We start from the raw sequence: 230686 nt of genomic DNA, 5'->3' as shown, positions 1-230686 counted from the left end.
TGTGCCAACTCAGAAAAGAGCACCATCGTGATGAAGAAGAACAGGAGCCGAGCACTTGCCGATTCATCTCCCTCGGTACTCTGACACTCAAGAAACAACAAAGCCGGTACAAAGCTCAAACAGTAGACACAAACGAACAGGCCGAACTGAATCTTGGCGATGCGTTCCAAAAAGCGATGGTAGTCACCCGAGATGGCAGCCCGAGCTGCAATGAATAGAAAAGCATACACAGGGATCAGCACGCTATAGAGCGAATACATGTTGAATCCTACGAGAACGAACTGAGCAGGGGTAAACAAAAAGAATACCCAAAAGAGTGCTCGATGGTCGCCCATCGTGGTGGGGGTCAGTGTGATGTATTCACGCAATGCCCAAAAGGCTAGCATGCCAAATAGAACGACGGTGAGGATGGGATGGAAAAAGGAGATTCCCAGCACGATTGAAAAAAACCACCAAGCCTGAATGCGACTATTAAACGCATCAACGGCCTTTCCGTCGAGTCCCATGCTTGTTTGTCGTTTCAGCCATTGACCGCCAAGTGTTGCCAGTGACAAAAGGGCCAACACCGTGCCCAATAATGCCCAGTCTCTCATGCTTAGTTTTCCTTCAGACTGAGTACGGCATCTCGTGCGCGGGCCAGAAAATCGATCTTCGGTTCACCCGCCTCAAGCCAAATGGGTGGGCCAAATGTCAGAGACGACAACAGTGGTACGGGGAGGAATTCTCCCCGTGGCAGGATTCGATTCATATTGTTGATGTACACGGGGATCAGTTCCAGATCAGGGCGTTTCTTTCCTAGATAATAGAGTCCACTCTTGAACTCCCCCACTTCTTCGCCTGGACTTCTGCCCCCTTCAGGGAACAGAATGAGCGAATGCGTCTTACCGATTTCGCGCAGCATCATGTCGACAGGGCTCTGATGAACTTTGATTTCCTTGCGGTCGATCAACATCGCATTAAACACTTTGGCCAGATGGCGACGAATTGAGCCACCTTCCCAATAGTCCTTGGCTGCGATTGGTCGGGTCAAATGTCGCACGTCCGCCGGCAATGCGGACCATACTAAGACCACATCAAGATGACTCGTGTGATTGGCGAAATAGACTCGCTGGCAAGTATCGGGCTGCGAGTCCACCCAGCGCACGCTCACGCCGCTGATGATTCTAGCGGTCCAGGTTAAGAGCGTTTCAGTAAACATACACTACGTCGATCTCAAGACTCAAGGTTGGCTGCCTAGCCGGACCGCCACGCAGTCCGGGAGAATTAAGTCCCGGAGAACCTAAGTCATGCTGCCCTAAACCCTCTATCCTAACTGGCCGTACGAGAGCACGGTAGCCTCTCTCACTCATCATTGGGCACTAAAAGGAACTTGGGGGCGAATGGGAGTGTGAACCGTCACTGTGCTTCCTTTTGCCGCAACCAAAGTGCGAACCAAATTTTCGTAGCCGTGGACCATCGAGTCCAAAGACCATTTTTCTCTCGTTCGACTTCGGCCGGCTTTCCCAAGTTGGCTTCTAAATTCCTCGTCGGCAAGCAACTCCAATGTCTTAGAGACAAATGCCTCCATATCTCCAGCAGGGAAGAGCTTGCCGGTCAATCCTTCGAGAACCGTCTCACCCACAGATCCCACATCTGCCGATACCACAGGGACTCCACAACTGAGTGCTTCGAGAATCGATACTGGACTGGCCTCATTGTGTGAAGTAAGCGCTACAACGTCGACAGCTTGCAAAACACGTTCAACATCGGAACGGGAGCCAAGGAAATGGGTAACCTCTTCGATGCAGAGAACCTTCGCTTGCTTTGTTAATTGTTCTTGCAATGGGCCATCGCCTATCACAAGAAACTGTGCACTAGGTTCAGCTTGTAGAATCCTCGCCGCTCCTTCAAGAAACAAAGCATGGTTCTTTTCAGGTCTCAGTGCGGCCAGAATCGCCACTACCTTTGAATCGAGTGGCAATCCAAGCTCGCGACGAACTGCTAGCTTGTCGCCAGGACGAAAGCGAGTCGTATCCACGCCATTGAAGATTGTGTGGACTTTAGAAGGTGGGAAACCTTCGCCTTCGACAAGATGCTTAGTGTGCGCTTGGGCGACTCCTACGAACGCATCGGTTAGTGGTGTAAGTAACCTATTCAGCCGACCAATCGAATCTGGCCAGCCTGTACTGTGCAAGGCGGAAATCACCACACGGACTCCGGCCAGTTTTGCTGCCAATCGGCCCCAAAACATTTTATCGCCGGCTCCAACGGTAACAACGGCATCGATATTCCTCGTCCGCATCAGTTTCCACAATCGATACAAGACACGTAAGTCGAACTTATTGGCTAGAAGGTTGCAGTAAACCGGAATCTCCGTCGCCAATTGTTCTCCTAGAGGACCGCGGTCTTTCAAGCAGGCAATTTCCGGGAGAAATTGTTGTCTGTCCAAACGACGCACTAGATTCATCAGCAGAGTTTCCGCTCCACCGACAGGCATACTGGTCACGAGAAACAGTACTCGAATCCGTCTTTCACGCATATTTCCGATACTCATGGCAAATTACCAGGCTAGAACTTCAGGAACTGAGGTTAATAGGCACCAACTTGGGAACAAGCGACTTAAGTTTATTCTTGCCCACTTCAATAAGTTGCTGCAATTCCTGACGTTCCTCGCTGTCAAACACTCGGCTTGTCACTAGTGACAAGCCCAATACAAAGATGAGGCATCCTATCGAAATCATGATGCCAAAGCCGAGTGATATCGGTAGAAAGGAAATCAGCCAAGTTCCGCTGTCCACCTTCATTCCAAAACGACCGTTAAGGAGATGCAGAGTTGAGAGACAGAGGATTGTAGATAGGGCAGTTGCCAAAACCGCGCCATAGAGGCCCCAAATAGGCACGAGCACTAGGTTTAGCAATACATTCACTCCCAAACCGACCGCCAACGGCACCGCTGCCAACCGAGGGTGTTCTGCGCACCACAAATAACACTGGGCGATTACATAAACCCCTGAGATCACACATCCTGCCAACGTCCATGGCATGACTGATAATCCGGCACTATAGCGACCTTCAAGGACAGTGCCAAACATAAAGGGGCCAAACATCAAGATACATATCCCCACCACCTGCATTCCCAAACCGGTCAGCTTGACCGCCAGATTGATCTTCTTGGCAACCATCTGACGGAGCCCCAGTTCCCAGTCATGGCTCAAATGGGGCATGATCAGTCCGCTCAACAAGTCTGCAAACGAAACCAACAGTAGCGGTATGATACGACTACTGTGATAGTGCCCTACCTGTTCCAATGCAACTTCAGGCGACATGCCACTCCAGTGCAAGATCATGGTTCGATCGACCACGGCGAACAGATGTGAGAGCAGATTTGTTACCCAAACAAAGAAAGCGAATCGAAGTAAACGACCCCAGAATTCAGCATGTGGAACGTCCTCACTAGCCTGACTCGAAGTATGGCAACCGGGCCAGATATAAATCAGAGCACCTAGCGATGCTGCCAAGCACGCCAGACCATATCCACCGACAATGCTCATCACGTGGGGAAACGAGTACAACAAACTAAGCGTCAGGGCGGCAAAGAGAAAACTTTGAGCAAAATTCATCACAGTCACTACGCGAAACAATCGCAATGCTGTCAGCAATGACGTCAGCGTGTGATGCAGAATCACTGCAGCTAAACAGCCTGCAATGAAATAGATGGTAGTAGCATGCTCTCTCGAGCCAAACACAAGATTGGCAAACTGTGGAGCAAACCCAACAAGTACTCCGATTGCTAGTGCACTGCAAACAAACGTCCAGAGCGTTGTGCGTCGCAGGAAAGTACCCAATTGGCCACGTTGTCGATAATGTTCGAGATACCTCCCATACGATCCCGGAATTCCTAAGACAGCCAAGGGAGCAAAGAGCAGCAGAAAGCTATAGGCCATCTCCCACTCACCCAGAGTTTCTGGAGTAAGCCATCGGCAGAAAAGTACTCCACGGCCCAAGCCGATACTTCGCTGGAGGATCGTTGCCAGCAAGAGTATGACAACGCTTGCCGTCAACGTATCGCAACGCATGCGGGCATGCGGCTCATTCATCGTCGTTGATGGGGCAGTCTTGGTAATGGGTGAAGTCCTCAATCCTTGTTGGAACGCCTTAGCCGAACCGCCACGCGGTCCCGCACTTCTCCCGAAGGTTTGCCACGGCGGACGCCTCCGGCTAGGGAACTAAAACCGATCCCGATAGTTTCCTGGCGAGAAAGGGCGTTCGCGGCGAAGTTTGCGTGGATCGATAGTTAGCCAGTTGAGGAAGCGAGTCCACTGAGGATCGCCATTGATTCGTTGAATGTGAAAAGAATCATCCCCCGGCAGATTGTAGCCGCCATAAGCGGAGCAAACTCCCCAATAGCCCGCCTGAAAAGCAACTTCAAATGCCTCAGCGGTCATATTCTCCGGCAGACCGAAAGGAAACGCAAAGTATCGCACAGGCTTTTCAATCATCGATTCCAATTCGAGCTTCGCACCCACTAGTTCGTCATACAACTCTTCCACGGAATCAATCTGTCCGAAATCCGCATGTGTGCGACTATGGGCACCTATATCTATACCCTGGTCGGACATTTCACGGATTTCGTCGACAGTGTTCGGAGCGAGAGGGCAATTACGATCTATGTCATGAGAAAACGGTTCTCCTGTGACCAGATTCTGGCTTGTCACGAAATAAGTCACAGGAATCTTGCGTTCGATCAACCATGGGATTGCCTTCTCGCAGTTCTCTGCGTAGCCATCATCGAATGTGACACAAGCTGTGGGACGTTGGTTTTCATCCTTGCCTATACGCCGTTGGGCTTCGTCGAGACTTACCATCTCAAATCGCTCTTGAAGCCATTCCATTTGTGCACGAAAGCGATCCCAGGAGATCGTCCAAGGGTTAGGATTCTCATCTGCCACGCGGTGATACATCAAGGAAACAATGGGAACACGGCCGCTCGATTGACGCCTAGTGGCGGAGTGCTTTCTTTTTGGCAACGTCGCGAGGTAATAGATTCCCAGCATCTGGCTTCTACAAGTATCTAGCATGGTTCACTCCCAGGGTGTCTAGCTAAGCAAGTTGGCAAATTGATTCAAGAGTCGGCCAGCGTTTCTCAGACCGCTCGATGACAAGGATCGCCATCGGGCTCGAATTCGCGGTGAAACGACTTGGATATTCACGGTCTGGCGCGGTATAGCTCGCCAGTGAGGCTTGTAAGGTTCATCCCCTCGCAACAAATCGAACTCCTGCTGTCCCTCCGCAATGGCCTGCTGCACACATCGGATCATAGAGAGTCGTCCGGGCTCCTCCTCGCAGCGATCAGGGTCAAGTCCTCCTTGATATACGTAGAGGATATCTGCAGCTGCAAAGTGGTATTCAGCGGCGATGGCTTCGCCATCAAGTTCGAGGACCGACAATCGCAACTTCCCAGACTTCAGCAGTTGCCGGGCAACGTCTCGATGAAAAGCTGCCCATTGTCTTGATGCGAAGCAGCCTGGCTCGCCAAGACTCTGGCGACGACGTTGATGAAGATCAATTAAAGTCTCCCAAGCCTGATCGAATTCTGTTTCTGATTCCACCAGATGCCAGCTTGCGCGGTCACTTTGCAGGACGCGGCTATCCAGGCGGCGAAGTTGTTTGCGATGTGATTTAGACTGCATCGCCAGAAACTCATCCCAAGTGGCAGGGAGTTGAATTGACCAGCAATTCGGTCCTAGCTGGCGGCTGATATGAGAACCGCGATTCTTTAATTTCGCAAGCGCTTTGCCGAGGACTGTGCTCTCCTCATCAAGGACATCGAGGTTCCAGGTATCCCAAGAACTAGCTTCTGACGCCAAATACTGAGCTATAGACTCTGCGACGCGATCCGCGTCGTTCTCTACGCAGAGCAATTCGAGGTGTTCGCTACAAACTTCTCCGTCGCCCAGCATGTGCAGCACGTTGCCTTGCCAGCGGGTTGATTCCAAATAGCAAGGCAAGATTCCAAGAAGTGCCTGAGGAGTGCGGCAGTAGTCTTGGGTCGTGGCTACGAAGTTTGCTTCATTCCTCGCACTGTTTGTTTCTGCGGAGTCTTCAAATACTAACAGCACTGTTAGTTTTCGTGAGTCGAGGTCAACTCCGTAGTGCTTCCACCACGTGCTGAGCCAAGTCCAACACCGAAAAACGCACCCACCGGCCAGTTCATCCCACCGCTCTTGATACTCAAGCAGGTCTTCGAATTGTTCTACACGTTTTATATTCATCGTTGCTTTTTGGCTTATTTTCCGACAGATCCCAACGGCCGTTGGAGAGCGCCTACGTTTACAAGGCCTCAGACGAGGATTCGACCGGGTAATATGTCAGATGAATTGGTACTCAAACTTAGGCCAAGAAATGCGACCTTTGGCTCGTGTTGTGTTCAAAAGCGACGTTGGATCTCTTCACCTTGTTGATTTCTTGCATCATGCCATCACGACGAACCGTGTATTGGCTTTCACCCGTATTTGCCATCAAAAAAAGCTATCTTCCGCTAGTGTAGACAGAAATCTCACATGGCAGAGGATAGACGAATCCAATCAGGGCCGTGAGCGGCCCGGTAATTGCATTCGATGTTATCGGTGAAGTAGAAGCAAAGAACTGCAGTGCCGTCAGAATTGATACATCCGAATCTGCCGACCCTAATCGCCTGAGGATACACCGATGAACGAAAAGCCGACGATAGCCACCACACCATTGACGCCGCAAGATTGTTGGAAACTATCGCTCGAGCACCGCCGCACGTTGGTGTTGATCACGGGTACTTGCTTCGTGGTATCGCTACTGTATGCCTTATTCATGACTCGCGAGTGGGAAGCGACACAAGGACTTGTCGTCCGTGATGAGGCGTCGGCAAGCTCAGTAAAGCAGCCTGGAAAGTTCGCTGACCTATATGAGATGCGCACCTTTCAAGAAACAATTCTAGAAGTCGCCAAAAGTCGCCAAGTACTCTCAGCTACGCTGAAAGCAGTCGCAGCTAACGGCTCTAGCAGAACGTCCGAGGAGCCATCTGCAGAAGCGATCGAAAAACTTCGTAAACGGATGAGTATGCTACCTCCCAACGGAGCCGAGTTTGGCAAGACTGAGGTGTTCTATTTGGCGGTCAAAGATCCGAATCGTCAGCGAGCTATTCAGCTGGTTGAAGAACTCTGCTCTCAACTGAGTGCCCGACTCGGACAATTGAGAACCGAACGTTCCCAAGGCTTGATTTCCGAGATTAATAAGCAGGTCGAACTCGCCAGCCAGAATCACGAACAGGAAAACGCCCGACTTATCACGTTCGAATCCGAAGTGGGCGCCGATCTCGGCGAACTTCGCCTACTACATTCTGCATCGGGTGGACAAAGCGACTTGCGGCAGCAGGTGGTCGAGATGGAGCAGGAAACACGCCTCAATGAGGCTCGATTGCGTCAAGCTGAAGAACTGTTGGTGGTTCTCAAGGCTGCCCAGGGGGACCCGGCCCAATTGATCGCCATGCCAAGTAGTCTGCTCAGTTTTCAGCCCACACTCCAACGACTCAAAGATGGTCTGGTAGATGCTCAATTACAGGCTTCTCGGCTAAGTGGTATGCGCACCGCTGACCATCCTCATGTCCAAGCCGCAGAGGAATCCGTGGTTAGTATTCGTGAGGACTTGCACAGTGAATTGGATGTCGCTATTGAAGGGCTGGAAATTGAGATCGACCTAAGCCGTAATCGGCAGGATGTGCTTCATAAGCAGCTTGCAGACCTACAGGTCCGCCTGAGTCACCTTGCGGAGTTGCGAGCTGAGTATTCCAGTCGAGTTGCTACGGTTGAAAATAGCCGAGCTACATTGAGCCAAGTTCACAAACAATTGAGTGAAGTGCGCGCAGAACAAGTCGCAGCCCAAAGTGCCCTCCTTGTCACTCCTTTTGACAAGGCCGATACAGGTCCTTATCCAGTAGGTATCGGCCGCGCCACGGTACTGGGCATCGGAACCCTCGGGGGATTCGTGTTAGGAATAGGGTGGTTATTCCTGACAGTGAACCCAACTCCATCAAGACCAGTTGCAGAAGAAACCGAAAATCTATTGGCAGCTCCGCAGCAGAAAAGATATTTACGGCGTACCCCATCAGAAAAAGTTCAGGCAGCCATCGCGGCGACTAAGCTCTCGGCACAACTTGCAAAGCCCCATAGGAGTTGGTGCGACTTGGATTGCTTTGAATCCCAGGCAAGCGGGGAAAACTATGTAACACGGCTCCAAATAGAGGCTCCTACTAGCTATTCCACTTCGACTGGGATCTGTTCGTAGTCTTGCCTAGATTCTGCTTACGAATTGAATTTATGGTTATCCTCATCGCAATTTTTGCTCTAGCTTTCCTTTCATGGGTATTCGTCTATGCCCGATTTGGGACGTTGTTACTTGGTTGTACTCTGTTTGTGACTTTGGGATATGTACTCACACGCGATGTATGGCAATTTCATCTTGGCCCAATCCCGCTCACAATAGATCGCTTAGTGCTTTCGGCAATGGTTGTCCTTTTCGCTTGGCGTTGGCGACGGGGGCAGTTGACTTGTAAGCCATTGGGGATCGTTGATTTGCTTGGTGGACTCTTGGTCGCTTACCTTGTCGTTCGCTGGGCATTCACAGAAGCGCCCCCGTCGGCGGCAAGTAGTGTGTCTCCTTCTTGGCGACTTATAGCTAGTTTCTTGATGCCTGCAGTTCTGTATGGCATTGTACGAAACTCGGAACTTAACTTCCGCCAATGGAAATGGCTCCTCGGTGGGTTGACAGTATTCGGTCTCTATTTAGCCATTACCGGCATCGCGGAGGTGAAGGGGCAATGGTGGGCCGTTTTTCCGCGGTATATCGCCGACCCAACTCTAGGTGCTCACTTTGGACGTGCCCGTGGCCCGGCACTGATGTCGGTTAGCTTGGGCGTTTACCTCACAATTTGCTTTTGGGCAGCTTGGTTTTTGTGGGCGGAGATGGGCCGCCGAGGACGGATGTTATTAATGTGCGTCATGCCGCTTATGGCCCTCGCACTGTACTATACCTACACTCGTTCTTGTTGGCTTGGCTTGGCAGTCGGTCTGGCCGTTATCCCGCTCATACAGCTCCCGCGGACGTGGCGTCCGTTGTTTGCAGCCGGGCTGGCAGTGACCACCTGCTTGGCGGCACTGTTCGTCGGCGGCAATCTCATCAACATGGGTCGGCAAGATTCCAATGGCTCCGCAAGCCACTCCGTGTTCCAGAGAGAATCGTTCGCAGTGGTTTCACTGAGAATGTTTGAAGATGCCCCGCTTTTTGGCTGCGGGTTCGGGCGGTTCTATGACAAGAAAATGCCCTATCTCAACGAACGTAGTCAACAGATCGAACTCGAATCCATCCGAGGCCTCGACCACCACAACACCTACTTGAGCATCCTCACCGAAACGGGACTAATTGGTTTCATTCTTTTTCTTGCCCTTTTGTTTGCCTGGATGAGATTGGCATGGATGCTGGCTCATGACAACACGAGGCCAGCATGGATGCGAGCTCAAGGCATGCTCAACTTGGCAGTGCTCATTACCTATTGTGTCAACGCTCTCTTTCATGACCTTACGCTTCTGCCGAGCGAACAGTGGACTTTATGTCTCATAACAGGAATCTCTGTGGGAATCACGAGTACTGCTCGGCATTCTGTCACAAATTCTTACCTAGCCGGAACGCCACGCGTTCCAGGATTCCCCGGAGGCAAGTGTGCCACCGGCTAGGGATACCATTGCTATTTATCGATGGGGATCATACCAATGAATACAATTTCACTTTTTGGCATGAGGATTCATGCTCTGAATATGTCTGCCGCTGTGGAGAAGGTACTCGATTGGTGCCGCGAGCCGCTTGCCGGTTCCTGCCGATTTGTGGTGACTCCTAATGTGGACCATGCGGTCATGTACCAATCATCCACAGGTCTCCGCAAAGCGTATGGCAAAGCCTCCCTGGTCCTGGCCGATGGGGCGCCGATCGTTCTGGCCTCCAAATTGCTGGGGCGTCCGCTTCCTGAACGCGTGGCGGGAAGTGACCTCGTGCCCGCAATTTTTGATCGGCAAGCGACATTTCAATCGACAATGAACAGGCCACTTCGTGTTTTCTTCCTTGGTGCCGGCCCAGGGGTTGCAGTGCGGGCTGCACACGCTACCCACCAGCGTTGGCGACAAGTCGATGTCGTAGGAACCTATTCGCCACCATCGGGTTTCGAGCGAGATACGCTCGAAAGTAAGCGAATACTGCAGAGAATCGCCGAGTCTCAACCCGATCTCCTGCTAGTTGGTTTCGGAGCACCCAAGCAGGAACTTTGGGTTGAGCGTCATTCCGGGCAAATAGAGGCAAAGGTTGCTCTCTGCGTAGGAGCCACGATAGATTTTCTCGCCGGGGAAAAGTCGCGGTCTCCGCAATGGATGCGAGAAAATGGACTCGAGTGGCTTCACCGACTTGTTTCAGAGCCGCAACGGCTGGCCAAGCGTTACTTCCGTGATGCGCTGATTTTTCCACAGCTTGTTTGGCAAGAGTGGCGTAAAGGCAAGGCTTCGGGCGCTGCAAACTAGCGAATAAATCGACTATAGTGCAAAGCATGGAAAATCGCTTGGCATTAGTAATTGTTGTTGATGGACTCCGTGCCTCTGCATTGGGGACCTACGGAAACATAATCTACCCGACACCCTACTTGGACGCTTTAGCGGCTCGCTCCTTGGTCGTCGAGTGGTTGCTGGCAAGCTCCCCTGATTTATCAGATTACTATGAAGCTGTCTGGCATGATCTGCCAAACAATCTTTATGAGTCGAACGTGCGCTCCTGGCTACTTACCGATGACCACTTGATTGCAAAGCGAGCTGAGGAAGGGTGTTTCACTGAAGTATTCCTCTATGAATCACCGGCTAAGGCCTCGGCTTCTGAGGTCGACCAGTCACATTTCGCTCGGTTCTTTGACCAGGCCAGCGAACAGCTCGCCCAATGGCAAGCAGAAGCATCCAAGCTGAACACCCATGGTCTGCTTTGGGTACATTTGCAGGGACTGAGTGGACCTTGGGATGCGCCACTGGAAATGCGATCTCACTTTTTGGATGAAGAAGATCCAACTCCGCATCCCATTGTTGAACCACCTGCCGCAATCGAAATTGGCGAAGATCCCGACGAGCTATTAAGTTACCAAGTAGGTTATGGTGCCCAGGTACAATTGCTAGATTCTTGCATAGCTGGATTTGTCGATACCTTTGAGAAAACTGGATCATCAGCAGAGCTGTTCACCATGGTTACTGGTTCAAGCGGTTTCGCATTGGGGGAGCACCGCATGGTCGGTCACGAGGTGAGTCAATTGTATAGCGAACAACTTCATTTGCCTTGCCTCGTATCGGTGGGAAACAGAAAAGCACCGTTACCCCGCGTGAGAGGCTTTGTTCACCCTTGCGACCTCCGTGCAACCCTGCTCGATTGGTTAGGAGTTGTCGATACAACGGAAGATTCCTCAGAATCGCTCTTGCGTTATTTGGCCGGCGAAGAAGTGAGAATTCGACAACTCGCGCTGGCCTATGATACGGCAGGCCAGTGGATGATCCGATCACCGGCATGGATGTTGAAAACCTCCTCAGACGAAGGCACGGCCCAACTCTTCGTCAAGCCAGACGACCGCTGGGAGGCAAATGATGTCGCTTCCCGTTGCGGAGAGATCGTTGAGCAACTCAACCAATTGCTTACAACCTGTCAGGTTCAAGGCAAGGAAGGCTTGGATTTCCGCAAAATCGAGCTCGCAGAAGATCTGATTTCCCCCCGTCGCTAGCACGAACTAGTGGCTGTGCTAGCTCTGGCATGACAGTATCGAGCGTTTTTCAATTGCCCTAGCACTTACATCGAGTGCTATCTAGAATCCGCCACGTTTATTTCTGCATCATGACAGCACGCTATTCTCGACTCGATAAGGAGATCGAGCCGAGTCACTCTAGCTGTTGTATGTAAGGATTCTCTCGAACTTTTCCTCTGTACCATTCGGTGAGCCATGGTCGGACAAGGACGTCCGATAAAGTGGATACTAACAAGTGGGCTGACGGCCACTGTGCGACGCTGCGCATTCTTAATGCGATTCTTCTTTGTTGCTCTTGCCTGCAGTTTGTTCTTAGTGCCATGCAGTTGGGCGGAAACTACCACAGTCCGCCTGCGGCTTGCCTGGGGAAGTGGAGACGGTGCCAAACATCGCTGGTTTGGCACAATCACCTGCTCCGACGCTATCCTTGCTGATTTACAACCTCTTGGCGTTGAGACTGATGCCACCGCCGCTATTCAACTCGATAGCAACGAACTACGGATCGAGCCCTTAGAGAAGCGAGGCTTTGATGGCTGTGACGTGACGATTACAGCAGACCTAAAGTCGCTCATACGTTTCGAATTGCGGACTGATCAATCGACTCTGCCGACTGTTGTCGAAGTTCCACTTGAAGAAATTGTTAATGGTCAAATCAAGGAGCCGATTGATTCTCTTGAAAGTTTTGTACTGGCTTATCGAAGTCCAGGAGATCGTTTTCGTGTGATATCCAGTCGAGAAAATCTTATCTTCCAACCGGGCGAATCGTGGCCACTCCAGCTACAGGTTGATTTCGCGAAAGAGCTTGAGATTGGCACCGTGATAGTTGATGCTAAGCTTTATGGCGACATTGATTCTAAAGCTGTATGGCAAGCAACGCAGGAGTTCACTAGCAAATCTGCACTCGACGAACCTCTCTTGTTCGATGTGAAATGCCCACAAGCCGAGGGAGGCTATCGGCTTACTCTGACAGCGCGCCCTGAGGAGAATTTCACGACACGCCTTGTTCCTGGCCAAAAACCTAAATCGTATGCCACACGCGAAATTGATATCGTGGTAGTCGACCCCAAGGCAAATTTACCTGTTCTGGGCGATCATTGGATTCCGATCTTGTCCATTGCCCCATCCAATCCTAGCTGGTGGCAACGCTTGCCAAGTTGGGCACAAGTGTCCCGTCTAAGTGGCAAGCCCCCCGAGTCCATCGGAAATGTAAGATTAATTCCGCGGCTTGGTGATGCCGATGGATTGGTTGAAATACCACCTCCGGCACAACAGTCCGATCCAACCTGGCAGGCCTTTGCACTTCCTGTTCTAGAAACAGGCGTGCCGCACCTAATTGAGGTTGCCTATCCAAAAAATGTCCAACAGCATCTTGGGATCAGCATCGTAGAACCGGATGCTGCAGGCAGAGTCAACGCTTCAGTTGTTGATTCAGGACTCTATGTCGATGAAGTTGTTTCGAAGCATGAAACTGAACTAGCAGTTCATAGACTCGTGTTCTGGCCACGAACGCATAGTCCTCAGCTACTAATCGTCAATCGACATGGCCAGTTGCCCGGTGTCTTTGGCACACTCACCTTGTCGAGACACGACGATGCCACAAGTAGCCTAGCAGTCGAGTCGGAGAAAGAGTTTGCTACCAGGAGACTACTGGCCGGATATATCGCAAAACCAGTGTTCGCGCAAAATTTTGGTGCACCAGAGACGCTTGATCCGTCAAGCGGAATGAGTGTCCAAAGTTGGACTACTTTTTTAGAGGGGGCGCGGCGTATGACTCAGTTTCTACGCCTCTCGGGCTACAACAGTGTCTTTGTCTCGGTTGCAGCCGATGGGAGTGCGCTCTACCCAAGTGACATTCTGATGCCTTCTCCCCGGTACGATACGGGGCAGTTAGCGGCCAGCGGACGAGACCCTTATCGCAAAGATGTATTGGAGTTGTTGCTGCAGGTGTGTGATCGTGAAAAGATCACGATAATCCCGACGATCGACTTGGACACCCCCCTGCCTCGTTTGGAAAAACTGCGTTCTGACACAAACCAACTTGAAGCTGGAATCACATGCATTGATGACAAAGGACGTGAACTTCGCGAATTAGATTTCATAGAGGCGAACCCTCAATTTGGCTACAACCTACTTCACGAAAGTGTCCAGCAAGAAATTCTCGCCCTGTTTGATGAGCTGGTAGAGCAAGGTTGCAGTCATTCAGCGTTCGCCGGCGTCGGAATACAACTTGATAGTTCAGGGACAGCAATGCTGCCGGGGTTGGAATGGGGTTTCGATGACCACACGTGTGCCAGATTCACTGCTGCTACTGGAATAAATTTACCCACGCAGGGAGAAGACCGGTTTCGGAAGCGCGCCGCAATTCTACTGAGTGAACAACGCCAAGCGTGGCAGTCATGGAAAACCCAAGAAATCACTGGCTTTTATACCAGGGTTGCCCAGCGAGTCCGCAGTCGTCAGGAGAATGCACGAGTGTTTCTGCTCACGGAGGGTCTTTTTTCCAGTCCTGCTTTACAACAATCAATTCGACAAAGTGTTTCCAGCACAGGCCGAGTCAAACAGCTTCTATCTGAAAGAGGCATCGACCTGGAACAACTCGCAGAGATCCCTGGGCTCCAGATAGCAAATTCTGTGACACAGATTCCCAGTGAGCATCTCCAAGAGCATGTAACCAACGTAGTGCTCAACGAAGTGGCCATGAAAGGAGAGTTACTGCCGAATGAGCGACGTACGACCGATCAGCTGGTTTATCCGGTAACTCGCACGCACCTGCCCAGCTATGACAAATTGAGCCCCTTCGGCAGTGAAATGACGCATCTCACTACAGCACACCAACCTTCGCCTTCAGGGGCTCTGAGAGATTACTATCTGACTGGTACGATCTCTGGCCGTCCTCTTCCTAGTATCATCGTTGGTGGCAATTCTCTTCCCATGATTCTCGATGTCCAGCGAACGAAGCTACTTCAAACCATCTCCGAGTTGCCCACGGAATACACCGAATCACGCTCACTCCAAAAGCAGCCTGTCAATTTAAGAATACAGCGTACAGAAGATTCCACGTATCTCGTATGCCTCAATGAATCTCCCTGGAAACTGCAATTCCAAGTTGATTTAGACACCAGCAATACACCTGACTGGCAACTACTTGGGGGCCTTGACCTCAGCAATGAGAATAGTGAGTCATTATCATCCGGGATTCTTTCCAATAGAGCGACTCCGTGGATGGCTGAAATCGAACCCTATGGATTACGTGCATGGAAATTCAAAGACCCTCAACTTAAAGTCGAACACTTGCGCATTATGGATGATGGCATCATGCAAGATTATCTCGAGCAGAAGATAGCTGCTATCCAAGATCGCACAGGAAACTTGGACATCGAGCGCAACTATCGTCAGCTGCAGAACCCCGACTTTGAACTCAGCGAGGGAACTTCGCGAATTTTTGGCTGGCAGGTGCGAAGGGGTCCGGTAGGTACGGTGACCGTAGAGAGTGAGATTTCTCATTCAGGAGTGAATTCCTTGCAAATCGCAAGTGGCGACGAGTTGGGAGTGGCAGCACAAAGCCATTTATTTCCGATCCCCGTTACCGGACAACTCGTCGTGTCAGCCTACGTAAAAGCTGGAGAAATGGGCCTCAAGTCCCGGCTGATAGTCGCGGTCGAAACAGAAGATGATGGACGGACCTATCGACGTTATAAAACCTTTACAGCTGACGACTTACCTCCTAATCAGTGGTCGCGGTGCGAACTGTCACTCAACGATCTTCCGGTAGGAGATGCCAATCAAATACGCGTGCAATTCCATGCCACCGGTAAAACGGATCTCTTGGTTGACGACGTCGAACTGTGTGACCTGCGTTTCGACGACCAGCGACGTAGTGAGTTGGTCAAGCGAGTGTACGCGGCAAAAACCGCCCTCGGAGATCAGCAGGTCGTCGACTGCTTGCGGCTGGTAAATGAGTACTGGTCTCGTTACCTAGTAGAATATGTCCCTCCCGTCGAGCATGAGCCCGTGGTGCTTGCCAAGCAACCTCCGGCGACGGAAACTTCACCAGAAGAGAATCGCCAGAAGGTGGGTGGTCGTTTCCGCAGATTGATGCCTAAAATCTGGCGCTAATGGACAGCTTCGCAAGAATGTCGAACTGCTGCAGCGGACAACGGATTGGGCTCCTCCACATCTTGGTACTCTCCTGGGCCATCGATGCTGTACCATTTTGTCAACACCTCGCGCCAAGCCCCCGGCGCACGCACCGTGCAGAAGTCGGCACGTACCTGATCTCCCTGGGGATGTAATCGCGAGTACTTAATCCCAAACTTGCGCATATTCGGCAAGCATCGCTCAGGACCATACAACTCTTCGGCGAGTCGGTAGTGTTCGCCGATCACGTTGCGCTGCTCAAAGAGAGTTGGTGGAACGGGTAACGGGAGACCAGCTGCGAGCGCCCGTGCCTGGCCGAAAATCCAGGGGTTGCCAATCGCACCGCGTGCAACCGTGACACCGTCGACCCCCGTGTACTGCATCATGTCGAGGCACGCCTGTGCGTCAAAGAGATCACCACTCCCCAGTACGACACGATCCCCTGCATACTCTTTTAGCTCGCGTAAGAATTCCCACCGCGAAGGCCCGTCATAACGCTGCGTGACGGTCCGCCCATGGACGGTAATTGCAACCGCCCCAGCCTTGTAGGCACCATCAAAAATCGTAAAAAACTTGTCACGACTTTCTTGGGTGTCGTCAATTCCTCTCCGCATCTTTACTGTGACAGGAATGTGTTCGGGAACAGCCTCACGAACTCGCGATACAATTTCCAGCGCCACATCGGGCTGGCTCAAGTGAAAACCTCCTCGGCAACGCCCCAACACTTTCTTAACGGGGCAACCAAAATTGATATCAATCACATCAAAGCCTTGCTCAACCAAACGCATGGCAGCAGGTCCAAACTGGAGGGGATCGGCACCCATCAATTGTCCTGCAACCGGATGTTCTGCGTCGTCCACATGCATCAAGTGGTGTGTGCGCTTGCGTTTGCGGACCTCAAGGATCAATTTGTCAAGCATCACTTCGCAGAGAGTGTACGGTGCCCCAAGCCTCCGTGCTATCAATCGCATCGCCGTATCGCTATATCCGCTCAGCGCAGCCTGGACGACAGGAAAATCGAGTTCGAGCTTGCCAATTCGCAAGCGTGGGAGTGTCGTAGTAATCACATCAACCATTTTCGAAGACAATCACTGCGCGTCAACACCAGGCCCTTGCACCTGCCACGCGGTCCGGGAAAGACAAGTCCGCGGCGGCGTATACATCCGGCTAGGGCTGATTCTTGTTTAGTTTATGACCAAGGGAGTGTTGGATTTCCATGAGAACCGATTCATCGGACTCCCGCTGCTGCCGATTCAATAGTTGCAATCGAGCTTCTGCGATGTCAAATTGCCCCAACGCCCACGCCGCTGCTCCACGCACCAGAGGTTCTTCGTCGTTAAGTCCTTTCATAAGCGCTGGCAAGGCCTCAGGATCACGCTGGTTGCCCAACACAATAGCTGCTGAACGCAGCAACCCACGACGGTGGGCTCGCCAAAGAGGGGTGTGCCGAAATCTCTGGCGAAAGTCGGACTCGTCCATCTCGAACAGTGGCGGTAACTCAAGCGGATTCAATTCTGATTGAGGCGCAAAGTTTGGCTCCTCCGACAACGGCACATCACGATTCCACGGACAAACCTCCTGGCAGACATCACATCCGAACACCCAGTCGCCAATCCCTTCACGAAGTTCGCTGGGAACGGCGTCTCGCAGTTCGATTGTCAGATAGCTAATGCATCGCGAGGCATCGAGCACGTAGGGCTGGGGAAAGGCGTCCGTAGGGCATGCATCCAGGCAAGCTGTGCAAGTACCGCAATGATCTGCCTCGAAGGGTTTGTCGTACTCAAGAGTTGCGTCGGTAAGTAGAGCAGCTAGAAAAAAATAGCTACCTGCATGCCTGGACAACAACAGCGTATTTTTTCCCGCCCAACCCAACCCTGCCATTTGTGCGAACTCTCGTTCTAAGAGCGGTGCTGTATCGACCACGCCCCTGGTGGTAGCCTTAGGTGCCATTTCTCTTAAACTGTCCGCTAAAGAGTGCAATCGCTCGCGGATCACATTGTGGTAGTCAACCGTTCCCTGAGCGTAGCGCGCTACGCGTCCCACCGTACCGGTAGTTGGCACGGACTCACCGGTCCCGTGGTACATCATGCCCAGCATCACAAGGCTCTGGACGCCTTCGAGCACATGCTTTGGATCGACATATGCTTCGCGCCGGTCAGCAATGTAGTGCATTTGTCCGCCGTAACCAGCGGCAAGCCACTCGTCCAGGCGAGCAGCCCCTGGTGGAGAAATTGCTGGGCAGATACCACACAATTGAAAGCCCAATTCGTTGGCATTTTGCTTGATTCGCTTTGTGATTTCGTCAGGGGACATTTATGCGATTCTACCACGAGAAGAATCTTCCCTCGCCCCCCAGCGGAATCTCGTCTAGAATTGTGCAACCATTGCCTTCCAGCTATGGATATCATTTCTACTATTTTATTCATCGATTTTTTCAGGAGATCTATCAAATATGAGTCGGATGGCAATCGTCGCGTTTTCACTGTTTGCTTTCATTCCCTATACCTTTGCTGCGGAGCTAAAATCCGGGCTCGATAGAAAAGCCATCGATCCGTCTGTTCGAGTACAAGACAATCCCTTCCTCTACATGAATGGCAATTGGCTCAAGCATACTCCTATACCGGCGGACAAATCGAACTACGGCTCATTTAGCCTTCTTGAGGACGAAGCCCAGTTGGCCATAAAGGAAATATGCGAACAGGCCGCTGAGAGCGACCACCCCAAGGGAAGCCTCGAACAGAAAATCGGCGATTTCTACACCAGTTACATGGATGAAGCCACTATCGCCAAGCATGGGATTGGGTCCCTGCAAAGCGAATTGGATGCAATCGATCATGTGAAATCCTACGACGAACTGATTGAACTTTTTGGCCATTTCAATCAAATCGGTGTTGAAACTCCTTTCGGGTTCTTTGTCGACCAGGACGACAAAGATTCGACTCGCTATCTGGCTGCTCTGATCCAGTCAGGCACAACTCTCCCTGACCGAGATTACTACCTGGAAGAGAGCGAAGAGAATCTTGCCGCCCGAGCGGCATTGGTGAAGTATATCAACACATTGTTTGAGCTAAGCGATCTGCCCCACGAAAAGAACGTTGGCACGCAAATCCTGGATCTTGAAACAGCTCTCGCCAAGCTGCAGTGGACGAAAACCGAGCTTCGTGACGCCCACAAACGCTATAACAAGCATACAATTGCCGAACTAGTGGAACTCTCTCCCAGCCTTCCTTGGGAATCTTTTTTCGACTCAGCTAGTGTCGAGGGAGTCGAAGAGCTAAATGTTTGTACCCCTAGCTTCTTTGAAGAGCTCGATGCATTGATAGGTAACACCCCTTTGGACGTGTGGAAAGAGTACCTCCGCTTTCATCTGCTCGATGCGTTCGCAAGCGCGCTTCCAGCCCCTTATGTCGACGCACAATTCGCACTCTATGGCAAGCAACTCGGGGGTACGCCAGAGTTGGAGCCGCGTTGGAAACGCGCCGTCGATGCGATCTCTGGCAAACGCGGGTTTGGCGTCCTTGGAGATGCTGCCGGGCAGCTCTATGTCAAAAAGAACTTTCCTCATCGAGCCAAAGAGCGAATGGATGACTTGGTTGGCAATTTGATGAAGGCCTATGAGCAAAGTATCGACGACCTAGAGTGGATGACGCCTGTCACCAAAGAAAAAGCCAAAGAAAAACTTGCTAAGATCACTACAAAAATCGGACACACCGACAAATGGCGAGATTATTCGGCACTTGTTATTGAGCCAGACGATCTACTGGGCAACTATCTTCGCTCAGCAGAGGTGGAATACAATCGCATGATCGACAAACTGGGGAAACCGGTCGACAAGGAGGAATGGTTCATGACCCCTCAGACGGTCAATGCTTATTACAACCCGGGCCAAAATGAGATTGTATTCCCCGCCGCGATTCTGCAACCTCCATTCTTCGATGTCGATGCCCACGACGCGGTCAACTATGGCGGTATTGGTGCGATTATCGGGCACGAGATCAGCCATGCTTTCGACGATCAAGGGAGTAAATACGATGGTGATGGCAATCTCAACAATTGGTGGACAGACGAGGATCGAGCTGCTTTCCACAAGCTCACTTCAAAGCTAGTCGATCAGTTTAACAGCTATTCTCCACTACCAAGCAAACACGTGAATGGTAAACTCACCCTGGGAGAAAACATTGCCGACCTCTCGGGAATGTCGATCGCCTACAAGGCCTATAACTTGTTCTTGGATGGAGAGGAGGCGCCTATCATCGACGACTGGACGGGCGACCAACGCTTCTTTCTTGGATGGTCCCAGAGCTGGCAGCGAAAATACCGCGATGCCGAGATGTTGAAGCGACTACTCGTCGACCCTCATTCACCTTCGATGTATCGGAGCAACGGCCCCATGTCAAACTTCGATCCCTTTTACGAAGCGTTTGAAGTCAAGCTCGGCGACGAACAATACCGCGCACCCGAGGATCGCATCCGAATCTGGTAGTGCCATCGCTCCTTTCTAGCCCCCGGTGAAAGCCGTGAGTTGGATCCGCCACAAACCATGGGCCCTGCGCCCAGGGCTAGAAAGGAAGCAGCTTTAAACCGTCATTTTTCCCGAGATTCACGCAAATAGTTGCGTTTCGGCCCAGTCTGATTATTCTGGAGTTAGAGGCCCTTTGGCCGTCTTTTCAGAGATTGACACTTCAGATGAAGAGGAACTCAGCAATGATCAAACAATTTGGATTCGTAGTGCTTATGGCCGTGGCCAGCCTTTCCATAGGCACCCAGGCTAAGGCACAGTGTGGTGGTGGATTCTATGGTGGTGGTTACAACTTCTGGGATTCAGGCCGACTCTACGGCATATTGTCACAGAATGTTCCCTACTACTCTGCTTTTCCACCCGTCTATTATAGCGTGCCGGTTGCCAGGACTTATGGCTACAGTCCGTTCGCCTATCCTCCGGGGGTTATGACTCCTGAGATCGACATGTCTGCGGCCGCCCCCCTAGAGATCAACAATCCGTATGTTGTGCCGGCGTCCTCGAGCACCACCGAGGAAAACTCTGCTAGCGACGACCGTGTTACCAAGACCAAAACGGCAATTGAGCCACTCGTGGTGGCAAATCCCTATGTCGTTTCGCATATCGCAAAACGATAGCACTTAGGTGAAAAATCGGATTTCAAGTATCAGACGCCAGTCACTGCTAGCAGTGACTGGCGATTTCTTTGGCCGATTGCTAACAACCAATAGCTAATAGCTCTGGACAAACTCGGCGGTATAGCTAACATTCGTCTTCCAGTTGGCGCGACGACTCTTTCCGTTGCGCAATCCTGTTCGTTTCACGGTAGAAAGGAATCTGCCGATGCGGTGGTTACTCACCCTACTCGTTTTATTATTTTCTATAGGTTGCCGAAGCCAATCGGCGCCGATCACGAATCCATTTCTTGCACCTGATCGCGTTCCCCCTCCATCAACAGGTGCATTGCAGCCCGGTGCTGCGCAGCCGTATTACCCCGGCGATCCTGTACCTGGCGCTACCAGTGTAGTCCCGCCCAGTACATCCTATCCACCTCCACCTTCCACCTATCCACCTGCCGTGACCCCTCCACCGCAAACGTCACCCGTTTACCCACCTGGTGGTTGGAATCAACCTGCTCCAACGGGTAACGTCACCCCTTACGGCGCACAACCTACTACCGGCTACGCGCCTGCCAGTATCAGCTCCGTGGAGAGCCAAGTTGTGAGCGTTTTGCCAGATAACCAGAATCTGCGATTCGCTTCCGTACCAGCCAACAATTCAACCGACATCATTCAAGTCGCAGCCCAGCAGCAATCATTGCCTCAGCAGGGCTACGTATACGAGCCGCCCATCGCGACTCAAGGATTTCCGCAATCTCAACCACTGGTTCAACAGCCAACCGCTATACTTCCCGCCGCAACAACTTTACCAGTTGCCGCTAGTGATGGTTTCCGTCCGCAGGGAAGTAGCCGACAAACGGAGTCTTCCTCTGGATTTCAATCTCCAAATATCGGCCCACAGGAAGACAGCAATTTATTTGGCTTTGACCCCACCTACACGTGGCTTCGGGGTCAACTGCAGTACTTCCCCGAAAAGGGAGTCTGGGGCGTTCGGTACATCACCATTGGAGGTGGCCTCGACCAATACGGCGGCATAGCCGTAATCAGCAATCCCGATGTCCTCGGAGGCCTGCCGGCGGGTGAACATATACTCGTTCAGGGCTATATGGAAGTGCTCGATGCGGGTGGCGGACAATTCATGCCCTCGTACACCATCGAGGGAATCCAGCGTCAACGCTGACTTGCCATTCTCAAGCGACTCCCAAGCGATATGATGGAATCTCCGCATTCGCTTCGTTAGCCGCGATGCGGAGTCCCAGCGCAGCAGAGCGCGCCCCCCGCCCCGTCATTTCAATTCAGATTACTGACCAACTGTGTCCAGAATTCCTCGCGGCCTAACATGCAATATCCGGTCGACATTCGGCGACCAGATGGCCCGCTGCGCGAGTTACGTCCCCCTCGTTACAGCTCTTGAACCCCAGATGGAAGCCCTCAACGACTACGAACTCCGCAAATCGAGCCTGGGACTGCGTTATCGGGTGCGTAGCGGTGAACCAATCGATAAGCTACTCGTCGAAGCATTCGCTCTCGTGCGAGAAGCAGGTCGGCGCAAACTCAACATGCGACACTTCGACGTGCAAATCATGGGTGGCGCTGCCATCCATCATCGATCGATCATTGAGATGCAGACTGGCGAGGGTAAAACGCTGACTGCAACATTGCCACTCTATTTGGCTGCTCTCGAAGGCAATGGTGCCCACTTGGCCACGGTGAACGATTACCTCGCACGCCGCGATGCTGAGTGGATGACGCCGCTCTATTCCGCGCTCGGCATGTCGGTCGGCATCATCCAGGGACAGCAGCCCCAGCCCGAACGCCGCAAGGCCTACGAATGCGATGTCACCTATGGCACGGCCAACGAGATGGGCTTTGATTTCTTGCGAGATCGCCTCCTTTTGCGGTCCCAGGGAGATGGCCAGCAGGACATTTTTGGCAAGATGCTTGGCGTAGCTTCGGGCGGAGGGACCGATCAACCCGTTCAACGCGGCTTGCACTTCATGCTGGTCGACGAGGCAGACAGCATCCTCATCGATGAAGCGAGAACCCCGTTGATTATCAGTGCTTTGCCTGGCGAAGATGAAAAGATCGCCGCAGAGGCCTACCGCTGGGCAGCCGAAGTCTCTCCAGAGTTCATCGAAAATGAACACTATGAATACGACCATGATGAACGCACTGTAGAACTCTCACTAGCCGGTCGGCAGTTCGTCCGAATGCTTCAAAAACCAAGCGAGATGGACCGGCTCCCTCTCTCGACCATCTACGAATATATTCAGCGCGCGATCAAGGTGGCCCGCGAGATGTTCTTCGAGCGCCACTATGTGGTACGCGACGGTGAGATTGTGATTGTCGATGAGTTCACCGGCCGTATGGCCGAAGGGCGGAAGTGGCGGGCAGGAATCCATCAAGCCGTTGAAGCCAAGGAAGGCGTTGAAATCACTTTTGCCACCAATCAGGCCGCCCGCATTACGATCCAAGACCTGTTTCTACGCTACGAGCGTTTGGGAGGCATGACCGGCACAGCGTCGACCAGTCGTGGCGAGTTGAAGAAAATCTACCATGTGCATGTCCTCTCGATCCCTACCAACCGCCCCCCTATCCGCAAGCAACTCCGCACACTTGTGTATGGTACAAAGGATCAAAAATGGGCAGCCGTGGTAGAAGACGCCATTGAGCAACATCGGCTCGATCGACCCGTGCTGATCGGCACCCGCTCGATCGACAAAAGCGAACACCTGGCCAACCTCCTTGTGGAGCAAGGTGTGGAGCCGGTCATTCTCAATGCCCGCCATGTGGCTCGCGAGGCCGAGATCGTCGCTGCGGCTGGCGAGAAAGGCAAAGTCACAGTCGCTACCAACATGGCAGGCCGTGGTACCGACATTCGCCTCGGCGAAGGGGTCCGCGAGATCGGGGGCCTGCACGTGATTTGCACAGAACTCCACGAAGCCAAACGCGTCGACCGCCAACTCATCGGACGTTGCGGACGACAGGGGGATCCCGGCACATACCGCCAGTTTCTAGCCCTCGATGACGAAATCTTGCTCTTGGGCTACGGCCCCAAGCGCGCCGCCAAACTCGAAGCCTTGGGCCTAAAATCCACCGGCCCGATAAAAGGGATGGAGCAACTGTTCCACCGCGCCCAACGGCGCGTCGAAAAACGCCACTTTCGCGACCGCAAGATCCTCCTCTACCACGAAAAAGAACGCCAAAAGGTCCAACGCCAAATGGGCCAGGATCCGTATCTGGATACGCCAGGGTAAAATATGGCGCTCGGCCTCCCGCCGCCGCTAACGCCCCACCAAAATGCCGCTTGCGGCTTAGCGGTCAATCAGCGACCTTTTCCCCCTCCATAGTCAAATGCAATCTCCGGTATCTCAACTTCGCCAATCTTTGCTCCCGGATAGGAAATTCGAAAACCCTTTTGATCTGGCGAAACCTTGTAAGAAACCTTGTTGCCCGTTGGGCCTTGCGGTAGCACGCCACCAAAATCGCTGGCTACCTTGGACAATTCATTCGGGAAAAGCTCACCCTGTTTGTTGGCGCTGAGCGCCAAAACTACATCGGCCAAATTGTGTTCCGCAGCATGCGAAGCATAGTAGGCCGAAATCTGTCCTGGATTTAGTGTTTCGGGGTCACCTAGCCGCATGAGTTTGGGAGCAAACTCTTTATAGATTTGTTGTCCCACGCCAATTGCTTTTCCCAAGGGGAGGGAAAGACCGTCAAGCATACGCTCGTAATACTCAGCATTGACAGTGCGTAAGTTTTCGATGAACTCATCAAAAGACGTTTCGTCTGCAAATACTGACTCGGGAACGCCTCGCTTTATGGCTTCTGCTTGAACGAACTCTCTGACAGAGGCCTGGTCTAAGTGGTCGGGCTGCCCCTCAGTTACAACTAGCATTAATTCAGCCCAGTTGCCATCGGGATAGGCTTCCTTTAATTCCTTGAGACGTAGATCGACCAAGGCAGCTTCGTAACCTATCACGGTGGCAGGTGAAAGTGGATTTGGTGCGATCGCACTCAGTAGCGACCGAACCTGCCTAATCAACTTCGGATCGGGACAATGCACGGCCCAAGCAGAGAGTGCGTGAAAACCAGTCTCCAAAATCCGTACCGCTTCGACCGATTCTGCCAGGGTGAGTTGTTCTCCCATGTGCTGGCCCATACGAATCACGTCGAGATACAGTTGAGCCGATTTCTCCCAATTGCCCTCGGCTTGTTGCTGCATGCCATAGAGCGCAACCAATTTGGCTAAATGCTGCATCGGTCCAACATGAGGCAGAAGGGTGCCCGCAGAATAAGCACTCAGATCGGCACCGAAGTCTGCATTGGCCTGAGCAGCACCGATGAGAGCCGATCGAATCGCGTAGCGAGAGGCAACCAGCAAAGCGTCAATCGCTTTTAATTCGTCTGCGGATGTCTCCGGGGTGACAATCTCCCAGATTGGTTTTTCAAGTAGCTTGCGTTTCTCGACATCAACATCCGCTAGAAAAAGAATCGCACGCTGATAATGTAGTGCGGCATTGCTAGAAGAAGTGGGAAGCCGTTGTTCTAGTTCAGCGGCATTGGCCGAACAATGCAGAACAATGACAAACAAGAGAGGGCAAAGCAGAAAACTGAAGCACCCTGTTCGAAGTGTAATTCCAGCGAAATAGGAATGCCAACGAAGATCCTGGATCGGTTTCATAATGCGGCTTTCAATCGAGATCGGAATTAAAGTGACTAATTTGCTAGTAAATTGGAAACGGAGCCGTTGTTCCAATTCCTCGGAGTATCTGATATCTGGCAGCATCTTCGGAAGTGACAAGCGGCCTAACTGATCGTTGGTACGATGGGTCAGAGAATGGTTTCTGAACCCGAGGTGAAGCAGCAAACACATTTCGATTTGCTGCTGGCTGTGGAGTCGACATCACTGGCAATCCCGAGGATACCGTTCTTCTATTTGCCGTGGGATTTCGAAAGCCACCACCTTGCTGAGCGGTAGACCGGCTTTCCACCACTTGGCGTCGAAGTTGACGCTCCCGCTCGTTCTGCTGAATGTTCCTGGCGCGCTCTTGCTGAAAGTTTAAAAGCCAAGCCTTGAGTTGCTCTGAACTCAAGGCTTCAAGGTCTGCCATGTACTTATCCGCCTGCTCCGGCGTGATCTTCGCCGAGCGTTCAAAAGTAGTTTTCAGATGAGCACGTGCTTCGAGCATCTCTTTGCTATTCCAGATTTTGTCATGCTCGGCGGCATCACTTGAAGGTGGGACATTTTGACCGGGGGATTGTTCAGTTTCCCCTGGAGATTGTGCAAGCGAGAATTCAAAGTCCAACCCAAAGCCGTAGATCCCTGTGGAGAACAGCAACGCTCTAAGTATAAGTCGTGTGCCAAGAGGTTTCATGACAGGAACTCCAAGCAATGTTCAAAAAGAGGTATCTTGGTCAAAAATACAACATGCCTGAGTGTTAAGCGAACACATTGCCTTGCAAGTTATACGTGTAATCTAGACTAGACTAACCAGTAAAGAGATTCAAGACACATTCAAAATGTCATTGAGAAGATCGATTCAATTGAAATATCGATGTTTCTATCTCACCTCAGGGGCTAGGCGATAGAATCACTGAAACTCCTCAGCAAAGGCCTTGGCGTTCAGCAACTCCCCCGTGGCGTGTTTTGTTAGCTCATTCCACGGCAGCGTCGCCCCCGGATCAAAAATCTTCTCCTGCATGAACGCCCCGACCCGGGGAACACGAGTATAGATGGCATTTGCAGGATCTCCTGGCAGCTCCAAATCTCGACAAATAGCTGCATGGACTTGGCAGGCAAATAGCTCACCCATCATGTAGTTATGGTAATAGCAGGGGGCACTGACAATGTGAATCTTGCTAGCGAAATCAGGTGCTTTTCGATCTGCTGGGCGTTTTACTAGTTGGTATTTCTCAACAAGATCCCACCAAAGTTGGTTAAGGTCTTGATCGGGATCTTCGTACATCGCCATTTCAAATCGCAGCATCACCTGACACCAACGAGAAAATATCAGCAACTTATCTCGTCGCATTCTCTGACTGGCGGCCTTGTACCTTGCTGGATCGTCCACATCCACTCCATACGCTTTGAGCCACGCGGGATCGGTCGCAAACCGCTCAAACATCATCGCCACTCCTTCGGTAGTGAGAATATGTGAATTCACCCGCAATAAATAGGGAAGTGACATAGGAATATATTTACTGGAATAGACCGAGTGGCCTAACTCATGGAGCATTGTGCTCATCCAATACTCATTGGGAACGATATTGGCCAACACTCGGACATCACCTTCGCGATCGATATCAGTACAAAACGCGTGGGGGCTTTTCTTTGCTTTTTCGTAGAGATCGCTATTTTCAAGTACGTCCTCTATCGGAAGTTGGATTCCTGCATAGAATTCGCGACAAACTCGTAAAATATCGGCATCCGAAAATGGTCCGCCAAGATCGACTTCATAAACCGCCGGTGGCTCTTGAAAGAAGGGATCCTGATAGTGCCAGGGTTGCAGGTCGGAAATCAAGAGCCCGTACTGGTCCGCAAGTGCCGTATCAATCTGCTCTTTGGCGCGGGCATACGGCTCCCGCGTCAACTCATCTAATTCATCAAAGAGTGCGAGTATTTCTTCCTGGTCCTGCTCATTAATGGCGAGTTGCATTGCGTGATAGTTCTTGAACCCAAGTTCTTTGGCTGCCTCGTTTCTCATACGGACTAACTCTCGCAGATCGACTGCAACCTGACCCCCAACATCTTTGTTTGCTTTCCACACCTGCTCCCTCTCGGAAGAGTCCTTTGACTTGAGCAAGACATCACGAACCTCACTATCGCTATACGACTTCTCTCCAATCGTCGCGCGGAACTGATTGAATTTCTTCTCAATCTCATTCGCCTTGGCCGACATTCGGTTGAGCAGCGTGAGGTCTCCTTGCCGGTTGAGATAAATCAGATAGAGAATCTGAATCTGGCGGGCAAGTTGAGGATCGCTAATCGAGCCTACTTTAATACTCTCCAGCTCTTGAAACTTTTCCTTCGAGGAAAGCAACTCGTTCATCTGCTTGTCGAGCGCCTCCTTGGCTGCAAAGGCTTCGTCACTCCCCGTAGTATTGGCATCCCACCAGGCGCGATTCAAAGAGATTTCCAACGGGACTACATTCGTTTCATAGTGCCGTAGGAAATCCTTCGCGGCAGCGGTGGTGTCTTCTTTCGCAGAGGCAGCTTGAGCGAAGCCACTTGCCCAGTACATTCCGAGAACAACAAAAAGAAAGAGGGGCATAGGCAGATTGGTCATATCTAATTCCTTGTTGTGGAATAACTTGGATGCGAAAACCTCATGCTACGGCGGAAGCAATTCATTGGGTAGATGTAAGTACTTCCTCGGGTTCGAGTGTAACAATTACCCCCTTAAATGCTGGGGTCTTGCTAGAGGGATCCACATGACGACTCACCAACACATTGCACTCGGGATAATACATGGCTGTATTACCCGGACGGATTTGAGGGAAGGGATGCAGCCGCACTCCGGAAAGCGAACCTGCCGGGCCGTAAACTGTGACAGGCGTTGCCGTATCGAGTCCACGTTCGGCAATGTCGTCGGGGTGGATGAGGATGACCCTGCGATCTTCCACGCCCCGATAGAGATCGTAGTCTTCGTAAACGACCGTATTGAATTGGCCTTCACTGCGAATGGTCATTAAGCGCAGTTCGTTCTTTGAACCGAGCAACTCAGGCAGTTGATGAGAATGCAGGTTGGCACGACCATTGGCCGTCGGAAAACTTGGCTCATGAAACGTGCGGCCAGCTATCTGAAATTCTTCCTTGTTGTCGGCAATGTCTCTGATCTTGTCATAGCCTGGCACGATTTTCGAGATCGCCTCGCGGATGCGGCCCGTGTTGCGCATGCGAAGCCACTCGATTGAGCCAAGAGTTCCATTCTTCTCGGAATGAGTATCACCTTTGGAAACTTCATCGGCAATCGTTGCGATGACTTCTACTTCACTCTTGGGGCCAACATGACGCCGTGGTCCGCCATCGCTTAGTCTCACAAGATTGAACATCGATTCCTGGGTCGTGGGTTGGGGCTCCTCATCTCGCGCAAGCACGGGGAGAATAATCGTCTCGCGCGCCAGTCCAAAGGCATGTCCCGTGTTGAGAGTCGTGCTGAGATAAACCATCATGTCCAAGTTCTCAAGAGCCTGCTGAGCAAACGTCGAATCGGGATTCGAACCATAGAGATTGCCTCCCAAGCTAAGTCCGAACTTAAGCTTCCCGCCATGTGCACCTTCCATACAGCCCATCGTGTCGAGTCCTGCCGTAGTTGGGAGCGACACTCCGAAATGCGTTTGCAACCTTTCAAAGATGGCGTCTTTGAGTTTGGGGGTTACACCCACCGACCCGATTCCCTGTACATTCGAATGTCCCCGAATAGGCAACAAACCAGCGGCGGGGCGCCCTACCATTCCCCGCAGCAGAGCAAGGTTGGCAATGGCCTGGACGTTTTGCACTCCGTGCGTGTGGTGTGTGATGCCCATCGTCCAACTGAACACGGCATTCTTGGCCTTAGAGTACCTCTGAGCAATTTCATCGATTTGGTCATAAGAAACACCCGATTTTTCTGTTATCTCATCCCAGGAAGCGTTGTCTAGGCTTCGCGAGAGTTCATCCCAGTTGTTGCAGTGAGACTCCACGAAATTCATATCGTGAGCTGTAAGCTCGACTATTCGCTTGGCAATTCCCGTCAGCAAAGCAAGGTCGCCCCCAATATGTGGTTGCACATAGAGACTAGCGATCTTAGTACCAAATAACAGAGAACGCACGTCGCTCGGTACGCGAAAATTCACGAGCCCGGTTTCCACCAGAGGGTTGATGACAATCACCTCGCCACCGCGACGCCGCACTTCCATAAGAGTACGCATGAGCCGAGGATGATTGCTCGCTGGGTTTCCGCCGATGACGAAGACTAAGTCGCACTTATCTAGGTCTTCGAGCATGATCGTAGCCGTGCCACTGCCAGTACTACTGGTGAGTCCGACACCGCTAGCCTGGTGGCAATAGTAGCTACAATTGTTGACGTTGTTCGTACCATACAGCCGAGCGAATAACTGTAAAAGAAATCCCGCTTCGTTGCTGCTGCGGCCACTGAAATACCAAAAGGTCTCTTCGGCAGTGAGCTCCGAAAGTTTTCCAGCAATCCGACGGAATGCGTCTTCCCAAGGAATCGGTTGGTAGCGGCGAAGTTCAGGTGTATAAAGTACTGGCTGAGTAAGCCTGCCGCAGTTTTCAAGCTCACGAGGTGAGAGTTGGCGTAAATCTTCGACTGCGTATTGCTGCCAGAATTCGGGCCCAATCGCACCTTGCATGTCGGCAACCATGGCCTGCAATGATTTTTTACACACTTCTGGGAAATGGCCTTGTTCATTGACCATCCCGCCTCGTTGACCTCCCATGCCAAGCGCACATGTCTTACAGGCGTTTTTAGAACGCATTGCCTTCCATAGCTTCCAGATGCCGCCAGCCTCTTGGCCTTTTCGCAATGTGTACCAGATTGCAGGCCAGCCACCACCCGAAGATACCTTTTTCATACTTGAGCAGCTTTCAATACGTCATTGCGAGTTTAACAGGAATAAGGTGAGCATGAGATAGTAGACGAGCCTTCCCTCTCAATACATTAGAATCTAACATACCTTCTGACCTGCGATTCACCAATTGGTTTTCAGAACAAGCCCTTAGCCACACTACGGTCCTTCCACATGCCCGATGAGATTGAGATTCAAGCCGTTCAAGGTCCCGTGCATGGAGAAATTCGTCCACCCGGCTCAAAGAGCATCACCAATCGAGCACTCATCTGCGCCGCATTGGCCAATGGTCATACTGAGCTAATGGGAGCACTCGATAGCGAAGATACGCGGGTCATGATCGACGGCCTCCGCGAATTGGGCATCGCGGTAGACGTTTCCGCCGGCGGAAGGACGATTGAAGTCAGAGGCTGTAAAGGCAATATACCAGCTGGTCAGGCGGATATCTTCGTCGGGAACAGCGGAACCACGATACGATTTTTGACTGCAGCGGTCACTTTGGGTAGCGGCGAGTATCGCTTGGATGGGATTGAGCGAATGCGAGAACGCCCAATTGGCGACTTGGCATCGGCCTTGAATCAACTCGGTGCCAATGTTCAGTGCGAAGGAAATGACAACTGTCCGCCAGTTAAGGTTATTGCTGATGGGCTGAAGGGAGGAGTAGCTACCGTTGGAGGAAATATCTCAAGCCAATTCCTCAGTGGACTCTTGATGGCTGCTCCATGCGCGGAACAAGATGTCGTACTGCACGTGGAAGGTAATTTGGTATCAGTTCCCTATGTGGCGATGACACTTCGAGTGATGGAATCTTTTGGTGTACTGGCGAAACCAAGCGAGAACTTCTCAGTAATACACATCCCAACGACAGCGAGCTACAAAGCTTGCCGATACTCCATCGAACCCGATGCCTCGGCAGCCAGCTATTTTTGGGCTGTCGCTGCCGTAACCGGCGGCAAAGTGACCGTGCGCGGCCTGAACTACGAGAGTCTCCAGGGCGACGTTGCCTTCGTCGATTGTCTTCGCAACATGGGGTGTCAGATCCATACTGAAGACGATGCAATAACAGTTCAGGGAGGACCGCTGCACGGCATTGACGTGGATATGAACGCGATCAGTGATACCGTTCAAACATTGGCTGTAGTTGCTCTTTTTGCAAAAGGCACCACTCGGATCAGTAACGTAAGTCACATTCGGCACAAGGAAACCGATCGCATAGCGGCTTTGGCAACGGAGCTGAGGAAACTAGGAGCCGAAGTGAAGGAATCGGAAGATGGGCTGGAGATCACGCCGGGGAAGCTGTCGCCAGCAGCCATTGATACCTACAACGACCATCGCATGGCAATGAGCTTCGCCATAGCAGGGCTCAATTCGCCCGGAATTGTGATTTGCAATCCAGGTTGCACTTCCAAGACATATCCCGATTACTTTTCAGATCTGGCAAGGCTAACAACTACCCGATAGACCTCAGGCAACTGATCCAATCTTGACCGACTCGATCAATTCCTCGGCACGTGCCAACAAGCTCAACGACGATTCGCTCGGATCTGAATTATCAAGAGATTCTTCGACAGTGTCGAATTCCGCAGAGCAATGCTTACATGAAACACGCTTTCCAAAATACTCAACCCGAATTTCCAACGACCTGCCACAAGTTGGGCAACTGCGAATGAAATATGCACCACTCGGCATGGTTAACCTCCTGTTTGGCGAGTAAGAGTAGAATCGGCTCCAAGTTCATCTCCAATCAACATAATCGATCCGGTGGCATGTGCAAATAGTAGCCCACCCAAAAGGGGGATTTGGTAGAAAATCTTGCCACAAGAAATTACATAACCCTTTTCTAGAAAATGGGTTACGCATATCCATACATGGCAACATTTGTGTGGTAGGCTTGTCTAGAGAACCCCCAGAGTGACCGCAGTAAGTACCACCTACTATCAGGCTAATCCTCGGGTGTTTATCCGTTTCAGACCAGAATTACCCTACTCTTCTCAAGGTGCGTCGTGAATAGAATCGGATTTCCCGCATTATGCTGCCTATTCCTGTTTTTCACGGCAAATAGAGCCCTCGCAGAGAAAGTTCCTAATCCTGCGCAAAACCAGATTATTGCCAAGACAGCAAGACTCTACCTTGAATCTAGCGGGACCTATGTCCCAGGAGACTTAATAACGGAGTCCCAAATTGAAGAACTGCAGGACTATTTGCGAAGGAGCTTCGGTAATTCTCCTGCAACTCACCGAGGTTTGTCCAATCGAGCGTTAAAAGATGACGCACCACTTTCAAGGTATTTCTTTCGAGAACAAGCTAACCAGGTGCTGAGAAAAGCTGCAGAAAAACTAGGGGGATACGGTCAGCTTGAGGTCTTGTCGCTGAATCGCCAGGGACGCCAAGTTCTTCAGGAGGCAATCGCTACACAATCTGAGGCTGGGATCATCTCTAGAATTGATACCTCTCCTCAGAATATGGGCTCTGAAGCTAGCGGAAACCCGCATCAACTGAAGGCTATCTACACGCTAGAGGATTTTCTCGAAGCCGCTTTCCCTAAAAGTGGCGAGGAAAACAGCTTGGATCCCTGAAAAAATAGATCCAGTTCGATTCTGCAATAGAGGCAATCTACGCAATAATGTTGCATTCATGCAGTAGGATACGGACATTCGGTCGCTTTTTGTCGAGTTCTCGGCTAGAATAGGGGAGACCTCTACGCTCGGCCCTACGCGTACTAGGCTTTGGATGAGCATGGAGAAGTTTCTATCTAATTGAACCCTGACCGTGGAGCGAACCATATGGCGAATCGACTATTCGTCTTAGCCGTGTTCTCTTTATGGCTTTGCAGTATGGCATGGCTAGTGGTCGAACGGGTGTTGCCTGGCTGGGGTGAGGGGCAACCTCCCGCGATTGAGAATTTCCAAGATAATCAGGCGATTGCTTGGGAAGTTGAATGGGCCGGTAAGCGAGTCGGAAAAGCTGCGAGCATTCGTGTTCCTGGCGTGGGAGGGACTGTCGAACTCCACAATCGCATTTCGCTTGTGGAAATGCCAATCTCCGAACTAGCCCCTACTTGGATGAGAATGGCGGTCCCCAGCTTGGGCAAGATGTCGCTCGATGTTAAGTCGCTTATTGAAGTCGATTCCATTGGGAATTTCTCGTCATTTCTAAGCAAGGTATCACTTAACGAGATGCCCTCGGTGCTAAGAATCTCAGGCAGAGTCAAGGATTCCTATCTTAAACTAAAAGTCAGTACTGGTAGTTTGCCGCACGAGGTATCTGTCTATCTACCCGATAGCAAGTCGCTCAACGAAGTCTTGTTTCCTGGTTCAGAGCTTCCCTACATGTATATGGGCCGTCATTGGCAGGAAGAGGTCTATAGCCCTTTTCGAGCGTCTGGCGATCCGATAGAACTTGTAAGAGTAGAAGTCGTCGCAGAAGAGTTGCTTTTTTTTGCGGGGGAACCAAAGCGTGTTTTCAAGGTGGAATACCAAGGGATGCTTGGTTCTGGAATCTCGGATAAGGCTCGTTTGCAGGCGATCTCTTGGGTAGAACCTAGCGGGAAAATCCTTAGGCGGGACGTTTTCATGGGGAGTTCGCGACTCAGATTCAATCGCTTGTCAGATAAGGAAGCAGAATCCGTGGGACATGAGTTCTTCGATGAGTTGATCGACTGGAAGGAAATTGATCCAGAAATCAAAGGCGACATAATACTGTAGTTTCTTATTTGCCTTTCGCATTCCATTTCTCCAGCTTGGTCCATGGGACCACTTGAAACATGTTGATACCTCCCGATAGCGGTCAAAGTGCAAACATGTCTACCATCTATGATACATTTTGAAGATGTCACTCGCACTTTTGGCAATCGAACCGCTGTAGAGAAACTTAATCTATCCGTCGGTAAGGGAGAGCTTGTCGCATTGCTAGGCCACAATGGTGCCGGCAAAACAACTTCTATTAAGATGTTGGTCGGTTTGCTCCAGCCTACTTCTGGGAAAGTCAGGGTTGGCCCATTTGTTGTCAGTGAAAACTTGCGAGAGGCGAGCCGGCTGGTTGGCTATGTTCCAGATCAGCCTTTCCTCTATGAAAAGCTCTCTGCTCTTGAGTTTTTGGAGTTTGTCGCAGAACTCTACGGACTGACTGCGACTGAAGCAAGAACTGCCGTCCAAAGAGAGGTCGAACGATTTCAGTTGGGCCCGTTTGTAGACCGACTCACCGAAAGCTATTCGCACGGCATGAGACAACGGACAGTCTTCGCAGCAGCCTTGATCCATCAACCGGAAGTATTGGTAGTCGATGAACCTATGGTTGGTCTCGACCCTCAGTGCATTCGCCTTGTTAAGGATTTTTTACGGGCCTATGCCGATAGTGGAAAAACCGTTCTGATGTCCACGCACACCTTGGGAATTGCAGAAGAGATTGCAGACCGGGTTGCAGTGATGAATGCTAGCAGGCTTGTCTTTGAAGGCACGGTTGCTCAATTGAGAGAATCAGTACCAGGGGAACTAGGTACCTTAGAGTCGCTCTACCTGGCTCTGACCAAAGAGGGCGCAGTGAGTGAGAACGTAAATGGTAGTAGTTCCCGCCAATCAACCAATCCGGTACTCTAGCTCTGCTCGCTCACTGGTGCTACTTAGCCATGTCGTTAAATCCTGGAACCGACTCGATTTCCACTGATTATCTTGATCTGATTGAAAGATTGCCCACACATGAGCGTGAAGGTCAATTGTTTTGGAAACTCCGTTTGCGCGAAAGCCGGAGCCAGCTGCGTCATCTTTTTGCGAATTCTCGCATGCGAACCTCGCTGGTCATCTCCTTAAGCATTTTTTTCTGGATCGGCCTCTTTGTCTTATTCTATCTTGGCTTCGATTTCGTTGTTGGCCAGGTGGGGCTCCCGGGGGCGACGTACCATGCACAGACAGTTAAATTTGTCTTCACACTGTTCTTTATGTCTCTGCAGATCATGCTCATTTTCTCGTCAGGCATCATTCTCTATGGGGGATTGTACGCTTCACAAGAAACGAATCACTTGCTGACAATGCCCGTCAGAGACTCGCGTCTTGTTTTGTACCGCTTTCAGGAATCGCTGTTCTTTAGCAGTTGGGGTTTTTTTCTACTGGCTAGCCCGATGATGATTGCCTACGGCATCGTGGTTGCAGCTCCCTGGTACTACTATGTGTACCTTCCTTGGTTGATGATTTCCTTTGCCTACATTCCTTGCGTGATTGGGGCAATATGTTGCCTGCTTTTGATCAGTCGTGTGCCGCATCTGCGCAGAATCGTTGTGGGAATCATCGCCTTGGTGGTCGTTGCCATCGCTTACAGTTCCATTTGGCATACTCTCGACATAAATGACGCCGATTTGCTGGGAGCGGCTTGGTTTAAGCAGACATTCCGACGTTTTGAATTTACTCGCGGTGAGTGGTTGCCGAGTACCTGGCTAAGTAACGGTCTGCTGGAAGCGGCTCGTGAACAGACTCAGGATCCCGGAGACCTCCCCTGGTTTGAAAGCGGAAAGTACTTAATCGTATTACTTTCGAACGCGCTCTTTCTTCACGTCATTCTTCTTTGGGTGGGAGGTCGGATTTATCGACCCAGCTACTATGCTCTGAATTCACGCCAAGCACGCGAGACACATGTCCATATGGCTTGGATAGACCGACTTACAGAAAAACTACTGTTCTTTTTGCCGAGAGAAACACAACTGCTAATTATCAAAGACATTCGATTGTTTCGACGTGATCCTGTTCAGTGGTCCCAGTTCATTATCTTTTTCGGATTGTTGATGCTGTACTTTGCCAACATCGACCGCTTTCGGCAGCATCGTCAGGACATTAGTGTCCTAGCTTGGGTGAATATCGTCAGCTTTCTCAATCTTGCCGTCGTCGGTCTCATTCTTTCGACATTTACTACACGGTTTATCTATCCGCTTATCAGTTTGGAAGGTCGGCGGTTCTGGATTCTGGGGCGATTACCGATTGAAAGAGATTCCATCCTTTGGGGCAAGTTCCTTTTTGCTGCATGCGGCTCGTGGTTGCCTTGTGCTGGCTTAGTCTTAGCCAGTGATGTCATGCTGAGAGTATCGATGCAGGTAATAATTATCCATCAATTCATTTGCTTGCTACTTTGTATCGGTCTTTCCGGAATGGCAGTCGGCTTAGGTGCTATCATGCCTGACTTTCGAGAGCAGTCTCCTTCCAAGATTGCCGCTGGTTTCGGTGGCACTCTCAATCTTGTTCTGAGCGCCATCTATATCTTGCTGACGGTCTTGTTGACCGCCCTCCCCTGCCATTTTTACTTTATGGCAAACGAAAGCAGATTACAGACTCAGATGGTCCCCCCTGCTAACTTGCAACTCTGGCTGAGCCTGGGGCTGGTCGGTGTCGTGATTTTAGCCGCAGTGGTCACAATCGTCCCATTAAAATATGGGCTTCGTGCCTTTAGAAAACTCGAAGTCTAACTCGAATCCATGGCCACGTTACCCTTTTCCTTCGCTGCGCTTGCATGGAAGCGAGCCGCGGTAGGACGCCTGTGTTTCCCCTCGTATTCTTTCCTAACGGATTTCTAAAATCCCTCAAGCATGAGTTCGCCCCCTGCGATCGTTGCAAGCGATTCTAGAACGCCTTCCTCGATGTCGGAGTTAAGGGTCGGCGCATGTCCGTCGAAATATACCGGGAAGGAGGCTACCATATTCGTCGTCGTAACCGTCGTCCAGATCGCTGGCTAGACTTGCTTGCGCGTCATTTTATAGATGCCTGATCCGAATAAAAAGACAACAGCCAGACCAACTGAAATCCGTGCATCAATCATGCAGGTCAAAAGAACCACAATTGCGGTTAGGTTGGTCAGGACTCCTTCCATTTCATTGGTCATACTATTCACTCTTTCCGAAACAGGTCTGCTCTGTCGAAAACCCATCCTTACTAGCTAAGCAAAGTTGTTTACATAGCCGTTTTGACCCTAACTTCTCTGCGGATGGATTCCTCCGCATCGATCACTTGACCAGCAATACCGGGCATTGGCAGAGAATCGATACTTGATAGCTCAAGGTCGCCCATCCCTTAGGCGCTTCGTCCAGCTTGACCTTGTGTGAACTGAGAATGACCAAGTCGATGTCCTTTTGCATTGCGTAGCTTACAATGCCTCGGGAGGTTTTCCCCATGACAATCTTGACGGCCACCGACAGCTTCGCATCATGGAAACTTTCGGCATATGATTCTAGCTTTGCCCGCGCTCTTTTTTTGAGCGTCTCATAGAAAGCGGCGATCTCCTCGTCATCGGCATAATCGATCGTTTCCACGACATGCATTAATGTCACTCGCGCATTATTTTGTTTCGCCATATCGAGCGCCACTCGAAGTGCCGCCGCGTTCTTCGGCGTGAAGTCTAGTGGAACCAATAGATGATTGAATAGTGATGCCACCTTTCACTCCTGCGACAGTTGTGGAGCGATACGACAAAAACAGTTCGGGGTATCAACTCGCAAAACGCGTACCAATCCTCGTTGCGTCGACGGCACCGGACTCGTGGCATATGGACATTCCTTCACAATCCAGGTGTGCGTTTTGGCGCGCTCAAGTCAGCACATGCACATCGGAGGTTTCCGGCTCGCGATGGTATAGGACCTTATGTGTTAGCTGGCTGTCGAATCTCCGTGTCAGACTAAAACTGGCATAGCAGTTGCCGTTTACTTGAGTTGCGAAACATCGCGCAGACGTAATATGTCTATTCTGGTCAGAATCTACGCAAAGGAGCGAGCCATGAAACTAAAGTCTATCATGTGTCCGACTGACTACTCTAGTTTTAGCGAAGCAGCACTCGGCTATGCGTCGCTGCTGGCATCAGAATCGGGAGCCCGACTTTACATCGTTCACGTCGATGAAGAATTCCCCACATACGTTCCAGGTTATGGAGGATACGGCATTTCAGTCGAACCGACAGACCAACAGGAGAAGGAGGCGCGGGCTATGCTCGAACAAGTTGTCCCTACGATTCCCGATGTCCAGTACGAACATCGATTCCTAATCGGCGCTCCCGAAAGAGAAATCCTTACATTTGCGAAGAATGAAAACGTCGACTTGATCGTCCTGGGTTCGCATGGCCGAACAGGCTTGGCTCGGGTCTTGATGGGCAGCGTTGCCGAGGGCATTGTTCGCCACGCGACCTGTCCAGTGTTGACCGTCAAACACCCCATGGCGGTACAATCGGCCTCGAGTACAACTCCTGAGAGCGCTGTCAACGAGAAGTGATCTCCCTCGATATGCGGTAGACCAACTAGAAGCGACGTTGAAGGTGAAGTACCGACAAAACCTGGGGCAATTCGAAAGGAGAGCGAACAATGAGATGGTTTATGATGTGTTTAGCCCTTACATGTATTACCAGTCCTGGTCTTGGGCAGGTTGCGGGAGAACCGATTGAGGAACCGTTTCCCATGGAAGAGAGTCGCCCGTTTAATTTCTGGATGGATGTCAAACTTCAAAAAGCGCAAGCGATCTTTGCAGCATTAACAGAAGCGGACTATAAGTCCATCATCGACAGTGCCAAGCAATTGCGGACCTTGAGTGAGTTCGAAGGATTTGTTCGCAAAGGAACACCTGACTATGTTACCCAACTACGGTCCTTTCAATTCGCCGTCCTAGAGATTGAAAAGCAAGCTAAACGCGAAAACATCGAGGGTGTTACCCTAGGTTTCCAGCAGATGACTCTCAGTTGTGTCCACTGCCACAATGCTTTACGTCAGACAGATGTAGATCATCCGGGTGAAACATCTAGCCCTGTATTAGAATCTCAGAAACAACATTAATAAGGCCTGGCGGACTTTTGCTTTGTTGTCCACCAACAGATAGCTATTGTCATCGGGCACATAAAAAGCTCACGAGATTAAAGGACTGTACAGGCGATAGATATATCGTCACTATCATGACATGATCATGACTTTGTGTTTAATGACCAGGAGTTGTATTTCTCGAATCCGTCCGTGGCAGTCAATGGAGTAACTCCAGAAGTTGACACCAGTCGAGTGGTGTCGACTTTTTTTGTTAATCGACTAGTGGCTCGCTGGTCGGCGAATGATATAGTAGGGAGATAGTCTAGAGTAGATCAATTGATTTCTAGAGTGGTAATACTATGAGCCACAAAATGAGGGCCATGGTCCTGCGAAGAATCGCACCTCTAGGGTTCCACGCGGCACCCCTGGAATACACAGAGATTCCAATTCCAGAGGCACGGCCAAACGAAGTACTCATCAAAGTTTCCACCTGCGGCGTCTGCCATACAGAACTTGACGAGATCGAAGGACGAACTGCACCACCGCAGTTTCCCATCGTGCTGGGCCACGAAGTTGTCGGCAGCATCACAAATCGTGGCAGCCTTGCCACAAAATTCAACCTGGGCGATCGTGTTGGAGTCGGCTGGATTCATTCTTCAAGCGGCGCCGAGGATGAAAACTTGAGCGAAAGATTCTGCGCCACTGGTCGTGACGTCAACGGTGGCTACGCCGATTACATGACGGCGCCCGAGGATTATGTATACCCCATTCCCCCGGACTTCACCGATGAGCAAGCCGCTCCACTGTTGTGCGCGGGTGCGATCGGCTACCGAGCTCTGAAGCTGACCAAAATCGTCAATGGCGAACGACTCGGACTGACTGGATTTGGAGGATCCGCACATCTGGTGCTGCAGCTTGTTCGGCATGTTTATCCCGAATCGCCAGTGTATGTTTTTGCAAGAGACGCCGACCAGCGCGACTTGGCGATCTCGCTTGGGGCAGCATGGACAGGCGATACAGCCGATCGTTCTCCCGAAAGCCTGCACGCCATCATCGATACGACACCCGCGTGGAAGCCGGTCGTAGAATCTTTGGCGAATCTGCTCCCTGGAGGTCGATTGGTCATCAACGCGATTCGTAAACAGGAAGACGACAAAGATGCATTGTTGAATCTAAGCTATCACCAACACCTCTGGATGGAACGCGGGCTCAAGTCGGTAGCCAACATCACACGACACGATATTTCCGAGTTTCTCCCGCTCGCTGCAGAGGCCGGCCTCCGGCCAGTAACCCAGACATACACACTGGAAGATGCAAACCAAGCGATTTTGGACCTCAAGTTTGGGCGAGTTCGAGGTGCCAAGGTCCTTTCCGTGAATTAGAGGGTAACACGAATGATGTATGAGTCTCCAAGTTCAAGGCCAAATGCCATTGACGACGTAACTGCCAGTTACCACCGTTGCCGCGCGAGCGATGACTTCATTGGCACGTTTTACAAGAAGTTTCTTTCCAAGTCACCGGAAGTAGCCGATAAATTTCTTCACACCGACTTTACTAGACAGAAGTTGATGTTGCGTGAGTCGTTGTTGTCGATGTTGACCTATAACCTCGGTTCCGAGGATGCACGTCAGGAATTGGAGCGACTGGCAGAACGTCACAGCCACCGTGGCATCGACATTCCGCCCCGATTATACGATTATTGGCTCGATGCACTCTGCGAAGCAATTGAAGCACACGATCCGGAATACTCACCTGAGCTAGCCGATTCGTGGCGGGCTGCGATGCAGGCTGGAATAGACTTGATTGTTTCGAAGTATTGAACCAACTCGTCGGAATTCATCACTTAGAGATGCGCGAAGAAGAAATGGGGAGGGGACAAATCGGCTCAATCGAAAATTCTAGTAGCAAATCAAGATAATGATGTTTTGGGTGAGGTTCCTGGGCGAAAATAAGCGATGGAGGTGCTCAGTCGAAAACTCGTACTTGCTAGCTAAGCTGTTGGTGAATGTGCTCCATAGTGTGGGGCATGAGCACGACGAGTAAATCACTGAAACGCAATCTCCAGGCTGCCTACGAACCTGCCAAGCAGCGATTGAGCAAATTCTCTTATCAATTCAGTCCTAAGAAGTTTACACATTCTCAATCGCTTGCTTATCTTTTGCTCAAAGAGTTTCTGCGGCTAGATTGCCGCAAGCTCTCGACATTGCTGGAAGATATTCCCAAACTGGCAGCGCGGATCGAGCTGAAAAAGATTTCATATTTTCAGTACCTTGGAATAGACGGCAGCCCGCTTGCTGTTTTCGCAACGCTATCAGAGGCTTCTGGACAAAACCGTCTTAGCGACTAACGAGTGCCAAGTAATGAGCCGTAACGTCATCTTGGACGCCGACGATGGCATTGGATTCAAGACCCGGCATATTAACGCGTCCTTTATTCTTCGCCGCGATCGAGACTTCAAAAAAAGCTGTCGAAAGACTACTTGCAAATGTTACCCCAAGGCCAATCTGTTTCGTGACCGCGAGAGTCAATTGGTGATGGGCGGAATGACAGGACGGGGCCCCGAGCCTGACGATCCGTTTTTTCGACCCACGCTCAAGCAAGCGGACCGCTGGGCAAGTCGAGGCAGTCAACATTATGATCATAAAAGCGATGGGTTCTGCACTCATAGCGCGTAGCTACTGGTCGCAGTCAAGACAAATCAATCCTTGAGTACTCACACACAACATCATGATTCTCTGGCACTAGGAGGTTTTCGACAGAGCAGTTCTAACCCATTTGACCCCGCCCTTTGTCAATAAATGCACGCTGAAGAGAAAATCCAATGAGAGTTGCTATTATCTGAAATCGCTTTCATACTACATACTGGCGATCTATCAGTTTTGCCGCTGAACTGCTCTGATCGCGTAACCTATTCACAATTTCTACTGACAATCAGGAAGTCGAATGCAATCATTGGCCAATGAACTTCTGCAGGTACTTCGTAATCACATGCAGTGTGCCAAATCTCTAGGGTCACGTTCGACTCACTTTCGACAGCATTCGACAAAACTACTTCACATCGAGCACTTAGAGCCGCGGATCGCGCTAGCCGTTCAAGCGGCTTTTGGCGAATCGTCTGTTGCTTTGGGGCTCGGCGGACTGCGCGGCAGTGACAGTGAGTTCCACGCCGGCGGGTTGACATTCACTGATCTGAATCGCGACGGGTACGCGGATCTATACCTCATCGGTCCCTCGATACGCGGCAACCGGCTTTACATCAACGTCGACGACGGCGTTGGCGGCCGCACGTTTGTCCGTGCCGCGGGTGACGGGGGAATGTCCTACACCGCCGGTGATTCCTCGGGTTCGGTCGCAGCCGACTACGACAACGACGGCGACTTGGACATCTTTCTCACCAATTTTGGCAACGGTCCTCATGATCCCGATGGGGCCGACAATATCCTCTTCAAAAACATGTGGATGGAAGATCACCCCACCGGTGTGGGCGATCCTCTCTCACTGCGTTTTATTGATGTGACAGCCTCGACGGATCCGACCCCCACCGACCCGGCGGGAGATATTCAACACGGTTTGGCCAGAGCCGAGTTTCACAATCCCAATCCCCTGTTCGACACGCACATCTTGAACCATACGATCTCGGCTGCGTGGGCCGATGTGAATCGCGACGGTTGGGTCGACATCTACGTCGGCAGTTGGGACGGCACTAACGGAAACCCGGCAGAATCGCACGACGGCAAACTCGGCGAACGGGACACGCTCTATCTGAACAACGGCGATGGCACGTTCACCGACGTCACCATGAGCCCCGATGGGTCCGTACCTGCTTCACTCATTAGCGACGGCAGCTTTGAAAATTCCACTCACAACAGCCAGACGAGCAACAGTGCTTGGACGTTGAACGGGCCCAGCGGCACAGCACTATTCTGGGGGGATTCGAGTAGCACATTTGCAGCCAGCAGTGGCCAAAAGGGCGTTTGGTTTCGCGGTTTTGCAGGTAACCAATTAAACCCCATCGATGCCAACGTGTCTCAAGTCGTGGTCGCTCCGGAGGACGGCGACTACACACTACAGTTTGACGCTAGAGTAGAGCAAAGCTTTGCCAACGTCGCCAGCGATTTTCGAGTAACGGTTACCTCGGATGGCACTGGCGGATCCGCTACCACCGGCAACCTGTTGACGCTCGCTCCTGATTTCAAATTTAACACATACTCACTGACTTTAACTGGCGTCACAGCAGGGGACAATTTGACGATCGTCGCCGAAATGCTGGACGCCGACGGATCGACTCAACCGGCGGCCGTCAGTGATGGTAGCTTTGAGAATGCCACTCCCGACAGCCAGGTAAGCAATAGCGCCTGGACGATCAACGCGCCAAACAACACGGCACTTTTTTGGGAGGCACCTTGGGTCTCCAGCTCCGGCACAAAAGGCGTTTGGTTCCGTGGATTTGCCGGCAACGCTGCCAATCCGATCGATGCGAGTGTCTCGCAGGTTGTCGTCGCCGCACAGGATGGAGACTACACGCTGGAATTCGACGCCAGAGTCGAGCAGAATTTAGCGAGAGTGGCCGGCGGGTTTCAGGTAACGGTCACGTCCGATGGCACCGGCGGATCGGCTACTACTGGTAACCTGCTGACGGTCGCTCCCGACTTCGATTTCAACACCTACACATTAACCCTTTCAGGTGTTTCGGCAGGTGACAATTTAACCATTGTTGCCGAAATGCTCGACACCACGGGAGGCTCGGGATCTGCAAGGTCCGGCATGGTAGATGCGTTCCGCTTTACTGGCGGCTCAGGCATGGTAGATGGGTTTCAATTTGTAAATCCTGACGCCTGGCAGCAGGTCGGCGGCTGGGAATATGAGGACGGATCCTACAACAACCCCAGCGTTCCCGCTGAATTCAGCGGTCACAACGCATTGCAGTTCGCCGATTTTAACAACGACGGTTGGCAGGATTTGATCGTAGCCACGATGGGTGGCGCCGCCACATCTCCAACTCGCGACATGCTCTACCTCAATCGGGGCGTCAATGCCGCCGGCGATTGGCTTGGCTTTGTCATGGTGTCCTACGACATCAACTTCGGCGGCTCGGAGGGGAGCGATATGGGGGTCACAGTCGCCGACATCGACAACGATGGCGACTTTGATTATTTCTCGACGTTGCTGCCCGATGCACATCCGATTTGGATCAACAACCTCGTCGACACAGGCAGTCTCAGCTTCAGCCGAACAACGATCAACAACACGTTCTCCTGGGGAGCCAACTTTCACGATTTCGATAACAACGGCCGCGTCGATCTCCTGGTTGGAACCGAGATCGGCGAGCGATCCTATTTGCATCTCCAACAAGACAATGGCCTCTTTTCTGAAGAGGGCGCCACTTCAGGTTTCACGGCACTGCATTCCACCCGCGGCGTGGCTGTGGCCGACTACGATCGAGATGGGTGGAGCGATACGGCGATGTGGCATTGGAGCGGCGCAGTGAACCCCGGCATCCTCTTTTACGAGAACAACTCCGCTTCACTGAACCCGAACTTCCACTTTCTCACGCTTGAACTGGAAGGCGATCCCACGTTGCCGGGGCAATTCAAAAGCACCCGCGACGCCATTGGTGCCCGAGTTTATGTGACCGCCGATTTCGATGGCAGTGGTGTCGTCGACGCAGATGAGACCCGAATGGAAGAAGTCCTGTCTGGGCATTCCCAGGCAGCAACGACCAGCAGCCTCGCAGTTGAGTTTGGACTCGGGTTGGCAACGAGTGCCGATGTGCGAATCGTCTGGAGCAGTGGCCGCGAAACGCTGCTAGAGAACGTGGCAGCCAATCAGTTTTTGCAGATTAAGGAGCAAGCTGGCAATGCAGATTTCGACAACGACGGTGACGTCGATGGGCGAGATTTTCTCATTTGGCAGAGAGGTTTCGGTACAACCAATGCTAATCTAACAGATGGCGATGCCGATGGGGATCAGGACGTGGACGACGACGATGGAAATGTGTGGGCTGCCCAATATGGTTCCACCTCACCGATGGTCGCCTCATTGTCCGTATCGGACGAGCATGAGACCTCCAACCCAATTCCAGAACATGACGAACTCGTCGGTGCCGCCATGGCCGTGGCCTTCTCTAATCAATCCATTGCTACAATCAACGACCTGGCAATTGAAGAACTATTTCAGACAGAGGGCGATTCTCTGAATTCGTCCAGTAATCTCATCGATAAATTGCCAGAAGTTCGGAATTCGGATAACAGTCTGACGAAGAAATTCGCTTCTGAAGAGGATCGCTTTGTAGACCTCGCGTTGCAATTTGAGAATTTCGATCGCCTTTTGGCAGGGATATTCTTTGATTAATCAGTTACTTCGGTTTGCCACCTGTCAAAAACCACTGAATAGCGTTTGTGAAACAGCAAAAAACTTACTGGCAATAGCCCTCGACGAGGACATTATTTTGAGCCGCATAGTTTAGTTCTTGGGCTTATAAACATCTAGAAAGCTCGAAGTGTTGATTACTCTCTGAACGCCGGTAAGTCTTATCGAAGGGTCTTGCTAACATTCCTCGCCTAGGTGCATTCCAGTTCGATCAGGGATTTTACAGGATTTCTTCGACGAACGATAGCAAATTGACAACTGCCTTTCTACTTCTAGTTCTTCAATGGGACGTGAGGTACCACAGGCTTTTCCGGTGGTAGGTCGCTCAAACAGCTATATGCAAGTTCTCTGTCGTCCCTGTGCCGCCGTGTCAATGTTCTCTCGCCAATACTGTAAGGTACTGGAGACAAACCCTGAAAATGAGCACGGCTTATTCCCGCCTACAAACTCTCCGCCTCTGACAAGAGTCTAACAACCAGGGCCTGACGTCTTTCCATAGATGGCACAAAAATCGTTGTAGATTTCCTTCCCAGCATCTAGATAATGGAGCAAGCCATAAGTCCCGAAAACGCACCAGCGCCCGCAGAGTCTCACGGGTTTGCTTCCGCTAGGTTTGCGCGCTGCTTGAATTTGGCACTTTGGGCGAGTTAAGGGCGACTGGTTTTAAGGAGTATTTATTCAAAAACTCCACAAAACCTAGAATGAGGCGTTTTCATAAGTCTCTACCCGAAATCAAGTTGTGACAATTCGTTACGAGCAGAAAGTAATATTTATTTTTTGAAATCACGTTTTCCAGAAACCAAGCACTACAACACCATTCCCCTTCAATGCGCAGGAGTGAGAAAGAATCATCCAGTTTACACAGTCCGTGTAACGAAGGGATGACCAATTTCCAATGCCCAATGACCAAGCGCGAACCACTGACAATTGACTAACAGCCAACGGCCAATAGCTAAGCAAACGCCCAAGTTAACGAAATATATCCACATCGGTTCTACTAATGAACGACTTACACCAACCCGTGTCAGGAAGCCTAGTCGGCCCTTCAAAGGCCCTCTATAATCATGATTCGATCACGCTGTTTCAGACCATTCCGCACATGTCAACATCCCCATCGCCGAATAAGAATTGTTTGCGAATCGGGGCAGTTTCCTACCTGAACACTAAACCGCTTGTTTATCATCTCGCTGAGAGGTTGCCTGAGTCGCAACTCTTCTTCGACTACCCAAGTCGGCTTTCCGATGCCCTGGCATCAGGCGATTTGGACATCGCGCTCGTTCCTTCAGCAGAGTTGCTGGTTCATCCCGAGTGGTCGATTGTGTCGGATGCTTGCATCGCTTGTCGCGGGCCTGTGCTGAGTGTCAAGCTTCTCTTTCGTGTTCCTCCCGCTGAGGTTCAAACTTTGGCAATGGACGAAGGGTCGAGAACAAGTTGTCTGCTGGCACAAATCCTTCTACGCGAGCATCAAGTCACCACGCCTCAATTGCTCACCTTGCCGCTGGGAGCGCAACCTCAGGATGTCCACGCCGATGCCGTCCTAATAATTGGCGACCGAGCGATACGCTGCGACATGACCGAATTTGTTGAAGTGTGGGATCTTGGAGACCACTGGTGTCGTTCGACGGAATTACCTTTTGTATTTGCAATGTGGGTCGCGGGCCCCGGCGTTGACATATCAGGTGCGGCTATGGCTTTCGAAGAGGCTCGAGACGAAGGGTCTCGCAACTATCCTGAGATCGCACAAGAGCAATCGGTTGCAATGAAATTGCCAGAGGAACTGGTTCTGGAATACCTTTCGAAGAACTTACACTTTAAGATGGGTAAACGCGAAAAGCAGGGCCTGGATTTGTTCTTTCAACGGGCAACAGAATACAATCTCGCGCCTGGAGCCTTGGATTCAACTTCAGTAGGTCTAACAACATGATTGCAGAAGCATCAACACAGTATCTACTCGACAAAGCGGTCGCTGGTGAGCGATTGGAGCCGATTGAGGGTTTGCGCTTACTTCAATCGAGGGATCTGGCAGCGATCGGGCGTGCCGCCGACGAAGTCACCCGCCGCCTGCATCCTGAGAACTATCGCACGTATAACATCGATCGAAACATCAACTACACAAACGTTTGCACAGCGGTCTGCGATTTTTGCGCCTTCTATCGCTCGCCAAAATCTGCTGAAGGCTATGTGCTTGAGCGCGAAGAATTGCTGTCCAAGATTCAGGAAACGGTGGAACTCGGGGGTGATCAGATACTGCTGCAAGGAGGACTGCATCCCGATTTCCAACTCGAATGGTACGAGCAATTGTTACACGATATCAAAGAGCAATTTTCTCAGGTCAATGTTCATGGATTCAGTCCCCCAGAGATCCATCACTTCACCAAGATAGCTAAGCTTCCCTTGCGAGAAGTGCTCACTCGCCTAAAGGCGGCTGGATTGGGTAGTCTACCTGGTGGAGGGGCTGAGATACTCGTTGATCGCGTTCGTCATGAGATCACTCGTGGCAAGGTCCTCACGGACGATTGGTTAAATGTGAATCGCGTCTGGCATGAGCTTGGCGGTCGCAGCACGGCCACCATGATGTTTGGCCACGTTGAAACCTTGGCCGAACGGATTGAACATCTTGAACGCTTGCGACAACTGCAAGACGAAACCGGTGGCTTTACGGCATTCATCTGTTGGACTTTCCAGCCAGATCATACGGACATGTCGGACATCCCGCCGGCTGGTTCCTTTGAGTATTTGAAGACCAATGCCGTTGCCAGGCTCTATCTGGACAATTTTGCAAACCTGCAATCGAGCTGGGTAACTCAGGGATTGAAAATTGGACAAATGGCTCTACTCTATGGAGCAAACGATATGGGGAGCTTGATGATTGAGGAAAACGTGGTGGCAGAGGCGGGGACAGTTCACCACCTGAGCCTGGAGCAGATCCGCACAGCCATCAGTGACCTAGGTTACGTGCCTCGACAGCGAAATGTCTTCTACGAACCCATCGACGACGAAGTCACTACGCTTGTTCCGCATAGTCGCCAAAACCCGCACATTTTGCCCATCGTAAATTGAGTCTGGCAAAGAACTTACTACGCAAAACAACGGCTTGCTGCTATCTTTAATGGAGGCCCAGTTTCGCGGTCTTTCGGACAGCCTGCATACGTGTTCTTGCCTGAATTCAACTACCTGCACCCGGATCCCCAAAATGTCATCAGAGAGCGTAGTTGTCGAAGCCCGCTCACTGACAAAAGTATATTCCGACTTGCGCCGTGGGGAATTCATTGCCTTAGACGACCTCAGCTTCAAGGCCTCGACTGGTGAAGTATTTGGGCTTCTGGGGCCCAACGGTGCAGGCAAGACCACCGCCCTGCGAATTCTGAGTACCGTTCTCCAACCCACACGAGGTACGGCAAGCGTCAATGGTTTCGATTGCGTTACCCAACCCTCCCTGGTTCGGCATCATATCGGCTTCATGTCTGCCAATACTGCAGTGTACGACCGGATGACGGCATGGGAGATGGTGGAGTATTTCGGGCGACTCTACGGCATGGAAGAAGATCACTTGCATAGCCGAATGGAAAACCTATTTGAGCGGCTACAAATGCAAGGAATTCGCGACCTCTTGGGAGCGAAGATGTCCACTGGTATGAAGCAAAAAGTGTCCATTGCCCGTGCGATCGTGCATGATCCGCCCGTTCTGATCTTCGACGAGGCCACTAGTGGCCTCGATGTATTCGTGGCTCGTGCCCTGCTAGATACAGTTGCGGAACTCCGCGAACAGGGGAAATGCATCGTATTCTCGACACACATCATGCGTGAAGCGGAACGGCTTTGTGACCGAGTGGCCATCATGCATCGTGGCAAGATTCTTGCCGAAGGAAGCGTGCCGGATTTGCTTACTGAACATCAAGGTGCCGATTTGGAAGATGTCTTCTTTTCTTTGATTCAAGATCACCATATCGAACCTGCGTTGAGCTGACATAAAGTTACAGTACATGAATCTGCATAACGTCAAATTGGTCTATGCCCGCGAAATGCGGGATCAGTTGCGAGATCGACGCACGCTGTTTTTGATCGCAGTGTTGCCGCTGCTGCTCTATCCCTTATTGGGCATGAGTTTCTTCCAGCTTTCGCAGTTCATGCGCAATAATGCATCCAAGGTGCTGATACTGGGTGAAGAGCAACTTTCTGGCAGCGAATGGCTCCCTGCGTTGTTCGAGGGGGATCACTTCGCTCCGAACTGGTTCGGTTCCCCCACGGAACAAAACGCCTTGCAGATTGTACAAGCTGATACGTTGTGGCCTGGCAAAGTCCCGAAAGGCGAGGAATTAGATCAGACGGCCCGCAAAGCCATTGCCCAAGGGGACGTGCAAGTAGTACTACGGTTCCCAAACGGTTTTGAAGAACAACTGGTAGCGGTGAGAGAATCTCTCCTAAACCGGGACGATGCAAAGCAGGTGCAATTTACCGACGACCTTCTGCAGCCAGAAATCATATTCATCTCGGCAAATGAAAAGTCGCGAATCGCCCAGTTGCGCGTCGACGATGTGCTGCGAAATTGGCGCGCCGAAGTAACTCGTTCCAATTTGCGTGAAGGAAATGTTCCGATCAGTGCTACAAATCCATTTGCTATCAAGCAAAATGACGTATCCGAAGAGCAGCAACGTCATGCTGCTGTCTGGTCAAAAGTACTGCCGTTTGTGCTCTTTATTTGGGCACTCACTGGTGCTTTCTATCCGGCGATTGACTTATGTGCAGGAGAGAAAGAGCGAGGCACTCTGGAGACCTTACTTGTAAGCCCTGCCGAGCGGCGAGAGATCGTGTGGGGAAAGCTGCTGACGATTATGACTTTCAGTGTTATAACCGCCCTGTTGAATCTTGCGAGCCTTGGTGTTACCGCCAAATTTGTCATGGCACAGTTCCGCGAGATTATTTCACTGCCAGGTGCTAGTGCTCTGACTTTGCCTCCCCTGAATGCCTTGGTCTGGCTTGTCGTGGCATTGTTACCCATCGCTGCTTTCTTCAGTGCCATGTGCCTGGCTTGTGCAGCATTTGCCCGCAGCACGAAAGAGGGGCAGTACTATCTAATGCCGCTACTCTTGGTGATCATGCCGCTGATGATGTTGCCCCTTTCCCCAGGAGTGGAATTGACTTTGGGCAACAGTCTCATACCTGTAACAGGTGTCGTCTTGCTACTCCGCTCCGTAATTGAAGGCCAGTATTGGCAGACGGTTCCGTACTTACTCCCTGTAGTCGGTGTTACGTTAGGTTGTTGTCTCTTGGCAATCCGTTGGGCTGAAGACCAGTTTAATCGCGAGTCGGTGTTGTTCCGTGAAAGCGAGCGGCTGGATTTGGGGCGGTGGATTACCCATCTGTTTCGAGATCGCGCAGATACGCCTACATTGGCACAAGGCATCTTATGTATCGCTGTCGTTTCAATCGTACAGTTTTTCGTCAACCTATCCTTGTCTGCCCGAGAGGGCGCGGGGAACAGCTTTCAATCCCTGGCTGAGCTGTTGTTTATTAGTCAGGTTGTCTGCATTGCCCTCCCCGTGGCACTTATGACGCTGCTGTTTACACGCCATCCTGCTCGCACGTTGCTTCTGGATCATTGGCCACGTTTCTCGCACGTTCTGGCAGCGACGGTCTTAGCCGTGTTGATGTTTCCGCTTGGCCAGCAGTTTGCGCAATGGGTTGAGAGACTGTATCCCTTCAGCAACGAAGTGAAAGAGCAAATTGCGGGTCTCAGCGGGACCCTGCAAAATGCTCCCAATTGGTGGCTCCCGCTGTTGCTGATGGGACTCCTGCCGGCTGTCTGCGAAGAAATTGCCTTCCGCGGATTCATACTTTCCGGTCTACGGCATCTGGGACACAAGTGGTGGGCTATCAGCATTTCAGCAGTTGCTTTTGGCATGGCACACTTCATCTTGCAGCAAAAAGTTTCTGCCGCCGCAGTTGGGTTGGTCATTGGCCTGTTGGCTGTTCAGACGGGAAGTCTCGTGCCCTGCATTGTGTTTCACGCGATCTACAATAGCCTAACTGTTCTAACTTCAAGGCTGGCTGAGATGCTCGAACCGGGGAAAGAGACTCATCCTGTACTCGATCTCATCCTGCGTTCTGACGGGCAAGGGTTATTCCAGAACTGGGTGTTGCTAGCTTGTCTGTTTGGCGCGGCTGCAATCCTCTGGTGGCTCCATCGCATTCCATATCACCGGACTGACGAAGAGCAGTTCCAAGAACGGCTCGACAAACAATTCGTCGGTGCTTGAGGTTTGCGCTGGTTGGCGGCACAATGGGATCGCATCTCTCCCTGTGATCTTGAGCCCAGAAACCATGTCCACGTATTCATTGCGATCTCGTTGGGTCTTGCCTGTTGATGGCCCTCCTCTCCGCGACGGAGTGGTTTCTGTCTGTGATGGCAAGATCATTACTGTTGAGCAAACCAGTGTAAGTACACGACCAACGGAAGACCTCGGCGATGTCATCTTGCTGCCGGGATTGGTAAACGCTCATATTCATTTGGAATTTAGTGACTGTACCAGACCGCTGGGAAAACCAGCTATGTTGCTCTCCGATTGGATTCGCCAAGTGATCGGCACTCGCAAGCGTGGTGATCGTGATACCGCGAGGGCAATTCAGGTTGGACTCACAGAATCTCTCAATGTTGGTGTAACCACACTCGGCGAGATTGCGACCTCAAGCCCTACAGCATTCGGTGAGTATCGAGGCTCAAACCTGTTGGCATTCGAGGAAGTGATCGGTTTCTCCGCCGGACGAACTCATTCTATTCTTCACGACATTCGACAACGTCTACAACGTAGTTTGGCCTGCGAGACTCTCTGCCGCGTCGGGCTTAGTCCGCATGCTCCTTATACAGTTCATCCCGAGTTGCTCAGGCAACTGGTAGAAACAGCTTGTGAACTCGAGTTGCCAGTGGCAATGCACCTGGCTGAATCCCGCGAAGAGTTGGAACTTCTCTCTTCGGGCAGCGGGCCATTTCAACAGTTGTTGGCGGATCGCAGCATGTGGGATCCCGATGCGATCGCCCCCGGTAGTAAGCCAATGGATTATCTGCGGATCCTAGCCGAGGCCCCCCGAGCCTTGGTGATACATGGAAACTATCTAACCGACGGAGAAATTGGATTCCTCGCTCAACAGTGCCGGCATATGTCTCTAGTCTATTGCCCGCGAACCCATGCATATTTCGACCATGAACCTTATCCGCTTGAGCGGATGTTGGCCACCGGCGTGCGGGTCGCTGTAGGGACTGACAGCCGGGCGTCGAATCCTGATCTCAGTCTGCTCAGCGAGTTACGCTGGATTGCCGAACAATATCCGACGATACCCGCTGCAACGATCCTTCAACTCGGCACTCTCAGTGGCGCTGAAGCACTAGGGCTTTCCGCAGACACAGGTTCACTCACACCGGGTAAATGGCTCGACATGATCGCTGTTCCCTGCCCCGCTGATGTCGACCCCTACGAGGTACTCTTGCATTCTGACGCAAGCCCGCAATCAGTCTGGATTCGCGGCGCCCGACTTGAGTTGGCTCACTGACCGAAAATCTTCTTGAGTTCGGCTACAAAGCCCGCTAATCCCTTGACAGATTCTTCGGGAAAAACAACCTCTCCCTGCCAGCCGAGTTGATCACTCGCAAGTGTAAGTGCAATGGGTGGTGCCGAGGGATAAAGAGGCAATTGTGGCGTCATGCCGAGGACTAACAGTGTTTTCATCCATGAACTCGTCACATCAACCAATCCTTGCGGATTCACGAGTTGAACATAGGGGACCTCGGGGGCGATAAGGTCAAGCGTTTTTTGTACTGTCGCTTCAGTTGCGAGTCCCGTCTTACCCTCAGTGAACCCTTCGATGAATTCTAGAAGTTTATCTTTCGATTGCAGCCCAATAAAGACATGCTCTTTGTCGACTGGAGAACAGTGAATCGCCAATGTGTGTTCGGAGCCCAGACAGGCGGTTAGCATTGCCTGCCAAATCTCAACATTCTGATCTCCCGTTGCCTTATCTAGATCCGATTTGATCGATAGCCCCTCCACGTCGCCGATTGCTGCGGGATCAAGATCATAGAGCATCTTTATTTCGCTCGTTGATCGCTCCGTCAAATCATTAGCCAACTCATAGGACTGTTTAAGCGAAGCTAGATACTCTGCCGAATCTTCAACGGTAAGTCGAGCAAAGAAAGTCGAAAGCAGCGGTTCCCCTTCCGCAGGAGGGACCATCAGCAGCGATACTTCCCGTATGTCGGCCAGAGCTAGATCCCAACTCTTTCGTTCGTCAGCCCAATCTTCCCGAGTAAATTCGGCTCGACCTTGCTGTTGAGCATCATGAACGGAAAGGCTAGTCATGAACTCGGCTAGCATCTCACCTGCCCGGGCAGGTAGTTCACCACCGCCAGCCATGGCATACGCTCTAGCACGATATCCCACTAGTCTCTGTTGCGGGCTGATGTCCGATTCTTCAATGTTCTGCAATGGAGAGAGCAACTCACCCTTCCACCGGAGTCTTGCATTGCTCGCATCGTCAAGCGATAGCCCAATACCTACTCGGCGAAAGTTTCTGCGCGCAAACTCCACGAGTGGCCAGCTATCGTGCTGAGTGAGATTCTCGTTGATCACGATCTCATCAAAGTCATCCTCTACGAAGGTTTCTTCTTCGGCTGTCGTTTCCAAGGACAAGCCAAATCTGGCAATGTGAGCCAATCCATAGCGCGAGACAATAATCGAGATATCGTTGTTAGCAACCCAATCTGTGAAAGAACCCAGATTAGCCTCCGGCTGCATGGCCAGAACATGGCGCATCATATTGCGGTGCTCAACGTTCATGACAAGTGCAAATTCCCCTTGGCGCGCAAACAGCAAATCAACTTCCGCCAATCGCACTCGGCAGATTTCTCCAGTAGTGTCTGCTCCAATTCCCGAAGCGAAAGTTTCATAGTCAATAATTGGCAACAGAACCAGAGGGATCGGATCGGCTGGGACAGCAGGGTTACCGCGGTAAGCGAACGCTGCGTCACCCGCGAGATCGATACCTTGCGAAAGACCGGTAATCGATTTGGCCAGCACAAGCGGAGAGGGAAGATTCGGATTGAACAAACTAGCGAGCTTCGAGATCTTCTGATCTGCCTCACCAATGTTCTTTACTACGGCATAGCCGAGCGTGTGTTTTGGTAAGTAAGAGACGACATCGGCTGCTTGGACAATGGCCAATGTCGGACAATTCCAGAGGCATACCAGTGAGATGACCAGAACGGCTCGATTTGCAAGACGTACTTTACAAGAGTTCAGCATAGTTTACTGTTCCACGAAGGGGCGATGTTATTTGGTAGGAAGCAAAGGTTCATTATCCTGCAGAGTTTAAGATGGGCAAGTTGCAATCGCTGGTTGTCAAGATTCTGCATTCTACGTGCAGGAAAACTGCAAAGTTCGTCGTATGAGTTGAACATTGACCAATGTGCAATTTCCAATGACCAATCTCGGCAGAAGACTCTAATGTTTTGGTCATTGTTCATTGCGAATTGGGCATTCGGGAATCAGCGTATATGACTTTGCAGTTCTCCTGATTCTACGGGTTGACTCAATTGAGGCGACTCAAAACCGAGATGCCTCTCTTGCGAACTCATTGTCACCGATGGAAGGGTATATTTCTACTATGGTTTTTGGGCCATCTGAGAAAGTCGAAAGCCAAGTATCGAGAGGCGAGAACCAGACTTGTGGTTTGTGAGTGGGAATGGGTCGAGAGCACGACCTTCCCGTCCCAATTACTTCTCCGCAACGGTCGACAAGAAGATATTCAGTCACCTCTTGCTGCCATCGTGTTGCCGCGAGGGTAGTGTAAAACTCACGATTCTATCTCAATCCTGCGCACCGAAGCAGGGGTTTTGTCCCTGCACATTTTGTCGAAATCTTTTTCTACAAAACAAAACCCCCTCTCATTCTACCAGTTCGTTGGGCTTCAACTCGTTAGCCGATCATGACTTACGCGAATCTCGTTGCTTGCCGTGCGGAGGGGTTTTGAAAACAGAACCCCAGCGACCTGGCCGCTATTTGCTCGTCCAAACCGCCAAACTCGTTCAGCGCGCGGACCTGGCGCGAGCAAACCCGCAAGACTTTGCGGGCGATAGTGCGTTCCTATTACTTATCGCACGTACCATTATCAAGATGCCGGGGAGAAGGTCCACAACTTTTTTTGGCCACTTCGGGAAGTCCGTAGGCCGGAACAAGCGGTGCACAGTTCCGGCATTTGCCTTGAATAGGGAGCGACCTGGGGTAATCTCGACAGAGGAACAATCAGGATAGAACGATTTACCGCAAGTTGGTCAGACCCTTCTATTCTGTCCGCCGCCGAAGACGGCGAAACAAGGCCAGCCCAAATCGCCAATGTTAGACCTGTCCTGTATAAGAAGTTGACATAGCGGTAATAGAATCAGAGCGATCACAGCTGTTTGTAATTGTTGATTAAGACAATTAGGTCAATAGTGCCAAAGCGACCATCGCCTAATTTCATAGATGAACGTTGCCAAAACTGCAAATGATAGCAAAGAAAATGTGTTAGGCTCAGGTATTGGTACGAACGCAGCAACACCCTCAGAACTGTTGCTGATTAGTAGCCTGTTATCGGCGAAGGAAACGCGACCGGAATAGGGCAAACGCCAATCGATATCCCATGACACGCGATTGATTGCAAGTGTTTCGGAGGCCGTCATGATCAGCACATGAGAGTTTGTAAGAAACGGTTGATAGCCTTCAAAACTTGTTCCAGATAGAAGAAGGTCCTCCTCATTCCAGGACCGGAGTTCGGCGCCGTCAATCAGTGATACCTCAATCAAACCTTGATTTCCAACACTGTAAAGCCGGTCCTCGTCGATTGCGAATTGCGAAATACGAAGGTCTCGTTGCCAGTCGATTCTAGAATTCTCTAAATCGAAGGCCACAAATGCTCCGACTCTACTAACGTATGCACGGTTGTTAGCACCAAGCACCGGTGTTTCCGGATAATCGTAGATTGTGGGTGACTGCGGATCAGGGATGCTGGTATAGCTTCCAGTATGAGGATTCATGACCAGTAACTCGCCTCTTTGACCGGCATAGTTTCCGTTGTTGTATACGTAAACGTGATTCTCATCTGCCGATGGCACCCAGTTGTAGTGTAGTCCGAGTGCTTTGAACCATAGGCGTGTTCCCGTATTCGCATCGTATCCGTCGATGCCGCCAAAGTAGCCCCCCGACATGAAGACTCCTCCATTGGAGACGACTGGCTGTCCGCCCGAACCGCTTTGCCCTTCGTGAGCAACCCGATAGTGCTCTTGACCGGTAGTAGCATCGAATGATGCGAGTGCAGGGTCAGGGGTGTTGCCACTTGTGGAGGAGTGTCCGAAGAGATTCAAGTACACTGTGCCTTCGTAAACGGACGGGAAACCGATACCTCGATAGTTGAATTCGAATTGATTTCTCCAGAGCGTTGTTCCTGTATCAAGGGAAATTGCCTCCAGGCCGATGTCTCTAGTCGTCACAAAAACCCGGCCATTTTCAATCACGGCGGGCGACCCAGGTTGCTGTGTTTGCGGTAGCAAAAAGTCCCTGTGCCAATCCAAGCGATATCCCCTCGTGTCTAGGTCAACAGGGACGTATCCGGTGTGTGCATTATTGCCTCCGTACGTAGGCCAAGATTCAAAGTCATTGGCTCTTACGACCGGTGTGATGAACACTGTCAGCGCACACAGAGGCGCAAAGAGAGCAAGCCAGTCAAAACGAAGGTCTTTCACAATCGCTCCCTTCGAAATTAACGATTCGCACTTACTGCTATGAAGGTCGACAGCAAAAGTGAAGGCCGTATTACACCTAAAATAAACACAAATCTCAGGATGAAGTAGTCACCGGAAAGGGACAAGTTATTCAGATACCAATTGTAGCTGAGCGCAGTGGAACTTCAAGTTACTGGAGGGAACCTTATACGGACCGGGTCTAATATTGGTTTTTTGTGGGGAGGGGAGCTTGTTTTCTTCGAGTGTTGCGGATACTCGCTTTGCTGCGCTGGGGCTCCGCAGCGCGGTTAACGGGGTTCGCTTCCCTGTGGGCCTCGACTAAACGGAACGGGGCGCGTTTCTATGCGGGGTGTCGATGGGCCAGTTGGCGATTTGGTAGATGAAGGACCAGTGGCAGGCGAGGCCTAGCAAGACTGCGACGTGGAAGACCTCGTGCCATTGAATAACCCCGCTGATCACCACGGGCCATTGTAGGATGTCGAGAATGGCACCGATGGTATACGCGAGTCCTCCCCACATGATCGGTTGAGCGAAATCGAAGCCATAGCGCCGTACGATGGAGAACCATGAAAAGAGTCCGATCCAACCCATGCCGATGTACATTGCTGTGCCGACGCTTTCTGAAATCGAGACGAAAAAAATCGATTTTAGAGTGATACCCAGAAAGGCAATGGCCCAGATGATTGCCAATGCCCCCCAGCGTCCCCAACCATGGAAAAGTATCATGTGAATTGGGGTAAACGAGCAGGCAATGAGGACGAAGATTGCGGCATGATCGAGCCGCTGCATGATCAGGTGCGTGGTGCCTTGCCGTGCGATCAAATGATTCACGCCACTAATGGTAAGTAGAGCAACGGCCCCCAGGCAGAAAAGTACGAGACTAAACACCCTCCAGGCATCCCCTCGACCACGCCGCACCAAAAAAACGGATAGAACCGCAAACACCCCTGCCCCCAGAAGGTGGGACAAGCTGCTGAAAGGGTCGGAGAAGCCGGAAATCGAGATCACGTTTGCCACGGGAAGTCCTGGGAGCCGGCGATAGGCGGTATTTGTTATTCCCGCGCAGTTGGGATCCTAGAGTTTAAACGCGACGCCTGGGTCCCCGCCTGCGCGGGGATGACCGGGTGCCGGAAGTGCGCACGGCTGGTTTCCGGCCTCCATTTATTTGCCTACGAGTCGTTTGGCCTCTTCCACTACCTTAGCTGAGGTAATTCCGACTGCCTCGTAGATCTGCTCGAACGGCGCCGACATTCCAAATCCATCCATACCGACGAAGGCACCTCGACCGGCAAGATAGCGATCCCATCCCTGGCGGACGCCCGCTTCGATAGCTACCCGTGCAGTGATCTCAGGTGGAAGTACCTCGTCCTGATAGGCTTGAGGTTGCTCGTCAAACAGTTCGAAGGAAGGCAAGCTTACCACTCGTGCCTTCACTCCAGATTTTGCGAGTTCCTCTTGAGCAGCAACGGCCAGCGATAACTCACTTCCAGTGGCCAGCAGAATGGCATCGGGCTTGCCTCCCTCTGCGTCGGATAAGACATAGCCACCCTTAAGAGTCCCCTCAGCAGAGGCATATTTGGTGCGGTCCAGCGTGGGCAGATTCTGGCGGGTAAGAATGATCGCTGTGGGTCGATGACTGTTTTCCAAGGCAGCTTTCCAGGCGTAGACCGATTCATTGGCATCGCCAGGGCGGATCACGACCAAGCCCGGAATCGCACGGGCAGCGGCCAATTGCTCCACGGGTTGGTGTGTGGGACCATCTTCACCGACACCGATCGAGTCGTGAGTGAAGACCAATACCGATGGAATGCCCATGATGGCACTGAGCCGCATCGAGGGCCGCAGATAGTCGCTAAAGACAAAGAACGTGGCTCCATAAGGGCGCAGTCCTGAAAGCGCCATGCCATTCACTGCGGCTGCCATTGCGTGTTCGCGGATACCGAAGTGGAAATTGCGGCCTGCATAGTCGTCGGCAGAAAAATTACCGGTGTCGTCAAATTCCAAAAGCGTTTTGGTTGAAGGAGCCAAGTCTGCCGAGCCACCTAAGAGCCAAGGGATTTTCTTAGCGAAAGCATTGAGCGCCTTGCCACCGGAATTGCGAGTGGCGACCCCTTTGGCATCCGCGGGGAATTCGATGATCTCAGTGTCCCAGCCCGTGGGAAGCTCCCGTCGCTGCATCTGGAGCAAATCTTTCGCATCTTCCGGATGGGCCTTCTGATATTTGGCAAAGAGATCTTCCCAATCCTCGCGAGCTTCGCTACCCCGCTGTCCCAGCGTGTTTTGGAAATGCTCGGTAACTTCAGGGGGAACCAAAAACTGCGCGTCAGCAGGCCAGCCATAGGCTTCTTTGGTAAGCTTTACTTCTTCCGCCCCCAGTGCTTCACCGTGGGCTTTCGACGTGTCGGCCTTGTTAGGTGAGCCATAACCAATCACGGTGGTCACGATAATGAGCGTGGGAGCATCGCTGCAATTCTCAAACGCATCATAGGCAACGCTTAATGCGCCAAGGTCATTGGGGTCAGCCACGCGGACCACATTCCAGCCCAGTCCCTCGAATCGAGTTGCCACATCTTCGCTAAATGCCAGTTTGGTGCGTCCTTCGATCGTGATCGAGTTGTCGTCGTAGATCCAACACAAGTTATCGAGTTTGAGATGACCAGCCAGGGAAGCCGCCTCGCAGGCGACACCTTCCATGAGGTCACCGTCGCTGCACTGGGCGTACACGTTGTAGTTGAACAACTGGAAATCGGGGCGATTGTAGCGAGCCGCCAACCACTTGCCGGCGATTGCCATTCCGACGCTGTTGCCGCAGCCTTGACCTAACGGGCCGGTTGTCGTTTCCACGCCAGTCGTATGGCCGAACTCGGGATGCCCGGGAGTAGCGCTACCTAATTGGCGAAAGTTGCGAAGATCATCCAGTGAAACTGAAGGCTCGTCGGTAAGCTTGCCTTCGGCGGTGATTTTGCGAACTCCCGACAGATGCAGCATTGAGTAGATCAGCATCGAGGCGTGACCGCAGGAGAGAACATATCGATCGCGATTTGGCCACAGTGGTGAGGCAGGGTCGTAGTTGAGAACCTCAGACCAAAGTTGATACGTCACAGGTGCCAGGGCCATTGGAGTCCCCGGATGTCCACAACCGGCGGCTTCAACGCCATCCATAGATAGGGTGCGAATCGTATTGATCGACAATTGCGAAAGATCGTTGGCGGTAATCGACATTTTTCTGACTGGGTAGGTGACGAAATGGAAAGCCGAATCGGCTCGAATGTAGGAGCAATATAAGGTGCTTTGCGGGGGGGTGTCAAACGACCCAGTGAACAGCGAGTACTGCCAGGGATGTTGCAGAATTAGTCGTTCAATTTGCAAAAAATGCGCTGTCCAGTACGGCAGCTTGTCTTCGCCTGATTCGTGATCGTAATGGCACGATGAGCATCTTGCAGACTGGAGGTTTTGAGCACGAGGCTCTGCACAGCTCGATGAAAATGCAAGAGAAGTTGTTCACCCACGTTGCGGTCGTGCTCAAGTTTTTCAAGGTGCTGTCCTGCCCCATCAAACCATGCGACCGTACTTGGTAAATCAATGAAGGCAATTCCGCGTTCACACACGACCTTCAAGTCGGCAGGGCGTCGATAAGAGAGTGATTCTTCAAATGCCTCGGCAACATAATTGCCACAACCGATAATCGCAACCGGTCCAGCGCCTACCTCACCGTTGGGCGAGAAATCCAGGCTCACGGCAAAGTAGTCGTTGAACGCCGTTGTTGGTGAAAGATGCGAGGTCGCCAATAGCGACGTGGGATCGGCATCCACGACATAACGGCACCAATCGACCAACTCGACCAAATCACGGGCACAATGATCACCATTGCCATTCTTCGCTGGAGAGCTACGGCGGCGATTACAAAACAAAAGTTGGGGTGCACCCAATCGAGTGGCTAGCAATTCTTTGAGCCGCAGGGTGGCTGGCGAGAGACGGCAGGCGAACTCCGCCATGAATGCAATGCCTGCTTCCTGAACTCGCTCTCGTAAGATAGCCGCCTGGTCGTCTTGCAATTCAAGGGCCGCGGCACAATACATCGCTTTGCCATACTCGCAGGCAGCAAAGATAGGCGTGGCACCATAGAAATGGGCAGATAGCAGAAGAACCGCATCAATATCCTCACGGTCCATCAATGCTCGAAAGCCATCGTAGACCGATGCCCCGAAGGCCTTGGCTGTTTGAACCGCGCGATGCTGTACCGGATCACAGACGGCACACACTTCAAAGCGATCAGAAAGCGCTCGCAAGGCAGGTAAGTGCCGCGACTCCCAGGCGGCTCCTACCCCAATGATGCCTAAACGTAATTTCATGACCGCCCTGATTAAAAGTGAGTCTTTGTCGGAGCATAGCAGTATAGCGAGTTCAGTCGGTTGAACTCAATCGAGAAATCTGAGCGCTCCCCTGCGGATTAAACAGTTTGGCCGCGTCACGAATCTCCCATCATCTCCGCGAGCAATTCCATCGGCAGTCCGATTACATTCGATTCGCTCCCCTGAACAATACTCAACCAGTTGGGATGATCCTGAATGCCGAAGGCTCCCGCCTTGCCCTGCCAAAGTCCTGTCGCCAAGTATTCGTCGATCTCTGCATCACTGAGGTTTTGCATTTCAAGTTCCGTAATTGCGATTCTAGTTCGCGGGGCAGTCTTGGAGTCGGGACTGAGCAACCATAAACACAGTCCACTATAAACCCGGTGTCGAGTTCCACGCAGTTGTTCAAGAATCGCACGCGCGTGCTCTTCATCATGGGGCTTGCCGAGAATTGTGCCCCGGCATTCTGCCACGGTATCGCAGGCGACAATCAAGGTCGGTTGAGCCAAGTTGGCAAGTAGCCGACTGGCGATGTGGGCCGCCTTTCTGGCGGAGAGATCAAGCACCAACTCCGCTGGGCCACAGTTGCTGCAGATGCCGCTTTCAACCGATTCATCGGGTGGCATAACCTCAAACTCGTACCCCGCACCGGAAAGAAGTGCTTTGCGTTGGGGAGAACTACTGGCAAGAATGATGCGAAACTGCGACATTGAAATTCTCGTGGCGTGAAAAACTGAAGCTCAGAAAAGGTTAGCATGATTCTGCATGTAGTGGCAACCATTCTTGGAAAATGAAACATCCATCAAAACAACTCGATGTCTTGTACGAAGACAATCACCTACTCGTCGTCAACAAGCAGGCGATGTTGCCGACGATGGGTGTAGCTGACGATCAGCCAAGTCTTATCAAGATCGCCAAAGAGTATATCCGTGAGAAATACAACAAACCTGGGAATGTGTACCTGGGAGTGGTCAGCAGGCTGGATGCACCTGTGACGGGAGTCACCTTACTAGCCCGCACTTCGAAAGCCGCCTCGCGATTGTCGGCTGCTTTTCGAGATCGCAAGACAAGGAAAATCTACTGGGCGGTGGTCAATGGTGTGCTGCCTGAAGAGACTGACACATTGGAACACTACCTCCGTAAGGACGATCGCCATCGGAAGATGCATGTGACCCATGCGGATTGTCCCGATGCACAGTTGGCTCGACTGAGCTATCGAGCCCTCAAGAAATCGGCCGAATCGAGTCTAGTGGAAATTCAACTTGAAACGGGCCGAAAACACCAGATTCGTGTCCAATTGGCAAAACTTGGATTTCCCATCATTGGAGACAGAAAGTATGGTAGCGAGCGCCCCTTTTCCCAGGGAATTGCCTTGCATGCCCGCGAATTGGGGGTCGATCATCCTACCCTGGGCCAATCCATGACTTTTACCGCCCCGGTTCCCAAGTATTGGAAAACGGATCCTGAACTGGCCAGTCTCATCTGAATAATCACTTCGCAGAGCGGTTCTTTGCCATTAATTGCGTTTTTTATGAATTTTTCGTGCTTAAATCTTCGCGAGTGGATCTCTAAAATGGAGTTCAATGTCAGACTCGCATGCTTTTCCTCAATAATCCTTTTGTGAGTTACTCTCTTGCGTGCTGAACGCTCCATCCTAGAACGTGCTGGTTTAGCTAGCGGTCTCTTAAGCGAAGAGAAGATCGATCGCGCCTGGCAGGTGCTTGTCGAGTCGCTACCCAGGGAAGACCAGGGACTTGATGAGATCTCTGATGAGCAGCTTTCAGCGCAGATGATTGCACTTGGCTATCTCAATCGCTGGCAGGCTGAACAGTTGAGGTTGGGTCGCACAAAATTCACGCTAGGAGCCTATCGAATTCTCGACGCGATTGGTCATGGTGGCATGGGCTGGGTCTTCAAGTGTGAGCATGTTCTACTCGGTCGTATCGAAGCGGTCAAAGTGTTGCCGAAGAACCAAACCAACCCTACGACGATTGCTAGCTTCCTTCGAGAAATCCGAGCTCAGGCACGACTCACCCATCCGAACCTGGTTCATCTTACTTATGCCGACACGGATGGAGATACCTACTTCTTGGTAACCGAGTATGTGCCGGGCACGGATCTTCGTAAGCTAGTTCGCCATCACGGCCCGCTGCCCCTGAAAGAAGCGGCAATGATTGTGACGCAGGCAGCAGAGGCTTTGGCCTATGCACACGAGAGCGGTTTGGTGCACCGCGATGTGAAGCCCGGCAATCTCCTTATTACACCAGACGGAAACACGAAACTGGCAGATCTTGGACTCGCTTCCTTCCACACCGATCAACAACCCTCCGATGGCAAGAAGCCACGCCACATTGTCGGCACCGCCGATTATGTGGCACCAGAAATAATCGTGTCTCCTGAAAAGTTGCAGACCGTGAGTGACATTTATTCGCTCGGTTGCACCTTGTATTATGCCGTCACAGGAAAAGTTCCGTTTCCGGGGGGTGACACAGCGGACAAACTTCGACGCAGTTTGGAGGAAACTCCCTTACCACCGCAGAAACTGAATCCAGAAGTGAGCGATGATTTTGCGCGAATTATTGCAGCCCTCATGGAAAAGCGACCGGCAGATCGCGTCGCAACTGCCGAAGAAGTATCCGTCCTCTTAAGACCCTGGGTTTCAGGCTCGGACACTGCAGCCCGTCAGCATGTCGGATCCTTGACCAAGCTGTCTGGCAGTTTGAATCACAATACAACACTCGCCGACACTTTGCCCGTGGAATATGAGAACAGCGAGACGCAAGACGTTCAGCAGGACACTACCGATGCCGGGGCCATGGGGGGCGCCACCTTGCCACAAATCATCGTTGCCGATCGAGAACGTCAGGCCCGCGAACAAGAGGAGCAGGCAGAACGCGCAGCACGGAGGTGGCCACTCGATAAAGTCATCATGGCCTTGGCGGCACTTGCGGTGTTCATTGCAGGAGCAGCAGCATACTTGCTCTTTCAAGGTGGATAAGTGATCAACGACTTTCGCTGGCTCATCGGTCTATCCAAATAACTGCATCAGAGGCTCACCATCATGTCCCAATGTAAAAGGCCGTTGGTCAGGAGAGTAGATTTCTTCACTCGGGTCTAATCCAAGTGCATAGGCAATTGTGCTGTTGAAATCTTGCACGGAGACCGGGTCCTTTTCCACGGTGCGGGCTTCTTTGTCGGTCTCACCATAGACTGTCCCACCGATCACGCCGCCACCCGCCAGCACACAGGAATACGCTCCGGGATGATGATCGCGGCCGGCGTTTTGGTTGATGGTGGGTGTCCGACCGAACTCTGTGCCCACGACCACCAGCGTTTGGTCCAAAAGCCCTTTGCTCTTCAGGTCAGCGAGCAATGTCGCTACCGCCTTGTCAAGCACCTGAGCGCGGCCAGCCATACTGCTAAACAGGTTCGTGTGCATATCCCAGCCACCTAGATTCACTTCGACGAAGCGTACTCCATGCTCCACAAGGCGTCTTGCCAACAAGCAGCCGAGGCCGAAACCATCTTCTCCGTAGGCTTTGCGAACTTTTTCTGGTTCTTGGTTGACGTCGAAGACTGCGAGTTCATCACTCCGCATTAGCGAAATTGCTTCTCGATAAAGGTCGGCATAACCTGACACTTGAGCGGTACGATACTTGTTTTCAAATGCACGATCAAAACGCTCGGTCAGTCGCATTCGATTGTCGAAACGTTCAGCAGTCAGATACTTGGGAGGCTTGCTATTCTCCACGCCGCGACGGGCGTCAGAGATGGGAACTGGTGCATACTGTGCTCCCAGATACCCCGCTGCAGGATGACCGGAGCCACCGCCTATCACCACGCTTCCCGGTAGGATCTCATTCCCCTTACCAGCCAGCTTCTGAATCCAGGGCCCGAGCGAAGGATGGCGAGTGGAAGCAATCGCCTTGTAGCCGGTGCGCATCAAGTATTTGCCGCCATCATGGTCCCCGGTTTGCGTGCTCAGAGAACGGATGAGGACCAATTGATCCATCATCTTGGCAAGCTCAGGGAGATTCTGTCCGAACTTCACCCCAGCAACGTTGGTGTCGATTGTCTTGGTTTCCCCCTGGACTTCACTGCCAGGTTTGGGATCAAAGGTGTCGAGTTGACTCATCGCCCCATCCATGAACAGGTAGATGACTTGCTTGGCGGTTCCCTTGGACCTGGAAGATGCACCTTGTGCCTGCGTTGCCATTAAGGGCAAAAAACTGACCCCGAGCAACTGCCGAGCAGTTTGTTCCATAAACTTGCGACGGGATGTCGAAGGGACTTCTTGTCGGTTGATCTCGAACATGGTTAAACTCTCAAGAGTCTGCGGTAATCAACAAAATCAGCGTTCTAATTTCTTTCCAATTACTGGATAAATAAGAACTCGCGTGTGTTGAGCAAGGCCCATATTACGTTTCCATAGCCAGCAGGGCCATCAGCTTGGATCTCTCTTACTGCGAGCTTGTAGTCGGTACGTGTCGGTTTGCGTCCGACGATGCTGAGGAAAATAACGTCGATCTGATCTCGCAAATCAGAGGAAGCCACTACCTCGTCATAGATGACCGTCCCTTCGTTGAGCAACTTATGTGAGATCGGTCCATTAAACATGGTCAGTATCTGCGGAACGTGGCCCTCGGTGCTGCCTCCCTGGATTAGTTCTCGATCGCTTTGGCCGAATTGCCGTAGGAAGTGGGAAGGGGGCAATGGGAGGGGCAATTCCGACGCGCGGGCCAATAACACGCCTTTGTGGGTGTATTGCTTATTCAGCTTCGCTTCAGGACCGTCTCGACGCAACTTATCTAGTGCCGCTGCCTTGTTGAGCAAGAATTCACTGCTCAGCGGCTGATCCGTCTCAAGTTTCACTGCTTGGACCAAAGCATCACTCCGCGGGCGTTGGTAGCCATCTGGATCAGCCATGGTGAGCGTCAACAAGGAATCCCAAATCTGTTCCGCGGTCATGCGCCGCAGTATGGGGCCAGGATAATGGTAGGGTTCTCCAGCAGCCAGATCGCGTGTGGAAGCTTGACGTTGGTAGGTGTCGGTATTGTAGATAATACGCAGTAACTCGCGCTGACTGTAATTGAGCCGCTTCATTTCTGCGACCAGATGATCTAAGAGCGGCTGATTGGTTGCTTCACTGTCATCGGTCAAGTCATCGACCGGTTCGATCAATCCAACTCCCATTGCCCGCTTCCACAAACGATTGACAATCATACTAGTAAACCGCGGATTGTCAGATGAGGTGAGCCAATCGGCAAAAGCGGCTCGCTTCGAGGTGTTCTTGGACAGCTGCGGCTGCTCGCCAAAGATGACCCTTGGCTCAATTACCTGACCCGGCTTGGCGTCGTCGTATTGGTAGTCCTTGGGTAGACGAAGCTTTTGATTGTGCCGCTCCGCCACGGCCGTACGATTTGCTCCAATTAACCCATTGACGCGACCAGGGAGATTCCGCTTTTTCTCGTCCTGCTTAGCCATTTCCTGAATTTGAGCCATTGCGTCTTTGACGACCGGATTGACTTGCCTTCTTCCCGAACCCGTATCAACACCGTTTACAAACGCAGCCAAGTGATAAAATTCAAGTTGGGTCCATCTGTCGAATGGATGATCGTGGCATTGGGCACATCCGATTCGCGTACCGAGAAATATGCGGATCGTATTGTCGAGATTCGCCAAAGGCATGCCGGCATCGCGAAGCACATAGCCTACGGCCGGGTTCTCCCAAGGGCGGCCTTCAGCAGAAAGCAGCCGATGCACGAACTCATTGTAAGGCATATCACTTGCCAGAGAGTCCTTGATCCATTCGTTGTAGGGTTGGCTGTAGATATTTCCCTGAGGCTTGTCCTTCAATCGGAGGATATCTGACCAGTAGTTGAAAGAGTGACTCACATAGCCCCACGAATTCAGCAACTCGTCAATCAACTCGGCTCGCTTATTCCCGCTGCGAGGCTTGTTCAGAAAATGTGATGCTTGCTGAGCCGAGGGAATGGTGCCTGTGAGATCGAGATAGACACGACGGACAAACTGCATGTCGTTCGTCATGGGGTTCGGGCGGAGCTTCTCCGCCTTGAGCTTCGCCAGAACCAATCGATCAATTTCGGCCGCAGATGCTGCGACTTCTTCTGCCCGAGTGGGGTCTACTTTAGTCGGACGCAAAATTCGGCGCATTGACTGGGTTGGAGTAGAGTGCTTCGGCGAGGAGGATGTGGTTGAGTCCCCTTCCGTTGAAGAGTTCTGCAGTTCTGCTGAGCCCATCTCCATCATGGGTTCTTCGGTGGAACCCGTACTAGAATTCAGCAGCACGAGAAAAAGAACTTTGGCAATAAACTGAGATTGAAACTTCATAAGAATTGCGTGGCGAAATATAGCGAATTAAATCTCTTGCCCACTGCTATACCCAATTATACTAGCCCCCAACTTTTAGGTAAAACAGGAAGGGCCCGCTTGTCCAGCAAATCTAAGACAGTTTCTCCGTTTGCTTCAAAGAACCCCTGGCAATTGTTACTGATTTGCCTTGTCTCGCTGGTATTCTCTAACCTCGTTCTCCAGCTGCGTGATGTCGCGGACACCCAGAAAACGCCCAAGCAAAGTCCTCGTATTATCGATTAGCTTGCTAATCTTGTTTTGGATGCGAGGATTCTCGGAGTGGTATTCATTGTTCCCACCCGACTCGGTGAGATCTTGCAGAGACTTGAGGGATTGAGCAAAATCTGCGCGACTAGGAAGCTCGTTCAGTTCGACGACAAGCTTCTGCGCTTCTTCAAGCTGCCCTTGCTCCATAAATGAACGCGTGCGAGCCATCAGAATATTTCGGCGGGCTACTACATCGATTAATCGCTCTTTTTGTGCTTCAAGGTCTTCCTGCACCAAAAGGCGAGCCATGTCGTCGGCTATGGGAATATCTGTTCGAGCTTGAGTTCCCGGGGCGACGGGGACCTTTGCCAGGAGTTGATTGTCGCTGCGTAAGAACAGCATCCGAATCGGTGAATCAGTCCTCCCCACGGGGATTGAGCCCTCGTAATTCGTGACTCCCAGGAGATTGTAATCACCCGTCGCTGGTTCTTGCTCAAAAACTTCGTAGCCTCGCAGACTCTGCGACTCATCGTGGCTGGCATGGAATCGCACTTGGGTCTCTAGGAGTGGGGACTTGAGTTCAAGTGCCATGAGTTCGACTCGGCCCCGGCGACGGCCAAATGGACGGCGTGTCCCTGTGTAGACTCGACAAAGCCAACCTGGAGGTTCAGGCTTCTCAGTGGTCAGATAGGTCCAGGGAACGTCAGCAATCATTTCGGGTGCAGCACCACTCGTGCGGCTCAATTTCACCAACAGCGGCTGAAATAGATCATCCTTTTTCACAAACAGCTCTTCACTGATTTGACGCGGTAATTCGGAACCTTTGAATATGAGCGAGACGTGTTGCTGATCGTCTGCATCAGTCTGAATCATGGCCAATGGAGCAAATACTTGGCACAACAAATCCAGACTCTTTTGGGTAATCATTCGGTCCTGGCGAACGATCGATTCTAGGACCGGCGTCCATCTGCTCGTGTAGACGTCATACTCTCGAGCACTCAACGAAGTTCCCTGCGGGTCTACCTTGGCGGTTAGAAAAATCCGCTTATCAAAATGCCCTTCGCTCGGCTGATTTGGATCAGTTTTCAAGCTACCCAAACCCTGAAGTTGACGTGTGCGATCGCTCCCTTGAGGAATTGCTATTTCAACGCTCCACAAGGGATAAATCGTCGTGTGAATCCGCTCCATAAGATCTCCGGCAAGTTGCTCGGCAGAAATCGCACCAGGCCTCGCCGTAGAATCCACGACAATATGAAGCTGCACGCGGTAAGATTCCAACTCCCAGGATTTCTCGTCAGCAGCATAGGAATTCGAATTTGAAGCCAATATCAATCCGATAACCATGGCTCTGAATAGCCTACGGTATCGACTGGGGTTCAGAATCAAACTGGAATAATTCTCACGAGCCATAACTATTGTTCCCCCGGCTGAAATGTCTTTTGCCATTGGGAAACGTTCTGGTACAACGTAACCGGTGATCGGCCAACTCCCGACAAGGACTTCTGAGTGGCAAAGTATTTCGGCGTTTGCCACAAAGGGATCACAGGGAGGTCGTCGAACGCGATTTGATGTATCTGTTGGAGTCTGCTGCGGGCATCGTTCCAGTTGGTAGCCCTATTGAGTGAGACAAGGGCAAGATTCATGCTCGGGCTACAGCGGCCTGCTAGACCCCCCGGCCCAAAAAGCCGCTGTGCGTCAACCAGCGGTTCTTCGAATGCAAGCTCTGCATAACGCAGATCCCATTGAAGCTCGTCCAGATTGTCAGTTAGTGAAATCTCACGCACGTCGAGTGGAATGCCAATGGCTGACAGCTGTTGTTTGATTAGCTGACACATCGTGCGAGCGACGTCGTTTGCCGAATGAATCAAGATGAGAGGCTCTGCCTCAGGAATCGCGGGCTTTGCCTCGTCTTTAGAATCCTCAGATATCTCTGTCTTGGCTGATTTCTTGGCAACGGCAAGCCTTGCAGTGGTATTAAGTACTGCCGCCAATCGTGGTTCATAGGGATGGGGCTGTAACTGCTGCTTGTATCCATACCCAATGGCATCTCCGATCGTAATTCCCGCTGGGATGGGTGCACTAAGAACACGAAAGCCTGGCCGACTATTTCCACCAGCAATGACTTCTGACAACAGTTTTTGTCGATCAATGCCATAGCAAAGTGACCGCCGAAACTCCCGCCGACGAACTATTGGCGAATCGTAGTTGCCTAGCAGGACATGCACCGTCGGCATGCGATAGGCAGAAACCGTGATGCCGCGAATCTGCCCCATCCGACTGTAGTTCCAGGGAGCGATATCTTCCAAGAACTCAATGTCTCCGCGGCTGAGTGCGAGAATGGCCGCTTCATCACTATTAAACCTTTCTTCCACAATCACCTGCGGACCACGAAAGCCATCTTCAGCGGTGGCTTCAAACCGAACAGTATCTGGCAGTTCGTCACCTTGCGCAATTCTATAATCGGCGGCATGTGTCGCATCCTTGGCTAGTTGAAATAGCGGAATCTGCAGATAGGCGATCGGCTTTACTGGTGGATACCGCCATTCTAATAGCACTTCTCTGCCATCGAGGATTTCGACTTTGTGGAACGCCTCTGCGAAATCAGCACGGTAGTAGTCGCTCGAAGAATCTGCCATTTTCAAGAGTTGAAGCACCATTCCGGCAGCTGTGATCCCCAACTCTTGAGCTTTCTCGTTCAGTGTGATACTCAGATTTAAACCCGTATCATCCCTTTCGATATTTGCCCAACGGCAGTCATACTCTCCCCCTTCAGCTCCCACCCCTACCAACTCCACAAACGCGGGGGACAATAGTCGTGAAACGCGCTTGTCTGCCCATGTCTGCAACGGGGCCGAACTGTGAGCCAACGAGAGCTGCCCCACGCCTATCAACATTTGAGGCGAAAGCCGTTCGACCTCTGCCAATAATTCTTGTGCATCGTCCAGCTGTGGCAATATTGCAACAGCGCGGCGGATCGCCTTTCGGGCGCCAGCGTAATCTTGCTTGTCCATGGCCCGTCGAGCCACTTCCAACTGCGACTGTGCATCGGAAGAGAATTTCCGCTGCCAACTAGCAATATTGTCAAGTGGAAGTTGTGAGAACCCGTTGTCGAGAGAATCCAACACCACCCGGGCCGCCCTATAATCATCATTTTCAAGAAGATGCGTGATGAGACGGTTTGAAACTCCTTCAACAGCTTTTGTCAGGCCTTGCCTTTGAGCATTCACATCATATAGGGAGGAAAGAATCGCTAAAGACTCGTCAAAGCGATTCTCTGAATAAGTGTCAAGCGCATCGCGGTACAGATATTCTTCGGTGGCTTGTTGAAGTCCGGCAAGCTCGGGATAATTCTTATGCAAGAAATCTAGGTTAGTGTAAGCCTCTCCCAGTTTTCGTGACTGGATATGTGTCAGTGCTTCATTTAGTACGAGATGCTCGTACAGATCGATTTTGGCAATAGCAGACCAATTGAGAGTGTATTTTTTTGTGGGATCGCTTAGTCGTCGAATTTCAAGTGACCCGCTCGTTGGAAAAGGATTCGGTACAACTCGATCAGGAAACTCTAGTAGTTGCACATCAAGGACTGCATTGTCATTCGCGGCATCAAGGGTAATCCGATCGAAAGGGTATTGATCGATTAGCCGCTCTGCAGCTTTTTTTTCCTCAGCAGCCGCTAGAGGATGAGAAGCGCATGCCACTACCAGTGTTATGAGTGTAATACTCAAGCAACTGAGCCTGTGGTGTTTGGCGAAACGATCCGACATGAAAAAGCTGCATATCACGGAGTGGGTTGGTTTACGATCAAAAGCGTGCCATCCGAGGCAGCTAGTACAAGCCGCTGACCGAATTGTATCGGTCCTGCAACAATCGCCTGGTCTAGGGCTGTGTGTGCTTGTTCTTGTCCATCAGCGAGACTCATACGCGAGATCCCCGCCAATTGCCAGGCAATAGTGAGACTGCCGTTGTCAGCCAATGGCGTACCTGCCGGGAGCCTTTTGCCCAAAGGTGTCTTCCAAGCGATCACACCATCTTCTTGCACGAACATTAGCTCACTTGCGTCCGTGGTGAACACAAAGCCTCCTTCAACGGCAAACGGCCCCCAAGCAATCTGACCATCCACGCTGAGAGGATCTCTTGCGGAGAGGGCTGGCAGGTCAAAAAGGGCTACCGAGCCTTCTTCTGTACCCGCGATAGCTACGTCGCCGCTTATCGCCAGGGGAGTATTGAGCCTCAATTCAGCGAGTGATTCTTCCTTTACGGCTGACAAATGAGGCTCTGGCTCGGCAATCTGCTCAATAAGATATATTTTGTTCTTGCCGTCAGTGATGACTAATTGGGCGTCTTCGCTAGATCCAAACACGGCTGGGGTAAGCCAATCTACGCTTTGATTGGCTTCGAGCGGTGGTTGAAATGGCGAACCACTTAGCTGCCCATCTTCGCTACTCATAAGATAAACCTGACCTACTTGCGTAGGTGCAACAAATCCATTCTGCCAAGCAACTAAACCGGCCGCCAATGGAGCGGGAAGACTGATCAATTCGAGCGGCCCCCGAGGTGCATCAGGACGGAAGAGCAAGACCTTGTCTGAGTCTATTACACCAGACGCAAGTTTGCCTTGACCTAGATCCACACTAGTAGCGAAGGCAGGTAGCTTTCTCTGCCTGCCCGAAAGGTGGTCTGCTTGATTTTGCACCCTCTGTGTCATCGCCTGGCGATCAAGTAAATAACCTGCCCCTGTAGCGGTGATTGCTGTGATCTGCGCCCCGATCGGGTCAACCGAAGGCGCACCTGCCAACGGTACGGCAAGTTGAGTCTGCCAATGAGTCTTCCCGGAAGTTGCGTCAACGGCCGACACAATTCCCCCTCCCTGCCCCGCTGGACGACGGACGTGAATGACGGTGTTTCCTACTAGTTGGAGTGGATTATCGAAGACATCACCTGAGAAGTCGTTATCTAGATTCCGAACCTGAATCCGATTTCCGGTAGGAAGGATGGCCAACCTTGTAAGTTCCTGACCTGCTATCCACAAGTCGCCCTCTACGAGGAGTCCGAAATGTGCTATCGACGACTCACCCTCGGGATCGCGCTCCGCGATACGACTTAACGATTCTTCCCCGTCGCCACTTGAGATGTCATATACTGAGATCTGCCCCAGACTGGTAAGGACCACTAGGCGTCTTCCATCGGCTAGCAATGGCGTATCGACAGTTCCTGTTAGCCTTCTCTCTGCTTGTAATGCTTGAGGAAGACCCTCCTCACCGGTGGAGAGTACCGACAGCTCACTGGTCGAAATTCCCGTATTGGCAGCAACAATAACTTTGTTCAAGATCTTTGCTACTGGAACGGCGATGCTGTCAGGACTATGTCCCAGGTAGTAGACACCCAAGCATGAGTAATCGTTTGTCGAGATTGTATAGAGACTGGAGTGGGATCCGGGAATATACAAACGCTGCCTGCGCTGGTCGACTGTCGGCGGCACCGCTAGTTTCTGGCTAAACTGTATGAATCCCGTACTCTCTCCTGAAGCAAGGTCTACGACATACAGCTTTCCCTCGCGACTTGCAACAAAAACCTTTTCTCCAGCGACGACCGGTTGCATAACTGCCGTGTCAAACGGAAGTCGCCAGACTACATTTCCAGTTTCAGCATTTACTCTCATCAATTCGTTGTGCAGCACATCGCTGACGAGATAGTCACCACCGGGGAGTTGAATGGGAAAACTATGAGGATCGTCCCCCAGGAACTCACGCCATAGGAGCTTTCCATCGTTAGCTTGCAAGGCATAGACGGCCCCTGAGAGGCGGACAGCAATTGTGCCTTCAGCCCCACTTGGAGAGGTTACCTGCTGGTCTGCCAACGTGAGCGATGCAACCAAGGGACTCTGCCGAGGGCCATCGGCAGCTTCCTTGGTTTCTGGAACAAATTGAATTGCCTGTGCTTCGGCATCAGATATGGACTTTACTTTGCCAGCCAAAGTTTCGTCATGCATGAGCGCCGGATGTTTCTCTAATAGCTGACTATGCAGATCATAGGCAGTCGAGATATCTTGCTCTGTAAGTGCTTTGTCAATCTTCGCTAGCGCGTCTGATAGATCGACGTTCTGCTGTCTGCTGCGTTCGACGCGAAGTAAAGTTTGCTCAATCTCATCTAATTGTACTTCATCGCGAAATTCCTTAGGAATGTATTTCGTATTCATCGCCAGGGAAAGCGCTGAGCGAGTCTGTGCCACTCTTTGCTTGGCTACATCGAGGTCGGCCGTTGACTCGGCTTGAGTCGCCAAACCTTGAGCAATTTTCGGGACAAGCGACGCCAGATCGCGTTGTGCTGATCGAAAATCTGGTTCATCTTGAATGTCATCGAGAACGTCTTGAGCTGTCTGCAACGCATTTTCATAATCGTTTGAGCTCGTATCCTTCCAGAGGCGAGCCATGCCTAGTCTGACTTTCGCTGAACTAAATTGGGGATGCCCCTTGTTTCCCTCGATGAAATGTTCGTATTGATTGATTGCTTGGGTATAAGATCCGCTCTCGAAATAGTCGCTCGCTTGCTGAAGTACCAGATCTGCATTCTCTCTGTTCAATAGATAATAGATTAAAATGCCCGAAATAATGAGCACTAGTAATCCTCCACCTCCGTAGAGAATTAGCGAAGAATCCCATTCGTTCTTTTTCCCCTTCTTCTTTTTCGTCTTCTTGCGTTTGGCTGGTTCAGGAATCGCCTCGTCGAAAGCGGCTTCCGTTTCGTCCTGCGCCTTGGCAACACTCGACAAAGATGCCAGCGAAGAGAGATGAGGGCTTTCCGGCACGGCATACTCTGAGCCATCGTCCCGGACATCACTCGACTCCGCAGTCTCTTTGTCGATTTGATCAATTCTGACGTTTTGCCCCGAATCTACCGGAGCCAATGTTTCGACATCCTCATCGATCACGGATCCCGCCAGTGGAGTCTCCGGCAATGGGACAAACCCCATGATGCTGGACTCGGCATTGGACGAAACCGTGAGGGTAGTCTTCAGAAGTTGGTAGGCCACCGAGCGGGGGACAATTTCCTTCTTTACCAAATACTTCAAGATGGCCTTGGGCGTAACTCGATCCTTGTCTTTCTCAGCCTTAGCGCGGAGCTTACCGACAATGTCTGCAGGTGCTAACTTGCGTTGTTCCAGTATGTCGAGAAAATCAGATGTCTTCATCGTGTTACTTGTGATTGTTGTTGCAGCCTGACAGGAACACCTGCCGTGAAATCGCTATTGCCGGTTCCTAAAAATCGAAATCGCCTTCTTCGTAACTCATCAGCCGGATTTCTTCCATTCCCACGCCTGTACCCGCATCAAGTGCGGCTACGACAAATTCATGTCGTGCATCGCCATTGGCCTGCACCAACATTTTAGCAGCACCGGTAGAGCTTTCTTCACGCACTTTGCGAAGCTTGATGATCATTTCCTGCACACTCGTTGCACGCTGCTCTTCCGGCGCCGAGGGACCAGAGATCCAAAAAACGTTATCTTCATCAACTCGAACGACGATTGAATCTTTCTCAAGATCGTCAACGGACTGAGAGGCGGCTGCCTCATCTTCCTTCACAGGAGGAACTTCCAAAGATTTCTGGAGGGCAAATGCTGCGGTGATCATGAAGAAGATCAAAAGCAAGAAAGTCACATCGACCATGGGGGTCAAGTCCATGTCGTCTTCACCACTATGAGATCGGTGGCGAGTGATGGCATCTTCGCTGTAATGAGTTTCTTCTGCCATAACCTAAATCAACTAGTTTGATTCCATTACTGCGAGGAAAATTTTAGCACCCTCGACACGTGAGACCGCCTTCACGACGCGCGCAACTTCCCTATAAGCTACATTTCGATCTGCTTTAATTACAACGTTTTCCTTGTTTTCTTCCTGCCGGCCCTTCTCGACCGCCTCGACAATCAAATCCCCTTGCTCGTCAGGATCGTCAGTCAAACGGGCCGAATCAATCTTGCCATCCCCCAGATAGACAGGGGCGTTGTCTATTCCCTCATCACTGACAGTAATGATCACCGAGTTGCGTTCGCCTACTCCCTTACCATATTTGGCTTTGGGTAGTTCGATCGCAGTTTTCTGATCCGGAGTCGAGCAAACCAGAAAAAAGATCAATAGCAAGAATGTGATGTCGATCATCGGAGTGATATCCATCTCCGCATCTTCGACCCGCGAGCTACGAGTTGGCATGACGCCGCTACCAGCCTCTAGCCAATCATCCGTCTCAGATACGTTGTCAGATTGCGAATCATTCACGGCGATTGTTTCATTTCAACAAAATTGCTAGGTAGCCAGTTAGAAGTTCGTTCTAAGCTTCAGCAAACTTCAATGCTTCAAATAGTCTCGACATGCCGACACCCACCAGATCTTCCATCTTGCGAATGCGGATATTAATACTCGCAGTCGACAGCACCAAGGGAACTGCAATGGCCAGACCCAAGGCAGTCGTAATCAAAGCAAATTGGATGTCCGAAGCCATTTGAACGGTATCGACCTTGTCGCCGCTACTAAGGTTGGCGAAAGCACCCATCATACCCATGACCGTGCCTAAGAGGCCGATCATGGGGGCACTCTTGATGACCGTGCCCACCCAACTCAGGCGATGCTCAACGTCTGACAACACGTCTTGCTGAAAACGTTCTGCCACGCGGCGGCGAAGTTTGGCATAGCCAATATTTCGATTATTTACTGCGTACAAAGCAAGTTGAGGGAGAGCTCGCCGGTCATCTTCGCAAAGTTCAGAAACAGCCCCATAGTTATTCATCTCAAGGGCCTGTTCCAACTCGCTCAAGAATTCGTCTTGATCTTCCTCATCAGCAAAGCGGACTTGACCCACTCGACGCCAGACGAGGATGACGCAGTAGGCACCCCACAACGCAAGCAAGGCCAAGATGCCATAGACGCAATTATTCAGAATTCCAAAGAGAGTTTCCATATCAGGCAATTACCTTTGAGCAAGGTTTAAAAATATCGTTGGTCGATGACTTTAAAACTAAAATCCGAGCCATTGTGTTCAACCGTAAATACGGTCTCACGAATGGTGTTCACATCGCGGCCCTCAGAATACTCGTTTTCGAGGGTCCAGAGAATGCTCTCGACCTCAAACGGGTAGAATAGCAGCGTGATATTGCCTTCTTTGGCGATATCGGCTTCTCTGGCAAGCCTTTCGGTGAGGGCGGGCATAGGCCCGTCGGCAGCGGCTGTGTACCCTCGCGAATCTTTCGTTGGTTCACCCGTGCGGGTCTGTTTGTTGCTTTTACTCAGATCGTACCCGTAGTGGACCAGATTATCGCGCCCAAGCACTCCGATCTCGATCTTATTGTAATCAAGCCACTGGGCAAATTCACTTGGTGATTTCGGTTCAAAACGGATTTTCCAACGTTCCCATCGTGGAACGCGTTCCACCACTCCATCATTTCCCTCACCAGCCATGCGAGCGTCCCCGAGGCCTTTGCCTTTTCCTGCAACGTCTTCTGCTTCCAAATCCTCATCCGAAAGGAGCACTTCTTTAGACGTGACCGCGTCTGTGAGCGTGTCCAGCATGTCCTCCAATTGAGGATCCTCAAGCTCTTCGGCTTCTTCGCTCCCTGGCGGGTCAGGCTCAGCTGCCAGTCCCTGATTCGCATTGGCACTGGTGGCCTCAACTGGCACCACCGGAATGGGTTGTACCGAGGTGTGCATCTTGTCAGCAAAGAATACGATCATCAGTCCCAGCACCGTGAAGCCAACTAAGATTAGTAGCGCGATGATCAGAGTTGCCGTGCGGTCATACGAATTGACCGTCAACTGGTATTTCTTACCAGACGGGGCTTTCTTCGCATCAGGTGTTTTGGCAGCAAGGGACATTGGAGCTAGGGTGGACACCACTCACTAATTATAATTGAAATCTCAACGAACATTCTGGCGGGCGATGCCCACTTTACTATTGCCTGCTCAAGGAGCGAGTGACGCATTGGGTCGGACACGCCGATACCAGTTCTTCCATTGTTCCAAGGAATCATAGCGCTCTTTGTCGGTAAAATTATCGGAGGGACCATATCCCTCAAATCGTCGGCTGACATATTGCAAGCCATCGCGGGCAGAGCGGACAACTCGCTTGTCTGGATCCGTCAGCGCATAGAGCAGGGAAGGAACGTAATCTAGATTGCGAAGTTGCGAGAGGGCTTCCACAGCCATCAGCCGTACTTCAGGCGAGCCGGTTTTCACCAACTGTTCCAAACGACGAATCTCTTCGGGAGTGATATTCTCCACATCAATCCCCGAGCTTTCACTCAGAAGTGCATCGAGTTCCGGTCCGGCTGATGATTCCAGCAGCCCCAAGAAGTTATCTATTTCTGTCGGCTTTCTTTCCTTAATTAGCCGGCCTTTTTGCAGTTTCATTCTTGCTAAGTTAGCACTCAAGCCACGGCCGCCCACAAGAGTCCCTTCTCCTAGACTTGCTTTGATGCTTTGCTGTGTTGAGCGTACCAAGAATAATATGGCGAATGCAGTTCCACACTCATCTCCAGACTTACTGGCTACTGATCCATCTTCCTTCATTTTCTCTTTGATATATTGATAACCCGTCTGATACCAAGTCGGTTCTTCGTTGACGTTGCTTTCTAGAAAGTCTTCGAAGCTTTTGTACCGTTCTATGGAGTACAGCATGTAGTAGGGATACTCCGCGTGCTCTACTCCCTTGAAATTCTTCTCAAACCACTTTTTGCCGTCGGCCACCGCCTTAAGAACCTGATTGCGATCGAGGGATCCACCGGAAAGCGTACGTATCTTCTTCACTCGATTGTCTTCAGCTTCCTGCAAGGCCGTTGGAAGAGACTGTTTTTCCGATGCATCTACCTCGGTTTCTTCGCCAGGCATTAAGGCGCCCAGAATGTTGGCAGAAATGAGAGTACTTCCCAGCCCTGCCGCCAGCATACTCACCGTGACCCCAGTCTGTTTCTCAAGCTTGAAGCTACCCGGGTCTTTTCCCTGATATCCCCACGACCCGCTAGGGTCTTGCGTGCGCAATAGCCAGTTGGCTCCCGCCTCGACCGATTCTACTTTGGGGGCCATGCCAACTTGCATCAATTCCCAGTAGGAAAGGATTGCATACTGAGTCTGGGAAGTATCGCCAGTCTGATACGATTCATAGCCCCAACCGCCATTCGGTTTCTGGCGATTGGTCAAGGTACCCGCAAATTGTTCGATGAGACTTCGATATTTGATGGGATCGAGTTCCGCTAGGAAAATGATAGCCAGCCCATTGCTGTAGAGGCTGTTTTCCTGCAATAGGTCTTGGGCATTGGTAGCTTTACAGGCAGCAACAGCTTCTTTAATCCGAGGGTGATCAGGAGACGCCCCGTTCTTGAGGAAAGCCAGCGCTATCAGGCAGCGCCCTCCCAATCGTTCGTCGGTGTGGGACTCCAAAAACTTGAGTCCCTTGTCCACGAGTTCTCGAACTTCAGCGCTTTCTGGAGTAACCCCTCGGCAGATGGGCAAGGCCCACACGAGCAAGATCAACAGCTGAAGACCAAACCTTGGTGCGGCGCAAAGGAATCGACCTTGAGGACGACTAAGGACGTTCGACGCGCACTGGTAAACACCGATCATTTATGACTCGTGATGCCCCGATGGATTGTTCCGTAGGCTAGCAGTGGCAGTTGCGTGCCAACATGGCCTAGGAGTCATATTAGTTCGGGGTTTTCCGCACTGTCAAGTTGCGCAAAGTAGAGCGCTGCCGATTGACACGCCATTTAGGCGTATTTACCATGGAGCGTTCTCTGGTGATTTCTTCTTCACTGAGGCGAGGGTCAGGTAGCTCAGTTGGTAGAGCATCGGACTGAAAATCCGAGTGTCGCCGGTTCGATCCCGGCCCTGACCACTCTTTCTTCCCTCTGACCAGTGTTTTAGGAGGGGTATTCTAGATGGCTTAGTTCTTTCAAGTCGACAAAGTGGAAAGAGAAAACTACTGCGCATAGAAAAAGCCCGCTGGTTCGAACCACTTCGCTGAACAAAGCAGCAAAGTAAGGACGATTCAGCGGACTCTTGTAGCTCTACCTGGTGTGAGAGCCACCTCAAGGGTTTTTTGCCACACCAGCGAGTCGCTTCGCTTAAACCATATCCTTCAGTTTCTTAAGCGGGCGGATCTTGATAATGTTGCGGGCCGGCTTGGCCTTGAACATTGTCTTTTCTCCGGTGAAGGGGTTGATGCCTTCGCGTGCCGGCGTGGCAGGCTTCTTCTGAACAACGATCTTGCACAAGCCAGGAATCGTGAAGGTCTCGGGACCCTTCTTGCCTAGTGCTTTGGTGATCTCGTCATTTAGTGCGTCGAAAACCGCGCTGACGTCTTTCTTCGTCAGGCCGGTTGCCTCAGCGACATTCGCATAGATCTCGGTCTTGGTTGGTGGTTTTTTTGCAGCAACTTTCGCCATGTTAGGAAACCCTCCTTAGTGCTCTGAAGTGGAAAGGGGTGTCAGGATTACATTGAACCCTAGCACCAAAATATTGTTCAACGTGCTGATTTAATGCCTGCTGGCAGGAAAAAACAAGCCGTATTTGGTCATATTGGCTAGAAAAATAGGGTTTTTAGTCAAAATTGTCGCTGGCGCACCCAGTTCTTGCCTCGGCGGACTCCCATCCCGTGTTGAGAATCGTGGCCACGGAGTGCTGTATCGGAACGAAGTTGCCCCAATCGCAAAACGAGCTAAAATGAAATGCTGAAAGGGTTTAGGAAAAAACAAGAACTCTGAAATGGCCGTTTTCTAACCTGAAATGGAAGGAAGGGAACGATTATTCCTGCCAAAATGTCTAAATCTTGGCTAATTCAGACTTTTGACCCCCTAAAATTCCCTTCAAGGACTCGCTTGCCGAAGAACCTGTCGGTCAGTCGGTTGGAACCGATTTTAAGGGTCGTCAAAATCTATATGAGATCAAGAACCAACATGCTGTGTTGCCTAATAAGCAGATTCGAGATGTCCCGATTGACGCTGCTCATCGCAGTAGCCCTCGTGAGCATGCAATCGAGTCTCATTGTTGAACAGGGAGCTGCTCAACAACAGATCATTACGCAACAAGAGAACATAGGGTCTGATGCTTTTGACCTCTACTCCGATCGAAAGCTGTCGCGCGGTATAGAACGCGCCCGTGAGCGGATTTCTGAAGGCGAATTCTCACAGGCAATACGATTTCTGGACGAGGTTCTGGCAGATCCTCAAGATTCGTTTGCTGATGTCGCCGATTCTGAAGACTATCAAGGCTTGAAAAACACTGCGAGCAAGATGATTCGTGATTTGCCGCCCGACGGCATCGAACTCTACGAATCAATGTTCGGCCCGTTGGCTCGCAAGAAACTAGGAGAGGCAGTCGGAAGCGGGAACTTTGCGGATGTACGCGCGGTGAGTCAGCGATATTTTTATACCTCTGCTGGCTTCGAAGCAGCGATTTTATTAGCCCAACACGAAGCGGATCGGGGAGAGCACCTAGCCGCTAACCTTATTTATCAGCGACTTCTGGATACTCCTCGGGCCGCTCTAATTCTGGAACCTCAGCTGAGTCTCCTTGCTGCAAAAAGTTTGCTGGTTTTAGGTCGCAAGGATCGGGCGGAGGACTTACTCGAGAGGATTCCTGGCTTCAAAGGCAATCGGAGCCCTAGTGTGGTCGTTGCTGGCCGCCAACAAAGCCTAAGTGGCCGCCCCCTTGATTGGTTCGACAAGGAAATCGGTATTCCCAATCCACTGGGCACACCACTAGAAAGAGAATGGTTGCTTGCAGGAGGAAATACGGCTCGCAACGGAAGAAGCGAAGGAGGTTTGCCACACACACGCGTTCGTTGGCAGGCCCGCCTGTTGAATCGGCCCCAATTTGAAGACATCTACGATGACATTGTGGATTCCCTGGAACAGCGCCAAAAGCCGCTCTCCACGGCAGGAACTCCCTTGGCAATTGCCAATACGATAGTTGCAGCGACTGCTCACAATGTGGTTGCATTTGATTTTCTCACTGGCAAACGAGTGTGGCAGACGCAGCCTCAACGTGTCGCGGAATTCGAACAGTTACTGGCCCTCAATGAAGAAGCATCGCAAAACGATACCAACCTGGAATTGGCTCAGGCATTCGCACGCCGGATATGGAATGACTATCTCTACAATTCGATCAGTAGTGATGGCAAGCGAGTGTTTGTCATTCGCGACATATCACTGACCCAATTTGCCGAACAAGACATTTGGGCACTACCCTTTCGTGGTGGCGGATTCTCAGCCGAAACTCCAGAGTCTTCGAATCGACTCTGTGCCTATGAATTGGCCACGCAAGGCAAGCTCGTATGGGAAATTGACGGGGCAGCGAGAACGGACGAACTAGCTGGTGCATTCTTTCTCGGAGCGCCCATTGCGGTGAACAACCACCTGTATTGCATGGCTGAGATTAAGAGTTCCATTCATCTTGTTGCGATAGATCAGAACACTGGCCAATTGCTCTGGCTTCAGCAGTTAGCGGATTTACATTCGGGAATAACCCTAGATCCTCAGCGCCGGCTGCAAGGTGCCATTCCTTCGTACGATTCCGGTATATTGGTATGCCCCACGAGCGCAGGTGTCGTTGTTGGTTACAATCTTGAGATGAATTCCATCGCCTGGCATTTTCAGTACGAAAACAACCGCTCTACTCTAGAATACCTCAGACGGTCTCGAGGAAGGGCACGAGAAGCCCCCGGCGAATGGATTGACGGAAGTGTGATTTTGGCCGATGGATGCGCCCTATTGTCACCTCCAGAAGCAGATGGTCTCTATTGCCTCGATCTCTTAACAGGAAAACTGCTTTGGGAGCGAAAACGCGGTGATGGTATTTTCGTGGCAGGAGTTGACCAGGGGCTCGTGCTGATCGTTGGAACGCACAATGTGACCGCGGTATCTTTAGAAGATGGTCAACCCGTCTGGGAAAAAGAAAAGCTCGCATTGCCGAGTGCCACAAGCCCTACTGGTCGCGGGTTCTTTAGTGCGGAAAAATATTTCTTGCCTCTCTCTAACAGCCAGGTGGTGGCAATCGACTTGAAGAAGGGAGTCATAGCCGATCGAGTAATCGCCCGGTCCGGAGCAACCCTCGGAAATCTAATATCGCACCGTGGAGCGATTCTATCGCAAAACGGGCGGTTTCTCGAATGTTTCGACCAGATCGATGTGCTTCGCCGGATGACAGAGGCAAGATTGGCTAAGAACCCTGCTGATTCTGAAGCACTAAGGACTTTGGGCGAAATTACGTTTAACGAGGGAAACTTGGCGAAGGCTATCGAATACCTGGAGAAAGCGGATTCACTCTCTCCCGGAAATCTGCGGACGCACGAGGTACTAAGTGAATGCCTTTTGGAAGCGCTGGCGAAAGATTTCACTTCTTATCAAGATCGCATCCCAAAATTGAGAGAATTATTGGCCTCTTCGCCTGATCAAACACTCAAGCTTCAACGAATCGAATCTGCGGGTCTCGTTGAAATCGATAAGCTTTGGGATGCCTTCTTAGTCTGCTTAGAGATATTCCACGCCGATCACACCGGCAGTGAATTGCAGCAGATCGACTCGGAATACGACACAAGCATCGCCAGTTGGACCAAAGCACAGACAGCAATAATCTGGCGCCTTGCCGATCAAGAAACGCAAGAGAAAATCGCTGATAGTCTGGCTCAGACTCGAAGGGATCTGTCCTCTGAACAAGGAGTTGCTGGATTGAAATCCTTTGTGGCCAACTTCGGAGGCATTGATGAACTAGTTGAAAACACAACACTTGAGATTTCCCGCAATCTCCTGAACGAACAGCAATTGCTTGCAGCACAACAAGGTCTGTTGGACTTCGCCTCTTTGAACCAGAACCGCATAAACGACAACAGCTCTGAACGCGAGGCAATTGCTAGTCTCTCCAAGATCCTCCACCAAACCGATCTTAAGCGACTCGCCCGTCCTTACGATGATGAATTGGCTGGACAACTTGCAGATGTCGTCTGTCTAGATGGCAAAACGGGCTTGCAGTGCGTCGAGAGTTGGGCAGATGTCAATGCGCTAAAAGACTCGCCTTGGCCGTATGGCCAAGTTCAAGTCGAAATGCTGACACAAGAAAAAACCGCGGTGAACCACCGGGTCAACGTTCGAACTCCCTTGGCCGAAGTGCGGCTGGAGCATGGCGACGACCTCCTGAGCCGGTGCAACATCTTTTATTCCTCTCGAGTCGCAGAATTGATAATCCGTGATTCCCTGGGAAATGAAGTGTCCCGTCAGATGCTCGGCGAGCAAGAGCGCCAGGTATTACACGGGGGGGTCTATGGAGTCGCTCGTGGGAATCTTTTGATCCTTTCCCTAGGACAGTTGATTGTCGCCGTAGATACGCTTGCACCCCGATCAGAAAATGGAGGTGCTGTATTATGGCGAAAACGCATCTCACGCAATCCTAGTCAACAGAGGTTTTATGGGGGATACGATTCCCCACCAAAACCGTCGAATCCTTATTCCTCGGGTACACCACGAGTTCAAGTGGATGGCAAATGGATCGGTGTGATTGGCCCTGTGACACGTGATAGCTTTGTCTATCAGGACCAGCGCGGACTTCATTGCGTTCACCCTCTAACCGGCGAAATCCTCTGGAGTCGCACCGATACTCCGAACGCTTGCAACCTTTTTGGCAACGATCAAGTGGTGATAGCAATGGAGGACTCCAGCAACAAGGCTCACGTGTACAACCTTCTCGACGGGCGAAGCCTGGGGCAAGTGGATGTTCCTCTCTGGCGAGAACAATTAGCTACTCACGGCACCGACATATTCGCATGGCAACGATCTAAGGGAGGTCACCACGAATTGCTTTCCATGGATGTCTTGACCGGGAAGACCAACTGGAAAAAAGAGTTCCCTGCTGGTTCTCAAATCGATATCGCGAAAAAAAGGTATGTGGCTATCGCAGATCCGAGCGGGAACTATCAGATCGTTGATGCCTACGATGGTGCACTCATAGTCGATTATCACGGAGGTGAGCAAGCAAGAGCCAGGAAAGTTTACCTCTTTGCAGGAGCTGACACTTTTACCGTTGCGGTAGAACAACGGCACAAAGAATCGTCCGAGGACAGACGAACCTGGGTGAACTTCCCAGACTACAAGTCTTTCGATGGAGAACTTATGGCATTCGATGCTGCTACGGGCTCACCGATGTGGTCGCGTCCGGCCCAGGTTCGCCAAGAAGCACTCATGTTGTCACAGCCACCAGACTCACCGGTAATTTCTTTTGCACGTTTTTATCGTGTGCAGGGGGGGGGTGGCACCAAGCCATTGGCCAGCATCTTGCTGTTAGAGAAGGCATCAGGGAGAGTTCTCTTCGCCGACGAGGCCGTGCAGAATTCGGGGAATATGTGCCTTGTTTCAGCAGATGAATCATCTCACGAAGTTTCCCTGGAGATGATCAATCGCACAGTGAAGTTGAGATTTACCGATTTGCCACGTCCACCAGAGCCTCCTGCTACGGTCGAGGCAAACAATCGCGACAAGAGTGGTACTCAGGGGCTCAATCGTATCCTAGAGCGATTTCGCAAGGCTGTTGATCCTTTTTAGGCGAATACTCTGGAGCCCAACTTTCGAACCGCAGTTTTCTTCCTACGCACCGAGGGATATAAATACAAAGCCTGCGAAGTGCGACAGTCGTGAACGGGTAGAATTTAAACTTTCATGAATCAATTCAAACTTTTAACTAGAGATCCGAATCGCTTGATTGCAAAACGAAGTAGGTTTTATGCTGTATCGCGTGATTCGCGGGCAATCCAATTTTTTGTTGGGTTTGCATTGAGCGTTTCTTTACTATGCGAATCGATGCCCCGTGCTGTCGGCAAGGTTACGCCCCAAGTAAAGGAACGTGTTGAACAAGGCCTCGACTGGCTTGCCTATCAACAAGAGAAGCTCGGGCATTGGTCTGCACAGGGTCGCTATCCTACAGCAATGACTTCCTTGGCGGGCCTGGCATTCCTGTGTGAAGGATCGACGACCACACAAGGAAAGTACTCAGAAAACTTGCGACGGGCTGTCGATTTTCTCGTCCGCCGTAGTCGTCCCAACGGGCTTATCGGCGACCAGGATGACGACCGCTATACCTATGGTCATGGATTTGCCATGTTGTTTCTCTCTCAAATCTTGGGCGAGGAGGAGGACCTCGAACGCCGTGAGGATTTGATTCGTGTGCTGTCGCAAGCCGTGATTTTTACTGGCCAGGCTCAAACCAATGCAGGTGGCTGGGGCTATGTTAGCGCCAAGGACGGAAGCGGTTTCGACGAAGGTTCAACTACTATCACCCAAGTTCAAGGCTTAAGAGGCTGCCGCAACGCCGGAATATCTGTTCCGAAGGAAATCATCGACAAAGCGATTGAGTACATCCATCGCTGTACACTTAGTGACGGCGGCGTACAGTACAGTTCCAAAGGAGGTGGCGCTCGCCCAGCGATTACCGCGGCGGCAATCGCATGCTTATACAATGCCGGCCAATACGATGACGAATATGTACCGCGCATGTTGGAATATTGCGAAAAGAACTTAAAGCCGGACGTCCAAGACAGTTTCGGACATTGGCACTACGCTCATTTTTATTATTCGCAAGTCGAGTATCGGCAAGGTGGTGAGCAGTGGAATACGTATCTTGACTCCATCTCACGACGACTATTGCGAGAAGTGAAGTTACTGAAAATCGGCGATGATACGGTGGCAGTTTGGGAACAGGGAATGGTTGGACCCGTTTATACAACGGCGCTCAACTTGATCATCCTACAACTCGACAAAGCGTCCCTGCCGATTTATCAGCGTTAAACTGAAAAAGATTCTTACATAATTGGAAAGAGGCAACCCACGAATGAGTCCCCCCCAACCGGTGCATGAAAACGGACAAGTCATCGAGCGACTCGCAACGGCTATCGATGATATCAGGGCGCAATTGCGCCAAGTCATTGTGGGTCAAGAGGAAGTCGTCGATCAATTGCTGATCAGCCTCTTCAGTCGCGGCCACTGTATGCTCGAAGGTGTGCCGGGGCTGGCTAAGACATTGTTGATTAGCACGCTCTCACGAACTCTCAATCTTTCCTTTAGCCGTATCCAGTTTACCCCCGACCTGATGCCTGCCGATATTACCGGCACAGACATTATCGAAGAGAACCGCTCGACCGGCCAGCGCGATCTACGATTTCTGGAAGGACCGCTCTTTTCAAATATCATTCTAGCTGACGAGATCAATCGCACCCCGCCCAAAACTCAAGCCGCCCTGCTTGAGGCAATGCAAGAACGCCAAGTGACCGTCGGTCGAATTCGCCATCAGTTGTCGGATCCTTTCTTTGTACTGGCCACTCAGAACCCTATCGAGCAAGAGGGAACCTACCCTCTACCCGAGGCCCAGCAAGACCGCTTCATGTTCAAAGTATTGGTGACCTACCCCAGCTTTGATGAAGAGTTTGAGGTTGCCCGCCGCACCACAACGACTCCCCACGACACGATTGTGCCCGTGGTGGCTCCTGAGGAAATTCTCGCACTCCAAAAACTGGTTCGCGAAGTCCCTGTGTCTGACCATGTGATTCGCTACACACTTTCCTTGGTTCGCCAAACCCGTGTTCACGAAGAAGGCGTGCCAGACTTCATCGTCGATCAACTAGCATGGGGTGCCGGACCACGGGCGGTGCAATTCTTGATAATCGGTGCCAAAGCAAGGGCTCTCATGAATCGGCGGTCCCATGTCACTGTGGCCGACATCCAGGCATTGGCCAAGCCCGTCTTACGACATCGGATCGTCGTTAACTTTGCCGCCGAGAGCGATGGCATCACTTCGGATAAGGTCATTGATTCTCTGCTTGCCGCTACGCCAACCCAGGAGGACGAATTGGCCAATGACGCCCGATTCCAAGCGATTTTTGCATCCTGAGGCCATCCGGCGAATCAGCCGACTTGAACTTCGCGCTCGGCACATTGTCGAAGGCTTGCAGACCGGTATGCACCGAAGTCCCTACTTTGGGCAGTCGGTGGAGTTTTTGCAGCATCGGCAGTACGTCCCCGGCGATGACCTTCGTCACGTCGATTGGAAGGTCTGGGCCAAACAAGACCGATTGTATATCAAGCAATTCGAAGAAGAGACCAACATGCACTGTACGCTGTTGGTCGACGTATCTGCCAGCATGCAGTACGGCAACGGTCCATTGAATAAATACGAGTATGCCGCGACCGTCGCCACGAGCCTGGCGTACCTGTTACTCAAACAGCACGACTCCGTAGCATGCATTGCATTTGACGACCATATTCGTGCGCGTTCTCCGCTCAGCAGTTCGCAGAAACATCTGCACGCGATCGTCAGAACCCTCGATGCCAACCAGCCTGATCAGAAAACTGATGCAGGAGCCGTTCTGACCGAAATCGCTGAGAGCAGTCCTCGCCGCGGAATGATGATAGTCGTCTCCGATTTATTAGGAGACGTCGAATCGACACTGCGTGGCCTGAGACTCCTGCGGCAGCGTGGTCACGACGTATTACTGCTGCACATTATGGATGATGATGAGCTCGATTTCCCGTTCGATGGTCCGACACGATTCGAGGGGCTTGAGCTGCCTGACCACCTCAACTGCAATCCTCGGGCGCTACGCGAAGGCTATTTAGCGTCTCTGGACCGGTTTCTGGCGGACCTGCGCCACGGGTGTGCCAAAAATGAGGTCGATTACGCGCTGATCCGTACAAGCGACCCCTTGGACGCGGCACTAGCTGCTTTTTTGTGCCACCGTACTGCAGCCGAGCGAATTCACTGAGTAGGGTGGGCATCGCCCACCAAATCACAAGTATTTTTTCGAACAAATAAGTGGTGGGCGATGCCCACCCTACCGCCTAGGACAAATCGTTTTGAGTTTTTTGTTTCAATCGCTGCTTTCTATTGGCCTGCCCTTAGTGGCACTGCCGCTGGTGATCCACTTGATCAACCTGCGTCGGCACCAAAAGGTCAATTGGGCGGCCATGGATTTTCTGCTCGAAAGTCAAAAGCGAAACAAGAAATGGATCATGCTCCGCCAGCTCTTGCTGCTCTTGCTACGTACTTCAGCGATTGCCTTAGCAGTGCTGATGCTAGCCGGTCCAGTTCTGATGTCACAATGGGGAAGTCTCCTGGGAAGCGGTGTCACGCATCATGTGCTCCTGGTCGATGATAGCTATTCGATGGCCGACCGCTCGCAAGACTCCACAGGCTGGGACGAAGCGAAACGCGCCGTCAGTCAGATTCTCCAGCAAGCGACGGCCAAGGCGGGTACGCAAAAGATTACCCTGCTCCGTTTTTCCAGTGCAACGGACCTCTCAGCAGGCAACGAACTGAAATTTGCCAGTCGAACTCTTGATCGAGAAACAATCGAAGCAATCAACTCCGCTCTTGAGAGCGAACCGGTCACCGAAACTGCAGCAGGCCCCAGCGAAGCTTTTCAGGCGGCGCTTGCCTTGCCAGAAAGCGAAACCGGCGAGTCACGGATTGCGTACGTCATCTCTGATTTTCGTAGCACGCAGTGGACCGACAACAACCAAACCAGACAACTTCTAGGACAACTTCGCCAGCAAGTTGCGGACATGCACCTGGTCCAGTGTGTTGACCTCACGCATCCCAATCTTGCGATCACCCGTTTGGAGCCAGAGTCGGGGATCCGTGCTGCAGGTGTCGAAACTTGGATGGAAGTGAGCGTGTCTAACTTCGGCGACCAAGCTGCCGTTGCCGTCCCAGTAGCCGTCACGCAAGACGGTCATAAACTCCCTGCAGTAGAATTCGATGAAATCGCCCCTGGCCAAACGGTCACTCGGCGGTTTCGCATTTCTTTCCCCGACGCTGGCCCCCATCAGCTAACTGCCCAACTCCCCAGCGATGCCCTAGCAACTGACAACTCGCGATACTTTGCGTGCGACGTTCCCAATAGTTTTCCGCTCTTGGTAATCGATGGCTCTGGGGCGGGGGACGATTCCTACTATCTCCGCACAGCACTCAGCCCCGGCGGCTCAGCTAAACCCGGCTGGAGTCCCCGCGTTGAACCAGCGAGCTTCTTGAGAAATCACGATCAACTCGAGAAATTCGCCGCTATCTTTCTGCTCGATGTACCGCGTCTCGACGAATCCGAAGTCAGTGCATTGGAAGACTACATTCGCAGCGGAGGTGGGGTTGCCATTTTCCTGGGCACGGAAGTACAGCGATCATTTTACAACGAGCAACTCTATCGCGACGGCACGGGAATCATGCCTGTGGAACTGGATGTGCCAAATCAATTGCTTAGTGTTGGCGATGAAGAGACCCCCGATGTCGAGGTCGAAGACCACCCAGTGTTCCGTATTTTCTCAGGCCAACGAAACAGTTTTCTCTCCGTAGCCAAGGTAAATTTCTATTACGCGATCAAGCATCTACAAGACTTGCCTGGAGACACTCGCGTCTTGGCGCGACTGCGAAACGATGCGCCGTTTGTGGTCGAGAAAAAACTGGGCAAAGGTCGTGTCGTGGTACAGCTATGCAAATTGTCGCCAAGCCCCACCACGCTCGGTGTTTGGAGCAACTGGTGCGTGAATCCCGTCTTCCCGGTGGTCGCCAACGAGCTGGCTGGCTACCTGACTGCCGCCCGCCGCAACTTCGAGGTTCGAGAAGTCGGCAGCGAATTGAGTTTCAATCTCGCCGAAGATGAATACCAACCCGAAGTCATCGTTCGTGCTCCGCAGAGTGGCCAAGAAGAAGTCCTCAATCTCTCGACTCGCATAGAGGGCGGCAACTATGAGGTGGACGCCGGCAAAGGGAATGTCAGTGGCATCTGGCAATTTGAACTATCGCCATTGCAGCAGGCTAATGCTAGAAAATTCATCGCCGTCAATGTAGCTCCGAGCGAGGGAGACTTGAATCTATTGGATCGCGAAAACCTATCTGCCCAACTAGAAGGCATCGACTACCGATATTCGATCGCTTCGCAACTGACAGCATCAGAGGACCAACTTGCCGGTTTCCGACTTGGCGACACCTTCTTGGCTCTGCTTGTGATTGCTCTGATCGCAGAGCAATGCCTCGCCTACAAGGCAAGCTACCATGGTGGGGTGGGGGGGAGCAGTCGATGAACCCCTTGCTTGCGGTGACACCGAACGGAAATGCCCAACATTTCGTCACATGGGAACTACGCCGATTGGCCCAAGTCGACGATCCCCGACTACTTTGGTTCTTGTTGGGCGTAGGAGCACTGCTCATAGTCGCCTGTGTCATTTGGCTCTACCGGCGTGAGAGTGACACGATGTCTCCCTGGCTACGAATCCTGTTTCCCGCATTGCGCATTTCCGCCTGGTTGGGAGCGGCACTGTTTTTCTTGGGGTTGGAAAAGCGTATCGATCAACAGATCGTCTCAGACTCTCATGTCGCAGTACTGGTCGATACCAGCCAGAGTATGTCGGTTTCTGATCTGCAAGTTGCCGACGGGCAATCAGAATCGCGAGGAAAGGCCGTTGAGAATGCGCTGAAGGACTCCGAATTCCTGGACGCTTTGCGTCAGCAACACAAGGTTGAGCTAGCCACTTTCGATCGAGAGACCCATAAAGTGGCAAGTTGGAACCGCAACAAAAGCGAAATTGAGGAACTACAACCAACGGACCCCTCTGCTTCGGAGTCTTCTGCGGAAGAACTTGATTGGTCCGAACTACTCGAGCCCCGCGGCAGAGAAACGCGACTTGGTGATGCCCTTCGCAGTATGCTCAAGCAGCAGCGTACGGGCCAACTTGCCGGAGTCATTGTCATTACCGACGGGGATCAAAATACAGGCATCGACGCCCTTTCCCTATTCAACGCAGAAAATCGTTCCTCAGTGCCACTTTACACTGTTGGAGTTGGTTCTAGCGAGCCCCGCAGAAATGTCCGCATCCAGGAACTCAACGCTCCGGCACGAGTCTATCCCGAAGATCGCACGACCGTTACGGGTGTAATCCAAGCTGAAGGCTTTGCAGGCCGCTCTGCAAAAGTGCAACTCTACGCACGTGAGGCCCAATCACAGAATGCAGTCACTTCATTAGTCGAGGAGCAGGAAGTTCATTTCACCGACGAGCAACAAGTTGTCCCCGTGGAATTTGAGATAGAACCTGCCGCCATCGGCAGCTTGATTCTGGAAATGAAAGTTGCCGAATCTTCGGAAGATCAATACGCTGGCGACAATCGACGCGAAGTCGAATTGGAAGTCGTTGAAGCAAGCACGCGGGTGCTGCTGATCGCTGGCGGAGCGAGTCGAGACTACCAATTCTTACGAAACCAGTTGTATCGGGATCGACACGCCAAAGTCGATGTTTGGGTACAATCGGCCAGCGGTGCGGTTTCCCAAGAAGCCGATCAGATTCTTCACGAATTCCCTCAGACAAAAGAGGAACTCTACGAATACGACTGCATTGTCGCATTCGACCCCAATTGGGAATTCCTCGATGCACGTCAAGTTGATCTGTTGGAATCGTGGGTCGCCGAAGAAGCAGGAGGACTTATCGTTGTGGCGGGGCCAATTTATACCCTGAGTTGGTCACAGAGTCCCGAACACACGAAAATTCGCTCACTCTATCCTGTCGAGTTCCAGCGCCGCCTGACTCTACTCGATGACGGCCTCTATGGTTCGACGACCCCATGGCCGATCTTATTTACCCGCGAAGGGGAAGAAGCCGAGTTCCTTTCTCTGACCGATGATCCGAACGAAAGCCAGCTGCTCTGGTCGGAGTTCCCTGGGGTCTATGGATGCTATGCCGTGAAAGGTCCCAAGGCAGGCGCCCGCGTGCTGGGTTACTACGGTGATCCCGATGCCAGTCTCACCGCAGACTATCCAGTCTACATGGCTGAACAGTTTTATGGTGGAGGGCGCGTGTTTTACTTGGGGAGCGGAGAGCTTTGGCGATTGCGGGCTCTGGATCCAAGCCATTTCGAAGTTCTCACTACCCGCCTGATTCGACATGTCAGTCAGGGTAGACTCATGAAAGGGTCTTCGCGAGGCCGTCTACTCGTTGAACAAGACCGGTACGCAGTTGGTAGCGATGTGGTGGTGCGAGCTCAACTCCTCGCAGCAAGTCGCGAACCACTTCTCGCCGACAACGTTCTTGCAAGGGTTGTCAACGACCAGGGTGAAGGCCAGAACTTGTTGCTCAAGGCGGACAAGAGCCGACCGGGGAACTTTATCGGCCAATTTACCGTCAAACAGGCAGGATCGTATCGTATCGAACTTGCCGTACCGGACTCGGTCGACGAACAAATGGTGCGCAGAATCCAAGCTGTATTGCCCGATCTGGAGTTTGAGAATACCCAGCGCAACGATGAGTTGCTTGCTCAACTTGCGCAACTTTCCGATGGCAAATACTACACCAGTTTGGATCACGCGATTCATGGTGACGACAGCAGCAACGAAGAGAATATAATTCGCCCCATTGATCAACTGATCGAAAGCCGCGCAGAAACCCGCATTCTACGTGGCACGCCGGACACTGACTTTACGCAGTGGCTTAATAAAATACTGATGGGAGTAATCTGTGGTGCCCTCTGTTTGGAATGGTTGCTCCGCCGCTTGATGAAACTGGCTTGAAAGATCACATGTCGACCGTTGCCCTATCCTATACGATTCCGAAATTAGTTCGCAGCAAAGTTCGCTCGCTGCGCTGGCTAGTGCGAGGGTATGTCTTGGTAGAAGGATTGGCGACCGTGGTGATAGGTATCTGCCTCGCCTTCTGGCTGATGCTTTTTCTGGACTGGATGTTTGAGCCATCGCCGCTAGTCCGTGTTGTGTTCGGCATTGGCGTCATTCTTGCGATGGCTGTTCTAACCTGGAAGTCACTCCTGTCTAGACTTTTTGCGCGACTTCCGGATAGCAGCCTTGCCCTGTTGGTTGAGCGAAATTTTCCAGATATTCAACAAAGCCTCGTGACTACCATCCAAGGCCAACGTCATGCGGAGTCGCTGACTCCGACAGAGTCTGAATTACTTGAGCACACGAGTGCTGAAGCCAGCGCAAAACTCGCCCATGTGGAATTGAGTCAAATCTTCCGCTACGGCCCCCTGCTCTGGAAGTGTGCCATCGCTCTATTGCTCTGCGGATCGATTGCCGTTTTTGCAACAATACATACCGACGCGTTTGCATTTTTCCTCCAACGCATCCAGTTGTCTAACACCCCTTGGCCACGCCGGGTGCAACTGGCAGTGACAGGCTTCGACGAAGTCGATGGACAGCGCGTCATCAACATTGCACGAGACGACAATTTTGAGCTGAAAGTCCGAGCTTCACTCCTCGATGAACACGTTGCACCAGAACAAGTCGAAATCCGCTACCGACTACCGGACGGACGTCGGGGCCGAGATACGATGACACAGATTGGTCAGGCGCAAGCCGGCCAGGCTGATTCTCAACCATTTCAGTACGAATTCAAAAACCTCGCGTCCGATATCAGCTTTGATTTGATTGGAGGAGACGACCGCATCTACGATCTCCGTTTGCATGTGGTGGAGCGACCTCAGATCGTTCGTACCGAGTTGGAGTGTGAGTTCCCGGCCTATTTGCGGCGTGTTCCTCAGACACTCCCATTCAGTGGCCGTATCGAAATCCCACAAGGTACGCAGTCGATTTGCCAGATCGAAGTCAACAAATCCCTACGCGGTGTGCAAGTCTACGATTCGGGAACAAAAGAGCAACTCAACGCAAGCATGTCGGCAGACGATCCACGACGGTTCGCCATACCACTCGATACTGCCAAGATTGACCGCGTACTCTTGGTCGACGTACAAGACACTGACGGCGTTAGTAACCGAGAGCCCTACCGCCTAATGGTTTCGGTCGTTCCCGACGAAATCCCAGAAGTCGCCGTCCAACTGCGAGGCATTGGTTCAGCGGTGACTCCCCAGGCTACGATTCCATTTTCTGGGGCTATACGAGATGACTATGCCGTCACTTCGGCCTGGATCGAAGGACAAACGGACAAGCTTGAACCACAGCGCCGTGAATTACCTGCCTCATCCATTACTGGACGAGACATCGCAGAACTGGGCCGCTTTGATTTGGCAGCCACAAGTCCGCAAACGCATAAGAAAACTCTGGCCCTCAAGCCTGGCCAACAACTTACGCTGTCGGTGAAAGCTCAAGACGCCTACAACCTTGAGCAGGCCCCCCACATCGGTTCCAGCCAACGGTTTGTACTCGATGTAGTCACGGATTCCGAATTGCGGTCAATCTTAGAAAAGCGGGAACTGGGACTCCGCCAAAGATTTGAAGCAATCCACGAGAAAATGATTGCCACACGAGAATTGCTAACGCGAATCGAGCTTGAACCCAAATCAGATGAGGGCACTCCACTGGCTGAAGAAGATAAGGTTCTACGCCGGGAGCGAGACAAGCTTCGTGTGAGTGGCGTTTTGCAGAATATCACGCAGTTAACATTCGAAACTCTGGGAGTCGCCGAAGGTTTTGAGGACATAGTCATCGAACTAGAAAACAATCGGATTTCCACTGAGGAGTTGACTGAGCGGCTCCAGAACAATATCGCCGAGCCACTCCATGAAGTTGCTAAGAATCTCATGCCGAAACTGGAAACACAAGTGCTCAAATTACCCGCCGCTCTCGACGAAGCGCATGAAAATACCCGTGTCCAATCCGAGGCAATTATCCAATCCGACGTGGTAATTGAGGCAATGCAGCGAATTTTAGACCGCATGTTGGAACTTGAGAGTTACAATGAACTAGTGGAGTTACTGCGTGGCATCGTCACTGAGCAAAAGGAATTGAACGAAGCGACCCGCGCCCGGCGACTAGAAAAACTCCGCAGCCTGTTGGACGACGAATAGGAAGTGATACCAGGAATTAGTTATGCCCCCTCGCTTGCGTCATCACGGTAACACCTACATCCTTGCTTGGGTAACATTGCTTGCGATAGTTATTCCCTGCGCCGCGCAAGCGGCCGAGCAAGATTCTAATCCGAGCCCACCTCAACTGGCCGAGAAAGAAGCCGGCCTCGCCGAACAGTTTGATCGCTTGGAACTCTTGGCAGGCCGCCTGGCCGAGCTTTCCAAATCAACCCAGCCTCGGCGCGCAGAGCTATTGCGGCAACTGGTCGCAAAGAGCCGAGAGAAAGAATTGCCCGAACAGTTTCGATCAGTCATCGACGCACTTAAGCAAGACCGACTCAGCGAGGCCAGTGAAGTCCAAACTTCATTGCATTCTGAACTGCAAGCCATGCTGGAGTTATTGCTCCAGGAGGATCGCGATCGGCAAATCGAATCTCAGACCAAGAGAATTAGCAAGTATCTGGCCGAGTTAAATAAGCTCATTCGCCAGCAACGCGGCATAAAGGCCCGCACCGCAGGGGGTGATTCTCAGGAAGAACTGAGTGATGACCAAGGACGCACCGCGGAGTCTGCCGGCAAACTTGGTGAGCAGATTGCTGAGACCGAAGGTACCTCGAAACTATCGCCCAAGAGTTCAGAGTCAAAAAGTCAAGATGCGAGTCCTTCCTCTGAAGGCAAGTCCGCTGAAAGTTCCGAAACTCCTCCTGGTGATGCTTCCCCGTCGGAATCCTCTCCAGCGGAATCGAGTCCGAGCGAATCTTCCCCGTCGCAACCCTCACCCTCTTCCGGCGAACCCTCCGAAGGAAAGCCTAGCAAGTCCTCAGGACAACCTTCCCAAGGCCAGGGAAACAACTCCAGCGGTTCGCCTCAGAGTTCTGACCAAGAACAGCAACAGCAGAGCCCTGCCGACAGTGCTGTTGAGAAACTTAAGCAGGCGCAACAGCGGATGCAACAAGCCCAGGAACGACTCGATGAAGCTCAGCGAGACGAGTCCGTGAAAGAGCAGGAACAAGCCCTGCGGGATTTAGAACAAGCAAAAGCTGAGTTAGAGAAAATCCTCAGACAGCTGCGCGAAGAAGAACTAGAACGCATGCTTGTCATGCTCGAAGCCCGGCTACGCAAGATGCTTGAAGCACAGAACAACGTCTACGACCAAACCCTCAAACTCAACGAATCTGTTGATCGCGTTGCCGAGCATGAACTCGAGATTGCCTCGGCCACATTGGGTCGCAAGGAAGAACAAATCGTCGGAGAGGTCGATCGCGCATTGATCCTCCTAAAAGAAGATGGTTCTTCGGTTGCGTTTCCTGAAGCACTTCAGCAGGTCCGCGAAGACATGCAGACGGTTGCCGGTCGTTTGCGAAGTGTCAAGACCGATAAAATCACTCAAGCGGTAGAGCAGGATATTATTGAGACGCTAGAGGAGATGCTCGCCGCGTTGCAACAAGCCCTAAAAGAGATGCGCGAACAGCGTGCCAGCCAACAGCAAGGGGGGGGTGGCCAACCAGGGGAACAACCTCTGGTAGACCAATTGGCCGAATTGCGTATGATTCGAGCATTGCAGATGCGTGTGAATCGTCGAACGGAGTTTTATGCCACGCTCATAAAAGGGGATCAAGCTGAAGACGCAGAACTGCTCGAAGCGCTCGATCAGTTGTCAGAACGACAGGGTCACATCTTCGAGGCAACTCGCGATCTCCATCAGGGGGCCAACCAATAAAAATGAATCATTTCATCCGTCTCAACGTGATTACCGCGCTACCCCTGGCTTGCCTCTTCGCGGTGCCTGCCTCTCTTGGGCAACTTACCTTCGAACCCTCATGGCATCCCCCGACCTATGAAGCGGTGCGCAAACAGGTCTTCTCTTGGATTGACGATATGCCCGTCAATCCGACTTTGTCCCAAGAAGCCCGTACACTATGGCCGTCAATGTCCCTGCGTGACACAGATGGTCCCGCACTTCTTGATTTAGTCGTCGAAACCGCCGCAATTGTGAACCCACAAGTCGCCAAACTTTTGGCTCAATGCAACGAGCAATCCTTTGAGCCGCTTCCTCCAGACACGACTTGGCTCAGTTCGAGTCAGCTCCCTGAATCGGTCCAAGAAAACGTGCGGCTCTATGTGGCGCGCTGGCTCACCCAACATGCCAGATACGACGACGCCTTGGCAATGTTAGACGACATCGATCCCGAAGATGTTGTCGACCCTGCCAGTCTGCTGTTCTGTCGTATGGTAGCTCATCATCAAGTAGTCGAACCCGACCGCAGTCGGGCTGCCCTGGTGGAACTTTTGGAACAAGAGGACGCGATCCCTGTCCGCTACCGTGAGGTCGCTGAGCTAATCGAGCAAGATCTTGCCAGCCTTCAGGATGAATCGCTCGATCACGTCTCACGGCGAATGAACGACGTGCGGCGTCGATTGGACTTAGGGCAAGCCGGAAAGCAAGTTCAGGTAGTTGAGAAAGGAGTTGTGGATTCATTGGACGACCTCATCAAGAAAATCGAAGAGCAACAGCAGCAATCAAGCTCGAGTAGTGGTTCTGCACAAAGCTCCACACCTATGCAGGACAGCCAACTCCCTTCACTCAAGGCGCCCGGAAAAGTCGACCAGAAGGACATTGGCAATCAGGCGGGCTGGGGAGACCTCCCTCCCAAAGAACGCGAAGAAGCACTTCAACAGATTGGCCGAGAATTCCCCGCTCACTATCGCCAGTTGATTGAGCAGTACTTCCGTGATCTGGCAGACGAAAACTCCAAACGACAAGCGCCGTAGCCACGCTGCTAGGATTCTATGCATAAGATTGTACGACATCGCGGCTTCCTCACTGGACTATTCATCCTGGCGTGGTCAAATCTGGCGATATGCGTTGAGCCAACTATGGTGACAATAAGCACCCTTGATGGTTTGAAGCAGGCTGGTGAACTTATTGAATGGACAACTCAAAGCGTATCCTTCAAAGACGCAGATCAACTCGCCAAGTTCTCTCCACAAGAACTGCTCCGGATTGAGTTTCAGACATCCAGAAGAAAAGCTACCGCTTCGGATATCTCTGTGGAGTTAATAGATGGCTCGCGTATCCCGGCAACTACCTTCGTTGTCATCGGCCATGAAGCCACATTAGAAACACCCCTCTCAGCGGTACCTCTTACGGTTCCGACGGCTCAGATTCGTTTTGTAGAGTTCCCTCAGTCCCGCCGGCCCACTGAGTCCTGGCAAAGCAAATGGGAACAGAAAGAGTTTACTGGCGACGTTCTCGTGTTGCTCAAGAAATCTTCCGCCGAGGTTGATTTTCTGACCGGTGTGATCAATGACATTACCGATTCTCAAGTCGACTTTACGTGGGAAGGTGAAACGATTCCTGTCAAACTTTCCAAGGTTGCCGCCCTCACGTTCTATCACGCTCAATCTGAAGAAATCGCGGAGCCTCTTTGCTGGCTAGAACTCAGCAGTGGAAGTCGTTTGCCTGCTGCAAAAATTGAGCGGAACGGCGAAAACTTGCAAGTCACAACCACATCAGGGATTCTCTTAGAGGTTCGCTTGAACGAAATTGCTGCTGCCGATTACTCAGTCGGCAAACTAGCCTACCTCAGCGACATGCAACCTCTGCGAGAAAAGTGGACTCCACTCATTGAGCTTCCCACCTCGGACAACCAACTAGGACGTTTGGGAATGCCTCGCCGAGATAGTTCGTTTGAAGGCTCTCCTCTGACGCTTGCCTGGCCAGTGGAAGACGATGCCGAAGGAATCACGTTGAAAACCTATCCCAAAGGACTGGCGCTGCGGAGTCGCACCGAAATGGAGTATCGTTTACCTCGAGAAATGCGGCGGTTTGTCGCTTCTGCGGGAATCGATCCGGAGACAGCCTCCCAGGGGAACATCCTGCTCACGATAACCGCCGACAGAGAAACACTGCTAGAGAGTTCCATCGACGGAAATCAGGGGCCCTTGAACATCGACTTAGACATCGCTGGAAAGCAAAAACTCCAGATTCTGGTGGACTATGGAGACAACCTTGATTTGGGTGATCGACTCCATCTTGTGGAGGCCAGGCTGATCAAATGAAATGGCTTTTGCTATGTTGTTGTGTTCTATCCCCTGCTCTGCAGGCTGATGCAGGTGCTGCCCCGACGAGCCCTGCGCCGGAAGTGCTCGCCATAGAGCAGCAGCGGGTCGATGTCATCAAGCGTGCCTCTGCTGCCGCGGTAGCGATTATGGAACCCTCCGGACAAGGTGGTGGTTCCGGAGTAATCATCTCGCCGGATGGTTTTGCACTGACCAACTTTCATGTCGTAGCCCCTTGTGGTGCTGCGATGAAATGTGGCTTGAACGACGGTCAACTGTATGATGCGGTGGTCGTTGGAGTTGATCCTGTAGGCGATGTTGCCCTGATTCAACTACTGGGCCGTGATGATTTTCCAGTCGCCGAACTTGGAGATAGCGATCAGGTGAAAGTCGGCGACTGGGCCTTTACCGCAGGCAATCCGTTCCTGTTAGCTGACGATTTTCACCCATCCATTAGTTGGGGAATGATCTCGGGTGTTCATCGCTACCAGTACCCAGCAGGAACTCTACTAGAGTATGCCGACTGCTTGCAGACCGACGCTGCGATCAATCCGGGCAACTCCGGCGGTGCCTTGTTCGACGCAAAGGGCAGACTGATCGGCATCAACGGACGTGGTTCCTTTGAGAAGCGGGGCCGAGTGAATGTCGGCGTCGGCTATGCGATTTCAATCAATCAAATCAAACGCTTCGTGTCGCACCTCAAAAGTGGCCGCATTGTCGATCATGCCTCACTCGGCTTCACTGTCTCCACTGAAGAACTTGGTCGCGTCGTCGTCGACGAAATCCTCGATACCAGCGATGCATTTCGTCGTGGATTACGCTACGGCGATCAGATTGTGAATTTTGCCGGACGAGAAATTCGAACGGCGAATGCTCTAAAAACCGCTCTAGGAACCTACCCCCGCGACTGGTCTGTTCCTCTGGAATTTCGCCGCGACGGGAAAAATTATTTCGTCGAGCTCCAACTTCCTGGTCTTCATGACCCGGCCCAACTGGTCGACCTAATCCAAAAACAAGCCGAATTGCCGAGCGAGCCTCCCGAGGGCGCTCCGCCAGAAAAGGAACAAGAAGATGCGCCGCTACCAGACATCCATGATTCGATGCCTGACAAGCCAGAGCTTCCGTTCGCTGTTTCATCTCGCTACGAAGAAGTGCGCGGCTACGCCAACTACTGGTACAACAGCCAGAAGCAACAACAGCTTTGGCAGAACTACGTTAGCAAGAATGCCCTGGAGAAGATGGGCACCAACTGGCAGATCGCCGGAACTCTTGCGGATGATGCTCCGTTCGAAATTCGGCTCGGTGCCAAACAAAGTCAAATGCGCATGCCGATGGGCCAATCGGGAGCGGTTTTTTCTGGAGATCTCGAATCGCAACTCAGTCCCCCCGGATCTGGAGGATTGCTGCTAACGCTCCATCTTTGGCAGCGCATGCTCGACAAAGGCCTCCAGCAGTTTGGTGAAGTCTATTACCTGGGACAATTGCCAGCCGGGCCGAAGGGTGAAATGCTCGATTGCCTCGTGGGCATCTACGGGGGAGTTGAATTCCGATTACTCTTCCTGCCTGAAGACGGTGAACTTGTGGGCCTGGAGCTCAAACCGGCTGATGACGCAGATCCATGTGAGATTCGCTTCGCGGGATTTTCTGAAGTCTCCGGCAGAAGACTGCCAACTCGTTGGCTGGTTCGGCACGGCGATAGGAAGTTTGCTGAATTGCAAATTGATTCTTGGCACACCGATGGCGATCCCCCATCACAACCGGGGGCGACGAATTGATGAAGCTGCTTAAGTACGCCACCCATTTAATTGCACTCCTTACTCTGTCGCTATTCGCCCTCAGCCCATGCGCCGCTGAAAGTACCCTGACAAGTGTGGTTCGCAAAGCACAAACCAAAGTCGTCAAAGTCTTTGGCGCTGGAGGGCTTCGTCAACTTGAAGCCCACCAAACGGGGATACTCATTTCTCCCACCGGCCATGTGCTCACCGCACTGAGTTACGTACTCGACACAGACGACCTGGCAGTCGTTTTGGACGACGGCCGCAGCTTCAAGCCAGAGTATTTGGGAAGCGACCCTGTGCGGGAGCTTGCGGTCCTGAAACTTCCATTGGAAGACGAATCCTTACCTTACTTTGACCTGCACAACCACACGACCGCCCAAGTCGGCGACCGGATTCTGGCGCTGAGCAATCTGTACGGCATCGCAACAGGCGACGAACCGGTCAGCGTCCTGCAGGGAACTCTCACTGCGATTGCCCCGCTCGATGCGCGGCGTGGTGCCTTCACAACTGCCTATCAAGGCAACGTTTATGTTGTGGACGCCTATGCAAACAATCCGGGAGCTGCTGGCGGTGCGTTAGTCGATTGGCAGGGGCATCTGCTTGGTCTGTTGGGCAAAGAGGTCAAGAGTCGTGTCACCGGGACTTGGCTCAACTATGCCCTCCCGACCGCCAGCTTTGCCGAGAGTGTGAACGGTCTGATCGAGGGCCATAGTATTGATTGGGAGCCTCCTTCGCAACTGCCGGAGCGATCGCTCACTGGCGAACTTCTGGGACTTCGTTTGGTGCCCGATGTGCTGCCATTTACCCCTCCTTATATCGATGCAGTGCGGCGAGGTTCTCCCGCTGAACGGGCTAGTTTGCGAGCCGATGATTTAGTCGTATTCGCCGCTGGTCGGCAAATTTCTTCATGTCGCGCCTTTTTAGAAGCATTGACCTACCTCGATAGTCGCGAGGAACTCGAGTTGAGCGTTCTCCGCGAAGGAGAACTCGTTGAGGTCACATTGCAAGCGGAAGGCCAGAATGCAGAAGAATAGACTCTTTCCAATTTGCATCGTGGCCCTGAGTCTCTGCCTTGTATCTCAGACATCCATTTTGGCCACCGAGTACAAATATGCACTCGAAAACGCTGCCGCGCATCAGGCAACTGCTGCAGTAGCTGACTCCGTGGTGCAGATTCGCACCGTGGGTGGATTGGAACGGGTCGGTAAAACTCAACTCAGCCAAGGCCCACTTTCAGGTCTGATTATCACTGCGGACGGTTACGTCGTTTCCAGTGCATTCAATTTCGCCCAACAGCCCAGTTCCATCCTCGTGCGACTTCCCAGCGGCAAACAGGTTTCAGCGAATCTGGTAGCTCGTGATCTAAATCGCATGCTGGTGTTGCTGAAAGTGGACTCTGACGAGCCATTGCCAGTTCCCGAAGCCGTGCCTACGGACGAATTTGCCGTCGGGCAATGGGCTATTGCCTTAGGCCGCACGTTTCAAACTGACAAAGTGGATGTCTCACTTGGAATTATCAGCGCCCTCAATCGTATGCACGGCCGGGTTGTACAAACCGATGCCAACATCTCGGCGGCAAATTATGGGGGTCCTCTAGTTGATATCCATGGCCGAGTATTTGGGGTTCTGGTCCCCATGTCACCTCAATCAAGTGATAGCGGTCCGGAAAACGCCGTCGCAGGAGCGGAGTTCTATGACTCTGGTATCGGCTTCGCCGTGCCACTAGAGCATGTTTACTCGATGCTAGATCGCTGGCGCGAAGGAGAAGATCTTCTCCCCGGCAAACTAGGAATCGGACTGAAATCGGGAAGCTCCTACACCGAACCACCGACGATCACTACCGTTTGGCCAGCGTCACCTGCGGCTGAAGCTGGTTGGCAGCCGAATGACACGATCGTTGCTGCCGATGGGACTGCTGTGGAAACCCAGTCCCAATTGCAGTTCCTCCTCAAACCACGATACGCCGGCGACTCCATAACATTCTCGCTCCGTCGTGGCTCGGGAGAAACGGCTGAGGAATTCGACTCCGAAATCACTCTTGCCGGCCAGCTTGCCCCCTATCGTCATTCGTTCTTTGGCATATTGCCAGCAGCTGACGGAAAAGCTGAAGGAATTGATGTCGCCAAAGTTTGGCCAAATAGCCCCGCAGAGGTTGCTGGTGTTCGAGCCGGAGACCGCATCACGAAAATCGGCTCCACCGCCGTACCCACAGCTCCGGCGGCTTGGGCAGCAATGCTGAACCTACAACCAGGCGAAACCGTGGAAGTTTCACTTCAGCGTGGCGACCAGGAGTTGTCTCTACAAACCAAACTTTCCGCGTTGCCTGAAGAAATCCTTTCCCAATCTCTCCTTCGTACTTCTAGCAAGTCATCCACTGAAGAGTTCAAAGCACTCGAACCGCAATTGCTCAAGCTTCCTGAATTTCCCCAAGAAGCCCACTACCTCCAACCCAAGCTATCGGACTCTCAACGTCCCGGTCTGCTAATTTGGCTCAGTTCTGAAAAAGGGGATGACGAGGAGGCAATGTTCGACGCCTGGCAAAAGGTCTGTCAAACGAACGGCATCATCCTACTCGTTGCTCGCCCAGGTAGTGAGACAGGTTGGCAAAGTGAAGACTTGGAATATCTTCAGCAATTGGTCAAGCTGGCTACTATACGCTTTCGCCCCACTCCTCGCCAAACTATCTTGGGGGGGCAACAGAAGGGAGGCCAACTTGCCTACGCACTAGCCTTTAAGGATCGCCGCACCTTCAGCGGTATCATCGCCGACAATGCCCCCCTACCGCGCACGCTTCAGGTTCCCGACAACTCCCCCGGTGGCCAACTTGTGGTACTCTCGATCCTGCCGGGAAACTCAACTTTCGCTACTCTTGTAAAGCACGACAACGAACAACTTCGCCAAGAAGGTTATCCTGTGAGTCAGATCGAACGCCCGGCTGGGACTGTCCTCGATGACGCGACCATAGAAAATATCGGTCGCTGGATTGCAGGGCTCAATCGATTCTGAGTGGACTTTACCCATCCCCCGGTGTTACACCCAGCACAATATCAAACTTAGCAGCCAACTCGCCAAGCTGCGAATCTTTGATCGGCACAAAGTCCACCATCAACGAATCGCGCAGCTGAGGCTCACGGATTCCACGCAGCACGCCATCGCGGTCGTTCTGCGGATGGCCCTTGATGTAGCATTGTGTAGTCAATTCGTTCTCACTCGGCAGCTTGATCTTGAAGTGGATATGAGGCGTCCTGCCTGGGTAAGGAACCGGCCGCACGGTGCGGAAATAATACTCCCCTGTCGAACCCGTAAGAAAGCGGCCGAATCCCTGAAAATTGGCATCCCGCTGGGCATGTCGATCAGCCGTGTGGAGGTAGACTCCCTTTCCATCAACCTGCCAGATTTCCACCAATGCATTTCGCAGCGGCTTGCCGGAAGAATCGAGAATTCTTCCCGAGAGATGCGTAATCTCTCCAATGGCGGGAGTAATGCCGTCGTTGATAATGAACAGGTCGTTGTCGGTGTCGAGCGGCAGTTGGTCGGGATAAAACGGCCCTTCGGTTTGCCGCGGGGTGAGTGTGAGTGCCTCGGCAAACGCTCCGCGCACGTTCCAGAACGAGGGAAGCACCAACCCGGCTGCTGTGGCGTTTGCACCCTTAAAAAACTGTCGCCGCGAAGGAGTTGCGTGAAAAAGTTTCATGGTTCTCTCTCCTCGATATTATTCCCACAGAGCCAACCGATATTGAACCCTGCTTATGGTACAAGGCCACGAAGGATCTTACATGAATGTATTCTATCGCCGATAAATTGGATGGATAGAGAAAACCTGCTGCTGAATCCCTTTTTGGGGAGCCGAAGAATAGCATTTTGCCGATTCTTATGGAGTTGTTAGAATAGAAGCAATGATTTCTATTCCAGGAGGTTCTCATGTCAGAATTTCAGATCAACTTGCCGGATGCGATTGGGGAATATGTCGGTGCCCAAATTGCAGCAGGCCGTTTCGCGTCACCCGATCAATACGTGCAAGCACTGGTCGCTGCCGACCAACAACACCAAAAAATTACTCGAGAAATTAGCGATGATCCCCACGTAGCCTCACTTCTCGAAGAAGGCTTGGCGAGTGAACCCGGGCGTCACTGGTCACCAGAGGTTCTTGCTGAACTTAAACAGAAGGTCACTGTCCAGACGATGGGCAAGAATCCATGAAGTTACCGATACGTCTGCGAAGTGCCGCAGAAAAAGACGTATCCCATTGCGCGCTTTTCTTGAACAGCAGGAACCCTCCAGCAGCGATCAAGTTTCTTGATGCGTTTGACGCCACGCTACTAATCTTACAGAGAACTCCAGAAATAGGAGGCTCTTGCAGGTTTGCTAACCCGCTTCTCGAAGGAATCCGCGTTTGGTCTGTAGCGAGTTTCAAAAACTATCTGATCTATTACCGCATCCTATCGGAAGAAATTGAAATAGTTCGCGTACTCCACGCAGCCAGGGATTTAGAGAGTATTTTTGGAGGTAAGGATTCTTAATTCCGATTGGAGCCAGTCAACCGGAGGGCGTCTTATTTTCTCTAAACCAACTCACTCGTCTTCCGTGGCTTGTCTCCTTCGGGCGTTTCATCGCTTTCGATTTCAAACCACTCCGGTTTAAACTCAATACGGCGATTTTCCCGCATCGCTATATTGGAGGTGAGGGCGATGATGGCGTCGGCCATGGCAATCTTGGGAGGACACTTCACTTGGTTCTCAGGATCTGGATTACGAATGCACCAGGCCCAGTGCTCAATCTCTTCCTTGTAACCGCGGCTAATGTCTTTTGGTGTGGCAACCTCAGCGAGAGCGGCACCACCACCGGTTTCGTAGGTATCCATGGCAGGGCCGCCATCCCCCTGGGTGACTTCGATCTTAGTTTGCGTGTCGGACTTCTTGAACAGAAATGCATCCTTCTCACGGTCGAGGATGAGTGTTCCTTTCGTGCCGAGCACCACTTCGCCGTATCCGCCATAGCCGTTTCCATTGATCGAGGAGTAGGTGACCACGATCTTCTTGTTGGGATCGGCAACCTCACCACCCTTGCCGTCCTCGTAGTAACCAAGGCCCGGGTACTCAAACATCGTGTAAACGTGATCGTCCACATCGCGGTCAAGCGGGAAGAGCGAGCGATGCCCCATGCCACTTACTGCCAACGGCATGACTTTTTGATGTCCTTCTCGCTGGGAGGCAATGAATATGCTCGAAGCATCAAGTTGATGACTACCCAATTCGGCCATGAGTCCGCCGCCGGTGCGATCCCACAATCTCCAGCGGATCAGTTCCTCCATGGGAGACCGCTGATAGCCATTGGATAAGGTTCTGTCTTGGTAGCCAAACGCAGCAGCATCCGTCTTGTAATCCATGATTTGATTACGCTTTTGTTCGACTTTCTCCGCCCACTTTTCTGCTTCGATACCCTTGCTCTGATCGCGTTTCGTCACCCATGCGAAATATTCTCTCAGCATGTGGTACTCATCACGTAAGGCAGCTACCGCCTTCGAGCCCCCTGCATTACTTGCGGCCTTTTCCAATGCGGTAAATTCTTCAGGTGTCAATGGCTCACCTGATTGATCCACAAACTTCTCGCTGGGCAGATCAGGAGACCAACTGTCTCTTCCCGGCAAGTTGTCGCGGTTCCATTGGGCACGGATGGAGTGCAGTTCACCAATCAAGCCGCTGGAGATTTGATCGACGGCATTGTCATAGAGAATGCTGTAGTGGCGTTGATGGCCGGTAGCAAGAATCTTGTTCGTCTCGTCTGACACTCGGCCCATCTCTTTACACTCAGCGACACTGTGGCCCATCAGCTTTTCAGTGAGTACATGTTTGCCAGCACGCATCGCCTTGATGGCTGCTGTGTTGTGCAACCAAAGAGGGAGCGCGATGATCACAGCTTCAACATTCGGATCGGCGAGCAGTGCCTCGTAGGTCTCCCCTTCTTTCTCGCCATAAACCTTGACCTTTTCACGAGCTTCTTGCTCCGTTTTCCAACCATAAACATCCATCAAGCCGGGGCGGGCGGCTTTGGTGCCGTCGCTGTTGAGATCTCCATGGAATGCGCGGTGAAAACTGTAAGGGCGAATGTCGGCAATCGCCACTACATCGATATAATCTGGGTTAAGCGAACCAATCAGCACGCCTCCTTCGTCGCCCGTGCCGATGATGCCAACTCGCAAGCGATCGTTCTTGATCGCACCGTAGTTGAAGTAGAGTGCGCCGAGGGTGGCCCCTCCAGCGGCTCCGCCTAGAATGGTCCCCTTCAAGAAGTCACGCCGGTTTGTACCCACTGCTTCCTGGAAATTTTGTTTGCCGATTGCCTTTTCTTCGGGCGTTAGATTCATCGTTTTCAATCTCCCTTGGTGGTGCCGCGTTTGGACCACCAGCGGTGGATAATGGAATCGAGCCCGGCGTACTTGCCTGCACATGTGGCGGCAAGCAGCAAAAGGGCTGCAAATTCGGTTAATTGATAATAGAAAAATTCCGATCTGGCCCCTGCCACCCACGGTGGCTGGGTAGCCATGACCATCAACAAAAACAAAGCTCCCAGGATCGCTGCAAGAGGGGTGAAGAACCCTATTAACAAACAGAACCCAATAGCCGTTATTACGCAAGCAACGAGCAAGTTGTTCCGCTGCAGATCTGTAACTTGAGGATCAGTTACGGCAGTTCTGACCCGATTTTCGAGCGAAGTAGTCTTTTGCTGCGAGGACACCAAGGCTTTGAAGTCTTCCGCGAGAAACTGATCGTAATTCTTTACCATGCCGACCCACTTGAGAGGGGTTCTTGATGTCTCGGCCTTTTTTTCAGCGACACGCTCCTCGCGGAATGGTATCTCATCGGCACCCCCCTGTTCTTCGGCATTTTCTAACCGCCACAACTGGTGCTGATAGTCCTGTATATCAAGAGCCTCTTCGGCCAAGAAATCCGCTAAGTTGAGCTCTTGCTTCGCGTACACTTCATCAGCTTGGTTGCGCTGCTCTTCACTAAGCGATTTGATCTTCTTGAAGGCATCAAGGCGAGCCTGCCAATCGGTGCGGATCTGTTCACCCCAGTCATTGCCGGGTGCAAACTCGGCGAACTCGGCTTCCGAGGACTTTCCGGCCTTAAGCTCTTTCTGCCGGCGATTGACGTAGCGAGTCACCCAAGAGGCTAGTTTGTCGGTAGCCTCGGGTGTCATTTCCTGCGGCTGAGCGAGCAGATCGCGCCAGTTGTGAGTCGTGGGAGCCTGGGATTGAAAGAATTCAGCAAATGGACCGGTGGCCCCGTTGAAAAACCCTTCGGCTGAAAAGGTCAAGTTCCACTCGTGACGACCGGGATCGTACTCGAATTTTTTGGCACCCTCGCTGAAGAAATGCCAACCGACTACCAATCGCAATAGGACAAGTGCAGTGATGGCTGACCAAGCACAGCAACCCGTGCTAATTCCACAAGAAGATGGACTTTCTTTTGGAGAACTTTCGCTCACAATGCTAACCTCAAGGTACGACAGGCACTACTTAGAAAGAAATCGTTGAATTGCCGTTCGGTGAAAAGCGACCGGTTCAGGAATTCGCCAAGCCTTGTATTCTAAGGTGCAGACTGTCGTTCCTCCAGTGCCAAAGTGGCGTGGGACTGCTAAAATAGGCTTCCGATTTCCTATAATTCGGTTCTTTTTTGGGTTGATGGTTATGCGAATTGTCCTTTGTTATCCCGTTGAGCTACGACACCTAGAGCAGATCCAAGCAGTTTGGCCTGGAGCCATGATTGTCGATGCGGGACAGGAAAGAATTGCCGCGGAGTTGGTCAATGCCGATATTTATTGTGGTCATGCCAAAGTCCCCGTGCCATGGAACGAAGTCGTCGCCAAAGGCAGACTACAGTGGATTCAATCCTCGGCCGCGGGAATGGACCATTGCCTGACTCCTCCGGTGATAGAGTCCGACATTTTAGTCAGCAGCGCTTCGGGGGTTCTAGCAAGACAGGTTGCAGACCATACGCTTGCTTTACTTGCTGGAATGCTCCGCGATCTGCCGACATACTTCCGTGCAAAGGAAAAGCGCGAATTCATCCGCCGGCCGACACGCGATTTACATGGTTCGACGATCGGAATCGTTGGCATGGGAGGCAATGGGCGGATTCTGGCCAAAGTCCTGAAACCGTTTGAAACGACCATTCTGGCCACTGACTGGTTCCCTGAGAACAAACCTGCCGAGGTCGATGAACTGCTGCCTGCGGATGCGCTCGACGAGATACTGCCTCGTGTGGATTCCCTGATCTTGGCTGCGCCGCTCAACGACTACACTCGCGGCATGATCGACGAGCGGCGCTTGCGGCTGATGAAAAAAGACGCAGTCTTGATAAATATGGCTCGGGGGCCTTTAGTTGTCGAAGGCGACTTGGCCAGGGTGATGCAAGATGACCATCTTTGGGGAGCAGGCCTCGATGTTACCGAGATAGAACCACTTCCCTTAGAAAGCCCGCTTTGGGAGATCCCCAATCTGATTCTCACTCCCCATGTGGGAGGACAGCGTGCAAGCCGTATCGACGACATGACCCGCTTGTTCGTGGAGAACTCGCGAAGATTTCAAGCCGGCGAGACCCTCATCAACCAAGTCGATAAGCACCTCGGTTTTCCGCAAGCTGGAGCGATCCTGTTTCAGACCTAGAGTGTCCTCATTCCCGGAGAATTTGGTAATCTAGGAGCCTTTTTGGCCTAAATTACGATATGGACTCTAGTTCGCTTATCGGATTATCATTCTCTTTTCCACTTTCCCGATTAGGATGGAATTATAGTGGATTCTAAGTACCCAAGATATTGCACCTGCTCTGCTCCAATTTTATTCCCACCATGGCGACCATTCACGTCGATACCTGCCCGCCGGTCTCCGTCGCGAAAAACTGATGTTGCACCTCGAGTTGACTCCTTCTCTCCCTCCCGATGTTATAGGTAACGGATGAACCCTTCGACAACGATTCTGCAAGGAACGCGGACGATCACATTCAACGGCGAAGAGTCTCGCCGTTGTCCGAGTGAGCTGTACCAGCGGTACGAGCATTTGCTCAACACTCAGTACATCGGCTGGACGGAGCATCTGCGCTTTCGCCGCTTGCTGGGAACTGGTGGACAAGGTGTGGTCTATCTCACCGATCGACGTGGATCAGACGGATTTACTCTTCCGGTTGCCCTCAAGGTTTTTTCGCCCGAGCGATTCTCGTGTCAGCAAAGCTACGATCGGGCGATGGAACGTATTGCTATGGTCGCTAGTAGCGTAGCAAAAATCCAACACGACAACTTGCTGGATGTGCAGAACTTTGCCGAGCGTAGCCGCATTCGAGTGATGGAGATGGAATGGGTCGACGGGTACGATCTCGACAATTTACTTACCCCAGCAATGCTATCGCGAGTTCAGCAGCGAGTGAACACACGTCGTTGGAAATACATTAACGATGTCATTGTCACCGCAGGCCATGTTCGTCCGCGCCTGAAACCTGGTGTCGCTGTGGCCATTATTCGCCAATGTCTGGCAGGGCTGGCGGCATTGCATCGAGAAAAAATCATTCATGGCGACTTAAAGCCATCGAATATCATGGTGAAACGAACCGGCCATCCCAAAATCGTGGACATTGGTTCTGCTCTCCAGTTGGACAACATGCCCGAGCAGAGAACCTGCACACCGCAGTATGCCGCCCCGGAGATGCTCGAGCGCAATGAGTTCACGGCTCAATCTGATTTGGCTAGTTTGGGTTACGTGCTGATCGAGATTCTGGCCGGTCGACCGCTGTTTGCTGGACTGCGTAATCTGGGAGAAATGCTCGAAGCCAAATGGACTCTTCCTCAGCGACTCGATTCGATCCTCCCCGATGACGTAGCCGATAGCGAACTGTTGATGAGCATCTGTCGTCGGCTGACTGCCCCCGATACTGTGCTGCGCTTCGCTAGTGCCGAGGACGCCGACACTGGCCCAGGTGGCTTGGCCGAATTTCAACGTACTCTGGTTATGGGCGATCTGGCCAGCGAATACGAAAACGAACTCCGCGTCTGGCTTGAGGAACTGGATTGAGAGTATTTCGAGCACTCCTGCCCGGCATTCGCGACAGCCAAAAGTGCCCATGCTACAGGCAGAATTCCGAGGATTGACGACTCGCACCGTCCGTGCCAAGCTATTCTCTTCCAGTGAGTTCCATGCCCGCAATTTCTGCAATCTCTAGGATTTATTGCAGGATTCCTACCGAAGGGAGTAATGGCCATGTCCGAAATGTGCTTAATCTTTTGCCTACTATTATTCGGCCAATTGGGCGATCGATATCCTATTTCCGAGACTGATTCGGTGTTACCGCTGGACCTTTCTGAAGAAGCGAGTTCCTCGCCCGCTGAGCAGCCTCCTCAGGATTCTGCAGAAACTGATTCGACAGCAGGACTCTTTGAAGATTCCCCACAGGACACTCTCGAACAAAATACCATCGAAGGCTCCACAGAAACTGATCCAATTACTGCCGTCGAAACTCCAGTCGTTACCCCACCCAGCGAAACGTCAAAGCCTGCCCCACCTGCAACGACTAGTGTCCCAAGCACCTCAACAGCCGATTCTCCTGACTCCATCTTGAAGAGCTTCAGCGAATCCGTCTCGGGAAGCCAATTGCCTGGCACTCCAGTTGCGCTCACTGAAGTCATTGCATCGTCTCCCACCCGCCGCGAGCAGACTCAGCATGTCGAGGCTTATTGGGACCTCTCCCAGGCAGTGCTTGATTATAATTTGGCACTCAAGGAAACGATCGAACTGGCAACGCTTCGTCGTGGTATTGCGCAAGCAGGTCCTCAATGGGAGCACAGTTTAAATCTGGCAAAGTCGCGTGAACAACTTGCTCTAGAGCGAGCACAAGTTGCCCAACAGCGAGTCGCCGCGATATTGAGTCTGACAAGCGAGGATCATGCCCCCTTGCCCAGCGATTTTCCCTTCGTAGGAACTTATAACACGAGGTTTAGTGAACTGTTTCCACTTCAGAATAGCATTTCCCAGGAACAAACTCCACGTATTGCGAAAGAGTATGATGGCTTTCTCACAGGAGCTGCTGGAGTTATTGAAAACCAAGCCAAAGAGATCTCCAACGCTCGGGAATGGATGTTCACTGTCAGCGAGCAGCGAAGCCCGAATACCGATGGAAAAGAACTTCTTACAGCCTATGAGCTTTTTGCGGCACGTCGCCGGTTATTTGTGCAAACCGTGGCCGACTACAATCGTGCTATCGTTCGCTACACTGAACTTGCCACTCCCGGCACCGTCGAGCCGCAACGACTTGTAGCCATGCTCATCCGAGTTGAAGGCACGCCAGCAACCACAGTCGATTCAGCGGTTCGTCGAACAAGTGCCGAAGAGCAGTTAGATTCTTCAGATGTGAGCCGATCTCAGTCTCGCTCCACACCGGAAAACAGTTGGAACGCCCTGCCAAATAACGCCGAACGTTCGATCCTGGTCCCCCGCCGATAGACGCTTATTAGAGATCCTCCGAGGCGGGCTGCATAGCAAGCTGGTCGGGTTTTCGATATCACTGCTTTCGTTGTACCATGGCTGCATGTCCCCCACTCTCGAATCCATCGCCTGCCGCCCTCTAGCCGCGCCATTCTACATCGGTCCGCTGCTAATCGATCCGCCAATTTTGCAGGCCCCAATGGCGGGGTTTACCAATTTTGCCTTTCGGCAAATCGTCCGCGAATATGGCGGGGCGGGGTTGTTGGCGACCGAAATGGTCAACGCTCGGGGTTTTGTCTGGCTTGATGAGCAGGAAGCTGAGCATCCCGATCGCCTCTGGGGAGTCGCCGAAGAACCCCGACCGCTGGCCGTGCAGATTTGGGACAATGAACCGGCCACACTTGCCAAAGTCGGAGCACGACTTGCCGGCGAATACGCCGTGAGTGTCGTCGACATCAATTTTGGCTGCCCTGTCCGACAAGTGACGCAAAAAGCACACAGTGGATCCTACCTTCTCAAACATCCCGAGCGAATGGGCGACATCATCGAGCAAGTCGTCGCAGCCTGTGCTCCAACGCCTGTCACGGCCAAGATTCGGCTTGGTTGCACGCGCGAGTCCATCAATGCCTGCGAGATTGCCCAGGTTGTCGAGGGGGCCGGGGCTGCTGCCCTTACTGTGCATGGTCGCACTGCCGCCGACATGTTCCGTGGCTCCGCTGACTGGGATGGCATCGCGGAGATTAAATCCCATCTCCACAAAATTCCGCTGATCGGCAATGGCGATCTCGATTCGGCTCAAAAAGTGGTTGATGCGTTCCAACGCTATGGAGTTGATGGTGTAATGATCGCGCGCGCATCGCTCAGCAAACCTTGGCTCTTCGCGCAAGCTGCGGCAGCCATTCGAGGTGAGCCCATACCTCCTGATCCCACGCTTGCCGAAGAAAAGCAATTGATGCTTCACCACTATGAGTTGGTGTGTGAGCGCTTTGGCGATGAGAGAGGAACTATGCTAATGCGCAAATTCGCCTGCTGCTACGCCCAAGGCCGTCACGGTGCAAGGGAATTTCGCAAGCACGTGGGGACAGTTGTTACTCCCCAAGAATTCAACCAAGTGGTTGAGAGCTTTTTCCCGGTTGGTTAGCCGCGCTTTCCAAGCCCCAGCGCGACATGGCACGGAATCTCAATCCGCGTCGCTGGTATCTCCAGTATCTATCGTAAGTGGCCCTTCGAGATCTTCCATCTCCGATTCGGGCAGTGTTAGCACGCGAAACAAACAGAAGCTCACCAAAGAAAGCACCGCTCCTACGGAGATTAGCATGATAAACCAACCAGAAGGCTGCATTGCATTAGTCCTCATGGGCAATAGTTTGAAAACGTCCTTCAGCAATCCAACGTTTTCCCGCAATGTTGATTAGGAGCAGTAAGAATATCCAAATCGTCAGGATAAAAAGGATCGACAGCAAGGGAATACCCCCCTTGCTCAACGTCTCGGCATAGTCGGGACCTTGAGTGATGCAGATGCCAATGAAGATGGCAAACAGAAAACCAGGAGTGACGTACTTGAGCATGAGTTGCACAAACCAGGGAACACGGATGTTTGCTCCACGATGCAACTCTTCGTGACCTCGATCGATTCCGAAGATCCAACCGTAGATAACTGCTTGGCACATAGCGAGAATGAAAATAAACATAGTGCCTACCCAGAAGTCAAACGTGTCCAGGGCCACCATTCCTTTAGAGAAGTAGACGACGAAACCACTCCCCATGGCTGAGACCAAGCCCAGCAGCGCAGCCGAGGCGTGTCGCTTAAGCCCCAGACCTTCTTCGAAGAACGCGATCACTGGCTGAAGCATCGAGAGACTACTCGTGATCGCAGCGATAAACAACATAAAGAACCACAGAAATCCGAAAAACTGTCCCCCGGGCATCACCGCAAAGACATTCGGCAAGGCATTGAAGCCAAGACCAAACGTACCTTGCTCTGTAGCAGCAGCCCCTAAGAAGATAAACGCCGCCGGCAGCGTAATCAGCCCACCGAGACAGACTTCGAAAAACTCGTTCATACTGCTGGCAGAAAGACCACTCAATGCGATATCGTCGTCTTTCTTGAGATAGCTGGCGTAGTTGATGATCACACCGAAGCCAACCGATAGACTAAAGAAAATCTGTCCTGAGGCTGCCAGCCAAGTCTTCGGCTGCATGAGATAATCTGTATTCGGATTCCACATCGCTCCCAAACCTGCGGAGACTTTTTCGCTACCGAGCGTCAGGACTCTCGCAAGGACGCACAATGCGCAGATGACCATGATCGGCATGGCAATCTTGCAGAAGCTCTCGATCCCTTTGCTGATGCCACGATAGATGAGTATGAAGTTGAACACGAACGTGAATATCAAGAAGACAAGGAGGTTGGAACCACCCTCAGAAAAGAGTGCGCCATCTGCACTGGCACCTACAAACTTATCAAAGAAGTTGGAATACTCTTTTGAATTCTCGCCCAACATCAGATCACCGGTGAGATAGTTAAAAGCATAGCCCAGGCACCAGGCTTCGATCACAACGTAATACATGTAGATCACGAGCGGGATGAGCAAGGCGATCGAGCCGAGATATTTGGCGAGCGGGTTTTTCCAAAGAGTTTGGAATATCCCCGGTGCCGAATTGAACCCCTTGGTTCCGCCGTAGCGGCCCATGGTCCACTCAGCCCAACAGAGGGGTATACCTAGGATCAACAGGCTAACGAAGTAGGGGAGCATAAACGCCCCACCACCGTTCTGGGCGGCTTGCCCGGGAAATCGCAGAAAGTTTCCCAACCCAACCGCTGAACCTGCTACCGCCAAGATCACCCCAATACGAGAGCCCCACTGGTCACCTCCTTGTGATTTGCTATCGCTCATGCGCGGACTCCGAAGCGTCTTGAATAGGTGAGGGATTTGGTCTAGGGTCGTCAAACTCGCAGCTACTTGTAGCGGATAAAGTCTTTTGGGTCAACACTTTACGCCAATCGCAGAAAACCGAGTAGTATTTTTCACATAATCCATTGTCAAAAATCGCCATTCGTATATGATTACCGATAGAGAAGCGATCAAAAACACTGTCAATATAACGACTTATGCCCGAAACTAGCCTACAGCATGGAGTTGATAATTCGACGAATGATCGAGAGATCATTGAGTTCGTTCGCCGGGAAGGTGCGGCCTCAATTAGTGAACTCGTTGAATTTACCGGAGTAACCGCCACTGCTGTGAGGCAACGCCTCACTCGGCTCATGGAACAAGGATTAATCGAACGGGAATCGGAGAAAGCTGGCCGGGGACGACCGACCCATCGTTATTCGCTTTCGTCAGCCGGAGTTCGCACCAGTGGCACGAACTACGAAGATCTGGCGGGGGTGCTGTGGGCTGAAATCCGGGCCGTTAAAGATCCTGATGTTCGCTATGGCCTGTTGAAGAGAATTGTGTCCCAGTTGGCAGATCACTACCGCGATCGGATCCAAGGGGACTCCATCGAACAACGAATGCAGTCTCTGGTAGCCCTAATGGGTGAACGGGACGTCCCGTTTGAAGTGACGCAAACCGATGGCTCCCAACTTCCCGTTCTGACAGCCCTAGCCTGCCCCTACCCGACTCTGGCTGAGCAAGATCGAACGGTTTGCTCGATGGAAAAAATGTTGTTCTCGGAAGTATTGGGAGAAGGGCTGAAACTCAGTTCCTGCCGCTTGGATGGAGCGACGCACTGCACTTTCGACACGAACGGCCGGTCAGCACCCACACTATAAACCTTGCGATACTAGCAACCCCTTGGAGAGAATGATAACCTTGACGGATTCTGGCGGTTCTTTGGGAAGCCGACCGGGGAAGAATAACCCCACGAACAAATGCAAAAGAGTAAAAGAGAAGAATTATGCCACAGCCATGGATTGAAGGACGTTTTGAAGAGAACGTGGTCACGACGACCGTCGAGCAGGCAATCAATTGGGCTCGTCAATCGAGCATTTGGCCGATGACGTTTGGACTTGCCTGTTGTGCCATCGAGATGATGGCTGCAGGCGCGAGTAGATTTGATCTTGATCGTTTTGGAGCTGGTGCGTTTCGAGCCACACCGCGCCAGGCGGACTTGATGATCGTCGCGGGCACTGTAACGTACAAAATGGCTAGCCGAGTGAGACGACTCTACAACCTGATGCCGGATCCTAAGTTTGTCATTGCAATGGGTGCCTGCACTGTGGGGGGCGGTCCTTACTTCAAGTACGGCTACCATGTCGTGAAGGGTGTCGACCTAGTCGTACCGGTCGATGTTTACGTCCCAGGCTGCCCACCACGTCCTGAATCCTTGCTCGAAGGCCTGATGAGAATTCAAGACAAGATCAAGGGGCATAAAATCGCCAAAATGGCCGGCAGCGCTGGCACCGGGCAATTAGGCCGCAAGCTGGAAGACGAGCTCCCTATGCCTCACCACAGTGGCTATGTTTACAGCCCCATCGACACTGAACCTGTCTACGATCACCAGAAGATTACTGGGTAAGACCTGCGGTGCTCAGCATCGCGGCTACCTGACCACTGACCATTAACCACTCACCACTCAATGTCTGAAACACTTAAAATTACGAATCTCCATGTGTCCGTCGAAGGCAAACCAATCTTGCGCGGCGTAAATCTCACGATCAATCGTGGCGAAACACACGCTCTGATGGGTCCTAACGGATCGGGCAAGAGTACGCTGGGCAACGTCATTATGGGTCACCCCAATTACGAAGTGACCGAGGGGACGATTGAGCTCAACGGCGTTGACATATCCGAGTGGGACGCGACCGAACGCGCCCGCGCCGGCATCTTCATGGCCTTCCAACGTCCGATGGCGATTCCCGGCGTGAAGATGGCCGACTTCCTCCGTCATGCGACAACCAACGTTCGCAATCCTGAACGCAAAGAGGGAGAGGAATTGATACCCATGCGTCAGTTCCGCAAAGAGCTGACCGAGAAGATGGGACAACTTAGGATGGACACCGAGTTTGCTCGCCGCTATGTGAACGATGGTTTTTCAGGCGGTGAGATGAAGCGTGCTGAAATCCTTCAAATGGCTATGCTCAAACCAAAATTCGCCATCCTCGACGAGACCGACAGCGGTCTCGACGTCGATGCCGTGAAGCTGGCCAGCCAGAGCATTGCTGAGATTGGCAGCGACCAGATGGGCATTCTGATCATAACGCACCACGACAAACTGCTTGATCAGAATACGCCTGACTTCACCCATGTGATGCTCGGCGGCAAGATCGTCGAAACAGGTGGCGTGGAACTCGCCCACGAACTTTACACAGATGGCTACGACCGGATTCGTGCCAGTTATCCTGAAGCAGCCGTTGCTGAGCAAGTGATGGCCGAAGCAGAAGCAGTTTAGAACACTTTTGAGCCTTCAATTCTCGCAAGAGAAGGGTGAATATAATGGCTACTGATATTTCTCAAGACGTAACCGCAGGTGAAATCAATAAGTACGATTTCATCACTCCATCTCACGATGTGTTCAAGGCCCAAAGGGGTTTGAATAAAGAGATCGTTGCGCAGATTTCCGAGATGAAAAACGAACCTGCCTGGATGCGGGATTTTCGCCTCGAATCATTCAAAATCTTTGAATCGAAGCCCATGCCCAAATGGGGTGGCGACATCGCGATCGACTTTCAGGACATCTACTACTACCTGAAACCTGCCGACCAGCAGGGAAAGACCTGGGACGATGTCCCGCAAGACATTAAAGAAACCTTCGACAAATTGGGCATCCCCGAAGCCGAGAAAAAATACCTTGCCGGCGTCAAAGCACAATTCGAGAGTGAAGTCGTCTATGGCTCTCTCCAGGAAGACCTGGGAAATAAGGGTGTCATCTTCACCGACACTGACACGGCCGTCCGAGAGCATCCCGAGATTCTCCGGGAATACTTTGGGAAGATCATTCCTCCTTCGGACAACAAGTTCGCCGCCCTCAACTCGGCTGTCTGGTCTGGTGGATCCTTCATCTATGTGCCGCCGGGCGTACATATTGATTTCCCGCTCCAGGCCTACTTCCGCATCAATGCCGAGCAGATGGGGCAATTTGAGCGCACGCTGATCATCGTCGACGAAGGGGCATCGGTACATTACGTCGAAGGCTGCACAGCGCCGATGTACACCACCGAGAGTCTCCACTCGGCCGTGGTTGAAGTGATCGTCAAGAAAAATGGCCGTGCCCGCTATACGACGATTCAGAACTGGGCCAACAACATCTATAACCTCGTGACGAAGCGAGCCGTTGCCTATCAGGATTCCCTCATGGAATGGATCGATGGCAATCTGGGGAGCCACCTCACGATGAAGTACCCAGCCGTTTATATGATGGAGCCCGGTGCTCGCGGTGAGATTCTGTCGATTGCGTTTTCCTCAAAAGGCCAACATCAGGACGCCGGTGCAAAGGTGGTACATTGTGCCCCGCACACCAAGAGCCGAATTATTTCCAAGAGTATCAGCAAGAACGGTGGCCGCAGCAGTTACCGTGGCTTGTGCAAAGTGGAAAAGGGTGCGACCGACTGCAAAAGCAACGTCGTCTGCGATGCCCTGATTCTCGATGCCGACAGCCGTAGTGACACCTACCCTTACATCGAGGTTGAAGAGCAAGACGTGCAGATCGAGCACGAAGCCAGTGTTTCGCGCATCGGCGAGGAGCAGCTCTTCTACTTGATGAGCCGTGGCCTTAGCGAAGCGGAGGCGAGCTCAATGATCGTCAGCGGATTCATCGAGCCGCTGATCAAAGAACTCCCCATGGAGTACGCCGTCGAAATGAATCGGCTAATCGAGCTGCAAATGGAAGGCAGCGTCGGCTAAGAGGCATTGTGAGGTGACTTATGGCTATTGGTTCGCAAGCGACTGTTGACGATCTCTACAAGGTCGATGGCAAGGCTGAGTTGGTCGGTGGGGAGATTGTACATATGAGTCCGACAGGAGATATGCCAAATTTCGCTGCGGGCGAAATCTTTGTTAGCCTTCATTCGTATGCAAAAGTTAACGGCGGACGAGTATACACAGATAATGTCGCCTTCTTAGTGAATCTTCCCAACCGCAAATCCTTTAGTCCTGACGCAGCTTACTATACAGGGCCTCGTGCGAAGATGAAGTTTCTACCTCAGGCCCCCGACTTCGCTGTTGAAGTACGTAGCGAAGGAGACTACGGCCCCGCAGCCGAGCGGGAGATGGCCGAAAAGCGAGCCGATTATTTTGCCGCCGGGACGAAGGTCGTCTGGGACGTTGATCTCCTCGGCGAAGACGTCATCCGAGTCTTCCGAGCATCCACCCCCAGTGAATCAACCGTTTACCGCAAGATTGAGACCGCCGAAGCCGAACCCGCCGTCCCCGGCTGGACGTTTCCTGTCGAAAACCTTTTTGAATAATTGAAACGAACAACCCCACCAACAACTGACAGATCTTGAATGATTGCTACTGCGTCGCCTACCACCGGTTTTAGCCAAGAAGTTTTTGATGCGTTTCTCGCCGAACGCGATGAACCGGGTTGGCTCACGGATCGTCGTGTGGCTGCCTGGAAACAGTTCAACAGTCTTGGCATGCCAAATAAGAAGGACGAAGAATGGATGCGGACCGATATCCGTCTGTTCCACTTCGATCGTTTTGCTCCCTTTGCCGAAGCAGAAGTACCGGCTACGATGCCCTCCCCACTGCTTGCGACAGGAGTTGACCTCGCTGGTCAAAGTGTTTCGCTAGACAGCCGCAGCCTTTCCAGCGAACTTGCTGACGAATGGGCCAAAAAAGGCGTTCTGTTTGGCAGTCTCGATGACTTGGTGAAGGAACATGGCGATCTGTTGCGTCCGTACATCGAGCGACAGCTGATCGATCCCAATCAGGATAAATTCTCGGCACTTAATGCCGCGCTGTGGAGCGGTGCGAATGTGCTCTTCGTCCCCAAGGGAGTCAAAGTTGCCAACCCATTCCATTCCTTCTCGGTGATGTCCGCCGGAGGAGTCGATCTCGGCAAGACCCTCGTGATTCTTGATTCCGGAGCCGAAGCCACTTTGCTTACCGAAACCGCCAGCACCGAGCCTGAAGCAGGCGGCATGCATTGTGGTTCGATCGAGCTGATCGTCGAGAAAGAAGCTCGCCTCCGCTACGTCAATCTTCAAAACTGGGGCAACGGCGTGTGGCACTTCGCCCACCAGATGGGTCACGTCGGGGCGAATGCCGGTTTGCAGTGGACTATCGGCGCCTTGGGAGCACGCCTGGCAAAGGTGAATCAGCATGTCGCACTCACAGGGCAAGACGCCGAGGCCCAGGTCAATGGCGTGATGTTCACCCATGGCAAGCAACATCTCTGCTACAACACCCACCAGCATCACAAGGCTCCCTACTGCCGGAGCGATCTGCTCTACAAGGCGGCTCTCCAGGACAAATCACGAACCGTTTGGCGAGGAATGATCAAGGTCGACGAAGCAGCCCAACGCACCGACGCCTATCAGCGAAACGACAACCTGATGCTTTCCACAGCGGCCCGCGCCGATTCGATCCCCGGTCTGGAGATCGAGGCCGACGATGTCCGCTGCACTCACGGCAGCACCAGTGGCCGCGTGGACGATCAGCAATTGTTCTATGCCATGACTCGCGGCTACACGCGTCAGGAAGCGGTGCGGATGATCGTCACCGGTTTCTTCCAGCAGGTGTTTGATCGAATCACGATTGAAAGTGTGCGTGACGCATTGGGCGAAGCTATTGGAAGGCGGGTACGGGACATCGAAGAATGAAATGCCAAAACTAACCACTACCAATCTGGCACTACTATTGGGAGCCATTGCTTTTCTGTGCTGTTACACACTTTCGGGTGGTTCTTATTCTGGAATGGTCATTGGCTTCTTATTGATACCAGGGCTACTAGTCTTTCAGATCATGATTTTGAAATACTTTCTTCCTCAAAAACCCAAAGATACAAACATTGAGTGAATTCATCGAAGCCGCCAAAGTATCGGAAATCGCCGACCCAAGCTCGCTCCTAGTAGAAGTCGACGAGCAACTCGTGGTATTAATCCACGCCGCAGGGCATTACTATGCCCTCGACGACGTTTGTACCCACGATGGCGGCCCGTTGAGCGAAGGCCCGCTCGACGCCACAGAAGGCTCGATTGCTTGCCCCCGCCACGGAGCCAAATTCGACATCAAAACCGGTGCCGCACTCACCATGCCTGCTACGAAGCCGACCCGCTCTCACGAAGTCAAGGTCGAAGGCGAGCAAATTCTTGTCCGCCTTTGCGAAGATTGAAACAACGAATTAGATACGAGGAGGCACCCCCATGCCCATCGCAGAAGACCATGTCCGCGAAGCCTTGAAACAGGTGATCGATCCCGAGTTATTCGTCAACATCGTTGACTTGGGATTGATTTACGAAATCAACATCGACGAAACCGAAGAGGGCAAGTCGAACGTGGCGGTCAACATGACTATGACCAGCCCCGCGTGTCCCGCAGGACCCCAGCTATTAGGCCAGTCCAAAGAATTTGTTGGCCGCCTCGAAGGTGTCAACGAAGTGGACGTCCGACTCGTCATGGATCCTCCCTGGACCCCCGATCGCATGACCGAAGACGCTCGCGACCAGCTGGGAATCTTTTGAAAGTGGAATTAGGATTTCGGAAAGTGGAATTGGAAATCGCAAGTCAACCGTATTCTGGCTAATAGCTAACGACTAATTGCTAACACCTCTTCCATGAACATCTTTGTCTACGAGTGGATCACAGGGGGAGGTCTGGTCGAAGAGCCTGGTGCGTTGCCCGCTTCACTACTCACTGAGGGCGAGGCAATGCTCGTCGCCTTGGCCACCGACTTTGCTGCTTTGCCTAATGCGAGTGTCTCAGTGTTACGCGATGCTCGGCTGGACGCCGTGCCACTCTCTTATTGCGAAGTTATCGAAGTACATTCACGCGAACATCAGCTCGAGGAGTTGATTCGACTTTCCTCCGAGGCCGATCATACGCTTGTGATCGCCCCGGAGTTTGATGGTATTCTCGCCAGCACAGTCAAGAGATTGCGCAAATCATGTGGACGATTACTCAACGCCAGCGATGAGTTCATCGCGATGACAGCCGATAAACATCGAACAGCCCAACATTTAGCCGCGGCTGGAGCAAGAGTACCGCAGGGAACTCTTCTTGATGCCGACGCCGAGAAGTTGCCGATGGACTTCCCCTACCCTGCAGTAATAAAGCCAGTCGATGGAGCGGGGTCACAAGATACTTATCTCGTGAATTCTTGCCACGACGAGCCCCCACCTCACCCCTGGCCCAGACGACTGGAGCGATACTGCTCTGGTATCCCGGCGAGTGTGGCTTTGCTATGCGGGCCTGAAGATTGCCTCCCATTGCCCGCTTGTCGACAGAATTTGACCGACGATGGCCGTCTTGGCTATTTGGGAGGTTCGCTCTTGTGGGAGACGGAATTGGCCGAACGGGCTACTAAGCTTGCATCTCAGGCCGTGAACTCCATTCCAGGTGCAATAGGCTACGTGGGAGTCGATCTAGTACTGGGCAAAGAGGCTGATGGTAGCGAAGATGTGGTGATCGAAATCAACCCTCGACTCACCACGTCCTATGTGGGACTTCGGGCGATGACCGATGACAATCTCGCGGGGGCCATGCTCTGCATCGCTACCGGTGAGATAGTAAGTCTCAATTTCAAACGCGACCCCTTGGAGTTCTCCGCCGCAGGCATGGTGCGGCGTCCCCTTTAGCCCCAGCCACGAAAAAACGCGTCGCGCAGCAAATGACGAAACCTGAATATGCCCCAGTCCCCAGCACCCGGTCCCCCCTCCTCGCTCTCGATATCGGCGGCGCAAACATCAAACTAGCCGACGGCAATGGCTTCGCCACCAACTGGCCGTTTCCCCTCTGGAAACATCCAGATCGTCTTGCGGATAAACTCGCCCAATGTCTTGCAAATGCACCCACTGCCGATCGACTGGTCGTGACCATGACCGGTGAACTCTGCGATTGCTTTGAAACGAAATCTCAGGGTGTCGCTGCTATTGTCTCAGCTACGATGAAGGCAGCAGTTAAGAGGTCCGTATCGTTCTATCAGACGAACGGTCGCTTTGTGAATTCGGCTGAGGCCATTCAATCTCCCCTGCTCACGGCTGCCAGCAATTGGCACGCCCTGGCATCGGCGGCCACTTACTATTGCGAAAACGATCCTGGCATTCTCATTGACGTCGGCTCGACCACCATGGATCTCATTCCCTTGGTAGAGGGCAGCGTGGCAGCCCTGGGTCGAACCGATACAGAGAGATTGCTAAACGGCGAGTTAGTCTATTCAGGCGTCGAGCGAAGCCCAGTCTGCTCGGTGATCTCAGAACTTCCGTGGACGGGCAAGTCGTGTCCCGTGGCTCAGGAATTGTTTGCCACAACTGCCGACGTATATCTCTTGCTGGGGAATCTACCCGAGGATTCAGCAGACACCAACACAGCCGACGGCAAGCCATTTACCGTTGAAGCTTCCCATACACGACTTGCTCGGATGGTCTGCGGTGATCGCGAGCTAGTATCATTCGACGACTCAGTAAAATTCGCCCAAGCGATCCGAGACGCACAACTTCGGAAAATGAGAGCGGCCTTTCAAAGCGTAGTTCACGCCATGCCCAGCCAGCCACAAACGATTATCCTCAGTGGTCATGGAGAATTTCTTGCTCGCCTACTAATGGGGGAACTTGAGATTTCGGCGAGCATTGTCTCGCTTAACGATGAATGGGGTGCAAAGTTAAATCGCTGTGCCCCTGCACATGCACTTGCCCTCTTGGCTCAAGAGAGTCTGTCGTGAGCGATCTATCAATACGTGTTGTCAAAGTGGGCGGTAGTCTGTTTGAACTGCCCGAACTTGGTAAGCGAATTACGACTTGGCTTAAGATCCAGTCCCCCGCTTACAATCTCTTAGTCGCCGGTGGGGGAAAGCTGGTCGATGAGATTCGCATGCAACAACTCGACGAACGCACGGCCCATTGGCAATGCATTGAGATCTTGGAGAAGACTGCTATTAGCTTGGCATCAAAACTACCTGGCGTTAGCATCGTAGATCTGCCTCCTGGCTTCAAAGAATCACAGCCCAATTGTGCAACTGTTTTTTCACCGAGTCGATGGCTTCGTGAAGTAGAACCCAACCTCCCAGGGACACGATTGCGAGAATCCTGGGAGGTGACGAGCGACTCGATCGCTGCAAGGTTAACGATTTGCTTCCATAGGGCAGAACTGGTGCTGCTAAAAAGTGCCGATGCACCATGCTTGGATTTCACGAAGCTTGCAGAATGCCGCTATGTTGACCGCATGTTTCCAGAGTTCGCACAGGAACTACCCGTCGTACGGATGGTTAATTTACGTCAGTTTCCCGGCGAGTCGTAGACTTGCGGCTACAACCGCGAGCAAAGTGAGAATTGGCAGTGGATCCTCTATGCTTCCTGCCATTCTTGAGTTTCCGCCAGCTGCTTGACATCTTCTAAATCCCCTTCCACACATTTCTTCATCGGTCCCATCATCAAGAGAGTCAGTGGCGCCATAGCTTTGGCTAGCAAGGTTGTCGCCTGACAATCAAAATCCACTTTGACGGTCGTTCCCCAGATATCGGGAATCAACACGTAAGTCGCGACGTAGTGTGCACCACTCGAATCACATTCAACCGTGTAGCCATGCGGCTCATCAAAAGCCGTCACCACCATCTCTTCGGTCGTCTGCTTGCCGAACGTTGTCCGAGTTTCACGAAAACGCGTCCCTGCACCCATTGGCCCATCAGTAAGAACCTCGATCTGGTCAATCCCCGATATATTATCTGCTGCGTGTTCCAAATCACTCAACAATGGAAACACGATCTCGGGAGGTGCCGCGATGTGAGTCGAGAGCGAGAACTTTGACATGGGATGGGTTCCGTTATCAATGGACAAGAGAGGGCCATGTGACTAACGAATTATACCGCAAGCAAAATCAAAGAGCAGCAAAAAGGGCCGCGGAATACCGCGGCAGATTTCTGCAGTTAGCGAATTTCAAGGCACTCGGATGACAGGGTGCCAATATGTCGTAATGATCGATCTGCGAATATCCGTACAAACGGCGTTCATCCGCAATCTAATTCCTTATCAATCCTCGCAGTGTTCTCAAATTGATAACGTCCAACTTTACCCCTTTTTCCTCACCCTTCGGAGTTTCCATATACATAGGCACTTTGCGAAAGCGCCGGTCGTTTAGTAAAAAACGAAATGGCTCCAATCCCATCTTCCCACGACCGATGGCTGCATGGCGATCCACTCGTGAGCCAAACTCTTTGAGACTATCGTTCAAATGAAACGCCTTCACAAGCTGGACACCTAGTGTGGAGTTGAGTTGACGCATGGTCGCTTTGTAATTCTTCTCGGTGTCCATGGGATACCCGGCGGCAAATATATGGCACGTGTCAACACACACTCCCAGCCGATCCGGATCGCGCACCCCCTCGATCATCGCTGCTAGTTGCTCAAATTTCCACCCGAGATTGGTCCCCTGCCCCGCGACAGTTTCTAACAGGCACTTCGCCACTGCCCCGCGAGTTTGTTTATGCACTTCATTGAGCGCCTTCACAATCCGCTTGATCCCCCGACTCTCGGTGCTGGTCGTGTAAGAACCCGGATGGGTCACCACATAAGGAATCCCCAACTGATCTGCCCGCTGAATCTCGATGATAAACGCATCGATCGATTTCTTCCACAACTCATCGTCGGGACTGGCAAGATTGATCAGATAAGAGTCATGCGCAATTGGATGCTTGATTTTCAAGTCGACGAGCGCCTGCTTAAATCGCTCCGCCTGCTCATCCGAGATCGGCTTGGCTCGCCACTGGTTGTTATTCTTCGTAAACAACTGCACACAAACACACCCCGCGCGCTGAGCGGCCTCGACGGATTTGTAGTATCCGCCAGCTATCGACATGTGAGCTCCTAGAATCGCCATGAGAACGAGAATAAAGGGGGATCGCGGCTGGCGAAAGGGGAGCGACAAGGATTTCTGACTCCTTTGACTTGAGTGGCACGGCGCGAACCCTTAGAATATGCGGCTCATTCGGTTCAAGAATGAGCCGGCTCACTAACGACAAACACCTTATAGCCAACACTCCCATGCAACGCACTTTTATCTTACTTAAACCCGACTGTGTCCAACGCCGCCTGATGGGGCAGATCATCACCCGCTTCGAGCAAAAGGGCCTCAACTTCGTCGCTATGAAAATGTTGCGGATTACACCCGATTTGGCCAAGCAGCACTATGCTGAGCATGTCGAAAAAGGTTGGTATCCCACTCTAGAAGGCTTTATCACGGGTGGCCCCGTGATGGCAGCAGTTGTCGAAGGGTTGGAAGCGGTCAAAGTTGTGCGGGACATGCTCGGCGCGACTAGCGGTTTGAATGCCGTTCCAGGCACCATTCGCGGCGACTTTAGCAGCAGTCGGCAGATGAACCTTGTCCATGGCAGCGACAGTCCCGAGGCAGCTGTGAGAGAAATCGCACTCTACTTTGAAGAAAGCGAAATGTGCGAAGATACGCCGACAATATCGAAATGGATGCTGGCGGCAGACGAGTAGCCGTATCACAACGGTTGTTAAGACATTGCGTTGTAGCTATTGCTTCCAGACGCGCGGCCGCACGACTTCCTTAGCCAAGCCGAGTTTCTCCAGCAACACGATCGTGAGCCAAGTAACGTCGAATTCCCACCATTTGTGGCCGTGGGCGGCAGCGCGTTGGTCGGCGTGGTGGTTGTTGTGCCAGCCTTCGCCATTGGCCCAGAGTCCGACGAGCCAATTGTTGCGACTGTTGTCGTCGGTCTCGTAGTTGCGGTAGCCCCAAACGTGGGTCACTGAGTTCACACTCCACGTGATGTGCCAGGTGAGAACCGTGCGGACAAAAACGCCCCACACCAAGAGGCTCGCACCGAACTGCACTCCCGCAGCCACCGAACCCCACAACGGCCAACCGATCAAAAAGCCAGCCAGGAAAAAGACCACCATCGAAGCGGCATACACCTTCAACCAATTCTCGCTTTTTTCAAGTTTCATATAGAACGGGTCTTTCAATATGTCGCGAGTGAAACGTTGGTAATCGTAGACATTTGTGAAATCGCGATTCTGAAACATCAACCAGCCAAAGTGACCCCAGAGAAAATTCACCAGCGGGCTATGGGGATCGGGCCGATCATCGGAGTGTTTGTGATGAATGCGGTGCATGGCGATCCAGCAAGCAGGCGTATCTTGCATGGTACAGACACCGAGGATGGCAAAAGTGTGCTCAAGCCACTTAGGTGTGACGAAACCCTGATGCGTCAGCAAGCGATGGTAACAAAGGTTGATACCAAGGGTGCCGAAAACGTAGAGCCCGAGAAAGGCGAGAACCACGCCTGTCCAACTGAAGAAATAGGGAAAGAATGCCAAACACGCCAACACATGCACCGCCGGAATTCCAACGGCATAACGCCAGCGCACTTGAATCGGATTGACTGCCGTTGCAGGCCATTCGAGATGGTGCGGCCCGGCATGCTCGTGACCTTTCGGAGTGACATACTCCTCGTCAGTGATGTGCTCAGGTTTGTCGGGAAGGGTATCGGTGGCCATGGCTCTTGCTCGAATAAGAAGTGGCGTTCAAGTGTCTTGTAGCGCTCAGTATACCGAAAACAGCCGGCGGCTTAAATGGTCACATGAAGCGAATCTGGCTGGTTTTCTCGGTGTGCGAACCCGCACAGTGCAGCAGGACATGCCGCTATTCGGGAATCTGTCGGCCATGCGGATCCTGGTCCGCAGTGTCGAGTTCCGCTGCCAATTGGATCTGAATATCCTCATCGATGAAATGCTCAACACGGTGGGCTGGCTCGTGGACGTGATCCAGTGGCATTCCCAATTGCTCGACAAGGTAGGTTTCCCACAATCGGTGCGAGCGGACCAGTTTACGGGCAGTTTCCCGTCCCTGGTCCGTCAATCGAAGTCCACCGCTGGCATCTACAATGTTGCCGGCTCGCTGCAGCTGGGAGATTGCAAAGTTCGCCAGCCAGCCTCCACCGACTCCTTTCGCGGTTTCCGCTACAGAGAAATGCTTCTCGCTCCCGAGTTCTTCAACGCGATAGAGCATTGCGAGCACATCGTCTCGCAATACCAGCAGCGACATTCGCACATTGCGTAACATACTGCTAACAAGTCCATAGCGAGGTGAAACCAACACGGCCAGAGCATACAAGCACCCTGCCACAACAGTCATCATGCCGCTGATGCTGGTGTCCCAGTAAGTAGCCGCCCGGAAGCCCAGGACCGCAGCAGCAGCACCGAATATCACGGAAAGTAAAACCATCCAACCTAATCGGTCAGTAAGCATATATGCCGTCGACGCCGGCACAATCAGCATCGCCACAACCAAAATCGAACCAACCGCTTCAAATGAAGCCACAGTCGTCACCGACACGAGCACCATTAACAGATAGTGCATGGCGGTGGCGGAAAATCCCATTGTTGTGGCCAACGCAGGATCGAACGAACTGAGCTTAAATTCTTTCCATAGGACCAGAATGACAGCAAGATTCAAGAGCATGACCATCAGCGATGTGAACAATTGGCGTGGCATCCCTGCTACGCGAATCCCGAAAGGCACATACTCCAGCGCCCCCTCATAGACGCAACCGATATCGAAATGCAGTCCGCCTGAGAATTGCTTTACGAGCACGACGCCAACCGCAAACATTGCCGTAAACACGATGCCCATACTCGCGTCACTGGGGACTCGTAGATATTGGTGCAGCGATTGCGTCATGAAGGTGGTCAATAGTCCCGCAATCACCGCACCCACAAACATAGGCACCATGCTGCGTGAACCCGTGAGTACAAACGCGATGACTAGACCGGGAAGCACTGCATGAGAGAGCGCATCCCCCATCAGACTCATCTTTCGCAAGATGAGAAAGCAGCCTACCAGCGCGCACGCCGCATTCACCGTTACCCCCGTGAGCACGATCCAAGTCCCGGTCGAGGGCTCGCCAAATAAATCGATAACTTCAATCATTCGTATGCAAACCGTAGTCGCGACTCTGCAAGCCGCCGGTCTTCCTAATTCTCAGGGCTCAACTCATGCGGCGACTCAGGCACCTCCGCTGCAATCGCGGGAAGCCGCCCCTCCTCAGCCAACTCCTGTTCCAATTCAACCAACAACGACTCAGGCAATAAATGCTCTACATCATCCGCATCCCGATCTACATGATCAGGAGCGATGTTGGCATGCTCCATCAGATACAACTCCCACAATCGATGAGCCTTGGTGAGCTTCGCCGCACGATGCAAACCAAGTGGGGTCAATTGCACTTGTCCCTCGCCTGAATCGATAAGTTCTTCATCTCGGGCCCGTTCAAGTACACGCTCAAGCGAGTTCCAATGGCGATACTCTCTCACGTCTCTTAATGGGATGACAGGTACGTCTGGTAAAGAGGATTCGCTCAGTTCGAAAAGGGTACGCAACAAGTGCTCGTCCGCTATCCGACGGCGCAACCGATACTCGACAAGGAGTCTTGCGATCAGACCTCGTTGAGGTGCGAACAACAGCGACACCACAAACAGCGCAGCAGCGGTTAGCACAATGGCCGCGCCTGCTGGAAATCCACGCCCCAATTGTGTGCCCAAAAGTCCTGCCGCCGCACCAAAACCGCAACTTACCACCAACATCATCGAAAGACGATTTGTCCAAAACCGGGCGGTCGCTGCCGGCAGGATGATCATCGCCGCCATCAGAATAACCCCGACGATCGGGAGGCCTACGATGGTCACCACTGCTAGTGCTGCCATCATCGCCAGATCAAGCCAAATCGTCGGCCAACCCTGCGATTGGGCAAAATCCGTGTCGAAGCAGACGACCAGAAATTCTTTGTAAAAAAGAACAACCATCGCCAGAACAACGAGGGCCACGCCAGCCAGTAATAGCACATCGCTGGTGAGCATTCCCCCCGGCTCACCGAACAAATACGAGTGGAGTCCTGCCTTGTTTCCACCGGTTGAAGGTTTCTGTACAACTGACAAGAGAACCACGCCGGCCCCAAAGAATGTGCTCAACACAATCCCAATCGCGGCATCCTCTTTCGTGCGTGTCCAACGCAAAATGATTGCAACGGCGACAATGGCGGTAAGTCCACTTGCTAAGGCCCCCAGTGACAAACCTAGCAAATTGCGATTTCCGGTAATCAAAAATGCCAGACACACTCCTGGCAGTGCCGCATGGGCGAGCATGTCTCCCACCAGTGCCCTGCCCCTCAATACTGCAAAACTCCCCACGACTCCAGCCATCCCACCCAAGAGGGCCGTGCCGAGCGCCACCTTATCGCTGAGAGAAAGACTGATCATTGCAAAGGTTTGCTACGCCGAATCGCCTCGGCCGCCTCATCGAGAATAGTCAAGCGACCGCCATAGGTCTTTTGTAAATTCTCCGTCGTGAACGTCTCTTCAACCGGCCCACAAGCGATCAATCGCATGTTGAGCAGAATAACGAAATCGAAATAGTCGCTTACCGTCTGCAGGTCGTGATGTACCACTAACACGGTCTTTCCGGACGAGCGGAGTTCCTCGAGCAATTCTACGATGGCCGATTCCGTGGCGGCATCAACTCCGGCAAAAGGTTCGTCGAGAAAATAAATCTGTGCTTCCTGAGCTAAGGCTCGTGCTAAGAAAACCCGCTGCTGTTGACCACCGGAAAGTTGCCGAATTTGCCTCTTAGCAAACGCCCCCATGCCGACATGCTGCAAAGCGCGGTCGGCAATCTCCAGCTCGCTCTTGCCGGGGCGTCGGAACCATCCCAATCGGCCGTAGGTTCCCATGAGTACCACATCACGCACAGTGACGGGAAAATCCCAGTCCACCGACTCGCGCTGTGGCACATAACCGATCAGATGCCGTTGCTCCTCGTAACTCTTGCCATAGATCTCCACCTTGCCGCTGGCCAGATTTACCAGCCCCAGTGCAGCCTTGATGAGCGTGGTCTTCCCTGCTCCATTGGGCCCCACGATGCCTACGAGTTTTCCCTCGGGGATTTCTAGATCAATATCCCACAGCACCGGTCGCCGATGGTAGGCAACCGTCATGTCATGCACTTCAAAGGCTGTCTGACTCATCGATGTATGGTCTCTGCTGGGCTGGTCGCTTCAGTGACCAGTTTGGAGGCCTAAGGGGAAAGGGCGTCAACTATGGTACGGACATTATGTCGAATCATCCCAGGGTAAGTGCTGTCCTCGGTCCCGGCCGGTCCCAATGCATCGGCGTAAAGCTCCTCCTCGGGAACCTTCAAATCATGCCCCGCCGCCCGACATGGCTCCACCAACGCACGCACCGTTCGCGGCGCAACTGCCGACTCGACGAACACAGCGGGAATCTTGCGCTCGACCAGCATTTTCTGGATTTCCTCTTGATGGGCCAGATCAATTTCATCCTCGGTGCTGATTCCCTTGAGCCCAAACACCTCTAGACCATACGCATTTCCGAAGTATCCGAACGCGTCGTGAGCTGTAACCAAGACTCGACTATCCTGGGGAATTTTAGCAATCTCAACAGTGCATTCTTCGTTCAAAGCTCGCAATTCTGCAACATACTCGGCTGCATTCTGTTGATAGTCTGCTGCGTGATCCGGATCGAAAGTGCCCAACATCGTAGCAACGTCCTCGGCGCAATCGGCCCACAGTGCCACGTCATGCCAGAGATGGGGGTCGTAGTGTCCAGCAAATTCAGGCGGTTCGCGAAGCCGGGGATCGTTTCGCTCGACGATCCCCTCTGTCACAGCAAAGGTCGCCTTACGACGGGCCATCTGCACGAACATCTCCGTCATCCGTCCTTCTAGATGCAGACCGTTGTAGAAAATCGCATCAGCATCGTTCAACTTGCCGACATCGGAGGCGATCGGACGATAAAGATGGGGATCCACGCCTGGCCCCATCAAAGCGTCCACTTGCACATGATCGCCACCAATTCGCGTGAGCATTTCAGCAACTTGGCCCGTGGTGCAGACGATCTTTATTGGGTAGCTGCCCGAGAAAGTTTGTCCACTATTGCGTGGCACATCATGCTGGGATGGATTACAACCCAGAATGAAAACCAACCCCATTCCCGCGATCTTTGTCTTTGAGCTACTCAGGCGACGGATCAATTGTCCTAGATACTGAAATACCATAGAGATTGTGTGTCCTAGGGATAACGAACTTGATCCTGCATGAGATTTCTGGCGTTCTGGCCGGCTTCTTGCCAATTGCCTTCTTGGGCCAAATCGAGAATCTCCTGTAACCATCGAGCTTCTTTCGCCGTTAGTTGAGAGCCTTCGCTTGCGGCCTGAATTTGTTCATCAATTGTGGCAAGCCGGGTCTCATCTTGCAGATTACAGCAAGAATACAACGCGGTGCTAATCTCATAGGTTAGTTTACTCACGTCCCCGTATTTCCAGCGAGGCATCAAGAGAAAAACAAGAAGCACAAGCAAACTTGCCAGGAGTAGGACTTTCTTGGGATGATCTTCTACACTCATGGATCACAACTCCGTGCTGAGGACTTCGCCCTCAGCAATGCTAGACATTTCGGCCCACAGATAAATATTCACGTCCTCAGATACGAAGCGCACGGCTCCGTCTCCAAAGGAGACGTTTCCTCCTCCCGGATGCTCGGCAAACATTTGGCCCACATGGAACGTGGGGAAATTGATCGGATGAATAATAGGTGAATCTGAGAGATCTAACTCACCTCCCGAAGGCCCACCATGGACTAGCACGAGCGTTGCTGCCGCGTCGTCCCCATTATCAGGAGTTTCAAACTTGGGCAAGGTAAGTGCGCCAGGAATGACCCCCACCCATGTCTTATCGCTCAACAGCGAGGAATGTTCTCCAAGAAAAATGGTGTTCGACAAACCATCCGAGATTTCGCGAAATTCAACTCTTGAATTGCGATAGAATGGCCCGTCCCCGACCTTGGAAACGTCGCCATTGACTTCGACCTCAATCGTTTCGCCGGAGTAGATGTTGGTAAAGACTTTTTGGCTTGGTCTAGCACCGCATTCCCCCCAACAGGATTCTTGACCATGACTGGCAACATAGTGAGAGCGCCCGACCTCGACTTGTCTACCTTCAATCGACAGTGGATTACCGGAGGAATCCGATACGAAAAAAGGGTCTCGGGAACCTGAGCTGGAGGGACACAAAAGGGTTTCAACGTTCTTATTGATCACCTGCTCGTACTGAGGAGCCCAAAGGGGGAGGTCGCGGTCGGTTTGCTCACTGATGGCGGATTGCTCCAAGTAGGGCATCAAGTAGGATCCCCATCCCCAGCCAGGCGGAGCGTCCCAGGTGCTGGCATCACGCGTGGCAGGCGGGGGAGTAACTGTCGAGTTAGAAGAATAACCGGGCGGCAGCCGGCCAAAACTCCCCTCGTAGTTGTGGATCGCTATCCCAAGTTGCTTGAGATTGTTCGTGCATTGCATCCGCCGGGCAGCTTCCCGGGCGGCTTGTACGGCAGGGAGCAGCAGACTGATCAAGATCCCGATGATCGCAATCACAACCAAGAGCTCTACCAACGTAAAACCGCTTTTCATCGCACGTTTCATACCAATACTCCGTAAAAATCTATTTGTAGCCTGTGCTACATTTCCCTTGAAGTGTATCATGTGCTAAACTTATTACAAGGGCAAATGTCCATTTTTTTTCTCGCAGCGGAGTTTCGCTCGTTTTGGCTGGCAAAAAGCAGAAAGTGAATCGTCACTCTCGGGTTCGTTCCGACCATCGGACCGAATTGGCCGAGGATTATGTCGAGGCAATCGCGAACATCCTGGAGGCCTCTGGCACTTGTCGGGCGGTTGATCTGGCCCAACAGTTCCAGGTGAGTCACGTTACGGTCAACCGCACAATTGGTCGATTGGAGCGAGATGGCTATGTCACCACAGCTCCTTATGCCCCCATTGAACTGACGAAAGCTGGCTGCCGCTTGGCCGAAGCGTCTCAGCAACGGCATGAAGTGGTCTACCAGTTTCTTCTGGCCATCGGCGTAGGAGAAGCAGCAGCTTTGATCGACAGCGAGGGAATCGAGCACCACGTAAGCCCGGAGACGCTCGAGGCGATGAAGGCCTTCTTGGAATCCTAGCCTTCAGATTGTGGCCGTCGGTGGAATCTTGCCACTCCAACCGCGGGCTTCCGCCAGCTGTTAGGAAGGAATATCCCAACGTAAGAACGCCGAAAACCGCATAAATTTTCTCGAAATAGAAGAGATTTGTTTTCCCGACGTGACAGTTGTGGTATCCTATAGCATCAGTCTCGAACATTTCCGGTTCCCTTGGTGCGTTGCGGTTTGCCATGCGGTTCATGAATTTTCATTATGTGAAGCGCTACCGCATGGAAATGAATCTGCTGCGTTGGCAGGCGCCTGTCTTGCGGCTGCCTCATGGGTATCTTCTCGTCCCCTGGCACCATTCGCTCACTCAGCACCATGCTGAGGTAAAATATCGTAGCTTTCGCGATGGTATCGACGCACAGGTGTTTCCCTGTTTGGGTGAGTTGGAGGGCTGCGAGCGTCTGATGTCTGAAATCAAGGCGAAGGATGGATTTGTGCCAGAGGCAACTTGGCTGGTTGAATATATCGGGGATGGCCTCAGATATGCAGAGTACTGCGGTACCATCCAGGCAGTACGAACCCAGAAAAACCGCTCTAGTATTCAGAACGTGGGGGTCTTGGCCGAGCACAGAGGCCTTGGCTTAGGTAAGGGCCTGATGCTGGCCAGTCTGCTGGGTATGCAGCAGGTAGGGATAACCCAAGTCGGACTGGAAGTCACCGCGGAAAACCGCAGTGCCGTGCAACTCTATCACCAGCTCGGTTTTCGGTCGGTCCGAACCCTCTACAAGTCAGTTGAACTTGCCTGCGCGCCGGCAGGCAGTTAGGCTTGCGTCCATTGCTCTCGGGGCGAGTACAACTGCCCTCTGCGAAGCACGGACGATTCGAGTGCTTTGTCATATCTAGTTTTCATGTTATCAAAGCACTAGGCGATATTAGGATTTGCACCTCTCAATGACCGCGACCCGCGACCAAAAACTGCCCAACACGATTTTCGCACACCGTCTGTCCAACGGGATGACTCTCGTCGGTGAGCCGAACGACTCGGTTCAATCTGCTGCGATCACTTTGCTCGTTCCTTGCGGCTATAGTGCCGACCCTACCAACCGGCTTGGTCTTGCGTCCGTAACTTGTGACATGGTGCTGCGAGGAGCGGGAAGCCGCGACGGTCGAGCCCTTATTAATGACCTCGAAGTACTTGGCGTTGAGCGTGGAGAATCCGTTGGTGCCTCACAAACGAGTTTCAGTGCTGCCACACTAGCAGAAAACCTAAGCGAGACGCTAGGCATCTATGCCGACATTGTTCGGCGACCTCTCCTACCTGCCGACCAACTCGATGCTGGTAAGTTGGTTTGTCTGCAGGAAATTTCTTCCATCGACGATGAACCTTCGCAGCGGCTTATGATCGAATTACGGAGGCGGACTTATCCAGAACCTTGGGGTCGTTCAAGTCACGGTAGTGAATTGGGAATCAACGCAATCACATCGCTTGAGCTGCAAGAGCACTGGGCCCGCTACTATCGCCCTAATTCTGCTATCTTGGGAGTTGCTGGCAATTTTATATGGAAACAACTGGTGGATCAGGTAGAGGAACTTTTCGGCGACTGGAAGTCGAGTAACGTACCAATGGTCGTCGAAGAGCAACTCGATCTGGGAGATCCCCACATTAAGTTCGATTCAAATCAGTGCCACATCGGCATTGCTTATCCGAGTGTTCCGTATCGCGATCCAAACTATTTGCGGGCCTGGGCGGCAGTAGGTGTCTTGAGTGGTGGCATGAGTTCACGGCTGTTTACAGAAGTGCGGGAGCGCCGCGGATTGTGCTATACCGTGAGTGCTTCGCTGCAAACGCAACTCGATCGGGCTCGCGTGCTGTGCTACGCGGGCACTTCGGAGGAGCGGGCCCAGGAAACCTTGGATGTTACTTTTGCCGAACTACTGAGATTGCGGAAAGGTGTTTTACCTGAGGAGTTATCACGGCTCAAAGCCCGGATCAAGAGCGGACTGATTATGCAACAGGAATCAACCAGTTCACGAAGTGGGTCCATCGCCCGCGAATGGTATCATCTGGGCCGAGTTCGCACACTTGATGAACTAGGTCAGTTAGTTGATGAATTGAAAGGAACTATGATCAACGAGTTTCTAGAATCACATCCTCCTCGAGACTTTACTTTTGCTACATTAGGCCCGCGTCCGTTGGAGTTGCCCCGTGAAGTTTCGTAGTCACACACTTGAGAACGGCCTGGAGATCGTAGCCGAGTGCAACGACACCGCCCATTCAGTTGGCTTGGGTTTTTTTGTACGTACCGGCGCGCGAGATGAAACCGATGCCGTTGCAGGCGTGAGCCATTTCCTGGAGCATATGGTTTTCAAGGGAACCCCTCACCGAACAGCGGACGATGTGAATCGTGAGTTCGACGAATTGGGAGCGCATTACAACGCCTTCACCAGCGAGGAAAATACGGTTTACTATGCTTCGGTATTGCCTGAATATCAGGAATCTGTGATCGATATCCTCGCCGATATCATGCGCCCCAGTCTGCGTGATGAAGACTTCGATATGGAGAAGAAAGTCATCATCGAAGAGATTCAGATGTATGCCGACCAGCCTCCCTTTGGCATGGATGACAAGATCAAAGAATTGCACTACGGTCGTCATCCTCTGGCTCGCAGCGTGCTAGGAACCGAATTCACCGTCGGAGAACTAGCCGTCGATCAGATGCGAGACTACTTTGAGTCACGCTACGCGTCGGACAATCTATTCATCGCTGCAGCAGGCAAAGTGGATTTTGATGCCCTGGTCAAACAAGTGGAAAGCCGTTGTGTTGACTGGAAACCGGCTCTCACGGTAAGAGAACTCCCTCCGTACGAATCGCACACTGGTTTTCAGTGCGTACCACGGCCTACTTCGACCCAACAATATATCCTGCAACTGGCCGATGCTCCAGCAGCAGAGGACGATCGCCGTTTCGCCGCCAAACTCTTAGCCACGATGTTCGGCGACGACTCAGGAAGCCGACTCTACTGGGAATTGGTCGATCCTGGATTGGTTGAAAGCGCCAGCCTGGGCCACTATGAATACCAAGGCGCAGGAATGTACTTCAGCTGGTTGAGCTGTGCTCCCGAAGACGCGGTCGCCAACTTTTCCCGCATGAGTGAACTTCAAGACGTTGCCCAAGAGAAGGGATTCACAGAGCAGGAACTGTATCAAGCCAAAAGCAAGGTGAAGGCTCGTGTCGTACTCGGAAGCGAACGACCACGCAACCGACTTTTCAATGTCGGAGGAAACTGGCTCCAACGGCGCGAGTATCGCAGCGTGGCCGACGACTTGCAAGCAATCGATGCGGTAACGCTTGATGAGGTCGAGAGACTTCTTACTGAGTTTCCGATCAATCAACACACGACCGTTACGATTGGCCCATTGAAATCTTGGCCGAGCTGAATCATCCCTTGAGATACTTCTCAAGCTCATTCTCACGAAATCTAACCGCATCCCAATGTCTGTCGGTCAACAAATCGCGACGGCTGTCAGGTACTGTGTAAGCGTGACATTCCTGTTCCGTGCCATCCGCGGTCAATGCTACGACCGGGATCCGCTTATAGAAGCTCGATTCGTAGGTATCTAGCTCAAAAAGCGTGTCCTCATCGAGCCCCACATACAACAGGCCGCTCACGACCGAATCACGGTCGGTGCGGATAATGCCTGGGTAGAGTGCGCCTTTGACGTAATAGATTTCATAGCCGCGTAAAGACGCCGGCTGGGCGGGGAATTCGTCGATGGAGATGCGTTGCCACACCTCGGGGAACATCAAAGTGCCGTAGGTAAACAAATTCATGAAAGCGACCGGTGCGTAGTTAGGATCCGTAGATCACGTGGACTACAAGCTTACCGAAACCGCTTCACAGGTACCAGAGTACACGTGATTTAGCTTATTCAGACCATTGTAGGCAGCCACTTTATAGCACTCTGCCAGAGTGGGAAAGTTGAACACATTGTTGACAAAGAATTCCGCATCCCCATCCAAGGCCATCACCGCCTGGCCAATGTGGACCAACTCCGTGGCACCTGTACCGATCACATGGACACCAAGAATCTTGTGGGTATCCTGGTGAATCAGCATCTTCAGCATTCCCAATTCATCGCCCAAGATCTGCCCGCGGGCGATCTCCCGGTAGTTGGCGATTCCCGCTTCGTAGGGAATTCCCTCAGCGGTAAGCTGCTCTTCCGTTTTGCCAACCATCGAAATCTCAGGTACGGCATAGATACCATAAGGAAAAAGGGAAGTGTTGTAGTTCGTAACGTCGCAACAACCGAACGCATGGCAAATCGCCCGACGACCCTGCTCCATGCTCGTCGATGCCAACGCCGGAAATCCAATCACGTCACCTGCCGCGTAAACATGCTCGATATTCGTCTGATAGAATTGGTTTACTTCCAAACGCTCACGATCGTCGAATTCAATTCCGACATTAGCCAACCCTAACTCGCTGCATACGCCTTGGCGTCCGACGGCATAGAGAAGTGTTTGAGCCCGCAGAGTCTTGCCTGATTCAAGTTTAGCCTGCACGAGTTGGTGCGTTGATCCATTAACGAATTCGACTTCTTCAATCCGCTCCACCTTCTCACCGAGGCGGAGAGTAATACCTTGCTGACGCATAAAGTATTGAAATGCGTCGGCGATTTCCTGATCCAAGAATCCCAACACGCGGTTACGACCCTCAACGAGCGTAACTTGGACTCCTAGGGCCGCCATTATGCAGGCGTACTCCGTGCCAATCACACCGCCACCTACCACGATCATGGTCCGAGGCAGATGGTTGAGGCGCAATACTTCATCACTAGTAAAAATGGTACGCTCGTTGAAGGGTACTGACGCTGGACGCGCTGGCTTGGTTCCCACAGCTACCAGAAAACGATCGGCAGACAAACGCTCCTCGCCGCCGGGGCCATCGATCGCCAGCTCATTAGGTCCCGTGAATCTGGCCTTGCCCCACAGCAGGTCGACCCCATTGCGATCAAATTGGTCGCGGATCACATCCCATTCGTGCCGAATCACACGTTGCGAAAAGCTAACCAATTCAGCAATTGTGATCTCACTGACTCTTGATTTCGTGCGTCCAAAGTGCCCCTTATGGTTTGCACCGGTCAAATGCAAGACGGCCTCTCGAAGGGCCTTTGATGGAATCGTCCCTGTGTTGATCTGTGCACCACCAAGCACCTGGCGTTTCTCGACAATTGCTACACGCTTGCCAAGCTTGGCGGCCTGGATGGCACCCTTCTGGCCGGCAGGACCAGTGCCGATGGCAATACAGTCGTAGTGTCGCATGAGAGGTTCCCAATGTGGTAGGGTTGCAAGGCGGGAGGGGCGAACTGAATCCTACTCTTCGCATCGGCAAATTCTACTAAAATGCATCAGAAAGAGAAACCTTGCCGGAATTACCGGTAGACTAGGCGGGCAAAGCACTTCCGCATACAACGGTTGTAGGGAATCGAGCTACAGTCCAAGGCCCAAAGCTATGTCACTATTCGCCGCCGCAGAAGCCGAGAATCGTCGTCAGGCCCAACCTCTGGCCCTGCGAATGCGCCCCCAGACCCTTACAGAGTTCGTAGGCCAGCAACATTTCCTCGGCGAGGGCAAATTGCTGCATCGACTTATTAAGGCCGACCGACTCTCAGCCCTACTATTTTATGGTCCGCCAGGGACCGGAAAGACTACCCTGGCTCATCTGCTGGCCACAGAAACCCGCTGCAGTTTTCGCCAACTCAATGCGGTTACCAGCGGCGTAAAAGACCTTCGCGCCGTCATCGATGAATCACGCGATTCACTTGCCACCGAAGGTTTGCGCACCCTTCTTTTTGTTGATGAAATCCATCGCTTCAACAAAACACAACAAGACGCGTTGTTGCCCGATGTGGAAGACGGCACAGTCGTCCTGGTCGGCGCGACAACCTCCAATCCATTTTTTGCGGTGAATAGTGCTTTGGTGAGTCGCAGCCGGGTGTTTGAATTCCAGCCGTTAGGCATTGAAGATGTTACACAACTGCTTAATCGCGCATTGACCGACCAAGACCGTGGCTTGGGAACGATTCCAGTGAATTTGCATTCTGATGCAGCCCGCTTCCTGGCTGAAACTTGTGACGGGGATGCTCGCCAGGCTCTCTCGGCTTTAGAGATTGGGGTCCTCTCCTGCGATGACCGGCCGGTCGAATTCACCCTCGAATTGGCTGCCGAGTCGGTCCAGCGCAAAGCGGTGCAATACGATCGCGATGGCGACGCCCATTACGATGCCATCAGCGCATTGATCAAGAGCATTCGCGGTAGTGATCCCGACGCAGGAATCTATTGGCTTGCCCGAATGCTAGAAGGAGGTGAAGACGTCCGGTTTCTCGCCCGCAGGCTGGTGATCCTGGCTAGTGAAGATGTCGGCAATGCTGATCCCCAGGCATTGCCGTTGGCCATTGCGGCGATGCAAGCTTGCGAATTTGTAGGCCTGCCTGAGTGCCAACTCAACCTAGCCCAGACAGTCGCCTATCTGGCCTGCGCACCAAAGTCGAACGCGGCAACAGTTGCGATCGGCGAAGCCCGCTCGGATGTTCGCGAGGGCCGTACTGTCCCTGTTCCTATGCATCTGCGTGACAGCCACTATGCAGGCGCCAAACAACTCGGTCACGGAGATGGATACGAGTACGCTCATAATTCAGAAGGTGGCGTAGCTGCGCAAGACTATCTCGGAGTCGAGCGGGAGTATTATCGCCCCGTAGATCGAGGATTCGAGCGAGAAATGGCTAAGCGTTTGGAATCGATCCGAGCCAAACTACCATCAGCTCATTCGGCTAAGCAAGAAGGCGACAACGAGTGAACTCTCCGATCTCAAAAATCAGCATACGAGAGATCGATTTCACGAAACCCTCTGTGCTTTCGTTGATCGCCGCGAATATGATCCCCCTCTTGGGGGTGCTTTTTCTCGGGTGGAGCACTTTCGCCATTGTGGTCATTTATTGGGCGGAGAATGTAATCATCGGAGCGATCAATGTCCTGAAAATGCTCACCTGCGCACCCACGATAGAGACCATGCATCTCGCCAACGTCACCGAGAAACAACTAGCAGGGAATAGCAAGGCAGCAAAAAAACTCCTGGCACAGCAATCATCTACGATGCCAGTAGCTCATCATGCCTCGAAACTCTTTTTTGTGCCATTCTTCATTTTCCACTACGGCATGTTTTGTTTTGTCCATGGCGTGTTTGTCTTCAGCCTCTTGGGACGAGCAGATGACATGCCCTTCGGCGGTCCGCTTGAATTAGGACCGCATTTCCTCAAACAGCTTTGGCACGAGAATTTACTCTGGGCCGTACTTGCACTGGCTGCGAGCCATTTGTATTCCTACTTCACGAATTTCCTATATCGTGGCGAATATCGACGGGTGACCGTACAGCAGTTGATGTTTCAACCTTATGGTCGAATCGTGGTCATGCACGTTGCTATTCTCTTGGGAGCCTTCCTAATTGTGGCGCTCGGTTCACCCGTGTGGATGTTGGTGATCCTCATAATCGGAAAGACTTTGATGGATGTTGGCCTCCATCTAGCAGAGCGTGAGCACAATTCTACTATCGACACGTCACCAACAGTTGTCACTACATGATTATCTTTCTTTCAATATGAATCCTCCACCATCACTACTTGACACTCCTCGCGAGAAAATCGCTGTAATCTTAGTCGATCATGGCTCCCGCCGTGACGAGAGTAATATGCTGCTACTCGAAGTCGTTGAGGCCTTCCGGGCGCACTCCGCTTGGTCAATTGTCGAACCCGCCCATATGGAGCTGGCTGAACCCTCCATAGCCTCGGCCTTTGCTAAGTGCGCGGGGCAAGGGGCGGAGTTGGTGATCGTGTTTCCCTATTTCCTCTCGCCAGGTCGGCATTGGCATCAGGATATTCCCCGCCTGGCCACTGAAGCGGCAGCTGCCTGGCCTCGTGTGCGGTATCTGGTAACCGCACCATTGGGTCTACATTCCCTACTGCTAAAGGTAATCGATCAGCGGATTACCGCCTGTCTGGAACGAGTCGCAGGTGATCGTGCCCACTGCGAGCTGTGCGATGATAGCACTGGCTGCACGATGCTGCCAAAACAATCCTGATTGATTGACATTTCCGATTGGGGAAAGTTTAGCGTCTGGGCATAACCTGCCGATACCTCTCTTAGGCGGTAGATAAACCAAGCGCGACTTTGCGCGCCTGTTCATCTTTGGTATCGCATTTCTCATCCCAGGATCCTTGTCCGATGTTTCGATTCATTGTATTGCTCACTGCTCCGTGGCTACTCACTGCATCCAGTCTGGTAGCCGAACCCATCGTTCCTGGCACGGGTGAACAAGTCAAAATGGTCGGTGATAACTTCGAGGATCCCGGTTGGTCGTACATCATGAACGGGCAAAAGGCGAGCCATGAACAGGACGAGGAGCAACGTCCCCCTGGGGGGCGTTCGCGTAATGGTCGGTGGTACGAAAGCGCCATGCGTGGACAACCCGATTTCATCAAACGGGTTCCTACTCCGCCCAATGGATTGGCAGGTAGTAGGGGCGCCCTCATGCTCCGCACGAGTCTGTCAGGCATTCCTGGCCAGATCTCCAATAAGCAAATGCAAGACGATTTGCTCATGAATGTGATGAGCCGACTGGGGCAAGCGGTGCCCGTAGGTTGGACACCTAGCTTCACAGTTCGCGTCTACTTGCCGCCGTTTGATAAATGGGAAAATCGCACCGGCGCATCATTTGGCGTGCGAGGAGATTGTCGCGGAAGAAATCTCGAAGGTAATGTTGAAGCCTATTGGCCAGGATTCTTTATTCTCTTCCGAAGCGAAACCAGCAATAACATCGACGAGGACTATGCGCAACTTAGTTTCCGAGCTCAGCAATCAGGACTCGATTTGGCTGGACCTAAGATCATGGAGCCCGGATGGTGGACCTTTGGTATGACATTTACGCCTGACGGTCGCGTCCATTATTACGCCCATGCAGGAGTTGAGGACCTTACTCCAGAAGATCACCTCTTCAGCAGTTTCGCCTATGGCTGGGAGTGTCTCTATTTCGATAACATGTTCGTCAACGTCGCCAACTGGGAAAACGGCCAAAATTGGTCAACCCCATGGGTTATCGACGATCCGCAGTTCTTCGTGGTCCCTCCCGAGGGACAATCGCTCGCTAATCTTGTCCGTCGCCGTAGTAGCAACTCTCGGGTCGCTAATCGCACCAGCACAGGCAATGGCAATCGCCCGCATTCCTCTTTTGGCAAACCAGCAAACAGTTTCCGCAGATAGGTCAACAATACCTTGCATCGCTGATAGCCATCGCTCGTAGGCGATAATTGATTTCTGAGTTCAGCAATCTGTTTCATATCAAGTTCGTCTGGTAAAATAACAAGATGCCAACTGTGCTTCGTAGCGGACCCTTCCGATTCTACTTTTACGCAGGAGACCGTGACGAACCGCCACATATACACGTAGAGCGAGATGAACGTGAAGCAAAGTTCTGGCTAGACCCTATTCGCTTGCAATACAGCCTTGGTTTTGCTGCTCATGAGATCAATAAGATTGCGGCAATAGTCAAACAACATCAACAGCAGTTATTGGATAGTTGGGATGAGTACTTCAACGATTGACACTTCGTTTCACACAGCGAGTAAAGTCAGTCTCAATGACGTTTCGCTTACCGTGGACCTCACCGACGGGCGTACGATTTCAGTGCCCTTGGCTTGGTTCCCTCGCCTTTTACACGGAACACCAACGGAGCGACAGAACTGGCGCTTGATTGCCGGTGGTACTGGGATTCATTGGGCAGACCTTGATGAAGACATCAGTGTCGAGAACCTGCTCTCTGGCAAATCCTCTGGCGAGAGTCAGTCTTCACTCCAAAAATGGCTCGCGCTGCGCACTTCAACTTCCCCCAGAGAATGAGCATTAGTGGTACGATAGCACAAGTTTCCTTGCAAACGTGCGATGACCTTTGGACCACCCACAGCCTCTCCCTCTATGCCTCATCCAACTTGGGAATTCTGGATCGATGTCGGCGGCACTTTTACCGATTGTCTCGCCCAAAGTCCTGATGGAACCGTCCGACGGCATAAACTTCTAAGCTCTGCCGTCACCAAGGGGACCGTCGCCGCTGGTTCGACAAGAGAGCGAATAGTAGACGCCTCACGAATCGGCGATCCAGCAAGCTTTTGGGAAGGCTTTGATTTCACTCTGCTTGACGCAACAGGTTCGCCAGTTGCTCAGTCTAAGGTGGTTGGCTTCAACCAGCAAAATGGTGAGTTGCAATTGTTTCCGCCTCTGGCAGAACCACCGCCACACAGTGGCTGCTATGAAATGCGCTGCGACATCGAAGCACCGGTGCTGGCAATCCGATATTTGCTGGGGTTGTCACTCGCCGAGTCGATACCATCAGTCCGATTGCGATTGGGGACTACACGGGGGACGAATGCGTTGCTCACACGTACCGGTGCCCGGACCGCGTTGGCGATCACCCAGGGCTTTGGCGATCTCCTGGAAATCGGCAGCCAGGAGCGGCCGGAGCTGTTTGCTCTGCGAGTGGTCAAGCCTGCACCACTGACTGAATGTAGTATCGAAATCGCTGAACGCGTTACCGCCGACGGTTCTATTTTGATGAAGCCAAACCGTGACATAATACACAGACAACTCAGCAATCTAAAATCGAGTGGTATCGAGTCCCTTGCTATTTGCCTACTACATGCTGATTTGTATCCTGAGCATGAATTGATTGTAGAAGAAATTGCACGTGAGGTTGGCTTCCAAGAGGTTAGCCGATCGAGCGAGGTCGCCCCGCTGGTGAAAATCGTTCCTCGTGCTGAAACCACTGTCGTCGATGCCTACCTCAGCCCCGTGCTGCGCAACTACCTAGACAACCTGCGGGCGTCTCTCCCAGGTAGCCAGATCCGGTTGATGACCTCCGCCGGCGGACTGGTGGGAGATCAAGCATTCCGCGGTACCCAGAGTGTGCTTTCTGGTCCAGCAGGTGGAGTGGTAGGTTACGCCCAGGTTGCTGAGGCGACTGGGTTTGAACGTGCAATCGGCTTTGACATGGGGGGAACGAGTACCGACGTCTCGCGCTTCGATGGTTCTTTTGAGTACGAATATGAAACCTGCAAAGCAGGCGTGCGGCTTGTCACTCCCATGTTGGCGATCAACACCGTCGCCGCCGGAGGAGGTTCGATATGCCGATTTGACGGAACACAACTAACCGTGGGTCCCGCAAGCGCCGGTGCCGATCCAGGCCCTGCCTGTTACGGTCGCGGTGGGCCTCTGACGGTCACCGACCTCAATTACTATCTGGGCCGTATCGCCATAGACAAGTTTCCATTTCAGCTTGACCGCGCTGCCGTCCAGCGCAAACTTGATTCGCTGGTCGCTGACGTCTGTGAAGCCACCGAAGAACAACTCAGTTGTGTAGATTTAGCCGAAGGACTTCTTACGGTCGCCAATGCAAACATGGTCCGCGCGATTCGTAGTGTATCGATTGCCAAAGGAGCTGACCCCGCCGACTATTTGCTCGTTCCCTTTGGGGGGGCAGCTGCCCAACATGCTTGTGCGGTGGCACGCGAACTTGGCATTCGGCAGATTCTGAATCATCCCGACGCTGGTATCCTCAGTGCCTACGGCATTGGTCAAGCTGACGTAGTACGTCATGCGGCTCAAGGAATGTCACAACTACTTGCTGAGAGCAACTACAAGCAACTGGCGGCTGTGTTTGATGAGTTGGAACAAGCCCCCTACGCGGAACTCATTGCCGAGGGAATCCCTTCCACACAGATTGAGATCCATCACACGATTGATCTGCGATACTTGGGAACCGACGTACCTCTCAACGTTCCCTTCGCTTCATTCTCCAACGTCGCAAGATCATTCGAGTCACTCCACCGGGAGCAATTCGGCTACGTTCCCACCGATATACCGATTGAGATTTTAGCCCTACGAGTCGAAGCTCTTGGCAAGACAGGAAGCAAATCAATTGCTTCGTCGCGCTGCCCCGTCAATCAAGTCACACCCACCACTCACGCCGCTTGCCGGCTTAACGGCCAAGACCTTCAGATTCCCTGCTACGACCGAGCAGACCTCATCTCAGGTGCTACTCTCACCGGCCCTGCGCTAATCGCTGATATGCATTCCACGATCCTCATAGAAGCAGGTTGGCAATGTGAAACGCTCTCCGGCAGCGAATTGCTCCTCACAGACAATTCTCCCGATAGTATCTCTGCTCAAGAAAGTTCTCAGCAGAGTGAAGCCGTCATGTTGGCCGTCTTCAACAATCTTTTCGCCGGAATCGCCGAACAAATGGGCCATGTGCTGCGACGAACTGCACTCAGCGTGAACGTCAAAGAGCGTCTCGACTACAGTTGTGCCGTATTCACCGCATCAGGTGACCTCGTTGCCAACGCTCCACACGTCCCAGTTCACTTAGGTGCAATGAGTGCCACGGTCCGCGGAATCATCGCCGAGAATCCAAACCTTTCACCAGGCGACGTTTACATCTCGAACGATCCCTACCGCGGAGGCTCCCATCTTCCCGACGTGACAGTCATTACCCCCGTGCATGATCCCTCCACAGGTGACCTGCTGTTCTTCACCGCCTGCCGTGCCCATCACGCTGAGATTGGCGGCGTGCGGCCTGGCTCGATGCCCCCCCGTTCCCGCACACTCGGCGAAGAAGGAGTGTTGATCTCCAACTTTGCATTTGTGAAGAACGGCGAATCACGAGAAGCCGAGCTCCGGAAACTGCTGTCACAGCCTCCCTACCCTTCCCGCCGTGTGGAAGAAAACTTGGCCGACATTCGCGCCCAGGTTGCCGCCAACCAACAAGGTGCCCGCGATTTGCTAGCCCTCGTCGAGCGATATTCCTTGCCCGTAGTCCAAGACAAGATGCTCGGTATCCAAGACGCCGCCACTGCAAAAGTCCGCCACGCACTTGCCAGTTTCGGCAACGAAGATCGTGAATTCACTGACTACCTGGAGACTGCCGAAGGGGAAAGTGTGCCAATCTGTACGAAAATCACATTCCAATCCGATGCCGAAGGGCCTGTAGCCAGCATCGACTTTACTGGGAGCGGCCCCGTCGTCGAGGGCAACCTCAATGCCAACCCAGCCATTGTCTCCGCCGCAGTGCTCTACGTACTGCATCTCTTGGTCAACGAAGACTTGCCACTCAATGAAGGTGCCCTTCGCGCCGTGAATATCTACCTGCCTCCAGGCCTCTTGAATCCGCCCCGTGGTGCCACCCTAGCAGAAAGCCCCGCGGTCGCCGCTGGCAATGTTGAGACTTCCCAACGCGTGGTTGACGTACTCTTGGGTGCCTTCGGCGTGGCCGCCGCCAGCCAGGGAACCATGAACAACCTTCTCTTTGGCAACGCCGAGTTCGGCTACTATGAAACCATTTGCGGCGGCAGCGGTGCTACGCATGAAGGCCCCGGCGCCAGTGCCGTGCAGGTTCACATGACCAACACTCGCGCAACCGATCCTGAAATCCTGGAACGCCGACTCCCGTTAAGTTTACTAGAATTCAGCATCCGCCGCGGCTCAGGTGGGGCTGGGGTTCATCACGGTGGCGACGGTGTCGTGCGGCGATTGGAATTCCTCGAACCGTTGGAATTGTCACTCATCACCGAGCGTCGTGGACCGCACGCGCCCTATGGCTTGAATGGAGGAGACCCCGGGCAACTCGGAAAAAATATTTTGCACTTGGCAAAAGGCACCAAGATCGAACTCCCCGGCATCTGTGAGCGATCAATTGAGCCTGGGGATGTACTAACCATAGAAACGCCGGGAGGTGGTGGCTGGGGCCCTCGATCTTAATCTAAAGGGACTCTTAGCTGTGTATTCTCTTCCCCGGACCGTGACATCTAGATTGGATTGCCTTACAATTCGGGTGTTTCTAATTCTAGTTTCATCTCTCTCACATAATGTGCCATGAAATTCTCTACAACGCTCCTCGTAGCTTTCACTCTCTTTAAAGTTGCTTACTCGCCAGCTGCCGAAAACTGGCCCCAATGGCGAGGCCCTGATGCTTCTGCCGTTGTTTCATCCGGCAACTACCCGGCATCTATCACCGAGGACAATATCGCTTGGAAAGTCGAACTTCCCGGCCGAGGTTGCTCCACCCCTGCAGTCTGGGGTGACCAGATTTTCGTGACTTCTGGCATTGATGGTTCCGACGGTGTTGTCTGCTACGACTTCGCGGGCAAAGAACAGTGGCGACATCTGTTTGGTCCTGAGCGTGCCGGCAAACACAAGAACGGTAGTGGCAGCAATTCCTCACCCATCACCGATGGTGAGAACCTTATCGTGTATTACAAGAGTGGCACGCTCGCCTGTTTGGACTTGGCTGGCAAAGTACTTTGGGAATCGAACCTCCAAGAACAATATGGAGAAGATACTCTATGGTGGGACCTGGGCACTTCTCCTGTGCTGGTTGGTGATCTAGTAATCGTCGCTGTAATGAACGACGGAGATGGATTTCTAGTCACCCTGGACTTGGCCACCGGCAAAGAAGCTTGGAAGACAGACCGTGTTTATGAAGTCCCCAAGGAATGTGATAACTCCTACACGACTCCCGCACTCTCAAGTGACAAGAAAGTGATCGTCACTCTCGGGGCCGACCATGTGACCGGCCACGAAGTGCAAACCGGAAAGCTCTTGTGGGAATGTGGCGGTCTTAATCCCGCAGGCGAAGCCGCTCAGCGGACAATTGCCTCACCAACTGTTTCCGGAGACATCGCCATCGTGCCTTATCGTCGTGGTGAAATGCTCACCGCGATCGAACTCGGCGGGCAAGGCGATATCACTGGCACCGGAAAGCTATGGGAAGTACCCGCGAAGGCCGGCGATGTGCCCACGCCCTTGGTGAACGAAGGTAAGGTAATCGTACTGAGTGATCGTGGGGATCTGACTTGTCTCAATATTGAATCCGGGGAGGAACTTTGGACAGCGGAACTGCCGCGCGGCCGCGCCAAGTATTTTTCTTCTCCCATACTGGCCAACGGTCTGCTCTATTGCCTGCGAGAAGACGGCGCGATTAACGTCGGTCGGATAGCCGACGGGTACGAGCAACTGAGCGAATACAACTTTGACGAACAATGCGTGGCCACGCCAATCCCGATCCGTGATCAGTTATTCATCCGGGGAAGTGAGCATTTGTTTTTAGTGCGATAAGATTGCTACATAATCAATAGCCCTTGATTTCCCACCTTATTCAGGGCTTGTCGAGACCAGCCGAAGTGCTGATAATCCACGGTTTATTGCCCTCTATACCGTTCCAGGGCGGCCACGCTCTCAACATACCGATTCCTCGTCCAGTAAAGTAAAGGAAGACCATGCCACGCAACAAAACTTACGACAGCATCGCCACTGCGATTGGTGATACCCCTATGATTCGCATTAATCGGCTGGTTCCTGAGGGGCAAGCTACCGTGTTCGCCAAATGCGAGTTTTTCCAGCCACTCAATAGCGTCAAGGACCGAATTGGCGTGGCGATGATCGAAGCTGGCGAGAAGGCTGGCCATGTGAATTCCAAAACACTCATTGTCGAGCCGACCAGTGGCAATACGGGGATCGCACTCGCCTTTGTTTGCGCAGCCAAAGGGTATCGACTCACACTCACCATGCCCGAGTCGATGTCGGTTGAGCGACGTGCCTTGTTGCGAGCCATGGGCGCCGAATTGGTCCTCACACCTGCTGCAGGGGGAATGAAGGCAGCAATCGAAAAGGCGAGTGAAATTGTCAGCGGCACTGAAAATGCTTGGATGCCGCAACAGTTCGAGAATCCCGCGAATCCTGGGATTCACGAGAAGACCACAGGCCCAGAAATTTGGGAGGACTCTGGAGAAAACATCGATGCCATCGTCGCCGGTGTCGGTACAGGAGGCACTATCACCGGGGTGGCACGATATATCAAGCCGCGAAATTCTTCGTTCAAAGCCTTCGCCGTCGAACCAGCAGATTCGCCAGTCATCGGAGGTGGTCAGCCGGGGCCACACAAAATTCAAGGTATCGGTGCCGGGTTTATTCCTAAGAATCTGGATACGACCATCGTCGATGAAGCGATCTCGATCAGCAACGAAGAGGCGTTTCAATGGTCTCGTCGCCTGGCACGCGAGGAAGGTATTATGGCCGGTATTTCGAGTGGCGCGAATATGTGTGCCGCAGCCAAAATTGCTGCTCGGCCAGAGTTCGCCGGCAAGCGAATCGTTACGATCATGTGCAGCCTTGGTGAGCGGTACCTGTCGACACCTTTGTTCGAAGGTCTCACAGGCTGAACGAGACTGGCTCCGCATGATCACGCTACCGATTGTCGAAACCACGAGATCGCCCAATGGGCGGCAGCGGCTGCCCGAGTGGCTGCGGGTGAATCTCCCCGCCGGCGGCGCACAGGCTTCGTTCAATGGTACGCATTCAACGGTTGCAGAAAACCAACTGCATACGGTTTGCGAAGAGGCTCGTTGTCCCAACATCCACGACTGTTGGGCGCGTGGCACGGCTACTTTCATGATTGCCGGCAAGGAATGTACGCGCGGCTGCCGGTTTTGTTCGGTCGAGACTCTGAAGCAACCACCGCCACTGGAAACAGATGAGCCAGAGCGCCTGGCCGACGCAGTCGAGCGGATGAGTTTGGCGCATGTCGTTATCACGGTCGTCAATCGCGACGATCTCCCCGATGGTGGCGCCGATCATTACAAGCGATGCGTGACGGCAGTCAAGCGGCGGTTGCCCGGGACAACTGTGGAACTCCTGTCCAGTGATCTCGATGGTAATCATGCAGCACTCACCCATCTGCTGAATGAAATCCCACTAGCCGTCTTCGCGCATAACGTCGAATGCGTACCGCGGCTCGACAAACTAGTCCGAGATCCTCGGGCTTCATTTGCCCAAAGCCTCGAAGTACTGCGCCAAGCCAAACAACTACGTCCTGATCTCTGGACTAAAAGCAGCCTCATGGTTGGCTTGGGTGAGACAGACATGGAAGTGACTGAATCAATGCAAGCTTTACGCACCGTTGGCGTGGAACTGCTAACCTTGGGTCAGTACCTCGCCCCCGGCAAACCGGGCACTCGGTACCTGCCTGTAGACCGGTTTGTTCACCCTGACCAATTCGAGTCATGGAAGAATGCGGCATTGGCAATGGGTTTCCTCGGCGTAGCATCCGGTCCGCTCGTCCGCAGTAGCTATCGAGCAGGGCTTCTCATGGAGGCAGCACAGCAAGCACAATTGGCGCAAACTTAGCTCCTGGATCGTCGGCCGTTCGCTGTGCATCTTGCAGAATCAAATCGAGATTCACCCCGCAATAGCTTGAACGCGAGAGAGAACTCAACAGTTCGATCGCTCTACGCGCATGTCGGCCGACACCTGTTGGATTGCCCTCGCATTGCTTCACACCTGCCGCCGCCAGTTTGATGAGCCCTTTCAAGAAATCGGCATCTGTTCCCTTGCGGCCGGCCGCATGCCACAAGGCTTCCCATGCTTCGTGGGCCTCCCAGAAGTAACCGTGATTGAAGAGATCGACCGCATAGAGGAACGTCTCGCTCGCCTCCCAGTTTATGGGATCAAGAGGCGACTCGGCTGACTCCGTTTCACCGTGCATGTGACCGCTCGGATCACTCACAGGATGGGGCGTTCCACTGCCCGGCACGTAGCTGTAGGGCGGGAAAGGTCGATTACTAAAACGAGGAACTGGCGAATCAGGCATCATGGCAGCGCATCGGGGGCCATCATCAGTTCCACATGAGCCGACAGTTCGCCATCGGCCACACGCAGGTCACCCTGCATCCCGCGGAACCACTCCAAGAACGCGACCTTAAACCCTTCGGGGACCTCAGTGAGCATAAAGCGATTGGAGACAGGCAATGCCGTTGAGGACCAAACTGGCAGCGAACCCTCGGTCTCATAGAGCTGATATTCACCGCCCAAGGCACAGGCAAACTTACCATCCACCAAACGTTCGGCGAATTTCAAGCAATCCTCACGTGGAACATGAAGCAGATTGGCAAGCGAATTCATCATTCGACTGGGGGACACCGATGTCTCCCTTGTACGCGAATAGGCCAAAGCGCTGACGGTTTCGGAAATCTGCTTTCCTGTGAGATCATCAGCTCTCACCCTTACTTGGGCAGGCCGTTCCGCAGGTTCGAATCCCAATTGCGGTTCGACTTCTCGTATTACGTCTGGCTTGAATGAAATAAGCAAGAAATTGTCCGACTGTGCCTGCCACATCTGGTCACCAAGCGCCTGGGGCTCCGGACCGTTAGCATGCTCTGGCCCTTGCAACATTTCAAGTAGTCCCGGTCGGGGCCAGGCCCCCACATAGCCTCGAACCAACTCACTCCTCGCAACACCCGGGGACACTTTACCTTGCTTGACGACTAGCGGAGAACGAAAATCGCGGAGTCCTCCAAACAACAAATGCGGCTGGCTGCCACCTCCGATCAAGGGCACTGGCAGATCGAGCACCGCTTCGAGCGACACCACATTACCAGAAATCGGTTTCATCTGTTCGTCGATGGGCTCCCCAAGTGAGTCGATCAGTCTTCCAAGTCTTACTTTTCCCAAGGGTGCTGCAATCGCATCGATATGTAGTGTGTGATCCTCCTCCGGAGTGCGGGGCAGACGTTGGACTCCAAATGCGATCGGTGGCATCTCGCCCACTTCTTCAGCAAAACTAGCAAGGAACTTTCGATACGCTTCAAGCTCGGCAGCCGAAGCTTGCTTAACATCGATGTCACCCACGGGAACAAAAAAGCCAGGGGTACCTCGAAGCGAATCCAAGTGACCGTCGTCTGTTTCCTCTATGCGGCTCCCATCCGCGCGAATCCCAAAACCCTTAGGCAGAATACCTGTAGCAATCAACTCCTCGGTAGTAATTGCTGGCAATCCTTCACATTCTGCAGCGTAACGAGCCATCTCAACAAGGTGTGACTGCTGGGCAGCCTGCTGGCGGCGTCGGGCTTCGACCCAGTACTCGGGCGATAGTAAATTCTGGAAAAACTTTTCGGAGAAAAAACCAAAGATCGTATGCTCTTTCTCCAGTAGCAATTTTTGGCGTGCCTGCCGGAAACTCGGCAAGGAAGCCAGCGAGTGGTCTCCCTCTCCTGCTTCAAAAAACCGCTCCACAATCTTACGAGACGTTGTCACCAAATGAAAATCGCCTGACTGGGCATAGTAGGTCCGTAGTTGGCCGTCGGGTGTAGATATCAGTGAGACGTCCTTGCCGGCAATGCTCACCGTTGTCTCTGTCGCATCAGGAAAGTATTGCAAAGAATCTCGTCGTTGCCGCATAAAATCTTGGGAGAGAAGTTGGTTGTTCCGAGCCTGGACCAGAATACCAATCGCAGCTCCCTGCCGCATATAGGGATCCAAACCAATCAAAGCTGCATCACTAATGAATTGAGGAGCAAGAACCCTAGAGAGTACATTTTCCCTAAGTGACAATTGTTGTTCGATGCGACTCATCTGGTTCCCTTTGATACCGCGACGCATCAACATGTTCTTTAGGTCACCGTCCCACTTTGCATTGAAATCGCGGAACCAAAAGTAATTATTGAAATTGCCGAACCGCAAGTAAAAACACTCTTCCGGTACATGGGTGGCCAGGGCCTCGAGGGGTACCTCATCCAACTTCGATTCATCAACTTCCACTGCAGTCCAGTTGGGAGGCGGCGGAAGCTCCTGCAACTCTTGTGAATCGGCACTCGTTCCCAGCACCATCTCGCGGTCGACTGCCAGGAGGGCCGCTTCGCCACCGAACATCTCTTGCAGGGCCGAATCTTTTTCCTGCAGCCCAAATAACCCTCCACCAATTTTCGGCACAGGACGATTCAAACGTCGGGCGAAGGAAGCCACCAGAAAGTTCTCGGCAATCGGCGGAAACTCAGGATCTTTCTGCAAACGCGACCACCGTTGGGTGAGTTGTTCCCACCACTCGCCGAGCAAACGTTGATGTCCCTGGGCGTTTCGCTGCGGTTTAATGCGCACTCCCTGCTCCACCGGGGAATAAGCCGAAATATCAAATGGCTCGTCTCCGCGGAACAGAAAATACATCGTCACCGTGCGAGGTGTTTGGATTCCTAGCAACCCGCGTAGGAATTGCCGAGCTGGTTCCACTTTCACAACCGGATAGATAGCACGGCCATCCTTCTCGGCGACCGTAAACCGCTCATCATTGAGTGGCAACGACGGCTCACCTCGAAACACGTCCACCGTCACTCGGGCAACCCCCAAGGGCTGGCCGATATAGGCCTCGACTTCTGGGGCAGCATGCGAGGACGACACCATCACCGAATAGGTGAAAATTACAGCAATGAGATTGCGAGCCGAATTGAGAATTATCACACGATTTCGAGACATCTGCTCCCTCTTAGATTCATTACAATCAGTGGTTACTCCCGTGTTTCATGCTACAGGCACAAGTGTTACGAGGCTAGAGGCTGAAACAACAATGAAAGCGAGACCTTCTCGCCGGAGGCACACTTGTGAGCGGAACTCCCTGAGCAAAGTGTTGGTCAGGTCAGATCAATGAAGTAATCCACACCTCAACCAAAGACTTGCTCAACACCAGCCGACTCTGCGACAATAGCTAGCATGTTCTTGCCGAGATTTACATTAAGATCAACACTTAAGTGGGTGACAATTTGTGCCCTGTTCAGCCTGGTGTTGGCTCGTGCCGTCGCCGGTAGCTATTGGGCGATTGCTCTGAGCGTGGCCGTCTTGAGCATCGTGTTTGTACTCCTCGTCCATGCTTGTACGTATGTGATTGTGATGGCCTTGTCGAAAGTGCTCAGGAAAGAACAGTTGCCCTCTCGCACTCCGCAAGGCGGAATCCAAGCCAATCCAGATGATAGGTATCTCCCCGAATCTACTGCCTCGCCTCGCAGTTCTTGAACGTTGCTTCTCTATGACTCACATTCGACAACATACGTTCGCCAGGGTAAAGTGGATAATCTTCGCTCTATTTTTGATCAGTACTTGGAATGCGATTCCACCAGAAGCGCCAGCCGCAAGCGGTCTTCTTTTAGAGTTACCCGTTTCACAAAACAACACTCCGCGATACTCAAAACAGTCAGCACTTCGTCTCAATATTGACACGAATTGGATCGGCGAACATGGTTACAGGCCTGTTCGTTTCACCTTCAAATCACTGCTTCCCATACCAGCTGATGTCCAAGTCACGATTCGATTCTTCGCGGCACGCCGGTGGGACAAGAATCCAGCCATTGTCGTTGAACAAGATTTCGAGCTTGCTGCCGGAAGTACTTTATCGACCTTTTCAGTCTTAGTTCCTGAATATGTCGAATGGCGATACATTGGCTGCGAAACGTGGGTCGATGGAGTGCAAGATAATCAGCTGAGTATGGAACTTGTTCAGCATCCAAGGTCTTCGAATTCCCAGTCGGGATACGGCGGCTACAACTTTTCAGCAATGCTATTGAGTCCAGCAGGTTATCTTAGCAACAATCGCCTACTGAGGGAGATTGGCGGAACACCTGCTGAAACTTATGCTTGGCGTAAAACTGAACTACCTTCGACATGGGTCGACTACTCTTCTTTTGACGTAGTGATCACAGTTCTCGATGAACTGGAATCTTTCAATACGATGCAGCCTGTACGACTTGCTGAACTTCTAAGATGGATTCGTTCAGGGGGCAATCTGTGGGTGTTTGACGCCGGCAAACAATACGAGCAAATCTCCCAAGTCGAAGCCGCGTTGGGGATTTCCGGTGAAGAGGGAGAACTTGAGAGCGGCTCCCAAGCACTTCTGGAACGCGGCTGGCGGTTTCCCAAGGTCGACAATCCAGGCACCGATAAGCTGGAAAAACTCCGGCAACTTCAAGCCCCCCTATCTCAATTAACGACTGAACCCGTTGATCAAGACGCTACAGAACCTCAGGATTCAAGAAAATGGTTCACGACACGACTGTTGGGAATGGGTACGGTTACGGTATTTGCTGAGTCCTCAAGATTTGGCAAAACTGCGGAAGAGACTTCATGGGCGATCACACAATCATTGCTCGCTGATCGACTTTCCTGGGTTGGCCGTCACGGCAACGATCCAGATGCGGGGAATGATAATTTTAATGACTGGTTAATTCCCGATGTGGGAACCGCACCAGTAACGGCCTTTCAAGCCCTGCTCACTTTGTTCGTGTTGGGCATCGGACCAGCAAATTACCTCCTACTGAAACGACGCGAGCAACTTCCGCTTCTGCTCCTCACGGTCCCAGTGGCAGCCTTGGCAACGATATTTTTATTGCTTGTCTATAGTTACATTACTGACGGCTTTGGAACGATAGTTCGTGCCCGTAGTTTCACCCTCCTAGACCAACGCTCGGGGACAACGGCATGTTGGGCGAGGCTCTCTTACTTCTCGGGAATTGCTCCTGCTAATGGACTGGAACTGCCAACCGATACGCTGGTCTATCCGATATTGCCCGCCTCCCGTACTGGCAATCGCCGCATGATTCGTGGGCTTGCACAGCAGCGTCGCGAATTACATTGGGATGGCACAGAAAAGCTTATTGATGGTTGGCTAGCCTCTCGGACCCCAACCCAGTATTTGACGATCACGAGTCGCGAGGTGCAGAAACAGATCGACTTCGAGCAAGTGGCCGAAGGATTGCAGGCGACAAATCAACTGGGCGTCGATATCCGAATGCTTGCTGTGGTGGATGACGAGGGTAGTTTTTACCTGTCTGAAGAAATACCTGCGAACAGATCGATTCTGCTACCGGAAACAACTCAAAATCAGGCGATGATGCAATTACGAAAACTCTTCTCTGACAACGAGCCACAGTTTCCTCCTGGCACGGCTGAATCCATTTCTGTTGACGGAAACATCGTCTCGCTTCCTCTGGCACAGAATCTAATGGAAACCCAGATTGCTGCGATTTCCTCTGCCATATCGCAAGGATGGAATCCTCGTACATTTGTTGCCATCACGGAACATGGCATGGATCTCTCACTCGGACTCGCTGACGTTACCGAAGATGCCAGTTTTCATGTCGTGCGAGGGAAATGGTAATATGATCCAAGCCCGGCAGCCAATGATTGAATTGAAGAACCTGCATCGCCATTTCGGCAAAACTCGGGCGGTCGACGACATCAGCTTCGAAGTTTATGCGGGCGAGGTCTTTGGCTACATCGGCCCCAATGGTGCCGGCAAAACCACCAGCATGAGGATTCTGGCGACTCTCGATGAACCAACCTCCGGTGATGCTTTTGTCGACGGGTTCTCCGTCGTCGATGATCCCGACCGTGTACGACGTCGGCTTGGTTTCATGCCCGACTATTTTGGCACCTATGATAATGTGAATGTTCGTGAGTACTTGGACTTCTTCGCCCGCGCCTATGGTTTACGCGGAACTGAACGGAGAACAGCCGTTGATTCCGTCATGGATTTCACTCTTCTTGATACTCTGGCCGAGAAACCCATTAACGGTCTCTCCAAGGGCATGAAGCAGAGGCTCTGTCTGGGCCGCACTATGATTCACGATCCAGCTGTGCTCATACTTGATGAGCCTGCCGCAGGACTGGACCCCCGAGCTCGGATAGAGCTGCGCGAAATGATCGATAGGCTCTCTGATCTCGGCAAAGCGGTGCTGATTAGTTCTCACATTCTCACCGAACTTGCCGAGCTGTGCGACCGAGTGGCTATCATTGAACAAGGACAGCTATTGGCTACGGGTAGCGTAGAAGAAATCAGCGGACATTCTGAAACTGTCAGCAGAGTGTGGATGCGTGTCCTTGGCAATCCTGACAACTTGGTTGATTGGCTAGGCAAACGTACCGACATTACTGCAATCACTCTTGAAGCGGGCAAAATAGCCTGTACGCACGAAGGTGGACAAGAGAATCAAGCGGTGTTACTACGTGAAGTCGTAGAAGCTGGTTTCCGCGTTCTGGAGTTTTCCAGCAAAGTTAAGAGTCTCGAAGACGTGTTCTTGTTTGTCACCGAGGGGAGAGTGCAGTGAGTGCTGGAACAATCCCCAATCCGTCACCCGTGCAAGAATCGGTCGAACAGGCTGGCTCGATGGGCATGTTCACCTCCCTACTAGCTTGGCTAGAGCGGATGATCGACCGCGTAAACCCGATCCTCGTCAAAGAGACTCGGCAAGCCCTCAAAAGCCGCCAGTTTGTTGCGACATTTCTCATCGTGCTGATCGCTTGCTGGGCAGCAAGTTTCGCCGTCGTGGCGATTATCGGACCCGACGTCTATTACGTTGCTTCTGGACCAACCATGCTGATTGTCTATGCGATGATCTTGGCAATTCCCTTGATACTTATCGTTCCATTTACCGCTTTTCGATCACTGGCTGCTGAGCAGGAAGAAAATACCTACGAGTTGCTCTCAATCACATCGCTCTCTGCAAAGCAAATCATCAGCGGCAAGTTAGGCAGTGCTGCCGTGCAGATGATGGTGTATATGTGTGCGGTCAGTCCTTGTATCGCTTTTACCTATCTCTTGCGCGGTGTCGACATACCAACCATTGTGTTCATGTTGATCTACTTTATGTTCTTGTGCATGGGACTATCAATGCTGGGGCTTCAAGCTGGTACAAGTGTGAAGGCACGACAGACACACGTATTAATCTCCCTGCTATTTGTCCTCTCTCTAGCCATTGTTCTGCTGAGTACCATTTCCGTAATTCCGGAATTCGTTGAAGAAGGGTTAGTCAATTTCCAAGAACGTTGGTTCTGGATTACCAACTTAGCAGCGTTGAGTTTCTACTCCTCACTTTTTGCACTCCTACACGCAACAGCAGCAGCTCAAATTGGTTTCAACAGCGACAATCACTCGACTCCTATAAGAAAATGCATGCTTATTTTGCATGCCTGTATGATCGGTTGGATTGGTGCGATAGTCTTCATTGAACCGCCGACGATCGAGTTCTTCCTGCAAATGGTTCTTACGGCTACCGCAGGTTCAGTCGTTTTCTGGTATATCATGGGGGCCTTTATGACCAGCGAGTGGCCCCATCTATCACGCAGAGTCATGAGAAGTTTGCCATCCAGTACGTTGGGCAGAGTGTTTCTCACCTGGTTCAATCCAGGACCCCACACGGGTTACATGTTCGCCGTGAGTACACTGACGGCAATGACCATCGCAGGGTTGGCTGTTACGGCTTGGGTCCCCACTTCAAGGAATTGGCCCTCTCACAACACCGTCGTCTACTTTCTCCTCTTGAGTTGGTGCTATTTCGTGATCTTCCTCGGCGTGGGAAAACTCATTACTAGTCTCATGAGGACCGTCACTTACGTTCAATTGTCTGCGGGCTTCCTGATTCAACTCGTGCTACTTCTGATCGCTTGTGGTATTCCCCAAGTGATCTACTTGATGACTCCGTCACTCCGAATGGGCAGTGACTTCTCTTTCTTGCAAGTGTCTAACCCCATCTGGACGCTCGTCACACTCATCGACAATGGCCCCCAAGCAGTCGAAGCGAACACTCTGCTCATGATTCTGGTTCCAACAGCGATCATAGTCCTCCTGCTGAATCTCCGCACCCTGGCCGTGGACATTCAGTATTTGCCGCGATCACTCCCGGCCAGAGTTGCTCAAGATGAATCTGAACTGCATCCTTTAGCAGAAGTGAAGCCCGGAAACCCCTGGGAGGAAGAGGCGACGGAAGCCTGAATGGCTTAGAGTTGTACCTACTGGATAATACCCCAAGGTGCTTCAAGGAATCCAGCGGCTGGGCAGAGATGCTATGCCGAGGGATGCTCCCCTACCGGACGGATCTAGGAGGCTAAACCACCAAGCGTAAATCCTCAGGTCAATTCACCCGATGGGTCGTGGCATTCAAAGAAAACTTCTTGTTATCAACTGGGTTGATAGGAATGCCCTCAGGCAAGTAATTGGGATCGGCTCCAATGTCGCTCAGGTCGTTCAACGGCCACTTTCCTTTGGCAATGTACCACTCTTCAACCGCCTTATTGATGGTCGTCCGATAATGGTCGCGAACGCGATATTTGGCGATGTCATTCGATCCCGTGAATCTCGGTATGACGATAGCGGCAAGAATACCTACCATCGTTGCCACTGCAAGTACTTCGAGCAGTGAAAAACCGCTCCACTTCTTTATAGATTTCATGGTTTTGCAGCTCCAATGCGATTCCGCGAGATCATCCCAATCGTCAACTTTGCTGTGAAGCAAAGCGAACTAGTCATGTGCTAACAAAACGTAGGTTATTCCTATTGGCAGGTGGTGTTTTTTCAACAATTTTTAGCGAGCACGCCCAACTATTCGGACTGTACCAAAAAAGCAGCGGGAAATACCGAGGAATAAACAAGGTAAGTGGGCCTAAGTAGGCCCAGTATCCCACGATTCGATCCCCAAGCTCTGAATTAACACCCGGTAATTAGACAGCACATTCTTCTGCCTCCGGACGATACACGCCTTCCAACACATCACGGCGAGCGATAAGGCCCAACAACCGCCCCTCGTCTACGACCGGCAATCGTCGCACTCGATGAGTAAGACAGAGATCAACGACCTTCGAGACTGGCTGGTCGGGTCCAACTGTGATCAATTCGGTGGACATGTGCTTGAGCACTTTTTCCTGGCGGATACTTTCGTCGTAGGCAATCACTAAGAGAGCAAATTCAGTCACAATACCCACCAGTTTTCCATGGGCATCAACCACCGGGAGACCAGAAATATGCTTTTCCAGCAATAGCTCGATCGCTTCCTGAACGGTGGCATTTTGCCCAATCGTCACTACGTCGGTCGTCATGATGTCTTTTGCGGATAGCATCTTGCTTTGCCCTTAAAGGAATAGATGTTATTGAAGGGGAATCCTCTGGTCACAAGGAAATTGCCCATGTTTCACTCATAGTTTAGGCCGCAAACTTACAAGAGTGGCTTTGATCAGGGTGAGATTTTAGGGGAAAAAGCACTTGCAGCGTGGCTTAATCGTGACACGACACCCTTCCTGTCTAAGTTACGTAGTATAATCATGATGACCGGTAGGATTGGAAAGATGCGTGGGTTCCCAGGCGAATCACACTGCCTACGATACTCTTCCGATTTGAATAGAGGAGAACACTCATGATCACGACGGGTTGAAATAGAATGGCGCTCTCTCGAAAGGTCGATCTCTCGAATACTGCCCTAGCTTTCCGCGGCTACAATGCGACCAATCTGGGCCGGACGGCAGAATTACTGGCGATCGATGCCTATCACGGCATCTTAGAAGAAGAACTTCTGCGTTTTGCCGACGTATGTTCAGAAGTAACTGGCAGGCCAGTCAACTTAATGGATCGAGTAAAATCGCTAAAAGAACCTAGCCTCGAAAATTATGCCGAAGCGATTTCTCTAATCGCTGCAGTCGAAGTTGCCCAGTTGCGACTGCTCCATGAAGTTCATGACGTGGACATCGCTCGAGTTGGTCTTTCGTTTGGTTATAGTCTGGGGGAATTAGTCTCCATAAGCTGCGCAGGCGTCTTTGATCCCGCAGAGATGATTCGCGTCCCTCTGGCCATGGCGGCCGATGCGGTGGCGTTGGCAGCTGATGTAACTATGGGCGTGCTATTTTCCCGCGGACCAAAGATCAATCAAGCCGATGTCGAGAGACTTTGCCATCAGATCACAGCTGATGGAGACGGCACGATTGCTATTTCAGCAATGTTATCTCCCAATACCTTTCTCCTTCTGGGTCAAAGAGACACAACAGCCCGATTCAAAGATACCATGAGGGAATTGCTCCCCTACCGCGCCCAGCTACGTACCAACGACATGCGATGGCCCCCTCTGCATACCCCGATTGTGCGACAAAGACAGATACCAGATCGTGCGGCGGTTATGATGGAAACGCTTGATGGTGGATTCCTCCCTCCTAATCCCCCTGTGCTTTCCTTGGTAACGGGCAAACTGAGCTACAACGATCACTCAGCCCGCGAGATTCTTAGACAATGGATTGATCAGCCTCAACGCCTGTGGGATGCTATCGACTACTGTTTGGACAAAGGTATTGAGCGAGTCATCCATATCGGCCCAGAGCCGAATGTTATCCCTGCCACATTCCATCGCTTAAGCGAGAACATTTTGGAGCAAACCAATTGCAACTCGCTGAGTTGCTATGGATTGAAGGCCGTTTCCCACCTGGCCCGCCGTCCCTGGCTTTCCGGCATGCTGCCCGGCCGCGCCAATCTGTTGCGTGCCCCCTATGTGGAGCACATCATCCTCGAAGATTGGCTACTAGAAAACGCGCCAGTTCCCGTATAGTCGCAACCCACGAAGATTAGCCGCGATGCGCCCGCCGAGTGGAGCTCGACAGAGCAGAGCGTGTTTCATAGGTGATGGGCGTCTCATTCTGCTAGTAAAACCCCGATAACGGACATCCCTACTTTGAAGCCACCTCTGGCAGAGAAGTCCCACCGAGGATTGGCATCTCCAAGCAAACCGCTTGCTGCGCATTGCGCAGAAGTAAGTACGGCTGTGAGAAGGCGGGGTTGTTCCAAGTGATCTGATCCTCAGGAAACACTCGCATGCTTGCCAACTCCCGGTATTCTTCTGAGTTAATCTCTACCAAGATTAATTCTCCAGCCTCAGACAAGATGACCAGAGAGTCGCCGATAGCCATAATCTGGCCATGCCCAATCGCCGGCAGCCGTCGCTTTTTCCATTGAATTTCACCTTGTTCGATATCGATACATTCGAGGATGCCACCATCCAGGCCATAGATATACCCGTCGCGAACTACGACGTTACCCATCTTTGTTTTCATGACCTTCAGTATCGGCGGACTCCAGAGCGGCTCGGCTTGTATGTTACCCGCCTCATCTTGCACTAGTTGCAAGAGCGACGCTCCGACACCATAGCCCTTGGATAGAAACACGCGATCTCCTGGAAGGGGTACTGGCTGGGAGGCAGTTGCATCGCTGTCGCTATTGCCAAGCCAGGGAGATTCCCAAAGCACTTTGCCGTCATCCGCAGAATGAGCCGTTACATAATCTTCGTTCACAGAAAGAATCTGCCGTTGACCGAGTAGTTCACAAACAACTGGCGAAGCATAGGAAGATCGCCGATCCCCTGCCGACCACACCTGCTTGCCTGTTTCGAGATCGTAGGCGACGAGCGAAGCGCCAGGTGCCCCCACACTTACGAGAACTAGTGTCGACTCGCCTTCCGTTTCAAGAATCACGGGGGAACTTGCTTTGCCCCACATGATGTTCTCAATGCCGTGTTCTGCCAGAGTATCATGAGACCAAATTGATTCTCCTGAACTTGCATCAAGGCAATTGACGATACCCGTAGCACCCATCGTCAAGACACGACCATCATGTATAGTGGGAGTCGCCCGTGGTCCAACATAACCAAGGGCACCTGGTCCACCAGGATCAAATCGCACAGGATCAGCATGAGACCACACGATTTCCCCTTCGGGATCTTGGGTCGCCACACGATAGCAGACGACTAACTCCTGCTCGCCTCGCTGTTCCTGCGTTATTGCATAGTCGCCTACGATAGCAAAGCCCGACCAGCCAGCACCCACCGGACACCGCCACTTTTCGAGAGGAGGGTGAGCTTTCCAGTCAGTGGACAGCTGTACTTGGGGAACTTCGGCCCAGTAGCCGCCACCCAGAAAGCCTGGATAGTCGTGAGAAGTCGTCTCCCATTGAACGGCAGAGTGTTCTTCGCCAACGGGTACTTTCAACTTTTCATCATGTTTGGCCGACCAACGCCATCGCCAGTTGACTACCCCAACGTCTCCGTTATTTACAAACTCAACGGAGGATCGAAATACCAAGACGCACAGCCAGGGCAGTCCCGCCCATAACAGTCGCTTTCTCAACGAACTGCGGCGACAACAAATGATCCATCCTGATACCCCTAAAAGGAGTACGCCAATTCCGATTGGAATCGAGAATGTCTTGACGTCCTGGTCAAATTCGCTGGATTGGATGACAGCAAGGCACCCAACCACAAAAAGGAACCACGATAGAGGAAACCAACGCAACCGGGAATATTCCGGAGAAGTTATCGACTCGGTTGTGGATGGTTCAGTGGTCACAATACAATCCATATATGGTTATAATTCCAGTTAGCTAGAGTATCGACTGTCGGAATCGTAGGTCCGGAGTCTCGGTCAGGCAACATGAGAGAGAAAGTCCAACTCTGGTTGCTTATTATCGATACTGAGACTAAAAACGGGGGTTCGGCTAATGCACTCTCAATCATGGCTCACAAGTCTTTCAAAATGACAAGTATTCGATGAAATCCTCTTCAACGGAATCATTGGCACATCAATGGGCCCTCGTGACCGGCGCATCCGGTGGAATTGGTGGCCAGATCGCACGAAATCTTGCCGCCGAAGGTGCAAACCTCATACTCCATACTCATCGCAATGCAACTACAGCAAAGAAGCTGGCCGATGAAATCAGTGAGCTTGGTCCCCGCGCTGAGGTCGTGGAATGTGACTTTTCGGACATTCAGAAGTGCCTCGATTTCGCCGACGCCGTTTGGCAAATTGCTTCACTCGACATCCTCGTTAACAATGCCGGGGTCGATGTCTTGACCGGCGAGGCGGCCGACTGGTCCTTTGCCAAAAAACTCGAGCACCTTTGGCAAGTGGACGTGCGAGCAACAATCGAACTATCTCGGTCCTTTGGTGAGAAAATGCAGGAGCGCGGTAGCGGAGTCATCATTAACATTGGCTGGGATCAGGCGGAACATGGCATGGCCGGCGATAGCGGCGAGATGTTCGCAACTGTCAAAGGAGCTGTGATGGCCTTTACGCGTAGTCTTGCCAAGTCCCTCTCGCCTCAAGTTCGAGTGAATTGTGTTGCTCCCGGATGGATCCAAACGGACTGGGGAAAAGGTGCTTCTGAATATTGGCAAAAGCGTGCCCGTACAGAATCGCTTGTTGATCGTTGGGGAACACCAGACGACGTGGCCAATGCGGTCCGATTCTTGACTTCTCCAGCTGCCTCGTTCATCAATGGCCAGATTCTCAACGTCAATGGCGGTTGGGCCGGTACCGCCGACAATCGTTGAGTCACAATTCGCACAAGCTTCCATGGCCATCGAACACATTCATTTCGTCACGGGACGACTGGCGCGACACTCGTTGGAACAGATCCTTCCTGAGCTGGCCGAAGAGTCAGGTTTTTCCTATTCAGTTGACGTCATGCCGATCACTGTGGCGGCCCTCATGACTCCAACTTGGATCGCCAAGCACATCCGAGTGCCTCCCGACGCAACCAAGGTCCTTGTACCTGGCTACTGCGAAGGAGATCTGGCACCATTGCAATCTGAGACCACCGCCACTGTGGAACGGGGCCCCCGCGATTTGCGCCAGCTGCCGCAATTCTTTTCTCGTCAATCTATTCCTACCGACTACGGAGCCTATGACATCGAGATCCTGGCAGAGATCAATAATTGCCCGAGATTGTCGCTCACTGAGATACTTTCCGTTGCAGAACATTATTCCCAAAGTGGAGCCGATGTCATCGATCTTGGTTGTGATCCCGGAAACACGTGGACCGATGTAGCAGCGGCAGTCCAGATGCTCAGAGATCATGGAATGCGAGTCTCTATCGATAGCTTGAATCCCGAGGAAATTGCTCCCGCCACCAAGGCCGGCGCCGAGCTCGTGCTAAGTGTCAACTCCATCAATCGCGCTGCGGCGCTCGAGTGGGGCGCAGAAGTCGTAGCCATACCTGATGACCCTCGTACCTTGGCCGGTCTCGACGAGACCGTCGAGTTCCTCGCGAGCGCCAACGTGCCCCTGCGAATCGACCCGATTTTGGAACCGATCTCGTTTGGCTTTGCCAATAGCCTGGGTCGCTATCTCGAAATTCACCGGCGCTATCCCGATGCTGAAATGATGATGGGCATAGGCAACCTAACGGAACTGACCGACGTCGATTCAGCTGGGATCAACGCCTTGCTCTTGGGCTTCTGTCAAGAATTGGGCATTCGTAGCATCTTGACCACGGAAGTGATCAACTGGGCCCGCACAAGTGTGAAGGAATGCGATTTGGCTCGTCGACTCATGTATCATGCTGTTAGCAACCAAGTGTTGCCCAAACATGTTGAACCTGATCTCCTAATGCTTCGCGATGAAGAAGTGATCGCTCCCACTGAGGAGCAACTCGAACAACTAGCTACCGAAGTTCGCGACAACAATTATCGCATCTATGTCTCAGGAGATGAGATTCATCTCATCGCGCGCGACTTGCATCTTCACGACTCCGACCCGTTTACTTTGATGGAAGCATTGCGCACCGCAGGGACTGACGGAGGCTTGCCCAAGAACCTCGATGCCGATCACGCCTTCTATTTGGGATACGAGATGGCCAAAGCTCGGATCGCTTTGACCTTAGGAAAGAACTACGTTCAGGACGAATCACTTAACTGGGGGCTTGCTACCGTACCAGAACATCGACACTATCTCAAACCGAAGTCGCAATCTAGACAGCAGGACTAGCCGCAGTGCCCTCAACCAATCTAAAAGGTGACGAAGATTCTTTTCCCATTGTCATGGAATTGCCCTCAACGCTGACTGCAGTTGACGCTTTCAGGCGATTGTCAAATTTGCCGCATATGATCTATTTCGACAGCGGTGTAGGTTTTGGGCGATTGGGGCGGTATTCTTTCATCGCTGCCGACCCTTTTGATTGGATCCAGCAATGTGATATTGAGTTTGGCCCACTAGGAGAACTCCAATCCCGAGTCGACCAATATCAGGCTGCAAGCAGAAAGGATCTGCCCCCTTTTCAGGGAGGACTGGCGGGGTTGTTTGGGTACGAGCTAGGACGTTCCCTTGAGCGAATTCCTGTTCCACGAATGACAGACTTCCCCATTCCTGCACTCGCTATTGGTTTCTATGACGTGGTCATCGCTTTTGACCATGAACAGGATCAGACCTGGCTGATCTCTCAAGGGTTTCCAGAAAAAGAACTTTCCGCTCGAAGACGGCGGGCACAGGAACGAATCACACAATTTCTCAACTGGCTGGAAAATCCTCCGCAGGCAACATCGACTAATGAAAAGTATCCAATAAACTCGCTCGCACCACAGTTTGATGTTGGCCTCGGCGAGGTGACTAGTAACCTTTCTGCGATCAATTACCAGCACATGATCGAACGCGCCGTTGAATACATTCATGCTGGCGACGTATTCCAAGTAAATCTATCCCAACGACTGCTTTGCCCTGCGAAAACTTCTTCTCCAGAACTCTATCTCAAACTTCGGAAGAGAAATCCGGCTCCCTACGCGGGATATTTTGATCTAGGGGACTGGCAGATATGCAGCAGTTCCCCCGAATGCTTTTTGCAGGTACGAGACCACTGGGCAGAGACGCGTCCCATCAAAGGAACCCGCGGCCGTACGCATTCGCCCGAGGCAGACCTCTTCACAGGTAATGAACTCCAGTTGAGCGAGAAAGACCGTGCGGAGAACGTCATGATAGTCGATCTGATGAGGAACGACTTCTCGCGAGTCTGTACTAGTGATAGCGTGCATGTCGCCGAATTCTGCCAAGTGGAAACCTATGCCCATGTGAAACACTTGGTTTCCTCAGTTAGAGGCGAATTAGCTCCAAACGCCACGCCATTGGACTTGTTGCGGGCCTGCTTCCCAGGTGGCTCGATTACCGGTGCTCCCAAAATTCGGGCGATGGAAATCATTGCCGAACTCGAGCCAACTGCTCGTGGGGCTTATTGCGGTTCACTTGGTTATCTAGGCTTTAACGGACAGATGGACAGCAGTATCCTAATAAGAACCATTACAGCAGGCGGCGGTTGGTGGCAGATGCCCGTCGGAGGCGGTATCGTTGCTCAATCTGATCCTCAAGATGAGTACCGTGAAACCTGGCACAAGGCGCGCGGCATGATCGCCTCACTAGATCTCTAACAGTCCATCGCTACCAACAAGCTACCATCCACAATGATTCTGCTCATCGATAACTACGATAGTTTTGTTCACAACCTTGCGCGCTACTTTCGCCGACTAGGATGCGAGACGCTTGTTGTGCGAAACGATGCAGTTTCGCTTGACGAGCTCGCCCAACTCTCTCCACAGGCAATTGTCATATCACCTGGTCCAGGCTCGCCACAAGAAGCTGGCATCAGCGTCGACCTCGTCAGAACTTTCTACGCAAGAATTCCTATCCTCGGTGTTTGCCTGGGACATCAAGCAATCGCAACCGCGTTTGGCGCGAATGTCATCCGCGCGAGAGAACCCATGCATGGTCGCACTTCAGCCGTCACACACCAAGAGACTCCTCTCTTTTATAAAATCCCCTCGCCTTTTGATGTATGTCGCTATCACTCCTTGATTATTGGTCCAAGCTCGCTTTCCGATGAATTAGTCGTCACGGCACAATCTGTTGACGGAACAGTCATGGCTATTGAGCATATTGAATTCCCTCTGGCCGGAGTACAATTCCATCCTGAAGCGATATTGACGCACGACGGCTATCGACTGCTGGCTAATTTTTTAGGAATGGCTGAAATTCCGTTCGACGAATCGCTCGATCAACTATCAGCTTCGGAATATCGCTTCGCAGAATACAAACCTTCTCCTCTTCCCGTTGCCCCTGTGACATTTTAAGGAGCGAGTTCATGATGTCGAAAACATCGCTACCTCAACTTGGATCCGACGGGCGAATTCTCGAAGCGATTGTTACGACGTCCAACAAAGATGGCACGATCAACATTGCCCCGATGGGCCCCCTCGTCGATGACGGTCTAGAAAGGCTCGTATTGCGTCCGTTTCGCACTTCCACGACTTACAAGAATCTGATACGGACCTCGCAAGGTGTACTGCATATCACCGACGATGTACTGCTTTTTGCGAAAGCTGCGATTGGCACAATCAAGCCAATACCTGAGTTCCTCGAGTCCGATCCCATGGTGTTGGCAGCGGCATGTCGCTGGCTGAAATTTGAAATCGTGTCCGTCGATGATTCTGCAGAACGCTCGATAGTTGTCGGCCACACGACCAAGCGCGGCCATATCCGAGAGTTTTTCGGGTTCAATCGCGCTAAACATGCTGTTCTCGAAGCTGCTATCTTGGCAACCCGGATCCATATCTTGGACGCGAAGCTCTTGCTATCCGAATTGGACCGCTTGGCATCTCCGATTCAAAAAACCGGCGGTGCCGATGAACTCCAAGCCTTCGCTCTACTGCAATCCTTTGTGCATCAAGAACTTGCGGTTCCTTTCGAATCGGAGATCTTGCCAAGATGAGTCGCCGCGTGTTGGTTCGCACTCCCTGTCGTCTTCACTTCGGACTCACCAGTCTGGGGCACTCCTGTGAGCGGCCTCAGTTTGGGGGAGTCGGCGTGATGATCGACGTCCCAGGTGTTCACTTGGAAATTGTTCCCGCCAAACGCTTCGGTATCGAAGGGCCCCTAAGTGAACGCGTTGCATATTTTTCCAACAGCATTTTCCATCGGCTTCAGTTCAGCTTTCCTCCAGAGCTATGCATACAGGTCCTATCAGCCCCACGAGAACATACGGGTTTAGGCGTCGGTTCCCAGCTTGGCCTGGCTGTGGCTGCCGGGTTGGCTGAGTCGTTGGGATTTCCCTGGCGCGATCCGAGCAGGCTATGTCAATTAACGGGAAGAGGCCGACGGTCTGCCGTAGGAACCTATGGTTTTCTTATGGGGGGGCTCGTTGTTGATGGCGGCCATTTGCAACATGAACCTCTGGGGCGACTTACCTACCATGGAGCACTACCCGATGACTGGCACTTTGTCTTGCTCACTCCTCCAAGTCTTGAAGGTCTTTCAGGGAAAGACGAAGACCTTACTATTGCCGACCTGCCACAGGTCTCGGTAGAAGTAACTCAGCAACTAGAATCACTTGTAGCGGACGAAATAATACCTGCTGTTGAAGCTACTGATTTTGAGCTTTTTTCTCAATCGATTTATCAGTTCGGCTGTATCGCAGGAGACTGCTTCGCTGCAGCCCAAGGGGGCACTTTCTACTCGCCTGCGACTGCCAGACTAGTTGCCTGGCTCCGCGAGATAGGTTTTCAGGGGGTCGGACAATCCTCGTGGGGGCCTACTATCTTCGCCATGACACCTAGTCTGAAAGAAGCCCACCGACTCAAGACTGCCGCCAAGGCGCACGAAATCTATAGTGACTACGAAATTCAACTCGGGCCAGCCTCCAACACGGGAGTCCAAGTAGAAGTATTTGATTAACGTCTACAGCAACCCATAGTTCGTGAGCGTCTTGCGCAAAGAGACTTCTTCATCACTTGTAAGCGGCGTCATTGGCAATCGCAGTTCGCCCGTGTCACGCGTGAGCATCTTCATGGCGGCCTTGATGGGAATCGGATTCGTCGAGAGCCCTAGCATATCGCGACAGAGGGCAAATAGCTTGTGATGCCACTGCTGAGCCTCGGACAGCTTCCCTGCCTTGAAAGCGCTAAGAAGGGAAACCATGTCTTGGGGGACAATGTTGCCTACGACCGAAATCACTCCGCTGGCCCCAACGGAGAGCAGTGGCAGAGTCAAGCTGTCGTCGCCGCTAAGCACCGTAAGATTTGTATTCCCCAGAATTGCCGAAGCCTGATCCATCGAGCCCGTGGCTTCTTTCACCATGGCAATATTGTCTAGCTCCGCCAGCCAGATGATTGTTTCCGGTTCAATGTTCTTGCCCGTTCGACCTGGGATATTGTAGATACACTGAGGAATCCCCGTTTCCTCGGCCAGACATTTGAAGTGCTCGTAAAATCCTTGCTGCGTTGGCTTGTTATAGTAGGGCGCAACCTGCAAGGCAGCATCGGCTCCCGCTTTTTCTGCCGATTTCGTCAGCCGCAGCGCTTCTGCCGTGCTATTAGAACCTGTGCCCGGCATTACCTTGATCCGTCCTGCCACAGTTTCACATACGAAGGCAATCACACGCTCATGTTCCTCGTGAGACAGCGTGGGCGATTCACCTGTCGTTCCCACAGGGCATAAGCAATTCGTCCCCGCGGCAATCTGAAATTCGATCTGCTCCTTAAATCGAGCGTAATCCACCTCATCGTTCTTGAATGGGGTGACGATTGCGACCGACAAGCCAGCAAATGCTTCTCCCTTGGTAGCCATGCGAGAATTCTCCTCCTTGGAGCTAGGTAGTGGGGTTAGAGTTCGGCAGGTAAACCAAGCATGATAGCGACAGAATGGCAGGACTTGCAATCGCCTGCACTACAACTTGATCAAACGTTTCATATCCCTCACGGCTTGTTCCAGCCCGACCATAATTGCCCGAGAAATAATGCTGTGACCGATATTCAACTCACACATATGAGGGATTTCAGCAACAGGACGCACATTGCGGTAGGTGAGACCATGCCCAGCATGGAGCGTGAGTCCCTCCTCATGGACTAACCGACCGGCGTTGAGCAGGATTCCAAGCTGTTCTTGAGTCTTGAATCTCGCTTCGGCGTAAGCCCCCGTATGAAGCTCAACTGCCGTGGCCCCCGTGGCAACGCCGGCCTCGATCTGAATAGGATCCGGATCTAAGAATAAACTCACTATAATCCCGGCGTCTTGCAGGCGCTTGACGGCGTCGCGCACTTGATCTTGATTGCCAGCCACATCCAGCCCCCCCTCGGTCGTGACTTCCTCGCGCCGCTCAGGAACCAACGTTGCTTGATAGGGATGGCTCTGGCAAGCAATCGCAAGCACATCCTCGCTACAAGCCAGTTCCAAGTTCAGTTTCACGGCAACCGTTTGCCCCAGCAGATGCAAATCCCGCTCCTGAATATGCCGTCGGTCCTCCCGCAAGTGGAGCGTAATCCCATCCGCCCCCCCCAACTCGGCAAGAGTCGCAGCCCATACGGGATCGGGCTCGTTCGTCATCCGAGCCTGACGTACCGTCGCCACGTGATCGATATTTACTCCAAGCGTTGGCATGGTGGGTCTTTCTATTCGCTGGTCAATACGTACTGAAGTCCGCTGGGATCGATAATAGGGCTCATAACAGTCCTGCCAGCTCATCATGAATCGAGCTTTCCACACAATTACCCTGACACTCTGCAGCAGAACAGGTTCGACGAGGAAACTTGACATAGCAGCCCTAGTTTTCCAAGTCATTTACATCATACAAGGCCCTTCGCAGTTTGTAAGCTAGACTTTTCTGAAGCGACCCGAAGTCGATTAGTCACCAATTCCGAGGGTTGCTCAAACCTTATCACCAGTTTGGAACTTTCTCCTCTCAGAACAGAGAACAATCTCTCCGAGACGTACGCCGTACTACACCCAAGATCTACAACTTGTTTCGCAATCCAGGATCGAATCGACATGAACTGTCAAAAACTCGCCACCCTTGTTCAACGGCTCCAACCAGAATCTTCCACCCAAGATATCGCTCGGCTGTGCCTACTACTATCACATGACACCGAGAAGCTCGAAGAGCTGCAGGATGAACAGACACTGCGAGCTGCCTGGAGTGAAGTTGGTCTCAAGCTGCAAGCCGCGACGGATCAACATGCAGCCATGACCCAGGAACTCGAAGAGTTGGCAAGTTCCGATCCCGAGCAATTCAACCGTGAGCAGATTTGGATTCTTATCCGCGCCATCAAGGTGCAAAGCCAAGTATTGCAAATGTACGTGGGCCAGCCTGCCTTGGACGTGTAAATTGGCAACCCGAAGCGTAAGCGAGGAAAATTGCTGCAAGTTGTTCCCTCGCTTACGCTTCGGGTTAACATGTGCTTCGGGTCAAATCCCTTCGCTGAGCAGCCAGCCCGCCACGTTCATGTAGAGCACGATACCCACGATATCGCTTATCCCAGCGATGAAGGGGGTACTCATCAACGCGGGGTCGAATCCCAGTCGATCGAACATCAGGGGCAACAGCGATCCCACAATTGTGCTGCAAGTCACTACCAATACGATCGTCAGCGGAAGCACGAGTGCGTCGAAAACAGTGGGAGCCATGAAGCATCCGACCAGATATCCGATCAACGAGAGGCAACTCCCCAGCAAGAATCCGATCACCAATTCTCGAAAGAAAACTCGCCGCCAATCTGCAGGCGTGATTTCTTTGGTCGTCAAAGCTCGAATCATCAGCGTCGCCGATTGACTACCAGAATTCCCTCCCGTGGATATCACTAAAGGGAGAAACCATGCGATCCAAGCGAAACGTTGTACATTTTCATTGTACGATTTCATCGCTAGCGCCGTCAGCAATGCACCTCCGAACAGCAAAGACAACCAACCTACTCGATATCGCGTGAGTTGCAGCCACGGAGTCGCCAAGTAACTTTCTTTGAGCGGCTCTACCGCACCTGCTTGATAAGCGTCCTTCGAGGCCTCTTCCTGCAACACATCGATGATGTCGTCGTGAGTAATGATGCCTACCAATCGCTGTTCAGCGTCAACGACCGGAATGGCGAGGAAATTGTAATCTGCAACTTTCTCTGCGACGGTTTCCTGGTCGTCGCTGGCTCCTACCGTGACCAGATCCCGCGACATCAAGTCTGACAGTAACATCTGCGGCTTGTTAAGATGAGTAACCAACTGCCGGGCAGACACTAGCCCTCGCAGATGCATTTCTGCGTCGACGATATAAATATAGTAGACCGTTTCGAACTCATGCCCCTCTCGACTGATCTCCTCAAGTGCCTGGCGAACAGTCAAGTCCTCCGTAAGGCAGGCCACCTCGGAGGTCATCAACGCACCTGCAGTCCCCTCTGGATAGGCCCGCAGCCGCAGAATATCGCGCCGTTCTTTGGTGGGTACCAGTTTGAGTACTTTCTCCACCACAGTTGGGTCAACTTTTTTGATCAAGTCGACCCGATCGTCGGGTGCCATGTCGGCAATGAGATGGCTCAACTCGGCCGGCTCAACCGCCTCGAGAATTTCAATCTGCATCTCTTCAGGCAGATACGTGAAAATCTCCACGCGAGTCGAGCCGTCGGCAGCCCGTAGTACTCCCCAGGCTTCCGTTGGGGAAAGCCCCTCCATAAACTCTGCTGTTCTTGCCGGATGCAAAGCAGTACAGAACTCTTGCAATTCCGCCAAATTGTTGGCGGCCAACATTTCACGGAGTTCAGGAAGGTAGAGCGTATTCATAGTGTGCACTGGGCGTTGGTTGGGAGACTGGCGGTCGTGCTAGTGCTTTGTCATTGCTAGGAATTAGGGTGCGAGACGTCGCAAACTTAAACCTGCAAAATAGTTCTGACGTCTCGCACCCTAATTTATAAGAGTTGTCAAAGCACTAGTGTATCGACAAGTACCCCTACTTGGCAGGACCACTTTTGCCAGTCTAACTAGGCTTCAAAATCGACCCAAAACGCTTGAATTGACATTTTCCATAGTAACAGCTAGCCTAAAGGAGCGAGCGAGACATTGTCTACCTCGTAGTAGTTACATTCCCTCGGGCAATTTGCCCCCGTCTTGCCGATTGTCCCCGTAATCTAGAGGACAATTCGCAAGCCGGACCTAATAGTGTATTGTTGCGTCCCGCTTTCCTAATAGAGTTCTCCGTTGTCTGAAGAAAATTCTACCCTGCAACCCGATCTGGAAGATTGCCAGCGAAAAATCGGGTATCAATTTCACGATCCCTCTTTGCTGAGTGCTGCCCTGCAACACGCCTCGGGGGTTTCGCACCGCTTGGCCTCCAACGAGCGAATGGAATTCCTTGGCGATGCAATTCTCGGCTATGCCGTCTGCGAACAACTCTACCAACAGTACCCTGACTATCTCGAAGGGGACATGACCAAGATAAAGTCGGTCGTGGTGAGCAGAGATACCTGTGCGAATGTCGCCGAGAAACTTGGCCTTCCTGAGTTCCTCATGTTAGGCAAAGGAATGGCCGCCGATCCCGAAATCCCACGGTCCGTAGTCGCGGCAGCATTGGAATCACTGATCTGCGCAATCTATTTGGACGGTGGCATTGAGCCGGCCCGCCAGTTCGTTATCAAGAATATGGAATCCGAGATCGAAGCGACCACCTCGGGCGAGTTCCGTGGCAACTATAAATCCCAGCTCCAACACTTCGCCCAGCGCGAACATAGCCTCACACCCGTCTACAACCTGCTCGACGAAAAAGGCCCCGACCACAGCAAGTGCTTCAAGATCGCCGCCCAGGTCGCCTCACAACAATTTGCTCCTGCTTGGGGCCGTAGCAAGAAAGAATCCGAACAACGTGCCGCCCACAACGCCATCAACGAACTAGCCGGCAAACCCCTCCCCTACCCCACTGATGAACTCTTCGACGAAGAGTAGGTTTAGCCACGACTCGGCAGAAGAGACCTGCTCGATAAGGAGGAACGCGTCACTGCCGCCCCGAGCCTTGGCCCAAGAATCCTAGTAGAAGTTGGCCTTCCGATCCGCGATAATGGGTTTCTGATGGAAAGAAGTTAGTTCCTCTCTACCGGATACGAATTCAGCAAGTTCTCGCTCGGCAAGCAGGACCTACTCGCCTGGTACAGGGTTCTGCTGCCTATGTTTTGCTGGGAGTTTCACAGATGACCAATGAGTGGACCAAGCCCGAACATGCCTTGGAGTATCTTGGCCGATTGACTCAAATCCCTCACCGCCAAGAGGGAGAAGCCACTCTGATCTCCGAAGTTCCCCCCGAGGCGACTCGCGTGCTGGATCTGGGGTGCGGGGATGGCCATCTTCTGAGTATCGTGCTCGCCCACTGCCCCAAGGCCGAGGGCGTCGGGCTTGATTTCTCTCCTACGATGCTTGAAAAAGCGAAAAAGCGGTTCGCCGAAAACCCTCTCTTGTAAGCTTGGCTGAACACAACATGGACGATCCGCTTCCGAACCTAGGGTCATTCGATGTCGTAGTCTCGAGTTTTGCCATTCACCATTGCGAAGACGCACGCAAACAAAGTCTCTACCAAGAAATCTGGAATCTCCTGGAGCCGGCTGGAGTATTTTGTAATCTGGAACACGTCGCCTCGCCAAACGAAAGAGTCCACTTTCGCTTTTTCCATGCACTGGACACGGATCCCTCAGAAGAAGACCCCTCCAATAAATTGCTTGATGTGGAAAGCCAACTTCAGTGGTTACGAGAACTCGGATTCGCAGACGTCGACTGCTACTGGAAATGGCGCGAGCTCGCACTCCTCATTGGCCGCAAGCCGTCCAAGTAAACTTTGCAGCAAGTGTTATCCGCTGCAGAATTCTGACTTTGTTTGCATAATTCCCCCGGAAACCGTTGTAGATATCACTCCCTTGTTCCGTGATAATAGAAGTTCAGAAAGGGAAGTTCTTCCCACATCATCTCAACATACTATCTACAATTCATTAATCAAATCTATCCACCCCATGCTCACCGACCTCAAAGCCTGTCACTGCTGTGGCCAAATCCAGCACACGCCGCCTTTGGCGCCGCGTCAATTGGCCGCCTGTGCTCGGTGTGGTTCCACAGTCTGTCGCTACAGTACGCACTCCGCCAGCCGTACGGCGGCGTTGGCGACTGCCGCCTTTATTCTCTATTGGCCCGCGATACTGCTGCCCATTTTGCAAATCGAACGACTTGGACGTCATCATCAATCTAGCTTGCTCATGGGCACCATCGATCTGCTGCGGGAAGGAAGCTGGTTTGTCGGAACGGTTGTTCTGCTCTTCTCAATTGTCTTCCCACTTGTGAAAATTGTCTTGCTACTAGAACTGAGCCTATTGGGAATTATGCACCGAAAACACAAAGCGATCACCTACCGCATCATGGAACAGGCTGGCAAATGGAGTATGATGGATGTGATGTTGATCGCGTTCATGGTCATGCTGGTGAAACTCGGTTCGCTCGTAGAATTTCATTTTGGGCCCGCGGTTTGGGCCTTCGTCCTCTGTGTGGCGATGAGCATGTGGGCCTCCCTCTCCTTCGATCCACATTCGATTTGGGGTGATGAACGTGCCTAACCCAGCCCCCGAAAGTCAAATACCCGAATCTGAATTTCCTACAGCGCATATCGTAGCTTCAGCCGGGCCAGCGGAAATGGTCGGCAAGTTAAGATCGCGTCTTTGGGGTATCACGCTTGCGTGTCTGGCAATCGCAGCAGCGCTCGTCTGGGCTGAATTTCGCTCAACAGGTACCCAGATCGAGATTGCCTTTGCCGACGGCAGTGGCCTCGTGCCAGGTGACATGGTACGCTATCGGGGAATCGACGTCGGCGCAGTAAAATCTGTGGTCCTCAATGCGGATCTAGATCAAGCGATCGTGACCGTGGAACTCAACGCCGAATCTGCGCCGCTGGCACGCGAAGGAACTCGATTTTGGATCGAGCGGCCTGACATTCGCTTGGGACAGGTCCGCGGGTTGGACACACTCATGGGAGGCCGCTACGTCGGTGTGATCCCTGGCCCCAAAGATGCCCCCTGGGCCAATCATTTTGAGGGCCTCAGCGATCCACCTACTGTCGTGGAAAACATCTTCGACGGTTTGGAGGTCGTGTTGGAGTCGAGCCAGCGTTATGGATTGGAGCGAGGTTCGCCGGTCAGCTATCGGGGAGTCGAGATCGGGCATGTCATCAGTGTGGGTCTCACGAACAATTCGTCTCGTGTCGTGGCCCGCACCTTCATTCAAGGTGAATATCGCTCCCTGGTTCGCGAGAACACTCGATTCTGGAGCAACAGTGGCATCGATCTGCGATTTGGTATCCACGGATTAGAACTTGATGCCGAAACACTCGCCACCATCGCCGCCGGCGGGGTAGCCATGGCAACGCCCGATGTCCCCGGCAACCGCGTGGCGACGGGACACCGCTTTGAGCTGGTAAAATCGCCCCGAGACGAATGGCTCCGCTGGCAACCCCACTTGGCTATCGGCAGCGCCTTACTTCCAGAAAACGTGCCGATTCCGCAACCTATGCTGGGTGTCTCTCGTGGCGAGAAACAACTAGGTCTGTTCGGCGGACGACAACGGCGCGGCTGGATATTGGTATTGGAAAACGAGAAACTTCTAGGACCTGCAGATTTGCTCACCGCGGAGGATGAGGAGAATCGCGAGTTGGAAATTAGCGGCAAGACGCTTGACCTCAACATCCCGGAGTCTACCACGTCTCATAGATTGGCTACTCGAAGAATTGCAGAAAACCTTTCCGGCAATGACTCTGTTTGGCCAGCTGCACGCATCCGCTCGATCACCGACGGTGCTAATCTACCAGCCGAATTGGTTGTTACCTGCGGCACGGACAATCTCACGATACCCTTGTCAACCGACCGAATGGAAATCCAGAAAGATCAATGGAAAATCGATCCTGCGATTCCCTTGGACGTGGACTGGCATGGCGCCAGTGTACTCTCGGCAGAGGATGGATACTTGATCGGAATTGTCCTGCATACGCCTGACGGGATGCTTATTGATCCAATTCCGATTGAGCTCATCGAATAGAGCAATTTCGATAGCATTGGCGTTAGTCACCAGTGACAACTTGAATACCGGCGGTTAGCGCCGATCCGCTCACATCAAACTAACTTTCACTGATTGACTCCAACACTTCCCAACGAGCAAACACAGCAGCCAACTCTTCCTCTCGAGCCTTCAACTCGATGCCTTGACTTGCAATGGTCTCTGCAGGTTGCTTGTAGAATTCCGGATCAGCCATCGTGGCATGGATTCCGGCAATCTCATTTTCGAGCTTTTCAATTTTCGCCGGTAGACTACTAAGTTCGCGTTGATCTTGATAAGAAAGTCGCTGCTTCGACTTCGCTGAGACTTTGGGAGGTACAGTTTGAGAACTCTTCTGTAGGGAATCCATGACCTGCTGAGGTTGCTCGCGTTGCCGCAGCCAATCGTCGTAACCACCAACATATTCCCTGGGGCCGGTCTCCTCAAAAACTATCGTGCTAGTAACAACATTATTGAGAAACACCCGATCGTGACTCACGATGAGGAGCGTACCCGCAAAATCGATCAGTTGCTCCTCAAGCAGTTCCAACGTCTCCGCATCGAGATCGTTGGTCGGTTCGTCCAGCACGATGATGTTGGCAGGCTTGGCGAACAACTTGGCGAGCAACACCCGGTTTCGTTCCCCTCCGGAAAGAAAGCGCACCTGAGTGCGAGCTCGATCGGGAGTGAACAGAAAATCCTGCAAATATCCCAGCACATGACGTTGCCGTCCTCCGATTGAGAGTTGATCACTTCCCTCGCCGACATTGTCTTGTACAGTTTGTTCTTCATCTAGTTGCCCTCGTAGTTGATCGAAGTAGGCAATCTGGAGATTGGTTCCTAAACGGACTGATCCCGATTGTGGTTGCAGCTCGCCGAGCAAGAGTCGCAGTAGGGTCGATTTGCCGACGCCATTAGGACCGATCAAGCCGATCTTATCGCCGCGCATGATCTCCGTCGAAAACTCCTCGACGATCGGATGGTCTCCATAACTGAATGAAATATCCTCCACTCGGGCGACCAGGGCACCAGAGCGCTCTTCGGTTTGAATTTCGAGCTTAGCCTTGCCGACGAGTTCTCTGCGTTCCGATCGCTTCTCACGCATTGTTTTCAAGGCGCGCACACGACCTTCGTTGCGAGTACGGCGTGCCTTGATCCCCTGCCGAATCCACGCTTCTTCCTGGGCTAGTTTTTTGTCAAACAGGGCATTCTGTTTTTCCTCGGCAGATAGGGCAGCCTCTTTGCGCACGAGGAACGTAGGATAGTCACATGACCAATCAAACAAGTGTCCTCGATCGATTTCTAAAATACGCGTCGCAAGTCTGCGCAAGAACGCCCGATCGTGGGTCACAAAGAGCAAAGTCCCCGGCCAGCGCTGCAGGAAGTCTTCGAGCCAATTGATTGCAGAGATATCGAGGTGGTTTGTCGGTTCATCAAGCAGCAACACACTCGGGTCGCGGGCCAATTGCTGTGCCAATAGTACCCGCCGCTTCATCCCAGCCGACAAGGAAGAAACGACCAAGTCCCCGTCTAGATCCATCTCGTTCAACAACCGTTCGACCCGCACCTCGAATTTCCAGTCGTGGCCGTCGTGTTCTTCATGCCCCTGATAGCCCTGGCGGACCACTTCATTGACCGTCCCCGGCAAATTCTGCGGAACCTCCTGCGGCAAGAGCCCCACGGTCACGCCAGGCGACAGCTCACAACGGCCATGATCCGGAACAATTTCTCCTAGCAGGATCCGCATGAGGGTGGTTTTTCCCGCCCCATTGCGTCCTAAGAGCCCAATTCGCTGGCGCGCCTCGATCTGACAAGAAACATTATCCAGAAGAGCTGGCCCACGAAAGCCAACCGTAACGTCGCTGAGCTGAATGAGAGCCATCGGATTAAATTTGTCGACCCTGAACAAGTGACATATTACAGAAGTGACCAAGGCTCAGCATTCGAAGGGCAAAAGATCTCAACGGGCTACTCGCCTCATAGGGGATTTCCAAATTGCAGGGATTCCAGACAATTATCTTAGATCCTTCGTCGTAGAATAAAGTCATGTTGCTGGGGAAAGTCATCTTACTGAGTAAGCCGCGATTGGCAACGCGAGATTAGAAAACTCGCTCGGCGATCAGGTTGAAATACGCTGGAAAGCTCGAATATCATCGATTATTCCTAGCATCAGAGTAATACGGAAGTGTATAATAAAAGTCAGGCGACGGGTTCGAATTCAAGTTCGGAACCGACTGGAACAGAAGAGATGAAATTCTATAGATCTGACAGCATGAACGTATTTCGAAGAGTACTTTCTAATAGAACATTCCTGGGACGGTATCTATTAACGTCAAAACGGCTCGTCGAGCTAGCCTTCGCGACAGTCTTGCTTGCGGTTGCATTGTGCCCTTCGGTTCAAGCCCAGCAAGAGTCTCTCTCGGCATGGGAGGCTGCGGATTTTCGCACTTGGAGCTTTATTCCCTATTGGACGAGTCAGGCACAACTTCAATCTTTTTCCGGCGACGGGATGTACGATCATGTCTCCGACGTACTCTATTTTTCTGGAGTCCGGCCGACTGCAAATGGCGACTTGAACTACCATCCGTGGGCAGCCCAGCACCTTGCAACTCTCGCCGCTCAGCAGGCTGCACATGACTTTCGCTATCACATGAGCATGTTCGACACGGCTGGACCGGGAAGCACCGATGACGTTTGGAATTCGATCGTGTCGAGCTCGACCAATCGAGCCAATTTCGTTTCCAATGTGAAAGATTTCCTCCTTGCGAACAACATGACTGGTTTCAATCTCGATTGGGAGCGTCCGGCCACCGATACGGAATGGGCCAATTACACACAACTCGCAAAAGACCTGAAAGCTGCGATTGGGCCGCTGAGCATGGACGTCTCCGTCGACGACTACGGATTCGCCGATTCCGACTGGGATGACACTCCCGTATTCGACGCGAGGACCTATGACCAGCTCTTCATCATGGGATACCACTACGGCGCCGCTAGCAATGTGACCTTCGCCAATGGAAAACTCGCCCTCACGGGGCAAGGCCCGGAAAAAGCATTCACCGACGAGCAACTCGTACTCGGCATTGGCACTTGGGGCAAAGGACCATCAACTAAGACTCTGAAGTCGATCATCGAAGCCGATCCTAATTTACCTTACGATGCCACAACATGGTCTGACGGAACAAATACCTGGACGATTGAGAGTCGTCAGCAAGTGAGAGAAAAGGTACAACTTGCACTCGATCGCAGCATGGCTGGAGTCATGAACTGGACTCTGCACTACGACTCCCCTACGGATCTTGGACTGCATCGGGTTGCCCATCAATACATCGTCTACCAACGCGATGTGCCCGATCTCAATCTGGATGGCAAGGTCAACGCCGCCGACGCCCTGACACTCTCGGACAACATGGGATCCGTTCCTGGTTGGACAGGCACGAATACAGCGGCCCGATTCGATGAGTTCTATCGGCAAGGCAATTGGGAGCAGGGAGACCACAACGGCAACGGCTTTGTGAATCAGGCAGATGCCGATTGGCTGGCGAGTCGATTTGCTGCATTGGGAGTGAACATTCCCGACCGCTTGGCCTACTCGGGCACCTTTGAAAACTTTCAGGATAGTGCGGGACTGGCAGATCGTTGGCAAGTGCTGCGAGATCTCGGCGGAGACCTTCCCGAAACGGGCAACTTCAAGCAGCACGGTTCCGGACATTTGACGTTCACAGGTAGCGGCGTCGGATTCGATAAGCACAGCGATTCGTCGCTAACTATTCGCAATCAGAACTCCGCTGAAGCTTTTGACTCCTTGAATACCGACCCGCGAGTCCTGGAAGCCAGTCTCATTACGCCGGTCGACATGGGACAAAACGTGCAACAGTACTTTACATTCCTGGTGAAACAAAACACTGGATCACTGTTGCCGTCTCAAGCGTCTTCAGGTGATCGCGATCTCTTTCTCCAGTTCCAGGATCCGACGGGTACGAATCAATTTGATGTCTCGCTGACTGGTTTGACAGGAGAAGTGGGGATCAATAGCCGAGCAGATGAAAGTGGTGAGAATGATTCAACAAGTGGATTCTCACCAGACACCACATACCTCATCATCGGGAAGCTCTCTGGCAACGCGGCTGATGCCAACACGATGCAGCTTGCATTTTTCCCTGAGGGTTCGGCAGTATCCGACTTTACCGACGCAAGCTTTCCCTGGATGCTCACCGCAGAAAGTAGCCTCGGTTTTGATCCAGTCATCTCCAAGTTGCAATTCGCTAGTCTTTATGAAGCGAACTACACCGTGAGCAACATTCAGATTGGCCCCGCAACTCTCTTTTTCGAAAACCCGTTGCTGGGAGACTTTGATCTCGATGGAGACGTCGATGGAGCTGATTTTCTCATGTGGCAGCGAGGCTTGTCGCCTAGCTCTCTTAGCCAAGCTGAATTATCCGACTGGCAACTAAACTACGGCGCGACTTACGAATCCCTTCTTGCCACAGCCCCTGTGCCGGAACCAGGAACATTCTTCAGTCTCTTCTTGGGAATGACCTTTTTGCTTTGGCTTCGATAGCAAAAGTAAATCGTAAAAACCAATTATCATTTCGCGCACCTGCGCACTGCGGCAAGTGCAAGTATCACACTTGTTTTGAAGTGAACTGCATCGAGCAACTGTCGCATTGAGTGACGACGGATGGATCTCTGCGAATATGGGGAATCACTTTCGGTGCTATGACCTTCCCCCCCCGTTTCGTGCTCTGTGCGAAGTGTGAGATATTTGGGGGTGTCCGGGAATTGCATCCGCTTCATTCAAAGGCAAAGTGAATTGTCATCCCGAGGTACTCCGAGGGTCTCCACGGGTGACTCGCCGTGGCGAGATCTAGCCCGATTCCTCGGAGTACTTCGAAATGACAGAAAACGTATTCCCGGACACCCTCAGATATTATAGTATTTGAAACTCTCTCATTCAGAGGGTTTTCTTGGCCAAAAGGCGTCTTCCTGCTGAGGTCAAAATCACCTCCGCCTGATCAACACCGAGTTGACAAACCAGATCGTCACTGTTTCTGCCGATGTTACGATCGATGATCTGACGATCGACGGTGTTACGAACTCGATGCTGCTGGGCGTTGAAAGAGGACAAACCGCTAACATCGGTGACCTTTGGATCGGCACTTTAGGGGGTATCGAGGTTGAGTTGGGAAAGAGCTCCGTCGGTCAGGTTCTCGCTTCCGGATCGGCAAGCCTCGCCGGCACCCTCAGGCTTAGCACCCAAGGCCCCAAACCCTCACTTTCTGATACCTATGAGATCATGTCGTTTTCCTCCAGGAGTGACGCGTGCGACGAGGTTATTGTTGAAGAGATCCAACCGGGACTGAGTTTCAGCGTCCACTACGACAACACCAGGGTGCTTGCCATTTGTAGGTGAGTGGGAAGCTGCAGGGGAGGAACTAACAGGGAACTTTGATGTACCTGCTAACCTGCTGGTCAGCGACGCCTGGAATTAGAATGGCACTTTGGTCAAAAGGGGTTACGACGAACTTTCGCTCGATCTGGACGGTGGATTCTCTGCCGGAAGCAGTGCAGCGTTGGCAATCGTGGAGGGCAAAGTGCGACTTCAAGGCACCGCGCAAACACTGTCGCTCGACGCCCTAAACTTCGGCGAACTCGGCGAGCTTTCTGGCAATCGTTCCTTAGCTGGCCTATATGGCTGGTTTGGATACGTCGCAGTACCTGAACCGAATGGACTTTTGCTCGCAACTGTCGGATTGCTTGGATTGGGCTGTTGGCGTACTCGAAATCGGCTGCGTCAATAGCGGAGAGTTTTTAGACCTATTAGCCTACTAGATCTCCTTGCCTCGATCGCTTCGTCTCAAGTTATTCGCTTGAGTGATTTCACAGTGATTAGCCAAACGTAATTCCCATCTCTCGCAGGACGGCGCAAAGGCACTGAATGCGATTAGTTACTTGAGTACATGTCTAGCACATCCCATAATAGAAACAGTAAGAACGTGTCCTGATAGGGTTTTTCATGATTTTTCTATTCGCTTCGACTTCAAGTTAATCATGGCGATGTAGGTAATTGCTTCTGCCAACTCTGTAGTTTTTTCATAGTCTTTGCTGTGCCTGCGATATCTCGCAAGCAAGGCGAAGGTTCGATCGACGATCCATCGTTTGGGTAGCACAACGAATCCTTTAGTGTGAATGGGTCGCAGCACGGTTTGTAGGACCCAGCCAAAAGTTTCACGCACTCAATCGGGAAGCCTCGACCTTCCGTAAGCCGAATCGCCAAACACAACTCTCAGCCGACGGAATTGTTCCCCAAGTTTGTTCATCACCCACTGCGCTTTATATTGATCTAGGCAACTCACGCTATGGACGACCACCGTCAGCCCATTCCCAACGTATCCACTGCCAAGTGTCGTTTGGGGCCAGTGATTTTTTTGCCCGGAGCATAGCTCCGTTCTTCTCCTCCCTCGGCCGAGCGAATCGACTGGCTATTGATGATGGCTGCTGTGGGATTTGGTTTCTTGCCTTCCGACTTCCGCACCTTTTCGCGAAGTGTGTTGTGAATCCGCTGCCAAGTTCCAACGTTCCGCCATGTCCAAAAATTGTTGTACAACGTTTTCCAATTCGGAAAGTCATGCGGTAATTGTCGCCACTGGCAGCCGGTGCGTGACACGTACAGGATGGCGTCAATCACCTATCGACGACAGATCGGTTCTCGGCCAAATCCACTCCATCGTGGTAGCAGGCGTCGGATAACTTGCCATTGCCTGTAAGTCAAATCACTGGGATACTGTCTCTCAGTCTTCATGCTGCGGCTTCTCCATCCTTGGATCGCAAAAACCAAAGGAGAAGCCGGAGCACTTTTATCTTTTCACGCTATCGGGACATGTTCTCAGACACTTTTCTTCACGCAACCTTTCAGAGTAAGTCACGACTGACTACTGGCAGTACGCTCAGTCACTGCGCATTGATCGCGGCCCCAACGTATTCGGAGCGAATCGTTCTAAGTGCCGTCGCGCTTAACATCGCTCCCGATATCGAGCAGAAACGCGACATCTGTCAGAACGCCATCGGATTTGTCCGAGCTATGAGTATCGCGGAGCCTAAGATAGCAGTTCTCTCAGTTGTGGAGATGGTGATAACGAAAATGGCGTCGACACTTGACGCCGCCGTGCTCGCCAAGATGGCAGACCGTGGTCAAATTACCGGAGCATCGGTCGACGAGCCGCTTGACCCTGATGCGGCAGTTGATGCCGAGGCGGCTCAGATCAATAACATCGACTCGCCAGTCGCAGATCGTGCTAATCTACTCATCGCACCCAACATCGAAGCTGGCAACATGGTCTACAAGGAGCTCGCTTTTATGGCATACGCTCAAACTGCCAGCCTAGTGGTTGGCGCGCGCGTGCCATTGATCCTGACCAGCCTTGCCGACCGTGAGGAGGCTCGTCGGTTCTCAGCAGCGGTTGCGGTTCTTTATGCCGCGGCGTTGAAGCGGGACTTCGCCACGATCTGTCCGAACATTGAGGAATGACGTCATGGCTGATGGAATCTTGGTCATCAATTCCGGTTCCACGAGCGTGAAGTTCGCCATCTACAACTTTGCGAAGGACGCACCTCTGACCATGGAGTATCGGGGACAGGTCAAGAACTTGCAGTCCAAAACACAATTTGAGGCGTTCGGACCAGACCATCAGCCCCTGGATACACACACATGGCCTGAGAACCAGCCCATCGACCATACCAAGGCGCTGTTATTTATTGTCCGCTGGCTGGCTCACAAGGCCGACGGTGTGAGTATCGCCGCAGTCGGTCATCGCATCGTGTTGGGAGGCGATCGTTATTCAGGTCCTGTCTTCATTGAGGGTGACGTACTTGACTACCTCGATGGACTGAGTGTCATGGAGCCCTCGCATCAGCCCGCGAATGTTACCGGCGCCCGGGCACTCGAAAAGGCCTTCGAAGATTTGCCGCAGGTAGCGTGCTTCGACAATTCTTTCCATCGGAGCATGCCAGAGGTCGCCCAGGTTTATGCTGTATCGTCAGACCTGCGGCAACTTGGTGTCCGGCATTGGGGGTATCACGGCCTGTCTTTCGAATATATCGGCAGCCAAATTAAACATCTAATTCCTACAGCTCGGCGCGTAATTATCGCGCACCTCGGTGGCGGTTGCAGTCTGTGCGCCATGCTAGATGGCAACAGCATTGACACGACGATGGGCTTCTCTGGACTGTCTGGTCTTCCCATGTCGACAAGGTCGGGAGATTTGCCGCCGGAGGTTCTGTTTTACTTGTTACGCAGAGGCTACGACGCGAAGTCGCTGGAGAAGACCCTATACAATGAATCGGGGCTTAGGGGGTTGTCCAGACTCAGTGGCGACATGCTTGAATTACTAGGCAGCTCCGCACCGGAGGCAACCCTGGCAGTCAACCACTTCATCTATCAAGTCGCGAAATACACAGGTGCCTACATTGCCGTCTTGGGTGGGCTTGACGCATTCGTATTCACGGGGGGTATTGGCGAGAATTCCACGGCAATTCGTTCGGCCATATGCCGCCGGCTTACTCCACTGGGCATCGAGTTGGAAGAAACTGCAAACCAACAAAATCAATCAACGATCTCCAGCGCGAACAGCAAGATATCTGTATGGGTCGTCCCAACCAATGAAGAATTGATGATCGCCCAGCACACGCTCGCCGTCATACAGTCCAGAGGCCTTTTGAGTCTGAGCTTAAGGTCAAAAGACGATTCCTCGGAAGATGGAAATAACTTGAGTAAATCAAATGGGTGATGTCAAGAATCAAATGCAACACAAGTGTTTTTCGAGGACTTCTGCCGGTGTTCGATAGCCGAGTCGTCGGCGTGGACGTTCGTTGATTAATTGTTCCACGTGGGCCACCTCGTGGTGACTGACCTGCGTGAAATCGGTGCCTTTGGGAAAGAACTGCCTGAGCAATCCGTTCGTGTTTTCGTTGGTGCCCTTTTGCCAGGACGCATAAGGATCGGTGAAGTAGACCTCCATTCCCGTGCTGCGAGTTAACCTCTGATGTTCTGCAAACTCTTTTCCGTTGTCGAAAGTCATACTGCGCCGAAGGCCTTTGGGGAGATCTTTCATCCGCCGATTCGCCACACGCATGGTGCTGGCCGACTTCATGCTGTCAACGCGTCCCGTTCGCAGGTAACCACTTTCTCGCTCCACCATCGTCACCAGCGCACTACGGCGACCGTAGCCAACGACCGTGTCGCCTTCCCAATCACCGTAGCGTCGTCTCTTGTTAATCACTTCAGGCCTACCGTCGATACGCACACAATCCGTCAGTTTCCCACGTCTTTCTATCGGCCGTCCACTTCGTCGCAACCAGGCTTGCCATTCGGGCCGATAGTCATTGATCCAATCGTAAATTGTTTGCCGCGACAACCAGCGCCAACTAGTGCGTGGAAAGTCGCATCGCGCGCGGCCAGCGATTTGGTCGGGCGACCAGTATTTTTCCAGTTTGTCTTGCACGTACTGATGCACTTCGGGGTTTTTCATTTTGTGCGGTCGGCGGCTGGCCAAACGACGCTCGTCCGCCAGGCGTTGAGCTTGCTGGGGTCGATAACCGCGTTGGCCTGTGTTGCGGGTCAGTTTACGGCCAATGGTACTGCGGTGACGTCCCATCAACTCTGCAATTTCCGAATTCGATTTCCCTTTCTGCTGCAAACGATATAGGATTTTCCGATCCTCAAAAGTAAGATGTTTAGCCATCGCTGGGCCTCCGTGCGAACGTCGTAGCTTGTTACAACCACGACATTCAAACGACCCAGCGATCCTTTCAACAATATCAGTTTTCGACACGGTTGCATTTGAAGTCTGACATCACCGGGTTCTGAAGAGAGCGTAGTTGCGGACATCGCTCGCGATTTGACGCAGTATAAAGCTGAGTCGGGTGCAGTGCCTTTGTGGAAATTAGGTATTGTCTTTCACCGCCGTTACGTTTTCACTTCTTCGATTTACTGTGGACAGCAATTCGAGCGGAGTTGGCTAATTACCTGGGGAGGGGCTTGCGAACGGTGCTGGGTGACAGGAATTCTGGTCAAGTGACGTGTTCCTGGCGATGTCTGGAACTCCACTCTTGCACTTCCAAATATCACTGACTACCTGACTACCGTGATTGCAGTTCTGAAGGAAGACGATTGCACAGATTCTACGCGATTGTTCTACGCAGGAAACTAGTTGCAGCCAAGAGTACCCGGTGATTTGCATTGCACTCCATGAAGGGATCAGGATTCCTCATTGACCCTCAACGCAGTCATTCTGTCGTGTATTCCTTCAATTTGAAGAAACTATCTACCTGGTTGCTTGCAGATCATTCTTCCATTGGTATGCTAAACCAAAACCAACTGTAGTTCTCTAAGTTTTTAAGTTGATGTCCTATTTCTATCCTATCTAATCTGCTAATCAAGGAATTCTGTGTATTGGATACTTGCTTCCGACGTCGATGGCACGCTCACGGGAGATCGGGAAGCGCTCGATCATCTCGCGGCTCGGCTCCAGAGACTGCGGGATGACGGCAATCTGTTTCTTATTTTCTCAACGGGCAGGAATTTGTCTCAGGTGATCTCAGGTGTCGCCCACGAGGGTCTGCCCGAACCGGACGCAGTGATTTGTCAGGTTGGCACGGAGATCTACTTGCCACCCTACCAAGAGGAAAGTCACCCTCTCGAAGAGTGGCGTCGGCGTTTGATAGCCCAGTACAGGCGGGAAGAGGCCCTCTCCTTTCTGGAGGGGATCGAAGGTCTGCTGTTGCAGCCACCAGAATACAACACTGAGCTCAAGACCAGTTGTTACCTGGACAGGTGCAATGAACCGGAGCGAGCCGCTGCAGAGATTATCCGCAGAGTCGAGCCCCTGTCGGATCGCTATCAAGTCGTGTGGTCGAGCGGTCGGGACCTAGACATCCTGCCGGCGTCTTCCGGAAAAGGAAAGGCCATCGAGTTCTTGATCGAGTTTCGTGATATGCGTGCTGATCAGGTTATCGTGGCCGGCGACAGTGGTAACGATGCCACCATGTTCCAACACTTCCGCCGCGGGGTCGTCGTCTCTAACGCCCAACCCGAGTTGTTGCAGATAGCCAAAGAAATGGACAAGGAGACTGTCTATCTGGCAAGCACGCCACACGCCTGCGGCGTAGAAGAGGGACTGGAGAACTACGGCGTCTTCGCTTTGTAGTGTAGGTGCTGACAGAAGTCGTGTTCTCGCCCACAGTAAGCCGGTCTTAGTTAAAGAACAAGGACACTCTCTGCTGTTCGTCAGCGGCAGGAGACTCTCCTATCTCGAAATAAATGCCATGTTTGAATATACGAATGACCCCACTCATCATGCTTTCACGAACCAAGATAGCCCTCACGCACTGATGATCACCAATCACGGCATTCACCAGTGGGACGTGGTTCCGGGGCTTCCCGATACGGGTGGGCAGAACATGTTCATCAACATTTTCACCCAAACGCTGGCCGAGCTCGGTTTCCGCATCACGATCGCCAATCGGGGTGGTTATCGTCATCCCACGACTAACGAGTTGCAGGTTGGGCTGCGCTACAGGGATGCCCGGCAGCGGATTGTTTACCTTGAGGACGATCGCAAGGAGCTTATCCGCAAGGAGGACATGGACGAGCAGACACCTAAGAACGTGTTTTGAAGTTCATTTTTAGCTATTCGCTAGCCGCTTTGACATGAGGCTAATCATGGCGATGTAGGTGATCGGCTCACTGGAAGCAGTGGTTTTTTCGTAGTCTTTGCTGTGGCGTCGGTGTCTTGCCAGCCATGCGAATGTGCGTTCGACAATCCACCGCTTGGGCAAAATGACGAATCCTTTCACATTTGCCGGTCGCAGGACCGTTTGAAGGACCCAACCAAAAGTTCCCTTCACCCAATCCGGCAATCCCGAGCGACCGTAGGCCGAATCGCCGAAGACAACTTTTAGCCGACGGAAATGTTCTCCCAGTTGATCCATGACCCATTCGGCACCATATTAGTCCTGGCATTCGGCACTATGTACCACCACTGCCAACAACATTCCCAAAGTGTCAACGGCGATGTGTCGTTTGCGACCAGTAATTTTCTTGCCTGCATCATAGCCTCTCTCTTCTCCCCCCTCGGCGGTGCGGATTGACTGACTATCGACAATGGCCGCCGTGGGAGTGGATTTCTTACCGGCTGCCTTACGCACTTTTTCTCGCAACCTATCGTGAATCCGTTGCCATACGCCGTCGTTTCTCCAATTCCAGAAGATTCCGTAAACCGTACTCCAATTCGGCAAGTTCTTCGGCAGCATCCGCCACTGGCAACCGGTTCGCACAACATACAAAATAGCATTAATGATTTTTCGTCGATCGATTGGCCGACGCCCCAGTCGCGAACGTTGTGGAAGCAACTGACGAATCAATTGCCATTGCCGATCGGTCAAATCACTGGAATACTGCGTCCTACGTTTCATGCTGCGGCTCCTTCCCAATGGCTGCTACCAAAAGAGGGAGCCGTAGCTGATTTTCGCTAACTTGGCAATTTCAAAACACGCTCTAAGCGACGAAGAGCAAGAACGACGGTTTCAAAAACGCATGGACGATCCGACTCGGAGTTGGAAATTGAGCCCTATGGACGTTCAATCTCGCTCTCGTTGGATCGAATATTCTAAGGCGAAAGATACAATGTTCGCACGCACCGACATCAAGCAAGCGCGTTGGTATGTGGTGAAAGCGGACGTCAAGAAATGCGCTCGCCTGAACTGCATCACACACCTACTGAACTTGATTCCGTACCAGGACTTGACGCCGACGCCTCCGAAATTGCCACCGCGGCCGAATGACGGCGCCTACCTTCGCCCGCCTCTAGAAAATCAAACGTTCATCCTCGAGGTCTGGTGATTGTAGTCATCGATTGCGCGTTCACGAATCGGAACGTGAGAGTGGCACTTCTAGGGTACTTGGCCTGATTCCCTTGCCCACGGGGGTAAATCTGACCGACCTCAATTCTCTATCAATGCAAGCCGCAGCAGATGCATCACTCTCTGCCGTGAAGGATTTCTGCAAACTGCTGGCGGTGTCCTCGCCGAGACCACTCCAGTGCGGGTCAGACTGAGAGCGAACTTGCTGGAATTGGTCCAGTCGCTGCCAGTTTGTTTTGGCTTTAACTGAGGGTGGTCGATGTGACCGCAGCACTTGCGTCGGAATGCATATAGCCGCCCCTAAATAGAAGTCACACCCAGATATCAGACGTCGAGTCGCCGCCTGGGAAGCGGATTTCGTGGGCGCGGACTGGGCCCCAGGGCTCTTTGCCGAAGTTGACGAAGAATTCTCGGTTCAGCTTGAGCCCGCCGCTCCCCGTATCGCAATCGAGTCGCATCATCCACGAGCCCTCTTCAGCAATTTTAGGATAAAACTGGTTGTCCCACACGCTGTAGAGCGAGCTGGTAACGTACAACCGTTTACCGTCGAGACTTAGTTGCAGCATCTGCGGACCACCAGTCAGATTGCGATCCGTATTTGAGGGGTGTCCAATGACGCCCCCCAACCACACCTGCCCAGTGAGTTTGGGATTAGCAGGGTCACTGACGTCGTATTGACGGATATCACCATGGAGCCAGTTGGAGAGATACAGAAATCGATCGTCCATGGAGAGCACCAAGTCGGTGATTAGCCCAGGAACCGGGAATGGCCATCCTTCTGTCTCGACTGGATCGACCTGTACCACTTTGTCTGCCTGCCACCGATCGCCGTTCTTGTGCCAATGAAAGATGGCGCTACTGAGCGCCGCACCGACGAACCCGTGAGTGCTGTCGGGATTGTGATAAAAGCGAACCTCCAGCGGAATTAGTCCACCGGAGCCGAGGTCAACCGTTTGCTCGATCTTGCGCTCCTTCCAGTTCCAGAACTGCAGGTGTTGGCCGTACTTGCCTGCTTTGACATCTTCGAGCGAGAATCCCTGGCTGACGGTATTCGGTGCAGCCCACTCGCTACTGACCATCACGTTGTGGCGCGGCTGATACCAGTAATCGTAGTTGAAGTTCATCCCCTCCAGCGATTTTTGCCATGGGCCAACGATATTCAATTCCGCGTCGAGTTCCAAGAACCCTCCCGGCGCTTCGCCGGCACCGTTGCCCAGCATCGAGATCACCACGCTGCCGTCGGAAAGGCAGTGCACAGTATGCGGTGTCGAAAGATCGTACTCAGTTGCGATCATTTTTCCTGAAATCGTCTTTTGGAGTTTCAGTTCCGCAGGATTGATCGCGTCGACTACGTGAATGTTGCCAGAGGCAAGTCCAGGCACTATGAGATAGCGCCGATGCCCCTGACCATGGCAGCTGCTGCAGGCATTCCAGCCATAATGGTGTAGTTCATCACCGGGCGTGGGCATCTGAAGCCTGCCGACGACTTTGCTGTAAGTCGGTGACTTGGGATCGAGGTCGACGGTGGCCATATAGTCGGGCTTATCGGACAATGTGCCGGTAAAGATGGCGGACACGAACGCAAATCGCTCTGGGGGCGAAGCAATAGCGTCGGCCACCGTCGCGTACGTAGGATGACAGTATGCCGCGCCTCCTTCTAAGTGCTGATGTGTTTCTTGACTGACTAAGCGACTCATGGATGTGCTGGCAACCAGCCCTGTGGCGGCCAAAGTTTCCAGAAATTCCCGGCGTTTCATAAATCACCCCTTTCATCGAGAAATGCATGTTTTCAGCGATAAGAAACTGTTGCACACCTCTCACCCGTGGCAGAGCGCAAGTTTAAGGAGTCTGCAGAATCACAAGCGAGACAGTGCATCCATGGAAGTAGAGAATGCCCAAGAACTTGAATTAATTCAGGGATTCCGACGCAGATTACCCCTTTCGAAAAGACCTTCCAGAATTAGATCACGCTTACTGCAGCCCTTCAAGTGGGCAAGTTCACCGCTCTAAATTAGCTGAGGGTGTCCGGAAATAGAATTCATGAAAACCAACTTCGAAGCACATTGTCATCCCGAGGTACTCCGAGGGATCTGGCCAGATTTCTCGGAGTATCTCGAAATAGCAGAAACGTGAATTACCCCCCCAATCTCAATTAGCTTGGTAGGAATGCGAAACAGCTTCAACTAGAGGCGGCAAACCTGAACTTCGATAGATTCAGATTTTGGCTTACTCCCAGGTCGACACACTGAACCGAGTAAGCGAACGTCAAATCCTACGAGAACTAGATGCGTCTGCAGGAAGTCAGCAGGCCACCAAACGGCTGGAACGAATTGAAAAAATACACTACCCCAAAAGGTCACTCGCCGCACAAGTTATTCGAGGATTTTGAACGTACGAGACCATAGAGGGTGAGCACTAGTGCCAGCATGATGGTAACTCCGCACAACTGCAGCGAACCCGAGACTAGTGGATGATCCGTGCCGTGGGGTGGTGGAAATTTCTCATTGATGGTCGGCATCAGCTGCGACGAGGCGCCCGCGAACGCGGCGATCACACCTGCTGTGCCATTTGTCCATGTGCCGACTTGCAGCAACACGAACCAAGCCCATAACGCCGCCCGTCCTAGTGCCAATTCCCGCACCAGTAGCGCAAATGCCACCATCATCACACCATTGGCGGTGAACTCGATATGGGCCATGACGATGCCGCGAAACCAAGCGACGGCCGAGGGTGGTATGAATCCAATCGCGCACCCCACAGTGATTTGGAGCACGCCCAGGATCAGAGTCCAGCGACGGAGTTTAGCTTTTAAGTCGTCGAGTTCAATTGCCATTGATGATACTCCTGCACGCAATCGATAAATTCACTTGCCGACCACCCGCTGTGACGGTTCTGAGAGAAGTATAACCGTTGCTGGCGGCCGACGTGAACAGCGATGAGATATAACCAGAAGCGTTCACGATTATTGTGGGAAGAGTTAAGAGAAAAGTTCGAATCGGACGGCATAAACGACATGCGTGATGCTACTGCCGCAAACTACTTTTCGACGTTCAAGGTGCTCGAGGAAATGACCAATCCAAAGCACCTTGCGGACCTGACAACGGAACGTGTCACATTGTTCTAACGTGAGCTACGGAAGCCGTACACAATCACTCGGGGCACCGGGGACAAACAGACAAGCCGGACGGCGAAACGATCTGAGGCGACGATTGCTAGGCACCTGCGCCACCTCAAAGCGGCGGCACGATGAGCATACCGACAAGGGTGCTAATGAAGCTGCCAACGTTCGATATGCTAAAGAAAGCTTGCGGAGCAAGTCGTAAGAGGGGTCGACCGATTACCGGGGAAGAATTCGACCGCATGATTGAAGTGACCCCCAAAGTTGTAGGCAATGTGGCGGCTGAATCCTGGAGACTACTCCTGCGACGCTTGTGGACCTCGGGACTGCGAATCTCTGAAGCCATTTGATGCGATGGGATAAGCAACCGGGCGGCGTATGTGATTCTCAACAGGCAGAAATCGGTCTTGGTGTTCGATAGTGATTCTCAGAAGTCTGGCAAGGCGCAAGCTGTGCCCCTAGCGCCGGAAGCCGTCCAACTCCTGTCACCGATTCAACTCAACAGCGGCTACGTGTTCGATCCGTTGCATGAAGTTGGGAAACCGATGCGCCGGGATTCCCTGCAAGCGAGCAAGACAATCTCAAGAATCGGGAGGACGGCAAATATCCTGGTTGATGCTGCCAGCGGCAAATCTGCTAGCTCTCACGACCTGCGGCGGGCGTTTGGCAAACGATGGAGTCGGCGCGTCATGCCTAACGTGTTGCGAGAGCAAATGCGACATAGCGACTTCAATACACCCGTGACCTACTACGTGGGACAAAGTGCAGAGAGCACCGCTGTCGAGCTATGGAGTGTCCTAGGTAAAGTCGAAACTGCCGACACTCAAAAAGACCTTAAAAACAAGTACACCCGAGAGGAGTCGAACCTCTAACCTTCGGATTCGTAGTCCGATGCTCTATCCAATTGAGCTACGGGTGCGTGCTAGAAAAATTGGATTTTCTGTAAGATCGCTAGTCTACACAGTTAGATGGATTTCGTCCAGACGCTATGGTTTGGGGGTTGAGTATGGAGGGTTCGGAAGGGATACAGGGTTTGCCTTGGAAATGTTTTCGAAAGACGTTATACAAGAGCTTCCCACCTGCCCCACTTTCTACCGACTGCCCACGCGAGGACGCTAACGATGGCACTCCGCCTTAGTCTTACTTTGTTCGCTGTCTACTGCGCAATGCTTTCCGTGCAAGCCGTTGAATTGACGGAAAGGCCTTGGCCGCAATGGCAGGGGCCAAGACGGGATGCCGTTTCAACCGAGACTGAACTCTTGCAGGATTTCCCTGCGGAGGGCCCCAAGAAGCTGTGGTTGTTTGAAGAGTGCGGAATTGGCTACGCGGGCCCCGCCATCGTGGGGGACAAACTGTATATCTTGGGCGCTTTCGATGGGACCGATCACCTGCTGTGCATCGATGTGACAACTGGAGAAAAGTTGTGGTCGAGTCCTCTAGGGCCGACGTTAGAGAACGATTGGGGAGATGGTCCCCGATCAACTCCTACCGTGGACGGCGAACACATTTTTACGATGACTCCCAAGGGGACGCTATATTGCCTGCAATCGGATGACGGTAGTGTCGTGTGGTCGAAGGCGATGCAAGAGTTGGGAGGGAGTATTCCTAGCTGGGGTTACGCCGAGTCTCCCTTAGTGTTGGGAGATCGCGTGTATTGCACGCCGGGTGGAGAGGCGGGGGCGATTGCGGCCCTCGACAAACAGACAGGTGAGACCATTTGGCAAACAAAGGATTATGCAGACGCGGCTCACTACAGTTCGATTGTGCCAATGGAGCACGAGGGACGCACAATTCTTGTACAACTATTGTACAAAGAACTAGTAGGGGTCGATCCGGAAGATGGAGCTGGGTTGTGGTCCATTCCCTGGAATGGCAACGTGGCGGTAATTCCCACACCCATTGTGTCGGGAAACACGGTGTATGCGACGTCTGGGTATGGAGCGGGTTGCGCGCTTGTCGAAGTCACGGGTAACGAAGCCGAGGTGGTCTACGACAATAAGAACATGACGAACCATCATGGTGGGGTCATCCTGCTTGATGGGCACCTCTATGGCTACAGCGATGGCAAAGGGTGGGTGTGTCAGGACCAAGCGACAGGTGATATCGTCTGGCGAGAACGTGAGGCACTTGGCAAAGGAGCGATTGCCTACGCCGATGGTCGATTCTATTGCCTGAGCGAAGACGAAGGAGACCTAGTTCTCATCGCAGCGAGTGCCGATGGTTGGCAGGAGCATGGGCGATTTACGCTCGATCCGCAAACCGAGCTACGCAAGCCAAAGGGGAAAATCTGGGTTCATCCGGTGATCGCCGATGGGAGGCTTTATTTGCGGGATCAGGATTTGCTGTTTTGTTTTGATGTGCGGGAGTAGTGAGTAGGTGGCTATGGCTTGAGCTTTGGTTTGAGGACTAGGCGGACGGGCGTACCTAAGTGGGGAATCTCGTCGGTGTTGGCTTCGAAGAGCAGCCCCTCATTCCCTTGACTGCTCTCAATGGGAATATCTAGCGTTGCCGTAGAGAAATTCGAGACGCAGACGAGGTCGCCTGCTTCGGCTTGGTAGTATTCCTTGCCGGTTTCTTCATCCTTCCAGAATCCACTGCCGGCGAATACCCAGGGTTGAGTCATTGACTTGCCCGTCTTGATATCCTTGATCCACTCTTGGGCTTTGGTACTTTGCCACTTTTTTGCTTCGTCTTGCCAACGGACTTCGATGTCGATTTCCGTGCCACTAGCAGGGCGAAACTTCGGTCGAAAACTGACAGGCTGGCCTACCTTGGCTCCTACGGCCAAGAGTGCCGCATGGATCGTTTGCGCCCGACTGAAGACGGCAACTACCGACTCATGTTCCTTCGTGCCGACGGGGCAAGCAAACATTTCCAGCATTCCCTCGCGGAGTGAGACATAGCCGTCGACGTAGACTTTTCTCTCTTCAGAGTCGACCCAAACGACGTCAGGTTTGGGGAATGCCTTCGCACCTTCAGGAGCAGGAAGTTTGGGCGGAAGTGGCTCACCAGTTTCGGAGTCAAAAAACTCGCTGGTGGGAGATGTCGCAGCGTCTTGTGCAGCGGTTTCGACCTGTGCCCAGGTGTGAATATTTGCGTGAAGAATACTGATGCCAACAAACAGACACATGATGACCGATAATCTTGACACTTTACACCTCTTTTCTGGCAATTGAAGATCACTTCGGCCACGGATTTCCACAGATGAGACATGAATAAAATGCAAGTTTGAATCCAATACGTGTAAATCCGTGGCCATAATTGAGACCCTTCTTGATGAAACTGTGCATTCGACCAAAAGCTGGACGGCTAGTTTCAAAAAAGCCAATTTCATGACCCATTGAAGTGGCAGGCAAGGAACTGAAATTGTAGCGGTTTTGGAACTGTTTGTCTCGCTGCTCTTTATCTGAAGAAATCTTGTGTACCCCCCGTGATTGAGCAGGGTTTGGAGCGTAGAATAGCGACCTTCCACTGAAGGATCGTTTGCATCGTCATTTTAAAGGATCTCGGACCAGAGAAACAGCATGTCAACAACCATTGAATCTGTCAGCGACCCCCGTTCTACCAAAGCCGGAGTCTCGGAGAAACAAGCGAAGCGACTTTCCTCGCTTATTGAGCGGACCAGTTTCTGGAATGACTCTGTCGCCAAGAAAGTCATCGGAGAAAAACACTGGGAGAACTGGATTCGCTATTTAGAAAAACGGAGCAAGCCTGCACGCATTGACGCTTTATGTGGTGCAAAGGAGACCTCTCTTGCATGGGGTCTCGATGAGGACCGTCTGTCGTCGGATCTACTGCACCTTGTCATTCGGGTGAATAGCAAGGGTAAGCTTAGTCAGGTAGGGATTGAAGAAGTCCTACTGGGTTGGCGAGACGGAATCGTAACGCAGCCTCAAAGTGTCGAATTCGCGATTGATTGCCTGGCAGTGGTCCGTCTCCTACCAAGCTTGGCTATGGTCGTTGAGAAGGATCTCTGGTGGTCGATTGTCGATGCCCTTTGGGAGATAGCAAATCGCACCGATGGCTGGGAAATCGATGCAGAGATGCCTGCGGAACATTGCTTAGTGCATCAATTACTTGCAGGTGAATTGCCGCTGGCTCTGGCGTATTCGTTTCCTGAGATGCGCCCCCTGCTGAAACTGCGAAAATCTGCACTCGATTCCTTGAACGAGGGCTTGGTCGAACTCACCAATGGAGAAGGCCTGCCGCGTGCAAGCCATCTTGAACAGTTCCGCGCGTTGCTGGCATGCTGGACACGCTGCCGAGCCATGGGGGTTGAGATCAAGAAAGGCTCATGGAGTAGAAAAGCTGAGCAACAATATCGCTGGGCGGTTTCTAAGTCGGTTCTGCTATCCACAACGACCGGAGCACCTTTGCTTGTTGAAAACCAGAGTGGCAAATGGTCGCCTGATTTCCTCGAAGCCGCACTACGTTTGGGGGGAGACGCGGCTGATTGGACTGCGGCACACGATCTTTTTGAGAAGAAACTGAGCAAGCATCTCACGGGAAAGAGCGGAAAGGTGGTCTCCGAGACCTCCTACCAATGTGAATGGGCAGGCTTGGCGATCCTGCGAACCGAGTTCAGCCGCAGTGCGCCGGTTGTGGCAGTGGACTACTCGTCCCCAGAATTGAGAATTGATGTATGGAGTGGCTCGCAACGTCTACTCGCTGGGACTTGGTCTGCTGAGACCACATCAGCCGGCAGCAAGCTTGAGCCGGTCGGATCTTGGGAGCAAACCTGCTGGTTTAGCGACGAAGATGTCGATTATTTGGAGCTGGCTATTGAACTTTCCAATGGTGCCCGGCTGGAACGCCAAATCCTCCTGGCGCGCGATGACCGATTCCTGCTCTTGGCCGATAATGTGTTGGATGTGCAAGGCGATTCGATTCGCCATCAGATGAGTTTTCCTCTCGCCCCAAGTATCCATTTCTCACCTGAAGCCGATACCCGTGAAGGCATGTTGTCTGCGAGCAAACCTCTAGGGCGAGTTTTACCACTTGCACTGCCCGAATGGCGGAGTGACCCTCGCATTGGCGAACTCACGCAAGTCGGGGATCACATACAACTCACGCAAGAACGGCCAGGTAAGCGATTAGCTTGTCCGCTCGTAATCGATCTCGCCCAAGAGCGACTGGGAAAGCAATGCACTTGGAGACAATTGACTATCGCACAATCGTTGGAGATTCAGCCTCATGACGTGGCGGTAGGCTATCGTGTTCAATGTGGCAAAGCGCAATGGCTCATTTACCGTTCCCTAGATGCTCCAATGAACCGGTCGGTGCTGGGTCAGAACACTTCTGTGGAGTGTCTCGTCGGTCGGTTCTTGGCTCCAGGCGGCGAGGTAGAAGAGTTGCTGCAAGTCGACGGCTAACCAGGGCAACAGTCAGAATCGTCGATGACCTCACTACCAGGCCTTTCGGCATAGAATAGTAGTATGGCCCAAGCAATCCAACGCATTGCCGACAACCTGGCGCGAGTGCGCGAGCGAATTGCTGTTGCAGCTAATTCAGTTAACCGTGACCCCAGCGAGATTCAGCTCATAGGCGTGAGCAAATACGTAGGTGTCGAGGAGACGGCAGCCCTCTTGCAATCCGGATGCTTAGATCTAGGGGAGAGTCGTCCTCAGCAACTTTGGGAAAAAGCGGAATCTGCAGAACTCGCTTCAGCAAAGTGGCATCTTATCGGCCACTTGCAACGTAACAAAGTACGCAGAACGCTTCCGGTTGTGCACATGATTCACAGCGTCGATAGTTTGCGACTTCTAGAAGCTATAGAACAGTGTGCTTCTGAACTGCAGCGTCCGACTCAAGTACTATTGGAAGTCAATTGCTCTGGCGACAGGGCCAAGCATGGTATGACGTCCGATGCATTGCGACGGTTACTCCCGTCACTTGCTGATTTGAACCATGTCTCAGCTTGCGGTTTGATGACGATGGCATCACTCAAGGGAGGACCTGACGTGGCAGAACAGAACTTTGCAGACTTGCGGAAACTACGTGATACAGTTCAATCCGAGTGTCCCTCTGGAATTCAGTTGAGAGAGCTTTCCATGGGAATGAGCCAGGACTTTGAGGCCGCTATTCGGGCGGGTTCCACTATGGTGCGACTGGGGTCTATTCTTTTCGAGGGTGTTCAGATTTGATCTTAGGCTTCGACTTTTAGCTGTTAATCACGCTTACTAGAACGCGGTTATCTAGGATTGCCGCGATGTCCATTTCTACCTATGATAGAAGTAGTTGAAATGGAGAGACAAGACAGCACATTTCCGGCTCCGATCAATCTATCCTCCGGCCTTCACATCTCACTTTCCCGCCGCAATCCCCACCTAGACAGGAATTCTTGCTGCATCCATGAAGGCTCTCACCGAACGAATTCTCCACTACACTATTCTTATAGTCGTCACGGTTTTTTCCGCGATAGTTATGTGGAAACTCAGCGCCAAATCGCAGCAGGCCGAGTCCCACACCGAAAGTGGGATTCGCCCCCTTTCGGCGATTGCCGTACCTAAAGCCCCTGTGGCCGTCGAATCGTTAGAGGTTGAAACTTGTGAAATCTATTCCACCTATGCAGGAAAGATCCAGCCATGGGAAACCTACCAAGTAGGATTTGAAGTTCCCGGACGAGTATACCGCCTTGGTGAAAACGAAGCAGGTCAACCACTTGATGAAGGAGATCGAGTTGTCAAAGGCCAAGTGTTAGCCCTAATGGATGACCGGGTATTTGTGGCACGCAAAGATGAGGCAGCAGCACGAGTCGCCCAAGCCGAGTCGGATCTGGATCGAGCTCAGCAAGTTCGACAAACGAGCCCTTCGGCACTCTCCGCAGCCGAATTACAACGCCTCGTCACTGAGGTCGCTCTAGCGAAGTCACAACTTCAAGTTGCGGTGAAGAATTTGGAGGACGCTACGCTTCGGGCACCAGTCAACGCTACTATTTCCAAGCGGATGGTGAAATCTGGTGAATCTGTCAGCGGAAACCAAATTGTTTTCGAGCTTGTTCAAAATGATAAGGTGCTCCTGGTCGTCGATGTACCAGAAGCACAAATCCGCGAATTGGAAACTCGCCAGAGAGAGGTTGCGGAATGTCGGGGCAATGTCACCCGGCAAGAGGATGCTGAGTCATGCGTCTTTCGAGCGCATGTTCATTTGGAAGGAACCGACAGTTTCGGTAATTCCTGGCCCGAGCTTTCTGGAGAAGTCTTTCGCATCCCAGAAGTTGCGGATTCACGAACGGGACTCTTTCCCGTGGAGATCGAATTAGCAAATGATGATCGCCATCTTCGACCAGGAATGGTCGCAACAGCTGATGTGGTAACTGCCCGTCTCCCGGGCTACGCAATTCCCGAGGCGGCTGTTCTGTTTCGAGCCCATCGTGCCTACATGTTCGCTGTAGAACCTGAGCGTGCCGAAATGGAACTCTTGTACTGGAATTTAGGCTCGGCCAAGGTCTATCGCGCTCGTCAAATCGAACTTCCTCAATGGGTGGATCAAGGGCCTAAGATCGTTGTGCCAGCCGATTCGGTAGAATTGGAGAACGCAATCGTGCGAGGTCAGTTTCGTCTTTCAGATGGCCAATTGGTTCGCATCGTAGATTCTCCAACTATAACACCGACTGTAGCCGCTTCGTCTTCATCAATCAAAAGCGGATCACCCGGACGATAGCATAGCAATGAAACTCAGCGCCAAAGCTGTCGATCATCCTCGCTTTGTGCTTGTAGCGACGGTCATGGTATTGCTCCTGGCCCTGTTTGCTGCGTACCTAATACCTGTGCAGCGTACCCCGGCAATCTCCAAGGCGGTTGTACTTGTGGCGATTCCTTATCCCGATTCTCAACCTAATGAGTCGGAAAACGAAATCGCTCGTAAAGTCGAGGAGGCGCTCACCGAATTGCAGAGCGTTGACTTTATTGCTTCGACCAGCTTGCGTGGAGCTTCAATCACACAAGTAATCTTTCTCGACGGCGTCGACCCCGACGATGCCAAACGTGAAGTCAAAGACCTGATTGACCGCATTCGCAACGAACTGCCCCTCGGTCGAGAGGTGCAACCTGATGTGCGGAAGATCGACTTCGAGAGTGCGCCCCTGATGCTGGTCACTCTCGCAGGTCCCAAGGGTTTCGACGAGCGCGCTCTCAAGCAAATCGCCGAGGAAGTTGAAAAGCAGATCTCCTCCGTTGATGGCATTGCCAACACGCAACTCTTTGGCGGTAAGGAACGCGAGATTCACGTCAACGTGAATCCCGATCTGATGACACAATATGGCCTGACCTTGCGTTCTCTCCGACAGGCTCTCAGTGATTTCAATGCCAAGGTCCCCGCTGGTTCGTTTGATACGGGAAAAGTTGATCGCACAATCCGCAATGAATCCAAGTTCCGTGGAGTCGACGACATTCGTGAAGCGATCGTCTCTAGCGAAGGGGGACGAGTGATTCGAGTCAGCGATGTAGCTGAGGTGATCGACTCTCATCGCCGACTTTTGAACGTGGCACAGCTCGACGGTGAGGATTGTGCCACAATCATCGTCAACAAAGAATCGAATATCAATACGTTGGGGGCTGCCCGGGCTGTCAATGCTCTAGTAGACGACTTACGGCAGCAGTATCCGAATATCTCCTTCACAACATCTCGGGATACTTCGCAAGAGATCTGGATCATGTTCCGAGTACTTGGGTCCAGTGCGCTCTTTGGGGCAATGCTCGTCTTGGTCATCCTTGCCTGGTCGATGGGACTGCGAATCTCGATCCTCGTATTGCTCGCAATCCCGTTTAGTTCGGCTGTGGGGCTCGTGTTTCTATACTTTGCTGGAATCCCCGTCTCGAACATGGTTGTGTTCAGTTTCATACTTGCCCTAGGTATGGTTGTTGATGGGGCGATTATCGTTGCCGAAAACATCCATCGACATATTGAGCGGGGCGAAGATCCTGTGACCGCTGCTAAGACAGGCATCGAGGAAGTAGGACTTCCTGTGATCGCGGCCGATCTGACTACAATTGCCGCTTTTTTACCTATGCTGCTCGTGCCCGGCATCATGGGAGACTTTATGGGGGTGATGCCGAAGGTGGTGAGCGTGGCTTTGTTTGGCTCAATTCTGGTTGACCACTTTATTCTGCCAACGCTGGCGGCTCGCTGGTATCAGAAGCGCGAACCAGTGCATGACGAATCTGCCGTTTTCGCAGCGGTCACAAAAGGTGAATCGACGAGTCTCCACGCTGAGGCAACACGCGTACGGCCCAACTTAGGGCTCTGGACGCGGCTCTATGCAGGAGTACTGCGGACAGCTTTGGCGAATCGGTTGGCGGTCATAGTCTTGGCGGGTGTTGCATTGTTCAGCGCCACCCATCTTTTCTTCAAACTCGGCTTCGAGTTCTTCCCGGCCAGCGATCGTGGGCAATTCGGGATCAAATACGAACTCCCTTTGGGCTACAGCATCGAGGAAACTCTCGCCGCTGCTAAAGTGCTAACCGATCCACTCAAGAAATGGGAGGACCGCGGCATTTTACAGCACTACGTGACCGCGGTCGGCTCCTCGGGAGGATTGGCTACAAGAATTGAAAATGATCCAGCATCTGGGCCTGAATTCGGTGAGATCATGGTCGATCTGCTCTCGCCACTTGACCGTACCATCCACGAACAGGAGGTGATCAACGATCTTCGTCGCGAGATTCGTCCACTGCCCGGGATGAAGTATTCGATTAAGGAAATCGAAGATGGACCACCAGGAGGTTCGGATGTCGCTGTTCGACTCACAGGGGACGATCTCGAGCAGTTGGGCAGCCTCGGCAAATTACTTGCGGATCGGTTCAAGAACATGCGTGGAACCGTGGATGCTTCGACCGACTATCGTGATGATCATCCTGAGTTGATTATCGAACCCAAGCCCGAAGTCGTGGGACTCTATGGCTTGACTGAAGCGCAGATTGCTCAAGCCATACAAGTAGCGATTGCGGGCGACTCGCAGATTCAACTCACTCTCGACGATGAAGATGTAACCTTGCGTCTGCAATTGGCCCCTGAATATCAGCGCTATCCCAACAGCCTCAAGCGATTGATGATCTCTGCACCAGATGGTCGACAGGCATCGATAGCGGAACTTGCCGACATCCGCAACGACGTAAGCCTTTTCAGCATCAACCGCTACGAACGTGATCGAGCAGTGGTAGCGAAGTGCGATGTCGAGAAACCCACACTGCCAGACGACATCTTCAAGGTGCTGCGAGATGATATACTGCCAGAACTGGGTTTCCGACCTGCCAAAGGCAATTCCATGGTGTTCCTTGGCAAACCAACAACGCCAGCCGAAGGAGTCAAAGCCGAATTCACGGGTGAGAATGAGGAACGAGACAAGAATTTTGGCTATTTGGTCCGCAGCATGATTCTCGGAGTTGTGCTCATCTTCGCCATTCTCGTAACCCAATTCAACAGTTTTCGCCAGAGCTTGATTGTCATGGTCACTGTTCCATTGAGTTTCATCGGGGTAACGATTGGGATGTGGTTTCTCGGCTATCCCTTTAGCCTCGCTTCGTTCATTGGCTTGGTCGCACTCACTGGCATTGTTGTCAACGACGCCATCGTAATGGTCGACTTCACCAATCAGGCCCGCGAACGAGGCCTGCCTCTGCGCGATGCGATTGTTGAAGCAGGAATCAATCGTTTCAGGCCTGTTCTCCTGACCACGGTGACCACCATCGGTGGGTTGCTACCCTTGCTACTAAACATCTCTGGCGGAGCCGAATTTTGGCAACCCCTTACTGCTGCAATAATTTTCGGCCTGGCGTTTGCGACGGTGCTCACCTTGATCATGATTCCGGTCTGCTACAGTGTATCGTACACCCTGCCTGAGAACATTCGTTCGTTCTTCGGATTGTTTGTCCGCAACAAGCAACCTTCACGATCACAAGTAGCCACCGGTTAATTCAATAACTTCGCGAACTTCTCCCACGGTAGTGTGTTAGCCACATCTTTTGCCGTGAGGCCTCCCCGGCGGGCCTGTAGCACGCCGTAGCGCATCACATCGAGTCCCCCGGTGCTGTGGGCGTCGGTGGAGATCACGATTGGGATTCCCAACCGCCGAGCAGCCGCGCAGTGCTGATCATGCAAATCAAGCCTGGCTGGATTCGCATTGAGTTCCAACATCTTTTTGTGTTTAACAGCTGCATTGAACACCTGATCCATGTCGACGGCATACGGCTCACGGCGATTGATCAGTCGTCCCGTTGGATGGGCAATGATGTCGACGTGTGGATTCTCCAAAGCACCAAGAATTCTTTCTGTAATTTGCTCACTCGGTTGATTTTGGCCATAGTGAACGCTGGCAATCACCCAGTCTGCCTGGGCAAGCACGTCGTCAGGCAGATCCATGCCACCCTTCTCCAGGATGTCGCACTCGATTCCCTTGAGAATCCTGATGTCGTCGTGCTTCTTTTGCAGCTTGTCGATTTCCTTCCATTGGGCCAGGGCACGTTTAGCATCGAGTCCGTTTGCCATGGACACTCGCTGGGAATGATCGGTAATGGCGATGTATTCCAACCCACGCTCTTTTGCTGCCGCAATCATCTCTTCAAGCGTTGCCTTGCCGTCAGTCGCATTTGTGTGCATGTGCAAGTCGGCACGAATATCTTTCTGTTCCAACAACTTGGGAAGCTTACCTGCCTCAGCCCATTGAAACTCCTCCCGGTCTTCGCGTATCTCAGGCGGAAAACACGGCAAGTCCATAGTCTTGTAAACATCTTTTTCAGTGCGACCCGCGAGATACGTTTCGGTCCCATCGGTCTCTACCTGGAAGACGCCCCATTCGTTGATCTTCAATCCTCTTTGCTTAGCTCGGCCGCGTAGCTCCACGTTGTGCGCCTTCGAACCTGTGAAGTATTGCGAAGCTGCGCCAAATGATTCTTTGGGCACCACGCGCAGGTCCATTTGCATACCACTCGCCAGGCGAACCGACATCTTGGTGTCTCCGCGGGCGATTACTTCCACGATCCCTGGGTAATTGCCAAAGTGGTCCATCACTTTTACTGCGTCAGTCGCTTCAACCAAGAAATCCAAATCACCCACGGTTTCGCAGCCCCGTCGATAGCTGCCGGCTGGCTCGACTCGCTTAATGCTTTTCTCGCTGCGGAGATGTTCTAGCACTTCGGTCACGATTTCATCGGCTTTTGCCCACTTGGTCCGTTGATCGCCCTGTTCGGCGATAGCGAGGCCCTTGAGGATCGCCTCTTCAGTTTTCGCGCCGAATCCCTTGAGGTCACGCACCTGTTGTTGATCGCAAGCAGCGCGGAGTTGGTCGAGTGACTCGACTCCCAATTCCTTGAATAGAACGGCCGCCTTCTTGGGACCGAGTCCCGGCACGCGGAGCATGGCCAACACCGTGCCGGGGACCTGTGATTGCAGTTCTTCGAGCTGTGTAAGCCGACCCGTGGTGACCAGTTGCTCGATTTTCTCGGCCAAGTCCTTGCCGATGCCATCCAGATCGGTCAATTGACGAGACTCGTCGGCGACTATCTCAGAGACTCGCTCTCCCAGATCAACGATCTTGCGTGCCCCATTGCGATACGCCCGCACTCGGAAGGGATTAGCCCCTTGGAACTCCAGCAGGTCGGCAACCTGTTCAAACGCGGCGGCGATTTCTTGATTGGTCATTGGTAGGGGACTATTTTCAACTACCGTGACATCGCTCGCTTCACAGCGGCTCCCATGTCAGCGGGGCTTTGAGCAACTTCGATGCCAGCGCCCTCGAGAGCAGCGATTTTTTCCTCAGCGGTACCTTTGCCGCCGGAGATGATCGCGCCAGCATGGCCCATTCTCTTTCCTGGAGGAGCAGTCCGGCCAGCAATGAAAGCCGCCATGGGTTTCGTGACGTGTTCTTTTGCAAACGCGGCGGCCTCTTCTTCGGCAGTGCCGCCGATCTCGCCCATCATGATGATCGCTTCGGTTTCGTCGTCGGCTTGGTACATCTTCAAGAGATCAATGAACGAAGTGCCAACGATCGGATCGCCACCGAGGCCAACGCAAGTCGATTGGCCTAGCCCAAGTTCTGAGAGTTGCCACACGGCTTCGTAGGTGAGCGTACCACTACGGCTCATCACGCCGACAGGGCCCTTCTTGTGAATGTAACCAGGCATGATTCCAATCTTGCATTCCTCGGGCGTGATGACGCCAGGGCAGTTCGGACCAACAAGATGTACATCATCACGATCCTTGATCACGTCGTATACACGTACCATGTCGATCACGGGTACACCCTCGGTGACCGCGATCACGACTTTGATGCCTGCATCGACCGCCTCGAGAATGGCGTCGGCCGTAAAAGCTGGCGGGACGAATATCATCGTGGCATCAGCGCCTTCTTTCTCGACGGCTTCCACAACCGTGTCGAACACTGGTAGGCCAATCACTTCCTGGCCACCCTTGCCTGGTGTGACACCACCTACCATTTTCGTGCCGTATTCCAGGCAGCCCTTCGTGTGAAATTCACCAACCTTGCCGGTAATTCCTTGGCAGATGACGCGGGTGTTCTTATTTATCAATATGCTCATGATTAAGTCTTTGGCTGTTAGCTTTTAGTCTTTAGTTATCCCGCTGCAGCAACTACCTTATTCGCTGCGTCCGTCAGATCCGTCGCTGTAATAATGTCCACGTCGCTTTCCGATAGAATCTTGCGCCCCTCAGCGACCTCGGTCCCTTCCAATCGCACGACCAACGGAACGTTGAAACCGACTTGCTTGTAGGCTTCTAGGACGGCGTTTGCGATTGTTGTGCAACGCATGATACCGCCAAAGATGTTGACCAACACGGCTTTTACGTTCTTGTCGGCAAGTAAAATGCGAAATGCTTCAGTCACCTGATCGACCTGAGCACCACCGCCGACATCGAGGAAGTTGGCAGGCTCACCGCCATGCAGTTTGATCAGATCCATCGTGCTCATTGCCAAGCCGGCACCATTCACGAGGCAACCGATGTTGCCTTCAAGTTGCACGTAGCTGAGACCCGCCTGGCCAGCACGCACTTCGGCAGGGTCTTCTTCGGCAATGTCGCGTAGTTCTGCCAAATCAGGATGACGGAACATGGCGTTTTCATCGAAGGTAATCTTCGCGTCCAGAGCGATCAGCTCACCCGAGCCAGTAACCACCAGCGGATTGATCTCCACGAGGCTGCAATCGAGCTCAACGAACAGCTTGCACATCGAACGCATGAAGGATTCGGCACTGCGAACACTCTTGCCCGTGATGGCGAGCTTATGACACAGCTTGCGGACCTGATAGGGCTGCAAGCCGGTGTCGGGATCAAAGTGTTCCTTAAAGATCAATTCGGGAGTCTCGGCAGCCACGTCTTCGATATTCATGCCTCCCTCGCTAGAGACCATCAACACCGGTAGCCCAACTGCTCGGTCGATCACAATACCCAGATACAACTCCCGAGCGATATCGCAACCAGCTTCAACGAGCACTTGGTTAACAGTTTTCCCCTCGGCTCCAGTCTGAATGGTGACCAACTCGTTGCCGAGGATATTCTTGGCGACCTTCTCGGCTTCGTCGGCCGATTTGACGAGTTGCACGCCGCGCTGCTCAGAGTTGGATTTGATCGTCCCTTTGCCGCGTCCGCCGGCATGGATCTGTGCCTTAACGACGGCAATTTCACCACCTAGCTTCTTGAAGGCAGCCGCGGCTTCGGCGGCAGTGCGAGCGACAATGCTCTCCGGAACGGCAACTTTGGCACGTCGAAGAAGCTCTTTGGCTTGATATTCGTGTATTTTCATCGTGATTTACTTTCAAACAGTGACATTAAGCGAGTTTGGCGAGTATAGCGCTGCCAGTGGAGGGTGGTCAACGGGGCCGTTTTTCAAGGAATTCTGGCACATATTCGCAAGCGACGATTACCATGATGGTCAACCTGGACATTCTGGGCGCGTGTTTTCACTTTTATCTTGTTGTTGGCACAAATTTTAGGGTAGCAAGTCCCTCTTGGCATCTATTCGTTGGCCAGTCAACTCCCTGCCGATATTAGCTCCACGCCCGGTGATATGCTGGAACGACTGAGTGATCGGTTAGAACTCTGCGTATACGGATTGGGTGAGGTTTGCAAGCAGTGGACTGAACGCAAAGGTGATGACGACGCGTTGATTCTGTTGGGTTAACGTCTACCTATCTCCCCTCGATGCGGTTCCTAGGATCGCAGTTTCGTGGATGGGATAGGTTTCTACAATCAAGGTACTCCGGTCATCACAACCGGCGGTCTGTGACAAGCCCACGATTCTCTTTCGATTCTGCGCATCGAAGGAGGAATTTTGTCGTGGCCATTTTCTGGAGAACGGAAAAACAAAATACAAAACTCGGCGCCCTGATCTCGTCTTGAACTTATTTCATGGTGGTTTTCTGATAATAGCGAAATAGTTTTGAAAACAATACTCGACTCCTCACTGACAAAACTCGGACTGCTTCGAGCCAGCAAAGCCATTGGCAACGAAAGACGGATCTCTAGCGCCAACGGTGCGCGCTGACGATCCTAACAGAAAGGGTGGCACACTTTCCAGCAAAAAATGTGTGGTACCGGTTACGGGGAGAAGAGTGTTCCCAAGGGGGTAGGAGGTTCGTTCATTTCGTCCTTGGCATGGTTTGAGCTACACACGAAGTCAACTCCTCGGTCAACTTTAAATTCGGTATCGGAAAAATGGGGTAGCGAAAATTCTAGCTGTCGCTCGACTTATTCTGTACGGGCTAAGGGATGTAAACCCCCTCGGGATATGATGAAAACGCAATGAACCTAGAAGACCACGGTCAGACGTGAATTAGGAGACGAGGACAGAGCTTTCCAGGAAACTTTTCTCAGAAAACTCGCTAATTTGATTGTTCTGAGATCAATTCCGTATAGACTAAGCTTTACAGCGTTCGAACAGTAAGCGGAAGGCAAGCCAATCTAAGGAGCACCCAACTTCCCCCAATCTTTTCTGGAGAATGACTAATGCTTTGTAATCAATCTCGCGCATCCTATTTGTTCATGGCTATAGCGATGGTAGCCATTATCTTCTTCTGCGAGCCGGCAGGTGCAGCGATACTTCTTGACAAGAGCCCGGCGACGACCGGTGCTACTGTGATCACCAACGCTCTCGGCAATGCCAGCACCTCCCAGAATTTTGCCGAAGACTTTTCTTTCTCATCTGCTGCTAGCCTGACTGCAATGGATATCTACATGTCACCACTTCTGCCAGTTGTTGGCGACTCAGTGACGATTCGACTTTATGAGGATACTTCAGGCATACCGGGCACTTTACTAACTGAATTGATTGAAGAGATTGCTATCATTGATTCCGAGGGCGCAGTTACGGGAAACGTCCGCGTTCATGCCGACTTTACCACCCCAATCTCGTTAGACGCGGCTAAGACATATTGGATCGGCATGAGTGGGACATCCAAGGATCTGGATTTGACCGGACTCTCAGGAGTCGATCCAACCGGCACGATGGCACAATTCACTGGAACGACGTTTGGGTTCTTCACCGGAGAAGTGGGGGCCGACGACATGGCATTTCGTTTAGAGGGAACGCTTGTACCGGAGCCAGCGACTGGCTTGCTCCTGCTTGTCGGAATCAGCTTCGGCTTTCTCAGGATTTTCAATTAACATTCGGTTGTTTTAGATTTCGGTCGTATCAATTGATGTGGCCGGGATCTATCAGCCTCTGAATTCCAAGTCGACCGGAAGAGTCGTGAACCTTGCGACTAGAAGTCGTGTCTTTCTCGGCAAACCAACTCCTCGGAGAGCCGAATCATGGATTCAGCCGGTCTACAAGCCCTGGGATGGAAACCCTGGTTTGAGCAGCAATTGTCGCCCTACGAGTCAGCTGAGTTGCTTGCAGCGCGTGTCGCAGCGCACTTGGGGAGCTCCATCCTATGCTTAGGTGCCGGAACTGAGTTTTCGCTACCGACCGGGCTGATTCATGCCTGTGGCGAAGTCGCCGTGGGCGATTGGCTGCTGCTCGAACCGAGCACCCAGCGTGGGATTCGCAGACTGCAACGCGAATCTCTCGTCGCCAGAAAGGCTGCCGGAGAGAAGGTCCAAACGCAACTGATCGCGGCGAATCTTGATACGCTCTTCATCGTCAGTTCGTGCAATCCGGATTTCAATCCCTCGCGATTGGAGCGTTATTTGGCATTGGCTGCGGAAGCCGAGGTATTTCCTGTTGTCGTGTTGACCAAAGCAGATATGTGCGAAGATCCGAATTCATTCCTTCAGGAAACGCGGCGATTAAAGCATGGGCTCTCGGTGATTACGCTCGATGCTCGCGACCCAGAGCAAATGGATCTTCTGGCCGACTGGTGTGGAGTTGGTAAGACCGTGGCTCTGGTAGGTTCCTCGGGTGTGGGGAAATCCACTCTGGCGATGAGTCTTGGTGCGGGACATCTGGCCACACAAGCTATTCGCGAAGACGACGGCAGAGGCCGCCATACGACAACAGCCCGTTCGATCCATCGGCTCGATACTGGCGGCCTGTTGATCGATACCCCCGGCATGCGTGAGTTGCAGTTGGCAGACTGCGAAGAGGGGGTAGCTGAGGTTTTTGATGAGATCGTGGAATTGGCCGTGTCTTGTAGATTTCGCGATTGCACCCACGGAGAAGAGCCTGACTGTGCTGTGCAAGCGGCAATTGAGTCTGGCGAACTCGACGTGAGACGACTGAAGAACTACCTAAAACTCCAGGCTGAGCAAGCACGCAATGCTCAATCCCTTCATGAACGTCACCAGAAATCTCGCAAGCAGGGCCAATTCATCAAATCGGTGCTGGCCTCCAAACGGCGCCTTCGGAGAAACGAGGAGTAAATTCTTTGGGGGAGGACGAAGCTGGCGCGCTAGGCCTCGTGAGGCTCGGCTACCGCGTCGCGGCTAACATGGTGCCTGCAGTGCCTACGGGTCTATTGCAATCTTGTCGTCAAATAGCCATGTTAGAACCCCATGGATCAACTTGTTGCCGATTTTCTGACGTTTTTTACCACCATCGATCCGATAGGGACGCTAACTCTGTTCGTCGGTCTGACGGCTAGTGTTGCTCCGGAAGATCGAAGGCGTATTGCAAAGCGAGCGATTGTCTATTCTGCCGCGATTCTGCTGGTGTTCATCGCGTTGGGGCAACTATTTCTGGGGTCAATCGGCATTCAACTCGCTGCTTTCCAGCTTGCGGGAGGAATCATCTTCTTTCTATTTGGGTTGCAGATGGTGTTTGGTTCTGGCGCTGCGGCGGAAAATCCCGCAAGAGATAGAGACCACGATGTTGCTGTGTATCCTCTTGCAGTGCCGTCGATTGCCAGTCCGGGAGCAATTCTCGCCTCGGTCGTGCTTACCGACAATCGCGAGTTTACGTTCGCCGAGCAGGTGACCACGAGTTGTCTGCTTCTAGCCGTACTCGGTATCACCTTAATCATGCTTCTGCAGGCGAACCGAATCTATGCCTACCTTGGCAAAGCTGGATCGAGTCTTGTGGTTCGTGTCATGGGAATGGTATTGGCTGGGTTAGCAGTGGAGATGATTCTCGAAGCGTTAGTTGAACTTAAGCCAATGTTTGACGGAGCGTAAGCAAACCAGGGAAGTGGCCATTTCAATAGTAGGTAAACCATGACCGAGCTACTCAGCAATCGCCCCGCATTCGGTCGCCCGGGTATTCAGCCACGCTGGACGCGCAGTGACAAGCAAGGTGTAGGTACCGCCTATTCGGCATCCAGCCTGATTTGGTGGACCGTGTCTGGCGGGATTCTCAACGAAGTCTATTATCCAACGATCGACGAGCCGCAAATTCGCGACTTGCAATACATGGTCACCGACGGGGAGACTTTCTGCCATGATGAGCGCCGGCATACCAAGAATTCCATCGAACGGATGTGCGACAATTCACTCGGTTATCGAATCGTCAATGAAGATGATGCAGGGCGCTACCGGATCGAAAAACAAATAATCTCTGCCCCGCATGCCGCGTGTGTGCTAATCCATACTCGGTTTTTTCCTTCACCCAAGTGGCGAGGCAAACTCCGACTCTATGCTCTGTTGGCTCCTCATCTGGGAGGTGGAGGTTGGAATAACACAGCCCAGGTCGCATCTGTGAATGACCAGCGCATCTTGGTGGCCAACTCTGAGCGGCGCTGGCTTGCCATGGGTTGTACTCGGGCATTCACAACTGCGTCGTGTGGCTACGTGGGCATCTCCGACGGCTGGCAGGATCTGTCGAGCAACAAAAAGCTCGATTGGCAATTCAACATCGCTGCCGACGGCAATGTGGCAATGATCGCTGAAATCTCCGTGGGCGATGGCGCGGAGTTTACACTCGGATTGGGATTTGGGGATCATCTGCATGGGGCGATTACCTCCTTGTGGCAATCACTCGCGATTCCTTTTGAAGACCAGCAGGCAAGGTTTAGCGACCAGTGGTCGCGTGCATGCCGCACGGTTCTCGATCTCGACGACGTCTCCCAGGACGGTGGTCGTCTCTATCGCACGAGCCATAGTCTGCTGCTTGCCCACGAAGACAAGAGTTATCCCGGAGCCATGATTGCCTCACTGAGCATCCCTTGGGGAGAAGCCAAAGGGGACGACGATCTCGGGGGATATCATCTCGTTTGGACCCGTGACATGGTCAATAGCGCCCTGGGGCTGCTTGCCTCGGGCAATACCGAGACACCATTTCGGGCTTTGGTCTACTTGGCCAGTTCACTGTGCCCCAATGGCGGTTTTCCTCAAAACTTTTGGATCGATGGCGAACCCTACTGGTCAGGCATTCAACTCGATGAGGTTGCGTTTCCGATCTTGCTTGCCTGGAAGCTACACGAGGCGGATTGCTTAAAGGACTTTGACCCATGGCCCATGGTTCGAGCTGCCGCGGGATATTTAATTCGCCAAGGTCCCGCGACCCCTCAGGAACGTTGGGAAGAAAACAGCGGCTATTCCCCCTCAACGCTTGCCTCAAACATTGCCGCGTTGGTGTGTGCGGCCCAGTTGGCAGACAGCCGGGGAGAGTCGGAGACTGCAAACTATCTGAGCGAGTACGCCGACTTTCTGGAAAGCCATATTGAGCAATGGACGGTCACGACGGAGGGAAAACTTGTTGAAGGAATTCCTCGGCACTTCATCCGAATTCGTCCTCTCGACTTGAGTGATGCGTCTCCGAATGAGGATCCCAATTGCGGGACACTCTTAGTCAAGAACCGTGCGCCTGGTTTGAAGGCAGCATTTCCAGCCAAGGAAATCGTGGACGCCGGTTTTCTTGAGTTCGTGCGCTATGGCATTCGACCGCCGAACGACCCTGTGATTGTAGATTCCTTAAAAGTAGTCGACTCGGTTCTCAAGGTCGAAACACCTTTTGGGCCCTGTTGGCGTCGCTACAACCGCGACGGCTACGGACAGCGCGCCGACGGCGGACCATTCGTCGGTTGGGGCCAGGGCCGCGCATGGCCACTATTAACCGGTGAACGGGCGCACTACGAATTGGCTGCCGGACGCGATGTGAAACCGCTTGTTCATGCCATCGAGTCCTTCGCCAGCAGCACAGGGCTCCTCCCCGAACAGGTCTGGGACACCGCCGACGATCCTGAGTTGCGGATGTTCTTTGGTCGACCGACTGGTGCCGCAATGCCACTGATGTGGGCTCATGCAGAATACATCAAGCTTCTGCGTTCGATCAAAGATGGGGCGATCTTTGATCGAATTCCCGCCGTGGCAGACCGCTATCTCAAACCCCGCAAACGTATCGACTGGGAAGTGTGGAAATTTAACCGTCAAATCGGCAAAATGAGTCGGGGCCGAACGCTTCGTATTCAAGCACAGGCCCCATTTCGCCTGCGCTACTCTTGTGACGGATGGAAGTCCCAAGGTGACCTGGATTCATCCGATGCAGGCGTTGGAGTCTATTTCTGCGACATCATGCCAGAGAACTATGGTATTGGCCCGGTTCAGTTCACTTTCCTGTGGCTCAGTGCACGGCGGTGGGAAGGTAGGGACTTTTCGATTGAGATCGCGTAAAGGTGTCTCGGGGAACCTGATAGTTGTTATCACGATTTATTCCGAGGGATCTGGCCTGATTTCTGGGATTCCCTCGGTATGACATTAAACGCTCCCCCGACGCTCAATTATGAAAAAAATCGCACCCGGAATGCACTCTATTCTTATGTCAGTCTTGCACAAAGCCTTTGCCAGTAGTAGGTTATTGACTCGCGAGTCTATTTGTGAAAAAATTCACAATCCCTGCCGAGCGGATTCGCACATGCATAAATCCTAGCTATTTAGGACATTTTTCACCACCATGACCAGCGTCCATCAGATCGCTCGAGGTTTGAACCTGCCTATTGTGGGAGAGCCTGCGCAGGCGATTTCCGAGAGTCCGGTGATTCGGCACGTTGCCCTAGTTGCCGCGGACTACGTGGGTATGAAGCCGACCATGCTCGTGTCGGAGGGAGACCGTGTACGACTTGGTCAACCAGTTTTTACCGACAAAAAGACCTCAGGAGTTCAATTCACGGCCCCCGCTTCCGGGAAAGTCGTGGGGGTCAACCGTGGTGCCAAGCGCAAGTTTCTTTCGCTGGTGATCGAGATCGAAGGTGACGACCAAGAGACCTTTACGGCACATCGAGACCAAAATCTCACCCAACTCGACCGCCAGCATGTATGCGAACAACTGGTCGCCTCGGGAATGTGGACGGCCTTGCGAACCAGGCCCTTTAGCAAGGTCCCTGAAATTGACTCGATTCCCAATGCTCTGTTCATTACGGCAATTGACACCAATCCCCTGGCACCCAACCCAAGTATCGTCATAGCCGAACGGCCGGCTGACTTTGTAGCGGGCCTGGAAGTGCTGAGCCAACTAAGCGATGGACCAACCTACGTCTGTCGCCGAGCCGGCGCTGACATCCCTGGCGAAGGAAAAACGCCAGTCGAGTTCCATGCCTTTGATGGCCCCCATCCGGCAGGCTTAGTCGGTACACACATTCACACGCTGATGCCGGTAGATCGCCAGAGGACAGTGTGGCACATCAGCTATCAGGACGTGATCGCGGTGGGACACTTATTCCTGACCGGCAAGCTGCTGACTGAGCGGGTTGTTTCACTGGCGGGTCCTGTGGTGAACAACCCACGCTTGGTGAAGACTCAACTCGGGGCTTCGCTAGCCGAACTCACAGAGGGTCAATACACGTCGCCTTCGGAATTTGGAGCGAGGATAATCTCGGGTTCGGTTTTCTCAGGCAGGCGCAGTGTGGATCCCACAGGATACCTGGGCCGCTTCCACAACCAGGTGACCGTGCTAGCCGAAGGGGGAGAACGCGATTTTCTTGGTTGGATGAAACCCGGTGCGGACAAGTTCTCCGTGCGACGAGTCTTCTCCTCGGCGTGGAGCAGCGTCGTTGGTGATTCGTCGCGATTTAAGTTCAATACCAGCACCGAAGGAAGCCCACGGGCAATCGTGCCGATCGGCATGTACGAGCAAGTGATGCCACTGGACATTGTTGCCACGCCACTCCTGAAATCACTGACCGTGGGCGATACCGAGTTTGCCCAACAGTTAGGAGTCTTAGAACTGGACGAAGAAGATTTGGCCTTGTGTACCTATGTGGACCCCGGCAAACACGAGTTTGGCCCCATGCTACGGGATGCACTGACAAGAATTGAAGTAGAGGGATAGACAATTTTTTCGGCGAGGCGGATGCGTCAGCTTCCGGACTTAGTTTATTTAGCTAAATAATGTTATTTGGGTTTTGACTCGCTAACAGATTTTATCCAAGGACTCTTTTGTGTTGCGGAAACTTTTAGATCGACTGCATCCTGCCTTCAGCAAGGGAAGTAAGCTGGAGAAGCTTTATCCCATGTATGAAGCGATCGATACGTTTCTCTACACGCCCAGCGATACCACCCAGGGGCCGTCCCACGTTCGAGATGGGATGAATCTTAAGCGGATGATGTCGCTGGTGGTGGTCGCATTGCTGCCTTGTTTTTTCATGGCGTTTGACAACACGGGGTATCAAGCCAACCTGGCGATCGAGAACGGTCAAGGCACTCCGACCGAAGGGTGGCGTGAAAGCGTGCTAACGGCCTTGGGTTTAGGCCACGATCCGGGAAGTTTCCTGGATAACTTCGTACTGGGCGGGCTCTATTTTATCCCCGTGTATTTTGTCACAGTCGCAGTGGGTGGTGCCTGGGAGGGCTTGTTTGCCAGTGTCCGCAAGCACGAAATCAACGAAGGTTTTCTTGTTACTAGCGCCCTGTTTCCACTAACGTTGCCGCCAACGATTCCCTTGTGGCAAGTCGCCCTGGGAATATCTTTTGGCGTGGTCATCGGGAAGGAAATCTATGGCGGCATTGGAAAGAACTTCCTCAACCCTGCACTCACAGGCCGCGCGTTCCTTTATTTCGCCTACCCCACGCAACTCACAGGGATGGCCATTTGGACCGCTGCCGATGGTTTCTCAGCGGCCACACCTTTAGGGGCGATGGCCACCGCCAAGGTTTCAGACACGATACCTGCTCTCACCGGCTACAGTTGGTGGGACTGCTTTATCGGCTACATTCAAGGTTCGATGGGTGAGACTTCTACCTTGGCGTGTATTCTGGGTGCCATCTTGCTGATCGCAGTCGGAATCGGCTCCTGGCGCGTGATGGCAGGTGTCGTAGCTGGAGCCTTTGTGACTTCTGGCTTGTTTTGGATTTTCAGTGGCAACGCGACCCAAAACGCTATGATAACGCTCAATCCCTTCTGGCATTTTGTGATCGGCGGCTTTGCCTTCGGTACGGTTTTCATGGCGACCGATCCGGTCTCAGCAGCGATGACCGACGTTGGCCGTTGGTGCTATGGCATCTTGATAGGTGTGCTCACCATTCTGATTCGAGTCATCAATCCCGCCTACCCGGAAGGAATCATGCTCGCTATTCTTTTCGGCAACACCTTCGCTCCGTTGATTGATTACTTCGTGGTTCAATCAAACATCAAGAGGAGGGCAGCTCGCTATGCGGCGTGATAGCGTTCCTTACACTCTGTTGGTTGCCACGGTCCTCTGCGTGGTCTGTTCCGTGCTGGTCGCCAGTGCTGCAGTTGGCCTGCGCAGTAGACAAGAGTTCAATAAGCAGCTCGATCAAAAAAAGAATGTTCTCTTAGCTGCGGAACTCTACAAAGAAGGTGAGAATACTCCCTCTGAGATCGACGACATCTTCGCAGAAAAGATTGAGGCGGTACTGGTCGATTTGGAAACGGGCGAACCGATTAATAGCGAGAGCGACGAGATCAATGTGGCAAATTACAACCAACGTGATGCGGTCCGTGATCCTGAAATGAGTGTTCTCGTAGAACCTCCCACTGCGTTGGGAGGAATCAAACGGAGGGCCAAGTACGCGTTCGCTTATGAGGTTAAGGACGACCAAGAGAAGCTCGACCAAGTAGTGTTACCCGTCGTTGGCAAAGGATTGTGGTCAACGCTGTATGGATTTATTTCCATCGATGCCGATGGCAACACCGTGAGAGGAATTACCTTTTACGAACACGGCGAAACCCCCGGCTTGGGTGGTGAAATCGAAAACCCCCTCTGGACTGATATCTGGTCCGGCAAACACCTCTATTCCGATGGCGACGAGGAGCATGTCGAATTGCATGTCGTCAAGGGAAGTGTTCCCGCTGATGATCCGGATGCTGAGTACAAAGTAGACGGACTTTCCGGCGCTACGCTAACAAGTAACGGGGTTACGGAGTTGGTACAATACTGGCTAGGGCCTGAAGGCTTTGGCCCATTCTTGGACAATCTAACCGCACAGACAGGAGAATAAGACTCGTGGCTGACGCAAAATACAAAGAAGCGATCCTGAGTTCTCTGGTTGATAAGAATCAGATCACGGTGGGAGTCCTGGGGATTTGCTCTGCACTGGCGGTGACAAGTAAATTACAAACGGCGGCCGTGATGGCCTTGGCAGTCGTCCTGGTGACGGGATGCTCTAACGCAGCAGTCAGTTTGATTCGCAAGTACATCCCCAGCAGCATCCGTATCATCGTGCAAATGACGATCATCGCTTCGTTGGTGATTATCGTCGACCAATTCTTGAAGGCGTATTTTTACGACATCAGCAAACAGCTTTCCGTTTTTGTTGGACTGATCATCACCAACTGCATCGTCATGGGCCGTGCCGAGGCGTTTGCGATGAAGAGCCCTCCCCTGCTGAGTGCTGCCGATGGAATTGGGGCTGGCTTGGGATACAGCTTGGTATTATTGATCGTCGGTTTCTGTCGCGAATTGATTGGGGCTGGCAAACTTTGGGGCTACCCGGTGTTTCCCGCGGTCAACGACGGCGGCTGGTATGTCCCCAACGGCTTGCTGCTGCTCCCACCCAGTGCTTTTTTCCTCATTGGCTTGCTAATCTGGGCGCAACGGACCTGGAAACCGGAACAAGTGGAACACGGAGCCTAACGCCATGGAACATTATCTCTCAATTCTCTTGAAGTCGGTGTTCGTCGAGAACATGGCCCTCGCGTTTTTTCTGGGCATGTGTACCTTCATCGCTGTGTCTAAATCCGTGAAGACTGCGCTTGGCTTGGGAGTCGCGGTCATCGTGATCCTCACCATCACCGTGCCGGCTAACAATCTGCTCCTGAATTATCTGCTTAAGCCGGGTGCATTGAGTTGGATTAGCACCGAGTGGAGCGATATGGACCTCACATTCCTCTCGCTGATCACCTATATCGGCACGATCGCGGCAATGGTGCAGATCCTGGAGATGACACTGGATCGCTACTTCCCTCCCCTCTACAACGCTCTCGGAATCTTTCTGCCTCTGATCACCGTGAACTGTGCAATTCTCGCCGGGTCGTTGTTCATGCAGGAGCGAGACTACAATTTCCCTGAAAGCTGCGTATTCGGATTTGGCGCTGGACTGGGCTGGGCACTGGCCATCGCAGCCTTGGCCGGCATTCGCGAAAAGATGAAATACAGCGACGTCCCCGACGGGCTAAAAGGCCTAGGCATTACTTTCATGACGGCAGGCTTAATGGCCCTGGCATTTATGTCGTTCGGTGGAATGTGATATTGGTCAGTAGTCAGTGGTCAATTGCAAAATGCCATAACTTGGACCTCTCACAACGGACTACTGACAACGGACAAAGGACAACCCCATGTTTGAAGTCTTAATAGGCATGTTGATGTTTACCGTGGTCGTATTGGCCTTGGTGCTGATGATTCTTGCAGCAAAAGCCAAGCTGGTTGCCACGGGGAATGTGAACATCCGCATCAACGAGCAGAAGGAAGTGCAGGTTCCCGCAGGAGGTAAACTCTTGGGGGCGCTAGCGGATGCAGGGGTGTTTGTCTCGTCTGCGTGTGGTGGAGGTGGTACTTGCGCCCAATGCAAAGTGCACATTCACTCCGGTGGGGGAGAGATTCTACCGACCGAGAAGGCCCATATCAGCAAGCTCGAAGCCCGAGAAGGGATGCGACTCTCTTGTCAGGTCGCAGTCAAGCAAGACATGGATGTCGAAGTCCCGCCCGAAGCCTTCGACACGAAGAAGTGGCGTTGCAAGGTGCGATCGAATCGAAACGTGGCCACGTTCATCAAGGAGTTTTTGCTCGAATTGCCTGAGGGCGAAGAAGTCGATTTCAAGGCGGGTGGGTACATCCAGATCGAATGTCCTCCTCATGAGGTGGCCTACAAGGATTTCGACATCGAAGAAAAATTCCGCGGCGATTGGGACAAGTACAACGTTTGGCGGTACGTGTCGAAGGTAGACGAGACAGTGACACGCGCCTACTCGATGGCCAACTATCCCGGCGAGAAGGGGATCATCATGCTCAACGTCCGTGTTGCGAGTCCTCCGCCGCGTGCCCCAGACGGCACGCCCCCTGGAAAAATGTCGTCCTATATTTTCAGCCGTAAGCCTGGTGACGAAGTCACAATCTCTGGTCCCTATGGTGAGTTTTTTATCAAGGACACGGACGCCGAGATGGTCTACATCGGTGGTGGTGCTGGTATGGCACCCTTGCGGAGTCATATCTTCGAACTTTTCAAACGCCGCAAGACCAACCGTAAGGTCTCCTACTGGTACGGTGGCCGTAGTTTGCGCGAACTTTTCTATGTCGATCACTTCCGCGACATTGAAAAGGAGTTTCCTAACTTCAAATTCAATATCGCCCTCTCTGAACCGCAACCCGAAGACAATTGGGACGGCTACACAGGCTTCATCCATCAGGTGCTGTTAGAAAACTATCTGAAGGACCATCCCGCGCCGGAGGATATCGAGTACTACATCTGCGGCCCTCCAATGATGAACGCGGCCGTATTTAAGATGCTCGACGATCTGGGTGTCGAGAAAGAAAACATCGCGTATGACGACTTCGGGGGATAGATTCTATGTACATGAACAAGACAAAGGGTGCTTATACATTGTCTTGTTTCTACTTATTGTTCCTCCTATCGCCGCGATGTGGAAGGTAGGCTCTGGTGCGAAGCTTGAGTCATTTTCTGGACCAACGATGGGAACTCGCTATTCAGTTAGCATTGTGTTCCCAGATCTGGAAGTTAAGGCAGACAAACTTCAAAAGGCCGTCGATGATCTACTCACTGAGATTAATCGGCAGATGTCCACCTACGATCCTGATTCGGAACTCTCTCGGTTCAATCAATACGAGGGAGTTGATTGGTTCGATGTCTCCCCCGAAACTGCCAAGGTTGTACGCTACGCTCTGCAGGTAGCAGAGGATTCTGGTGGTGCATTCGATCCGACAGTTGGCCCGGCAGTGAATCTCTGGGGCTTCGGACCCGATGGACGGCGCAGAAAGCCGCCGAATGACGAAGCAATCGAAGCGGCCCTTGCTCGTATCGGCTACCACCATGTCGAGGCACGCCTGGATCCCCCTGCCCTTCGCAAGAGCAACCCCAATGTCTATCTCGATCTATCGGCAGTGGCCAAGGGGTACGCCGTCGATGCCGTGACGGAGTTGCTCGCCGAGCAGGGCATCGAATCCTCGATGGTGGAAATCGGAGGGGAAGTTCGTACCCAGGGAGAAAAACCGGGAGACATCCCCTGGAAGATTGGCATCGAACAGCCCGATGAATCTGGCCGTGCAATTCGCGAGGTGTTGGAATTGGAAGATGCAGCACTGGCTACGTCGGGAGATTACCGCAACTACTTCGAGCAGGACGGTGTCCGCTATTCCCACACGATTGACCCAACGACTGGCCGTCCCGTTCAGCACCAGGTAGCCACAGTTTCGGTCGTTGCCGACACCTGTATGGAGGCCGATGCGCTGGCAACCGCCTTATTGGTCATGGGAGAGGAAAAGGGATATGATTGGTGTGTGGAGCATGATGTAGCCGCCATGTTTCTAATACGCAAAGCAAATGACCAGATCGGACAGCAAGCCACTTCTGCTTTCGTAGAACGAGTAGGGTTAAACGCAAAGGCCGCAGAGGTGCAGAGTAATACGGGGAAATGAACTTCTCATATTCTCTGCGCCTCTGTGCACTCTGCGTTTCAAATTTTCTGTATGCAAATTAAAAGGTAGAGAAGTGACAGGCACAACCATTTTGGTAACGATCCTCGTGTTTGCTATCGCCCTGGCTGGGATGGCCATAGGCGTGATCGTCTCCAATCGCCGCATCAAGGGAAGTTGTGGCGGATTGGCCAACATGCGCGACTCCCAGGGGAACACCATGTGCGAAGCATGTACGCATCCCTCTCCAGAATGCCAGGGCGAACCACTTGAAGAGTCCCATGTCTCAGCAGGGAATTAGTCTCTCTTCACAACACAAACTCGTCATATAAAAGGCTGTTACAATATAAGGTCTTCACTCAGATGCACTAAGCTAAGAGAATCGAGTATGGAACCTTGCAGCTTTCTACCGAGCAACACTACCCTGTCTTTGGGAGCTTGTGTACTCAATATTCCCGAAAACTGTGTCCTGGCAATGAATGATCAGCTGAGACTATGGATGGGAGAGCAATGCGATTCAACTTCGCTTGGTCAGATTAGTGATTTGTTTCCCGATCTGGATTTCACGGAGATCACTTCATCTATCGTTGCACCTCAGAGCTTTACTAGGAAAAGTATTCTGCAAAGATGTGGTGAACCACCTATCCCGGCTACGATCCTTCTCAGCCCGCTAGCTAGCGGCCAGCAGACGTGGCATCTGCTGCTGGTGCAACCATGCGAGCAGTCCAGCCAAGTTGCTAGCTATACCGATGTGGTGACCGGACTGCCTGATCGCAGGGCGTTGGAGGATTGGCGCCAGCAGTGGCGAGTCAAGAACCCTGGAGCCCCGTGTCCCCATGCATTGTTGTTTCTGGACTTAGACGATTTCAAGCAGATCAACGACAAGCATGGCCATGCCTGCGGAGACCGCATCCTGGCGATTCTGGCCAAACGTTGGCAGAATTCCCTTCGCAGTGAGGATCTCGTGGTTCGCTATGGCGGAGATGAGTTTGTCATTCTCCTGCCTGGACTTCGAACTGCCGAAGAAGCGGTGCCCGTGATCCAGCGGCTAAAGGCTCGCACAGCAGCTCCACTAGAGGTTGAACAAAATTCGTTCTCGGTATCGGTAAGCATAGGCCTGGCACTGGCCGCTGATATTGAAGTTGCCTTGGAAGATCTGCTCGCAACCGCTGATCACGACATGTATGTTCAAAAGCAGGCGGATAACTGACCGAGTTCTTAAGTGAAATGGCAGCTTTTGTGAGGCTGCCTCTCGGGCCTGGATCGCGAAGAGTTCTTCCTGCGATTGCCTCATTGCGGAATAAAAGTTAGCTTCTAGTTCTGAGAAGGAATTCCTAGAAAGATGACGGAGATTCTGAATTGAAGGTATTAGTAACTGGCGGAGCGGGTTTCATCGGATCGCATATCGCCACGGCACTCGTTGAACGAGGTGACGAAGTTCGCATTCTCGACAATCTATGTGCGGGAAAACGTGAAAACCTGGCACACTTAGAAGGCAACATTGATTTTATTGAAGGCGATGTTGCTGATTCCCAGGCAGCAGCGACTGCAGTCGAGGGTATCGAGTTAGTTTTCCATCAAGCGGCTCTTGCCTCGGTTCCGCGAAGCGTAGCCGCTCCGCTGGATACCAATGCGGCCTGTGTGACAGGGACCTTGACGCTTCTCGATGCGGCACGCAAGAGTGGCGTTCGACGCGTGGTGTATGCGGGGTCGAGCAGCGCCTACGGAAACACACCTCAACCAGCCAAGAGTGAGCAGGATCTACCAGCGCCCTTGTCTCCGTACGCAGCAGCCAAGCTGGCAGCGGAGTATTATTGCCAAGCATTTACCGAGACATACGGATTGGAAACGGTTACGATCCGCTACTTCAACGTGTTCGGCCCGCGACAGGATCCGACGAGCGAGTATTCGGCAGTGATCCCTATCTTTGTCTCTCTGATGCTTCAAGGAAAACGGCCCACGATGTACGGCGATGGCCTTCAATCCCGAGACTTCACTTTCGTCGAGGATATCGTACGAGGTAATTTGCTTGCGGCTGAATCTCCTGAGGCCGTGGGGAAATCAATTAACGTGGCAACCGGCAAACAATTCACGCTGCTGGATTTGGTGGCCTCAATCAATCGCGTTCTGGGCACAACGATTGAAGCCGTGTTTGCTGATCCGCGACCCGGGGATGTCCGCGAGAGTCTCGCCGATATTTCTCTAGCCCAGGAATTGCTGGGGTACAAACCGCAGATCTCCTTCGACGAGGGGCTGGAGCGCTCGATTGACTACTATCGCAGCCTCTTCGCGAATAATTAACCTACCAAAGTAGCAGGCTCATTTCGTGTGCCGTCAGGAAATATGCTACGTCACGCGGAGTTTACCTGTTATTATTGAGTGACTTGAATTCTCAAGTCCCTTGACGTAACGTATTGACTGATAAAAAGTCGTCTCCAGCTGCCGATTCAAAGGGTTTCCTATGGGTTCATCGCGTCGCTCGTTCTTGGTCCAATCCTCAGCTTTTGCCGCTGGCTTTTTTGCCTTGCGTCAAACGTTCCAAGAAACCGTCTGGGGGAAAGAGCCGTCCGCTTTTTCCCCCTATGGTCCTTTGGTAAACGATCCCAACGGAATCCTTGATCTGCCAGCAGGTTTCAAGTATCGAGTGATTTCCACCAGTGGTCAGCCGATGAGTGATGGATTTATCACTCCAGGAAAACCCGATGGCATGGCCACCTTCGAGGGACCTGATGGTTTGACCATTATTGTCCGCAATCATGAGTTGATGCCTTATGAGGGACCAGGCGCATTTGGTAAACTAAACGAACTCTTCGAAAAGGTAGATGCTGAGCGTCTCTACGATCGAGGTGGTGATAAGATGCCGCACCGGGGCGGTACAACGACTCTCGTTTATGACACCCAGAAGCAGAATGTGGTCCGCGAGTTTCTCTCCTTAGCTGGTACGACGCGCAATTGTGCGGGGGGACCGACACCTTGGAACAGCTGGATCACTTGCGAAGAAACAGTGATCCGCCCCGGTGAGAAAACCGATGGCGAGAGCCTGATCGAGAAGGATCATGGCTACTGTTTTGAGGTACCCGCTACTGCCGAAGCTTCACTCGCTCCTGCTGTCCCTTTGGTTGATATGGGACGATTCAATCATGAGGCGATCGCGGTCGATCCGGAAACAGGAATTGTCTATCTGACCGAAGACCGAGAGGATGGCCTCCTGTACCGATTCTTGCCCAAGACTCCCGGCAAGTTGGTCGACGGAGGCCAGTTGCAAGCCCTACGCTTCAGAGAGGTCTCTTCGATCGATACTCGCAACTGGGATCAGCAGATTGTGGAAATTGGCAAACAGAATTCCGTCGACTGGATCGATATGACTGACGTCACTGCACCTGAAGATGATCTACGCTACCGGGGTTTTGCTAATGGCGCAGCCCGCTTCGCACGGGGGGAAGGGATGTGGTACAGCGAGGGACAGATCTTCTTTGCATGTACCAGCGGTGGCGAAAATAAGACGGGCCAAATCTGGCGTCTGATTCCCGGCGAAGAAGGCGATTCGCTCGAATTGTTCATCGAGCCCAACGATTCGGCGCTGCTAGAAGCAGCTGACAACCTAACCGTCGCGCCGTGGGGAGATCTAATCGTATGTGAGGACCACCCCGGGATGGAAATTCGCATTGTTGGCATTACGCCCGAGGGCAAGCCCTACCTGTTTGCCAGCAATCATTTGCAGACGGAATTTGCAGGAAGCACTTTCTCACCCGATGGGAGTACCTTGTTTGTCAATTTACAGCATAGTGGAATGACCATGGCCATCACGGGACCATGGTTGTCATGAAGCCGTCAAGAACTCTTCTCTCCAGTTCAATCATCGCTGCCCTGGGAGGACTGTTATTCGGATTCGATACGGTAGTGATTTCTGGCGCTGAGCAGTCCATCCAGAAACTCTGGCAACTGAGCAACACACAGCATGGTTTGGCCATCAGCGCTGCACTTTGGGGAACTGTGCTGGGATCGCTCGTCGGCTATTGGCCCGCGGATCGCTATGGCCGCAAGCAGACGTTAATCTGGATTGGCATTTTGTTTCTAGTCTCGGCCATCTGGTCTGGCTTGGCGAAAAACGTGACGGCCTTCATGATCGCCCGCTTCATTGGGGGTTTAGGCATTGGCATCTCAACCGTGGCCTCCCCGTTGTACATTTCGGAAATCTCACCGGCACATCTTCGTGGACGTTTGGCGGGGATGTTTCAATTCAATATCGTGTTCGGTATCTTGCTGGCGTTCTTGTCGAATTTCCTTCTCAAGGGAATCGGTGAACATGCCTGGCGTTGGATGTTAGCAGTGGAGGCGATTCCCGCCCTGTTCTATACGCTGGCTTGCCTGACAATCCCTGAGAGTCCCCGGTGGTTAATTGGCGTCCGAGGCAACACCGAAGAAGCACTGAAAGTCTTGCAGCAGGTGAATGCGGACTATTCAGAAGCGAAAGTGGCTGCGATAGCGGAAGAGATTTCCCAAGCGGCACGTGAGGACACCGTTGCGAGTGGGTTCTGGACGATGCGGCATCGCGTCCCCATTCTCCTGGCGTTCTTAATTGCGTTTTTCAATCAGCTCTCTGGCATCAACGCAATACTGTATTTCGCACCACGCATTTTTGAGTTGACTGGATTGGGAGCACAGGCAGCACTGCTCCAATCGGTAGGCATTGGGATCACAAATCTTATTTTCACGTTCGTCGGACTGTACCTCATTGACCGACTGGGAAGGAAAACCCTACTCATCATCGGTTCACTGGGATATATCGCGTCACTCGGATTGTGCTCCTGGGCATTTTACTCGGAGACGTTTTCGATTGTGCCGGCCTGCATCTTCGCATTTATCGCTGCGCACGCCGTGGGACAAGGAGCGGTAATCTGGGTGTTCATTTCCGAGATCTTCCCCAATCAGTATCGAGCTACCGGCCAATCTCTGGGAAGTTTCACTCACTGGATCTTTGCCGCCCTGTTGACCTTATTTTTCCCACGGATGGTAACTGCCTTCCCGGCAGGGACCGTGTTTGCCTTCTTCTGCGGCATGATGATCCTGCAACTAATCTGGGTTCTGACAATGGTCCCCGAAACCAAGGGAGTTCCGCTGGAGCAAATGCAGGAGCGCCTAGGCATAGAGTGAGCTGACGAGGCATCACATGAAGTTGGAACTCAAGATAATCCCTAAGTCATCCGTCATTTTTGGCGTTCCTCCTGAAACGTTTGATGTGCAATATTTGCTACAATTCAAGCGGCCATCTATATTAGGGAATAGCTATACTTAAGTGGTGAAGGCTCCACATTTTTTAGAGCGTGTTTTGAAATTGCCAAGTTAGCGAAAATCAGCTACGGCTCCCTCTTTTGGTAGCAGCCATTGGGAAGGAGCCGCAGCATGAAACGTAGGACGCAGTATTCCAGTGATTTGACCGATCGGCAATGGCAATTGATTCGTCAGTTGCTTCCACAACGTTCGCGACTGGGGCGTCGGCCAATCGATCGACGAAAAATCATTAATGCTATTTTGTATGTTGTGCGAACCGGTTGCCAGTGGCGGATGCTGCCGAAGAACTTGCCGAATTGGAGTACGGTTTACGGAATCTTCTGGAATTGGAGAAACGACGGCGTATGGCAACGGATTCACGATAGGTTGCGAGAAAAAGTGCGTAAGGCAGCCGGTAAGAAATCCACTCCCACGGCGGCCATTGTCGATAGTCAGTCAATCCGCACCGCCGAGGGGGGAGAAGAGAGAGGCTATGATGCAGGCAAGAAAATTACTGGTCGCAAACGACACATCGCCGTTGACACTTTGGGAATGTTGTTGGCAGTGGTGGTACATAGTGCCGAATGCCAGGACTAATATGGTGCCGAATGGGTCATGGATCAACTGGGAGAACATTTCCGTCGGCTAAAAGTTGTCTTCGGCGATTCGGCCTACGGTCGCTCGGGATTGCCGGATTGGGTGAAGGGAACTTTTGGTTGGGTCCTTCAAACGGTCCTGCGACCGGCAAATGTGAAAGGATTCGTCATTTTGCCCAAGCGGTGGATTGTCGAACGCACATTCGCATGGCTGGCAAGACACCGACGCCACAGCAAAGACTACGAAAAAACCACTGCTTCCAGTGAGCCGATCACCTACATCGCCATGATTAGCCTCATGTCAAAGCGGCTAGCGAATAGCTAAAAATGAA

The 230686-nt window shown here is 52.4% G+C and carries 187 protein-coding genes, 2 tRNA genes and 3 pseudogenes (1 of these 192 cut by a window edge); 124 read left to right on the top strand and 68 right to left on the bottom strand.

What is annotated here, in order from left to right:
- From Pr1d_RS14130 to Pr1d_RS14105, 6 genes are all read right to left on the bottom strand, one after another.
- Positions 1-593 carry the 5' portion of a phosphatidate cytidylyltransferase gene (locus Pr1d_RS14130; RefSeq protein WP_148074138.1) on the bottom strand. The gene continues 358 nt to the left of window position 1, outside the view, so 593 of the gene's 951 nt are visible here — the first part of the coding sequence; its start codon is at positions 591-593; the stop codon falls past the left edge of the window.
- Between the two features lie 2 nt (positions 594-595).
- A complete protein-coding gene (locus Pr1d_RS14125; protein ID WP_148074137.1) occupies positions 596-1198 on the bottom strand; it encodes a lysophospholipid acyltransferase family protein in 603 nt (200 codons plus the stop codon).
- Positions 1199-1348: 150 nt separating this feature from the next.
- A complete protein-coding gene (locus Pr1d_RS14120) occupies positions 1349-2533 on the bottom strand; it encodes a glycosyltransferase (RefSeq protein ID WP_148074136.1) in 1185 nt (394 codons plus the stop codon).
- Between the two features lie 22 nt (positions 2534-2555).
- Complete coding sequence (locus Pr1d_RS14115) at positions 2556-4076, bottom strand: lipopolysaccharide biosynthesis protein (RefSeq protein WP_148074135.1); 1521 nt, start codon at positions 4074-4076, stop codon at positions 2556-2558.
- A 129-nt stretch (positions 4077-4205) separates the two neighbouring features.
- Entirely contained in the window at positions 4206-5057 is an 852-nt protein-coding gene (locus tag Pr1d_RS14110; RefSeq protein WP_148074134.1) for a polysaccharide deacetylase family protein, read from the bottom strand.
- Between the two features lie 18 nt (positions 5058-5075).
- Positions 5076-6251, bottom strand: coding sequence for a GNAT family N-acetyltransferase (locus Pr1d_RS14105; RefSeq protein ID WP_148074133.1), 1176 nt, complete (start codon positions 6249-6251; stop codon positions 5076-5078).
- A 436-nt stretch (positions 6252-6687) separates the two neighbouring features.
- Between Pr1d_RS14105 and Pr1d_RS14100 the strand changes: the two genes are divergently transcribed.
- The 5 genes from Pr1d_RS14100 (at position 6688) to Pr1d_RS14080 (ending at position 15937) form a co-directional block, all read left to right on the top strand.
- On the top strand, positions 6688-8295 hold the full coding sequence (locus tag Pr1d_RS14100) for a GumC family protein (protein ID WP_148074132.1): 1608 nt from the start codon (positions 6688-6690) through the stop codon (positions 8293-8295).
- A 32-nt stretch (positions 8296-8327) separates the two neighbouring features.
- The gene (locus tag Pr1d_RS14095) at positions 8328-9740 is read left to right on the top strand and encodes an O-antigen ligase family protein (RefSeq protein WP_148074131.1); all 1413 of its coding nucleotides are present in this window, start codon (positions 8328-8330) and stop codon (positions 9738-9740) included.
- A 36-nt stretch (positions 9741-9776) separates the two neighbouring features.
- Entirely contained in the window at positions 9777-10571 is a 795-nt protein-coding gene (locus Pr1d_RS14090) for a WecB/TagA/CpsF family glycosyltransferase (protein ID WP_148074130.1), read from the top strand.
- Between the two features lie 26 nt (positions 10572-10597).
- Entirely contained in the window at positions 10598-11800 is a 1203-nt protein-coding gene (locus Pr1d_RS14085) for a sulfatase-like hydrolase/transferase (RefSeq protein ID WP_148074129.1), read from the top strand.
- A 294-nt stretch (positions 11801-12094) separates the two neighbouring features.
- On the top strand, positions 12095-15937 hold the full coding sequence (locus Pr1d_RS14080) for a glycoside hydrolase family 10 protein (protein WP_148074128.1): 3843 nt from the start codon (positions 12095-12097) through the stop codon (positions 15935-15937).
- On the opposite strand, the gene Pr1d_RS14075 is transcribed toward Pr1d_RS14080, so the two are convergent.
- Both Pr1d_RS14075 and queG read right to left on the bottom strand, forming a co-directional pair.
- Complete coding sequence (locus tag Pr1d_RS14075) at positions 15934-17025, bottom strand: tRNA dihydrouridine synthase (protein WP_238476500.1); 1092 nt, start codon at positions 17023-17025, stop codon at positions 15934-15936. The two genes, Pr1d_RS14080 and Pr1d_RS14075, sit on opposite strands and share 4 nt — an antisense overlap.
- Before the next feature lie 100 nt (positions 17026-17125).
- A complete protein-coding gene (gene queG, locus Pr1d_RS14070; RefSeq protein WP_148074127.1) occupies positions 17126-18271 on the bottom strand; it encodes a tRNA epoxyqueuosine(34) reductase QueG in 1146 nt (381 codons plus the stop codon).
- Between the two features lie 139 nt (positions 18272-18410).
- On the opposite strand from queG, the gene Pr1d_RS14065 reads away from it, so the two are divergent.
- The 4 genes from Pr1d_RS14065 to Pr1d_RS14050 all read left to right on the top strand — a co-directional run bounded on the left by Pr1d_RS14065 (position 18411) and on the right by Pr1d_RS14050 (position 24333).
- Positions 18411-20441, top strand: coding sequence for a M13 family metallopeptidase (locus Pr1d_RS14065; RefSeq protein WP_148074126.1), 2031 nt, complete (start codon positions 18411-18413; stop codon positions 20439-20441).
- A 221-nt stretch (positions 20442-20662) separates the two neighbouring features.
- Positions 20663-21094 (top strand): hypothetical protein, encoded by a 432-nt coding sequence (locus Pr1d_RS14060; RefSeq protein ID WP_148074125.1) that lies wholly within the window; start codon positions 20663-20665, stop codon positions 21092-21094.
- Positions 21095-21299: 205 nt separating this feature from the next.
- Positions 21300-22256 carry a hypothetical protein gene (locus Pr1d_RS14055; RefSeq protein WP_148074124.1) on the top strand — a complete coding sequence of 319 codons (957 nt, stop codon included), beginning with the start codon at positions 21300-21302 and terminating at the stop codon, positions 22254-22256.
- A gap of 190 nt (positions 22257-22446) precedes the next feature.
- Positions 22447-24333 (top strand): preprotein translocase subunit SecA, encoded by a 1887-nt coding sequence (locus tag Pr1d_RS14050; protein ID WP_148074123.1) that lies wholly within the window; start codon positions 22447-22449, stop codon positions 24331-24333.
- A 68-nt stretch (positions 24334-24401) separates the two neighbouring features.
- On the opposite strand, the gene Pr1d_RS14045 is transcribed toward Pr1d_RS14050, so the two are convergent.
- The 4 genes from Pr1d_RS14045 to Pr1d_RS14030 form a co-directional block, all read right to left on the bottom strand.
- The gene (locus Pr1d_RS14045; protein ID WP_148074122.1) at positions 24402-25760 is read right to left on the bottom strand and encodes a hypothetical protein; all 1359 of its coding nucleotides are present in this window, start codon (positions 25758-25760) and stop codon (positions 24402-24404) included.
- A gap of 43 nt (positions 25761-25803) precedes the next feature.
- Positions 25804-26454, bottom strand: coding sequence for a hypothetical protein (locus tag Pr1d_RS14040; RefSeq protein WP_148074121.1), 651 nt, complete (start codon positions 26452-26454; stop codon positions 25804-25806).
- 216 nt (positions 26455-26670) lie between these two features.
- On the bottom strand, positions 26671-28365 hold the full coding sequence (locus Pr1d_RS14035) for a M2 family metallopeptidase (protein ID WP_148074120.1): 1695 nt from the start codon (positions 28363-28365) through the stop codon (positions 26671-26673).
- Positions 28366-28426: 61 nt separating this feature from the next.
- Positions 28427-30655 carry an FdhF/YdeP family oxidoreductase gene (locus Pr1d_RS14030; RefSeq protein WP_148074119.1) on the bottom strand — a complete coding sequence of 743 codons (2229 nt, stop codon included), beginning with the start codon at positions 30653-30655 and terminating at the stop codon, positions 28427-28429.
- Positions 30656-30823: 168 nt separating this feature from the next.
- On the opposite strand from Pr1d_RS14030, the gene aroA reads away from it, so the two are divergent.
- On the top strand, positions 30824-32110 hold the full coding sequence (gene aroA / locus Pr1d_RS14025) for a 3-phosphoshikimate 1-carboxyvinyltransferase (protein ID WP_148074118.1): 1287 nt from the start codon (positions 30824-30826) through the stop codon (positions 32108-32110).
- A 3-nt stretch (positions 32111-32113) separates the two neighbouring features.
- On the opposite strand, the gene Pr1d_RS14020 is transcribed toward aroA, so the two are convergent.
- Complete coding sequence (locus tag Pr1d_RS14020; RefSeq protein ID WP_148074117.1) at positions 32114-32338, bottom strand: hypothetical protein; 225 nt, start codon at positions 32336-32338, stop codon at positions 32114-32116.
- 1094 nt (positions 32339-33432) lie between these two features.
- Here Pr1d_RS14020 and Pr1d_RS14015 point away from each other — a divergent pair.
- The 3 genes from Pr1d_RS14015 to Pr1d_RS14005 all read left to right on the top strand — a co-directional run bounded on the left by Pr1d_RS14015 (position 33433) and on the right by Pr1d_RS14005 (position 37094).
- The gene (locus tag Pr1d_RS14015; protein WP_148074116.1) at positions 33433-34353 is read left to right on the top strand and encodes a hypothetical protein; all 921 of its coding nucleotides are present in this window, start codon (positions 33433-33435) and stop codon (positions 34351-34353) included.
- Positions 34354-34461: 108 nt separating this feature from the next.
- Positions 34462-35244, top strand: a complete 783-nt coding sequence (locus Pr1d_RS14010; protein WP_148074115.1) for an ABC transporter ATP-binding protein — start codon at positions 34462-34464, stop codon at positions 35242-35244.
- 182 nt (positions 35245-35426) lie between these two features.
- On the top strand, positions 35427-37094 hold the full coding sequence (locus Pr1d_RS14005; RefSeq protein ID WP_168205229.1) for a putative ABC transporter permease subunit: 1668 nt from the start codon (positions 35427-35429) through the stop codon (positions 37092-37094).
- 263 nt (positions 37095-37357) lie between these two features.
- Here the strand turns inward: Pr1d_RS14005 and Pr1d_RS25775 are convergent, their stop codons facing one another.
- Together Pr1d_RS25775 and Pr1d_RS14000 are read right to left on the bottom strand one after the other, a co-directional pair.
- A complete protein-coding gene (locus Pr1d_RS25775; protein WP_168205228.1) occupies positions 37358-37507 on the bottom strand; it encodes a hypothetical protein in 150 nt (49 codons plus the stop codon).
- A gap of 121 nt (positions 37508-37628) precedes the next feature.
- Complete coding sequence (locus tag Pr1d_RS14000; protein ID WP_148074113.1) at positions 37629-38057, bottom strand: universal stress protein; 429 nt, start codon at positions 38055-38057, stop codon at positions 37629-37631.
- A 337-nt stretch (positions 38058-38394) separates the two neighbouring features.
- Here Pr1d_RS14000 and Pr1d_RS13995 point away from each other — a divergent pair, with 337 nt between their 5' ends.
- The 12 genes from Pr1d_RS13995 (at position 38395) to Pr1d_RS13940 (ending at position 53315) form a co-directional block, all read left to right on the top strand.
- A complete protein-coding gene (locus Pr1d_RS13995) occupies positions 38395-38883 on the top strand; it encodes a universal stress protein (protein WP_168205227.1) in 489 nt (162 codons plus the stop codon).
- An 89-nt stretch (positions 38884-38972) separates the two neighbouring features.
- Positions 38973-39437, top strand: coding sequence for a hypothetical protein (locus Pr1d_RS13990; RefSeq protein ID WP_148074111.1), 465 nt, complete (start codon positions 38973-38975; stop codon positions 39435-39437).
- Between the two features lie 344 nt (positions 39438-39781).
- On the top strand, positions 39782-40783 hold the full coding sequence (locus Pr1d_RS13985; protein ID WP_238476499.1) for an alcohol dehydrogenase catalytic domain-containing protein: 1002 nt from the start codon (positions 39782-39784) through the stop codon (positions 40781-40783).
- Between the two features lie 12 nt (positions 40784-40795).
- Positions 40796-41221 (top strand): globin, encoded by a 426-nt coding sequence (locus Pr1d_RS13980; protein ID WP_148074110.1) that lies wholly within the window; start codon positions 40796-40798, stop codon positions 41219-41221.
- A gap of 206 nt (positions 41222-41427) precedes the next feature.
- A complete protein-coding gene (locus Pr1d_RS13975) occupies positions 41428-41748 on the top strand; it encodes a hypothetical protein (protein WP_148074109.1) in 321 nt (106 codons plus the stop codon).
- Positions 41749-41761: 13 nt separating this feature from the next.
- Positions 41762-42076, top strand: a complete 315-nt coding sequence (locus Pr1d_RS13970) for a hypothetical protein (RefSeq protein ID WP_148074108.1) — start codon at positions 41762-41764, stop codon at positions 42074-42076.
- A gap of 268 nt (positions 42077-42344) precedes the next feature.
- The gene (locus Pr1d_RS13965) at positions 42345-45752 is read left to right on the top strand and encodes an FG-GAP-like repeat-containing protein (RefSeq protein ID WP_148074107.1); all 3408 of its coding nucleotides are present in this window, start codon (positions 42345-42347) and stop codon (positions 45750-45752) included.
- 1018 nt (positions 45753-46770) lie between these two features.
- On the top strand, positions 46771-47694 hold the full coding sequence (locus Pr1d_RS13960; protein WP_238476498.1) for a menaquinone biosynthetic enzyme MqnA/MqnD family protein: 924 nt from the start codon (positions 46771-46773) through the stop codon (positions 47692-47694).
- Positions 47691-48830 carry a cyclic dehypoxanthinyl futalosine synthase gene (gene mqnC / locus Pr1d_RS13955; RefSeq protein WP_148074106.1) on the top strand — a complete coding sequence of 380 codons (1140 nt, stop codon included), beginning with the start codon at positions 47691-47693 and terminating at the stop codon, positions 48828-48830. The genes Pr1d_RS13960 and mqnC overlap by 4 nt, the downstream gene beginning before the upstream one ends.
- 133 nt (positions 48831-48963) lie before the next feature.
- Positions 48964-49737 (top strand): ATP-binding cassette domain-containing protein, encoded by a 774-nt coding sequence (locus tag Pr1d_RS13950; protein WP_148074105.1) that lies wholly within the window; start codon positions 48964-48966, stop codon positions 49735-49737.
- A gap of 16 nt (positions 49738-49753) precedes the next feature.
- Positions 49754-52027: an ABC transporter permease subunit/CPBP intramembrane protease gene (locus tag Pr1d_RS13945; protein ID WP_148074104.1), complete on the top strand. Its 2274-nt coding sequence runs from the start codon at positions 49754-49756 to the stop codon at positions 52025-52027.
- 64 nt (positions 52028-52091) lie between these two features.
- Entirely contained in the window at positions 52092-53315 is a 1224-nt protein-coding gene (locus Pr1d_RS13940; RefSeq protein WP_148074103.1) for an amidohydrolase family protein, read from the top strand.
- On the opposite strand, the gene Pr1d_RS13935 is transcribed toward Pr1d_RS13940, so the two are convergent.
- The 6 genes from Pr1d_RS13935 to Pr1d_RS13910 all read right to left on the bottom strand — a co-directional run bounded on the left by Pr1d_RS13935 (position 53309) and on the right by Pr1d_RS13910 (position 62599).
- On the bottom strand, positions 53309-55063 hold the full coding sequence (locus Pr1d_RS13935) for a hypothetical protein (protein WP_148074102.1): 1755 nt from the start codon (positions 55061-55063) through the stop codon (positions 53309-53311). The two genes, Pr1d_RS13940 and Pr1d_RS13935, sit on opposite strands and share 7 nt — an antisense overlap.
- Before the next feature lie 1181 nt (positions 55064-56244).
- The gene (locus tag Pr1d_RS13930) at positions 56245-57537 is read right to left on the bottom strand and encodes an outer membrane protein assembly factor BamB family protein (protein WP_168205226.1); all 1293 of its coding nucleotides are present in this window, start codon (positions 57535-57537) and stop codon (positions 56245-56247) included.
- Positions 57538-57855: 318 nt separating this feature from the next.
- On the bottom strand, positions 57856-58554 hold the full coding sequence (gene trhA, locus Pr1d_RS13925; RefSeq protein WP_168205225.1) for a PAQR family membrane homeostasis protein TrhA: 699 nt from the start codon (positions 58552-58554) through the stop codon (positions 57856-57858).
- Positions 58555-58698: 144 nt separating this feature from the next.
- Entirely contained in the window at positions 58699-60759 is a 2061-nt protein-coding gene (gene tkt / locus Pr1d_RS13920; RefSeq protein ID WP_148074099.1) for a transketolase, read from the bottom strand.
- 128 nt (positions 60760-60887) lie between these two features.
- The gene (locus tag Pr1d_RS13915; protein ID WP_148074098.1) at positions 60888-61889 is read right to left on the bottom strand and encodes a Gfo/Idh/MocA family protein; all 1002 of its coding nucleotides are present in this window, start codon (positions 61887-61889) and stop codon (positions 60888-60890) included.
- 116 nt (positions 61890-62005) lie between these two features.
- On the bottom strand, positions 62006-62599 hold the full coding sequence (locus Pr1d_RS13910; RefSeq protein ID WP_148074097.1) for a Maf family protein: 594 nt from the start codon (positions 62597-62599) through the stop codon (positions 62006-62008).
- Between the two features lie 80 nt (positions 62600-62679).
- On the opposite strand from Pr1d_RS13910, the gene Pr1d_RS13905 reads away from it, so the two are divergent.
- Both Pr1d_RS13905 and Pr1d_RS13900 read left to right on the top strand, forming a co-directional pair.
- Positions 62680-63375 carry an RluA family pseudouridine synthase gene (locus Pr1d_RS13905; RefSeq protein WP_148074096.1) on the top strand — a complete coding sequence of 232 codons (696 nt, stop codon included), beginning with the start codon at positions 62680-62682 and terminating at the stop codon, positions 63373-63375.
- A gap of 147 nt (positions 63376-63522) precedes the next feature.
- On the top strand, positions 63523-64887 hold the full coding sequence (locus Pr1d_RS13900; RefSeq protein ID WP_148074095.1) for a serine/threonine-protein kinase: 1365 nt from the start codon (positions 63523-63525) through the stop codon (positions 64885-64887).
- Between the two features lie 30 nt (positions 64888-64917).
- Here the strand turns inward: Pr1d_RS13900 and Pr1d_RS13895 are convergent, their stop codons facing one another.
- The 10 genes from Pr1d_RS13895 to Pr1d_RS13850 form a co-directional block, all read right to left on the bottom strand.
- Positions 64918-66204, bottom strand: coding sequence for a DUF1501 domain-containing protein (locus Pr1d_RS13895; protein WP_148074094.1), 1287 nt, complete (start codon positions 66202-66204; stop codon positions 64918-64920).
- 59 nt (positions 66205-66263) lie between these two features.
- Positions 66264-68240, bottom strand: coding sequence for a DUF1549 domain-containing protein (locus Pr1d_RS13890; protein ID WP_148074093.1), 1977 nt, complete (start codon positions 68238-68240; stop codon positions 66264-66266).
- 156 nt (positions 68241-68396) lie between these two features.
- Positions 68397-69878: a hypothetical protein gene (locus Pr1d_RS13885; protein WP_148074092.1), complete on the bottom strand. Its 1482-nt coding sequence runs from the start codon at positions 69876-69878 to the stop codon at positions 68397-68399.
- 2 nt (positions 69879-69880) lie between these two features.
- A complete protein-coding gene (locus Pr1d_RS13880) occupies positions 69881-72232 on the bottom strand; it encodes an ABC transporter substrate-binding protein (protein ID WP_148074091.1) in 2352 nt (783 codons plus the stop codon).
- Positions 72233-72246: 14 nt separating this feature from the next.
- Positions 72247-75657, bottom strand: a complete 3411-nt coding sequence (locus Pr1d_RS13875; RefSeq protein ID WP_148074090.1) for an outer membrane protein assembly factor BamB family protein — start codon at positions 75655-75657, stop codon at positions 72247-72249.
- A 67-nt stretch (positions 75658-75724) separates the two neighbouring features.
- On the bottom strand, positions 75725-76216 hold the full coding sequence (locus Pr1d_RS13870) for an ExbD/TolR family protein (protein WP_148074089.1): 492 nt from the start codon (positions 76214-76216) through the stop codon (positions 75725-75727).
- Positions 76217-76228: 12 nt separating this feature from the next.
- Positions 76229-76738, bottom strand: coding sequence for an ExbD/TolR family protein (locus tag Pr1d_RS13865; RefSeq protein ID WP_148074088.1), 510 nt, complete (start codon positions 76736-76738; stop codon positions 76229-76231).
- A gap of 52 nt (positions 76739-76790) precedes the next feature.
- Positions 76791-77417, bottom strand: coding sequence for a MotA/TolQ/ExbB proton channel family protein (locus Pr1d_RS13860; protein ID WP_148074087.1), 627 nt, complete (start codon positions 77415-77417; stop codon positions 76791-76793).
- 26 nt (positions 77418-77443) lie between these two features.
- Positions 77444-78328, bottom strand: coding sequence for a hypothetical protein (locus Pr1d_RS13855; protein ID WP_148074086.1), 885 nt, complete (start codon positions 78326-78328; stop codon positions 77444-77446).
- Between the two features lie 87 nt (positions 78329-78415).
- Positions 78416-80071, bottom strand: a complete 1656-nt coding sequence (locus tag Pr1d_RS13850; RefSeq protein WP_148074085.1) for a HEAT repeat domain-containing protein — start codon at positions 80069-80071, stop codon at positions 78416-78418.
- Positions 80072-80269: 198 nt separating this feature from the next.
- Between Pr1d_RS13850 and Pr1d_RS13845 the strand changes: the two genes are divergently transcribed.
- Positions 80270-80342: transfer RNA gene (locus tag Pr1d_RS13845), tRNA-Phe, on the top strand.
- Positions 80343-80571: 229 nt separating this feature from the next.
- Here Pr1d_RS13845 and Pr1d_RS13840 read toward each other — a convergent pair.
- On the bottom strand, positions 80572-80892 hold the full coding sequence (locus tag Pr1d_RS13840; RefSeq protein WP_148074084.1) for an HU family DNA-binding protein: 321 nt from the start codon (positions 80890-80892) through the stop codon (positions 80572-80574).
- A gap of 540 nt (positions 80893-81432) precedes the next feature.
- Here Pr1d_RS13840 and Pr1d_RS13835 point away from each other — a divergent pair.
- The 13 genes from Pr1d_RS13835 to Pr1d_RS13775 all read left to right on the top strand — a co-directional run bounded on the left by Pr1d_RS13835 (position 81433) and on the right by Pr1d_RS13775 (position 105123).
- A complete protein-coding gene (locus tag Pr1d_RS13835) occupies positions 81433-86037 on the top strand; it encodes an outer membrane protein assembly factor BamB family protein (protein WP_168205224.1) in 4605 nt (1534 codons plus the stop codon).
- Positions 86038-86292: 255 nt separating this feature from the next.
- Complete coding sequence (locus Pr1d_RS13830; RefSeq protein ID WP_148074082.1) at positions 86293-87276, top strand: prenyltransferase/squalene oxidase repeat-containing protein; 984 nt, start codon at positions 86293-86295, stop codon at positions 87274-87276.
- A gap of 43 nt (positions 87277-87319) precedes the next feature.
- Positions 87320-88375 (top strand): AAA family ATPase, encoded by a 1056-nt coding sequence (locus Pr1d_RS13825; RefSeq protein WP_148074081.1) that lies wholly within the window; start codon positions 87320-87322, stop codon positions 88373-88375.
- Positions 88341-89246: a DUF58 domain-containing protein gene (locus Pr1d_RS13820; RefSeq protein ID WP_148074080.1), complete on the top strand. Its 906-nt coding sequence runs from the start codon at positions 88341-88343 to the stop codon at positions 89244-89246. The genes Pr1d_RS13825 and Pr1d_RS13820 overlap by 35 nt, the downstream gene beginning before the upstream one ends.
- A 91-nt stretch (positions 89247-89337) precedes the next feature.
- Positions 89338-91557, top strand: a complete 2220-nt coding sequence (locus Pr1d_RS13815; RefSeq protein ID WP_148074079.1) for a BatA domain-containing protein — start codon at positions 89338-89340, stop codon at positions 91555-91557.
- Positions 91554-94031 (top strand): vWA domain-containing protein, encoded by a 2478-nt coding sequence (locus Pr1d_RS13810; protein WP_168205223.1) that lies wholly within the window; start codon positions 91554-91556, stop codon positions 94029-94031. Before Pr1d_RS13815 ends, Pr1d_RS13810 begins: the two co-directional genes overlap by 4 nt.
- A gap of 8 nt (positions 94032-94039) precedes the next feature.
- Entirely contained in the window at positions 94040-96277 is a 2238-nt protein-coding gene (locus Pr1d_RS13805) for a DUF4175 domain-containing protein (RefSeq protein ID WP_148074077.1), read from the top strand.
- 22 nt (positions 96278-96299) lie between these two features.
- Positions 96300-97997: a coiled-coil domain-containing protein gene (locus Pr1d_RS13800; RefSeq protein WP_148074076.1), complete on the top strand. Its 1698-nt coding sequence runs from the start codon at positions 96300-96302 to the stop codon at positions 97995-97997.
- Between the two features lie 2 nt (positions 97998-97999).
- A complete protein-coding gene (locus Pr1d_RS13795) occupies positions 98000-99049 on the top strand; it encodes a hypothetical protein (protein WP_148074075.1) in 1050 nt (349 codons plus the stop codon).
- An 18-nt stretch (positions 99050-99067) separates the two neighbouring features.
- On the top strand, positions 99068-100339 hold the full coding sequence (locus Pr1d_RS13790; RefSeq protein ID WP_148074074.1) for an NPCBM/NEW2 domain-containing protein: 1272 nt from the start codon (positions 99068-99070) through the stop codon (positions 100337-100339).
- Positions 100336-102114 (top strand): S1C family serine protease, encoded by a 1779-nt coding sequence (locus Pr1d_RS13785; protein WP_148074073.1) that lies wholly within the window; start codon positions 100336-100338, stop codon positions 102112-102114. The genes Pr1d_RS13790 and Pr1d_RS13785 overlap by 4 nt, the downstream gene beginning before the upstream one ends.
- On the top strand, positions 102114-103151 hold the full coding sequence (locus tag Pr1d_RS13780; RefSeq protein WP_148074072.1) for a S1C family serine protease: 1038 nt from the start codon (positions 102114-102116) through the stop codon (positions 103149-103151). The genes Pr1d_RS13785 and Pr1d_RS13780 overlap by 1 nt, the downstream gene beginning before the upstream one ends.
- On the top strand, positions 103138-105123 hold the full coding sequence (locus Pr1d_RS13775; protein WP_148074071.1) for a PDZ domain-containing protein: 1986 nt from the start codon (positions 103138-103140) through the stop codon (positions 105121-105123). The genes Pr1d_RS13780 and Pr1d_RS13775 overlap by 14 nt, the downstream gene beginning before the upstream one ends.
- 7 nt (positions 105124-105130) lie before the next feature.
- Here the strand turns inward: Pr1d_RS13775 and Pr1d_RS13770 are convergent, their stop codons facing one another.
- Positions 105131-105811 (bottom strand): dioxygenase family protein, encoded by a 681-nt coding sequence (locus Pr1d_RS13770; protein ID WP_148074070.1) that lies wholly within the window; start codon positions 105809-105811, stop codon positions 105131-105133.
- A 227-nt stretch (positions 105812-106038) separates the two neighbouring features.
- On the opposite strand from Pr1d_RS13770, the gene Pr1d_RS13765 reads away from it, so the two are divergent.
- Together Pr1d_RS13765 and Pr1d_RS26700 are read left to right on the top strand one after the other, a co-directional pair.
- Positions 106039-106317 (top strand): ribbon-helix-helix domain-containing protein, encoded by a 279-nt coding sequence (locus Pr1d_RS13765; RefSeq protein WP_148074069.1) that lies wholly within the window; start codon positions 106039-106041, stop codon positions 106315-106317.
- Positions 106314-106637, top strand: a complete 324-nt coding sequence (locus tag Pr1d_RS26700; protein ID WP_148074068.1) for a type II toxin-antitoxin system RelE/ParE family toxin — start codon at positions 106314-106316, stop codon at positions 106635-106637. Before Pr1d_RS13765 ends, Pr1d_RS26700 begins: the two co-directional genes overlap by 4 nt.
- 41 nt (positions 106638-106678) lie before the next feature.
- Here Pr1d_RS26700 and Pr1d_RS13755 read toward each other — a convergent pair whose 3' ends face one another.
- Together Pr1d_RS13755 and Pr1d_RS13750 are read right to left on the bottom strand one after the other, a co-directional pair.
- Entirely contained in the window at positions 106679-108481 is a 1803-nt protein-coding gene (locus Pr1d_RS13755) for a Gfo/Idh/MocA family protein (protein ID WP_148074067.1), read from the bottom strand.
- Between the two features lie 5 nt (positions 108482-108486).
- Positions 108487-109605 carry a hypothetical protein gene (locus Pr1d_RS13750; RefSeq protein WP_148074066.1) on the bottom strand — a complete coding sequence of 373 codons (1119 nt, stop codon included), beginning with the start codon at positions 109603-109605 and terminating at the stop codon, positions 108487-108489.
- A gap of 202 nt (positions 109606-109807) precedes the next feature.
- Between Pr1d_RS13750 and Pr1d_RS13745 the strand changes: the two genes are divergently transcribed.
- The 4 genes from Pr1d_RS13745 to dusB all read left to right on the top strand — a co-directional run bounded on the left by Pr1d_RS13745 (position 109808) and on the right by dusB (position 114728).
- The gene (locus Pr1d_RS13745) at positions 109808-110785 is read left to right on the top strand and encodes a D-2-hydroxyacid dehydrogenase (protein WP_148074065.1); all 978 of its coding nucleotides are present in this window, start codon (positions 109808-109810) and stop codon (positions 110783-110785) included.
- A gap of 288 nt (positions 110786-111073) precedes the next feature.
- Positions 111074-112180 (top strand): serine/threonine-protein kinase, encoded by a 1107-nt coding sequence (locus Pr1d_RS13740; RefSeq protein WP_148074064.1) that lies wholly within the window; start codon positions 111074-111076, stop codon positions 112178-112180.
- 186 nt (positions 112181-112366) lie between these two features.
- Positions 112367-113605 carry a superantigen-like protein SSL4 gene (locus Pr1d_RS13735; protein WP_148074063.1) on the top strand — a complete coding sequence of 413 codons (1239 nt, stop codon included), beginning with the start codon at positions 112367-112369 and terminating at the stop codon, positions 113603-113605.
- Between the two features lie 85 nt (positions 113606-113690).
- A complete protein-coding gene (gene dusB / locus Pr1d_RS13730; RefSeq protein WP_148074062.1) occupies positions 113691-114728 on the top strand; it encodes a tRNA dihydrouridine synthase DusB in 1038 nt (345 codons plus the stop codon).
- A 39-nt stretch (positions 114729-114767) separates the two neighbouring features.
- On the opposite strand, the gene Pr1d_RS25770 is transcribed toward dusB, so the two are convergent.
- Positions 114768-114929 carry a hypothetical protein gene (locus Pr1d_RS25770; RefSeq protein WP_168204975.1) on the bottom strand — a complete coding sequence of 54 codons (162 nt, stop codon included), beginning with the start codon at positions 114927-114929 and terminating at the stop codon, positions 114768-114770.
- Positions 114930-114933: 4 nt separating this feature from the next.
- On the bottom strand, positions 114934-116484 hold the full coding sequence (locus Pr1d_RS13725; RefSeq protein WP_148074061.1) for a sodium-dependent transporter: 1551 nt from the start codon (positions 116482-116484) through the stop codon (positions 114934-114936).
- A gap of 215 nt (positions 116485-116699) precedes the next feature.
- Between Pr1d_RS13725 and Pr1d_RS13720 the strand changes: the two genes are divergently transcribed.
- From Pr1d_RS13720 to Pr1d_RS13665, 12 genes are all read left to right on the top strand, one after another.
- Complete coding sequence (locus tag Pr1d_RS13720) at positions 116700-117365, top strand: helix-turn-helix transcriptional regulator (RefSeq protein ID WP_148074060.1); 666 nt, start codon at positions 116700-116702, stop codon at positions 117363-117365.
- 125 nt (positions 117366-117490) lie between these two features.
- Positions 117491-118111: an NADH-quinone oxidoreductase subunit B gene (locus Pr1d_RS13715; protein ID WP_148074059.1), complete on the top strand. Its 621-nt coding sequence runs from the start codon at positions 117491-117493 to the stop codon at positions 118109-118111.
- Between the two features lie 60 nt (positions 118112-118171).
- A complete protein-coding gene (gene sufC, locus Pr1d_RS13710; RefSeq protein WP_148074058.1) occupies positions 118172-118984 on the top strand; it encodes a Fe-S cluster assembly ATPase SufC in 813 nt (270 codons plus the stop codon).
- Positions 118985-119028: 44 nt separating this feature from the next.
- Positions 119029-120435 carry a Fe-S cluster assembly protein SufB gene (gene sufB / locus Pr1d_RS13705; protein WP_148074057.1) on the top strand — a complete coding sequence of 469 codons (1407 nt, stop codon included), beginning with the start codon at positions 119029-119031 and terminating at the stop codon, positions 120433-120435.
- 20 nt (positions 120436-120455) lie between these two features.
- Positions 120456-120998, top strand: a complete 543-nt coding sequence (locus Pr1d_RS13700; protein WP_148074056.1) for a Uma2 family endonuclease — start codon at positions 120456-120458, stop codon at positions 120996-120998.
- A gap of 39 nt (positions 120999-121037) precedes the next feature.
- Entirely contained in the window at positions 121038-122357 is a 1320-nt protein-coding gene (gene sufD / locus Pr1d_RS13695) for a Fe-S cluster assembly protein SufD (protein ID WP_210417709.1), read from the top strand.
- A gap of 1 nt (position 122358) precedes the next feature.
- The gene (locus Pr1d_RS13690) at positions 122359-122553 is read left to right on the top strand and encodes a hypothetical protein (protein ID WP_148074055.1); all 195 of its coding nucleotides are present in this window, start codon (positions 122359-122361) and stop codon (positions 122551-122553) included.
- Positions 122546-122869: a Rieske (2Fe-2S) protein gene (locus Pr1d_RS13685; protein ID WP_148074054.1), complete on the top strand. Its 324-nt coding sequence runs from the start codon at positions 122546-122548 to the stop codon at positions 122867-122869. Before Pr1d_RS13690 ends, Pr1d_RS13685 begins: the two co-directional genes overlap by 8 nt.
- Positions 122870-122900: 31 nt before the next feature.
- Positions 122901-123218, top strand: a complete 318-nt coding sequence (locus Pr1d_RS13680; RefSeq protein WP_148074053.1) for a metal-sulfur cluster assembly factor — start codon at positions 122901-122903, stop codon at positions 123216-123218.
- A 93-nt stretch (positions 123219-123311) separates the two neighbouring features.
- The gene (locus Pr1d_RS13675) at positions 123312-124331 is read left to right on the top strand and encodes an ATP-grasp domain-containing protein (protein WP_148074052.1); all 1020 of its coding nucleotides are present in this window, start codon (positions 123312-123314) and stop codon (positions 124329-124331) included.
- 32 nt (positions 124332-124363) lie between these two features.
- Entirely contained in the window at positions 124364-125413 is a 1050-nt protein-coding gene (locus Pr1d_RS13670; protein WP_148074051.1) for a hydantoinase/oxoprolinase family protein, read from the top strand.
- Entirely contained in the window at positions 125410-125988 is a 579-nt protein-coding gene (locus Pr1d_RS13665) for an amino acid kinase family protein (protein ID WP_148074050.1), read from the top strand. Before Pr1d_RS13670 ends, Pr1d_RS13665 begins: the two co-directional genes overlap by 4 nt.
- A gap of 47 nt (positions 125989-126035) precedes the next feature.
- On the opposite strand, the gene Pr1d_RS13660 is transcribed toward Pr1d_RS13665, so the two are convergent.
- Together Pr1d_RS13660 and Pr1d_RS13655 are read right to left on the bottom strand one after the other, a co-directional pair.
- Positions 126036-126497 carry an SRPBCC family protein gene (locus tag Pr1d_RS13660; protein WP_148074049.1) on the bottom strand — a complete coding sequence of 154 codons (462 nt, stop codon included), beginning with the start codon at positions 126495-126497 and terminating at the stop codon, positions 126036-126038.
- 208 nt (positions 126498-126705) lie between these two features.
- Positions 126706-127563, bottom strand: coding sequence for a deoxyribonuclease IV (locus Pr1d_RS13655; protein ID WP_148076383.1), 858 nt, complete (start codon positions 127561-127563; stop codon positions 126706-126708).
- Positions 127564-127727: 164 nt separating this feature from the next.
- On the opposite strand from Pr1d_RS13655, the gene ndk reads away from it, so the two are divergent.
- Complete coding sequence (gene ndk / locus Pr1d_RS13650) at positions 127728-128186, top strand: nucleoside-diphosphate kinase (RefSeq protein WP_148074048.1); 459 nt, start codon at positions 127728-127730, stop codon at positions 128184-128186.
- Between the two features lie 36 nt (positions 128187-128222).
- Here the strand turns inward: ndk and Pr1d_RS13645 are convergent, their stop codons facing one another.
- From Pr1d_RS13645 to Pr1d_RS13615, 7 genes are all read right to left on the bottom strand, one after another.
- Positions 128223-129209, bottom strand: coding sequence for an acyl-CoA desaturase (locus tag Pr1d_RS13645; protein ID WP_148074047.1), 987 nt, complete (start codon positions 129207-129209; stop codon positions 128223-128225).
- Between the two features lie 145 nt (positions 129210-129354).
- Positions 129355-130641 carry a metal ABC transporter permease gene (locus Pr1d_RS13640; protein WP_168205222.1) on the bottom strand — a complete coding sequence of 429 codons (1287 nt, stop codon included), beginning with the start codon at positions 130639-130641 and terminating at the stop codon, positions 129355-129357.
- Positions 130642-130685: 44 nt separating this feature from the next.
- Positions 130686-131966, bottom strand: a complete 1281-nt coding sequence (locus Pr1d_RS13635) for a metal ABC transporter permease (RefSeq protein WP_148074046.1) — start codon at positions 131964-131966, stop codon at positions 130686-130688.
- Complete coding sequence (locus Pr1d_RS13630) at positions 131963-132730, bottom strand: metal ABC transporter ATP-binding protein (protein ID WP_148074045.1); 768 nt, start codon at positions 132728-132730, stop codon at positions 131963-131965. The genes Pr1d_RS13635 and Pr1d_RS13630 overlap by 4 nt, the downstream gene beginning before the upstream one ends.
- Before the next feature lie 50 nt (positions 132731-132780).
- On the bottom strand, positions 132781-133779 hold the full coding sequence (locus Pr1d_RS13625) for a metal ABC transporter solute-binding protein, Zn/Mn family (protein WP_168205221.1): 999 nt from the start codon (positions 133777-133779) through the stop codon (positions 132781-132783).
- 14 nt (positions 133780-133793) lie between these two features.
- Entirely contained in the window at positions 133794-134126 is a 333-nt protein-coding gene (locus Pr1d_RS13620) for a hypothetical protein (protein ID WP_148074043.1), read from the bottom strand.
- A gap of 3 nt (positions 134127-134129) precedes the next feature.
- Positions 134130-135194, bottom strand: a complete 1065-nt coding sequence (locus Pr1d_RS13615) for a DUF1559 domain-containing protein (protein WP_238476497.1) — start codon at positions 135192-135194, stop codon at positions 134130-134132.
- Between the two features lie 122 nt (positions 135195-135316).
- On the opposite strand from Pr1d_RS13615, the gene mntR reads away from it, so the two are divergent.
- From mntR to Pr1d_RS13595, 4 genes are all read left to right on the top strand, one after another.
- Positions 135317-135727 carry a manganese-binding transcriptional regulator MntR gene (gene mntR / locus Pr1d_RS13610; protein WP_148074041.1) on the top strand — a complete coding sequence of 137 codons (411 nt, stop codon included), beginning with the start codon at positions 135317-135319 and terminating at the stop codon, positions 135725-135727.
- 218 nt (positions 135728-135945) lie between these two features.
- Positions 135946-136518: a GNAT family N-acetyltransferase gene (locus Pr1d_RS13605; protein WP_148074040.1), complete on the top strand. Its 573-nt coding sequence runs from the start codon at positions 135946-135948 to the stop codon at positions 136516-136518.
- A 127-nt stretch (positions 136519-136645) separates the two neighbouring features.
- Complete coding sequence (locus Pr1d_RS13600; RefSeq protein ID WP_238476495.1) at positions 136646-137914, top strand: M16 family metallopeptidase; 1269 nt, start codon at positions 136646-136648, stop codon at positions 137912-137914.
- Positions 137901-139133, top strand: a complete 1233-nt coding sequence (locus Pr1d_RS13595) for a M16 family metallopeptidase (RefSeq protein WP_148074039.1) — start codon at positions 137901-137903, stop codon at positions 139131-139133. The genes Pr1d_RS13600 and Pr1d_RS13595 overlap by 14 nt, the downstream gene beginning before the upstream one ends.
- Before the next feature lies 1 nt (position 139134).
- On the opposite strand, the gene Pr1d_RS13590 is transcribed toward Pr1d_RS13595, so the two are convergent.
- Both Pr1d_RS13590 and sthA read right to left on the bottom strand, forming a co-directional pair.
- Entirely contained in the window at positions 139135-139527 is a 393-nt protein-coding gene (locus Pr1d_RS13590; RefSeq protein ID WP_148074038.1) for a gamma-glutamylcyclotransferase family protein, read from the bottom strand.
- A gap of 42 nt (positions 139528-139569) precedes the next feature.
- Positions 139570-141018: a Si-specific NAD(P)(+) transhydrogenase gene (gene sthA / locus Pr1d_RS13585; protein ID WP_148074037.1), complete on the bottom strand. Its 1449-nt coding sequence runs from the start codon at positions 141016-141018 to the stop codon at positions 139570-139572.
- A 190-nt stretch (positions 141019-141208) separates the two neighbouring features.
- On the opposite strand from sthA, the gene Pr1d_RS13580 reads away from it, so the two are divergent.
- The 10 genes from Pr1d_RS13580 (at position 141209) to lipA (ending at position 152976) form a co-directional block, all read left to right on the top strand.
- A complete protein-coding gene (locus Pr1d_RS13580; protein WP_148074036.1) occupies positions 141209-142552 on the top strand; it encodes a replication-associated recombination protein A in 1344 nt (447 codons plus the stop codon).
- Positions 142549-143334 (top strand): DUF6498-containing protein, encoded by a 786-nt coding sequence (locus tag Pr1d_RS13575; RefSeq protein WP_148074035.1) that lies wholly within the window; start codon positions 142549-142551, stop codon positions 143332-143334. The genes Pr1d_RS13580 and Pr1d_RS13575 overlap by 4 nt, the downstream gene beginning before the upstream one ends.
- Positions 143335-143350: 16 nt before the next feature.
- A complete protein-coding gene (locus Pr1d_RS13570; protein ID WP_168205220.1) occupies positions 143351-143830 on the top strand; it encodes a CbiX/SirB N-terminal domain-containing protein in 480 nt (159 codons plus the stop codon).
- Positions 143831-143973: 143 nt separating this feature from the next.
- Positions 143974-145008: a hypothetical protein gene (locus Pr1d_RS13565; protein WP_148074033.1), complete on the top strand. Its 1035-nt coding sequence runs from the start codon at positions 143974-143976 to the stop codon at positions 145006-145008.
- 104 nt (positions 145009-145112) lie between these two features.
- Positions 145113-145349, top strand: a complete 237-nt coding sequence (locus tag Pr1d_RS13560; RefSeq protein WP_148074032.1) for a DUF4160 domain-containing protein — start codon at positions 145113-145115, stop codon at positions 145347-145349.
- Positions 145330-145644, top strand: coding sequence for a DUF2442 domain-containing protein (locus tag Pr1d_RS13555; protein WP_148074031.1), 315 nt, complete (start codon positions 145330-145332; stop codon positions 145642-145644). The genes Pr1d_RS13560 and Pr1d_RS13555 overlap by 20 nt, the downstream gene beginning before the upstream one ends.
- A 75-nt stretch (positions 145645-145719) precedes the next feature.
- Entirely contained in the window at positions 145720-149553 is a 3834-nt protein-coding gene (locus Pr1d_RS13550) for a hydantoinase B/oxoprolinase family protein (protein WP_148074030.1), read from the top strand.
- A gap of 114 nt (positions 149554-149667) precedes the next feature.
- Positions 149668-150909, top strand: a complete 1242-nt coding sequence (locus Pr1d_RS13545) for a PQQ-binding-like beta-propeller repeat protein (RefSeq protein WP_148074029.1) — start codon at positions 149668-149670, stop codon at positions 150907-150909.
- Between the two features lie 161 nt (positions 150910-151070).
- Positions 151071-152012 (top strand): cysteine synthase A, encoded by a 942-nt coding sequence (gene cysK, locus Pr1d_RS13540; RefSeq protein WP_148074028.1) that lies wholly within the window; start codon positions 151071-151073, stop codon positions 152010-152012.
- Positions 152013-152028: 16 nt separating this feature from the next.
- On the top strand, positions 152029-152976 hold the full coding sequence (lipA, locus tag Pr1d_RS13535; RefSeq protein ID WP_148074027.1) for a lipoyl synthase: 948 nt from the start codon (positions 152029-152031) through the stop codon (positions 152974-152976).
- Here lipA and Pr1d_RS13530 read toward each other — a convergent pair.
- Positions 152936-153442, bottom strand: a complete 507-nt coding sequence (locus Pr1d_RS13530; RefSeq protein ID WP_210417707.1) for a DUF309 domain-containing protein — start codon at positions 153440-153442, stop codon at positions 152936-152938. The genes lipA and Pr1d_RS13530 overlap by 41 nt on opposite strands.
- Positions 153439-156093 (bottom strand): hypothetical protein, encoded by a 2655-nt coding sequence (locus tag Pr1d_RS13525; RefSeq protein ID WP_148074026.1) that lies wholly within the window; start codon positions 156091-156093, stop codon positions 153439-153441. Before Pr1d_RS13525 ends, Pr1d_RS13530 begins: the two co-directional genes overlap by 4 nt.
- A 276-nt stretch (positions 156094-156369) precedes the next feature.
- Between Pr1d_RS13525 and Pr1d_RS13520 the strand changes: the two genes are divergently transcribed.
- The 4 genes from Pr1d_RS13520 to Pr1d_RS13505 are packed head-to-tail and all read left to right on the top strand — an operon-like array spanning position 156370 to position 161377.
- The gene (locus Pr1d_RS13520; RefSeq protein ID WP_148074025.1) at positions 156370-156627 is read left to right on the top strand and encodes a hypothetical protein; all 258 of its coding nucleotides are present in this window, start codon (positions 156370-156372) and stop codon (positions 156625-156627) included.
- 13 nt (positions 156628-156640) lie between these two features.
- Positions 156641-158764, top strand: a complete 2124-nt coding sequence (locus tag Pr1d_RS13515; protein WP_148074024.1) for a hypothetical protein — start codon at positions 156641-156643, stop codon at positions 158762-158764.
- 1 nt (position 158765) lies between these two features.
- Positions 158766-159713: an ABC transporter ATP-binding protein gene (locus Pr1d_RS13510; protein WP_148074023.1), complete on the top strand. Its 948-nt coding sequence runs from the start codon at positions 158766-158768 to the stop codon at positions 159711-159713.
- Positions 159710-161377: an ABC transporter permease gene (locus Pr1d_RS13505; RefSeq protein WP_148074022.1), complete on the top strand. Its 1668-nt coding sequence runs from the start codon at positions 159710-159712 to the stop codon at positions 161375-161377. Before Pr1d_RS13510 ends, Pr1d_RS13505 begins: the two co-directional genes overlap by 4 nt.
- Positions 161378-161516: 139 nt before the next feature.
- Here Pr1d_RS13505 and Pr1d_RS13500 read toward each other — a convergent pair whose 3' ends face one another.
- Together Pr1d_RS13500 and Pr1d_RS13495 are read right to left on the bottom strand one after the other, a co-directional pair.
- On the bottom strand, positions 161517-161834 hold the full coding sequence (locus Pr1d_RS13500) for a competence type IV pilus major pilin ComGC (RefSeq protein ID WP_148074021.1): 318 nt from the start codon (positions 161832-161834) through the stop codon (positions 161517-161519).
- 268 nt (positions 161835-162102) lie between these two features.
- On the bottom strand, positions 162103-162498 hold the full coding sequence (locus tag Pr1d_RS13495) for a CBS domain-containing protein (protein ID WP_148074020.1): 396 nt from the start codon (positions 162496-162498) through the stop codon (positions 162103-162105).
- 317 nt (positions 162499-162815) lie between these two features.
- Between Pr1d_RS13495 and Pr1d_RS13490 the strand changes: the two genes are divergently transcribed.
- Positions 162816-163967, top strand: coding sequence for an ACP S-malonyltransferase (locus Pr1d_RS13490; RefSeq protein ID WP_148074019.1), 1152 nt, complete (start codon positions 162816-162818; stop codon positions 163965-163967).
- Positions 163968-164085: 118 nt separating this feature from the next.
- Here the strand turns inward: Pr1d_RS13490 and Pr1d_RS13485 are convergent, their stop codons facing one another.
- Positions 164086-165756 carry an outer membrane protein assembly factor BamB family protein gene (locus Pr1d_RS13485; RefSeq protein ID WP_168205219.1) on the bottom strand — a complete coding sequence of 557 codons (1671 nt, stop codon included), beginning with the start codon at positions 165754-165756 and terminating at the stop codon, positions 164086-164088.
- A gap of 200 nt (positions 165757-165956) precedes the next feature.
- Between Pr1d_RS13485 and Pr1d_RS13480 the strand changes: the two genes are divergently transcribed.
- From Pr1d_RS13480 to Pr1d_RS13455, 6 genes are read left to right on the top strand one after another with little or no spacing between them, the layout of a single operon-like run.
- Entirely contained in the window at positions 165957-166739 is a 783-nt protein-coding gene (locus Pr1d_RS13480) for an SDR family NAD(P)-dependent oxidoreductase (protein ID WP_148074017.1), read from the top strand.
- 22 nt (positions 166740-166761) lie between these two features.
- Positions 166762-168174: a DUF6513 domain-containing protein gene (locus Pr1d_RS13475; RefSeq protein WP_148074016.1), complete on the top strand. Its 1413-nt coding sequence runs from the start codon at positions 166762-166764 to the stop codon at positions 168172-168174.
- A gap of 53 nt (positions 168175-168227) precedes the next feature.
- Positions 168228-169601 (top strand): aminodeoxychorismate synthase component I, encoded by a 1374-nt coding sequence (gene pabB / locus Pr1d_RS13470; RefSeq protein ID WP_148076380.1) that lies wholly within the window; start codon positions 168228-168230, stop codon positions 169599-169601.
- A gap of 33 nt (positions 169602-169634) precedes the next feature.
- A complete protein-coding gene (locus tag Pr1d_RS13465) occupies positions 169635-170300 on the top strand; it encodes an anthranilate synthase component II (RefSeq protein WP_148074015.1) in 666 nt (221 codons plus the stop codon).
- An 11-nt stretch (positions 170301-170311) separates the two neighbouring features.
- Positions 170312-170938: a DUF447 domain-containing protein gene (locus tag Pr1d_RS13460; RefSeq protein WP_210417706.1), complete on the top strand. Its 627-nt coding sequence runs from the start codon at positions 170312-170314 to the stop codon at positions 170936-170938.
- Entirely contained in the window at positions 170935-171900 is a 966-nt protein-coding gene (locus tag Pr1d_RS13455; RefSeq protein WP_148074014.1) for a hypothetical protein, read from the top strand. The genes Pr1d_RS13460 and Pr1d_RS13455 overlap by 4 nt, the downstream gene beginning before the upstream one ends.
- A 3-nt stretch (positions 171901-171903) precedes the next feature.
- Here the strand turns inward: Pr1d_RS13455 and dapA are convergent, their stop codons facing one another.
- Both dapA and Pr1d_RS13445 read right to left on the bottom strand, forming a co-directional pair.
- Positions 171904-172791 (bottom strand): 4-hydroxy-tetrahydrodipicolinate synthase, encoded by an 888-nt coding sequence (gene dapA, locus Pr1d_RS13450; protein WP_148074013.1) that lies wholly within the window; start codon positions 172789-172791, stop codon positions 171904-171906.
- A gap of 99 nt (positions 172792-172890) precedes the next feature.
- A complete protein-coding gene (locus tag Pr1d_RS13445; RefSeq protein ID WP_148074012.1) occupies positions 172891-173601 on the bottom strand; it encodes a pyridoxine 5'-phosphate synthase in 711 nt (236 codons plus the stop codon).
- Between the two features lie 387 nt (positions 173602-173988).
- On the opposite strand from Pr1d_RS13445, the gene Pr1d_RS13440 reads away from it, so the two are divergent.
- Positions 173989-174324 (top strand): hypothetical protein, encoded by a 336-nt coding sequence (locus tag Pr1d_RS13440; protein ID WP_148074011.1) that lies wholly within the window; start codon positions 173989-173991, stop codon positions 174322-174324.
- Positions 174325-174405: 81 nt separating this feature from the next.
- Here the strand turns inward: Pr1d_RS13440 and mgtE are convergent, their stop codons facing one another.
- The gene (gene mgtE / locus Pr1d_RS13435; RefSeq protein WP_148074010.1) at positions 174406-175761 is read right to left on the bottom strand and encodes a magnesium transporter; all 1356 of its coding nucleotides are present in this window, start codon (positions 175759-175761) and stop codon (positions 174406-174408) included.
- A 414-nt stretch (positions 175762-176175) separates the two neighbouring features.
- Between mgtE and rnc the strand changes: the two genes are divergently transcribed.
- The 4 genes and pseudogenes from rnc (at position 176176) to Pr1d_RS13415 (ending at position 180033) form a co-directional block, all read left to right on the top strand.
- A complete protein-coding gene (rnc, locus tag Pr1d_RS13430) occupies positions 176176-176916 on the top strand; it encodes a ribonuclease III (RefSeq protein WP_148074009.1) in 741 nt (246 codons plus the stop codon).
- A gap of 242 nt (positions 176917-177158) precedes the next feature.
- A pseudogene (locus Pr1d_RS26695) lies at positions 177159-177793 on the top strand (class I SAM-dependent methyltransferase).
- Positions 177794-177968: 175 nt separating this feature from the next.
- Complete coding sequence (locus tag Pr1d_RS13420; RefSeq protein ID WP_148074008.1) at positions 177969-178562, top strand: paraquat-inducible protein A; 594 nt, start codon at positions 177969-177971, stop codon at positions 178560-178562.
- Entirely contained in the window at positions 178555-180033 is a 1479-nt protein-coding gene (locus tag Pr1d_RS13415) for an MlaD family protein (protein ID WP_168205218.1), read from the top strand. Before Pr1d_RS13420 ends, Pr1d_RS13415 begins: the two co-directional genes overlap by 8 nt.
- Positions 180034-180112: 79 nt before the next feature.
- On the opposite strand, the gene Pr1d_RS13410 is transcribed toward Pr1d_RS13415, so the two are convergent.
- Positions 180113-181912 (bottom strand): ATP-binding cassette domain-containing protein, encoded by a 1800-nt coding sequence (locus Pr1d_RS13410; RefSeq protein ID WP_148074006.1) that lies wholly within the window; start codon positions 181910-181912, stop codon positions 180113-180115.
- A gap of 390 nt (positions 181913-182302) precedes the next feature.
- On the opposite strand from Pr1d_RS13410, the gene Pr1d_RS13405 reads away from it, so the two are divergent.
- From Pr1d_RS13405 to Pr1d_RS13395, 3 genes are all read left to right on the top strand, one after another.
- Positions 182303-184591 (top strand): glycosyl hydrolase family 18 protein, encoded by a 2289-nt coding sequence (locus Pr1d_RS13405; RefSeq protein WP_210417705.1) that lies wholly within the window; start codon positions 182303-182305, stop codon positions 184589-184591.
- 465 nt (positions 184592-185056) lie between these two features.
- On the top strand, positions 185057-185443 hold the full coding sequence (locus Pr1d_RS13400; protein WP_148074004.1) for a hypothetical protein: 387 nt from the start codon (positions 185057-185059) through the stop codon (positions 185441-185443).
- Positions 185444-185531: 88 nt separating this feature from the next.
- Positions 185532-185831 (top strand): PEP-CTERM sorting domain-containing protein, encoded by a 300-nt coding sequence (locus Pr1d_RS13395; protein WP_148074003.1) that lies wholly within the window; start codon positions 185532-185534, stop codon positions 185829-185831.
- Positions 185832-186044: 213 nt separating this feature from the next.
- On the opposite strand, the gene Pr1d_RS26690 is transcribed toward Pr1d_RS13395, so the two are convergent.
- Both Pr1d_RS26690 and Pr1d_RS13385 read right to left on the bottom strand, forming a co-directional pair.
- Positions 186045-186200 (bottom strand): transposase, encoded by a 156-nt coding sequence (locus Pr1d_RS26690; protein ID WP_210417704.1) that lies wholly within the window; start codon positions 186198-186200, stop codon positions 186045-186047.
- Positions 186201-186403: 203 nt separating this feature from the next.
- On the bottom strand, positions 186404-186718 hold the full coding sequence (locus Pr1d_RS13385) for a transposase (protein WP_148074001.1): 315 nt from the start codon (positions 186716-186718) through the stop codon (positions 186404-186406).
- Between the two features lie 192 nt (positions 186719-186910).
- On the opposite strand from Pr1d_RS13385, the gene Pr1d_RS13380 reads away from it, so the two are divergent.
- Complete coding sequence (locus Pr1d_RS13380; RefSeq protein ID WP_148074000.1) at positions 186911-187558, top strand: phosphate acyltransferase; 648 nt, start codon at positions 186911-186913, stop codon at positions 187556-187558.
- A gap of 4 nt (positions 187559-187562) precedes the next feature.
- Entirely contained in the window at positions 187563-188816 is a 1254-nt protein-coding gene (locus tag Pr1d_RS13375; protein WP_148073999.1) for an acetate/propionate family kinase, read from the top strand.
- A gap of 9 nt (positions 188817-188825) precedes the next feature.
- On the opposite strand, the gene Pr1d_RS13370 is transcribed toward Pr1d_RS13375, so the two are convergent.
- Entirely contained in the window at positions 188826-189770 is a 945-nt protein-coding gene (locus Pr1d_RS13370; RefSeq protein WP_148073998.1) for an IS30 family transposase, read from the bottom strand.
- A 705-nt stretch (positions 189771-190475) separates the two neighbouring features.
- On the opposite strand from Pr1d_RS13370, the gene Pr1d_RS13365 reads away from it, so the two are divergent.
- Together Pr1d_RS13365 and Pr1d_RS13360 are read left to right on the top strand one after the other, a co-directional pair.
- Positions 190476-191234, top strand: coding sequence for an HAD-IIB family hydrolase (locus tag Pr1d_RS13365; RefSeq protein WP_148073997.1), 759 nt, complete (start codon positions 190476-190478; stop codon positions 191232-191234).
- Positions 191235-191352: 118 nt separating this feature from the next.
- Entirely contained in the window at positions 191353-191703 is a 351-nt protein-coding gene (locus Pr1d_RS13360; RefSeq protein WP_148073996.1) for a hypothetical protein, read from the top strand.
- Between the two features lie 9 nt (positions 191704-191712).
- Here Pr1d_RS13360 and Pr1d_RS13355 read toward each other — a convergent pair.
- Positions 191713-192501, bottom strand: a pseudogene (locus tag Pr1d_RS13355) (IS5 family transposase).
- A gap of 61 nt (positions 192502-192562) precedes the next feature.
- Between Pr1d_RS13355 and Pr1d_RS13350 the strand changes: the two are divergent.
- A complete protein-coding gene (locus tag Pr1d_RS13350; RefSeq protein WP_261343754.1) occupies positions 192563-192928 on the top strand; it encodes a polyphosphate kinase 2 family protein in 366 nt (121 codons plus the stop codon).
- Between the two features lie 331 nt (positions 192929-193259).
- Here the strand turns inward: Pr1d_RS13350 and Pr1d_RS13345 are convergent, their stop codons facing one another.
- The gene (locus Pr1d_RS13345; protein WP_210417703.1) at positions 193260-194705 is read right to left on the bottom strand and encodes a selenium-binding protein SBP56-related protein; all 1446 of its coding nucleotides are present in this window, start codon (positions 194703-194705) and stop codon (positions 193260-193262) included.
- A 599-nt stretch (positions 194706-195304) separates the two neighbouring features.
- On the bottom strand, positions 195305-195781 hold the full coding sequence (locus Pr1d_RS13340) for a hypothetical protein (RefSeq protein WP_148073995.1): 477 nt from the start codon (positions 195779-195781) through the stop codon (positions 195305-195307).
- A gap of 102 nt (positions 195782-195883) precedes the next feature.
- Between Pr1d_RS13340 and Pr1d_RS13335 the strand changes: the two genes are divergently transcribed.
- From Pr1d_RS13335 to Pr1d_RS13325, 3 genes are all read left to right on the top strand, one after another.
- Positions 195884-196072 (top strand): hypothetical protein, encoded by a 189-nt coding sequence (locus Pr1d_RS13335; protein WP_148073994.1) that lies wholly within the window; start codon positions 195884-195886, stop codon positions 196070-196072.
- A 146-nt stretch (positions 196073-196218) separates the two neighbouring features.
- The gene (locus Pr1d_RS13330; RefSeq protein WP_148073993.1) at positions 196219-196416 is read left to right on the top strand and encodes a hypothetical protein; all 198 of its coding nucleotides are present in this window, start codon (positions 196219-196221) and stop codon (positions 196414-196416) included.
- Between the two features lie 30 nt (positions 196417-196446).
- Positions 196447-196938 (top strand): tyrosine-type recombinase/integrase, encoded by a 492-nt coding sequence (locus Pr1d_RS13325; protein ID WP_390622018.1) that lies wholly within the window; start codon positions 196447-196449, stop codon positions 196936-196938.
- Here Pr1d_RS13325 and Pr1d_RS13320 read toward each other — a convergent pair.
- Positions 196912-196985 (bottom strand) — tRNA-Arg (locus Pr1d_RS13320). The two genes, Pr1d_RS13325 and Pr1d_RS13320, sit on opposite strands and share 27 nt — an antisense overlap.
- 202 nt (positions 196986-197187) lie before the next feature.
- Between Pr1d_RS13320 and Pr1d_RS13315 the strand changes: the two genes are divergently transcribed.
- Entirely contained in the window at positions 197188-198435 is a 1248-nt protein-coding gene (locus Pr1d_RS13315) for a PQQ-binding-like beta-propeller repeat protein (RefSeq protein ID WP_148073991.1), read from the top strand.
- Positions 198436-198446: 11 nt separating this feature from the next.
- Here Pr1d_RS13315 and Pr1d_RS13310 read toward each other — a convergent pair whose 3' ends face one another.
- Positions 198447-199217, bottom strand: coding sequence for a YdjY domain-containing protein (locus tag Pr1d_RS13310; RefSeq protein WP_148073990.1), 771 nt, complete (start codon positions 199215-199217; stop codon positions 198447-198449).
- Positions 199218-199590: 373 nt separating this feature from the next.
- Between Pr1d_RS13310 and Pr1d_RS13305 the strand changes: the two genes are divergently transcribed.
- The 4 genes from Pr1d_RS13305 (at position 199591) to Pr1d_RS13290 (ending at position 206978) form a co-directional block, all read left to right on the top strand.
- Positions 199591-201438 (top strand): hypothetical protein, encoded by a 1848-nt coding sequence (locus Pr1d_RS13305; protein WP_148073989.1) that lies wholly within the window; start codon positions 199591-199593, stop codon positions 201436-201438.
- 63 nt (positions 201439-201501) lie between these two features.
- Positions 201502-202209: a YggS family pyridoxal phosphate-dependent enzyme gene (locus Pr1d_RS13300; protein WP_148073988.1), complete on the top strand. Its 708-nt coding sequence runs from the start codon at positions 201502-201504 to the stop codon at positions 202207-202209.
- A 208-nt stretch (positions 202210-202417) separates the two neighbouring features.
- Positions 202418-203728 carry an efflux RND transporter periplasmic adaptor subunit gene (locus tag Pr1d_RS13295; protein WP_148073987.1) on the top strand — a complete coding sequence of 437 codons (1311 nt, stop codon included), beginning with the start codon at positions 202418-202420 and terminating at the stop codon, positions 203726-203728.
- A gap of 7 nt (positions 203729-203735) precedes the next feature.
- Positions 203736-206978 (top strand): efflux RND transporter permease subunit, encoded by a 3243-nt coding sequence (locus tag Pr1d_RS13290; protein ID WP_148073986.1) that lies wholly within the window; start codon positions 203736-203738, stop codon positions 206976-206978.
- Here the strand turns inward: Pr1d_RS13290 and polX are convergent.
- The 3 genes from polX to sucC are packed head-to-tail and all read right to left on the bottom strand — an operon-like array spanning position 206975 to position 210818.
- Positions 206975-208702 carry a DNA polymerase/3'-5' exonuclease PolX gene (polX, locus tag Pr1d_RS13285; RefSeq protein WP_148073985.1) on the bottom strand — a complete coding sequence of 576 codons (1728 nt, stop codon included), beginning with the start codon at positions 208700-208702 and terminating at the stop codon, positions 206975-206977. The genes Pr1d_RS13290 and polX overlap by 4 nt on opposite strands.
- Positions 208703-208722: 20 nt before the next feature.
- Entirely contained in the window at positions 208723-209598 is an 876-nt protein-coding gene (gene sucD / locus Pr1d_RS13280) for a succinate--CoA ligase subunit alpha (RefSeq protein WP_148073984.1), read from the bottom strand.
- 35 nt (positions 209599-209633) lie between these two features.
- Positions 209634-210818 carry an ADP-forming succinate--CoA ligase subunit beta gene (sucC, locus tag Pr1d_RS13275; RefSeq protein WP_148073983.1) on the bottom strand — a complete coding sequence of 395 codons (1185 nt, stop codon included), beginning with the start codon at positions 210816-210818 and terminating at the stop codon, positions 209634-209636.
- Positions 210819-211037: 219 nt separating this feature from the next.
- Between sucC and Pr1d_RS25765 the strand changes: the two genes are divergently transcribed.
- The 18 genes and pseudogenes from Pr1d_RS25765 (at position 211038) to Pr1d_RS13190 (ending at position 230679) form a co-directional block, all read left to right on the top strand.
- Positions 211038-211196, top strand: a complete 159-nt coding sequence (locus Pr1d_RS25765; RefSeq protein WP_168205216.1) for a hypothetical protein — start codon at positions 211038-211040, stop codon at positions 211194-211196.
- Positions 211197-212020: 824 nt separating this feature from the next.
- Entirely contained in the window at positions 212021-212677 is a 657-nt protein-coding gene (locus Pr1d_RS13270) for a choice-of-anchor R domain-containing protein (RefSeq protein WP_148073982.1), read from the top strand.
- Between the two features lie 147 nt (positions 212678-212824).
- Positions 212825-213874, top strand: a complete 1050-nt coding sequence (gene rsgA, locus Pr1d_RS13265; RefSeq protein ID WP_148073981.1) for a ribosome small subunit-dependent GTPase A — start codon at positions 212825-212827, stop codon at positions 213872-213874.
- A 132-nt stretch (positions 213875-214006) separates the two neighbouring features.
- On the top strand, positions 214007-214624 hold the full coding sequence (locus tag Pr1d_RS13260) for a MarC family protein (protein ID WP_148073980.1): 618 nt from the start codon (positions 214007-214009) through the stop codon (positions 214622-214624).
- A 39-nt stretch (positions 214625-214663) separates the two neighbouring features.
- Positions 214664-217057, top strand: coding sequence for a glycoside hydrolase family 15 protein (locus tag Pr1d_RS13255; protein WP_148073979.1), 2394 nt, complete (start codon positions 214664-214666; stop codon positions 217055-217057).
- Between the two features lie 280 nt (positions 217058-217337).
- Complete coding sequence (locus Pr1d_RS13250) at positions 217338-218711, top strand: Na(+)-translocating NADH-quinone reductase subunit A (protein WP_148073978.1); 1374 nt, start codon at positions 217338-217340, stop codon at positions 218709-218711.
- A 109-nt stretch (positions 218712-218820) separates the two neighbouring features.
- Positions 218821-220041: an NADH:ubiquinone reductase (Na(+)-transporting) subunit B gene (locus Pr1d_RS13245; protein ID WP_210417701.1), complete on the top strand. Its 1221-nt coding sequence runs from the start codon at positions 218821-218823 to the stop codon at positions 220039-220041.
- Entirely contained in the window at positions 220031-220840 is an 810-nt protein-coding gene (locus tag Pr1d_RS13240) for a Na(+)-translocating NADH-quinone reductase subunit C (protein WP_148073977.1), read from the top strand. Before Pr1d_RS13245 ends, Pr1d_RS13240 begins: the two co-directional genes overlap by 11 nt.
- 5 nt (positions 220841-220845) lie before the next feature.
- A complete protein-coding gene (locus Pr1d_RS13235; protein WP_148073976.1) occupies positions 220846-221475 on the top strand; it encodes an NADH:ubiquinone reductase (Na(+)-transporting) subunit D in 630 nt (209 codons plus the stop codon).
- A 4-nt stretch (positions 221476-221479) separates the two neighbouring features.
- On the top strand, positions 221480-222088 hold the full coding sequence (gene nqrE / locus Pr1d_RS13230) for an NADH:ubiquinone reductase (Na(+)-transporting) subunit E (protein WP_148073975.1): 609 nt from the start codon (positions 221480-221482) through the stop codon (positions 222086-222088).
- 88 nt (positions 222089-222176) lie between these two features.
- On the top strand, positions 222177-223400 hold the full coding sequence (gene nqrF / locus Pr1d_RS13225) for an NADH:ubiquinone reductase (Na(+)-transporting) subunit F (RefSeq protein ID WP_148073974.1): 1224 nt from the start codon (positions 222177-222179) through the stop codon (positions 223398-223400).
- Positions 223381-224490 (top strand): FAD:protein FMN transferase, encoded by a 1110-nt coding sequence (locus tag Pr1d_RS13220; RefSeq protein WP_238476493.1) that lies wholly within the window; start codon positions 223381-223383, stop codon positions 224488-224490. Before nqrF ends, Pr1d_RS13220 begins: the two co-directional genes overlap by 20 nt.
- A 73-nt stretch (positions 224491-224563) precedes the next feature.
- On the top strand, positions 224564-224788 hold the full coding sequence (gene nqrM, locus Pr1d_RS13215) for a (Na+)-NQR maturation NqrM (RefSeq protein ID WP_148073973.1): 225 nt from the start codon (positions 224564-224566) through the stop codon (positions 224786-224788).
- An 87-nt stretch (positions 224789-224875) separates the two neighbouring features.
- The gene (locus tag Pr1d_RS13210) at positions 224876-225697 is read left to right on the top strand and encodes a GGDEF domain-containing protein (protein ID WP_148073972.1); all 822 of its coding nucleotides are present in this window, start codon (positions 224876-224878) and stop codon (positions 225695-225697) included.
- 149 nt (positions 225698-225846) lie between these two features.
- Positions 225847-226788 carry an SDR family oxidoreductase gene (locus Pr1d_RS13205; protein WP_148073971.1) on the top strand — a complete coding sequence of 314 codons (942 nt, stop codon included), beginning with the start codon at positions 225847-225849 and terminating at the stop codon, positions 226786-226788.
- A 160-nt stretch (positions 226789-226948) separates the two neighbouring features.
- Positions 226949-228313 carry an alkaline phosphatase PhoX gene (locus tag Pr1d_RS13200; protein ID WP_148073970.1) on the top strand — a complete coding sequence of 455 codons (1365 nt, stop codon included), beginning with the start codon at positions 226949-226951 and terminating at the stop codon, positions 228311-228313.
- Positions 228310-229641 carry a sugar porter family MFS transporter gene (locus Pr1d_RS13195; protein WP_148073969.1) on the top strand — a complete coding sequence of 444 codons (1332 nt, stop codon included), beginning with the start codon at positions 228310-228312 and terminating at the stop codon, positions 229639-229641. The genes Pr1d_RS13200 and Pr1d_RS13195 overlap by 4 nt, the downstream gene beginning before the upstream one ends.
- A gap of 249 nt (positions 229642-229890) precedes the next feature.
- Positions 229891-230679: pseudogene (locus Pr1d_RS13190) on the top strand (IS5 family transposase).
- The last annotated feature ends 7 nt before the right edge of the window (positions 230680-230686 follow it).

Source organism: Bythopirellula goksoeyrii, from assembly GCF_008065115.1.
In the GTDB taxonomy this organism is placed as follows: domain Bacteria; phylum Planctomycetota; class Planctomycetia; order Pirellulales; family Lacipirellulaceae; genus Bythopirellula; species Bythopirellula goksoeyrii.
This window is presented reverse-complemented; position numbering and strand designations above follow the sequence as displayed.

Bases quoted from the DNA above. Each gene is read 5' to 3' on its own strand.
- Pr1d_RS14125 (WP_148074137.1), bottom strand. From the start codon at position 1,198: ATGTTTACTGAAACGCTCTTAACCTGGACCGCTAGAATCATCAGCGGC.
- Pr1d_RS14120 (WP_148074136.1), bottom strand. From the start codon at position 2,533: ATGAGTATCGGAAATATGCGTGAAAGACGGATTCGAGTACTGTTTCTC.
- Pr1d_RS14115 (WP_148074135.1), bottom strand. From the start codon at position 4,076: ATGAATGAGCCGCATGCCCGCATGCGTTGCGATACGTTGACGGCAAGC.
- Pr1d_RS14110 (WP_148074134.1), bottom strand. From the start codon at position 5,057: ATGCTAGATACTTGTAGAAGCCAGATGCTGGGAATCTATTACCTCGCG.
- Pr1d_RS14105 (WP_148074133.1), bottom strand. From the start codon at position 6,251: ATGAATATAAAACGTGTAGAACAATTCGAAGACCTGCTTGAGTATCAA.
- Pr1d_RS14100 (WP_148074132.1), top strand. From the start codon at position 6,688: ATGAACGAAAAGCCGACGATAGCCACCACACCATTGACGCCGCAAGAT.
- Pr1d_RS14095 (WP_148074131.1), top strand. From the start codon at position 8,328: ATGGTTATCCTCATCGCAATTTTTGCTCTAGCTTTCCTTTCATGGGTA.
- Pr1d_RS14090 (WP_148074130.1), top strand. From the start codon at position 9,777: ATGAATACAATTTCACTTTTTGGCATGAGGATTCATGCTCTGAATATG.
- Pr1d_RS14085 (WP_148074129.1), top strand. From the start codon at position 10,598: ATGGAAAATCGCTTGGCATTAGTAATTGTTGTTGATGGACTCCGTGCC.
- Pr1d_RS14080 (WP_148074128.1), top strand. From the start codon at position 12,095: ATGCGATTCTTCTTTGTTGCTCTTGCCTGCAGTTTGTTCTTAGTGCCA.
- queG (WP_148074127.1), bottom strand. From the start codon at position 18,271: ATGTCCCCTGACGAAATCACAAAGCGAATCAAGCAAAATGCCAACGAA.
- Pr1d_RS14065 (WP_148074126.1), top strand. From the start codon at position 18,411: ATGAGTCGGATGGCAATCGTCGCGTTTTCACTGTTTGCTTTCATTCCC.
- Pr1d_RS14060 (WP_148074125.1), top strand. From the start codon at position 20,663: ATGATCAAACAATTTGGATTCGTAGTGCTTATGGCCGTGGCCAGCCTT.
- Pr1d_RS14055 (WP_148074124.1), top strand. From the start codon at position 21,300: ATGCGGTGGTTACTCACCCTACTCGTTTTATTATTTTCTATAGGTTGC.
- Pr1d_RS14050 (WP_148074123.1), top strand. From the start codon at position 22,447: ATGGCCCGCTGCGCGAGTTACGTCCCCCTCGTTACAGCTCTTGAACCC.
- Pr1d_RS14045 (WP_148074122.1), bottom strand. From the start codon at position 25,760: ATGAAACCGATCCAGGATCTTCGTTGGCATTCCTATTTCGCTGGAATT.
- Pr1d_RS14040 (WP_148074121.1), bottom strand. From the start codon at position 26,454: ATGAAACCTCTTGGCACACGACTTATACTTAGAGCGTTGCTGTTCTCC.
- Pr1d_RS14035 (WP_148074120.1), bottom strand. From the start codon at position 28,365: ATGACCAATCTGCCTATGCCCCTCTTTCTTTTTGTTGTTCTCGGAATG.
- Pr1d_RS14030 (WP_148074119.1), bottom strand. From the start codon at position 30,655: ATGAAAAAGGTATCTTCGGGTGGTGGCTGGCCTGCAATCTGGTACACA.
- aroA (WP_148074118.1), top strand. From the start codon at position 30,824: ATGCCCGATGAGATTGAGATTCAAGCCGTTCAAGGTCCCGTGCATGGA.
- Pr1d_RS14020 (WP_148074117.1), bottom strand. From the start codon at position 32,338: ATGCCGAGTGGTGCATATTTCATTCGCAGTTGCCCAACTTGTGGCAGG.
- Pr1d_RS14015 (WP_148074116.1), top strand. From the start codon at position 33,433: ATGGCGAATCGACTATTCGTCTTAGCCGTGTTCTCTTTATGGCTTTGC.
- Pr1d_RS14010 (WP_148074115.1), top strand. From the start codon at position 34,462: ATGATACATTTTGAAGATGTCACTCGCACTTTTGGCAATCGAACCGCT.
- Pr1d_RS14005 (WP_168205229.1), top strand. From the start codon at position 35,427: ATGCGAACCTCGCTGGTCATCTCCTTAAGCATTTTTTTCTGGATCGGC.
- Pr1d_RS25775 (WP_168205228.1), bottom strand. From the start codon at position 37,507: ATGACCAATGAAATGGAAGGAGTCCTGACCAACCTAACCGCAATTGTG.
- Pr1d_RS13995 (WP_168205227.1), top strand. From the start codon at position 38,395: ATGAAACTAAAGTCTATCATGTGTCCGACTGACTACTCTAGTTTTAGC.
- Pr1d_RS13990 (WP_148074111.1), top strand. From the start codon at position 38,973: ATGAGATGGTTTATGATGTGTTTAGCCCTTACATGTATTACCAGTCCT.
- Pr1d_RS13985 (WP_238476499.1), top strand. From the start codon at position 39,782: ATGGTCCTGCGAAGAATCGCACCTCTAGGGTTCCACGCGGCACCCCTG.
- Pr1d_RS13980 (WP_148074110.1), top strand. From the start codon at position 40,796: ATGATGTATGAGTCTCCAAGTTCAAGGCCAAATGCCATTGACGACGTA.
- Pr1d_RS13975 (WP_148074109.1), top strand. From the start codon at position 41,428: ATGAGCACGACGAGTAAATCACTGAAACGCAATCTCCAGGCTGCCTAC.
- Pr1d_RS13970 (WP_148074108.1), top strand. From the start codon at position 41,762: ATGAGCCGTAACGTCATCTTGGACGCCGACGATGGCATTGGATTCAAG.
- Pr1d_RS13965 (WP_148074107.1), top strand. From the start codon at position 42,345: ATGCAATCATTGGCCAATGAACTTCTGCAGGTACTTCGTAATCACATG.
- Pr1d_RS13960 (WP_238476498.1), top strand. From the start codon at position 46,771: ATGAACGACTTACACCAACCCGTGTCAGGAAGCCTAGTCGGCCCTTCA.
- mqnC (WP_148074106.1), top strand. From the start codon at position 47,691: ATGATTGCAGAAGCATCAACACAGTATCTACTCGACAAAGCGGTCGCT.
- Pr1d_RS13950 (WP_148074105.1), top strand. From the start codon at position 48,964: ATGTCATCAGAGAGCGTAGTTGTCGAAGCCCGCTCACTGACAAAAGTA.
- Pr1d_RS13945 (WP_148074104.1), top strand. From the start codon at position 49,754: ATGAATCTGCATAACGTCAAATTGGTCTATGCCCGCGAAATGCGGGAT.
- Pr1d_RS13940 (WP_148074103.1), top strand. From the start codon at position 52,092: ATGTCCACGTATTCATTGCGATCTCGTTGGGTCTTGCCTGTTGATGGC.
- Pr1d_RS13935 (WP_148074102.1), bottom strand. From the start codon at position 55,063: ATGCTGAACTCTTGTAAAGTACGTCTTGCAAATCGAGCCGTTCTGGTC.
- tkt (WP_148074099.1), bottom strand. From the start codon at position 60,759: ATGTCGATTACCGCCAACGATCTTTCGCAATTGTCGATCAATACGATT.
- Pr1d_RS13915 (WP_148074098.1), bottom strand. From the start codon at position 61,889: ATGAAATTACGTTTAGGCATCATTGGGGTAGGAGCCGCCTGGGAGTCG.
- Pr1d_RS13910 (WP_148074097.1), bottom strand. From the start codon at position 62,599: ATGTCGCAGTTTCGCATCATTCTTGCCAGTAGTTCTCCCCAACGCAAA.
- Pr1d_RS13905 (WP_148074096.1), top strand. From the start codon at position 62,680: ATGAAACATCCATCAAAACAACTCGATGTCTTGTACGAAGACAATCAC.
- Pr1d_RS13895 (WP_148074094.1), bottom strand. From the start codon at position 66,204: ATGTTCGAGATCAACCGACAAGAAGTCCCTTCGACATCCCGTCGCAAG.
- Pr1d_RS13890 (WP_148074093.1), bottom strand. From the start codon at position 68,240: ATGAAGTTTCAATCTCAGTTTATTGCCAAAGTTCTTTTTCTCGTGCTG.
- Pr1d_RS13885 (WP_148074092.1), bottom strand. From the start codon at position 69,878: ATGGCTCGTGAGAATTATTCCAGTTTGATTCTGAACCCCAGTCGATAC.
- Pr1d_RS13880 (WP_148074091.1), bottom strand. From the start codon at position 72,232: ATGTCGGATCGTTTCGCCAAACACCACAGGCTCAGTTGCTTGAGTATT.
- Pr1d_RS13875 (WP_148074090.1), bottom strand. From the start codon at position 75,657: ATGAAGACATCTGATTTTCTCGACATACTGGAACAACGCAAGTTAGCA.
- Pr1d_RS13870 (WP_148074089.1), bottom strand. From the start codon at position 76,216: ATGGCAGAAGAAACTCATTACAGCGAAGATGCCATCACTCGCCACCGA.
- Pr1d_RS13860 (WP_148074087.1), bottom strand. From the start codon at position 77,417: ATGGAAACTCTCTTTGGAATTCTGAATAATTGCGTCTATGGCATCTTG.
- Pr1d_RS13855 (WP_148074086.1), bottom strand. From the start codon at position 78,328: ATGTCCCTTGCTGCCAAAACACCTGATGCGAAGAAAGCCCCGTCTGGT.
- Pr1d_RS13850 (WP_148074085.1), bottom strand. From the start codon at position 80,071: ATGATCGGTGTTTACCAGTGCGCGTCGAACGTCCTTAGTCGTCCTCAA.
- Pr1d_RS13840 (WP_148074084.1), bottom strand. From the start codon at position 80,892: ATGGCGAAAGTTGCTGCAAAAAAACCACCAACCAAGACCGAGATCTAT.
- Pr1d_RS13835 (WP_168205224.1), top strand. From the start codon at position 81,433: ATGTCCCGATTGACGCTGCTCATCGCAGTAGCCCTCGTGAGCATGCAA.
- Pr1d_RS13830 (WP_148074082.1), top strand. From the start codon at position 86,293: ATGCCCCGTGCTGTCGGCAAGGTTACGCCCCAAGTAAAGGAACGTGTT.
- Pr1d_RS13825 (WP_148074081.1), top strand. From the start codon at position 87,320: ATGAGTCCCCCCCAACCGGTGCATGAAAACGGACAAGTCATCGAGCGA.
- Pr1d_RS13820 (WP_148074080.1), top strand. From the start codon at position 88,341: ATGACGCCCGATTCCAAGCGATTTTTGCATCCTGAGGCCATCCGGCGA.
- Pr1d_RS13810 (WP_168205223.1), top strand. From the start codon at position 91,554: ATGAACCCCTTGCTTGCGGTGACACCGAACGGAAATGCCCAACATTTC.
- Pr1d_RS13805 (WP_148074077.1), top strand. From the start codon at position 94,040: ATGTCGACCGTTGCCCTATCCTATACGATTCCGAAATTAGTTCGCAGC.
- Pr1d_RS13800 (WP_148074076.1), top strand. From the start codon at position 96,300: ATGCCCCCTCGCTTGCGTCATCACGGTAACACCTACATCCTTGCTTGG.
- Pr1d_RS13795 (WP_148074075.1), top strand. From the start codon at position 98,000: ATGAATCATTTCATCCGTCTCAACGTGATTACCGCGCTACCCCTGGCT.
- Pr1d_RS13790 (WP_148074074.1), top strand. From the start codon at position 99,068: ATGCATAAGATTGTACGACATCGCGGCTTCCTCACTGGACTATTCATC.
- Pr1d_RS13785 (WP_148074073.1), top strand. From the start codon at position 100,336: ATGAAATGGCTTTTGCTATGTTGTTGTGTTCTATCCCCTGCTCTGCAG.
- Pr1d_RS13780 (WP_148074072.1), top strand. From the start codon at position 102,114: ATGAAGCTGCTTAAGTACGCCACCCATTTAATTGCACTCCTTACTCTG.
- Pr1d_RS13775 (WP_148074071.1), top strand. From the start codon at position 103,138: ATGCAGAAGAATAGACTCTTTCCAATTTGCATCGTGGCCCTGAGTCTC.
- Pr1d_RS13770 (WP_148074070.1), bottom strand. From the start codon at position 105,811: ATGAAACTTTTTCACGCAACTCCTTCGCGGCGACAGTTTTTTAAGGGT.
- Pr1d_RS13765 (WP_148074069.1), top strand. From the start codon at position 106,039: ATGTCAGAATTTCAGATCAACTTGCCGGATGCGATTGGGGAATATGTC.
- Pr1d_RS26700 (WP_148074068.1), top strand. From the start codon at position 106,314: ATGAAGTTACCGATACGTCTGCGAAGTGCCGCAGAAAAAGACGTATCC.
- Pr1d_RS13755 (WP_148074067.1), bottom strand. From the start codon at position 108,481: ATGAATCTAACGCCCGAAGAAAAGGCAATCGGCAAACAAAATTTCCAG.
- Pr1d_RS13745 (WP_148074065.1), top strand. From the start codon at position 109,808: ATGCGAATTGTCCTTTGTTATCCCGTTGAGCTACGACACCTAGAGCAG.
- Pr1d_RS13740 (WP_148074064.1), top strand. From the start codon at position 111,074: ATGAACCCTTCGACAACGATTCTGCAAGGAACGCGGACGATCACATTC.
- Pr1d_RS13735 (WP_148074063.1), top strand. From the start codon at position 112,367: ATGTCCGAAATGTGCTTAATCTTTTGCCTACTATTATTCGGCCAATTG.
- dusB (WP_148074062.1), top strand. From the start codon at position 113,691: ATGTCCCCCACTCTCGAATCCATCGCCTGCCGCCCTCTAGCCGCGCCA.
- Pr1d_RS25770 (WP_168204975.1), bottom strand. From the start codon at position 114,929: ATGCAGCCTTCTGGTTGGTTTATCATGCTAATCTCCGTAGGAGCGGTG.
- Pr1d_RS13725 (WP_148074061.1), bottom strand. From the start codon at position 116,484: ATGAGCGATAGCAAATCACAAGGAGGTGACCAGTGGGGCTCTCGTATT.
- Pr1d_RS13720 (WP_148074060.1), top strand. From the start codon at position 116,700: ATGCCCGAAACTAGCCTACAGCATGGAGTTGATAATTCGACGAATGAT.
- Pr1d_RS13715 (WP_148074059.1), top strand. From the start codon at position 117,491: ATGCCACAGCCATGGATTGAAGGACGTTTTGAAGAGAACGTGGTCACG.
- sufC (WP_148074058.1), top strand. From the start codon at position 118,172: ATGTCTGAAACACTTAAAATTACGAATCTCCATGTGTCCGTCGAAGGC.
- sufB (WP_148074057.1), top strand. From the start codon at position 119,029: ATGGCTACTGATATTTCTCAAGACGTAACCGCAGGTGAAATCAATAAG.
- Pr1d_RS13700 (WP_148074056.1), top strand. From the start codon at position 120,456: ATGGCTATTGGTTCGCAAGCGACTGTTGACGATCTCTACAAGGTCGAT.
- sufD (WP_210417709.1), top strand. From the start codon at position 121,038: ATGATTGCTACTGCGTCGCCTACCACCGGTTTTAGCCAAGAAGTTTTT.
- Pr1d_RS13690 (WP_148074055.1), top strand. From the start codon at position 122,359: ATGCCAAAACTAACCACTACCAATCTGGCACTACTATTGGGAGCCATT.
- Pr1d_RS13680 (WP_148074053.1), top strand. From the start codon at position 122,901: ATGCCCATCGCAGAAGACCATGTCCGCGAAGCCTTGAAACAGGTGATC.
- Pr1d_RS13675 (WP_148074052.1), top strand. From the start codon at position 123,312: ATGAACATCTTTGTCTACGAGTGGATCACAGGGGGAGGTCTGGTCGAA.
- Pr1d_RS13670 (WP_148074051.1), top strand. From the start codon at position 124,364: ATGACGAAACCTGAATATGCCCCAGTCCCCAGCACCCGGTCCCCCCTC.
- Pr1d_RS13660 (WP_148074049.1), bottom strand. From the start codon at position 126,497: ATGTCAAAGTTCTCGCTCTCGACTCACATCGCGGCACCTCCCGAGATC.
- Pr1d_RS13655 (WP_148076383.1), bottom strand. From the start codon at position 127,563: ATGGCGATTCTAGGAGCTCACATGTCGATAGCTGGCGGATACTACAAA.
- ndk (WP_148074048.1), top strand. From the start codon at position 127,728: ATGCAACGCACTTTTATCTTACTTAAACCCGACTGTGTCCAACGCCGC.
- Pr1d_RS13645 (WP_148074047.1), bottom strand. From the start codon at position 129,209: ATGGCCACCGATACCCTTCCCGACAAACCTGAGCACATCACTGACGAG.
- Pr1d_RS13640 (WP_168205222.1), bottom strand. From the start codon at position 130,641: ATGATTGAAGTTATCGATTTATTTGGCGAGCCCTCGACCGGGACTTGG.
- Pr1d_RS13635 (WP_148074046.1), bottom strand. From the start codon at position 131,966: ATGATCAGTCTTTCTCTCAGCGATAAGGTGGCGCTCGGCACGGCCCTC.
- Pr1d_RS13630 (WP_148074045.1), bottom strand. From the start codon at position 132,730: ATGAGTCAGACAGCCTTTGAAGTGCATGACATGACGGTTGCCTACCAT.
- Pr1d_RS13625 (WP_168205221.1), bottom strand. From the start codon at position 133,779: ATGGTATTTCAGTATCTAGGACAATTGATCCGTCGCCTGAGTAGCTCA.
- Pr1d_RS13620 (WP_148074043.1), bottom strand. From the start codon at position 134,126: ATGAGTGTAGAAGATCATCCCAAGAAAGTCCTACTCCTGGCAAGTTTG.
- Pr1d_RS13615 (WP_238476497.1), bottom strand. From the start codon at position 135,194: ATGAAACGTGCGATGAAAAGCGGTTTTACGTTGGTAGAGCTCTTGGTT.
- Pr1d_RS13605 (WP_148074040.1), top strand. From the start codon at position 135,946: ATGAATTTTCATTATGTGAAGCGCTACCGCATGGAAATGAATCTGCTG.
- Pr1d_RS13600 (WP_238476495.1), top strand. From the start codon at position 136,646: ATGACCGCGACCCGCGACCAAAAACTGCCCAACACGATTTTCGCACAC.
- Pr1d_RS13590 (WP_148074038.1), bottom strand. From the start codon at position 139,527: ATGAATTTGTTTACCTACGGCACTTTGATGTTCCCCGAGGTGTGGCAA.
- sthA (WP_148074037.1), bottom strand. From the start codon at position 141,018: ATGCGACACTACGACTGTATTGCCATCGGCACTGGTCCTGCCGGCCAG.
- Pr1d_RS13580 (WP_148074036.1), top strand. From the start codon at position 141,209: ATGTCACTATTCGCCGCCGCAGAAGCCGAGAATCGTCGTCAGGCCCAA.
- Pr1d_RS13570 (WP_168205220.1), top strand. From the start codon at position 143,351: ATGAATCCTCCACCATCACTACTTGACACTCCTCGCGAGAAAATCGCT.
- Pr1d_RS13565 (WP_148074033.1), top strand. From the start codon at position 143,974: ATGTTTCGATTCATTGTATTGCTCACTGCTCCGTGGCTACTCACTGCA.
- Pr1d_RS13560 (WP_148074032.1), top strand. From the start codon at position 145,113: ATGCCAACTGTGCTTCGTAGCGGACCCTTCCGATTCTACTTTTACGCA.
- Pr1d_RS13555 (WP_148074031.1), top strand. From the start codon at position 145,330: ATGAGTACTTCAACGATTGACACTTCGTTTCACACAGCGAGTAAAGTC.
- Pr1d_RS13550 (WP_148074030.1), top strand. From the start codon at position 145,720: ATGCCTCATCCAACTTGGGAATTCTGGATCGATGTCGGCGGCACTTTT.
- Pr1d_RS13545 (WP_148074029.1), top strand. From the start codon at position 149,668: ATGAAATTCTCTACAACGCTCCTCGTAGCTTTCACTCTCTTTAAAGTT.
- cysK (WP_148074028.1), top strand. From the start codon at position 151,071: ATGCCACGCAACAAAACTTACGACAGCATCGCCACTGCGATTGGTGAT.
- lipA (WP_148074027.1), top strand. From the start codon at position 152,029: ATGATCACGCTACCGATTGTCGAAACCACGAGATCGCCCAATGGGCGG.
- Pr1d_RS13530 (WP_210417707.1), bottom strand. From the start codon at position 153,442: ATGATGCCTGATTCGCCAGTTCCTCGTTTTAGTAATCGACCTTTCCCG.
- Pr1d_RS13525 (WP_148074026.1), bottom strand. From the start codon at position 156,093: ATGTCTCGAAATCGTGTGATAATTCTCAATTCGGCTCGCAATCTCATT.
- Pr1d_RS13515 (WP_148074024.1), top strand. From the start codon at position 156,641: ATGACTCACATTCGACAACATACGTTCGCCAGGGTAAAGTGGATAATC.
- Pr1d_RS13510 (WP_148074023.1), top strand. From the start codon at position 158,766: ATGATCCAAGCCCGGCAGCCAATGATTGAATTGAAGAACCTGCATCGC.
- Pr1d_RS13500 (WP_148074021.1), bottom strand. From the start codon at position 161,834: ATGAAATCTATAAAGAAGTGGAGCGGTTTTTCACTGCTCGAAGTACTT.
- Pr1d_RS13495 (WP_148074020.1), bottom strand. From the start codon at position 162,498: ATGCTATCCGCAAAAGACATCATGACGACCGACGTAGTGACGATTGGG.
- Pr1d_RS13490 (WP_148074019.1), top strand. From the start codon at position 162,816: ATGGCGCTCTCTCGAAAGGTCGATCTCTCGAATACTGCCCTAGCTTTC.
- Pr1d_RS13480 (WP_148074017.1), top strand. From the start codon at position 165,957: ATGAAATCCTCTTCAACGGAATCATTGGCACATCAATGGGCCCTCGTG.
- Pr1d_RS13475 (WP_148074016.1), top strand. From the start codon at position 166,762: ATGGCCATCGAACACATTCATTTCGTCACGGGACGACTGGCGCGACAC.
- pabB (WP_148076380.1), top strand. From the start codon at position 168,228: ATGGAATTGCCCTCAACGCTGACTGCAGTTGACGCTTTCAGGCGATTG.
- Pr1d_RS13465 (WP_148074015.1), top strand. From the start codon at position 169,635: ATGATTCTGCTCATCGATAACTACGATAGTTTTGTTCACAACCTTGCG.
- Pr1d_RS13460 (WP_210417706.1), top strand. From the start codon at position 170,312: ATGATGTCGAAAACATCGCTACCTCAACTTGGATCCGACGGGCGAATT.
- Pr1d_RS13455 (WP_148074014.1), top strand. From the start codon at position 170,935: ATGAGTCGCCGCGTGTTGGTTCGCACTCCCTGTCGTCTTCACTTCGGA.
- dapA (WP_148074013.1), bottom strand. From the start codon at position 172,791: ATGGCTACCAAGGGAGAAGCATTTGCTGGCTTGTCGGTCGCAATCGTC.
- Pr1d_RS13445 (WP_148074012.1), bottom strand. From the start codon at position 173,601: ATGCCAACGCTTGGAGTAAATATCGATCACGTGGCGACGGTACGTCAG.
- Pr1d_RS13440 (WP_148074011.1), top strand. From the start codon at position 173,989: ATGAACTGTCAAAAACTCGCCACCCTTGTTCAACGGCTCCAACCAGAA.
- mgtE (WP_148074010.1), bottom strand. From the start codon at position 175,761: ATGAATACGCTCTACCTTCCTGAACTCCGTGAAATGTTGGCCGCCAAC.
- Pr1d_RS13420 (WP_148074008.1), top strand. From the start codon at position 177,969: ATGCTCACCGACCTCAAAGCCTGTCACTGCTGTGGCCAAATCCAGCAC.
- Pr1d_RS13410 (WP_148074006.1), bottom strand. From the start codon at position 181,912: ATGGCTCTCATTCAGCTCAGCGACGTTACGGTTGGCTTTCGTGGGCCA.
- Pr1d_RS13405 (WP_210417705.1), top strand. From the start codon at position 182,303: ATGAACGTATTTCGAAGAGTACTTTCTAATAGAACATTCCTGGGACGG.
- Pr1d_RS13380 (WP_148074000.1), top strand. From the start codon at position 186,911: ATGTTCTCAGACACTTTTCTTCACGCAACCTTTCAGAGTAAGTCACGA.
- Pr1d_RS13375 (WP_148073999.1), top strand. From the start codon at position 187,563: ATGGCTGATGGAATCTTGGTCATCAATTCCGGTTCCACGAGCGTGAAG.
- Pr1d_RS13370 (WP_148073998.1), bottom strand. From the start codon at position 189,770: ATGGCTAAACATCTTACTTTTGAGGATCGGAAAATCCTATATCGTTTG.
- Pr1d_RS13360 (WP_148073996.1), top strand. From the start codon at position 191,353: ATGTTTGAATATACGAATGACCCCACTCATCATGCTTTCACGAACCAA.
- Pr1d_RS13345 (WP_210417703.1), bottom strand. From the start codon at position 194,705: ATGAAACGCCGGGAATTTCTGGAAACTTTGGCCGCCACAGGGCTGGTT.
- Pr1d_RS13340 (WP_148073995.1), bottom strand. From the start codon at position 195,781: ATGGCAATTGAACTCGACGACTTAAAAGCTAAACTCCGTCGCTGGACT.
- Pr1d_RS13335 (WP_148073994.1), top strand. From the start codon at position 195,884: ATGAGATATAACCAGAAGCGTTCACGATTATTGTGGGAAGAGTTAAGA.
- Pr1d_RS13330 (WP_148073993.1), top strand. From the start codon at position 196,219: ATGAAGCTGCCAACGTTCGATATGCTAAAGAAAGCTTGCGGAGCAAGT.
- Pr1d_RS13315 (WP_148073991.1), top strand. From the start codon at position 197,188: ATGGCACTCCGCCTTAGTCTTACTTTGTTCGCTGTCTACTGCGCAATG.
- Pr1d_RS13305 (WP_148073989.1), top strand. From the start codon at position 199,591: ATGTCAACAACCATTGAATCTGTCAGCGACCCCCGTTCTACCAAAGCC.
- Pr1d_RS13300 (WP_148073988.1), top strand. From the start codon at position 201,502: ATGGCCCAAGCAATCCAACGCATTGCCGACAACCTGGCGCGAGTGCGC.
- Pr1d_RS13295 (WP_148073987.1), top strand. From the start codon at position 202,418: ATGAAGGCTCTCACCGAACGAATTCTCCACTACACTATTCTTATAGTC.
- Pr1d_RS13290 (WP_148073986.1), top strand. From the start codon at position 203,736: ATGAAACTCAGCGCCAAAGCTGTCGATCATCCTCGCTTTGTGCTTGTA.
- polX (WP_148073985.1), bottom strand. From the start codon at position 208,702: ATGACCAATCAAGAAATCGCCGCCGCGTTTGAACAGGTTGCCGACCTG.
- sucD (WP_148073984.1), bottom strand. From the start codon at position 209,598: ATGAGCATATTGATAAATAAGAACACCCGCGTCATCTGCCAAGGAATT.
- sucC (WP_148073983.1), bottom strand. From the start codon at position 210,818: ATGAAAATACACGAATATCAAGCCAAAGAGCTTCTTCGACGTGCCAAA.
- Pr1d_RS13270 (WP_148073982.1), top strand. From the start codon at position 212,021: ATGCTTTGTAATCAATCTCGCGCATCCTATTTGTTCATGGCTATAGCG.
- rsgA (WP_148073981.1), top strand. From the start codon at position 212,825: ATGGATTCAGCCGGTCTACAAGCCCTGGGATGGAAACCCTGGTTTGAG.
- Pr1d_RS13260 (WP_148073980.1), top strand. From the start codon at position 214,007: ATGGATCAACTTGTTGCCGATTTTCTGACGTTTTTTACCACCATCGAT.
- Pr1d_RS13255 (WP_148073979.1), top strand. From the start codon at position 214,664: ATGACCGAGCTACTCAGCAATCGCCCCGCATTCGGTCGCCCGGGTATT.
- Pr1d_RS13250 (WP_148073978.1), top strand. From the start codon at position 217,338: ATGACCAGCGTCCATCAGATCGCTCGAGGTTTGAACCTGCCTATTGTG.
- Pr1d_RS13240 (WP_148073977.1), top strand. From the start codon at position 220,031: ATGCGGCGTGATAGCGTTCCTTACACTCTGTTGGTTGCCACGGTCCTC.
- nqrE (WP_148073975.1), top strand. From the start codon at position 221,480: ATGGAACATTATCTCTCAATTCTCTTGAAGTCGGTGTTCGTCGAGAAC.
- nqrF (WP_148073974.1), top strand. From the start codon at position 222,177: ATGTTTGAAGTCTTAATAGGCATGTTGATGTTTACCGTGGTCGTATTG.
- Pr1d_RS13220 (WP_238476493.1), top strand. From the start codon at position 223,381: ATGACGACTTCGGGGGATAGATTCTATGTACATGAACAAGACAAAGGG.
- Pr1d_RS13210 (WP_148073972.1), top strand. From the start codon at position 224,876: ATGGAACCTTGCAGCTTTCTACCGAGCAACACTACCCTGTCTTTGGGA.
- Pr1d_RS13200 (WP_148073970.1), top strand. From the start codon at position 226,949: ATGGGTTCATCGCGTCGCTCGTTCTTGGTCCAATCCTCAGCTTTTGCC.
- Pr1d_RS13195 (WP_148073969.1), top strand. From the start codon at position 228,310: ATGAAGCCGTCAAGAACTCTTCTCTCCAGTTCAATCATCGCTGCCCTG.